Annotated in this window: 212 protein-coding genes, 1 tRNA gene and 1 other RNA gene (2 of these 214 only partly in view); 126 read left to right on the top strand and 88 right to left on the bottom strand. The window is 61.7% G+C overall.

Annotation, left to right across the window (positions count from 1 at the left end; genetic code table 11):
* Both glyS and gmhB read left to right on the top strand, forming a co-directional pair.
* Positions 1–1,397, top strand: the 3' portion of a protein-coding gene (gene glyS / locus KZO83_RS11650) for a glycine--tRNA ligase subunit beta (protein WP_247620939.1). Its footprint begins 670 nt before the window's first position; only the last 1,397 of its 2,067 coding nucleotides appear in the window; the start codon falls outside the window, past its left edge; its stop codon occupies positions 1,395–1,397.
* Positions 1,398–1,724: 327 nt separating this feature from the next.
* On the top strand, positions 1,725–2,264 hold the full coding sequence (gene gmhB, locus KZO83_RS11655) for a D-glycero-beta-D-manno-heptose 1,7-bisphosphate 7-phosphatase (protein WP_178998858.1): 540 nt from the start codon (positions 1,725–1,727) through the stop codon (positions 2,262–2,264).
* Positions 2,265–2,441: 177 nt separating this feature from the next.
* Here the strand turns inward: gmhB and gyrB are convergent, their stop codons facing one another.
* The 4 genes from gyrB to dnaA form a co-directional block, all read right to left on the bottom strand.
* Complete coding sequence (gene gyrB, locus KZO83_RS11660) at positions 2,442–4,859, bottom strand: DNA topoisomerase (ATP-hydrolyzing) subunit B (RefSeq protein WP_247620940.1); 2,418 nt, start codon at positions 4,857–4,859, stop codon at positions 2,442–2,444.
* A gap of 19 nt (positions 4,860–4,878) precedes the next feature.
* The gene (gene recF, locus KZO83_RS11665; RefSeq protein ID WP_178998860.1) at positions 4,879–5,964 is read right to left on the bottom strand and encodes a DNA replication/repair protein RecF; all 1,086 of its coding nucleotides are present in this window, start codon (positions 5,962–5,964) and stop codon (positions 4,879–4,881) included.
* Positions 5,965–6,065: 101 nt separating this feature from the next.
* Positions 6,066–7,169: a DNA polymerase III subunit beta gene (dnaN, locus tag KZO83_RS11670; protein ID WP_247620941.1), complete on the bottom strand. Its 1,104-nt coding sequence runs from the start codon at positions 7,167–7,169 to the stop codon at positions 6,066–6,068.
* Between the two features lie 49 nt (positions 7,170–7,218).
* Positions 7,219–8,706 carry a chromosomal replication initiator protein DnaA gene (gene dnaA, locus KZO83_RS11675; protein WP_247620942.1) on the bottom strand — a complete coding sequence of 496 codons (1,488 nt, stop codon included), beginning with the start codon at positions 8,704–8,706 and terminating at the stop codon, positions 7,219–7,221.
* A 591-nt stretch (positions 8,707–9,297) separates the two neighbouring features.
* Between dnaA and rpmH the strand changes: the two genes are divergently transcribed.
* The 8 genes from rpmH to efeO (KZO83_RS11715) all read left to right on the top strand — a co-directional run bounded on the left by rpmH (position 9,298) and on the right by efeO (KZO83_RS11715) (position 17,569).
* Positions 9,298–9,432 (top strand): 50S ribosomal protein L34, encoded by a 135-nt coding sequence (rpmH, locus tag KZO83_RS11680; protein ID WP_040240205.1) that lies wholly within the window; start codon positions 9,298–9,300, stop codon positions 9,430–9,432.
* Between the two features lie 11 nt (positions 9,433–9,443).
* The gene (gene rnpA, locus KZO83_RS11685) at positions 9,444–9,830 is read left to right on the top strand and encodes a ribonuclease P protein component (protein WP_178998863.1); all 387 of its coding nucleotides are present in this window, start codon (positions 9,444–9,446) and stop codon (positions 9,828–9,830) included.
* An 83-nt stretch (positions 9,831–9,913) separates the two neighbouring features.
* On the top strand, positions 9,914–11,611 hold the full coding sequence (gene yidC, locus KZO83_RS11690) for a membrane protein insertase YidC (RefSeq protein WP_247620943.1): 1,698 nt from the start codon (positions 9,914–9,916) through the stop codon (positions 11,609–11,611).
* A 102-nt stretch (positions 11,612–11,713) separates the two neighbouring features.
* On the top strand, positions 11,714–13,090 hold the full coding sequence (gene mnmE / locus KZO83_RS11695; protein ID WP_247620944.1) for a tRNA uridine-5-carboxymethylaminomethyl(34) synthesis GTPase MnmE: 1,377 nt from the start codon (positions 11,714–11,716) through the stop codon (positions 13,088–13,090).
* A 198-nt stretch (positions 13,091–13,288) separates the two neighbouring features.
* Positions 13,289–14,128: an iron uptake transporter permease EfeU gene (efeU, locus tag KZO83_RS11700; protein ID WP_247620945.1), complete on the top strand. Its 840-nt coding sequence runs from the start codon at positions 13,289–13,291 to the stop codon at positions 14,126–14,128.
* 14 nt (positions 14,129–14,142) lie between these two features.
* On the top strand, positions 14,143–15,294 hold the full coding sequence (gene efeO, locus KZO83_RS11705; protein WP_247620946.1) for an iron uptake system protein EfeO: 1,152 nt from the start codon (positions 14,143–14,145) through the stop codon (positions 15,292–15,294).
* Between the two features lie 35 nt (positions 15,295–15,329).
* Positions 15,330–16,646, top strand: coding sequence for an iron uptake transporter deferrochelatase/peroxidase subunit (gene efeB / locus KZO83_RS11710; protein WP_247620947.1), 1,317 nt, complete (start codon positions 15,330–15,332; stop codon positions 16,644–16,646).
* 86 nt (positions 16,647–16,732) lie between these two features.
* Entirely contained in the window at positions 16,733–17,569 is an 837-nt protein-coding gene (gene efeO / locus KZO83_RS11715) for an iron uptake system protein EfeO (RefSeq protein ID WP_272493600.1), read from the top strand.
* A gap of 61 nt (positions 17,570–17,630) precedes the next feature.
* Here the strand turns inward: efeO (KZO83_RS11715) and KZO83_RS11720 are convergent, their stop codons facing one another.
* The 4 genes from KZO83_RS11720 to rdgB all read right to left on the bottom strand — a co-directional run bounded on the left by KZO83_RS11720 (position 17,631) and on the right by rdgB (position 21,105).
* A complete protein-coding gene (locus KZO83_RS11720; RefSeq protein WP_247620948.1) occupies positions 17,631–18,476 on the bottom strand; it encodes a 23S rRNA (adenine(2030)-N(6))-methyltransferase RlmJ in 846 nt (281 codons plus the stop codon).
* A 108-nt stretch (positions 18,477–18,584) separates the two neighbouring features.
* Positions 18,585–19,265 (bottom strand): YiaD family glycine zipper/OmpA-like lipoprotein, encoded by a 681-nt coding sequence (locus KZO83_RS11725; RefSeq protein WP_178998871.1) that lies wholly within the window; start codon positions 19,263–19,265, stop codon positions 18,585–18,587.
* Between the two features lie 53 nt (positions 19,266–19,318).
* A complete protein-coding gene (gene hemW / locus KZO83_RS11730) occupies positions 19,319–20,503 on the bottom strand; it encodes a radical SAM family heme chaperone HemW (RefSeq protein ID WP_247620949.1) in 1,185 nt (394 codons plus the stop codon).
* Positions 20,500–21,105, bottom strand: a complete 606-nt coding sequence (gene rdgB / locus KZO83_RS11735) for an RdgB/HAM1 family non-canonical purine NTP pyrophosphatase (protein WP_040240444.1) — start codon at positions 21,103–21,105, stop codon at positions 20,500–20,502. Before rdgB ends, hemW begins: the two co-directional genes overlap by 4 nt.
* A 429-nt stretch (positions 21,106–21,534) precedes the next feature.
* Here rdgB and KZO83_RS11740 point away from each other — a divergent pair, with 429 nt between their 5' ends.
* Entirely contained in the window at positions 21,535–22,218 is a 684-nt protein-coding gene (locus KZO83_RS11740) for a LuxR C-terminal-related transcriptional regulator (protein ID WP_040240230.1), read from the top strand.
* 170 nt (positions 22,219–22,388) lie between these two features.
* On the opposite strand, the gene KZO83_RS11745 is transcribed toward KZO83_RS11740, so the two are convergent.
* The 6 genes from KZO83_RS11745 to KZO83_RS11770 form a co-directional block, all read right to left on the bottom strand.
* The gene (locus KZO83_RS11745) at positions 22,389–23,954 is read right to left on the bottom strand and encodes a bifunctional aminoglycoside phosphotransferase/ATP-binding protein (protein ID WP_247620950.1); all 1,566 of its coding nucleotides are present in this window, start codon (positions 23,952–23,954) and stop codon (positions 22,389–22,391) included.
* A gap of 50 nt (positions 23,955–24,004) precedes the next feature.
* Positions 24,005–25,294, bottom strand: coding sequence for a glutamate-1-semialdehyde 2,1-aminomutase (hemL, locus tag KZO83_RS11750; protein WP_247620951.1), 1,290 nt, complete (start codon positions 25,292–25,294; stop codon positions 24,005–24,007).
* Positions 25,295–25,398: 104 nt separating this feature from the next.
* Positions 25,399–26,055 carry a thiamine phosphate synthase gene (gene thiE / locus KZO83_RS11755; RefSeq protein ID WP_247620952.1) on the bottom strand — a complete coding sequence of 219 codons (657 nt, stop codon included), beginning with the start codon at positions 26,053–26,055 and terminating at the stop codon, positions 25,399–25,401.
* Positions 26,052–26,876 carry a bifunctional hydroxymethylpyrimidine kinase/phosphomethylpyrimidine kinase gene (gene thiD, locus KZO83_RS11760; RefSeq protein WP_247620953.1) on the bottom strand — a complete coding sequence of 275 codons (825 nt, stop codon included), beginning with the start codon at positions 26,874–26,876 and terminating at the stop codon, positions 26,052–26,054. The genes thiE and thiD (KZO83_RS11760) overlap by 4 nt, the downstream gene beginning before the upstream one ends.
* Positions 26,876–27,307, bottom strand: a complete 432-nt coding sequence (gene hemJ, locus KZO83_RS11765) for a protoporphyrinogen oxidase HemJ (RefSeq protein ID WP_247620954.1) — start codon at positions 27,305–27,307, stop codon at positions 26,876–26,878. The genes thiD (KZO83_RS11760) and hemJ overlap by 1 nt, the downstream gene beginning before the upstream one ends.
* 61 nt (positions 27,308–27,368) lie before the next feature.
* The gene (locus KZO83_RS11770) at positions 27,369–29,084 is read right to left on the bottom strand and encodes a chloride channel protein (RefSeq protein WP_247620955.1); all 1,716 of its coding nucleotides are present in this window, start codon (positions 29,082–29,084) and stop codon (positions 27,369–27,371) included.
* 263 nt (positions 29,085–29,347) lie between these two features.
* On the opposite strand from KZO83_RS11770, the gene erpA reads away from it, so the two are divergent.
* From erpA to hemB, 21 genes are all read left to right on the top strand, one after another.
* Positions 29,348–29,701, top strand: coding sequence for an iron-sulfur cluster insertion protein ErpA (gene erpA / locus KZO83_RS11775; RefSeq protein WP_040240244.1), 354 nt, complete (start codon positions 29,348–29,350; stop codon positions 29,699–29,701).
* Positions 29,702–29,841: 140 nt separating this feature from the next.
* Positions 29,842–30,630, top strand: coding sequence for a transporter substrate-binding domain-containing protein (locus KZO83_RS11780; RefSeq protein ID WP_247620956.1), 789 nt, complete (start codon positions 29,842–29,844; stop codon positions 30,628–30,630).
* Between the two features lie 124 nt (positions 30,631–30,754).
* A complete protein-coding gene (locus KZO83_RS11785; RefSeq protein ID WP_178998879.1) occupies positions 30,755–31,426 on the top strand; it encodes an amino acid ABC transporter permease in 672 nt (223 codons plus the stop codon).
* Positions 31,427–31,436: 10 nt separating this feature from the next.
* Positions 31,437–32,207, top strand: a complete 771-nt coding sequence (locus KZO83_RS11790; protein ID WP_248287119.1) for an amino acid ABC transporter ATP-binding protein — start codon at positions 31,437–31,439, stop codon at positions 32,205–32,207.
* A 606-nt stretch (positions 32,208–32,813) separates the two neighbouring features.
* Complete coding sequence (gene mnmG / locus KZO83_RS11795; protein ID WP_178998880.1) at positions 32,814–34,709, top strand: tRNA uridine-5-carboxymethylaminomethyl(34) synthesis enzyme MnmG; 1,896 nt, start codon at positions 32,814–32,816, stop codon at positions 34,707–34,709.
* The gene (gene rsmG / locus KZO83_RS11800) at positions 34,706–35,332 is read left to right on the top strand and encodes a 16S rRNA (guanine(527)-N(7))-methyltransferase RsmG (protein ID WP_247620957.1); all 627 of its coding nucleotides are present in this window, start codon (positions 34,706–34,708) and stop codon (positions 35,330–35,332) included. Before mnmG ends, rsmG begins: the two co-directional genes overlap by 4 nt.
* A 50-nt stretch (positions 35,333–35,382) precedes the next feature.
* A complete protein-coding gene (locus KZO83_RS11805) occupies positions 35,383–36,150 on the top strand; it encodes a ParA family protein (RefSeq protein WP_247620958.1) in 768 nt (255 codons plus the stop codon).
* 40 nt (positions 36,151–36,190) lie between these two features.
* Complete coding sequence (locus KZO83_RS11810) at positions 36,191–37,114, top strand: ParB/RepB/Spo0J family partition protein (protein WP_178998883.1); 924 nt, start codon at positions 36,191–36,193, stop codon at positions 37,112–37,114.
* A gap of 227 nt (positions 37,115–37,341) precedes the next feature.
* A complete protein-coding gene (locus KZO83_RS11815) occupies positions 37,342–37,740 on the top strand; it encodes an ATP synthase subunit I (RefSeq protein ID WP_247620959.1) in 399 nt (132 codons plus the stop codon).
* Between the two features lie 16 nt (positions 37,741–37,756).
* Entirely contained in the window at positions 37,757–38,620 is an 864-nt protein-coding gene (gene atpB, locus KZO83_RS11820) for a F0F1 ATP synthase subunit A (RefSeq protein WP_178998885.1), read from the top strand.
* Between the two features lie 52 nt (positions 38,621–38,672).
* Positions 38,673–38,921 carry a F0F1 ATP synthase subunit C gene (gene atpE, locus KZO83_RS11825; RefSeq protein ID WP_011508579.1) on the top strand — a complete coding sequence of 83 codons (249 nt, stop codon included), beginning with the start codon at positions 38,673–38,675 and terminating at the stop codon, positions 38,919–38,921.
* 65 nt (positions 38,922–38,986) lie between these two features.
* Positions 38,987–39,457 carry a F0F1 ATP synthase subunit B gene (locus KZO83_RS11830; RefSeq protein ID WP_178998886.1) on the top strand — a complete coding sequence of 157 codons (471 nt, stop codon included), beginning with the start codon at positions 38,987–38,989 and terminating at the stop codon, positions 39,455–39,457.
* A gap of 11 nt (positions 39,458–39,468) precedes the next feature.
* Positions 39,469–40,005 carry a F0F1 ATP synthase subunit delta gene (locus KZO83_RS11835; protein WP_247620960.1) on the top strand — a complete coding sequence of 179 codons (537 nt, stop codon included), beginning with the start codon at positions 39,469–39,471 and terminating at the stop codon, positions 40,003–40,005.
* Between the two features lie 16 nt (positions 40,006–40,021).
* The gene (gene atpA, locus KZO83_RS11840; protein WP_247620961.1) at positions 40,022–41,566 is read left to right on the top strand and encodes a F0F1 ATP synthase subunit alpha; all 1,545 of its coding nucleotides are present in this window, start codon (positions 40,022–40,024) and stop codon (positions 41,564–41,566) included.
* Between the two features lie 66 nt (positions 41,567–41,632).
* A complete protein-coding gene (gene atpG / locus KZO83_RS11845; protein WP_247620962.1) occupies positions 41,633–42,508 on the top strand; it encodes a F0F1 ATP synthase subunit gamma in 876 nt (291 codons plus the stop codon).
* 87 nt (positions 42,509–42,595) lie between these two features.
* Complete coding sequence (atpD, locus tag KZO83_RS11850) at positions 42,596–43,972, top strand: F0F1 ATP synthase subunit beta (RefSeq protein WP_247620963.1); 1,377 nt, start codon at positions 42,596–42,598, stop codon at positions 43,970–43,972.
* Between the two features lie 84 nt (positions 43,973–44,056).
* On the top strand, positions 44,057–44,482 hold the full coding sequence (locus KZO83_RS11855) for a F0F1 ATP synthase subunit epsilon (RefSeq protein WP_247620964.1): 426 nt from the start codon (positions 44,057–44,059) through the stop codon (positions 44,480–44,482).
* Between the two features lie 194 nt (positions 44,483–44,676).
* Positions 44,677–46,038 carry a bifunctional UDP-N-acetylglucosamine diphosphorylase/glucosamine-1-phosphate N-acetyltransferase GlmU gene (gene glmU, locus KZO83_RS11860; protein ID WP_247620965.1) on the top strand — a complete coding sequence of 454 codons (1,362 nt, stop codon included), beginning with the start codon at positions 44,677–44,679 and terminating at the stop codon, positions 46,036–46,038.
* Positions 46,039–46,360: 322 nt separating this feature from the next.
* Positions 46,361–47,146, top strand: a complete 786-nt coding sequence (locus KZO83_RS11865; RefSeq protein WP_245798035.1) for a DeoR/GlpR family DNA-binding transcription regulator — start codon at positions 46,361–46,363, stop codon at positions 47,144–47,146.
* Positions 47,147–47,162: 16 nt separating this feature from the next.
* Positions 47,163–48,995 carry a glutamine--fructose-6-phosphate transaminase (isomerizing) gene (glmS, locus tag KZO83_RS11870; protein ID WP_247620966.1) on the top strand — a complete coding sequence of 611 codons (1,833 nt, stop codon included), beginning with the start codon at positions 47,163–47,165 and terminating at the stop codon, positions 48,993–48,995.
* A 104-nt stretch (positions 48,996–49,099) separates the two neighbouring features.
* A complete protein-coding gene (gene hemB / locus KZO83_RS11875; RefSeq protein WP_178998890.1) occupies positions 49,100–50,074 on the top strand; it encodes a porphobilinogen synthase in 975 nt (324 codons plus the stop codon).
* A 24-nt stretch (positions 50,075–50,098) separates the two neighbouring features.
* Here hemB and KZO83_RS11880 read toward each other — a convergent pair whose 3' ends face one another.
* The 3 genes from KZO83_RS11880 to KZO83_RS11890 form a co-directional block, all read right to left on the bottom strand.
* Positions 50,099–51,019, bottom strand: coding sequence for an oxidoreductase (locus KZO83_RS11880; RefSeq protein WP_247620967.1), 921 nt, complete (start codon positions 51,017–51,019; stop codon positions 50,099–50,101).
* Positions 51,020–51,050: 31 nt separating this feature from the next.
* Complete coding sequence (mltA, locus tag KZO83_RS11885) at positions 51,051–52,169, bottom strand: murein transglycosylase A (protein WP_247620968.1); 1,119 nt, start codon at positions 52,167–52,169, stop codon at positions 51,051–51,053.
* A 108-nt stretch (positions 52,170–52,277) separates the two neighbouring features.
* On the bottom strand, positions 52,278–52,973 hold the full coding sequence (locus tag KZO83_RS11890; RefSeq protein WP_178998893.1) for a DUF6198 family protein: 696 nt from the start codon (positions 52,971–52,973) through the stop codon (positions 52,278–52,280).
* A gap of 177 nt (positions 52,974–53,150) precedes the next feature.
* Between KZO83_RS11890 and KZO83_RS11895 the strand changes: the two genes are divergently transcribed.
* Both KZO83_RS11895 and KZO83_RS11900 read left to right on the top strand, forming a co-directional pair.
* Entirely contained in the window at positions 53,151–54,020 is an 870-nt protein-coding gene (locus KZO83_RS11895; RefSeq protein WP_178998894.1) for a DUF72 domain-containing protein, read from the top strand.
* Positions 54,021–54,358: 338 nt separating this feature from the next.
* The gene (locus tag KZO83_RS11900; RefSeq protein WP_247620969.1) at positions 54,359–55,726 is read left to right on the top strand and encodes a sodium-dependent transporter; all 1,368 of its coding nucleotides are present in this window, start codon (positions 54,359–54,361) and stop codon (positions 55,724–55,726) included.
* 98 nt (positions 55,727–55,824) lie between these two features.
* On the opposite strand, the gene KZO83_RS11905 is transcribed toward KZO83_RS11900, so the two are convergent.
* Positions 55,825–56,019, bottom strand: a complete 195-nt coding sequence (locus KZO83_RS11905; RefSeq protein ID WP_247620970.1) for a PA3496 family putative envelope integrity protein — start codon at positions 56,017–56,019, stop codon at positions 55,825–55,827.
* 197 nt (positions 56,020–56,216) lie between these two features.
* Between KZO83_RS11905 and hexR the strand changes: the two genes are divergently transcribed.
* The 3 genes from hexR to KZO83_RS11920 all read left to right on the top strand — a co-directional run bounded on the left by hexR (position 56,217) and on the right by KZO83_RS11920 (position 60,013).
* Positions 56,217–57,080: a transcriptional regulator HexR gene (gene hexR / locus KZO83_RS11910; RefSeq protein WP_040240304.1), complete on the top strand. Its 864-nt coding sequence runs from the start codon at positions 56,217–56,219 to the stop codon at positions 57,078–57,080.
* Between the two features lie 226 nt (positions 57,081–57,306).
* A complete protein-coding gene (gene uvrD / locus KZO83_RS11915; protein ID WP_247620971.1) occupies positions 57,307–59,526 on the top strand; it encodes a DNA helicase II in 2,220 nt (739 codons plus the stop codon).
* A 31-nt stretch (positions 59,527–59,557) separates the two neighbouring features.
* On the top strand, positions 59,558–60,013 hold the full coding sequence (locus tag KZO83_RS11920) for a phosphate-starvation-inducible PsiE family protein (protein WP_040240307.1): 456 nt from the start codon (positions 59,558–59,560) through the stop codon (positions 60,011–60,013).
* Between the two features lie 18 nt (positions 60,014–60,031).
* Here the strand turns inward: KZO83_RS11920 and KZO83_RS11925 are convergent, their stop codons facing one another.
* Entirely contained in the window at positions 60,032–60,436 is a 405-nt protein-coding gene (locus KZO83_RS11925; RefSeq protein WP_040240311.1) for an acyl-CoA thioesterase, read from the bottom strand.
* A gap of 252 nt (positions 60,437–60,688) precedes the next feature.
* Here KZO83_RS11925 and KZO83_RS11930 point away from each other — a divergent pair, with 252 nt between their 5' ends.
* The 5 genes from KZO83_RS11930 (at position 60,689) to phoU (ending at position 66,768) form a co-directional block, all read left to right on the top strand.
* Positions 60,689–61,627, top strand: coding sequence for a PstS family phosphate ABC transporter substrate-binding protein (locus KZO83_RS11930; protein WP_247621092.1), 939 nt, complete (start codon positions 60,689–60,691; stop codon positions 61,625–61,627).
* Positions 61,628–61,683: 56 nt separating this feature from the next.
* On the top strand, positions 61,684–63,807 hold the full coding sequence (locus KZO83_RS11935; protein WP_247620972.1) for an ABC transporter permease subunit: 2,124 nt from the start codon (positions 61,684–61,686) through the stop codon (positions 63,805–63,807).
* Positions 63,804–65,180, top strand: a complete 1,377-nt coding sequence (gene pstA, locus KZO83_RS11940) for a phosphate ABC transporter permease PstA (protein ID WP_247620973.1) — start codon at positions 63,804–63,806, stop codon at positions 65,178–65,180. Before KZO83_RS11935 ends, pstA begins: the two co-directional genes overlap by 4 nt.
* 62 nt (positions 65,181–65,242) lie before the next feature.
* Positions 65,243–66,016 (top strand): phosphate ABC transporter ATP-binding protein PstB, encoded by a 774-nt coding sequence (pstB, locus tag KZO83_RS11945; RefSeq protein WP_247621093.1) that lies wholly within the window; start codon positions 65,243–65,245, stop codon positions 66,014–66,016.
* Between the two features lie 32 nt (positions 66,017–66,048).
* Complete coding sequence (gene phoU / locus KZO83_RS11950; RefSeq protein ID WP_178998902.1) at positions 66,049–66,768, top strand: phosphate signaling complex protein PhoU; 720 nt, start codon at positions 66,049–66,051, stop codon at positions 66,766–66,768.
* Here the strand turns inward: phoU and KZO83_RS11955 are convergent.
* On the bottom strand, positions 66,726–68,600 hold the full coding sequence (locus KZO83_RS11955; RefSeq protein ID WP_247620974.1) for a bifunctional diguanylate cyclase/phosphodiesterase: 1,875 nt from the start codon (positions 68,598–68,600) through the stop codon (positions 66,726–66,728). The two genes, phoU and KZO83_RS11955, sit on opposite strands and share 43 nt — an antisense overlap.
* 303 nt (positions 68,601–68,903) lie before the next feature.
* On the opposite strand from KZO83_RS11955, the gene cysZ reads away from it, so the two are divergent.
* From cysZ to fhuF, 6 genes are all read left to right on the top strand, one after another.
* Positions 68,904–69,632, top strand: a complete 729-nt coding sequence (cysZ, locus tag KZO83_RS11960; protein ID WP_246941482.1) for a sulfate transporter CysZ — start codon at positions 68,904–68,906, stop codon at positions 69,630–69,632.
* A 28-nt stretch (positions 69,633–69,660) separates the two neighbouring features.
* Positions 69,661–70,587 (top strand): ZIP family metal transporter, encoded by a 927-nt coding sequence (locus KZO83_RS11965; protein WP_178998905.1) that lies wholly within the window; start codon positions 69,661–69,663, stop codon positions 70,585–70,587.
* Positions 70,588–70,718: 131 nt separating this feature from the next.
* Entirely contained in the window at positions 70,719–71,330 is a 612-nt protein-coding gene (locus KZO83_RS11970) for a superoxide dismutase (protein WP_040240325.1), read from the top strand.
* Positions 71,331–71,366: 36 nt separating this feature from the next.
* Complete coding sequence (locus tag KZO83_RS11975) at positions 71,367–72,368, top strand: helix-turn-helix transcriptional regulator (RefSeq protein WP_247620975.1); 1,002 nt, start codon at positions 71,367–71,369, stop codon at positions 72,366–72,368.
* Positions 72,369–72,585: 217 nt separating this feature from the next.
* Positions 72,586–74,646: a TonB-dependent siderophore receptor gene (locus KZO83_RS11980; protein WP_247621094.1), complete on the top strand. Its 2,061-nt coding sequence runs from the start codon at positions 72,586–72,588 to the stop codon at positions 74,644–74,646.
* 94 nt (positions 74,647–74,740) lie between these two features.
* Positions 74,741–75,499: a siderophore-iron reductase FhuF gene (gene fhuF / locus KZO83_RS11985; RefSeq protein ID WP_247620976.1), complete on the top strand. Its 759-nt coding sequence runs from the start codon at positions 74,741–74,743 to the stop codon at positions 75,497–75,499.
* Positions 75,500–75,579: 80 nt separating this feature from the next.
* Here the strand turns inward: fhuF and phoR are convergent, their stop codons facing one another.
* The 4 genes from phoR to KZO83_RS12005 form a co-directional block, all read right to left on the bottom strand.
* Positions 75,580–76,899 carry a phosphate regulon sensor histidine kinase PhoR gene (gene phoR / locus KZO83_RS11990; RefSeq protein ID WP_075368464.1) on the bottom strand — a complete coding sequence of 440 codons (1,320 nt, stop codon included), beginning with the start codon at positions 76,897–76,899 and terminating at the stop codon, positions 75,580–75,582.
* 5 nt (positions 76,900–76,904) lie between these two features.
* Positions 76,905–77,594, bottom strand: a complete 690-nt coding sequence (gene phoB, locus KZO83_RS11995; RefSeq protein ID WP_075368463.1) for a phosphate regulon transcriptional regulator PhoB — start codon at positions 77,592–77,594, stop codon at positions 76,905–76,907.
* A 124-nt stretch (positions 77,595–77,718) separates the two neighbouring features.
* Positions 77,719–78,612 (bottom strand): 4-hydroxybenzoate octaprenyltransferase, encoded by an 894-nt coding sequence (gene ubiA, locus KZO83_RS12000; protein ID WP_247620977.1) that lies wholly within the window; start codon positions 78,610–78,612, stop codon positions 77,719–77,721.
* A 103-nt stretch (positions 78,613–78,715) separates the two neighbouring features.
* Positions 78,716–79,264 carry a chorismate--pyruvate lyase family protein gene (locus KZO83_RS12005; RefSeq protein ID WP_075368461.1) on the bottom strand — a complete coding sequence of 183 codons (549 nt, stop codon included), beginning with the start codon at positions 79,262–79,264 and terminating at the stop codon, positions 78,716–78,718.
* Between the two features lie 134 nt (positions 79,265–79,398).
* Between KZO83_RS12005 and KZO83_RS12010 the strand changes: the two genes are divergently transcribed.
* The 5 genes from KZO83_RS12010 (at position 79,399) to KZO83_RS12030 (ending at position 84,297) form a co-directional block, all read left to right on the top strand.
* Positions 79,399–80,559, top strand: a complete 1,161-nt coding sequence (locus KZO83_RS12010) for an FAD-dependent oxidoreductase (protein WP_247620978.1) — start codon at positions 79,399–79,401, stop codon at positions 80,557–80,559.
* Between the two features lie 117 nt (positions 80,560–80,676).
* The gene (locus tag KZO83_RS12015; RefSeq protein ID WP_472924481.1) at positions 80,677–80,982 is read left to right on the top strand and encodes an HU family DNA-binding protein; all 306 of its coding nucleotides are present in this window, start codon (positions 80,677–80,679) and stop codon (positions 80,980–80,982) included.
* A 91-nt stretch (positions 80,983–81,073) separates the two neighbouring features.
* Positions 81,074–81,433, top strand: a complete 360-nt coding sequence (locus KZO83_RS12020; protein ID WP_040240344.1) for a hypothetical protein — start codon at positions 81,074–81,076, stop codon at positions 81,431–81,433.
* 109 nt (positions 81,434–81,542) lie between these two features.
* A complete protein-coding gene (gene yccS / locus KZO83_RS12025) occupies positions 81,543–83,729 on the top strand; it encodes a YccS family putative transporter (RefSeq protein WP_247620979.1) in 2,187 nt (728 codons plus the stop codon).
* A gap of 178 nt (positions 83,730–83,907) precedes the next feature.
* Positions 83,908–84,297, top strand: a complete 390-nt coding sequence (locus tag KZO83_RS12030) for an XRE family transcriptional regulator (RefSeq protein WP_247620980.1) — start codon at positions 83,908–83,910, stop codon at positions 84,295–84,297.
* A 24-nt stretch (positions 84,298–84,321) separates the two neighbouring features.
* Here the strand turns inward: KZO83_RS12030 and recG are convergent, their stop codons facing one another.
* A complete protein-coding gene (gene recG, locus KZO83_RS12035) occupies positions 84,322–86,415 on the bottom strand; it encodes an ATP-dependent DNA helicase RecG (RefSeq protein WP_248287598.1) in 2,094 nt (697 codons plus the stop codon).
* The gene (locus KZO83_RS12040; protein ID WP_247620981.1) at positions 86,412–87,332 is read right to left on the bottom strand and encodes a hydrogen peroxide-inducible genes activator; all 921 of its coding nucleotides are present in this window, start codon (positions 87,330–87,332) and stop codon (positions 86,412–86,414) included. Before KZO83_RS12040 ends, recG begins: the two co-directional genes overlap by 4 nt.
* Before the next feature lie 117 nt (positions 87,333–87,449).
* On the opposite strand from KZO83_RS12040, the gene KZO83_RS12045 reads away from it, so the two are divergent.
* On the top strand, positions 87,450–88,328 hold the full coding sequence (locus tag KZO83_RS12045; protein WP_247620982.1) for an SDR family oxidoreductase: 879 nt from the start codon (positions 87,450–87,452) through the stop codon (positions 88,326–88,328).
* Positions 88,329–88,499: 171 nt separating this feature from the next.
* Here KZO83_RS12045 and thpR read toward each other — a convergent pair whose 3' ends face one another.
* The 3 genes from thpR to KZO83_RS12060 form a co-directional block, all read right to left on the bottom strand.
* Entirely contained in the window at positions 88,500–89,030 is a 531-nt protein-coding gene (gene thpR / locus KZO83_RS12050) for an RNA 2',3'-cyclic phosphodiesterase (RefSeq protein ID WP_247620983.1), read from the bottom strand.
* Between the two features lie 75 nt (positions 89,031–89,105).
* The gene (locus tag KZO83_RS12055; RefSeq protein WP_247620984.1) at positions 89,106–92,291 is read right to left on the bottom strand and encodes an efflux RND transporter permease subunit; all 3,186 of its coding nucleotides are present in this window, start codon (positions 92,289–92,291) and stop codon (positions 89,106–89,108) included.
* 104 nt (positions 92,292–92,395) lie between these two features.
* Entirely contained in the window at positions 92,396–93,577 is a 1,182-nt protein-coding gene (locus KZO83_RS12060; RefSeq protein WP_247620985.1) for an efflux RND transporter periplasmic adaptor subunit, read from the bottom strand.
* Positions 93,578–93,932: 355 nt separating this feature from the next.
* Between KZO83_RS12060 and KZO83_RS12065 the strand changes: the two genes are divergently transcribed.
* Complete coding sequence (locus KZO83_RS12065; protein WP_247620986.1) at positions 93,933–94,901, top strand: AraC family transcriptional regulator; 969 nt, start codon at positions 93,933–93,935, stop codon at positions 94,899–94,901.
* 35 nt (positions 94,902–94,936) lie between these two features.
* Here KZO83_RS12065 and KZO83_RS12070 read toward each other — a convergent pair whose 3' ends face one another.
* From KZO83_RS12070 to gmk, 4 genes are all read right to left on the bottom strand, one after another.
* Positions 94,937–95,326: a RidA family protein gene (locus KZO83_RS12070; RefSeq protein WP_247620987.1), complete on the bottom strand. Its 390-nt coding sequence runs from the start codon at positions 95,324–95,326 to the stop codon at positions 94,937–94,939.
* A gap of 150 nt (positions 95,327–95,476) precedes the next feature.
* Positions 95,477–97,612 carry a bifunctional GTP diphosphokinase/guanosine-3',5'-bis pyrophosphate 3'-pyrophosphohydrolase gene (gene spoT / locus KZO83_RS12075; protein WP_178998918.1) on the bottom strand — a complete coding sequence of 712 codons (2,136 nt, stop codon included), beginning with the start codon at positions 97,610–97,612 and terminating at the stop codon, positions 95,477–95,479.
* 28 nt (positions 97,613–97,640) lie between these two features.
* Positions 97,641–97,892: a DNA-directed RNA polymerase subunit omega gene (gene rpoZ, locus KZO83_RS12080; RefSeq protein WP_040240363.1), complete on the bottom strand. Its 252-nt coding sequence runs from the start codon at positions 97,890–97,892 to the stop codon at positions 97,641–97,643.
* Between the two features lie 64 nt (positions 97,893–97,956).
* Positions 97,957–98,604 (bottom strand): guanylate kinase, encoded by a 648-nt coding sequence (gene gmk, locus KZO83_RS12085; RefSeq protein ID WP_247620988.1) that lies wholly within the window; start codon positions 98,602–98,604, stop codon positions 97,957–97,959.
* A 108-nt stretch (positions 98,605–98,712) separates the two neighbouring features.
* On the opposite strand from gmk, the gene KZO83_RS12090 reads away from it, so the two are divergent.
* Complete coding sequence (locus KZO83_RS12090; protein ID WP_247620989.1) at positions 98,713–99,921, top strand: MFS transporter; 1,209 nt, start codon at positions 98,713–98,715, stop codon at positions 99,919–99,921.
* A gap of 43 nt (positions 99,922–99,964) precedes the next feature.
* On the top strand, positions 99,965–101,020 hold the full coding sequence (gene pyrC, locus KZO83_RS12095; protein ID WP_247620990.1) for a dihydroorotase: 1,056 nt from the start codon (positions 99,965–99,967) through the stop codon (positions 101,018–101,020).
* A 12-nt stretch (positions 101,021–101,032) separates the two neighbouring features.
* On the opposite strand, the gene KZO83_RS12100 is transcribed toward pyrC, so the two are convergent.
* Positions 101,033–101,617: a histidine phosphatase family protein gene (locus KZO83_RS12100; RefSeq protein WP_247620991.1), complete on the bottom strand. Its 585-nt coding sequence runs from the start codon at positions 101,615–101,617 to the stop codon at positions 101,033–101,035.
* Positions 101,618–101,817: 200 nt separating this feature from the next.
* On the opposite strand from KZO83_RS12100, the gene KZO83_RS12105 reads away from it, so the two are divergent.
* Positions 101,818–103,035, top strand: coding sequence for an MFS transporter (locus KZO83_RS12105; RefSeq protein ID WP_247620992.1), 1,218 nt, complete (start codon positions 101,818–101,820; stop codon positions 103,033–103,035).
* 226 nt (positions 103,036–103,261) lie between these two features.
* On the top strand, positions 103,262–103,585 hold the full coding sequence (locus KZO83_RS12110) for a 50S ribosome-binding protein YggL (RefSeq protein WP_247620993.1): 324 nt from the start codon (positions 103,262–103,264) through the stop codon (positions 103,583–103,585).
* Between the two features lie 189 nt (positions 103,586–103,774).
* Here KZO83_RS12110 and KZO83_RS12115 read toward each other — a convergent pair whose 3' ends face one another.
* The 3 genes from KZO83_RS12115 to KZO83_RS12125 all read right to left on the bottom strand — a co-directional run bounded on the left by KZO83_RS12115 (position 103,775) and on the right by KZO83_RS12125 (position 105,774).
* Positions 103,775–104,203, bottom strand: a complete 429-nt coding sequence (locus tag KZO83_RS12115) for an organic hydroperoxide resistance protein (RefSeq protein ID WP_247620994.1) — start codon at positions 104,201–104,203, stop codon at positions 103,775–103,777.
* A 92-nt stretch (positions 104,204–104,295) separates the two neighbouring features.
* Positions 104,296–104,745 (bottom strand): MarR family winged helix-turn-helix transcriptional regulator, encoded by a 450-nt coding sequence (locus KZO83_RS12120; RefSeq protein ID WP_247620995.1) that lies wholly within the window; start codon positions 104,743–104,745, stop codon positions 104,296–104,298.
* Positions 104,746–104,781: 36 nt separating this feature from the next.
* Positions 104,782–105,774, bottom strand: a complete 993-nt coding sequence (locus KZO83_RS12125; RefSeq protein WP_247620996.1) for a LysR family transcriptional regulator — start codon at positions 105,772–105,774, stop codon at positions 104,782–104,784.
* Between the two features lie 155 nt (positions 105,775–105,929).
* Between KZO83_RS12125 and KZO83_RS12130 the strand changes: the two genes are divergently transcribed.
* On the top strand, positions 105,930–107,003 hold the full coding sequence (locus tag KZO83_RS12130) for an SDR family oxidoreductase (protein WP_247620997.1): 1,074 nt from the start codon (positions 105,930–105,932) through the stop codon (positions 107,001–107,003).
* Between the two features lie 97 nt (positions 107,004–107,100).
* Here KZO83_RS12130 and KZO83_RS12135 read toward each other — a convergent pair whose 3' ends face one another.
* From KZO83_RS12135 to KZO83_RS12150, 4 genes are all read right to left on the bottom strand, one after another.
* On the bottom strand, positions 107,101–108,336 hold the full coding sequence (locus tag KZO83_RS12135) for a CynX/NimT family MFS transporter (RefSeq protein WP_247620998.1): 1,236 nt from the start codon (positions 108,334–108,336) through the stop codon (positions 107,101–107,103).
* 162 nt (positions 108,337–108,498) lie between these two features.
* A complete protein-coding gene (locus KZO83_RS12140) occupies positions 108,499–109,335 on the bottom strand; it encodes a protein NO VEIN domain-containing protein (RefSeq protein WP_247620999.1) in 837 nt (278 codons plus the stop codon).
* 268 nt (positions 109,336–109,603) lie between these two features.
* Positions 109,604–111,157, bottom strand: coding sequence for a Na+/H+ antiporter NhaC family protein (locus KZO83_RS12145; protein WP_247621000.1), 1,554 nt, complete (start codon positions 111,155–111,157; stop codon positions 109,604–109,606).
* A gap of 102 nt (positions 111,158–111,259) precedes the next feature.
* The gene (locus KZO83_RS12150) at positions 111,260–112,123 is read right to left on the bottom strand and encodes a YicC/YloC family endoribonuclease (protein WP_247621001.1); all 864 of its coding nucleotides are present in this window, start codon (positions 112,121–112,123) and stop codon (positions 111,260–111,262) included.
* Positions 112,124–112,286: 163 nt separating this feature from the next.
* On the opposite strand from KZO83_RS12150, the gene rph reads away from it, so the two are divergent.
* Positions 112,287–113,009, top strand: coding sequence for a ribonuclease PH (gene rph, locus KZO83_RS12155; protein WP_246972158.1), 723 nt, complete (start codon positions 112,287–112,289; stop codon positions 113,007–113,009).
* Positions 113,010–113,087: 78 nt separating this feature from the next.
* Here rph and KZO83_RS12160 read toward each other — a convergent pair whose 3' ends face one another.
* Positions 113,088–113,855 (bottom strand): exodeoxyribonuclease III, encoded by a 768-nt coding sequence (locus KZO83_RS12160; protein ID WP_247621002.1) that lies wholly within the window; start codon positions 113,853–113,855, stop codon positions 113,088–113,090.
* Between the two features lie 57 nt (positions 113,856–113,912).
* Between KZO83_RS12160 and pyrE the strand changes: the two genes are divergently transcribed.
* The 6 genes from pyrE to KZO83_RS12190 all read left to right on the top strand — a co-directional run bounded on the left by pyrE (position 113,913) and on the right by KZO83_RS12190 (position 118,906).
* Complete coding sequence (pyrE, locus tag KZO83_RS12165; RefSeq protein ID WP_248287599.1) at positions 113,913–114,635, top strand: orotate phosphoribosyltransferase; 723 nt, start codon at positions 113,913–113,915, stop codon at positions 114,633–114,635.
* 80 nt (positions 114,636–114,715) lie between these two features.
* The gene (locus KZO83_RS12170) at positions 114,716–115,270 is read left to right on the top strand and encodes a YfaZ family outer membrane protein (RefSeq protein ID WP_247621004.1); all 555 of its coding nucleotides are present in this window, start codon (positions 114,716–114,718) and stop codon (positions 115,268–115,270) included.
* 97 nt (positions 115,271–115,367) lie between these two features.
* A complete protein-coding gene (gene trmL / locus KZO83_RS12175) occupies positions 115,368–115,862 on the top strand; it encodes a tRNA (uridine(34)/cytosine(34)/5-carboxymethylaminomethyluridine(34)-2'-O)-methyltransferase TrmL (RefSeq protein WP_247621005.1) in 495 nt (164 codons plus the stop codon).
* The gene (gene rep / locus KZO83_RS12180) at positions 115,859–117,916 is read left to right on the top strand and encodes a DNA helicase Rep (RefSeq protein ID WP_247621006.1); all 2,058 of its coding nucleotides are present in this window, start codon (positions 115,859–115,861) and stop codon (positions 117,914–117,916) included. Before trmL ends, rep begins: the two co-directional genes overlap by 4 nt.
* A gap of 46 nt (positions 117,917–117,962) precedes the next feature.
* Positions 117,963–118,808, top strand: coding sequence for an HpcH/HpaI aldolase/citrate lyase family protein (locus tag KZO83_RS12185; RefSeq protein ID WP_247621007.1), 846 nt, complete (start codon positions 117,963–117,965; stop codon positions 118,806–118,808).
* A gap of 21 nt (positions 118,809–118,829) precedes the next feature.
* A tRNA-Arg gene (locus KZO83_RS12190) sits at positions 118,830–118,906 on the top strand.
* Between the two features lie 143 nt (positions 118,907–119,049).
* On the opposite strand, the gene KZO83_RS12195 is transcribed toward KZO83_RS12190, so the two are convergent.
* The 3 genes from KZO83_RS12195 to KZO83_RS12205 all read right to left on the bottom strand — a co-directional run bounded on the left by KZO83_RS12195 (position 119,050) and on the right by KZO83_RS12205 (position 123,616).
* On the bottom strand, positions 119,050–120,435 hold the full coding sequence (locus KZO83_RS12195) for an FAD-binding oxidoreductase (protein ID WP_247621008.1): 1,386 nt from the start codon (positions 120,433–120,435) through the stop codon (positions 119,050–119,052).
* Between the two features lie 223 nt (positions 120,436–120,658).
* The gene (gene arfA / locus KZO83_RS12200; RefSeq protein WP_247621009.1) at positions 120,659–122,173 is read right to left on the bottom strand and encodes an arabinosylfuranosidase ArfA; all 1,515 of its coding nucleotides are present in this window, start codon (positions 122,171–122,173) and stop codon (positions 120,659–120,661) included.
* A 36-nt stretch (positions 122,174–122,209) separates the two neighbouring features.
* Positions 122,210–123,616, bottom strand: a complete 1,407-nt coding sequence (locus KZO83_RS12205; RefSeq protein WP_247621010.1) for an MFS transporter — start codon at positions 123,614–123,616, stop codon at positions 122,210–122,212.
* Between the two features lie 386 nt (positions 123,617–124,002).
* Between KZO83_RS12205 and dbpA the strand changes: the two genes are divergently transcribed.
* From dbpA to fhuE, 3 genes are all read left to right on the top strand, one after another.
* Positions 124,003–125,397, top strand: a complete 1,395-nt coding sequence (gene dbpA / locus KZO83_RS12210) for an ATP-dependent RNA helicase DbpA (protein ID WP_247621011.1) — start codon at positions 124,003–124,005, stop codon at positions 125,395–125,397.
* A 60-nt stretch (positions 125,398–125,457) separates the two neighbouring features.
* Complete coding sequence (locus tag KZO83_RS12215) at positions 125,458–126,318, top strand: PA4780 family RIO1-like protein kinase (RefSeq protein WP_247621012.1); 861 nt, start codon at positions 125,458–125,460, stop codon at positions 126,316–126,318.
* A 181-nt stretch (positions 126,319–126,499) separates the two neighbouring features.
* Positions 126,500–128,707 (top strand): ferric-rhodotorulic acid/ferric-coprogen receptor FhuE, encoded by a 2,208-nt coding sequence (gene fhuE / locus KZO83_RS12220; protein ID WP_247621013.1) that lies wholly within the window; start codon positions 126,500–126,502, stop codon positions 128,705–128,707.
* Between the two features lie 58 nt (positions 128,708–128,765).
* Here fhuE and otnI read toward each other — a convergent pair whose 3' ends face one another.
* The 5 genes from otnI to KZO83_RS12245 are packed head-to-tail and all read right to left on the bottom strand — an operon-like array spanning position 128,766 to position 133,234.
* Positions 128,766–129,554: a 2-oxo-tetronate isomerase gene (gene otnI / locus KZO83_RS12225; RefSeq protein ID WP_247621014.1), complete on the bottom strand. Its 789-nt coding sequence runs from the start codon at positions 129,552–129,554 to the stop codon at positions 128,766–128,768.
* A 24-nt stretch (positions 129,555–129,578) separates the two neighbouring features.
* Entirely contained in the window at positions 129,579–130,238 is a 660-nt protein-coding gene (gene otnC, locus KZO83_RS12230) for a 3-oxo-tetronate 4-phosphate decarboxylase (RefSeq protein WP_246894362.1), read from the bottom strand.
* Complete coding sequence (gene otnK / locus KZO83_RS12235; RefSeq protein WP_336296580.1) at positions 130,235–131,500, bottom strand: 3-oxo-tetronate kinase; 1,266 nt, start codon at positions 131,498–131,500, stop codon at positions 130,235–130,237. The genes otnC and otnK overlap by 4 nt, the downstream gene beginning before the upstream one ends.
* Before the next feature lie 2 nt (positions 131,501–131,502).
* A complete protein-coding gene (ltnD, locus tag KZO83_RS12240; RefSeq protein ID WP_261505757.1) occupies positions 131,503–132,558 on the bottom strand; it encodes an L-threonate dehydrogenase in 1,056 nt (351 codons plus the stop codon).
* Positions 132,479–133,234 carry a FadR/GntR family transcriptional regulator gene (locus KZO83_RS12245; protein WP_247621017.1) on the bottom strand — a complete coding sequence of 252 codons (756 nt, stop codon included), beginning with the start codon at positions 133,232–133,234 and terminating at the stop codon, positions 132,479–132,481. The genes ltnD and KZO83_RS12245 overlap by 80 nt, the downstream gene beginning before the upstream one ends.
* Before the next feature lie 423 nt (positions 133,235–133,657).
* Here KZO83_RS12245 and KZO83_RS12250 point away from each other — a divergent pair, with 423 nt between their 5' ends.
* From KZO83_RS12250 to KZO83_RS12260, 3 genes are read left to right on the top strand one after another with little or no spacing between them, the layout of a single operon-like run.
* Entirely contained in the window at positions 133,658–134,539 is an 882-nt protein-coding gene (locus KZO83_RS12250) for a beta-keto acid cleavage family enzyme (RefSeq protein ID WP_247621018.1), read from the top strand.
* Positions 134,540–134,556: 17 nt separating this feature from the next.
* The gene (locus KZO83_RS12255; RefSeq protein WP_247621019.1) at positions 134,557–135,546 is read left to right on the top strand and encodes a 3-hydroxyacyl-CoA dehydrogenase NAD-binding domain-containing protein; all 990 of its coding nucleotides are present in this window, start codon (positions 134,557–134,559) and stop codon (positions 135,544–135,546) included.
* Positions 135,546–136,031 (top strand): thioesterase family protein, encoded by a 486-nt coding sequence (locus KZO83_RS12260; RefSeq protein ID WP_247621020.1) that lies wholly within the window; start codon positions 135,546–135,548, stop codon positions 136,029–136,031. The genes KZO83_RS12255 and KZO83_RS12260 overlap by 1 nt, the downstream gene beginning before the upstream one ends.
* Before the next feature lie 112 nt (positions 136,032–136,143).
* Here KZO83_RS12260 and KZO83_RS12265 read toward each other — a convergent pair whose 3' ends face one another.
* The 6 genes from KZO83_RS12265 to KZO83_RS12290 all read right to left on the bottom strand — a co-directional run bounded on the left by KZO83_RS12265 (position 136,144) and on the right by KZO83_RS12290 (position 142,867).
* Positions 136,144–137,415: a TauD/TfdA family dioxygenase gene (locus tag KZO83_RS12265; protein WP_247621021.1), complete on the bottom strand. Its 1,272-nt coding sequence runs from the start codon at positions 137,413–137,415 to the stop codon at positions 136,144–136,146.
* A gap of 92 nt (positions 137,416–137,507) precedes the next feature.
* Positions 137,508–138,488 carry a GlxA family transcriptional regulator gene (locus KZO83_RS12270; RefSeq protein ID WP_247621022.1) on the bottom strand — a complete coding sequence of 327 codons (981 nt, stop codon included), beginning with the start codon at positions 138,486–138,488 and terminating at the stop codon, positions 137,508–137,510.
* Positions 138,489–138,663: 175 nt separating this feature from the next.
* Complete coding sequence (locus KZO83_RS12275; RefSeq protein ID WP_247621023.1) at positions 138,664–139,518, bottom strand: glycine betaine ABC transporter substrate-binding protein; 855 nt, start codon at positions 139,516–139,518, stop codon at positions 138,664–138,666.
* 59 nt (positions 139,519–139,577) lie between these two features.
* Positions 139,578–140,846, bottom strand: a complete 1,269-nt coding sequence (locus KZO83_RS12280; protein WP_247621024.1) for a M24 family metallopeptidase — start codon at positions 140,844–140,846, stop codon at positions 139,578–139,580.
* Between the two features lie 57 nt (positions 140,847–140,903).
* Positions 140,904–141,800: a HalD/BesD family halogenase gene (locus tag KZO83_RS12285; protein ID WP_247621025.1), complete on the bottom strand. Its 897-nt coding sequence runs from the start codon at positions 141,798–141,800 to the stop codon at positions 140,904–140,906.
* Between the two features lie 182 nt (positions 141,801–141,982).
* Complete coding sequence (locus tag KZO83_RS12290; protein ID WP_246942482.1) at positions 141,983–142,867, bottom strand: LysR family transcriptional regulator; 885 nt, start codon at positions 142,865–142,867, stop codon at positions 141,983–141,985.
* Positions 142,868–142,977: 110 nt separating this feature from the next.
* On the opposite strand from KZO83_RS12290, the gene KZO83_RS12295 reads away from it, so the two are divergent.
* Positions 142,978–143,505, top strand: a complete 528-nt coding sequence (locus tag KZO83_RS12295; protein WP_247621026.1) for an ankyrin repeat domain-containing protein — start codon at positions 142,978–142,980, stop codon at positions 143,503–143,505.
* 86 nt (positions 143,506–143,591) lie between these two features.
* On the opposite strand, the gene glnK is transcribed toward KZO83_RS12295, so the two are convergent.
* The 3 genes from glnK to KZO83_RS12310 form a co-directional block, all read right to left on the bottom strand.
* Positions 143,592–143,930 (bottom strand): P-II family nitrogen regulator, encoded by a 339-nt coding sequence (gene glnK, locus KZO83_RS12300; protein WP_011508453.1) that lies wholly within the window; start codon positions 143,928–143,930, stop codon positions 143,592–143,594.
* Between the two features lie 158 nt (positions 143,931–144,088).
* Entirely contained in the window at positions 144,089–145,339 is a 1,251-nt protein-coding gene (locus tag KZO83_RS12305; RefSeq protein ID WP_247621027.1) for an ammonium transporter, read from the bottom strand.
* A gap of 27 nt (positions 145,340–145,366) precedes the next feature.
* Entirely contained in the window at positions 145,367–145,705 is a 339-nt protein-coding gene (locus KZO83_RS12310) for a P-II family nitrogen regulator (RefSeq protein ID WP_011508451.1), read from the bottom strand.
* Between the two features lie 256 nt (positions 145,706–145,961).
* On the opposite strand from KZO83_RS12310, the gene KZO83_RS12315 reads away from it, so the two are divergent.
* Positions 145,962–146,315 (top strand): accessory factor UbiK family protein, encoded by a 354-nt coding sequence (locus KZO83_RS12315; protein WP_247621028.1) that lies wholly within the window; start codon positions 145,962–145,964, stop codon positions 146,313–146,315.
* Between the two features lie 159 nt (positions 146,316–146,474).
* On the top strand, positions 146,475–147,989 hold the full coding sequence (locus KZO83_RS12320; RefSeq protein WP_247621029.1) for a YifB family Mg chelatase-like AAA ATPase: 1,515 nt from the start codon (positions 146,475–146,477) through the stop codon (positions 147,987–147,989).
* On the opposite strand, the gene KZO83_RS12325 is transcribed toward KZO83_RS12320, so the two are convergent.
* The 4 genes from KZO83_RS12325 to KZO83_RS12340 all read right to left on the bottom strand — a co-directional run bounded on the left by KZO83_RS12325 (position 147,986) and on the right by KZO83_RS12340 (position 151,709).
* The gene (locus KZO83_RS12325) at positions 147,986–149,035 is read right to left on the bottom strand and encodes an Lnb N-terminal periplasmic domain-containing protein (RefSeq protein WP_247621030.1); all 1,050 of its coding nucleotides are present in this window, start codon (positions 149,033–149,035) and stop codon (positions 147,986–147,988) included. The two genes, KZO83_RS12320 and KZO83_RS12325, sit on opposite strands and share 4 nt — an antisense overlap.
* Positions 149,036–149,037: 2 nt before the next feature.
* On the bottom strand, positions 149,038–150,147 hold the full coding sequence (locus KZO83_RS12330; protein WP_247621031.1) for a pyridoxal phosphate-dependent aminotransferase: 1,110 nt from the start codon (positions 150,145–150,147) through the stop codon (positions 149,038–149,040).
* A 72-nt stretch (positions 150,148–150,219) separates the two neighbouring features.
* Complete coding sequence (locus tag KZO83_RS12335) at positions 150,220–150,711, bottom strand: hypothetical protein (RefSeq protein WP_247621032.1); 492 nt, start codon at positions 150,709–150,711, stop codon at positions 150,220–150,222.
* The gene (locus KZO83_RS12340) at positions 150,708–151,709 is read right to left on the bottom strand and encodes an alpha/beta hydrolase (RefSeq protein ID WP_247621033.1); all 1,002 of its coding nucleotides are present in this window, start codon (positions 151,707–151,709) and stop codon (positions 150,708–150,710) included. Before KZO83_RS12340 ends, KZO83_RS12335 begins: the two co-directional genes overlap by 4 nt.
* 232 nt (positions 151,710–151,941) lie before the next feature.
* On the opposite strand from KZO83_RS12340, the gene KZO83_RS12345 reads away from it, so the two are divergent.
* From KZO83_RS12345 to KZO83_RS12355, 3 genes are all read left to right on the top strand, one after another.
* Complete coding sequence (locus tag KZO83_RS12345) at positions 151,942–154,146, top strand: malate synthase G (RefSeq protein WP_247621034.1); 2,205 nt, start codon at positions 151,942–151,944, stop codon at positions 154,144–154,146.
* Between the two features lie 227 nt (positions 154,147–154,373).
* Positions 154,374–154,790, top strand: a complete 417-nt coding sequence (locus KZO83_RS12350; RefSeq protein WP_143748557.1) for a hypothetical protein — start codon at positions 154,374–154,376, stop codon at positions 154,788–154,790.
* 89 nt (positions 154,791–154,879) lie between these two features.
* Positions 154,880–155,392 (top strand): cytochrome b, encoded by a 513-nt coding sequence (locus KZO83_RS12355; protein ID WP_097021408.1) that lies wholly within the window; start codon positions 154,880–154,882, stop codon positions 155,390–155,392.
* Between the two features lie 80 nt (positions 155,393–155,472).
* On the opposite strand, the gene KZO83_RS12360 is transcribed toward KZO83_RS12355, so the two are convergent.
* Positions 155,473–155,925, bottom strand: a complete 453-nt coding sequence (locus KZO83_RS12360; RefSeq protein WP_097021407.1) for a DUF411 domain-containing protein — start codon at positions 155,923–155,925, stop codon at positions 155,473–155,475.
* A 307-nt stretch (positions 155,926–156,232) separates the two neighbouring features.
* Here KZO83_RS12360 and KZO83_RS12365 point away from each other — a divergent pair, with 307 nt between their 5' ends.
* The 6 genes from KZO83_RS12365 to KZO83_RS12390 all read left to right on the top strand — a co-directional run bounded on the left by KZO83_RS12365 (position 156,233) and on the right by KZO83_RS12390 (position 161,947).
* Entirely contained in the window at positions 156,233–156,709 is a 477-nt protein-coding gene (locus KZO83_RS12365) for a cupredoxin domain-containing protein (RefSeq protein ID WP_097021406.1), read from the top strand.
* Between the two features lie 9 nt (positions 156,710–156,718).
* Complete coding sequence (locus KZO83_RS12370; protein WP_097021405.1) at positions 156,719–157,384, top strand: response regulator transcription factor; 666 nt, start codon at positions 156,719–156,721, stop codon at positions 157,382–157,384.
* Entirely contained in the window at positions 157,371–158,702 is a 1,332-nt protein-coding gene (locus KZO83_RS12375; RefSeq protein WP_247621035.1) for an ATP-binding protein, read from the top strand. The genes KZO83_RS12370 and KZO83_RS12375 overlap by 14 nt, the downstream gene beginning before the upstream one ends.
* A 70-nt stretch (positions 158,703–158,772) precedes the next feature.
* Positions 158,773–160,569, top strand: a complete 1,797-nt coding sequence (locus tag KZO83_RS12380) for a copper resistance system multicopper oxidase (protein ID WP_097021404.1) — start codon at positions 158,773–158,775, stop codon at positions 160,567–160,569.
* 9 nt (positions 160,570–160,578) lie between these two features.
* Positions 160,579–161,343 carry a copper resistance protein B gene (locus tag KZO83_RS12385; RefSeq protein ID WP_097021403.1) on the top strand — a complete coding sequence of 255 codons (765 nt, stop codon included), beginning with the start codon at positions 160,579–160,581 and terminating at the stop codon, positions 161,341–161,343.
* A 184-nt stretch (positions 161,344–161,527) separates the two neighbouring features.
* Positions 161,528–161,947, top strand: a complete 420-nt coding sequence (locus KZO83_RS12390) for a PaaI family thioesterase (RefSeq protein ID WP_097021402.1) — start codon at positions 161,528–161,530, stop codon at positions 161,945–161,947.
* A gap of 7 nt (positions 161,948–161,954) precedes the next feature.
* Here KZO83_RS12390 and KZO83_RS12395 read toward each other — a convergent pair whose 3' ends face one another.
* The gene (locus KZO83_RS12395; protein WP_247621036.1) at positions 161,955–162,338 is read right to left on the bottom strand and encodes a DUF423 domain-containing protein; all 384 of its coding nucleotides are present in this window, start codon (positions 162,336–162,338) and stop codon (positions 161,955–161,957) included.
* A gap of 181 nt (positions 162,339–162,519) precedes the next feature.
* On the opposite strand from KZO83_RS12395, the gene KZO83_RS12400 reads away from it, so the two are divergent.
* The 4 genes from KZO83_RS12400 (at position 162,520) to trmB (ending at position 165,946) form a co-directional block, all read left to right on the top strand.
* Complete coding sequence (locus KZO83_RS12400; RefSeq protein WP_040240075.1) at positions 162,520–164,001, top strand: alanine/glycine:cation symporter family protein; 1,482 nt, start codon at positions 162,520–162,522, stop codon at positions 163,999–164,001.
* Positions 164,002–164,057: 56 nt separating this feature from the next.
* A complete protein-coding gene (gene thiS / locus KZO83_RS12405) occupies positions 164,058–164,258 on the top strand; it encodes a sulfur carrier protein ThiS (protein ID WP_075368797.1) in 201 nt (66 codons plus the stop codon).
* A 79-nt stretch (positions 164,259–164,337) separates the two neighbouring features.
* Positions 164,338–165,138: a thiazole synthase gene (locus KZO83_RS12410; RefSeq protein WP_178999039.1), complete on the top strand. Its 801-nt coding sequence runs from the start codon at positions 164,338–164,340 to the stop codon at positions 165,136–165,138.
* A gap of 58 nt (positions 165,139–165,196) precedes the next feature.
* Positions 165,197–165,946, top strand: a complete 750-nt coding sequence (trmB, locus tag KZO83_RS12415; RefSeq protein WP_247621037.1) for a tRNA (guanosine(46)-N7)-methyltransferase TrmB — start codon at positions 165,197–165,199, stop codon at positions 165,944–165,946.
* Positions 165,947–166,321: 375 nt separating this feature from the next.
* On the opposite strand, the gene KZO83_RS12420 is transcribed toward trmB, so the two are convergent.
* Positions 166,322–167,236 carry an AEC family transporter gene (locus tag KZO83_RS12420; protein WP_247621038.1) on the bottom strand — a complete coding sequence of 305 codons (915 nt, stop codon included), beginning with the start codon at positions 167,234–167,236 and terminating at the stop codon, positions 166,322–166,324.
* A 118-nt stretch (positions 167,237–167,354) separates the two neighbouring features.
* Here KZO83_RS12420 and KZO83_RS12425 point away from each other — a divergent pair, with 118 nt between their 5' ends.
* Positions 167,355–167,846, top strand: a complete 492-nt coding sequence (locus tag KZO83_RS12425; RefSeq protein ID WP_247621039.1) for a hypothetical protein — start codon at positions 167,355–167,357, stop codon at positions 167,844–167,846.
* Positions 167,847–168,239: 393 nt separating this feature from the next.
* Here KZO83_RS12425 and KZO83_RS12430 read toward each other — a convergent pair whose 3' ends face one another.
* Entirely contained in the window at positions 168,240–168,956 is a 717-nt protein-coding gene (locus KZO83_RS12430) for a BamJ family beta-barrel-assembly machinery protein (protein WP_247621040.1), read from the bottom strand.
* 146 nt (positions 168,957–169,102) lie between these two features.
* On the opposite strand from KZO83_RS12430, the gene dctP reads away from it, so the two are divergent.
* Positions 169,103–170,128, top strand: coding sequence for a TRAP transporter substrate-binding protein DctP (gene dctP / locus KZO83_RS12435; RefSeq protein WP_247621041.1), 1,026 nt, complete (start codon positions 169,103–169,105; stop codon positions 170,126–170,128).
* Positions 170,129–170,279: 151 nt separating this feature from the next.
* On the opposite strand, the gene KZO83_RS12440 is transcribed toward dctP, so the two are convergent.
* The 3 genes from KZO83_RS12440 to KZO83_RS12450 form a co-directional block, all read right to left on the bottom strand.
* Positions 170,280–171,563 (bottom strand): TRAP transporter large permease, encoded by a 1,284-nt coding sequence (locus KZO83_RS12440; protein ID WP_075369739.1) that lies wholly within the window; start codon positions 171,561–171,563, stop codon positions 170,280–170,282.
* A 47-nt stretch (positions 171,564–171,610) separates the two neighbouring features.
* Positions 171,611–172,240 (bottom strand): TRAP transporter small permease, encoded by a 630-nt coding sequence (locus tag KZO83_RS12445; protein ID WP_075369738.1) that lies wholly within the window; start codon positions 172,238–172,240, stop codon positions 171,611–171,613.
* 212 nt (positions 172,241–172,452) lie between these two features.
* Complete coding sequence (locus KZO83_RS12450) at positions 172,453–172,968, bottom strand: TIGR02444 family protein (protein WP_247621042.1); 516 nt, start codon at positions 172,966–172,968, stop codon at positions 172,453–172,455.
* 65 nt (positions 172,969–173,033) lie between these two features.
* On the opposite strand from KZO83_RS12450, the gene KZO83_RS12455 reads away from it, so the two are divergent.
* A complete protein-coding gene (locus KZO83_RS12455; protein WP_247621043.1) occupies positions 173,034–174,968 on the top strand; it encodes an ABC-F family ATP-binding cassette domain-containing protein in 1,935 nt (644 codons plus the stop codon).
* 37 nt (positions 174,969–175,005) lie between these two features.
* Here the strand turns inward: KZO83_RS12455 and dtd are convergent, their stop codons facing one another.
* From dtd to thiD (KZO83_RS12470), 3 genes are all read right to left on the bottom strand, one after another.
* Entirely contained in the window at positions 175,006–175,443 is a 438-nt protein-coding gene (dtd, locus tag KZO83_RS12460; RefSeq protein ID WP_247621044.1) for a D-aminoacyl-tRNA deacylase, read from the bottom strand.
* Positions 175,444–175,470: 27 nt separating this feature from the next.
* A complete protein-coding gene (locus KZO83_RS12465) occupies positions 175,471–176,328 on the bottom strand; it encodes a universal stress protein (protein ID WP_075369734.1) in 858 nt (285 codons plus the stop codon).
* A 190-nt stretch (positions 176,329–176,518) separates the two neighbouring features.
* Positions 176,519–177,352 (bottom strand): bifunctional hydroxymethylpyrimidine kinase/phosphomethylpyrimidine kinase, encoded by an 834-nt coding sequence (thiD, locus tag KZO83_RS12470; RefSeq protein ID WP_247621045.1) that lies wholly within the window; start codon positions 177,350–177,352, stop codon positions 176,519–176,521.
* A gap of 424 nt (positions 177,353–177,776) precedes the next feature.
* Here thiD (KZO83_RS12470) and ndhC point away from each other — a divergent pair, with 424 nt between their 5' ends.
* From ndhC to nuoN, 13 genes are all read left to right on the top strand, one after another.
* The gene (gene ndhC, locus KZO83_RS12475; RefSeq protein ID WP_075369732.1) at positions 177,777–178,196 is read left to right on the top strand and encodes an NADH-quinone oxidoreductase subunit A; all 420 of its coding nucleotides are present in this window, start codon (positions 177,777–177,779) and stop codon (positions 178,194–178,196) included.
* Between the two features lie 90 nt (positions 178,197–178,286).
* A complete protein-coding gene (locus tag KZO83_RS12480) occupies positions 178,287–178,967 on the top strand; it encodes a NuoB/complex I 20 kDa subunit family protein (protein WP_040240041.1) in 681 nt (226 codons plus the stop codon).
* A 68-nt stretch (positions 178,968–179,035) separates the two neighbouring features.
* Positions 179,036–180,814, top strand: a complete 1,779-nt coding sequence (nuoC, locus tag KZO83_RS12485; protein WP_178999026.1) for an NADH-quinone oxidoreductase subunit C/D — start codon at positions 179,036–179,038, stop codon at positions 180,812–180,814.
* Position 180,815: 1 nt separating this feature from the next.
* Complete coding sequence (nuoE, locus tag KZO83_RS12490) at positions 180,816–181,331, top strand: NADH-quinone oxidoreductase subunit NuoE (RefSeq protein ID WP_247621046.1); 516 nt, start codon at positions 180,816–180,818, stop codon at positions 181,329–181,331.
* Positions 181,332–181,347: 16 nt separating this feature from the next.
* Positions 181,348–182,688 (top strand): NADH-quinone oxidoreductase subunit NuoF, encoded by a 1,341-nt coding sequence (gene nuoF, locus KZO83_RS12495; RefSeq protein WP_247621047.1) that lies wholly within the window; start codon positions 181,348–181,350, stop codon positions 182,686–182,688.
* Between the two features lie 34 nt (positions 182,689–182,722).
* A complete protein-coding gene (gene nuoG, locus KZO83_RS12500) occupies positions 182,723–185,485 on the top strand; it encodes an NADH-quinone oxidoreductase subunit NuoG (protein WP_247621048.1) in 2,763 nt (920 codons plus the stop codon).
* Positions 185,482–186,468 (top strand): NADH-quinone oxidoreductase subunit NuoH, encoded by a 987-nt coding sequence (gene nuoH, locus KZO83_RS12505; RefSeq protein WP_075369727.1) that lies wholly within the window; start codon positions 185,482–185,484, stop codon positions 186,466–186,468. The genes nuoG and nuoH overlap by 4 nt, the downstream gene beginning before the upstream one ends.
* Positions 186,469–186,489: 21 nt before the next feature.
* Complete coding sequence (gene nuoI / locus KZO83_RS12510) at positions 186,490–187,032, top strand: NADH-quinone oxidoreductase subunit NuoI (protein WP_075369726.1); 543 nt, start codon at positions 186,490–186,492, stop codon at positions 187,030–187,032.
* 33 nt (positions 187,033–187,065) lie between these two features.
* Positions 187,066–187,677 (top strand): NADH-quinone oxidoreductase subunit J, encoded by a 612-nt coding sequence (nuoJ, locus tag KZO83_RS12515; protein WP_075369725.1) that lies wholly within the window; start codon positions 187,066–187,068, stop codon positions 187,675–187,677.
* Positions 187,674–187,982 (top strand): NADH-quinone oxidoreductase subunit NuoK, encoded by a 309-nt coding sequence (gene nuoK, locus KZO83_RS12520; RefSeq protein WP_075369724.1) that lies wholly within the window; start codon positions 187,674–187,676, stop codon positions 187,980–187,982. The genes nuoJ and nuoK overlap by 4 nt, the downstream gene beginning before the upstream one ends.
* On the top strand, positions 187,979–189,832 hold the full coding sequence (nuoL, locus tag KZO83_RS12525) for an NADH-quinone oxidoreductase subunit L (RefSeq protein WP_075369723.1): 1,854 nt from the start codon (positions 187,979–187,981) through the stop codon (positions 189,830–189,832). The genes nuoK and nuoL overlap by 4 nt, the downstream gene beginning before the upstream one ends.
* Positions 189,833–189,909: 77 nt before the next feature.
* Positions 189,910–191,451 (top strand): NADH-quinone oxidoreductase subunit M, encoded by a 1,542-nt coding sequence (gene nuoM / locus KZO83_RS12530; protein ID WP_075369722.1) that lies wholly within the window; start codon positions 189,910–189,912, stop codon positions 191,449–191,451.
* Positions 191,448–192,881, top strand: a complete 1,434-nt coding sequence (gene nuoN / locus KZO83_RS12535; RefSeq protein WP_075369721.1) for an NADH-quinone oxidoreductase subunit NuoN — start codon at positions 191,448–191,450, stop codon at positions 192,879–192,881. The genes nuoM and nuoN overlap by 4 nt, the downstream gene beginning before the upstream one ends.
* A gap of 33 nt (positions 192,882–192,914) precedes the next feature.
* On the opposite strand, the gene KZO83_RS12540 is transcribed toward nuoN, so the two are convergent.
* Together KZO83_RS12540 and KZO83_RS12545 are read right to left on the bottom strand one after the other, a co-directional pair.
* A complete protein-coding gene (locus KZO83_RS12540) occupies positions 192,915–193,733 on the bottom strand; it encodes an endonuclease/exonuclease/phosphatase family protein (protein WP_075369720.1) in 819 nt (272 codons plus the stop codon).
* Entirely contained in the window at positions 193,726–194,358 is a 633-nt protein-coding gene (locus KZO83_RS12545) for a thiol:disulfide interchange protein DsbA/DsbL (protein WP_247621049.1), read from the bottom strand. The genes KZO83_RS12540 and KZO83_RS12545 overlap by 8 nt, the downstream gene beginning before the upstream one ends.
* A gap of 282 nt (positions 194,359–194,640) precedes the next feature.
* Here KZO83_RS12545 and yihA point away from each other — a divergent pair, with 282 nt between their 5' ends.
* Positions 194,641–195,264, top strand: coding sequence for a ribosome biogenesis GTP-binding protein YihA/YsxC (gene yihA, locus KZO83_RS12550; protein WP_178999018.1), 624 nt, complete (start codon positions 194,641–194,643; stop codon positions 195,262–195,264).
* 2 nt (positions 195,265–195,266) lie between these two features.
* Here yihA and KZO83_RS12555 read toward each other — a convergent pair whose 3' ends face one another.
* The 7 genes from KZO83_RS12555 to argH form a co-directional block, all read right to left on the bottom strand.
* Complete coding sequence (locus tag KZO83_RS12555) at positions 195,267–195,992, bottom strand: HAD family hydrolase (RefSeq protein ID WP_075369717.1); 726 nt, start codon at positions 195,990–195,992, stop codon at positions 195,267–195,269.
* Between the two features lie 26 nt (positions 195,993–196,018).
* Positions 196,019–196,915: a tyrosine recombinase XerC gene (locus tag KZO83_RS12560; RefSeq protein WP_247621050.1), complete on the bottom strand. Its 897-nt coding sequence runs from the start codon at positions 196,913–196,915 to the stop codon at positions 196,019–196,021.
* Positions 196,899–197,618, bottom strand: a complete 720-nt coding sequence (locus KZO83_RS12565) for a DUF484 family protein (RefSeq protein WP_247621051.1) — start codon at positions 197,616–197,618, stop codon at positions 196,899–196,901. The genes KZO83_RS12560 and KZO83_RS12565 overlap by 17 nt, the downstream gene beginning before the upstream one ends.
* 75 nt (positions 197,619–197,693) lie before the next feature.
* Positions 197,694–198,527, bottom strand: coding sequence for a diaminopimelate epimerase (gene dapF, locus KZO83_RS12570; RefSeq protein ID WP_247621052.1), 834 nt, complete (start codon positions 198,525–198,527; stop codon positions 197,694–197,696).
* A complete protein-coding gene (gene lysA / locus KZO83_RS12575; RefSeq protein ID WP_247621053.1) occupies positions 198,527–199,783 on the bottom strand; it encodes a diaminopimelate decarboxylase in 1,257 nt (418 codons plus the stop codon). The genes dapF and lysA overlap by 1 nt, the downstream gene beginning before the upstream one ends.
* Before the next feature lie 2 nt (positions 199,784–199,785).
* The gene (lptM, locus tag KZO83_RS16495) at positions 199,786–199,992 is read right to left on the bottom strand and encodes an LPS translocon maturation chaperone LptM (RefSeq protein ID WP_083632944.1); all 207 of its coding nucleotides are present in this window, start codon (positions 199,990–199,992) and stop codon (positions 199,786–199,788) included.
* Positions 199,992–201,395, bottom strand: a complete 1,404-nt coding sequence (argH, locus tag KZO83_RS12585; RefSeq protein WP_247621054.1) for an argininosuccinate lyase — start codon at positions 201,393–201,395, stop codon at positions 199,992–199,994. Before argH ends, lptM begins: the two co-directional genes overlap by 1 nt.
* Before the next feature lie 182 nt (positions 201,396–201,577).
* On the opposite strand from argH, the gene hemC reads away from it, so the two are divergent.
* From hemC to KZO83_RS12610, 5 genes are all read left to right on the top strand, one after another.
* A complete protein-coding gene (gene hemC, locus KZO83_RS12590) occupies positions 201,578–202,522 on the top strand; it encodes a hydroxymethylbilane synthase (protein ID WP_075369710.1) in 945 nt (314 codons plus the stop codon).
* Positions 202,519–203,274, top strand: coding sequence for a uroporphyrinogen-III synthase (locus KZO83_RS12595; RefSeq protein ID WP_075369709.1), 756 nt, complete (start codon positions 202,519–202,521; stop codon positions 203,272–203,274). Before hemC ends, KZO83_RS12595 begins: the two co-directional genes overlap by 4 nt.
* A 45-nt stretch (positions 203,275–203,319) precedes the next feature.
* The gene (locus KZO83_RS12600; protein ID WP_247621055.1) at positions 203,320–204,894 is read left to right on the top strand and encodes a uroporphyrinogen-III C-methyltransferase; all 1,575 of its coding nucleotides are present in this window, start codon (positions 203,320–203,322) and stop codon (positions 204,892–204,894) included.
* Positions 204,891–206,120, top strand: a complete 1,230-nt coding sequence (locus KZO83_RS12605; protein WP_178999011.1) for a heme biosynthesis HemY N-terminal domain-containing protein — start codon at positions 204,891–204,893, stop codon at positions 206,118–206,120. Before KZO83_RS12600 ends, KZO83_RS12605 begins: the two co-directional genes overlap by 4 nt.
* Before the next feature lie 199 nt (positions 206,121–206,319).
* A complete protein-coding gene (locus KZO83_RS12610; protein ID WP_247621056.1) occupies positions 206,320–207,681 on the top strand; it encodes an NCS2 family permease in 1,362 nt (453 codons plus the stop codon).
* Between the two features lie 139 nt (positions 207,682–207,820).
* Here the strand turns inward: KZO83_RS12610 and ybiO are convergent, their stop codons facing one another.
* Positions 207,821–210,193 (bottom strand): mechanosensitive channel protein, encoded by a 2,373-nt coding sequence (ybiO, locus tag KZO83_RS12615; RefSeq protein ID WP_247621057.1) that lies wholly within the window; start codon positions 210,191–210,193, stop codon positions 207,821–207,823.
* A gap of 339 nt (positions 210,194–210,532) precedes the next feature.
* Here ybiO and KZO83_RS12620 point away from each other — a divergent pair, with 339 nt between their 5' ends.
* Positions 210,533–211,393, top strand: a complete 861-nt coding sequence (locus tag KZO83_RS12620; protein WP_247621058.1) for a glycine betaine ABC transporter substrate-binding protein — start codon at positions 210,533–210,535, stop codon at positions 211,391–211,393.
* Positions 211,394–211,472: 79 nt separating this feature from the next.
* Here the strand turns inward: KZO83_RS12620 and ssrA are convergent.
* Positions 211,473–211,852, bottom strand: a transfer-messenger RNA (tmRNA) gene (gene ssrA / locus KZO83_RS12625).
* A gap of 110 nt (positions 211,853–211,962) precedes the next feature.
* Positions 211,963–212,436: an SsrA-binding protein SmpB gene (smpB, locus tag KZO83_RS12630; protein ID WP_247621059.1), complete on the bottom strand. Its 474-nt coding sequence runs from the start codon at positions 212,434–212,436 to the stop codon at positions 211,963–211,965.
* Between the two features lie 137 nt (positions 212,437–212,573).
* Here smpB and KZO83_RS12635 point away from each other — a divergent pair, with 137 nt between their 5' ends.
* Both KZO83_RS12635 and KZO83_RS12640 read left to right on the top strand, forming a co-directional pair.
* Complete coding sequence (locus tag KZO83_RS12635; RefSeq protein ID WP_178999006.1) at positions 212,574–213,014, top strand: type II toxin-antitoxin system RatA family toxin; 441 nt, start codon at positions 212,574–212,576, stop codon at positions 213,012–213,014.
* Positions 213,001–213,318 (top strand): RnfH family protein, encoded by a 318-nt coding sequence (locus tag KZO83_RS12640; RefSeq protein ID WP_247621060.1) that lies wholly within the window; start codon positions 213,001–213,003, stop codon positions 213,316–213,318. Before KZO83_RS12635 ends, KZO83_RS12640 begins: the two co-directional genes overlap by 14 nt.
* 6 nt (positions 213,319–213,324) lie before the next feature.
* Here the strand turns inward: KZO83_RS12640 and KZO83_RS12645 are convergent, their stop codons facing one another.
* Complete coding sequence (locus KZO83_RS12645) at positions 213,325–213,756, bottom strand: outer membrane protein assembly factor BamE (protein ID WP_178999004.1); 432 nt, start codon at positions 213,754–213,756, stop codon at positions 213,325–213,327.
* A 78-nt stretch (positions 213,757–213,834) separates the two neighbouring features.
* Here KZO83_RS12645 and fur point away from each other — a divergent pair, with 78 nt between their 5' ends.
* A complete protein-coding gene (fur, locus tag KZO83_RS12650) occupies positions 213,835–214,287 on the top strand; it encodes a ferric iron uptake transcriptional regulator (RefSeq protein ID WP_040239960.1) in 453 nt (150 codons plus the stop codon).
* A 100-nt stretch (positions 214,288–214,387) separates the two neighbouring features.
* On the opposite strand, the gene recN is transcribed toward fur, so the two are convergent.
* Positions 214,388–216,061, bottom strand: a complete 1,674-nt coding sequence (gene recN, locus KZO83_RS12655; RefSeq protein ID WP_247621061.1) for a DNA repair protein RecN — start codon at positions 216,059–216,061, stop codon at positions 214,388–214,390.
* Between the two features lie 185 nt (positions 216,062–216,246).
* On the opposite strand from recN, the gene grpE reads away from it, so the two are divergent.
* The 8 genes from grpE to greA all read left to right on the top strand — a co-directional run bounded on the left by grpE (position 216,247) and on the right by greA (position 226,744).
* The gene (grpE, locus tag KZO83_RS12660) at positions 216,247–216,879 is read left to right on the top strand and encodes a nucleotide exchange factor GrpE (protein ID WP_178999002.1); all 633 of its coding nucleotides are present in this window, start codon (positions 216,247–216,249) and stop codon (positions 216,877–216,879) included.
* Between the two features lie 130 nt (positions 216,880–217,009).
* The gene (gene dnaK, locus KZO83_RS12665; RefSeq protein ID WP_178999001.1) at positions 217,010–218,944 is read left to right on the top strand and encodes a molecular chaperone DnaK; all 1,935 of its coding nucleotides are present in this window, start codon (positions 217,010–217,012) and stop codon (positions 218,942–218,944) included.
* A gap of 90 nt (positions 218,945–219,034) precedes the next feature.
* Positions 219,035–220,174, top strand: a complete 1,140-nt coding sequence (gene dnaJ, locus KZO83_RS12670) for a molecular chaperone DnaJ (RefSeq protein ID WP_178999000.1) — start codon at positions 219,035–219,037, stop codon at positions 220,172–220,174.
* A gap of 185 nt (positions 220,175–220,359) precedes the next feature.
* Positions 220,360–220,650 (top strand): DUF2218 domain-containing protein, encoded by a 291-nt coding sequence (locus tag KZO83_RS12675; RefSeq protein ID WP_247621062.1) that lies wholly within the window; start codon positions 220,360–220,362, stop codon positions 220,648–220,650.
* Positions 220,651–220,769: 119 nt separating this feature from the next.
* Positions 220,770–221,579: a 4-hydroxy-tetrahydrodipicolinate reductase gene (gene dapB / locus KZO83_RS12680; RefSeq protein WP_247621063.1), complete on the top strand. Its 810-nt coding sequence runs from the start codon at positions 220,770–220,772 to the stop codon at positions 221,577–221,579.
* Positions 221,580–221,822: 243 nt separating this feature from the next.
* Positions 221,823–222,968 (top strand): glutamine-hydrolyzing carbamoyl-phosphate synthase small subunit, encoded by a 1,146-nt coding sequence (gene carA / locus KZO83_RS12685; protein WP_247621064.1) that lies wholly within the window; start codon positions 221,823–221,825, stop codon positions 222,966–222,968.
* 72 nt (positions 222,969–223,040) lie between these two features.
* A complete protein-coding gene (carB, locus tag KZO83_RS12690) occupies positions 223,041–226,271 on the top strand; it encodes a carbamoyl-phosphate synthase large subunit (RefSeq protein WP_178998996.1) in 3,231 nt (1,076 codons plus the stop codon).
* Positions 226,268–226,744 (top strand): transcription elongation factor GreA, encoded by a 477-nt coding sequence (gene greA, locus KZO83_RS12695; protein ID WP_178998995.1) that lies wholly within the window; start codon positions 226,268–226,270, stop codon positions 226,742–226,744. The genes carB and greA overlap by 4 nt, the downstream gene beginning before the upstream one ends.
* 88 nt (positions 226,745–226,832) lie before the next feature.
* Here greA and yhbY read toward each other — a convergent pair whose 3' ends face one another.
* Positions 226,833–227,159 carry a ribosome assembly RNA-binding protein YhbY gene (gene yhbY, locus KZO83_RS12700; protein WP_097021324.1) on the bottom strand — a complete coding sequence of 109 codons (327 nt, stop codon included), beginning with the start codon at positions 227,157–227,159 and terminating at the stop codon, positions 226,833–226,835.
* 259 nt (positions 227,160–227,418) lie between these two features.
* On the opposite strand from yhbY, the gene rlmE reads away from it, so the two are divergent.
* The 3 genes from rlmE to folP form a co-directional block, all read left to right on the top strand.
* On the top strand, positions 227,419–228,051 hold the full coding sequence (gene rlmE, locus KZO83_RS12705) for a 23S rRNA (uridine(2552)-2'-O)-methyltransferase RlmE (RefSeq protein WP_178998993.1): 633 nt from the start codon (positions 227,419–227,421) through the stop codon (positions 228,049–228,051).
* Positions 228,052–228,189: 138 nt separating this feature from the next.
* Positions 228,190–230,154: an ATP-dependent zinc metalloprotease FtsH gene (gene ftsH / locus KZO83_RS12710; protein ID WP_247621065.1), complete on the top strand. Its 1,965-nt coding sequence runs from the start codon at positions 228,190–228,192 to the stop codon at positions 230,152–230,154.
* 122 nt (positions 230,155–230,276) lie between these two features.
* Positions 230,277–230,686 carry the start of a dihydropteroate synthase gene (folP, locus tag KZO83_RS12715; protein WP_442867476.1) on the top strand. The gene runs 457 nt beyond the window's last position, so the window shows 410 of its 867 coding nt (coding positions 1–410); the start codon lies at positions 230,277–230,279; its stop codon lies off the right edge, out of view.

Below are 230,686 nucleotides of genomic sequence, written 5' to 3' on the forward strand. Positions count from 1 at the left end.
TCCGCGAGCAGGTACTGGCCGAAGCCGAGGTCAACGACGCCACGGCCGTCATCGACGACGACCTCCTCGACGAAGTCAACGGCCTGGTCGAATGGCCGGTGGCGCTGACCGGCAGCTTCGACGAGCGCTTCCTCGAAGTCCCCGCCGAGTGCTTGATCTCGTCGATGAAGGCCAATCAGAAATACTTCCACCTGCTCGACGCCGAGGGAAAACTCAAGCCGGCCTTCATCACCGTTTCCAACATCGAAAGCCGCGACCCACAGCAGGTCATCGAGGGCAACGAGAAGGTCATCCGCCCGCGCCTGGCCGATGCCGCTTTCTTCTACGATACCGACCGCAAACAGACACTAGCCTCGCGGCGCGATGCGCTGGGTAACGTGGTCTTCCAGAAGTCGCTGGGTACGCTGGGTGACAAGGCGCGGCGCATGGAGACCATCGGCGCGTTCATCGCCGGTCGGATCGGTGGCGACGTCGACCATGCTCAACGTGCCGCACAGCTCGCCAAGTGCGATCTGGTTACCGAGATGGTGCTGGAATTCCCTGAGCTCCAAGGCATCATGGGCACCTACTACGCCCGCCAGGACGGCGAACCGGAAGAAGTCGCGCAAGCACTTCACGAGCAGTACCTGCCGCGTTTCGCCAGCGACGACGTACCCAAGACACAGACCGGCTTGGCCTTGGCCTTGGCTGACCGCCTGGATACGCTGGTCGGCATCTTCGGTATCGGCCAGCGTCCCACAGGTACCAAAGATCCCTTCGCACTGCGTCGCGCCGCCATCGGTGTTCTCAACATCCTGATCAAGGGCGAGCTCGATCTCGACTTGCGCGAGCTCCTCGAACTCGCCGCCGCTCAGCATGGCGAGCTGCCCAAGGCTGACGGCCTGGTCGACGATGTGCTCGACTACATGCTCGATCGCTTCCGCGCCTGGACCCAAGACGAGGGCATTGCCGCCGAGATCTATCTGGCGGTGCGCGCTCGCCCGGTCACACGGCCGCTCGATTTCGCGCGCCGGATTCGAGCCGTGCATGCCTTCAGCCAGCGCGAAGAAGCAGCAGCGCTAGCGGCAGCCAATAAGCGTGTCTCGAACATCCTCACCAAGCAGCAGCACGACGGCTCTACCGCCGTGGATGCCTCGCTTCTGCAAGCCGCAGCCGAGACGACACTGAGCGAAGCGCTAGAGCAGTGCCATCAGGCGGTGCGCCCGTTGATCGATGCTGCGCGCTACAGCGAGGCACTGGACGTCCTGGCACGCCTACGAGGCCCTGTCGACGCGTTCTTCGATGACGTCATGGTCATGGCCGAGGACGATGGCGTACGTCGTAACCGCCTTGCTTTGCTGGCCAGCCTCCAGGCCTTGTTTCTGGAAGTCGCGGATATCGCCCAATTGCAGCAATAATCCACACACGCGTTGCAACTGAAAAGGGTGGCCTAAACGGCCACCCTTTTTTTGTTTCACGTGGAACATAATGTCTAGCGATATTGTGCCTTTCTCACTAGGCCGGCCCAGGCCTTGCTTGCGTACCAACCAAAAATGTTTCACGTGAAACACTGCGCCCCCAGATTTGACACCGATACCCTCATCTTCCCTCTTCAGCTCGTAGCTCGTAGCTCGTAGCTCGTAGCTCAACGATTGTTCCACGTGAAACATGGCTGCTTTTGCAGTCGATGCACTTAACCGCGATAATTGATACTCGTTTTCCTGCTAGCCGCGAGAGCCTCCGCCATGACTCAACTCGTCATCCTCGACCGAGACGGTGTCATCAACCGGGACAGCGATGACTACGTAAAATCGCTCGATGAGTTTATCCCTTACCCTCAAGCCCTCGAGGCCATTGCACGTCTATCGCAAGCCGGCTGGATGGTGGCGGTGGCCACCAATCAATCGGGCATTGCACGTGGCTATTATGATGTCGACACCCTTGAGGCGATGCATGCCAAGATGCAAGCACTGGTGACCGCAGCTGGTGGGAAAATCGATCACATCGCCTATTGTCCCCATGGGCCAGACGATGAATGTTCTTGCCGAAAGCCCTTGCCAGGGCTTTTAGAACGAATACGCGCTGCGCTTGGCCTCAAAACGCTTGAAGGTAGCTGGATGGTGGGCGATAGCCTGCGCGATCTCCAGGCCGGCAACGCCGCAGGATGCCATAGCGCACTGGTGCGTACAGGCAAGGGAGCGCGCACCGAGCTGAAGGGTGCGGACCTCGGTCATGAGCGCATTTTTGACGACCTTGCCGCCTTCACCGACTGGCTTCTCTCCTGAGCGAAAGCGGCTTCATGCCATTACTGATACGTTCGCGCTAACCTCCTGCCACACAAAAAAAAGCTGGCAACGTCGTGTGACGCTGCCAGCCCTCCTCGTAGCCACTCATCGCAATCTAGACAAGACACTTCATGGTGAATGTTCCACGTGAAACATCACCTCTGCCCAGTGTCTGCGTTAGATATCGAGATTGGCGACCAGTGCATTGCGCTCGATAAAGTCACGACGCGGCTCGACCTCGTCGCCCATCAAGGTATTGAACATCATATCGGATGCCACGGCATCCTCGATGGAAACACGCAGCATCCGGCGAGAATTGGGATCCATGGTGGTTTCCCACAGCTGCTCGGGGTTCATCTCGCCCAACCCCTTGTAGCGCTGCACGCTCAAGCCACGCTGGGCCTCGCTCATCAGCCATTCGAGCGCTTCGTAGAAGGTGTCCACCGAACGCTGACGCTCACCGCGAGCGACGTAGGATCCTTCTTCGAGCAGCCCGTCCAGCGTCTCGCCCAGCGCGGTCATGGCGCGGTAATCGGCGCTGCGGAAGAAATCGACGCCCCACACGTAGTCGGTCGTGACTCCATGCGCCGTCAGCGCTACGCAGGGTAGATAAACACCGCGCTCGGCGTCTTCCTGGAGATGGAAGGTGTAACGAGGACCACCCTCGTAGGCGATGAGATCGTCCATTTCGCGCTGCAGGTGATCGATCCAATGCTGCATGGTCGCGCGGTCCTTGAGGCTTTCACTTTCAAGCCTTGCGGTATGCACGATCTTGCGCAGCACGAGATTGGGATAAACACGTGAGAGGCGGTCGATACGCCGCATGACATCGCGATATTCGCTCACCAAGGTCTCGAGCTGCTCGTTGGCGATACCGGGTGCGTCGGCATTGACATAAAGGCGAGCGCCATCCAGCGCCGTCGTGGTCAAATAATCCGTCAGCGCCTGTTCATCCTTGAGATAGGTTTCCTGCTTGCCGCGCTTGATCTTATAAAGCGGCGGTTGGGCGATGAACACATGACCACGCTCGATCAGCTCCGGCATCTGCCGGAAGAAGAACGTCAACAGCAGCGTGCGGATGTGTGAACCGTCGACATCGGCATCCGTCATGATGATGATCGAATGATAGCGCAACTTATCGGGGTTGAATTCCTCGCGCCCAATACCACACCCCAACGCCGTGATCAGCGTGCCTACTTCCGCCGACGACAGCATCTTGTCGAAACGCGCCTTCTCGACGTTCAGAATCTTGCCTTTGAGCGGCAGGATCGCCTGGGTGCGCCGGTCGCGCCCTTGCTTGGCGCTGCCGCCGGCCGAGTCACCCTCTACTAGATAAAGCTCCGACAGGCTTGGGTCTTTCTCCTGACAATCGGCCAGCTTGCCCGGCAGCCCGGCGATATCCAATGCGCCCTTACGGCGCGTCATATCGCGCGCCTTACGTGCAGCCTCGCGAGCGCGCGCGGCGTCGAGCATCTTGTTGACGATGGCCTTGGCCTCGTTGGGCCGCTCCACCAGATAATCGCTCAGCTGTCGCCCCATCTCCTGCTCTACCGCCGTCTTGACCTCGGACGACACCAGCTTTTCCTTGGTCTGCGATGAGAACTTGGGGTCGGGTACCTTGACCGACACGATCGCCGTCAACCCTTCCCGCGCATCGTCACCGGCCGTGTTGACCTTGGCCTTTTTAAGCAGCCCTTCGGTTTCGATGTAGTGATTGAGCGTACGCGTCAAGGCTGCCCGGAAGCCGGCCAGGTGCGTGCCACCATCGTGCTGGGGAATATTGTTGGTGTAGCAGAAGATATTCTCGGAAAAAGTGTCGTTCCACTGCATCGCCACTTCGACGCCGATGCCATCGTCGCGTTGCGTTTCAAAATGGAAAACGGGATTCAACGTCGCCTTGTTGGTATTCAAGTGATCGACGAAAGCTCGTAGCCCACCTTCATAGTGAAACAGTTCTTCCGCACCCGAGCGCTCGTCGAGCAAGCGAATCGCGACGCCGGAGTTGAGGAAGGACAGCTCACGCAAGCGCTTGGCCAGAATATCGTAGTGAAACTCGATATTGGCGAAGGTCTCGGTCGACGGCTTGAAGTTGACCTGAGTACCGCTCTTCTCGGTCTTTCCTACCACATCCAGAGGCGAATCGGGCACACCGTGATGGTAGATCTGCTCATACACCAGCCCCGCGCGCCACACCGTGAGCTTGAGCTCTTCTGAGAGCGCATTGACGACGGAAACGCCAACGCCGTGCAGACCGCCCGAGACCTTATAGGAGTTGTCATCGAACTTGCCGCCGGCATGCAGCACCGTCATGATGACCTCTGCCGCCGAGACATTCTCCTCCGAATGCATATCAGTCGGAATGCCGCGCCCATTGTCACTGACGGTGACGGACTCATCGGGGTGGATCACCACGCGAATCTCGCTGCAGTGTCCCGCGAGCGCTTCATCGATGGAGTTATCCACCAACTCGAAGACCATGTGATGCAGGCCCGTGCCATCATCGGTATCGCCGATGTACATGCCTGGGCGCTTGCGTACTGCATCCAGGCCCTTGAGAACCTTGATGCTCGATGAGTCGTAAGCTTGTTCGCTCATTGCCTACTCCGTCGTGAAGTCATTCCGTGAGCAGTCGCCCGTGTTCCACGTGAAACATCGCGACATCCGTTTCCGACTGCCATGCATTCTCGAGCGCACTGCGCTCGACTCCGGTAATAAAGACCTGGCAGTGCAAGCGCGCCAGCCAATGACAAAAGATCCGCCGATGCGAAACATCAAGCTCGGCAGCCAGGTCATCGATCAGGTAAACGCAGGTACGCCCCGTCAGTTCCTCCAGCAAGCGCCCTTGGGCCAATTTCAGCGCACTCACTACCAACTTTTGCTGCCCGCGCGATAGCTCTTCCACGGCAGCGCGCTTGCCGATACGCAAGCGCAAATCGGCACGTTGCGGCCCCTGCTGGGTAAAGCCCATTTGCCGGTCGGTGTCCCGGCCGTTTTCGAGCACGTCCAGCAACCCACGTTGTTTGTCCCATCCGCGATAATAACGAAGAGACAAACCGGAAAGCGGCAACAACTCATGCAATGTCGCTTCGAATGTCTTGGCGAATTGCGCCATGTAGTCGCTGCGCAAGAGGTCGAGTTGCTCACTCCAATGTGCCAACTCTTGCTCCCAGACACGCATCGATCTCAAGTCGATTCTATCATGTCTGAGCAGGGCATTCCGATGTTTCAGGGCGCGCCGTACCCGCCGCCATGCCTCGAAAAACTCATGTTTCACGTGAAACACACCCCAGTCCAGAAACTCACGCCGTGCCGCAGGTGCACCTTCCAATAAGCGGAAAGCATCGGGATTGATCAGTTGCAGGGGGAGCGTTTCCGCCAAGCGCGCCACGCGAATACCGCGCTCGCCATCGAGACGAATTTCCAACTCGGAAGCATCGCGTGCCCGGCGAACGCCCAAGGATACCGGCGGGTCACCCGCCAGGCGACCGTGTAAGGTGACGGCATCAGCGTCGTGGGTAATCGCGTGCTTGAGCTTCTGGGTGCGGAACGAGCGCGCCATCCCCAGCATATGCACGCCTTCCAGCAAGCTGGTCTTGCCACTGCCATTGGCACCGGTCACCAGATTGATCCCCGGCGCGGGGCGCATATCGAGTGCGGCCAGGTTACGCAAACCTAGGAAATTGAGACGTTCGAGGGGCATAAGGGGATCGGAGGCAGCATGCCAGCTCGGGCGCGGTTAGCCATGTCGGCGTGAACCGGCCACGCCCGAGACGTGCATGATTGAAAGAGCAGCGTAGGCGATCAGAGGCGCATCGGCATGACCACATACATGGCATCGCCACCACCCGGTTCTTCCAGCAGTGCGCTGCTATTGGGATCGGACAGCGTCATTTGTACGCGATCGGCATCGAGCACGCCGAGCACATCCACGAGATAGCCGACATTGAAACCCACTTCCAAGGTGTCGCCTTCATACTCGATGGCCACGTTTTCCTCGGCTTCTTCCTGTTCGGGGTTGTTGGCCGTGACGCGTAGGTTGTGCTCTTCGAGATTGAGCCGCACCCCACGATATTTCTCGTTGGAGAGGATCGCGGTACGCGACAATACCTGACGCAGCTCACCACGCTCGGCGATGACGACCTTATCGCCACCCCGCGGAACCACTCGCTCGTAATCGGGGAACTTGCCGTCGACCAGCTTGGAGGTAAAGGTGAAATCCCCGGTTTGTGCGCGCAGATGGGTGCCGCCGATGGTGAGTTCCACCGGCTCGTCGCTGCCATCCAGCAAGCGCGCCAATTCGAGAATACCCTTGCGCGGCACGATGAGCTTCTGCGACGGCTCGACGTCGACCTCGGCGCTACGGGCGCATACCGCCAGGCGGTGGCCGTCGGTGGCAACCGTGCGCACCAGATGGTGGCCGAACTCAAGCAGCATGCCATTCAGGTAGTAACGCACATCTTGCTGCGCCATGGCGAAAGAGGTCGCATCAATCAAATGCTTGAGCGTGCCGCGCGTCAAGGTCAAGGTCGTATCGCTTTGACTTCCCTCGATATTCGGGAATTCCGCCACCGGCAACGTCGACAAGGTGAAGCGTGAACGCCCTGCACGAAGCACTGCACGTCCCTCTTCGAGCGTAAAGGTGATATCGGTTCGCTCGGGCAACGACTTGCAGATATCCATTAGCTTGCGCGCCGGCACCGTCGCCGAGCCCGGCTCATCGACGTGATGCGGGGCCGTGCGGCCGATCAGCTCGACTTCGAGATCTGTACCGGTCAGTGCCAGTTGCGTGTCGCGTACCTCGAGCAGCACGTTGGACAGCACCGGCAGGGTCTGGCGACGCTCGACGACGCCGGCGACCAGCGACAGTGGACGCAAAAGGTCTTCGCGGGTGATGGTAAATCTCATGGGCTCCACTCTCGTCCTGGGGTCCAAGGGAATATTCTGGCCGCCATGCTCAACTGGTCAGCAGCCGCAACAGGTTCTTGTAGTCCTCGCGGATATCCGCGCTTTCTTCCTTAAGTGTCTGCACCTTTCGACAAGCATGCAGCACCGTGGTGTGATCGCGCCCCCCGAAGGCATCGCCGATTTCAGGCAAGCTGTGGTTGGTCAACTCCTTGGCCAATGCCATGGCGACCTGACGCGGACGCGCCACCGAACGCGAACGACGCTTGGAGAGAAGATCGGCCAGCTTGATCTTATAATACTCCGCCACCGTGCGCTGAATGTTGTCGACGCCGACCTGCTTGTCCTGCAGGGCCAGCAGGTCCTTGAGCGACTCGCGAATGAAATCCTGGGTGATCGGCTTGCCCATGAAGTGCGAGTCGGCGATGACCTTTTTCAATGCCCCTTCAAGCTCACGCACGTTGGAGCGAATCTTCTGTGCGATGAAGAACGCTGCATCGTGCGGTAGGTCGACCTTGGCCTGGTCGGCCTTCTTCATCAGGATCGCCACGCGGGTTTCCAGCTCAGGCGGCTCGATGGCCACCGTCAGACCCCAGCCGAAGCGCGACTTGAGGCGCTCCTCCACCCCGCTGATTTCCTTGGGGTAGCGATCCGAGGTAAGGATCATCTGCTGGCCGCCCTCGAGCAACGCATTAAACGTATGGAAGAATTCTTCCTGCGAGCGCTCCTTGCCGGCGAAAAACTGAATGTCATCGATCAGCAGTGCATCCACGCTGCGGTAGAAGCGCTTGAAATCGTTGATGGCATTGAGCTGCAGCGCCTTGACCATATCAGCCACGAAACGCTCTGAGTGCAGATAAACCACCTTGGCGTTTTCCCGCTGGCCAGCCAAATGATTGCCTACCGCATGCATCAGGTGCGTCTTACCCAAGCCGACACCACCGTACAGGAACAGCGGATTGTAGGCACCACCGGGGTTTTCGGACACCTGACGCGAAGCAGCACGCGCAAGCTGATTCGACTTACCCTCGACGAAGGTTTCGAAGGTGAAGTTGGGATTGAGCCCACTCTGGTGCTTGAGGCTTCCTTCGACCTGCACCTGGCGCTCGCCTCCCCCCCGGCGCGAGGAATCCTCGCGCTCGCGCATGCGATCGATTTCCTGTTCATCCGCATAATCGCCCTGGGCTCTCGGTGCATGCACGGCGGGCGGCGTCTCGGGAGGACGCGAGGTATTCATTGACGCCGCCGATACCGGCGCCCCGAGATCACGCGGCGACGACATGGCCACGTTGCGGCGACTACCGACCGTCAGCTGCACCTTGGGCGGCTTGCCGGATGCAAGCTCCCTCAGCAACTCATTGATACGCTTCAGGTATTTATCATTGACCCAGTCACGCACGAAGCGATTGGGCGCCAGCAGACACAGCTCGTTGGCGTCACCGTCCTCCGCCTGCAAGGGGCGAATCCAGGTGTTGAACTGCTGAGAGCTCAGCTCATCCTGAAGAAAGTTGAGGCATTGCTGCCAGAGAGCGACCGACACACGACCTCACCTAGCGTTGATGAATGGCCGGCTATTGTATCGTTCGACGCCCGGGTTATCCACATGGATGCCGAGTCTCTTTTCCTGTGGAAAACCCTATCCATAACTCAGCGCACATCATGTCCGTGAAACGTGGATCTATCGTAGGCTGTGTAGAAATCGCCACTTACCCACAATGCCGCCGACAGCTTACCCACCGATTACCCGCCTTTTTCCCACAGATTCAAGAACATCTCACGCCGTTGTTAGTGAAGGTAAAAATACAGTTATCCACAAATAATATCCCCACCATTAATAACAACATCAGTTAGTACAACTTCAATAATGATAATAGCTGTACCGTTTGACCCAAGGGCAGGCCGACGAGCAACGAACGTACACACAAGCATCCGCTCGGACCGACCCGGCTCGGCACATGCCGAGCCCCCACCGCTGTAACAAAACAGGTGTGGATAAAAGCGCCGGAAAAATTGCACCTGCCCCAGGGATTCACTAGAATTGCCGGTCTTGAGCCGAATACCGCCTGGTGCAAGCGTACCGGGCTCTTCAGTTTCAAATCGTTTCCAAACAACCACGTGAGAATTCGCAGCTATGAAGCGCACTTTTCAACCGAGCGTCCTAAAGCGCAAGCGCGTGCACGGCTTCCGTGCTCGCATGGCCACCCAGAACGGCCGCCAGGTGCTGGCGCGTCGTCGTGCCAAAGGTCGCAAGCGTCTGAGCGCCTGACTGGACAACGAATGTCCGATCAGGGCTTTCCCCGGCGGCGGCGACTGCTAACCGCCGGGGACTATCAGCACGTCTTCGCTCACGCGTCCTTCAAGGTGCACGGCAAGGGCCTTTTGATGCTTGCGCGTCCCAATGCTCTCGGTGAACCGCGAGTGGGGCTCGTTTTTAGCAAGAAGAACGTACGTCGTGCTGTCGACCGTAACCGTCTGAAACGCCTCGTCCGTGAATCTTTTCGTCTCCAGCAGCACCGCCTCCCCGCCGTAGATATCATCGTTCTCGCTCGGCGCGGGGCTCATGAGCTGGATAACGATACCTTGCATCGCCAATTGCATGGCATGTGGCGACGCCTGGAAAAAGACGTACGCAAGCAGTCGGTCTCGTCCACGCCATCCCCTTGATCGGCATTTCTCCGCCACGTTCCACCGTGGCCGCAGTGCCGGTCGGGACGTGACGTCAGAATGTATCACCGGGCAGAATCCTTATGGACGTAAAACGACTCCTACTCGTCATCCCGCTCGCGGTACTCGCCTATCTACTGGTCATTCAGTGGAACGCGGATTATGGGCAAAACAGCGTCGAACAACGCGCACCTGAAAGCGTTACCCAGGATACGTCCGATAGTAACGCCGACAGCGACAGCCTCTCGGTTCCCACGTCCAACAGCAGCGGTAGCAGTGCCTCATCGCAAGAGGCCGCCGACATGCCTGGCGCGGACGGGCAAACCGACGCTGACGGCTTGATCGAGGTACGCACCGACACACTGGATATTCGCATCGATCCTCGGGGCGGCGATGTCGTCTATGCCGCGCTACCCAAGCACCATGAGTCCTTGAATAGCGAGCAACCCTTCGTTCTCCTCAGCGACAACAACGTGCGCAGCTACGTTGCCAAGTCGGGGCTGCAATTGGAGGGCCATGATGGGCGCATCGATTTCTCTTCCGAGCAAATGCAATATTCGCTTGGTGACGATCAAGACAGTCTAAGCGTCGACCTCACGGCCGAGGTCAATGGCGTGGACGTCATCAAGCGTTATACCTTCGATCGCGACAGTTACGCCGTCAATGTCGAGTACCACCTCGATAACCAGAGCGAAACGCCGATCTCCGCGCGTTTCGTCGGCCAGCTTGCTCGCGACAATAGCGCCGATCCCAGCCAGGGCGGCGGCCCTATGAGCATGAAATCGTTCCTCGGCGCGACCTTCTCCACGCAAGAAAGCAACTACGAGAAGATCGACTTCGACGACATTCGTGAAGGCAACTTCAAGAATGTCCACTCCGAGGGCGGTTGGGTCGCCATGATCCAGCACTACTTCACCTCGGCGTGGGTTCCGGTGCAGAGCCAAGAGAATCTTTATTACGCCAATATAGATTCCCGTGATCGCAATGTCGCCGCGTTTGCCGGTCCCTCCCAGCAGATTCAGCCCGGCAGCGAAACCACTCTGGCCGCGACGCTCTACATGGGTCCCAAGATTCAGGACCGCCTGGAAGCCATCGCGCCGCATCTGGAGCTGACCGTCGACTTCGGGTGGTTATGGTTCATCGCCAATCCGCTGTTCTGGCTGCTGGCGAAGATTCATGGCCTGATCGGTAACTGGGGCTGGTCGATCGTGCTGCTCACGGTCGTCGTGAAGATCGTACTCTTCCCGCTCTCCGCCAAGGCCTACAAGTCGATGGCGAAGATGCGCAAGATGGGCCCAGAGATGAAGCGCATCAAGGAACAGTACGGCGACGACCGGCAGAAGATGTCGCAGGAGATGATGAAGTTCTACCAGAAGGAGAAGATCAATCCTCTGGGGGGCTGCTTGCCCATCGTCGTTCAGATGCCGGTCTTCATCGCCTTGTACTGGATGTTGCTGGAATCGGTGGAGCTGCGTCATGCGCCCTTCATGCTGTGGATAAATGATCTGTCGGCCCAGGATCCCTACTTCATCCTGCCGATCATCATGGGCGCCTCGATGTTCGTTCAGCAGTTGCTGAATCCGACACCGCCGGATCCCATGCAGGCCAAGATCATGAAGATGCTGCCTGTGGTCTTCACGTTCTTCTTCCTGTGGTTCCCGGCCGGCCTGGTGATCTACTGGATCTGCAACAACGTCATTTCGATCCTTCAGCAGTGGATCATCACGCGCAAGATCGAAAGTGACGGCGAAACGGGAAAAGCCAGTAAAGCCAAGAGCTGACGGCCCTTTCCGTTTACCATCCGATCAGACCCCCGCCTTGGCGGGGGTCTGGCGTTTTGGGCCTACCACCGGGACAATACCGGCAACGAGTCGGAGATCAACATGACCGCCACGCCGCTCTATCGCCAAGACACCATCGCCGCCATCGCCACGCCCCCCGGACGTGGCGGGGTCGGCATCGTACGCATCTCGGGTCCCGCCAGCCGCACGTTGGCCGAGGGTTTCCTCGGCCATTGCCCAGCGCCGCGCCACGCGCAGTACGGTCCATTTCGCAACGCCGATGATGGTGTCATCGACGAAGGCATCGCCATTTTCTTCCCCGGCCCCCACTCCTTTACCGGTGAGGACGTTCTGGAACTGCAAGGGCATGGCGGGCCGGTGATCATGGACCTGCTCCTCGAGCGCTGTGTCACGCTAGGCGCCCGCCTGGCGCGCCCCGGTGAGTTTTCCGAACGCGCCTTCCTCAACGACAAGCTCGATCTGGCCCAGGCCGAGGCCATCGCCGACCTGATCGATGCCAGCTCCCGTGCCGCCGCCGAAAACGCGCTGCGCTCGCTGCAGGGCGAATTCTCGACGCGCGTCGCAGCGCTCGTCGATAAGTTGATCGAGTTGCGCATGTTCGTCGAAGCTGCCATCGACTTTCCCGAGGAGGAGATCGACTTCCTTGCCGACGGCAAGGTAGCGGCGATGCTTGGCGACGTGCACACCATGCTCGGCGAGGTACGTGCCGCTGCCGGTCAGGGGGCACTGATGCGCGAAGGCATGAACGTAGTCATCGCCGGACGCCCCAATGCCGGCAAATCGAGCCTGCTCAACGCGCTGACGGAACGTGACAGCGCCATCGTTACCGACATCGAAGGCACCACCCGCGACGTACTGCGCGAATACATTCATCTGGATGGCATGCCACTGCACGTCATCGACACCGCTGGGTTGCGCGACACGCCGGATGCCATCGAGAAAATCGGGGTCGCCCGGGCTTGGGAAGAAATCGAGAAGGCCGACCGCGTGCTGCTATTGGTCGATGCAGCGACCACGACCCAGACCGATCCCATGGAACTCTGGCCGGAATTCGTCGCACGCCTCCCCCACCCCGAGCGCCTGACGCTGGTGCGCAACAAGATCGACGAAAGCGGCGAGGATGCTGTGAGCGACTTATCCACAACCCCACCATTGGTGCGCATGTCCGCCATCACCGGAGTGGGTGTGGATAACCTGAAGGATCATCTCAAGACGGTGATGGGCTTCGATGCCACCACCGAAGGACGCTTCTCGGCGCGCCGGCGTCACCTCGACGCCCTCGACCGCGCCGGTCAGGCACTCGACAACGGCATCGCCCAGCTACAGGGGCATGGTGCCGGTGAACTCCTCGCCGAGGATCTTCGTGAAGCGCAGCATGCGCTCGCCGAAATCACCGGCGAATTCACCGCCGACGACCTGCTCGGTGAGATCTTCGGCAGCTTCTGCATCGGTAAGTGAGCGCGCTAAAACGGTGAGCGCGATAAACGGTAAGACGCTTTATCGCGTACTTCGACGGCTCTATAAACCACCGGTCAACACGTCCCCTCCATGAATTTCCTTGCCCCTCGCCCGGGGCAGGCGTAACCTACCAATAACAACGAATCTCATTCTCTTTCGAGATCGCGTCCTTTTATACCGCTTCACCAGGACTACGACATGCTTGTCCCCTTTCTCATCATGCTACGCGAGGGGCTCGAGGCCGCCCTGATCGTCGGCATCATCGCCAGTTATCTGCGCCAAACCGGGCGTGGCGCCTGGATGCCCGCCGTATGGATCGGCGTCTTCCTTGCCGTCGCCTTGTCCTTGAGTATCGGCGCAGGCCTACAATTTGCCAGCGCCGAGTTCCCCCAACGTCAGCAGGAGCTATTCGAGGCACTCGTCGGATTGATCGCCGTGGGTGTGTTGACCTGGATGGTGTTCTGGATGCGACGTGCCGCTCGTAATGTGCGTCGTTCGCTGACCGGCGCCCTCGACGATACCTTCGAAAGCGGTCATCGCCAGACCCTGGCGCTGATCGGCATGGTGTTTCTGGCGGTGGCCCGCGAGGGGCTGGAATCGGTTTTTTTCCTGCTCGCGGTATTCCAGCAGAGCGCCGACAATGCCGCACCATTGGGCGCTTTGCTGGGTATCCTCGCCGCACTCTTGGTGGGCCTGGCCCTCTATCGCGGCAGCCTGCGCCTCAACCTTGCGCCTTTCTTCCGGTTGACCGGACTCTTCATCCTGCTGGTGGCTGCAGGTCTGCTGGCCGGATCGGTGCGTGCCCTGCATGAAGCCGGCGTCTGGAACCATGCTCAGCAGGTCCTTTTCAATCTCGGCGACCAGTTGCCGCTGGACTCACCGCTCGGCGCCGTATTTGCCGGTGTGCTTGGCTACCAGCCCGCCCCGACCGTGAGCGAGGCGGTGGTGTATGTCGGCTATCTGCTGGCGACGCTACTGCTGTTCTTTCGCCCCGCGCGCACCGCACGGTCGGCCGTCCCACACACCCACGCTCGCTGATCGGAGAGAGTTCAATGTCCGCCTCTTCCCCTCCCTCCGCACGGCTGCTCAAGCTCGGCGTATTGGCATCGGCCGTGCTGATGCTCGCCGCCTTGGGCCTGTTCGCACTATCGCTGAACGGTCGCGATCATGGTGACGGCGACGTCCGGCTCGTGGTCACCGCTCAGGGCTGCGAACCCCGTGAACTCAGCGTGCCCGCCGGTGAGACGCGCTTCAGCATCGTCAACGACTCCCAGCGAGCCATCGAATGGGAGATTCTCGATGGCGTGATGGTGCTCGAAGAGCGCGAGAACATCGCCCCCGGTCTACACCAACCGCTGACCGCGACTCTGGCGGCGGGCGACTACGCCATGACCTGCGGCCTTTTGAGCAACCCCCATGGGACATTGCATGTCACGGCCAACGACGATGCATCAGCGATCGCCTTGTCGCGCCAGGACTTCATCGCCCCACTGGCCGAATACAAGGTCTACCTGACCCTGCAGACGCGTCGCCTGATCGACGCTGCCGAGGCCTTGCACCAGGCCATTGCCGCCGGCGAGCTGGACACGGCACGCACCGCCTACCGTGAGGCACGGCTCATCGATCAACGTTTGGCGATGGCCACAGGGCTCTACAGCGATCTCGACGAACGCCTCAATGCGCGCGCCGATTACTTCGCCGAGCGCGAACAGGATCCCGAATTCGTCGGCTTTCATCGCCTGGCCCAAGGCTTGTTCGAGACTGGGAGCACCGACGGCCTGACGCCGATCGCCACGCAATTGCTCGAGGATACTCGGACACTCGGCGAACGCCTCAGACACCAGGCGATTCCGCCGGCTCAACTGGCCAACGGCAGCGCCCGGGTACTCAAGGCCTGGCACGCCCACGCCATCGACAGCAAGACACTGAACGCACATGAACTGCTCGACTTACAAGGCCTGACCGCAGGCGCCGAGAAGATCGTCACGCTACTCGCGCCGCTACTCGAACGTCAGGCACCAGACGCCCTGGAAGGCCTGCAAGCGCAGCTCGCCAGACTCCAGCAGGACTTGCCGGAGAAGAGCAACACAGCGCCGGGAGCGAAACGCAGCAGCGCTGTCGACCGCGACGCCTTGCTGACCGACACCCACGCCCTGGCCGACACCCTGGACAAGCTCGACCGCACGTTGGCCCTGAATGGCTGATCATCGTCCCTCTTGCATCATCACGGCTTATCGACATGAGTGATCGACCCGACAATACCTCACGCTGCCCCTTTACATTGGATCGACGTCGCTTTCTACAGGGGCTGGGGGCGGCCGGTGCCGCCGCCGGGCTGGGCGGTTCGGCCTGGGCCGGATCGCGCGACGATGCCGCCGGTGCCCACGCCGTTACCGGCGCACCGGTCAGTACCACCACCCAGCAGTCTCATCCCTTTCACGGCCGTCACCAGCAGGGCATTCTCACCCCGCGTCCGGCCACCGGCATGGTCGTTGTCTGCGACGTGCTGGCCCGTGACCGCGCCGGACTGGAGCGGCTTTTGCGCATCCTCACCGAGCGTATCGCCTTTCTTACCCAAGGCGGCACCTATCCTAAACGCGACCCAAGTTATCCACCGGCGGATTCCGGCATCCTCGGGCCGACCATCGCCCCGGACGCGCTGACCGTCACCGTCTCGTTGGGTGCCTCGGTGTTCGACGAGCGTTTCGGCCTGGCGAACGCCAAGCCCAAGCATCTGCAACGCATGACGGGATTCCCCAACGACGCTCTGGAGCCGGCACGTTGCCACGGCGACCTGTCTTTGCAGATCTGCGCTAATACGCACGATACGACCATTCACGCCCTGCGCGACATCATCAAGTACACGCCCGGCCTTCTCATGGTGCGCTGGAAACAAGAAGGCACGGTGCCGGTGATGCCACCCAGTCCTGATCTCCCCGCGCCCAGCGCGCGCAATTACCTGGGCTTTCGCGACGGCACCGCCAACCCGAACACCGACGACGACGCTCTGATGAACGCCTTGGTGTGGACCGGCGCCGATCCCGACGAACCCGACTGGACCCACGGCGGTAGCTATCAGGTAGTACGCATCATTCGCAACTTCGTCGAACGCTGGGATCGCGCGCAGTTGGCCGAACAAGAAGCGATCTTCGGGCGGCGCAAGGAAAGCGGCGCGCCACTGTCTGGCGGCAGCGAATACGACAAGCCTGACTACGCCAACGACGTGGATGGCCAGATCACCCCGCTGGACGCGCATATTCGGCTGGCCAACCCGCGTACCCCAGGCTTCGAGAAGCACCGTATCCTGCGTCGACCGTTCAACTATTCCAACGGCGTCGAGGCCAATGGCCAGCTCGACATGGGGCTGCTATTCATCGTCTACCAAGCCGATCTCGAGGCCGGTTTCATCACCGTTCAGAACCGCCTCAACGGCGAGCCGCTGGAGGAATACATCAAACCGGTAGGCGGCGGATACTTCTTCACGCTACCGGGCGCCATCGATGAACACGACGTTCTCGGTCGTTCCCTGCTGGAAGCGACCGCGCCCCATGCTTGATCACAACGACAGGCGCTCCCCAGGTGCCGATAGCCATGACCGAACTGGCCCACGAACAACTCGATCCCCACTCAAGGAGTCATCGCATGTCACCGCGTGCACTGTTTTTTGCCGCTAGCGTCTTCGGCCTCATGGCCCTGCAGACACCGGCCCAGGCGGACATCGATCCCCAGGAACTGGTCGAACCGATAGCCGAGTACAAGCTCTACGTACTCGATAATCTCGACCAATTCGTCAGCCATACCGAGAAATTTACCCAGGCCATCGAGGCCGGCGATCTGGAACGCGCCCAAGCGCTATACGCCCCGACACGGGTCTACTACGAACGCATCGAGCCGATCGCCGAGCTGTTCGCCGATCTCGATGCCAGCATCGACGCCCGCGAGGACGACTACGAACACGGGGTCGAGGACCCCGACTTCACTGGTTTCCATCGGCTCGAATACGGCCTCTTCAAGGAACAGACCACCCAAGGGTTCACGCCCTACGCCAAACAGTTGATGACGGACGTCAACGACCTCGAGGCACGCGTCCAGGATCTGACCTTTCCACCCGCGCAGGTCGTCGGCGGCGCCGCCGCACTGATGGAAGAAGTCGCCGCGACCAAGGTCAGCGGTGAGGAAGACCGCTATAGCCACACCGACCTGTGGGACTTCCAAGGTAATGTCGACGGCTCGCAGAAGATCTTCGAGCTGTTCAAACCGCTCGTCGCCGAACAAGACCCAGCCTTCGTCGAGCGTGTCGAAGAAAACTTCACCGCCGTCGAGGCCACGCTCGCACACTACCGGCGCGAGGCCGACAACCCCAAGGCCGGCTTCGTCAGCTACGAAAAGGTCAGCGAGACGGACCGGCGCGCCTTCGTCGGGCCGGTAACCGTACTTGCCGAGGACCTCGCGACCCTGCGCGGCAAGTTAGGTCTCTAAAGCCCTGGCGATCACGCAACGGCGTCAGCAAACTAGCTGACGCCGTTGTCGTGTTGTCGTCTCACTCCGGCACCCACCACTGCGACGCATGCGACGCTTCGTCCCCCAGGCAGCGTACGACGCGCGCCAGGCTGTCATCGAGCTGCGTATCCACCCCCCAGGGCGGGTTGAAGATCAGCATGCCGCTACCGTACATGCCATGCACGGCATCACCGGGCGGATGCAACAGCAACTCGCTGCGCCAGACCTTGCGTAACCCACTGCGCCGGACGGCATCGAGCAGGTCATGATGGCGCCCGCTGGGCAATAACGGATACCAGATCAAGACGATGGCGTGACGCACCTTGGCGGACACGGCCTGCAACGTCGTCGCGACGTCGACATATTCCTGCTTGATCTCGTAACTGGGATCGATGAGCACACAAAGGCGGGGCGTCGCAGGCGGCAACGAGGCACGCAGGCCAGCCAGTCCGTCTGCGTGGAAGCGTCGTGCCTGATCGGGCAGTGCTTGGGCGTCGAGATGGCTCGCCTCGCTCGGATGAAGCTCGTACAGATCGAGGCGATCCTGCACCCGACATGCCTGGGACAACCACCAGGGCGAGCCCGGATAGTGACTGAGTCGAGGCGCAGCCTGTACCGCACCAAGTTGCTCGCACCATGGGCCCAGCAGCGGATCGTCGGCAAGGCGCTCACGCGACGCCCAGAGACTCGCTACACCGTGGCGATACTCCTTTAGACGCTGCGTTTCCTCGGCATCGAGGGGATACAGTCCGCGGCCGGCATGCGTATCCACATACGTAACGGGAGAAGGTTTACGTAATAGATGGCGCAGAACGGCAAACATAGCGAGATGTTTGTGAACGTCGGCGAAATTGCCGGCGTGGTAGGCGTGCTGATAGGCGAGCATGAAAGGTACCGAAACGACGTGAAGCGCGGAGGAAGCCCACGTCAGGGGCGCGGATGAACCTGGCAGGCCAGGCCGGCGTGAACCGACCTGGCATGCTGCCTTGGTCGCTTAGCTCTGCTGAGTGACAGGCGTCAACGTGATTTCGACACGCCGATTCTGGGCACGGCCGCTTTCAGTATCATTGCTGGCGACCGGCTGGCTTTCGCCGTAGCCGACCGTAGCGATACGGTTGCCAGAGATACCTCCCTGGCCGAGATAGTCGGCCACGGACTGCGCGCGACGCTCCGACAGGCGCTGGTTGTAGTCGGCGCTACCGGTGCTGTCGGTATAGCCTGCCACGTTGATCCGTGTCTTGGGATACTCGCGCATGACGGCGGTGGCATCGTTGAGTGCCTGACGAGCGGGCGTCCGCAGCTCGCTGGAGTCGACCGCGAAGGTCACGCTGCTGGGCATGTTGAGGACGATGTTGTCGCCCTGACGATCGACCCCGATACCGGTCCCGTCGAGATCCTTGCGCAGCTTTTCTTCTTGCGCATCCATGTAGGCACCCACACCGCCGCCGATGGCTGCCCCGGCAGTCGCCCCGATCAACGCACGGTCACGGGTGCTGCTGCTGCCGTCCCCGGTCAGTGCTCCGGCAATTGCGCCCACCGCGGCACCGATGCCCGCACCACCGAGTGTCTTGCCGTGGTCGCTCTGTTGGCCGCCGGTTTGCGCATCGTTGCTTGCACACCCCGTGACACCAATCGCCAGAGCCAGTGGAATCGCCATCCATATCGAGCGTTGCATGCGTCCTTTCTCCTTTGCTGTGATGCGTTTCGTAAAACGTTCTAGCATTCCTGCTATCGAAACGTTGGCCCCTGCTCATCGCAAAGCGCGAGCAGGTCGTTCAAGAATAACAGTCCATGAGGCGATGCCTGTAGACGCTGCGCCGGGTCGCGCAGCAATCCCTTGGCCTGGGCCTCTTCCAGTCGGGCGTCGAGCAGTGTATCAGGCTGGCCGCTCCGCTCGCGCCAATAATGTCGCGGCACGCCCTCGGTGAGACGCAGGGCATTCATCAAAAACTCCAGCGGCAAATCCGGCGTTTCGAGAGCGCGACGCCCGGCGACGAAACCGCGTGGATCCTGTGCGCGCCGCAGATAGGCTTCCGGCTGACGCACCTTCCAGCGTCGTTCGATGGCCAGGCTGCCATCGGGCTGCCACGCACTCAACTTGCCGTGCGCCCCGGCCCCGATGCCGAGATAGTCGCCGAACGTCCAGTAGTTGAGGTTGTGGCGCGCCTGGCGATCGGGACGCGTGTAGGCGGAAATCTCGTAGCGTTGATAACCGGCAGCCTCGAGCCGCGCATGCCCAGCCTCCTGGATATCGCACAGAACGTCCTCATCGGGTAAGCACGGGGGCTGAGAGTAGAACTCGGTATTGGGCTCGAGCGTGAGCTGATACCAGGAGATATGTTCGGGCGCCAATGCCAGCGCCCGATCGATATCTGCCAGGGCATCTTCCACGCCCTGCTCGGGAAGCCCGTGCATCAGATCGAGGTTGATGTTCTCGAACCCCGCCGCGCGCGCGTTGCGCAATGCCTGGGCGGCTTCATCGCCGCCATGAATGCGCCCCAGCCGCTCGAGCTGGCGAGACTGGAAACTCTGCACCCCCAGCGACAGGCGGTTGATGCCGGCCTCGCGATAGGCCGCGAAGCGGTCGTGTTCCACGGCCCCGGGATTGGCTTCGAGAGTGATCTCGATATCCGAGGCGAACGGTAAACGTGCCTCTATCGCCTGCAACAGACGCCGATACGCCGCGCCGCTCAGCAGGCTGGGCGTGCCACCGCCGATGAAGATGCTCACCAGCTCGCGGCCGCTGGCCAACGCCAACTCCGCGTCCAGATCGTCGAGCAGGGCATCGACATAAGCGCGTTCGGGCAGCGTGCGATCATGGCCCACGCCATGCGAGTTGAAATCGCAATATGGGCATTTGCGCACGCACCAGGGCACATGCACATAGAGCGACAAGGGAGGCAGAGTCGTCATGAGTCGGCGGACAATTGGGCAAGCAGCGCGGTCATGGCACGCCCCCGATGGCTGAGTCGGTTCTTGTCCTCGGCGGGTAGCTCCGCGGCACTCATGCCGCGTTCTGGCACCCAGAAGAGCGAATCGTAGCCGAAACCTCCTTCGCCCCGCGGATGCGCCAGGATTTCCCCTTCCCAGGCACATTGCACGATATGCGGCACGGGATCCTCGGCGTGACGCAAGTACACCAGTACGCACCAGAACCGCGCGGTGCGTTGTCCTTCCGGCACCGCATCGAGCGTTTCCAGGAGCTTGCGGTTATTGGCGGCATCATCCTTGGGTTCGCCTGCAAAACGCGCCGAGTAAATCCCCGGCGCGCCATACAAGGCGTCGACATCCAGTCCCGAGTCGTCGGCGAGCGCGGGACATCCGCTAACTCGCGCCGCTTCGCGGGCCTTGAGCAGGGCGTTCTCGACGAAGGTCAGGCCGGTTTCCTCGACCTCGGTCACGGCGAAGTCGTGCTGCGGGCGCACCTCAAGGCCCAAGGGGCTCAGCAAGTGCTGGAATTCACGCAACTTGCCGGCATTGCCGCTGGCCAGCACCAGGGTCTTTCGATCCGCCATCATGCTTCCTCCTTATCGTTCGGTCACTCATTCTACGGACCGCTCTACGGTCGGGAAACCACTCTGACCGTTAATTAATATATCTTTTAAAACAATATGTTAATGACGTAAATGAAATTTCTCATACTTTTGAGTCACTATTTGCCTAATATAAATGAGCGGCATGACTGAAATTTCTCTGCCCCCACCCACGCCGTGCTCATCGGAATACTTGCGAGCCCCATCCAACCACTTGATGCGACTATAAAATTAATAAAAGTTATAAAATATAAAGATTATATTCTTTTAAGTTTTAAGATACCGGGATTACTGTCTATTTACAAAAGGCGTGTCTCGGATAAGGCTTGAAGGCAATTCGGCATGAAACCGGCCATGAGAAAGTCGGGAGATGCCACTGATAATGGCTCACACAACACCGGGATGAAACGCATGAGCATGGACAATACAAGGGTTCTGATGGTCACTGACTGCAATCCGCAGTCGCAGCTGTTCATCGATTACATTCGCCAGCAGCTCGATTGCCAGGTCTCGGCGCTGAGCACCCAAGAAAGCTTCGAGCCGCCCACGGATTGCAAGGTCGTGGTATTGCTGGATGCCGACCATGTCGACGAAAACTGCATGCATCTATGGAACAGCCGCGCCAGTGAAAGCCCGGAGATGATCCTCGCGGCCTTCAACCTGCGTGACGATGAGCATGCGGCGGAACTTCTGATCAGCCTGCATCTGCAGGGCGTCTTTTATCGCCAGGACAATCTGCTGCTGATCTGCAAGGGGATCGCCAAGCTTCTCGAAGGCGATCTGTGGATGTCACGCAACCTCATGACACGTCTGATCGATTTCTATCGCCGCCAACAGCTCAACGCGTATCGTCCGGTATGTGGCTTGACCCACCGCGAGCTGGAAATCATCGGCCTGCTGGGCACCGGCGCGTCCAACACCGAAATCGCCGATCAGCTCTTCGTCAGCGAGCATACCGTCAAGTCGCATCTTTACAACATCTTCCGCAAGATCAAGGTTCACAACCGTATTCAGGCCATGAACTGGGCACGCCAGAACCTCGGTGCCCCCCCTATGGTCTCGCTGCGCAGCCCCCGCAAGGCGCGCACGTCATGACCCGACGGTATCGACAAAAAAAGCGCCGCTCCCAAAAGAGCGGCGCAATGTCACGAGATTCACATCGCCCACACGACATGCGGCAACGTGACGACCCTAACCACTCCTTTAGCATAAAGGGGGGACATGACAGGCCCATGACGCCGCCGCTACATGGCGACGACGGCGTCTCAATTGAGCTGGATACGCTCTTGAATCATCGACACTAGGGTGCGATTGGCATCCGGTGCCGTGGTATCGAGATGGACCAGATGACTCAGCTCATCATCGGCGAAGGGTTCGAAACGTGCCAGCTGGTTTTCGAGTACCTCGAGCCCCGCTTCGGAGGGATCCCCACCGCGCTGGGCACGCCTTTCGATGCGCGCGCGCAGGGTCGCTTCATCCGCTTCGAAACTCACCAGCAACACCGGCAACCCGCGACGTTCGGCTTCGAAGCACAGTTGCGTGCGCTGAGCGCGTGTCAAGCAGGTGGCATCGACACACGCCGGCAGCCCTGATTCCAGCAAGATCCCCGCCAGCTCCGCGAGGCGAGCATAGGTACGTACAGTGGCCTGAGAGGTATAGATATCGGCACCATCGGCGGTGCTGGCCTGGGCCTCAAAGCCGTACAGGCGCTTGCGTTCGATGTCGGAGCGCACTCGCACACCGCCCAGCCTTTGCACCATCTCACCGGTGAAACGGCTCTTGCCACTACCCGAGACCCCCACGCCAACGATCAGATACGGGAAACGAAACTCGCTGTAACGCTCGGCCAAAGCAATGTAATGCTGGTACTCAGCGTACACTTCCTGGCGTTCGTCAGGCGTCAATTGCGGTTGATGGTAATGCAGCATCGCCACCTTGGCCCGCACCAGCGCCCGATAAAGCTTGTAATAGGCAAGCAGGCGCACCAGCTCGTAATCGCCGGAGAGTTCCAGGTAGCGATTGAGCACATGATTGGCGAAGGCCTGTTCACCGCGCGCCTCGAGATCCATCAACAAGAACGCCAGCTCGCAGCCGACATCGTTCCAGCGCAGTTCGGCGTTGAACTCCAGGCCGTCGAAGAGCAGCGCGCGGCCTTCGAAATGCACCGCGTTGCCAAGGTGAATGTCACCGTGGATCTCGCGCACGTAGCCTTCGCGCCAGCGCCGCTCGAACTCATGCTCGAGTCGCGCGAAGCTGTCCAGGCTCCACGTCTCGAGTCGCGAGAGGCGTTCGCGTGCCTGGGTGTCGTCGAGCCGCGCCTCGATCAGGCGAAACTCGCGGTCCAAGGTGCGGCGCACGGTATCCGGCGACCCCAACGGACTATCGCCGCTGATACGCGGCGCGTCTTCGTGAAATGCCACCAACTGATCGACGAGGTCGTCGAGCAGCTCCACCGAAAGCTCACCGCTAACTTGCAGGGTGCTGAACAGGTGGCGGTTGCTGAACTGGCGCATCTTGACGGCATATTCGAACGGCGTGCCACTGCCATCCAGTCGCGGCGCCTCGGGCGTACCGCTGATGGGCACCGTCTCCAGATACAGCGCCGGGGCTAGCCGCCGATTGAGACGCACTTCCTGCTCGCAGAGCCGACGCCGCTTTTCGAGAGTCGAAAAGTCCAGAAAGCTACCGAAATCCAGCGGCTTCTTGATCTTGTAGGCATAGTCGCCAGTGAGGATGACCCAGGAAATATGGGTCTCGAACACCTCGATCTCCCCGACCGAGTGTCCAAATTCCTTGCCTTGGCGCAATGCCTCGATCAATACCTGGCTCACTGAGCGTTCTCCCGCATCCTGTCGTTGCATTGCATCGTTCACCCGCTATATCAGGCCTGTCCCAGTGTCGCCAGTACCCGTTCGGCGGCATCCAGGGTCGTCTGGATATCGGCTGCCGTGTGTGCGCTCGACATGAAACCTGCCTCGAACGGCGAAGGTGCCAGATACACGCCTTCTTCAAGCATACCCAGGAAGAAGCGCCGGAAGGTATCCGCATCGCAGGCAGTGGCCTGAGCGAAATTATCGACACGCCGCTGGGCCGTGAAGAAAACGCCGAACATGCCGCCCGCACGCTGGGTGATCAAATCCACGCCAGCCGCGTCCGCTCGGGCTTCCAGACCATCGCACAGTGTCGTCACGCGTTCGCCGAGCGTATCGTGGAAGCCCGGTTCACGAATCTTTTCGAGCAGTGCGATCCCCGCGGCCATGGCCAGTGGATTGCCAGCCAGCGTACCCGCCTGGTAGATCGGTCCTAAAGGCGATACTTGCTCCATCAGCTCGCGCGTCCCGCCGAAAGCGCCGACCGGCATGCCACCACCGACGATCTTGCCCAGGCACGTAAGATCCGGAGTCACACCGAAATGCGCCTGAGCCCCACCCAGCGCCACGCGAAAACCGGTCATCACCTCATCGAAGATCAGCACGCTGCCATGCTCATCGCAGATCTCGCGCAGGCCCTTGAGGAAATCAGGCTGCGGCGGGATGCAATTCATGTTGCCCGCTACCGGCTCGACGATGATGCCGGCGATCTCGTCACCCAGCTCGGCGAAACACGCGCGTACCGCCTCGAGATCGTTATAGGGCAACGTCACGGTATGCTCGGCGAGGGACGCCGGCACGCCGGGCGAGCTGGGCTCGCCATGGGTCAGCGCGCCGGAACCGGCCTTGACCAGCAACGAGTCGGAATGACCGTGATAATTACCCTCGAACTTGACGATCTTGTCGCGCCCGGTATGACCGCGCGCCAGGCGAATCGCCGACATGGTGGCCTCGGTGCCCGAGTTGACCATGCGCACCATGTCGATGGACGGCATGATGTCGCAGATCAGCTCGGCCATGCGCGTTTCGATGGCGGTCGGCGTGCCGAAGGACAACCCATCGTCGAGTCGCGCGCGTACCGCGCCCAGCACATCGGGATCCGCGTGGCCAGTGATCAACGGTCCCCAGGAACCGACATAATCGATGTAGCGCTGGCCTTCGACATCGTAGAGATAAGCGCCCTGGGCACGTTCCACGAATACCGGGGCACGTTCCATGCCCTTGAAGGCGCGCACGGGTGAGTTCACACCGCCGGGGATGTGACGGCAAGCCTGCTCGAAGAGTTGTGCGGACGTGGTCATGACTTCCTCTGGCTGTGTTTGGCTAAAATAACGTGTCGCTGAAAGAAAGTGTGGATAAATCTCTGGACAGGTCGAACAACTCTCCGCTCGAACCTGTGGATAATTCAGTGGCGCGCCACCTCGGTGAGACTTGCCTGCAGTCCCTTGATGGCAATGGAAGGGTCGTCAGCGCCGAAGACCGCATGCACCGTGGCCAGCAACTCCGCGCCAGCCTCCCTGGCTAGACGCATAGTGTGGACGTCGAGTCCGCCGATCGCCACACGCGGCAGGCCGAAACGCGCTGCATCGCCGAGCAGCGTCAAGGGCGCCGGTGGCGCCTCGGGCTTGGTGCGCGAAGCGAAGAAACGCCCGAAAGCCAGGTAACTGGCCCCTTCGGCCGCCGCGCGCTCAGCCAGATCCAAGCGCGCATGGCAGGTCGCGCCGATGATCGCTGCGGGCCCCAGGGCCTCGCGCGCGGCATCCAACGCGCCATCCTGCTGCCCCAGATGCACCCCGATAAGGGGGCCGAAACGCGCGCTCAGTCGCACCGCCAGGGCGATATCGTCATTGACGATCAGCGGAACCCCGGCATCGTGACAATATCCCGCCAAGGTCGCGGCCTGGCGCCAGCGTTTATCGGCATCCGCCGACTTGTCCCGGTACTGCAGCAACGCTGGACGCGCGCTCAAGGCGCGCTCGCAAGCCGCGAACAAACGCTCATCATCCGGCAGCAGCGTCGCATCGGTAATGGCGTAAATGCCTTGCGTCCAATCCGCCGTCATGTCGTCTCGCTCTCGAAGGGCGGCAATCGCCACAAGCGATCGGGTAACGCCTGTCCGTGCCCGAGACGTTGCGCATGCACCAAGCTATCCCACGCCACTCGCTGGGCTTGGCTACATGCTTCGATCAAGGATTCACCACACGCCAGGCGCGCGGCTAGCGAAGCCGCCAGGGTACATCCCGATCCATGGTAGTCGCCCGCTAAGCGTGGCCAACGCCATTGGCGACTATTGTCGGGGGTATGCAGGGTGTGGACAACCTCATCGCGCACGGATATCTCATCTTCCCAAGCATCGGCACCGGTGACCAGAATCGCCTGCGCGCCCAGCGACATCAGTTCGACCACCCGGTCAACCTCGCTGCCGGAAGCCGTACTCAGACGCGCCAGTTCCTGGCGATTGGGCGTCAAGATATCCACTAGCGGAAGCAGACGTTCGCAGAACATCGCCATGTTGTCGTCCGGCGTCAGTGCACCGCCGCCACCGGCACGCATCACCGGGTCGACGACCAACGGTAAATGGGGATGCGCGCTCACCACGGCGATGACCGCTTCGAGGGACGCACGATCGGCGATCAGCCCCACCTTGATGGCGCTGATCTCGATATCCGCAAACAAAGCCTCGCAAGCGCTTTCGATGCTTTCGCGCGAACACGGCATGACGCGCTGTACGTCACGCGTGGTTTGCACCGTCAGCGCTGTGGGTACGGTCAATGGCCAGCCACCACAGGCGCGGATGGCTTCGGCATCGGCGGTCAACCCCGCACCGCCAGTGGGATCGTGACCAGCAAGCACTAGCACCGCCGGCAATCTTGGCGTCGCCATCAAAACGGCTGGAAGACGACGAGCAGGATGATGGCGAGCAGCAGCAGGATGGGTATGCCATTGAAGATACGCAGGAATTTCAAACTCTTCTGGCAACGCTCCGCCGCGAACTGCTTGAGGTAGGCCAGACAAACATGATGGTAGCCGATCAATAACGCGACCAGCAGCAGTTTGACATGAAACGAGCCATTACTCAGGACGCTCGGCACCAGATAGATCAGCAGCCCCCCAAAAACGATCACCGCGATCATCGCCGGCAACATGATCCCCTTGTAGAGACGCCTTTCCATGAGCTGAAAGTAGCCCATCGCCTGTTCATCGCCATGATCGCGCGCCTGAGCATGATAGACGAACAAGCGGGGGAGGAAGAAAAGCGCCGCGAACCAGGTCATGACGGCAACCAGATGCAGCGATAAGATCCAATGATACATGGCGATTCCTTAATGCTAGTCCTACGTTCTTGCTGAAAAATGCTGCGGAGCAGTGCCGGAGTCATTTGTTACGGTAGTAGTTCTCGATGGCGTCGCGGGTGATGATACCCGAAATCTTACGAATGAGCGGCGCCGTGGTGTGCTCGACGTAGAGCACATCGACGCCATACTTGTTGAGTTGCTCGAAAGCCTCCGAGAGCGTTGCCTGCAAGGAAATGGGCGCCAGATCGACACGCTGACCGGGGATTTCCAACAGGTCGAAGCGGGATTCGTCCTGCCATTTCTCGTCGAGCATGAGCCGCGCCAAGCCGGCGGCCTTGAGCCCCACCGGGGGTTTGTCGTCCTCACGCGAGACCACCAGCCAAGTGGGTTTGCCGGCCAGCAATTCCTGAGCCTGTGACCGCGACAACACGCGCGGAGCCCGCGCCACGCTCCGTTCCATGACGGCGGGCACCGCGACCCGTGACAAGGCTTGCATCAAGGGGCGCTGCAAGGGATGCAGACCCTGATTATCGAGCGTGGAGATGAAAAAACCCGAGCAGTGATACCCCTGACGCGCCACCAGCACCGCAATGACCACCGCCAGCATGCCTGGCAGCAGGATGCTCGAATTGTGCGTCAACTCCAGAAGCGCCATCAACGCCGCCAGGGGCGCCTGCAGGACGGCCCCCATCATGGCGGCCATGCCCAGCAGTGAGAACACCGTCGGCGACGAGGCCAACTCCGGCATCAGTGTGGCCCATAACAGTCCGCACAACGTCCCCAGGGCCGCCCCCGCCACCAGAATCGGCCCAATGATGCTCACCGGGACTCCGAAGGCGATGGCCAGTGCCGTCAGCGCTAGCTTGCCGAACGCTACGGCGATCAACACATCCAGCGTCGGCTGGCCGACGAGAATGCGCTCCAGCGAATCGTAGCCCATGCCCTGGACTTGGGGATACCACCAGGCCAGTGCCGCCACCGCAACGCCCACCGCCAGGAATCGACCCCACATGGGTAGGCGCTTCTGCCACACTGCAGGCCTGGCAAAACGCACGAAGCCACCGGCCACCAGCCCGATCAATACGGCCGTAACAGCAATCCAGGGTAGATCGAACAACGAGGCCAACTGCACGCTGGGCACCGAGAAGGCGGGCTGGGAACCGTAAACCAACTGCGACACAACGGCACCCGTGGTCGAGGCCAGAATCACCGGCATGAAACCGGTGATGGTGTACTCCATCATCACCACTTCCATGGCGAAGATGACGCCAGCAATCGGCGTATTGAACGACGCGGCGATACCCGCTGCCGTGCCGCATCCCACCAACACGCGCAAGCTATTGTGGGGCAGCCGCATGGTCTGGCCGATCCAGCTCGACGCCGCCGCACCAAGATGAATGGCAGGCCCCTCGCGCCCTGCGGAAAGACCGCCCAGCAGGGCCACTAGCCCAACCCACCACTGGGTGATCCAGTTGCGCAGCGGCATCTTGCCCTGATGATAAGTCAACCGTTCGATGACATGGCCGATGCCGATCTTGCCGGCGCTCGTCGGCATACGCCACAGCCACAAACCGATCAGTGCCACGGCGATCAACGGCAACACGACGCGAAGCGGTACTGCGAGTCGCTCGAAAGCCTCGGGGTCGCCATCCGGCATGAAGGCCAACGCCCCAAACTCCAGTGCGCCGCGAAATACGACCATCAAACCGCCGGTCAGAAGCCCCGAAAGGACCCCCAGCACACATAACTGTGGCAATGCATCGACGCTTGCCAAGCGGCGACGAAAAACTTCCATACTGGGCCGCTTGAGCGGTGGTCGAAACCGACGCAAAGGCACACCGTATCTCCCCATGACCGGATAATTCCACCGAGGTCATGGCGCGCGGCATGGCCACGCCCCGGTGTCGCCATGGCAACCTGACATAGCGTATTTTCTATCATACACCTTAGCGAAGGGCGGTAGGCAGCGCCTTCAGCGCAATACAAAGTTGACCGTTTTGCTTGGTTTTCACGATAATGGGAAGCCATAAGCCACACGATGGATTAAGGAGGTCACCCATGAGCGGGGCTGAATCGTTCGTCCCGGTGCCCATGTACTTGACCGATGCCGCCGCCCAGCGTCTGGGCGTATTGGTCGAGGAAGAGGGCAAGCCGGGTCTCAAACTGCGTGTCTACGTCACCGGTGGGGGCTGCTCGGGCTTCCAGTACGGCTTCGATTTCGCCGAGAATGTCGGCGATGAGGATACCGTCATCGAACATGGCGGTGCGTCGATGATCATTGATGCGCTCTCGTATCAATATCTGGTCGGCTCCACGGTGGATTTCGAGGAAGGCCTCGCCGGGGCGCGCTTCATCATCAAGAACCCCAACGCCACATCTACCTGCGGCTGCGGTGCCTCGTTCGCCGTCTGAGCGGTCATGCAGCGCCTCGGGCGTCCGTCACGCGGATGCCCCTTCTCTCCCTTCGCGTTCCCCTTCTCTCTACTTGACGCCCCCACCGGGACTCGTCAATGTAGAGCCGGTCCCATCAACAACAGTAAACGGGGAACGCTATGAAACACTTGCCACTATGTCTGCCACTACGTCTGCCACTACGTCTTTCCGCCCTGGCTCTGGCACTGGGCACCAGCGGTGCCGCTCTCGCCCAGGATACGCCCACGCTCGCCGTGGCCACCGACCCCAGCTTCGTACCCTTCGAGATGATGGACGAGGATAGCGGCGAAATGGTCGGTTTCGACATCGACATCATCAACACCATCGCCGATCGTGCCGGCTTCGACATCGATCTCAACACCATGGACTTCAACGGCATCATCCCCGCCGTGCAGACCGGGAACGTCGATATCGCCATCGCGGGGATCACCATTACCGATGAACGCGGTGAGATCGTCGATTTCTCCGATCCGTACTACGACAGCGGTCTGCGCATCCTGGTCCCCAGCAGCAACGACGACGTCGAGGAACTCGACGATCTCGAAGGCATGCGTATCGGCACCAAAATCGGGTCCACGAGTTACGATTACCTTCAGGAAGAACTCGGTGACGACGCCGAAATCACCCCGTACCCCGGCAGTTCCGACATGTACATGGCTCTCATGGGCGGCAGTGTCGACGCCGTATTCTACGATGCGCCCAATGTCGGCTATTTCGCCGAGACCAAGGGCAAAGGCAAGGCCAAGGTGGTCGGGCCACTGTATGAAGGCCAGCAATACGGCATCGCCTTCGCCAAGGGCAGCGAATGGGTAGAACCCGCCAACGAAGCGCTCAGCGAGATGCGTGAAGACGGCACCTACGACGATATCTACGAAAAGTGGTTCGGCAAGGCACCTGACGCCGAATAAATACGACGATCCTTTAGGGGCCGGGTGGGCATGCACCCGGCCCCTTTTCATGGCTCATCATCCACCGTAAGCGTCGTCGCCTCAGCGCGCACGTACGCCGAGGCACGACCCTGGAGACACCTTCGTGGACGTCAACTTCCAGTTCGACTGGCAGGCGGCCATCGCCTCCCTCCCGCATCTGCTCACTGGTATTCCCTGGACCTTACTGATCTCGTTCGGTGGTCTCGCCATCGGCTTTCTGATCGGTATCATCTTTGGCCTTCTACGCATCAGTCCGCTGCGCTTACTACGCTGGCCCGCCACGGTCTACATCGAGATCTTCCGTGGCACTCCGGTGCTCGTGCAGGTGCTGTTCATCTTCTATGGCTTGCCGCAACTCCTCGGTGGCCCGATCAACGCCGTCGTCGCCGGTATCGCCGCCATCGCCCTCAACGCGGGTGCCTATATTTCGGAAATCGTGCGTGGCGGCGTGCAATCCATCGAAAAGGGCCAGCGCGAGGCCGGCTTATCGCTAGGCCTGTCACGAACCGATACCTTCCGCTACATCATCTGGCCCCAGGCGCTACGTCGCATGATTCCAGCGCTCGGCAACCAGGGCATCGTCAGCATCAAGGACACTTCGCTGTTCTCGGTCATCGGTGTGGGCGAGCTGGTGCGCCAGGGCCAGGTCTATATCGCGACCACCTTCACCGCGCTCGAGGTCTATTTGATGGTCGCCTTGCTCTATCTGGCGATCACCCTGAGTCTCTCTTTCGCCTTGCGCCTGCTCGAGCGCAAGGGCCTGGTCGGACAATGAGGCGCCTATCATGAATGACAGTCAGCAAGATTCCACCGCTCCGATCGTCACGATGGAGAAGGTCAACAAGTATTTCGGTAGCCTGCACGTGATGCAGGATATCGACCTCGAGATCGCCGCCGGTGAGGTAGTCGTCATCGTTGGTGCCAGCGGCTCCGGCAAATCGACGCTCATTCGCTGTGTCAACGGCCTCGAGGAGTTCCAGTCGGGACGCATCGTCGTCGATGGCAACGAACTCACACCGCACGGCAAGGGCGGGAAATCGTTGCAGACCATCCGTACCGAGGTCGGAATGGTCTTCCAGCAATTCAATCTGTTTCCCCACCTGTCGGTGCATGCCAACGTCACGCTGGCGCCGGAGAAAGTACGTGGGCTCAACAACGCCAAGGCCCGGGAAATCGCCGATCGACTGCTCGATCGCGTGGGCATCAGCAATCAAGCCGACAAGTATCCTAGCCAGCTCTCCGGGGGCCAGCAGCAGCGTGTCGCCTTGGCACGCGCATTGGCCATGGAACCGCGGCTGATGCTATTCGATGAACCCACCTCGGCTCTCGACCCGGAAATGATCGGCGAAGTACTCGATGCCATGCGTGAACTGGCCAATGAAGGCATGACGATGATGATCGTGACCCACGAGATGGGCTTTGCACGCGAGGTCGCCGATCGCGTCATCTTCGTGCATGACGGGCGCATCGTCGAAGAAGGCACGCCACAAGAAGTCTTCGATCACCCTCACCACGAACGCACCCAAGCTTTCCTCTCCCGCGTTCTCAAGCACTAGCTTTTTGTTCTCGAACATCAAATAACGCTCCCACCTCACGATCACGCGGCGACCTCCAAGGGTCGCCGCGCTTCATTTCCACATTCACAGGGCGATTTTTTGCCTGTGCATAACATTGATGTCATAACCCGCTCATTTTCGTCACCAGCCCCGTCATGCGGGGGTTAAGAGGCAACGCCGACAAATGTTGACCACTATGGGCGAAGCCCTGGTATGTGCCTGGGGACAAGTAGTGAACGATCTGGCGTGTGGATAAGCCCCCCTTCCATCCACAGGCCATCCCCCGTTCCCGCGCAGGCTGTTGGCGCTTTTTCCGATCAAGAGTGAACAGCGTAACAAGCTTTCAACACTCGAATTTTTCCACTTATCCCCAGATTTTTCCGATACCAGTAATAACAACAACAACAGAACTTCTTTTAAATTCTATATTGTTATTAATAAGAGACCCGATGAGGAGCCAACCCACTGGCAATCCATGTGTGGAAAACCCTGACGGTTACTCACAAGGGGTTTATACTGTCCGGCTATTTGCCAAGCTTCATCGCCTGACGATGAAGCTTGCCGACATGCACGACCGCAGCCATACGCTGCGATTCGAGGTGTAACGTGGATTATCCAGACCGCTTTGATGTCATCGTCATCGGCGGGGGCCATGCGGGGACCGAAGCCGCACTGGCTGCCGCTCGCATGGGCTGTCAGACGCTATTGCTGACGCATAACATCGAGACGCTCGGCCAGATGTCCTGCAATCCCGCCATCGGTGGGATTGGCAAGAGCCATCTGGTCAAAGAAATCGATGCCTTAGGCGGCGCCATGGCGCATGCCACCGATCTCGGCGGCATTCAGTTCCGTGTACTCAATGCCCGCAAGGGTCCCGCCGTGCGTGCCACTAGAGCCCAAGCCGATCGCGTCCGCTACAAGGCCGCGATTCGTAGCCAACTGGAAAACCAGCCGCATCTGACGCTCTTCCAACAGGCCGCTGACGACTTGATCGTCGATGGCGATACGGTGCGAGGCGTCGTTACGCAGACGGGTATCCGGGTCTATGGCGAGAGCGTGGTGCTGTGCACGGGTACCTTCCTCGGCGGCGTTATCCACATCGGGTTGGACAATCACTCCGGTGGGCGGGCCGGGGATCCGTCCTCCAACGCCTTGGCACAACGCCTGCGTGCCCTGCCATTCAACGTCGATCGGCTCAAGACCGGAACGCCGCCGCGCTTGGATGCCAAAAGCGTGGATTTCTCGGTACTCGAGACCCAACCGGGCGATACGCCGACCCCGGTGATGTCATATCTCGGCAACCGCGAGCAGCATCCGCGCCAGATGAACTGCCACATCGCGCATACCAACGCCCGTACCCACGAGATCATTCACGCCAATCTCGAACGCTCGCCGATGTATTCCGGCGTCATCGGGGGCGTCGGGCCGCGCTATTGCCCGTCCATCGAAGACAAGGTGAACCGCTTCGCGGACAAATCGAGTCATCAGATCTTCGTCGAGCCCGAAGGCCTCGATACCCACGAGCTCTATCCCAACGGGATCTCGACGTCGCTGCCCTTCGACGTGCAGTTCCAGGTGGTGCGTTCGATCAAAGGCTTCGAGAACGCGCACATCACGCGTCCCGGTTATGCCATCGAATATGATTTCTTCGATCCACGCGATCTGCGTCACTCGTTGGAAACCAAATTTATCCACAACCTGTTCTTCGCCGGTCAGATCAACGGCACCACCGGTTACGAGGAAGCTGCCGCCCAGGGCTTGCTGGCCGGGCTCAACGCCGCACGACGCGCCCAGGGGCAGGATGCCTGGTCACCGCGCCGTGACGAGGCTTATCTCGGGGTGCTGGTCGATGACCTGATCACCATGGGCACCCAGGAGCCTTACCGCATGTTCACGTCGCGGGCCGAGCATCGCTTGCTGCTACGCGAGGATAATGCCGACTTGCGTCTCACCGAGATTGGGCGGGAACTGGGGCTCGTCGACGACGAGCGTTGGCAGCGTTTTTCCACCAAGCGCGAGGCCATTGCTCGCGAATCCGAACGCTTGCGGGATACCTGGGTACAACCCCAGAGCGAGCTGGCCCAGCGCCTGTCAAGCAAGCTCGACAAGCCGTTGGCTCGCGAATATCGCCTTGCGGATCTACTCAAGCGTCCCGAACTGACGCATGCCGACCTCGACGACGAGGCGCCTGCGCTCGATCCCAGCGTCGCCGAGCAGGTCCAGATCCAGGCCAAGTACCAGGGATACATCGCGCGTCAGCAAGACGAGATCGAGCGTCTGCGCCGCCATGAGACACTGCGTCTGCCCGAAGATCTGGACTACGCACGCATCGACGGCCTCTCCCACGAGATCCGTCAGAAGCTCGAGGCTGCGCGACCTGAGACGCTGGCGCAGGCGGGACGTATCTCCGGTGTCACCCCGGCGGCCGTGTCGCTATTGCTGGTACATCTCAAGAAGCGTCGCCTGATCGATGAACAGTCTCTTCAGGCGGCCAACGCATGACCCCAGCTTGTGAAACACGCCTCGATACCGGTCTCGCCGCGCTCGGGGTGGAGGTCGATGCCATTGCCCGTGAACGCCTGTTGGCGTTGCTCGCGTTGTTGCACAAGTGGAACCGCGCCTATAACCTCACCGCGGTACGCGATCCTGAGCAGATGGTCACCCGCCATCTGCTCGATAGCGCCAGCATCGCGGCCGCCGTGCGCGGTCCGACGCTGCTCGATGTCGGCGCGGGCGCCGGATTGCCTGGCTTGGTATTGGCGATCCTCGATCCTCGCTTGATGGTTACCATGCTCGACGGCAATGGCAAAAAAGTACGCTTTCAGCGCCAGGCCATTCTAGAGTTGGGGCTGGATAACGTCACGCCGGTGCAAGCGCGGGTCGAAACCTTCGAGCATGGCGGTTTCGATCAGATCGTATCGCGGGCCTTCGCCGATCTGGCGACCTTCCTCACGCTAACGCGCCCCTTGTTGGCCGAGGATGGCGAATGGTTGGCGATGAAGGGGCGTGATGTGGAGACGGAGCTTGCCGCCTTGCCGAGCGAGGTGACACTCGTTGAAAACCGCCTGCTGGCGGTGCCGGGCGATGAGGCGCAACGTGTGCTCGTGCGCCTGCGACATAGTTGAATGCCACCAGCGCTGCCGTTTTCGGGCGTTGTCGATAATGGGAGTCGATCGTGACCAAGATAATCGCCTTGACCAACCAGAAGGGGGGCGTTGGCAAGACCACCACCGCGGTCAATCTCGCGGCCTGTCTCGCCGCGCTGGACAGGCGGGTCCTATTGGTCGACCTCGATCCCCAGGGACATGCCACCATGGGCAGTGGCATCGACAAGCACGAACTCGATGGCAGCGTGCTCGAGGTATTGCTCGAGGGACGACGTGCCAGCGAGGTCATCCTCGACTGCCCCGACGCTGGCTATGCCCTGCTGCCTGGCAACGGCGACCTGACCGCCGCCGAGGTCGACCTCCTCGACCGCGACGGTCGTGAGCGTTGTCTAGGAGAGGCCCTGGGCAGCGCAGCGGCCAGCTACGACGTGGTGATCATCGACTGTCCGCCGTCTCTCAACATGCTGACCGTCAATGCCTTGACCGCGGCGGACGGGGTGTTGATTCCCCTGCAATGCGAATTCTATGCCCTGGAAGGGCTCTCGGCGCTTCTGGATACCGTCGAACAGATCCAGGCCAGCGTGAACCCGTCGCTGGAGGTGTTCGGCATCGTGCGCACCATGTACGACGCCCGCAATAGCCTGACGCGCGACGTCAGCAAGCAATTGAGCCAATATTTCGGTGATACCTTGCTCAAGGCGACCATTCCGCGCAACGTTCGCGTCGCCGAGGCGCCGAGCCATGGCTTGCCGGTGACCAAGTATGCGCGCCTGTCGCGTGGGAGCCAGGCCCATCGGGTGTTGGCCAAGGAACTGATCCGCCGCCTGGCGCTATGATGCGTCCCAGGCGAGTGGGAGACGAATCGAGGGAATACTTATGACGCGCAAACGCGCACTGGGACGCGGCCTGGATGCCTTGATCGGTGCAGGCGCGCGTCAACGCGATACACTCGGCGATGACGCCATCGACGGCGACGTCGTGTTGGAGCCCGCTCAGGCCCCGGTTGCCAGCGAGGAGCACGAGCGCTTGATGCGCTTGCCGTTGGGACAACTGAGTCGAGGCAAGTATCAGCCACGGCGCGATATCCAGCCGGAGTCGCTCGAGGAACTGGCCGATTCGATTCGTGCCCAGGGCGTCATGCAACCCATCGTGGTTCGACCGATGGGCGAGTCTCGCTATGAGATCATCGCCGGCGAACGACGCTGGCGGGCGGCGCAATTGGCGGAGCTCGACGTCATCCCCGCCGTGGTGCGCGAAGTCAGCGACGAGGCCGCCCTCGCCTTGGCGCTGATCGAAAACATCCAGCGTGAAAACCTCAACCCAGTGGAAGAAGCCACGGCGCTGAAGCGTCTGCTCGACGACTTCGAACTCACGCAACAGCAGGTGGCCGATGCGGTGGGCAAATCGCGCGCGCAAGTGGCGAACCTACTGCGTCTTTTGAGTCTCGACGAGGAAGTGCAGACCCTGCTAGAGCGCGGCGACCTGGACATGGGGCATGCACGTGCCCTGCTGACGCTTCCCGCCGCGCGTCAGCGTAGCATTGCGCGTGAAGTCGTCGAACGCGATCTAACCGTGCGCCAGACCGAGGCGTTGGCCAAGCAGAACGCCAGCGGCAAAGAGACTGCCAAGCCTGCGCCGAGCGCGTCGGGCAATACCGATGTGGCACGGCTCGAAACGCGTCTCGCCGAACTGCTGGGCGCACCGGTCAAGATCCAGCACGGGGCCTCCGGCAAGGGGCGTGTCACCATTCGCTACACTAGTCTCGACGAACTGGACGGTATTCTGGGGCATATTCAATGACGGGAGACAGCCGCGCGATGAGCGGCTAGTGTGACAAAATGCCGCAGTCAACGTTTAGCGCGTTAACGTTATTTATCGTCTTTTCGTGCCCCTTTAGTGGTAACGAGCTGACAGATCGCGCTAAATCGGCCCATGTTCTGTTGAAGGCCACTAGACCCTCCCCTATAATCCGCCAAGATTTGTCCGGGTGACGACACCAGCAACAAGAGGACGGCAAGACCGACGCCATGCATAAAGCGGCACCGGCCAGGCTCAAGGGCCCTCGACTGTTCCCCTTGCTGATGTTGCAGTTGTGCATGGCACTGGGAATGACGGCACCCACGTTGATCTGGCATACGCCTGAAGCGGCATTATCAACATTATTGGGTGGCTTAGTTGCCTGGTTGCCTAATGTTTTCTTTGCCTGGCAGACCTTTCGTCATCAGGGAGCGTCGCAAGCGCGCAACATCGTAAACAGTTTCTACCGAGCCGAGGCCGGTAAGTTCGGTTTGACGGCGGCATTGTTCATAGTGGTATTCGTAGCCGTGCCTCCCTCAAACCCCGCTTTCTTCTTTGGCGCTTACGTGGTGACGCAGTTGGCGCACTGGCTGGGACCCTGGCTGTTGCATCGACCGTCGCGCACTTGAACTCGAGGCTTACTCAATGGCAGGCAACAACCCGACGTCTACGGAGTACATCCAGCACCACCTGCAGAACATGACTTTCGGGTTGCACCCGGAGCATGGGTTGGGGCTGGCACATTCCGCGCAGGAAGCCCAAGAAATGGGTTTCTGGGCCATTCACCTGGATACCATGGGCTGGTCGATCGGCCTGGGAATCTTGTTCCTGTGGCTGTTCCGCATGGTTGCCAAGTCCGCGACCACCGGTGTGCCGAGTGGCTTGCAAAACTTTGTCGAGATGATGGTCGAGTTCGTCGATAACTCCGTTCGTGAGACGTTTCACGGCAAGAGCAAGTTGATCGCGCCGCTGTCGCTGACGATCTTCTGCTGGATCTTTTTGATGAACCTCATGGACTTGGTGCCGGTGGACTTTCTGCCGATGTTGGCGCAGAAGATCGGTGCCTGGTTCGGGGCCGATCCCGCACATGTCTACTTCAAGGTCGTGCCGACCACCGATGTCAACGCCACGCTGGGCATGTCGCTGGCAGTCTTCGCCTTGATCATCTTCTACAGCATTCGCGAAAAGGGCTTCTCCGGCTTCATAGCCGAGCTGACGCTGCACCCGTTCAACGCCTCGAATCCGTTCGTCCAGGCCTTGCTGATTCCCGCCAACTTCCTGCTGGAAGCAGTGACGCTACTGGCCAAACCCGTGTCGCTGGCATTGCGGTTGTTCGGCAACCTCTACGCGGGCGAGCTGATTTTCATCCTGATCGCCATGATTGGCTTGTGGCAGTTGCCTCTGCATTTCGCGTGGGCGACCTTCCACCTTCTGATCATCACGCTGCAGGCGTTCATCTTCATGATGCTGACGATCGTCTACCTGAGCATGGCGACGGAAAAGCATTAACCGGTTTTCTCAACCCCAACCCCTTAAACCTTGAAATAAACTGGAGTCAATCATGGAAGCACAAGTTCTGGGCATGACCGCTATCGCCGTCTCCCTGCTGATCGGCCTGGGTGCATTGGGCACCGCCATCGGCTTCGGCATCCTCGGTGGTAAGTTCCTCGAAGGTGCGGCACGTCAACCGGAAATGATTCCGCAACTACAGGTGAAAATGTTCATCGTCGCCGGTCTGCTCGACGCCGTGACCATGATCGGTGTGGGTATCGCGCTGTTCTTCACCTTCGCCAATCCGTTTGTCGGTTAACTTCGCCGTTCGGCCCAAGGCCACGGTGACATTAACCCCAAACTTGTGAAGCGAGAGGTGCTGGCGTGAATCTGAACCTAACCCTGATCGGTCAGGCCATTGCTTTCGCGGTCTTCGTCTGGTTCTGCATGAAGTTTGTATGGCCACCGGTCATGCAGGCGCTGCAGGAGCGGCAAAAAAAGATCGCCGATGGCCTGGATGCGGCCAGCCGTGCGACTCGCGACCTTGAACTGGCTCAGGAGCAAGCAGCCGAGCAGTTGAAGGAGAGTAAGGAGCAGGCGGCCCAGATCATCGAGCAAGCCCATAAGCGGGCCAACCAGATGATCGAGGAAGCGCGTGACAATGCCCGTCTCGAAGGGGAGCGCATGATCGAAAGCGCTCGCGGCGAGATCGAGCAGGAGACGCAGCGCGCTAAGGAAGAGTTGCGGACCCAGGTGGCGACACTCGCCATTCAGGGGGCCGAGCGCATCCTCGACTCCTCCATTGATGAAGCCAAGCATCGTGAGCTGGTCGACAAGCTCGCGGCCGAGCTCTGAGGAGGTGAGGCATGGCTGAAACGTCTACCGTAGCTCGCCCGTACGCCAAGGCGGCGTTCGAGTATGCGCGCGACCAGCAGGCGCTTGAAGCCTGGTCCGGACAGCTGGCGACAGTGGCACAAGTAGTGTCTAACACTGAGTTCAAAGCCAAGGTAGTGGGCAACCCGAAACTGTCTCAAGAACAGAAAATCGAGTTGTTGCTCGATGTCTGCGGCGAACTCGACGAGTCGCTTTGCAACTTTCTCCGTACCGTTGGCTCGCACGGGCGGCTTGCCGCCCTCTCGGCGATCGCCGAGCAGTTCGACGCGCTGCGCGCTCAAGAAGAGAAGCGAGTGGATGTGACCATCGTCTCCGCCTTCGATCTGGATGCCGCACAGCAGGACAAGCTCGCGACTGCGCTGAAGAAGCGTCTCAACCGCGAAATCTCCATTACCACTCAGGTGGACCGTGCGCTGATGGGCGGCGCGATCCTACGTGCCGGCGACACCGTCATCGACGGCTCGGTACGCGGTCGATTGAACCGTCTACGTGACGCACTTTCCGCTTGAGTTCGAGGGACATGGCATGCAGCAACTGAATCCTTCCGAGATCAGCGACATCATCAAACAGCGTATCGAAAAGCTGGATGTCGCATCCGAAGCCCGCAACGAAGGTACCGTCGTCAGCGTTTCCGACGGTATCGTGAAGATCCATGGTCTCGCCGATGCGATGTTCGGCGAAATGATCGAATTCCCCGGTAGCATCTTCGGCATGGTGCTCAACCTCGAGCGCGACAGCGTGGGTGCTGTAGTGCTGGGGGATTATCTGCAACTCGAAGAAGGCATGACCGCGCAGTGCACCGGTCGTATTCTCGAGGTGCCGGTGGGCCCGGAACTGATCGGCCGTGTGGTCGATGCGCTGGGTAATCCCATCGATGGCAAGGGCGAGCTTGGCACGACGATGACCGACGCGGTGGAAAAGGTCGCCCCGGGCGTCATCACTCGTCAGTCGGTCGACGAGCCGATCCAGACCGGCCTCAAGTCCATCGATGCCATGGTGCCGATCGGTCGTGGCCAGCGCGAGCTGATTATCGGCGACCGCCAGATCGGTAAGTCGGCGATTGCCATCGACACCATCATCAACCAGAAAGGCAAGGGCGTCACCTGCGTCTATGTGGCCATTGGCCAGAAGCAGTCGACCATTGCCAACGTGGTGCGCAAGCTCGAAGAACACGGTGCCATGGAACACACCATCGTGGTGGCTGCCGGCGCGGCCGATCCAGCCCCGATGCAGTTCCTGGCGGCGTATTCCGGCTGCACCATGGGCGAGTATTTCCGCGACCGCGGTGAAAACTCCCTCATCGTCTATGACGATCTTTCCAAGCAAGCCGTGGCCTATCGTCAGGTCTCGTTGCTGCTGCGCCGTCCGCCGGGCCGTGAAGCCTATCCGGGTGACGTCTTCTATCTCCACTCGCGCCTGCTCGAGCGTGCCGCGCGCGTCAATGCCGATCATGTCGAGAAGATCACCAACGGTGAGGTCAAAGGCAAGACCGGTTCGTTGACCGCATTGCCGATCATCGAGACCCAGGGCGGCGACGTCTCGGCATTCGTGCCGACCAACGTGATTTCGATCACCGACGGCCAGATTTTCCTCGAGACCAACCTCTTCAACTCCGGGGTACGTCCGGCGATCAACGCGGGTCTGTCGGTATCGCGTGTGGGTGGCTCGGCGCAGACCAAAATCATCAAGAAGCTTGGTGGGACCGTACGTCTGGCGCTAGCGCAGTACCGTGAACTGGCGGCCTTCTCGCAGTTCGCCTCGGATCTCGATGAAGCGACCCGTAAGCAGCTTGAACACGGACAGCGCGTCACCGAGCTGATGAAGCAGAATCAGTATTCGCCGATGTCGGTGGCCGAAATGGCGGTAACGCTGTATGCCGCCAACGAAGGCTTCCTGGAAGATGTCGAGGTCAATAAGGTGCTGGATTTCGAGCAGGCGCTGCAGGCGTACATGAAATCCGAGCATGCCGAACTGATGGACAAGATCAATCAGACCGGCAATTACGACGACGACATCAAGCAGGGCCTCAAGTCCGGCCTCGAGACGTTCAAGTCCACTCAGACCTGGTGATGCCAGGCCCGGTGATAGACCGGGCCGGCATGCCGGCTGAGCGGCTCGCAAGAGGGTGAGATCGAGATGGCAGCTGCAAAAGAGATTCGCACCCAGATCGGGAGCATCAAGAACACGCAGAAGATCACCAGCGCCATGGAGATGGTCGCTGCGTCGAAGATGCGCAAGGCACAAGAGCGCATGACGGCCAGCCAACCATACGCCAAGCTGATCCGGCGCGTGGTGAGCCATATTGCCAAGGCCAACCCTGAATATCGTCATGAGTACATGATCGAGCGCGAGGTCAAGCGCGTGGGGTATATCGTGGTCTCCAGTGACCGCGGTCTGGCCGGCGGCCTGAACGTCAATGTGTTCAAGGCCGTGACGCGCGAAGCCAAGTATTGGCATGAACAGGGCGTCGAGGTCGATTATGCGGCCATCGGGTCCAAGGCCAATGTGTTCTTTCGCAACCATGGCGGCAATCTGGTGGCGGGCAAAAGCGGTCTGGGCGAGGCCCCGGCCGTCGATGACTTGATCGGGAGCGTCAGCGTCATGCTGAAGGCCTTCGATGAGGGACAACTGGATCGGCTTTACGTGGTGCATAACGAGTTCGTTAACACCATGACGCAGAAGCCTATCGTGCGACAGTTGCTCCCCTTGGTCGCCGAGGCGGATGACGACGAAGAAGAGACACGTGCCAGCGGCAGCTGGGACTACCTGTATGAGCCGGACGCCAAGACCCTGCTCGATCATTTGCTGGTGCGCTATGTGGAATCCCAGGTGTACCAGGCTGTGGTCGAGAATGCGGCCTGCGAGCAGGCGGCACGAATGATCGCGATGAAGAACGCGACCGACAATGCCGGCAATCTGATCGATGATCTGGAGTTGGTCTATAACAAGGCCCGTCAGGCCGCGATCACCCAGGAGATTTCGGAGATCGTCGGCGGCGCCGCCGCCGTATGATGACGCAGGTCCCACCGAGGCCCCCAAATGGGTTGCCTCGGGGTCCAGGCGAAACAGGTTTCATTTGCAGGTATTAGAGGAACCAACATGAGCGGACGTATCGTACAAATCATCGGCGCGGTGATTGACGTAGAGTTTCCGCGGGACGAAGTTCCCAAGGTCTACGACGCGCTGAAGGTCTCCGACACCGAGACCATCATGGAAGTACAGCAACAACTGGGTGACGGCGTCGTGCGTGCCATCGCCATGGGCACCACCGAAGGCCTAAAGCGCGGCCTCGACGTTGCCAATACGCGGGCAGCGATTTCGGTGCCGGTGGGCAAGGCCACGCTGGGTCGCATCATGAACGTGCTCGGCGAGCCTATCGACGAAGCCGGCGAGATCGGCGAAGACGAGCGCATGCCGATCCACCGCAAGGCGCCGGGCTATGCGGAGCAGGCGGCTTCTGAAGAGCTGCTGGAAACGGGCATCAAGGTCATCGACCTGGTCTGCCCGTTCGCCAAGGGCGGTAAGGTCGGCCTGTTCGGCGGTGCCGGGGTCGGCAAAACCGTCAACATGATGGAGCTGATCCGCAACATCGCCACCGAGCACAGCGGTTACTCCGTCTTTGCCGGTGTCGGTGAGCGTACCCGTGAAGGTAACGACTTCTATCACGAGATGCAGGAATCCAACGTTCTCGACAAGGTCTCGCTGGTCTATGGCCAGATGAACGAACCGCCCGGGAACCGCCTGCGCGTGGCTCTGACGGGGCTGACCATCGCCGAGAAGTTCCGTGACGACGGGCGTGACGTGCTGTTGTTCGTCGACAACATCTACCGTTACACCCTGGCGGGTACCGAGGTGTCGGCACTGCTGGGCCGTATGCCGTCCGCGGTGGGCTATCAGCCGACACTGGCGGAAGAAATGGGCGTGCTGCAGGAACGCATCACCTCGACCAAGACGGGCTCCATCACCTCCGTGCAGGCGGTTTACGTCCCCGCGGACGACTTGACCGACCCGTCACCGGCGACCACCTTCTCGCACTTGGACGCCACCGTGGTACTGGCGCGTTCCATCGCTGAGTTGGGTATTTACCCGGCGATCGATCCGCTGGATTCCACCTCGCGCCAGCTCGATCCGCTGACCGTCGGCGAAGAGCACTACAACACCGCGCGCGGTGTGCAGGGCGTGTTGCAGCGCTATAAGGAACTCAAGGACATCATCGCCATCCTGGGGATGGACGAGCTGGCCGATGAAGATAAACTCACCGTGGCACGGGCGCGCAAGATCCAGCGCTTCCTGTCGCAGCCGTTCTTCGTCGCCGAAGTGTTCACCGGAGCGCCCGGCAAGTACGTCTCTCTCAAGGAGACTATCCGTGGTTTCCAGGGCATCCTCGATGGTGAGTACGACGAATTGCCCGAACAAGCCTTCTACATGGTTGGCACCATCGACGAAGCCGTCGAGAAAGCCAACAACATGAAGTAAGGCCATGCCCATTAGGGAGTGCAGGGCCGGCGCTGCCACGTGAGGCGCGCCGGGCCCGACGCTTCCATGAACGAGGAGATAGCGATGGCTAGCTTCCAATGCGACATCGTCAGCGCCGAGAAGGCCATCTTCTCCGGCAATGCCGAGCAGCTAGTGGCGGCCGGCGTGTCGGGCGATCTGGGTATTCTGCGTGGTCACGCACCGCTGCTTACCGAACTCAAGCCGGGGCCGGTACGCGTGATGCGTGAAGGTGGTGAGGAAGAAGTGTACTACGTGACTGGTGGCTTCCTGGAGGTCCAGTCGGAGGTGGTGTCGGTGTTGGCCGATACCGCCACGCGGGCGCACGATCTCGACGAGGCTGCGGCTGAAGAGGCGCGCCAGGAGGCCTTGCGGTCCATGGGCGACAAGCAGTCCGATCTCGACTACACCCGGGCGGCCGCCGAGTTGGCGGAAGCCGTGGCACAGTTGCGGACCATCCAGCAACTGCGCGAGAAGGGCAGTCGACGCTAGTCGGCGCACGCGATGCCACTGTCATAAAGGCGACCCACGGGTCGCCTTTTTCGTGGATGCAATCCGTTAACCGCGAGTCACGGACGTTTACATATCGTGCCGAGACATGACGCATGTCGCTTGGTAGCACCTTCCGCCCGCCTTAGAATACGTCCATCTTCTTCTTCTTTAAGAGATGCATAGGAACAACTGCGATGACGTTAGACGTGGTGATACTCGCCGCCGGCCAGGGAACGCGTATGCGTTCGGCCAAGCCCAAGGTTCTGCATCCGTTGGCGGGTAAGCCGATGGTGACGCACGTGCTGGATACCGCCGAGCAACTGGGCGCGACGCGCACGCACGTCGTGATCGGTCATGGTGCCGAGCAGGTCGAGGCTGAACTCAGTGGACGCGACGTAAATTTCGCTTTGCAGGCCGAGCAGAAGGGGACCGGTCATGCCGTAGCGCAGGCGCTAGATAATATAGGCGACGCCAAGGTGCTGATCCTCTACGGCGATGTCCCGCTGATTCGTGCCGAGACTTTGGCGGCGTTGCTTGCTGAGGTGGATGAGACCCGCCTGGGGCTACTGACCGTGGAATTGGCCGATCCCAGCGGTTACGGACGAATCGTGCGCGATATCGATGGCCGCGTGACGGGCATTGTCGAACACAAGGAGGCCAACGAGGCCCAGCGCGCTATCACCGAATGCAATACGGGCATCGTTGCGGCCACCGCAGCGCAGCTCAAGCGCTGGTTACCTCGCCTCTCTGCCGAGAACGTTCAGGGCGAGTATTACCTGACCGACATCTTTGCCATGGCGGCGGCGGAAGGCATCGAGATCGCTACAGCCAGCCCCGCCTCGGCGTTGGAAGTCGAGGGCATCAACAACCGCTCGCAGATGGCGGCTCTGGAACGCGCCTATCAACGCGATCGAGCCGAACGTCTGCTGACCGAGGGCGTGGCGCTGGCCGATCCGACGCGCTTCGACTTGCGTGGCCGTCTTGATTGCGGTCATGACGTCTTCATCGACGTGGGCTGTGTGTTCGAGGGCGAGGTGACGCTCGGCAATGGCGTCAGCGTGGGCCCCTATACGCTGATTCGCGACAGCCATATTGCGGCGGAGACGGTCATCGAGGCGCATAGCATCATCGACGGCGCCGAGGTGGCATCACGCGCGCACATCGGGCCCTTCGCACGCTTGCGTCCCGGCACGCGCCTGGCATGCGATAGCAAGATCGGCAACTTCGTCGAGACCAAGAACGCTGACGTTGGTGAAGGTAGCAAGATCAATCATTTGAGCTACGTCGGCGATGCTCGACTGGGGCGTGGCGTCAATATCGGCGCGGGCACCATCACTTGCAATTACGACGGCGCCAATAAACACCGCACCGACATCGGCGACGACGTCTTCGTGGGCTCCAATACGGCCTTGGTGGCGCCGGTATCGCTAGGCGATGGGGCGACGGTCGGAGCCGGATCGACCATCAACAAGAATGTCGATGCCGGGGCGTTGGCAGTGGCGCGCCCCCGCCAGACCACGCGTGCCAGTTGGCAACGGCCGCGTAAGTCTTCGTGAATGGCAAAGGGCGGCCCTCAGCGGTCGTCCTCTAGGCTTTGTACGAAAACTGCCTGTGCTCGGCCATACGGCGTTAAAAATCAGCTCAAAGTACTCATTTACACCCCGTAAACTCCGCCTTTTCGCTGATTTTTGCCTTGTCTGGCCATCGCTCGCCGACTTTTCGTGCATAGCCTAACGATCTCCTTTTACTATCTCTTGGGTAATGAGATTTCCCCTCTGCCGTGCGCTATTTTTCTTCCACATGCCGGGCGGTGCTTGACCGAAGATAACGAATCGCGTTTTATAAGCGTATTGTTTCGTTTCGGAAGATATATCTTTCGTGAATAAGGATGATATGCCCAAACGCGATACTGCCCAGCGGCGCCATGCCATGCTGGCCTACGTGAATGAGCAGGGTGAAACCAGCGTCGATACGCTTGCCCGCCACTTCGCCACCTCTGAGGTCACCGTACGCAAGGATCTCGCCACGCTGGAGAAGAGCGGTCTGCTGTTGCGTCGTTTCGGCGGTGCCTTGCCGTTACCTAGTGAGATACTGGCGGAAGCCAACGCGCCGCTTTCGCCCCGAAAGCTAGCGATTGCGCAAGCGGCGAGTGCGCGGATACGCGCCCACAATCGCATCATCATCGACAGCGGCACGACCACCTCGGCGATGATTCCCGAATTGGGCGGGCGCGAAGGGCTGGTGGTGATGACCAACGCGCTGTCGGTGGCCAATGCCTTGCGCGAGGTGGAGCCCGAGCCGGCGATCCTGATGACCGGCGGTACCTGGGACCCGCACTCCGAATCCTTCCAGGGACAGGTCGCCGAGCAGGTGTTGCGTTTCTACGATTTCGATCAATTGTTCATCGGTGCCGATGGCATCGACCTGGAGCGTGGGACCACCACCTACAACGAATTGCTGGGGCTATCGCGGGTGATGGCGGAGGTCGCGCGCGAAGTCGTGGTACTCGCCGAATCCGACAAGATCGGCCGGCGCATCCCCAATCTGGAACTGCCGTGGGAACGGATTCATACCCTGATCACCGACGAGGGGCTCGATGCGGATGCCTGTCGACGGATCGAGGCCCAGGGCATTGCCGTCATCCGCGCTGCGGTCAACGAATGAAGACGAGGAGTTCAATATGTGTGGAATCGTAGGGGCCGTCGCCGAGCGTCACGTGCAGGAAATCCTTCTCGAGGGCTTGCGCCGTCTCGAGTATCGCGGCTACGACTCGGCGGGCATGTCCGTGCTTTCCGACGATGCGCGGCTCAATCGTCAGCGTGCGGTGGGCAAAGTGGCGGCTCTAGAAGAGAAGCTCGCCGATACGGCGCTCAAAGGCACCCTGGGGGTCGCCCACACGCGCTGGGCCACGCACGGTCGCCCCAGCGAGCAGAACGCGCATCCGCATCAATCCGGCGATAGCCTGGCGGTGGTGCATAACGGCATCATCGAGAACCATGAGGCGCTGAAAGCCGAGCTTGAATCCCAGGGTTACGTTTTTACCTCCGAGACCGACACCGAAGTGATCGCGCACTTGTTGTCGCGCGAGTTCACCCTTTCCCAAGACCTGCTCCAGGCCGTGCAACGCAGCGTGGCATTATTGGAAGGCGCCTACGCCCTGGCGGTGGTACACCGTGCCGAGCCCGATGCGATCATCGGTGCCCGCAAGGGTAGCCCGCTAGTGGTAGGCGTGGGCATCGGCGAGGCGTTCCTCGCCTCCGACCCGCTGGCGCTGTTGCAGGTCACCGACCGCTTCATCTATATGATGGAAGGCGATGTGGTGCGTCTGGCCCGGGGTGGCGAGATCGAGCTCTTCGAGGCGAGCGGCGAACGAGTCGAGCGTCCGGTGACCGTCTTCGAGCATGGCGACGGCGTGACCAGCAAGGGCGGCTATCGGCACTTCATGCTCAAGGAAATCCACGAGCAGTCCCAGGTGATCGCGGCCACGCTGGAAGGGCGTCTCGGCGATCATCAGGTGCTGGTCAACAGTTTCGGAGCGGAGGCCGCGTCGCTGTTCGAGGGCGTACGCCAGGTGCATATCATCGCCTGCGGTACCAGCTACCATGCAGGCATGGTAGCGCGCTACTGGATCGAGAAACTGGCCGGCGTGCCCACGCAGGTCGAAGTGGCCTCGGAATATCGCTACCGCGAGGTCGTAGTGCCCGAAGGCACCTTGTTCGTGACGCTATCGCAGTCCGGCGAGACCGCCGATACGCTGGCGGCGTTGCGCTTCGCCAAGCAGCGTGACTATCTTGGCAGTCTAGCGATCTGTAACGTGCCGGGCAGTTCGCTGGTGCGGGAATCCGACCTGACGCTGATGACGCAGGCCGGCCCCGAGATCGGGGTTGCCTCTACCAAGGCCTTCACCACCCAACTGGTGGCCTTGATGCTACTGGCATTGGCGCTGGGACGCGTGCGTGGCGCCAATGGCGAGCATGCGCCGCTGGTCCAGGGGCTTAGGGAGTTGCCGGGGGTGATCAACCAAGTGCTGGCCCTGGATGGCGAGATCGAGCAACTGTCGATGGCGTTCGCCGAAAAGCACCATGCGCTGTTCCTGGGACGCGGCGCGCATTTCCCGATCGCCCTGGAAGGCGCGCTCAAACTCAAGGAAATCTCCTATATTCATGCCGAGGCCTATCCGGCGGGCGAGCTGAAACACGGGCCCCTGGCGCTGGTCGATAGCGAGATGCCGGTGGTTGCCGTGGCGCCCAACGACGAATTGCTCGAGAAGCTGAAATCCAACTTGCAGGAAGTTCGCGCGCGCGGTGGCGAGTTGTTCGTGTTTGCCGATGAGGGCATTCGCCTCGAGCCCTCCGAACATCTACATGTGCTGCGTGTGCCGGCAGTCAGCGAAGCGTTGGCGCCCCTCGTCTACACCATTCCGCTGCAATTGCTGGCCTATCACGTCGCCGTACTCAAGGGCACTGATGTCGACCAACCGCGCAACTTGGCCAAGTCGGTGACGGTGGAATGATGCGACATTTTGTCGGTTGGGTGAACTTGTTAGCGTGCTATAAAATACATTCCGGTTCTTAACGCCGGGCGCCGCCGCGCCCGGCGGCGATCAAGGAGTCCTACATGCCTGCTCAGTTTCCCCAGGCGCGCTTGCGGCGTCTGCGGCGTACGTCGTCGCTACGCGATCTGGTACGCGAAACCTCGCTGCGCCCGGAGCATTTGATCTATCCGATCTTCGTCGAGGAGGGGGCGGACGACTTCGTGCCCATCGAGGGAATGCCGGGTCAGTATCGCGTTCCGGAAAGCCAATTGGCGGAGGAAGTGAAGCGCCTCAGCGCGCTGGGCCTCAAGGGCATCATGCCGTTCGGGATTTCGCATCACAAAGACGCCGACGGCAGCGATGCCATGGACGAAAATGGTCTGGTGTCGCGCATGGTGCGCATCATCAAGGCGGCCGACCCCGAGATGGTGGTGGTTCCGGATATTTGCTTCTGCGAATACACCACCCACGGCCACTGCGGCATTCTCAAGGGCGACACGGTCGACAACGACCTGACGATCCGTAATCTCGGTGTTCAGGCGGTCGCGGCCGCCCGGGCGGGGGCCGACATCATTGCGCCCTCGGCTGCCCAGGACGGCCAGGTGGCGACGATCCGCGCGGCCCTGGACGAGGCCGGTTTCGAGGATATTCCCATCATGGCGTATTCCACCAAGCTGGCCTCGGCGCTGTACGGCCCCTTCCGCGAAGCGGCGGGCACCGAACTCCAGGGGGATCGCAAGACCTATCAGATGGACCCCATGAACCGCCGCGAGGCGCTGCGCGAGTCGCTGGCGGACGAAGCCGAAGGCGCCGATTTTTTGATGGTCAAGCCGGCGCTGGCGTATCTCGATATCATGGCGGACATCCGCCGTAACAGCCTGTTGCCGCTGGTGGCGTACCAGGTCAGCGGCGAGTACGCGATGATCCGCCTGGCGGCGCAACAGGGCGTGATCGATGAGTCGGCGGTGATCCGCGAGACGCTAGGCTCGATGCGCCGTGCCGGTGCCGATCTGATCATGACCTACTTCGCCCCCCAGTTGCTTGAAGAAGGGCTGTAGAGGCTGAGAGGTGAACGGTAGTGCCTACGCGGGCTGCATCGTTTCCCAGCGCGCTCCGGTGAGCTCGCACGAAACCTCCCACAGGCGCGCCTCGACCGCCGGATTACGCGTGTTGCGGGCGCGGTGGGCCCGTTTGGGGCCGCCACGGGTTTCGCCGAGACCGTCGGGCCCGATGTAATCGCTGGGGCCGACCGTGTCGCTGAGCGCGGCATGCAGGATGGGGCGGGCGCCCTCGGCGGCGGATTGACTGATCAGCGGCAAGGCCAGCTTGAAGACGCTGCCAATGACCGGGCGGCTTTTCACCCCGGCGTCGAACAGCGCGGTGCGCGACAATCCGGGATGGGCGGCCAGGCTCATGAGCCTCCAATTCTGGGCATCGCTTTGTTTCTGCAATGCCTGGGCGAACAGCAGCATGGCGAGCTTGGATTGCCGATAGGCTCGCCAGGGATCGTAGCTCGCCTCTGCGTTCAGGTCGTCGAAGGCGATGTGGCCGCCACGATGGGCGAGGCTCGAGAGCTGCACCACGCGGGGCGCCGTCGCGGCGGTGAGCAGTGGCAGCAACTCGCTGGTGAGAAGAAAATGCCCGAGGTAGTTGACGCCCAACTGACGCTCGAAGCCATCCTGGGTGCGCTCAAGGCGTGGCAGGGCCATGATCCCGGCGTTGTTGATCAGCCGTTCCAGCGTGGTCTCGTCCCGTTTCAGGCGTGCGGCGAAGTCGCGTACCGAGTCCAGGCTGTCGAGATCGAGCGATTCGGCGCGCACCTCGGCATGAGGCGAGTGGGTGCGAATGGCGTGGCAGGCCAGCTCGCCACGTTCCGCATTACGTGCGGCGACGACCACGCGATAGCCGTGGGCGGCGAGCCCTTTGGCGGTCTCGAGTCCGAGCCCGGCGGTGGCGCCGGTGACCACGGCCAACGGGGCCGTCGCGTGGCGATCTTCACTCATGCGTTTCTCCTTTCTTCGCCCGACGATCGACTCATTTCGGCATCAGCACCCACAGGCGACCGTCCTGCTTCATGCGTGCGGCGCGCTCACCGGCCGCCTCGCCATGTCCCCAATAGAAATCCGCGCGTACGGTTCCCTTGATGGCACTGCCGGTATCCTGAGCGACCATCAGGCGCTGCAAGGGTTCTTTCGAGAGCGGCTGTGTGGTCGACAGGAAGATCGGCGCGCCCAGCGGGATGCGCGAGGGATCCACGGCCAGACTGCGTTCCGCGGTCAGGGGCACGCCCAGGGCCCCGATCGGTCCCTGGGTAGCGCTGTGATCGCTATCCAACTCACGGAAGAACACCATGCGCGGATTGACGGTGAGCATTTCCTTGACCCGTCCGGGATGGCGCCGGGCCCAGGCGCGCACGCCGGGCAGCGTGGCCTCGGAGGCATCGATCTCGCCACGCTCGATCAGGGCACGGTTGAACGAGCGGAAGGGCTGATTGTTGGACCCCGCGAAGGCCACGCGCATGGTATCGCCGTCGTCCAGGCGGACACGTCCCGAGCCCTGGATCTGCAGGAAGGCGGCCTCGACGGGGTCGTCGACCCAGACCAATTCCTGACCGCGCAGGACACCGCTTTCCAGCAACGTGCGCTGCTCGGCACGCACACGGTGCGGTGCCGCTTGCCAGGCGTTGGGAAAGCGGTAGAGCGGCGTCTGGTACGGCCCGTGTCGGTCTCGCGAGCCATGCAGGATGGGCTCGTAATAGCCAGTGATCGTGCCCGTTATGGAGCCATCGTCATTGGTGAGGCGGTAAGGCTGAAAGCGAGTCTCGAAAAAGCGCGTAATACCGCTTTCATCAAGCGGGTCGACATGTTCGGCATCAGCGCAGACCGATGTCCAGCGGGGCTTCTTGGCAAGCCGTGGGCAACTGGCAAGAAACGCGCTCCAGGCGGCGATGACGTGATCGTCACGCCAGCCGGGCAGTGCCTGCCATGCCATGGGCTGCATACGCTCGGACGTTGCCGGCGATGGTGTGCTCGGCGCGGGCGGCTGAGAACTGCAAGCCCCCAGCACCAGCAGTGGCAACAACCACGCCGTGCGTGCCAGTTGGCGCAGGGTGTGGGCGGCGCCGATGATCGGTCGCGGCAATGGGATGAACAAGCAAGACACCTCGGCGGTCGACTCCCGGAATGAGTATCGCCAGCGATGATGCCTTGCCGGGGCGAATCGTGCCAGTGGCGTCGTGCCATCGTGCGTTTCAGGCGTGGCCTAGCCTTCCTCGTTGAGGGGCCGCAAGCGCGCGATCGAGGCGCGATGAGGCGATAGAGCACCCTTGCGTCGCGGAATGTGTGCCGTCTCGTCATCGTCGTCAACGGGCTGTTGGCGCTGGCTGCTGGTTTTACGATGATAACGGCCGAGCACTGCACTCAAGGTGAGAAACGCCAGGGCCGAACCAGCGACCTGCGTCCATGGATAGACGATGACAGCCAGCAACAGCAGCAGCAAATCGCAGCATAGCGTGGTGCGACCGGCATGCCATCCCACGCGGCGTTCCAGATAAAGAGCGAGAATGTTAAGCCCCCCTAACGAGGCATTGGCGCGAAATAGCAATGCGAGCCCGAGGCCGATCAACAGTCCTGCTGCGATGGCACACACCACAGGGTGGGTATCGCCCAAGGGAAGGGTGGCGGTGAGGGTGTCGCTGAGTACCGAAAGCAGGGTGACGCTCAGGAGTGTGCGTAGCGTGAAATCGCGTCCCAATTGCTTGAACGCGAGCCCGTAAAAGGGCAGGTTAATGACGAAGAAAGTGATGCCGAAACTCACCGGCAGCAAATCGCTGATCAGCAAACTCAACCCTGCGGTACCGCTGACCAGTAAATCGGCGGATTGCAGAAGCCGCACGCCAAGTGCCACCAATAGGCAGCCTTCGAGCAGCGTTAGCCAGGAACGCCAGGAAACCTTCATGTTGTCTCTCCCGAGGGTGTGGAAGATGAATCGATGCCGAAGATGGTCGGCGAACCGCCGAGGGCTTGTGGCCAAAGGGCGGGGAAATGACACGCTGCAAGAAGCGTACCCGGTGGGGTGGCTTCGTGCAGCGCATCATAGCCGCGGGATACTAGCGATACAATTGCGAGGCGCGTCATGACGGGGGATCACCCACGTCTATTCCTGGGTTTGCCGATGTGGGCCAATAACGAATGGCGCGGCAGTCTCTACGCACGACATGCGCCGCAAGAGGGCATGCTGCACGATTATGGTGCCGTGTTTACTAGCGTGGAAGGCAACACGACCTTCTACAGTGGGCCGCCCAAGGCGGCGACCATCGCTCAATGGGCGCGTCAGGCGCCGTCGGATTTTCGTTTTTGTTTCAAGTTACCGGCGCGGCTCACGCATGAAAAACGCCTGGTGGGCATCGCGGATGAACTCGATACGTTCTTTGCAGCGCTAGCGCCGTTACATGACCGGCTAGGGCCGACGATGGTGCAATTGCCGCGCGATTTCGGGGGCCAGGAGCTGCCAGCATTAGAGGCACTGTTGAGACACTGGCCGTCGGCAATACCCTGCGCCGTGGAGGTGCGTCATAGTGATTTTTTCCACAAAGGGGCGGCGGAGCAGCAATTGAACCGCTTGTTGATAACTTTGGGAATGGACCGGGTCATGCTCGATGTGAGGCCTCTTTTCGCTACGCCTGCAGGCACCGATACGCGCTTGATCAAGGCACAGGGCGAAAAGCCGAAACGCCCGTTACACGTGATTTCCACGGCAAATATGCCTATCGTGCGTTTTATCGGGCATTGTGATATGGCCATCAACGATCGACTTTTCATGCCTTGGTGTGAGCGCCTGGCTCTGTGGATAAAACAGGGGAAAACCCCTTTTTTGTTTGTGCACACGCCGGATAACCGGCAAGCGCCACAATTGGCGCGGCGCTTTTATGCACGCTTGGCCGAACGCGTCGAATTACCGCCTCTTGAGGCCTTTCCCGGCGAGCGCCAGAGCGCGCTTTTCTAACCGCGGTGATAACGCCATGGAGTGGTAGGACGCGGTGTTGATGGCTTGATGCTATAACGCGAATGGTTTTGGCTAAAACTTGCCGCTAAAATGGCGCTTCTCTGTGGACGACGTCGAGGACGGTCGTCTCCTCAATCGGTGTTTATCGACACCCTTACGCTGACTGACATCGCTGCGAGCGGTGCGGTCTCCTTGTTGATCGGTGGTCAGATCCCAGCGCTCACAAGGACCTGTCATGCTCCATGTCGTGGTGTGCGATCCATGCCCGGGGACGTGGCAACAACAATACAACGCCATCCTTTAATCGCGCGGTGGCGCCACGCAACTCAGGTGAAGCAATGTCTTACAAGTCTCATTCGCACGCGCAGTGGTCCTCTCGTATGGCCTTTGTGCTGGCCGCCGTCGGCTCGTCGGTCGGTCTAGGCAATATCTGGAAATTCCCTTACATGACCGGCGAAAGCGGGGGTGGCGCTTTCGTTCTGGTGTATCTGATTTGCATCTTCCTGGTCGGCTTGCCGATGTTGATGTCCGAATGGCTGCTTGGGCGACTGGGCCAGAAGAACCCTATCTCGACGATGGGCGACATCACGCGGCGCCTCAAGCGCAGCCGTGCTTGGGTATTGATCGGCGTAGCCGGGATTCTCGGCGCGTATTTGATTCTTTCGTTCTATAGCGTCATTGGGGGCTGGGCACTGGCCTACATTCGCATGGCCGTGGTCGACACTTTCAGCGGACTGGATAACGATAGCGTTGGCACCCTATTCGGCAATCTGCTGGCAAGTCCCGTGGAATTGCTGCTCTGGCATAGCCTGTTCATGATCATGACGATCGGTGTCGTGGTGGGCGGCGTTGCCGGTGGCCTGGAGCGCGCGGCGAAAACCCTGATGCCAACATTGGCGGTGCTGCTGGTGGTGCTCGTCGGCTATGCCGCGACGACCGGCGCGTTCGCCGAAGGGGCGGCTTACCTATTTACGCCGGACTTCTCCAAGATCACCCGTGACGGCATCCTCGCCGCGCTGGGGCATGCCTTCTTCACCTTGAGTCTGGGCATGGGCATCATGATGGCGTATGGCTCGTATCTCTCCGATGACGTCAACATCGGTCGCTCGGCGCTCATCGTCGTGGTCATGGATACTGTCATCGCCTTGCTTGCCGGGCTGGCCATTTTCCCTATCGTGTTTGCCAATGGGCTAGATGCGGCTGCGGGTCCAGGCCTGATTTTCCAGACCCTACCGCTGGCGTTCGGCAACATGGCCGGTGGTTGGCTGTTCGGGTTGCTGTTCTTCGTGCTGCTGGTGTTCGCGGCGTGGACCTCGGCGATCTCATTACTGGAACCGCTGGTGGAATGGATCGAGGAGCGCTCACCACTGTCGCGCGTGGGCTCGACCATCGTCGCGGGGCTGGCGACCTGGGCCTTGGGGCTGGCCACCGTGCTGTCGTTCAACATCTGGGGGGATTTCGCACCGCTGGGCATGTTCGACAAGTTCGCCGGCATGACCATCTTCGACTTGCTCGATTATGTCACCAGCAAGCTGCTGCTACCGCTGACCGGCTTGGCGACCGTGATGTTCGTGGGCTGGTTCATGGGGCGCGACGAACTACGCTCGCAGCTCAACATGAGCGATGGCGCCTTCACCCTATGGCGCGTGGCGGTACGTTTCATCGCGCCCATCGGCGTGGTGATCGTCTTCGTCAGCAGCCTCTGAGCGTTATCCGGCGTGGGCCAATATAGCCCGCGCCGGGCTTGGAAAGCCCTTCCAGGCACGCGATGCACGGCGAGGTTTCTCATGCATCGCGTGCCTATTTACTGCCAGTCGTCATAATCGACGATATTCCGCTCCAGACGCTTGAATTCCTGATGCAGCTCAATACCGCGCCGCGCCCGCAGATAGCGTGTCGCCGCACTCTTTTTGCGTTGCTCATGTTCGAGCATTTCCAGGCTCATATGAATGTCTAGCAGCTCGCTTTTCAAGGATTGAAGATGTGCGGCATTGCGCATATCGAATCTCCTAGTCGTCCTTATAACTGTCTTATTGTCATTGAACCGGTTCCGCTTGACATTCTTACTATAACGCACTTGACAGAATTATGACGTCAAGGATGAAACGGGCGTTTTTTCTCCCTTCAACGCCTGCGGCATACTAGAATCGAATTTGTTTTCACGTCGTTGTTGGTCAGCCAAGGAGTCGCGCCATCATGAGCAGTGCCCTGTTCGACGAGATGAGACGCCGCATGGAGCACTTTCGGCGCTCTGAGCAGAAGGTGGCGCGCTTCGTGTTGCGTCATCCCGAGGACGTCATCCACATGCGCATCGTCGATCTAGCCACCGAAGCCAAGGTTAGCGAACCCACCGTGGTGCGTTTCTGCCGTGCGTTAGGGTGTAACGGTTTCCAGGACTTCAAGCTCAAGCTGGCGCAGATGCTCGCTACGGGTAGTCAGTTCGCGCAGTTCTCGATGAACGATAGTGACAGCGTCGCCGAATTTGCCCACAACATTTTCGACTCCACCGTGGGCACGTTGCTGTCGGTGCGCGATCGGCTCGATCACGCCGCACTGGGCAAGGCGGTCAACGCCCTGGCCATGGCCAATCGCGTGGAGTTCTACGGTTTCGGCGCCTCGGGCGCGGTGGCGTTCGATGCCCAGCACAAGTTCTTCCGCCTGCAGATATCCACTGCGGCTTATTCCGACCCGCACATGCAGAACATGTCGGCGGTAACGCTGACGCCTCGCGACGTGGTAGTCGCCATCTCCCAGACCGGACGCACCCGGGCGCTGGTGGCCAGCGTGCGTCTGGCCCGCGAGACCGGGGCCACGGTGATCGGGCTATGTCCTAGCGATTCGCCGCTGGCAAGCGAAGTCACTCTGCCGCTTTATATCGATGTGCACGAGGACACCGAAATCTACACCCCGATGAGCTCGCGCGTGGCGCATCTGGTGATCGTCGACGTACTCGCCGTGGGCGTGGCCAAGACACGTGGGCCCAAGCTCGCCGAGCAACTTCAATCGGTGAAGAAAAGCCTGGTTCCGTTGCGTTATCCCGACGCCGACGAAGACCCCTAGGCTTGTACGAAAACTGGCTGCGCTCGCCAATACAGCGTTAAAAATCGCCTCAAAATGCTCATTTACAACTCGTAAACTCCGCTTTTTCGTTGATTTTGCCTTGTCTAGCCTTCGCTCGCCGACTTTTCGTACAACCCTTAGCCGGCTGGCGGATCGCGAGCGAACGAAGCCGAGACCGCTTGTGCTAAGCTGTGCGCTCATTTCGCAATGCCAAGATACGTGATCCATGGACGACGTTTCGCCGGGCGACGTTTCGCCGCTACTCGACTCGCTGAATACGGCCCAGCGCGAGGCCGTGAGCCATCCACAGGGCAATTTGCTGGTGCTGGCCGGTGCCGGCTCAGGCAAGACGCGTGTCCTGGTGCATCGTATCGCCTGGTTATTGCAGGTCGAAGGACTGTCGCCCTACGCGATTCTCGCCGTAACCTTCACCAACAAGGCGGCACGCGAGATGCGCACGCGTCTCGAGGCGCTGCTGGGATTGTCGCTGCGCAACATGTGGGTGGGTACGTTCCACTCCATCGCGCACCGCCTGCTACGCACCCACTGGCACGACGCGCGCCTGCCCCAGCATTTCCAGATCATCGATAGCGACGATCAACTGCGCCTGGTCAAGCGCCTGCTCAAGGACCATCGCATCGACGCTGAGCGCTTCCCGCCCAAGCAGGTGCAATATTTCATCGGTGGCTGCAAGGAAGAGGGGCTGCGCGCCCATCAGGTCCAGACCCATGGCGATACCTACATGGGCCAGATGGTCGAGCTCTACGAGCGCTATCAACTGGCGTGCGAACGCGCCGGTCTGGTCGACTTCGGTGAATTGCTACTGCGCGGCCTGGAACTGCTGCGCGACAACCCGTCCCTGCTGGCGCATTATCGCGAGCGTTTCGGTCATCTGCTGGTCGACGAATTCCAGGACACCAATACCTTGCAGTACGCCTGGCTCAAGCTGCTGGCCGGCGATCGCGCGGGCATGACCGTGGTCGGCGACGACGATCAGTCGATCTACGGCTGGCGCGGGGCCAAGGTCGAGAATATCCGGCGCTTCGCCGAGGAATTCCCCGCGACAACGACGGTGCGCCTGGAGCAGAACTACCGCTCGACGAGTGCCATTCTCGAGGCCGCGAACACGCTGATCAGTCATAACGCCGGGCGCATGGGCAAGGAGCTTTGGACCGATGGCGTTCACGGTGAGCCGATCTCGGTCTACGCCGGCTTCAACGACCTCGACGAGGCCCGCTTCATCGTCGATACCCTCAACGAGGAAGTGAACAAGGGCAGTGCGCGGCATGACATCGCGATTCTCTATCGTTCCAACGCCCAGTCACGGGTGCTCGAGGAGGCACTGATCCGCAGTGGCGTGTCCTATCGTATCTACGGTGGCCAACGCTTCTACGAGCGTCTCGAGATCAAGAACGCCCTGGCGTATCTCCGCTTGACGTTGACGCGCGACGACGATGCCTCGCTGGAGCGGGTGATCAACGTGCCGGCGCGCGGTATCGGTACGCGCACCGTGGAAGTGCTGCGCGAGCGGGCTCGTACGCAGTCAGTTTCATTGTGGCAAGCCTTGCACGATAGCCTCAGTGAGGGATTGTTAAAGGGGCGCGCGGCCAGTGCGCTCTCGGCATTTTCGGAGCTGATCGAGCGCCTCGACAACGATACCGCCGGCATGGCGCTGCATGAACTGATCGAGCATGTCCTGCAGACCACTGGGCTGCTCGAGCATCACCGCAACGAAAAAGGCGAGAAGGGCCAGGCGCGTGTCGAGAACCTCGAGGAATTGATCAACGCGGCGCGCAACTTCGCTCAGGGCGATCCGTTCTCGTTGCAGGAAGTCGGCGAGGGGGCGGCGGCACTGGAGCCATTCCTGGCCGAGGCCGCCCTCAACGCCGGCGATCACGAAGCCGACGATTTCGAGGACAGCGTGCAGTTGATGACGCTGCACTCGGCCAAGGGGCTGGAGTTTCCGGTGGTATTCGTCGCCGGGATCGAAGAAGGGCTGTTTCCGCACAAGATGTCGCTGGAAGAACCGGGGCGTCTCGAGGAAGAGCGACGCCTGTGCTATGTCGGGGTGACCCGCGCCATGCGTAAGTTGTATCTGACGCATGCCGAGATTCGTCGCTTGCATGGCAAGGAAACCTTCTCGCGGCCGTCGCGCTTTTTGCATGAGTTGCCTGAGTCGTTGCTCGAGGAGGTGCGTCTGCGTGGCCAGGTCTCACGGCCGGTTTCCACGCGGCCGAACCGCGGTCTCTCTCAGCAGCAGAGCGTATCGAGCGATGATGACCAGCCGTCGTTGAGTCTGGGGCAGCGGGTCAGTCATCCGGTCTTCGGCGAGGGTGTGATCATCAATGCCGAGGGCGAAGGCGCCAGGGCGCGCGTGCATATTAGCTTCGAGGACGAGGGCGACAAATGGTTGGTGCTGGGATTCGCCAAGCTGACGCCGTTATGAGTCGTAAGCACAACATAAACGAGACGCAACGATGAAGAAGTGGTTTCCCGAGTTGATGGATCAGTGGTCGCAGCTTTCCGGCTATCAACGTTTCGAGCGCCTGGTCTCGCTGGTCCTGACGGTGGCGATCGGCTTCGTGGTACTGGTGGCGTTGTATTATCTGGTCGTCCACGTGATCGAGTTGTTGTTCGTTCAGACCCGAGACCCGTTCGATTACCGCGTCTTCCAGGCAGTGTTCGACATGATTCTCACGGTGCTGATCGCCATGGAATTCAACAATTCCATCGTGCGGACCATGGAAGGGCGCGGCGGCTTCATCCAGGTCGAGATCGTGGTGCTGATCGCGATCATGGCGCTGGTCCGCAAGTTCATGGTCATGGACATGGAAACTATCGAGCCCTTGAAGATCGTGGCCCTGGCCGCCGCAGTGCTGGCGCTGGGCCTGAGTTACTGGCTGGTGCGGCGCGGTGGCAACGGCTCGTCATAACGGATCACCATAGGCGCCTTACGCCTCGGGGACGGGACGTATGCGGCCGTTGTCGTCCAGTGCCACCATTACGAAGCGTGCCTCGGTGACCTTGTAGCGCTCCTCGGGACTGCGCTCGTGTGGTGGACGGATCCACACCTCGACATCGACCTTGATCGAGCTGCGCCCGACCTCACTGATTTTAGTGAAGATATTGACCATCGCGCCGATTCGTACCGGGCACAAGAAATCCATGCTCTCGGTGGCAACCGTGGCGGTTCGGCCGCTTGCCAGGCGTCCCGCGGCGAGCTCGGCGGCCTGGTCCATCTGCGCGATGAGCCAGCCGCCGGGGATGTCGCCGTAGAGGTTGGTGTCCTGGCGCCGGGTGACGAGCTTGAGCGTGAGTTCGCCCTGCGGGGTCGGAATATCGTCGAGTTCATGCATGGTGTGGGTCCTGGCGATTGTTGTTGTCGAGCACTGTTGTTGTCGAACATTGTTGTTATCGAGCGTAGCGCGCCGTTGCAGTCATCTCATGCCGTTGAGATCGTCTCATAGTAAACGCCGCTGGGCCTCGACGACCAGTCGCCCGGCAAGGTGTTTTGCGCCGGGGCAGGCGTGACAACGGGGGCGAGAGCGTTGATCAGAAAAAAACGAACAGGGCGGTGCGCCACAGTGACCTTGCGATGTCGCGTGGCTATGACGCTAGGGGCATTGCTGTTGCCGATGATGGCGATGGCGGCGCCGTTAAGCGGCACACTGGGCTCGGTCGGCTCGGATACGCTGGGTGGTTTGATGACGCAATGGGGCGAACGGCTCAGCGCGCGTCATCCCGAGGTACGCTTGCAGGTACAGGCCTCGGGTTCGGGGACTGCGCCGCCGGCGCTGGCCGAAGGGGTGACGCGCATCGGTGCCATGTCACGCCCCATGACCGAGGCCGAACGCGCCGACTTCATCGCCCGCCAGGGCCATCCACCGGTGGCGGTGCCGGTGGCACTGGACGCGCTGACGCTGTTCGTGCATCGCGACAATCCGTTGACCTCGCTGACATTGGCGCAGGTCGAGGCATTGTTCGCCGACACTCGCTTCTGCGATCAAGCGCCCGCTATCCGGCGCTGGGGCGCGCTAGGGCTCGACGGCGACTGGGCCTCACGGCCGGTGGCGCGTTTCGGTCGCAACACAGCCTCCGGGTCGCATGCACTGTTCAAGCGGGAGGCCTTGTGCGGCGGTAATTTCCGCCGCGACGTCAACGAACTGCCGGGCTCCTCGGCGGTGGTGGCGGCGGTCGGCCGTTCCCGCGAGGCGATCGGCTATGCTGGCCTTGGCTATCCCACCGCGATGGTTAAGATACTGGCGTTGCGCGATGACCAGGGCACGCCGCGTCTACCTACGCACGACAACGTCGTCAGTGGACGCTATCCCCTCACGCGGCCTTTGTATATCTACGTCAACCTGGCGCCGGGCGAGTCTTTGCCGCCCCTGGAGCGCGCCTTCTTCGATCTTGTGTTGTCGCCCGAGGGCCAGGCCGTGGTCGCTCGCCAAGGGTTCGTGCCCCTGCCAGAATCGCGCCTGGCCACTGCCAGGCGGGCGTTGCGGTTGCCACCCCTTGCCGATGTCACGCAATCGTCATCAAACTGACGTAATCTGATGGTCTCACTTCATTGCAAGGCAACGCTTCGCCGCCGGGCTCGCCGATGACTGAACCTTCCACCGCCCCGCCTCGCTCGAATCGCCGCCTGCGCCAGCGTCTCGATCGTCTGGCGACTGGCGTGATCGCCGCCAGCGGTATCGGCGTGGTCGTGGCAGTGCTGGCCATCGGCGTGTATCTGATGCTGGCCGTGCTACCGCTTTTCGACGACGCCGAGGTGAATGTCGACGCCGCCCCCTCGGCCGCCGACGAAGGCGCGATTCACGCCGTCTGGTTGGCCGATGACGGCACGCGCTGGTTGACCCGAGACGGGCAACTGCGCGACGCCGAGGGCGAGGTCGCGACGCTGGCCACAAGTGCCACCATCGCGGCAGTAGCCGAGGCAGGCGATAGGCAGCCGCTGGCCTTGGGGTTGAGCAACGGCGAAGTGCGTCTGGTGCCCCGCGATGACCGGGGACGATTACGATGGGCCCAGGCCTCTACCATGCGCCTGTTCGAGGCCCGTGGTGTGGCAGCGCTGACACTGCGTCATGCGGCTCAGGGCTGGGTGCTGGCGGGGCGCGATAGCCAGGGTGAGGTGGCGGCCCTGTGGCATACCGATGAAGCCACGCGGCGTATTGCAGTACCGGAGACGGCCGAGCATATCGCGCTGGGCCACGCGGGCCGCCTGGCCATGACCCAAGGCACGCAATTGACGCTGTGGGAGCTGTCTCCCGATGGCGGTGGCAAGGCGTTGGCGCGTACCGACACCCAGGCGCCGACGACGGCGTTGAGCTTCCTGCAGGGCGGGCGCACGCTGATCGTCGGCGATGCCGGCGGTGGGCTGCACCGTTGGCGACTCTCTCCCGACGATGCGGGCTGGCAAGCGGCCGAGACTTCTTACACGGCCCTGGGCGACTCTGCCATTCGACGCTTGATCGCTTTGCCCCGGCAGCGCCTGTGGCTGGCACTGGACGACAGCGGCCGCTTGGGGCTCTATCAATCCCTGAGTGGCCAGCGCTGGCAGGGTCAGGCATCCGAGACCACGCTGCCGACGGCCGTGTCGATTAATGCGCAAGGCACGCAGGTGATGTGGCTGGACGAGGCGGGTACGCTCCAACGGCTGTCGATCGAGGCACCGCATGCCGCGGTGAGTCCGGCGACGCTATGGATGCCGCAGGTTTATGAAGGCCATAGCGATGCCGAGTGGCGCTGGGCGGCGGCCGTCACGGGTGATGAAGAGCCGCAGTACAGCCTGGTGCCGCTGGCCTGGGGGACGCTCAAGGCGGCAGCCTGGGCCATGGTGTTCGCCGTGCCGTTGGCGCTGGGAGCGGCAGTGCATAGCGCTTGTTACATGTCACGGCGGCAGCGCGCGCGTCTCAAGCCCGCCATCGAGTTGATGGAGGCGTTGCCCGGCGTGGTCATCGGCTTCGTCGCGGGGCTGTTCGTGGCGCCCTTCGTCGAGCGTCATCTTGCCGGAACGCTGGCGCTTTTCGTGTGCGTGCCGCTGGGCAGCGTGGCTTGCGGCTGGCTGTGGCGGATGCTTTCCCGACGCTGGGAACTTCATCTACCCCCTATCAGTGCCGGAATAGGACTGATGGTGCCCCTGGCGCTGCTGTGCTGGGCGGCGCTGAGTCTCTCTCCGTGGCTCGAAGCTTGGTGGTTCGGCGGCGACCTGCGTGCCTGGATGCACCAGCAGTGGGGCTGGGATTACGCGCAACGCAATGCGCTGATCGTCGGCATGGCCATGGGGCTGGCGATCATTCCCACGCTGTACTCACTGGCCGAGGAAGCGCTTTCCGGCGTGCCCCGTCCCCTGGCGGAAGGCTCTCTGGCACTGGGTGCGACACGGGCGCAGACGCTGTGGCGGGTGCAGTTGCCTGCCGCCGCGCCGGGAATTCTCTCTGCGGTCATGATCGGCGCGGGACGCGCGGTGGGGGAAACCATGATCGTGCTGATGGTCACCGGCAATACGCCGCTGATGTCGCCGAGCCTCTTCGAGGGTCTGCGCTCGCTGGCCGCCAATCTGGCCATCGAATTACCCGAGGCGGCGGTGGGCGGCACGCACTATCGCCTGCTGCTGCTCGGGGCGTTGCTGCTGTTCGTATTCACCTTCGTCGTCAACACGCTGGCGGAAATGGTGCGCTGGCGTCTCAAACGGCGGTATCGACGCTATGGGGGTGACGCATGAGAATCCCTCGGGTGGGCGGCGACGGTGTCTGGCGATGGCTGAGCGGGGCCTGCGTGGCGCTTTCGCTATTGGCCGTGGTGGCGCTGCTGGTGCTGGTCGTGACACGCGGACTGGCGCACTTCTGGCCCGCCGATATCGAGCAACTGACCCTCGACGACGGCCAGCGGATTGCCGGCATCGCTCGTGGCAGCGAAGCCAACGAACAGCGCTATTTCACCGCCAATCGTGACCTCGATGGTGAGGTATGGCGATGGGTCGAGACGCAGGCCATCGAGAGGCGCGAGACGCCGCCGGAGCTGCTGTACGCCGAGCGTCGCGATTGGGGGCCCTTCATCGGTCGCCTGACGGCGGTGGAGACGCCCGCCGGCGAACGCCTGCAAGGTGCCGAGGCCGAGCGCCGCCTGCGTCGGGCCCTAGCGGGGGACGCCGAGGTCACGACGCTGCATCTGCGCAATGTCGAGGGGCGCGCGCTCGAGGTGGCGTTCGCGCAGGTGGCGTCGCTTTCCTGGCCCAATCGCATGGATATCGGCGACAAGCTCGCGGCCTGGGGGCACGGCGTGTGGCGCTTTCTCAGCGAGGCGCCGAGCGATGGCAATACCGGGGGCGGTGTATGGCCGGCGATCTTCGGCACCCTATTGATGGTGATGCTGATGTCGCTGGTGGTCACGCCGTTCGGCGTGCTGGCGGCGTTGTATCTCAACGAGGTGGCACGCCAAGGACCGTTGACGCGCCTGGTGCGCATTGCGGTGCGCAATCTGGCCGGGGTGCCATCGATCGTCTACGGCGTGTTTGGGCTGGGTGTGTTCGTCTACGGATTGGGCGGTCACCTCGATAGCTGGTTCTTCGCCGAGCGCTTGCCGTCGCCGACTTTTGGCACCGGGGGACTGCTGTGGGCCTCGCTGACGTTGGCGCTGTTGACCCTGCCGGTGGTGATCGTAGCCACCGAAGAAGGGCTAGCGCGAGTGCCCGTGGCGTTGCGTGAAGGTTCGCTGGCGCTGGGTGCGACGCGTTTCGAAACCCTGCGCCGGGTGGTGGTGCCCATGGCGCTGCCGTCGATGCTGACTGGCGTGATTCTGGCCGTGGCCCGTGCCGCCGGCGAGGTGGCGCCGCTGATGTTGGTGGGCGTGGCCAAGCTGGCGCCGGAGATCCCCGTGGATGGGGAGTTTCCGTACTTGCATCTCGATAGCAAGTTCATGCATCTAGGCTATCACTTGTTCGATCTAGGCTTCGCCAGTCGTGATGCCGAGGCGGCGATGCCGCTGGTATTCGCGACGGCGACGTTGTTGGTCGTCGTCATCGTGGTGCTTAACCTAACTGCAATAATCTTGCGCCATCATCTCAGGGCACGTCACCGTGCACTGGAGCATTCGTAGGAGGTTCGTCACCCTTGTCAGCCGTGTCTTTTTCAGCCGCCGAGACCCAGCGCTCGTCGGCGGTGGTCGATTTTCCCTCGACGTCGAGCTGTTTCGACATTGAGGCTCTGTCGCTTGCCTATGAGGGAAAGCCGGCGTTGCGCGATTTGACGTTGCGCGTGCCACGTCATCGCGTAACAGCTTTCATCGGGCCTTCGGGATGCGGCAAGTCGACGTTACTGCGCGGCCTCAATCGATTGCATGACCTCAACGACCAGGTCACGCGGAGCGGACGCATTCGTCTCGAGGGCCAGGACATTCATGCCCGCGACGTGGATGTGGCCGAACTGCGCCGCCGGGTGGGGATGGTGTTTCAGACGCCTAATCCGTTTCCCATGTCGATCTATGAAAACGTCGCCTACGGGGTGCGTCTGCAGGGCGTCAAACGCAAGCGTGAGCTGGATGAGATCGTCGAGTGGGCGTTGCAGTCGGCGGCGCTCTGGGAAGAGGTCAAGGCGGATCTACACGCCTCGGCGTGGACGTTGTCGGGCGGGCAGCAGCAGCGCTTGGTCATCGCCCGCACCCTGGCGGTACGCCCGGACGTATTGCTGCTCGACGAGCCGGCCTCGGCACTGGATCCGATCTCGACACTCAAGATCGAGGAGCTGATTCGTGGCTTGAAGTCGCAACTGACGCTGATTTTGGTCACCCACAACATGCAGCAGGCGGCACGCGTGTCCGACTACACCGCGTTTCTGCACGCTGGCGAGCTGGTCGAGTACGCCCCGACCGATACGTTGTTCACCAATCCGCGCTTACGGCGCACCGAAGACTACATCACCGGCCGCGTGGGTTGAGTCGCGGCGATTCCGACAAGCGGAGCAGTGTCATGGACATTACCAACGAGACGCATAGCCAGCACATTTCCCGTCAGTTCAACCAGGAACTGGAGCAACTCAAGACCCAGTTGATGGCGATGGGCGGGCTGGTCGAGAAGCAGGTACAGGATGCCGTTGAGGCGTTGCTCGAGGGCGATAGTCGAACCGCCGAGCGCGTGCGCGATAGCGATAACGCCGTCAACGACATGCAAATCCAGATCGACGAAGAATGCACCCGGGTGCTGGCACGCCGGCAGCCGGCGGCCTCCGATCTACGCCTGGTGCTGGCGGTCATCCGCGCCACCTCCGATCTCGAGCGCGTCGGCGACGAGGCCAACAAGATCGCACGCAATGCGTTGACGCTCATCGAATCGGACCGCCATTCGCGGGGCATGGTCGAGATTCGCCATCTGAGCGAGCATGTGCGCAAGATGCTGCGCGACGCGCTGACCTCGTTCGCGCGCTTCGATACGCGCTTGGCGTTGGAGGTGCTCCACGAGGACGAGTCGGTCGACAACGAATACACTACGGCCACGCGCTCGCTGGTGACCTTCATGATGGAAGATCCGCGCGCCATCACGTCCATTCTCAGCGTGATGACGATCCTGCGGGCTCTGGAGCGGGTTGGCGATCATGCCGACAATCTGGCTGAACACGTCATTTATCTGGTCAAGGGCCTCGATGTGCGTCACACCGATCCCGGTGAGCTGGAGGGATCGCTCGGGGAGTGATGTCGTTTTCTGGCAGTGGCCGCCAACAGGGCTTCGGCATGGGGTGCCGTCAGGGCGATGGAGAACACATGGCCCTGTATGCTGTGGCAGTGGAAGCCGCGCAGTAGGGTGACCTGGGCGATGTTTTCCACGCCTTCGGCGACGACCTGCATGCCGGCATCGCGCCCCAGTGAGACGATCGAACGTACCAGCGAGGCTACGCGTGGATCGTCGCAGATGCGATCGATGAAGCTCTTGTCGATCTTGAGTGTGTCGAACGGAATCCGCGTGAGATAGGAAAGCGACGAATAGCCGGTGCCGAAGTCATCGATGGCGAACCCCACACCACGGCGCTTGAGACGCTGCATGCTGTCGATGATGGCCTCGGGGTCGTCGATCAATGAGCGCTCCAGCACTTCCAGGTTGAGCAATCGCCCGGGTAGACGGTGGCGCGTAAGCAATGAGTCGATCAAATCGACGAAGGTGGGCCGCGCGAGCTGTTCCTGGGAAACGTTGACGGATATCGGTAGCAGGGTGTGGCCGTGGTCGCGCCACGTGGCCAGTTGCTGGGTGACGGTTTTTAGTACCCAGGTATCCAGTTGATCGCCGAGATCGATTTCCTCGCTGATATCGACGATATCCTGGGGACTGACTTGTCCCAGTTCGCTGTCATGCCAGCGCAGCAAGGCCTCGAATCCTTTCACTCGATAGCCGTGTATAGCGACCTGTGGCTGATAGTGGAGCCGGAAGCGGTCTTCGGCCAGTGCCGAGGCCGTACGGCGGCGCAGCAAGTTGCGCCGCGTCAGGCGTGGCAGCGACGTTGGCGTATCGAGACGCAGGAGCGCATCGCCGCGCTCATTATGGAGGCGCCGGCAGGTATGCTGCAGAGCGGAGAGGATGTCATCGGCATGGCCGAGCCGGGTGGCATCTTGTGCCCAGACCACGCGCGCGGCGGCGGTGACGGTCTTGCCGGCGGCGATATAGGGCGCCCGCAAGGTCTCGGCCAGCATCGCCATGGTGTCGGCCATGCGCGCGGGATCCCCCTGGTAGAGCAGCACCCCGAGGCGTTGATCGTCGATGCGTGCCAAGTCGAAGACGAAACCGTCTAGGGCTTTCTCGACCCGCGCGATGGCGCGCATGAGCACTTCGTTGCTGGCCTGTAGGGAAAAGCGCGTACGTACTGCGCGCATGCCGTAAAGATCGATGGCCGCGACGCCACAGAATGCCACGGTGTCCGGCAATGCCGCCAGGCGTGCCTGGATGAGTTGCTGAAAGCGCTGTTGCGTGGCTAGCCGGGTTTGCGGGTCGAACTGGGTACCGATTTCGGCACGGGCGCGCTCGAGGCGCGTGATGACATCGTCACCGATCTCATTTTCCACCAGGCGCGCCAAATCGAGCAATATCTCGCGCTGATGGGCGTCGAAGCGCCTTGGATGCCGGTCGATCACGCACAGCGTGCCCAGCGGCAGGCCCGAGGCCATACGAATGACGGCGCCAGCGTAAAAGCGAATGTAGGGCGTGTCGGTGACCAGGGGATGATCGCGAAAGCGCGGATCGCTGTCGGTGTCCTCGATCACCATCATCTGGCGTTCGAGCAAGGCGTGCGCGCAAAAGGCATTGTCGCGGGAAGTCTCGCAGGCATCGAGGCCAAAGCGCGACTTGAACCACTGGCGGTGGCGGTCGATCAGCGTGATCAGCACAATGGGTACGTCGAAGACCCGCGCGGTCAGCCGGGTGATATCGTCGAAACGCTTCTCGGGCGGTGTATCCATCAGGCCAAGACGTTGAAGCTCGTCGAGGCGGCGCGCTTCATCGCCATGGTCAGGGGCGCCGGCCCCAGGGGCGTTTACCATGAGGTGTTCTCTTGTCGCGATGCCGAGCCGCGTCATGTACAGGCCGGGGAGGCGCGTTAACGCTGCCGTTCAGGCATCCCGGTTCAGCTACGTTAGCACACCGCCGTGCCGCGCTTGACCGCTATTCGTAGGGTTGCGTCGAAAGGCCGAGCGGGTCATGCGTTTTACTGAGCACGAAGTCTGAGAGAGTCTCATACTAGTATTAAATTTTTCATCAACCGTGGGAGATGGGCGCTGGGGCCGCTGCATGGCATGCTGTGTTGCGCAGAGTCCGCGCTATCGTCTATCAAGGGATAAACCTCGATGCTGCATGCGTTTACCGCCATCAGTCAGGGTACACGGCTGGTTTTGTCGCCGGGGATGCGCCGCTTCGTCATTGCGCCAGTGGCGATCAACCTACTGATCTACGCCGCCACGCTAGGCTATTTGTTCACGCATTTCGGTGGCTGGCTCGACTACTGGATGCTCAAGGTACCCTCCTGGCTCGAGTGGCTGGAGTGGTTGATCTGGCCGCTACTGGTGGTGAGCCTGCTGCTGGTGGTGTTCTTTTCCTTCACGCTGGTGACCAACCTGATCGCCGCGCCATTTTATGGTTTTCTCGCCGAAAAGGTGGAATGGCGTCTGAGCGGGGCGCCGCCCAACGATACGCGGGGGCTTTTCCGCGCGGGAGTCGACGCGTTAGGGCGGGAATTCGTCAAGCTGGGGTACATGCTGCCGCGCATGGCGCTGTTGTTCATACTCGGCTTCGTGCCCGGCGTGAACGTATTCATGCCGTTCTTGTGGGCTGCCTTTTCGGCGTGGATGTTGGCGATTCAATACCTGGATTATCCGATGGATAACAACCAGGTGAGCTTTGGCGACATGCGACGACGTTTGCGGACCCGTTGGTGGCCGACGCTGACCTTCGGATTCGGCATGTCGCTGGCGACGTGGATACCGGTGCTCAATCTGGTGTTGTTGCCGGGCGGCGTGGCGGGCGCGGTGATACTCTGGCAGCAGTATTACCGTCATCTACCGACTGTGACACGCTGAACGCTCTCGACGACGCAGGAGACCCCGCATGCAAGATACGCAAGCGCCCTCGCAAGCGCCTTCTATAGCGCCAGGTGGCTTTATTCGACGCCGCTGGGCGCTGGGCATCCTACTCGCGGCCGCCGTGGGCGCGTTCCTGGTATGGTGGCTGGGCGCCCAGATGCGTGATTGGCTGGGGACGTTGAGCACGCTTCAGGCGGGCATGTTGGCGAGCCTGGTCGCCGGGCTTTTCACGCCGCTGGGGGCGTTACCGATCATGGTGTTGCGCCACATCAGCCAGCGTCTCGAGGATGCCTTGATGGGCTTCGGCGCCGGCGTGATGTTGGCGGCGACGGCCTATTCCCTGGCGATGCCGGCCTACGAGGACTCGCTGGCGCTCACCGGCACCATCGGCTGGGCCCTAATGATCGTCTGCGGGGGGATCATATGTGGCGGCATTCTGGTCTGGGGCATGGACCGCTTCGTGCCCCACGAGCATTTCGCGTTAGGCAAGCAGGGCGGCGCGGATGCCTTGCAGATCCGACGTATCTGGTTGTTCATCTTCGCCATCACCATTCACAACTTTCCCGAAGGGTTGGCGGTTGGCGTGGGCTACGCGCGTGGCGACATGGCCGCCGGAGTGGCGCTGACGCTGGGCATCGGTCTCCAGAATCTGCCCGAGGGCCTGATCGTCTCCCTGGGGCTGCTGGCTATCGGCTATTCGCGCCTCACTGCATTGGGGGCGGCGTTATTGAGCGGTCTGGTGGAGCCTATCGGCGGGGTCATCGGGGCCTTTGCGGTGCATGTCGTCGACGCCTTGCTGCCTTTTGGCCTAGCCTTTGCCGCTGGCGCGATGTTGTTCGTGATCAGCCACGAGATCATTCCTGAGTCGCATCGCAAAGGACATGAACGCGATGCGACCTTCGGAGTGCTGGGAGGATTCATGCTGATGTTCGTGCTCGACAAGGTGTTCTGACCCCCTCGCCCAAGCTGCTAAGTAATTGACAAACCTGCAATGAAAACTATTATTGTTAGGTACAACGTGCCGTTGGTGCCATGTTGCACCAAGGCTCGACATTCGACGATAGATTGACAAGGAGGTATGTCGTGGCGCATCAACTACCGACGTTACCCTATGCTTATGATGCCTTGGAACCGCATATCGATGCGCTCACCATGGAGATCCATCACAGCCGTCACCATCAGACCTACGTCAATAATCTGAACGCTGCTCTGGAAGGCACGGATCTTGAGTCGCTGCCGGTCGAAACCCTGATGGGAGAAATCGAGCGCGTTCCGGAAGCCAAGCGTCAGGCAGTGATCAACAACGGCGGCGGGCACGCCAACCATTCGCTGTTCTGGACGGTCATGTCGGCACAGGGTGGAGGCAAAGCCAAGGGCGATTTGGCCTCAGCTATCGACAATGAGCTGGGCGGTGACGAAGCGTTCCGTGAAGCCTTCACGCAAGCTGCCGTCAAGCGTTTCGGCAGTGGCTGGGCTTGGCTATCCGTCACGCCTGCCGGGCGCCTGGTCGTGGAAAACACGCTCAATCAGGATAGCCCGCTGATGCACGGCAATACGCCGATTCTGGGGCTGGACGTGTGGGAACACGCTTATTACCTCAAGTATCAGAACAAGCGTCCCGAGTACATCAAGGCCTTCTTCGAGGTCGTCGATTGGGACGAAGTGGCACGTCGTTACGCCGAAGCCACTGCGTAAGCCTATCGGGGGTATGTCATGGGCCCGGTGACAGGCATGACGAACGATGTCTCAGTGCCGGCCCAATGCCTGACCATGGCAGATTTCGGCGCTTTCGAGCGCCGTTATCGTTTGTATCACCGCTTTCCTTCCTTGACCCGCAACGACGCCGCTTCCACCCCGGTGGCCGAGGGTTGGGTCGACGAATGTCGCCCTGCCATGGGTGTCAGCCTCGTCGGTTCGCGCCTCACGATTCACCATACCTACGAAACGCACGCCTTGGCCGACGCGCCAGCGCATGTGTCGATCATCGTGATACTCGAGGGCAGCGCGGAACTGTCGCACGGTGGGCAACATTTCACCCTGGCACCGCGTGAAGCGTTAATGCTCACGCACGCCGGTCAGCAGACGTTGAGTGCACGTCATGCCGGTGGGCAGCGCCTGCGCGCGATCAATCTCACCCTCCTGGACACCGCACGTACGTCACATACGCGCTTGGCTACGCCGCTGGCTGAATTGCTCGACAACGCCGCCAGTGAGGCATGGCGCTTGTCCTTGCCCGAAGGCGTTTGGCTGTCGCTTGAAGAGTGGCTGAATGCGCCATCGGAGGAGACACAGCATGCCTTACTCGGCGAGGGGCTGGCGCTGCAATTGATGGCCCACGGCCTGGCGGCTCGGGGAACACCTCCTAGGCAGGAATGTCGCTTGGGGGTGCGTGATCGCTACCATTTGGCACGTGTGCGTGAATGTCTGCACGAATATCCCGAGGCGTCGCATAGCATCGAATCCTTGGCGCAACTTGCCTGCATGAGCCCCAGCGCATTGCGTGACAAGTTTCGCCAGGCGTATGGCCAGTCGGTCTTCGAATGTTTGCGCCAACGCCGCCTCGAAATGGCCCATGAGCTGCTCCGGGAAGGATATAGCGTGCAGTACGTCGCAACACGGGTCGGGTATCGGCATGCCAGCAACTTTGCCACCGCCTTCAAGCAGCGTTATGGCCTATCGCCGCGTGCGTTGCACCAGCGTCTACCCCTACCTGGGGCCGTGAATACTTCTTAATGATGAAAGAAGTTCCTCCGCGAGCTTGCTTACAGCGCCGCGCATAGGTTTTTCGGCATTCAGCATAAGCAGAACGACTCTTAAAAGTTAATAATTCTCACTCTCCATAAGAAACGGGTCGGCCGCGACCCGAGGACGAGAGCGAGGAAGCGTTTTCATGAGTCGCACATTGCATCCCCACTGGTTTTCCTGCGCGTGCCTGGCAGGCGTACTGTTCATGCCCACGACGACATGGGCGCAATCCGAAAGCAATGACGGCGGGGCCGTCGATTTGTCCACGGTGACGGTCTCGGGCCAGGCCGCCACCAAGACACAGACGCCGATTGTCGAAACCCCTCAGTCCGTCTCGCGAGTCGACCGCGACGAGATGGATGAGCGTGACACCCGCACCCTCAGGGAAGCCGCGCAATATACGCCGGGGGTCTATACCAATCAGGTCGGCGCCTCCAATCGCTACGATTACCTGGTCATGCGAGGGTTCTCCGACGGCAGCTTGAGCAATACCTATCTCGATGGTCTCAAGGTCATGGGCGATACCAACGGTTACAGCTCGATGGTGATCGATCCGTATTTCCTGGAGAACGTCGAAATCGTCAAGGGACCGGCCTCCGTACTCTACGGGCGCTCCTCCCCCGGTGGCCTGGTGGCGTTGACCAGCAAGCAGCCGCAGTTCGAGACGCATCGTCAACTACGGTTTAGCGTCGGCAACAACAGTCAGCGCAGCGCGGCGTTCGATCTGACCGGCCCTCTGGACGACGAGCGGCGGGCCGCCTATCGCGTGGTGGGGCTGGCCAGCGGTGCGGATACCCAGTTCGACACGGTCGAGGAGGAGCGCTATGCCATCGCGCCATCGGTGACCTGGGACGTCACCGACGACACGACGCTGTCGTTCATGGCCTATCTGCAAAAGGACCCGGAAGGCGGCTATCACTCCGGCGTGCCTTACGAGGGGGCCGTGGAAAGCCACAATGGCCAGAAGATCAGCAATAATTTCTTCGATGGCGAGGACGATTACGACAAGTTCGAGCGAACCCAGCGTATGTTCGGTTACAGCCTCGAGCACCGCTTCAACGATGCCTGGACCGCGCGCCAGAAGGTGCGCTATCTGAACTCGGATACCACCTTGAACCAGGTCTACGGTTACGGATGGACATCGCCCGATTCCAACGAGTTGGTTCGCTACTACTCGGGGGGGCGAGAGTCGCTCGAAGCCTGGACGGTCGATAACCAGCTCGAGGGCGAATTCTCCAGCGGCTTTATCGACCATACCTTGCTAGTCGGTGTGGACTACCAGGACCGTCAGAATGATGTGGTATGGACGTCAGGTTCCTTCCCATCTCTCGATGCCTTCGATCCGCAGTATGGTGCCGATCCGGTAGGCGATATCGCGGTGACCAACGACGAACGTCACGAGCTGACCCAGACCGGTGCCTATCTACAGGATCAGATGGCATTCGATCGCTGGCGTCTCACGCTCGGAGGCCGCTACGACTGGGTCTCGATCACCAACGAGCAGAAATTGGCCAATCGAGAAGATACGCTCGACGAAACCTATTTCAGCGGTCGCGCGGGGCTCCTGTACTTGTTCGACAACGGCGTTGCGCCTTACGTCAGCTATAACACGGCCTTCACACCGACCAGTTTCGTCGATATCGATGGCGATGTGCTCGATCCCATGGAAGGTGAGCAATGGGAGACGGGTCTCAAGTATCAGCCCCCGGGCACCCAAGATCGCTACAGCCTCTCGCTGTTCCGCATCACCCAGGAAAACGTCGCCACCAAGGAGCAGCCCACCGACCCCTACCGCTCCATCGGCGAGATCGAGTCGCAGGGCCTGGAGCTGGAAGCCAGAACGCAGTTGACGGACGCGCTACGCCTACAGGCTGCCTACAGCTATACCGATATCACCTACACCAAGAGTGATGTCGAAAGTGAGCAGGGTAGCCACGCCATATACGCGCCGCGTCACCAGGCGAGTCTGTGGGGGCACTATGCCTTCCAGGGCGATACGCTTGCGGGGCTGGATGCCGGTCTCGGGGTGCGCTATTACGCCGATATCCAAGCGGATCGCGCCAACACCGAGCAAGTGCCCGATTACACGCTGGTCGATGCCATGCTGGGGTATGACCTGGGGCAGATGGGCATGTCGGGCATGCAGGTGCAGCTCAACGTGGGCAACTTGCTCGACAAGGAATACGTGGCCTCATGCAACTCGCTTCAATATTGCTACTTCGGGGCGGAACGGAATGTGCGCGCGAGTCTGACCTACGACTTTTAGGCACGATTGAATCGAGAGTGGTTTTCATTTACGCTTTTTGGCGTGGGTATCTTGCCCACGCCTTCCACTTGGCCTCGCCACAGGAAAGCTTTCGATGTCAGTGTTGCTTGATCGGTTTTATACCGGTCCCTTGAAGGGGGTGGAGCGCAAGCTACTTACCTGGGATCAGGCGCCCGCGACGACTTGGGCGGCGCGAGATGTATTCTCCGAGCCTGGGATGACGCAGATCCTCAAGCGTTATGGCGCCGAGCATCAGCATGGCGATTCTCGCGCCGTGATATCGCTGTGGTCGAAATATTTCCTGGCGCTCACTACCTATCTGGGGGCGGCGCATAATTTGCTGGCGGAGCGACAATTACCGCTCGAACTGTCGCGCCTGGGGGTGGTGCTCGGCGAGGATATGCTCATCGAGGCACTGGTGGTCGAAGACACCGGCACACCGCTCATCGCGACCCAAGCCGAGGCGCGCTTTTTGCCCTTGATACGTGACACCTGGGGGCCGGCGATTGCCTGCATGGCCGAGCACACCGGCATCGCGCCCCGCGCATTATGGGGCAATCTCGGCCACTACTATGACTACCTCATCTCCCAGCTTTACTCCTTGCCCGGTGCCCAGACGCGGGCCGAGACGGGCGGGCGTCTGATGACCCAACGTGAATTGGCCGATGGCGAGCGCAACCCGCTGTTTCGCCCCATTCGCTACCATGAAAGCAGCGAAGGCGACATCGAACGCACGCGGCGTGTCTGCTGCATTCGCTATCTGCTCCCCGGGCTCGGCTACTGCGGTAACTGCCCGTTGGCGTGTCGCGAGAAGGCCGCAACACAATCGCCACGTCGCGTGGTCAACGGCTGACTATTCCGTCTGCTTGCCGCTTCATCTGGTAGCCGCCGACTTGTCCACATAGGCATCGGCACTTGGTTTATCCACAGAACCTAGCCATGGCCCACGGCACGCCGTTCTTCGGGGGCGGCGCGTACGCGCGTGGCGGGGAAGACACAGCGGAAAAGCGCGCCCCGACCGGGGTGGCTGTCGATGTCGAGATGCGCATCGTGGCGCAGCAACACATGCTTGACGATCGCCAGCCCCAATCCGGTGCCGCCGTTGGCGGCGCTGCGCCCTTTGTCGACGCGGTAGAAACGCTCGGTGAGGCGTGGCAGGTGCACCGGGTCGATACCGTCGCCGTCGTCCTCGACCTCGACTGCGGCACCTTCCTTCCAGGCCTTCCAGCGTAGCGTGACGGTGCTGCCTGCTGGAGTGTACCGCACGGCGTTGAAGACCAGGTTGGAGACGGCACTGCGCATCTCGCCTTCATCACCCAGCAGGCAGTGGTCGGTGTGGATGTCCAGGACTATCTCGTGACTGCCCGCGCAGAGGTTGGCGGCATCGTCGCGAATGTTTTCCAGCAGCGTGGCCATGTCCAGCGGGGCCGGGTCGTCGCGGGTCTGATCGGTTTCCAGTTTCGACAGCAACAGCAGGTCCTCGACCAGGTTCTGCATGCGCTGCGTTTGTTCCTGCATCTGGCCGAGGCCACGCTGCCAGCGCGATGGCAATTGGTCGGCCTGATCGAGGTAGGTCTCGAGATAACCGGTCAACACGGTGAGCGGGGTACGCAGTTCGTGGGAGACGTTGGCGACGAAATCGCGCCGCATTTCTTCTAGACGATGCAGTCGCGAGATATCGCGCGCCATGACCAGGCGCTCGTTGTCGCCGAACAGCGTGACCTGGTATTGCAGCGTCATGTCATCGCGTATCGGCGAGGCCAAGGTCAGCGGTTCGCGGTAATCGCGGGCATTGAAATAGGCCACGAAGCGGGGGTCGCGCAAGAAGTTGGTGATGTGCTGGCCGCGATCATGGGGCGTTTGAAAGCCAAGCATCTGGGTCGCGGCGCTGTTCCACCATTCCAGGTCGCCGTGCCGGTCGAGCATGACCACGGCATCGCGCATCGCCTCGCAGGAGTCTTGTACGCGGCGGATGATATCGCGCAGGCGGGCCTGCGATTGACGCTGGGTTTTCTGATACTTGTAGAGGCGGTCGAACAGATCTCCCCAGACCCCGGCACCGACCGGTGGCGTGTCATGCGGATGCTGGGTCAGCCAGACATACAGGGCGCGCAAATGGCGCAGATGCAGGTAGACGTAGAGGCCCAGGCCGGCGGCGAGCCCCCAGCCGGGCTCGCCGAAGAGCCAGCCGAGGACACCGAGCCCGATGACGAGGTACGCCAGACGCCACAGTTCGTTGGTCCAATAGTACACGTGCGCTACTCCTTGGTGGAGAAGCGATAACCGGTGCCGCGTACCGTCTGAATGAGGTGTTGATGGTCATCGCCGAGCACCTTGCGCAGGCGGCGAATATGCACGTCGACGGTGCGCTCCTCGACGTAGACATTGCCACCCCAGACCTGGTCGAGCAACTGGCTACGGGTGTAGGCGCGCTCCTGGTGCGTCATGAAGAACTGCAGGAGCCGGTACTCGGTGGGGCCTACGTCCAGCGCCTCGCCGTTGGCGCTGACCCGGTGGCTGACGGGGTCGAGACGCAAGCCGTCGATTTCCACCGTTTCCTCGACCCCGGTGGGCGTGGCGCGTCGCAGCACGGCCTTGAGGCGTGCCACCAGCTCCCGCGGCGAGAACGGCTTGGTGATGTAATCATCGGCGCCGGCTTCCAGCCCTTGAATCTTGTTGTCTTCCTCGCTCTTGGCGGTGAGCAGGATGATCGGTAGCTCGGCGGTGGCGGTATCGCGTTTGAGACGCCGCGCCAGTTCGATGCCGCTGGTGCCGGGCATCATCCAGTCCAGCAGCAACAAATCGGGCTGGTCGTCGACCACCATGGCGTGTGCCGTCTGAGCGTTGTCGGCTTCCAACACGCGGTAGTCGGCCATTTCCAGCGCCACCGCGATCATTTCGCGGATGGACGCCTCGTCATCGACGATGAGCACGGTCTTGGCGGTCATGGACGTGGGCCTCTTGCGGATCGCTATGAAACGAATCACTCATGAATGACATCAGCATGACGATTACAACGCGCTAATGTGACAACTTCGTGACAATAACGCCCTTTACCTATAGCTCATAGCGTCACATGGGCCATAACGATAGGGCGATGCCCGCGAAGATCACCAGCCCGGCCCAATGATTGTTGAGGAAGGCGCGGAAGCAAGGATCGCGCTCGCGATGACGAATCAAATAGTGCTGGTAGACGAAGATCGCCACCATGGCGGCCAGTCCCAGCCAGAAGAAACCGCCTAGCGCCAGTCGCAAGCCGACCCAGGCGAGCAGCACGACGGTCACGCCCTGCAACAGTCCGATCATCAGTCGGTCGGCGTGGCCGAACAGCACCGCCGTGGACTTGATGCCCACCTTGAGGTCGTCGTCGCGGTCGACGATGGCGTATTCGGTGTCGTAGGCCACCGTCCAGGCGATGTTGGCGGCCAGCAGCAACCACGCCTCGAGCGGTACCTGGCGCTGAATGGCCATGAACGCCATGGGAATACCCCACGAGAAAGCTGCGCCCAGCACTACCTGCGGGAAATGCGTATAGCGTTTCATGAACGGATAGGTGGCTGCCAACGCCAGCGCCGCGAATGACAGCAACACGGTGGGGAGGTTGGTCAGGCAGACCAGGCCGAAGGCAATCGCCACCAGCACTGCGAAGGTGGCCTTGGCTTCCGTCTCGGAGATGCGCCCGGTGGCCAATGGCCGGTCACGCGTACGCTTGACGTGCCCATCGAAATGGCGATCGGCGTAGTCGTTGACCACGCAACCGGCGGCACGCATCACGTACACGCCGATAACGAAGATCAGCAGCGTGCCGCGCTCGGGTACGCCCTCGGCCGCCAACCACAGGGCCCACAGCGTCGGCCACATCAGCAGCCAGGTGCCGATGGGGCGGTCCAGGCGCGTCAGGCGCAGGAAATCCGGCACGCGGGCCAAGCCGGTGGGGCGCACGGCGTCGGATGAATCGGCGGACATCGGGCTCTCCTGTGAAAGCGTGGCTGTGAAAAAAGCAACGTGCCTGTGAAAAAGTAACGTGGCCGTGAAAAAGTAACGTGGCCGTGAAACGCGAGTGGCTAGCTTAGCGCGATGACAACGCGAGGTCAGCGTCCATGGCGTCGAGAAAGAATTCTTGGACGAGAATCGCTGTATGCCCCAGGCGTAGGACCGAACGCCGCCCCCAGGGCGTGGCGCGACCGAATGCCGTCACGAGCGTGGGAGCCGGCGACCGAATGATCTCGATAGGGCCGCGTTCGAGACCGGGTTGGCGAAATAACCAGCTACCCAGCGAACGTGTTCCCAGCGACTGCAGTCGCGCGCCGTGAAGCGACGCTAGCGGGGCCACCGAACGTGCCGCGACCCACGGTGTGTCGCCCAGCATCAGCATGACCTCGCGACGCCAGATACGGGCTCGGGGGTCGAGTCCCAACGCCCGGGCCTCAGTGTGCCGAGGGCGGCTGATTCCCTGCGCTAGCAGTCGGACCCCGAAGGGCTGTGTGCTGGCGGCGCGTAGCTGCGCAGTCAGCGAGCCGCGCGAGGCTACCCAACGCCACCAAGCGGCACTCATGCGGGGGCGCTGGGCGGCAGCCGGTAGCCAGTGTGGACCAGCACTGAAACGATCGTGTGTCATGCGTAAAATCAGGCTCAAAGTACATGAGTGTATCATGCGTGTACGATGCGCTATGGCGGCGTCCGCGCTTGCGAGGCTTGAGCTGTCGTATCGCCGCGTCGTCATCTTTCTGTCATGCGTAGCACGAGGCGCCAATGAGCGACCCTTTGATCATCGTCGGCAGCGGCATGGCTGGCCTGGGCCTGGCCCGGCAAGTACGTGCTCGCGATGCGCGGCGCGCCATCACCTTGATCACCGCCGATAGCGGCGCCGACTATTCGAAACCGCTTTTGTCGACGGGTTTCGCCAAGGGCATGCCGCCTGAGCGTTTGGCGATGCGTTCCCCCATCGACGTGGCCGATGCGCTTCAGGTGACCATGCGTACGCATACGCGGGTCGACACCATCGACCCGCGAACGCAGACGCTGGCCATCGGCGCGGAACGCCTGCCCTACGGCGAACTGGTCTTGGCCACCGGAGCAGCGCCCAGCGCGCCTTTCACGGTGTCGGACGAGGTGCGTGATCGCGTCTTCACCATCAACGATCTCGACGACTATCGGCGTTTTCATGGCGTCTTATCGCACCATGGTGGCGCTGTGCGCGTGGCGATCATCGGTGCCGGACTGGTGGGCTGTGAGTTCGCCGACGACCTGCTTGCCGGGGGCCATCGCGTGGCACTCGTCGCCCCTGAGCAAACGCCTTTGGCGCGTCTTTTGCCGCCGCCGCTGGGCCAGGTACTGGGGGCTGCGCTGAGCAAGTCGGGCGCCGACCTGCGCCTGGGACGTAGCCTCGCGCAGCTCCAGCGTGACGATGAGGCGCTCTCGCTGGTGCTCGACGATGGCGAGGCGTTGTCCGCCGATCTGGTGTTGATCGCCACCGGCCTCTCGCCGCGTACCGCGCTGGCCGAGACCGCTGGCCTCGCGGTCTCTGAGGCGGGTATCCAGACGGATCGTTACCTGGCGACCGCGCAGCCCGGCATCCATGCATTGGGCGACTGTGCCTGTGTGGCGGGACTCAACGCCATGTACGTGCAACCGCTTCAGGCCAGTGCCAAGGCGCTGGCGGCGACCCTGACCGGGACGCCGACGCCGGTCGCTTACGGCGCCTGGCCAGTGTTGGTCAAGACCCCGTCTTGTCCGGTGGTGGCCCTACCGCCGCGCCAAGCACCGGTACGCTGGCGGATCGAGGGCGAAGGCGACGATCTCAGCGCGCTCGCCGAGGATGAAAATGGCTATTTGCAGGGGTTTGCATTGACAGGGGCTTGCGTACGTCGGAAAGTCGAGCTGGCGCGGGTCGCCCCGCCGTTGCTACCCTAGCTTAGGTCGTCATGCCGGAGGGTATCGGTCTGACGCATTAGGTGGGTAGTGTTAGCGCTGCGCCGAGGGCGTGGCGCTCGTTTCGCTCATTGAAAAACAACAAGCGATATCAAAGAGATGTCGCATTCGTTGCCAAACCAGGAGGGCTTTATGCGCAAGCCAGAACTCGCCGCGGCGATTGCCGATCGTGCCGATCTTTCCAAGGACAAGGCCAGTCAGGTCCTTAATGTCATTCTCGATGAAATCACAGGTACCGTCTCCAAGGGCCAGGATGTCTCGCTGATCGGGTTCGGTGCCTTCACCGTCCGCGAGCGTGCCGCGCGTACCGGCAAGAACCCGCAGACGGGTAAGCCGTTGACCATTCCGGCGAGCAAGACCGTGGCGTTCAAGCCCGGCAAGGCGCTCAAGGACGCCGTGAAGTGAGTGATGGCACGGAGTGTTCGGGTCATCCATCCACCGGCGCTCCGTGCAATTTCTTCTCTTTTCCCCTCTTTTTCTATGTGGCGAGGCGCGCATGAAACTGCGTCTGATGCTGTGGTTGTTGGGTGTCATGCTCAAGCGTGCTCGACGTCGCAATCCGCGTTTTCAGCAGAGGCTCTCGGACATGCAACGCTTCGATTGGGGCGTCGCCACCGAGGATCTCAGTCTCGCGCGCCATTACCGTATGCGCCCCGAGGCCATCGAAGACGCGCCGGGCTTACCCATCGATCTTGATCTGGAATTGCGCTTTCGCGATGCCGATGCTGGCGTGGCGTTTCTCAAGCGCCCCACAGCGCGTGCGTTCTTCGACGGTTTGCAAAGTGGTCGTCTGCGTCTGGTCGGCGACTCGCGCGACCTGGAGCGGCTACAGGGATTGCTCAAGCACCTACGGTAGCATCCGCCACACGACGGAAGTCGCCCTGGCTCGGTCGGGTTCGTTATACTAACGTCGTAGTGTCGTGCATGGCACGACTTCCTGGCTCGTTACCGTCCGACCGAGAGATATGCTGCCGACGTCGTTGACCCAACCGCTTAGACGCCTCTGGACCCTGGAGTCCTTCGCCTACAGCTTGCGTGTGTTCATCGCTCTGGCTGGCGTCATGGCGCTGTGCTGGTATCTCGACGACATGGGTAAGCTGATCCCGCTGTTCCTGGGGATCATCGCCAGTGCCCTGGCGGAGACCGATGACACCTGGCAGGGACGCCTGCAGGCGTTGCTGGTGACCCTGGTCTGCTTTGCCGTCGCCGCAGTGTCGGTAGAGCTGACGTTCGCGCATCCCGTGATCTTCGCGGTGGGCCTTGGCGTGTCGAGTTTCGGCATGACCATGCTCGGTGCGGTGGGACAGCGCTATGCGACCATCGCCACCGCGACCCTGATTCTCGCCATCTACACTATGATCAGCCTCGAGCAACACGGCGGTGTGGCGCTGGGCGAGCTGTGGCGCGAGCCGTTGCTGCTGGTCTCGGGCGCGGCCTGGTACGGGGCGATCTCGGTGGTGTGGTGCGCCTTGTTTTCGCGTCATCCGCTCAAGTTGAGCCTGGCGCACGTCTTTCGCGAGCTGGGCGTTTACTTGCGCCTCAAGTCGGCGCTTTTCGAGCCGCTGAGAGGGATGGACATCGAGCAGCAGCGTCTGGCGCTGGCCCAGCAGAATGGCCGCGTGGTGGCGGCGCTCAACCAGAGCAAGGAGATGATCTTCCGACGCCTCGAAGGCCAGCGGGGCGGGCGCAAACTCAACCGCTACCTGCGCCTCTACTTCATCGCGCAGGATATTCACGAGCGGGCGAGTTCCTCGCATTATCCGTATGGCGCGCTGGCCGAGGCATTCTTCCATCACGATATTCTATTTCGCGCCCAGCGCCTGCTCGATCAGCAAGGGCGTGCCTGCAAGGCCTTGAGTCGTGCGTTGCTTCTCGACCGGCCATTCGATCACGGCCCCAGCGCCCAGGCGCTGGAAGATTTCAACGCATCCCTGCACAACCTGCATGCCCAAGGGCGCGACGAATGGCGCGACCTGCTGCGCTCGCTGTCGGCGCTGGCCGATAACCTCGCCACGCTGGAAGACAAGCTGGCCGGTGTCGATAACCCCGATGCGCGTGCCGATCACGAGGACAGCAGTCTGTTCGACCGCTCGCCCCGCGGGCTACGCGACGTCGCCGAGCGTCTCCAGGCACATGTCAGCCTGGCGTCACCGGTGTTTCGCCATGCGCTACGCCTGAGCGCGACGCTGGTGGTGGGCTATGGCTTGCTGCACTGGATTCATCCCACCCAGGGGTACTGGATCCTACTCACCAGCGTGTTCGTGTGTCGACCCAATTTCGGGGCCACGCGGCGTTTTCTGCGTCAGCGTATTCAGGGCACGGTGCTAGGGTTGGTCGCCGGTTGGGCGCTGATCACGTTGTTTCCCACCGAGCCTATCCAGGCGTTGATCGCGGTGGCCGCCGGCGTCGCCTTCTTCGCCACCCGTGCGCATCATTACACGCTGGCGACGGCCGCCATCACGTTGATGGTGCTGTGCTGCTTCAATCAAGTCGGTGACGGCTTTGGGCTGATCTGGCCGCGCCTGTTCGATACCCTGCTGGGCGCCGCCATCGCGGGTCTAGCGGTGCTGGTGATCCTGCCCGATTGGCAAGGGCGGGGGTTGCACCGCCAGGCAGCAGCGACACTCGAAGCCAGTGCGGCCTATCTACGCGCGATTCTCGACCAGTACGCGCGTGGCAAGCGCGATGATCTTGCCTATCGGTTGGCACGGCGCAATGCTCATAACGCCGATGCGGCGCTTTCCACGACGCTGGGCAATGTGCTGCTGGAGCCGGGACACTTTCGCAAGGACGCCGATGTCGGGCTGCGTTTTCTGGTGCATTCGCACACCCTGTTGAGTTATCTCTCGGCATTGGGGGCGCATCGCGGGGCAGCCGGCGCCGCGGGTGACGACAACACCGCGGTAACGGCGGCGGCCGATGATGTGGCCGAGACGCTGGCGCGCGTGGCACGCCAGCTCGCTGCGGGCGAAACGGTCGAATCGCACCAGGACACCCTGACCCGTCATGCCGGCTTGCTGGAGGCGTCCGTCGCCGAGGAAGCGTGCGATGAGCGCCGCTTGTTGCAGAGCCAGCTGGCGTTGATCAGTCGCCAGCTCGTCGCGCTGAGCGAGGCGGCGGGGCGTTTGTCGACCCAGGCCTCGCGTGAATGACGGCATCACGGGTAAGTCACTGCTATCTGGGGATAATCGACGTCACGAAACGTAACCGGTAGTGTTGTGTTATCTTCAAAAAAGCAACGCAATGGTTACGTCGCTTGGGGGCGAGACGTCTTACTGTGCAGGCATGGAAGACGCCAAGACCCAATTCGCCCAACGCTTACGTTAAGCCATGCAACAGGCCGGCTATGCGCCCAAGCCCGCCGTGCTGGAGCGCGAGTTCAATTTGCGCAATCCGGGACGCCCGGTGACGCTGCATGGCGTGCGCCGCTGGCTGCGCGGCGAGACGCTGCCCACCCAGGAAAAGCTCGTGATTCTCGCCGAGTGGCTGAAAGTGCCGCCGGCAGCCTTGCGCTTCGGGGCTCCGGCACAGCACCGCGTCAATGAGAGCGACCACCTATGGGAAGCGCTGAGTTATCGCGAGCGCGAGACCCTGGAAGCCTTCGCCGGCTTGCCGCCGAGTCAACGTGCCATTGCCCGCGAGGTCATCATGGCGCTAGCCAAGGCGGGCAAGTGGGAGCGTCAGGCCGGTCAGACCGAGGATGACTCCGCACCCTCATGACGACTGGGCGGTGTCCGCCTGGCCTCACACTTGCCCGTAATGTCCGGCGTCTTCGCCCAGCCAACGACGGATCAAGGGCGTGGCGGCTTCCGGCGCCTCGTCGAGCAGCGCGCGCGCCAGGGGGCTGATGGTGTCGAGCAGGTCACGATCGCGCTCCAGATCGGCGATCTTCATCTGCGCCAGGCCCGTCTGACGCGTGCCGAGTACTTCGCCGGGGCCGCGCAGCTCCAGGTCCTTCTCGGCGATGCGAAAGCCATCGCTGGTATCGCGCATCACGCCCAACCGCTCCCGCGAGTGCTGCGATAGCGGCGGATGATACAGCAGTACACAGAAGCTCTCGGTGGCGCCGCGTCCCACGCGGCCACGTAGCTGATGCAATTGCGAGAGCCCCAAACGCTCGGGGTTCTCGATGATCATCAAGCTGGCGTTGGGCACGTCGACGCCGACCTCGATCACCGTGGTGGCGATGAGAAGATCCAGCTCGCCCGCCTTGAATGCCCCCATTACCTCGGCTTTTTCCGCCGCTTTCATGCGCCCGTGCACCAGGCCGATGGCTAGGTCGGGCAGCGCTTCGCCGAGGTGTTCATGGGTCGCCTCGGCGGCTTGGCAGGTCAAGGCTTCGGATTCTTCGATGAGCGTACACACCCAGTAAGCCTGATGGCCCTCGGCGCAGGCGCGGCGGATGCGTTCGATCACCTCGGGACGACGCTCGTCGGGGACTGCCACCGTTTTGACCGGCGTGCGCCCGGGCGGTAATTCGTCGATCATCGACAGATCGAGATCGGCATAGGCGCTCATCGCCAGCGTGCGTGGAATCGGCGTGGCGGTCATGATCAACTGGTGCGGCGTGAGGCCGCCGGCTTCACCCTTCTGGCGCAGTGCCAGGCGTTGGTGAACGCCAAAGCGGTGCTGTTCGTCGATGATCGCCAGGCCTAGGCGATGAAAGTGCACGTCGTCTTGAAACAGCGCGTGCGTGCCCACCGCGACCTGGATACGACCATCGGCGATGGCCGCCTTGGTGTCCAGACGCGCCTTGCCTTTGAGCTTGCCCGCCAGCCAGCCGACCTCGATGCCCAGCGGCGTAAACCAATCGCGGAAGTTGCGATAATGCTGCTCGGCGAGGATTTCGGTAGGCGCCATGATGGCCGCCTGACAGTCACCGGCGATGGCCGCCAGTGCCGCCATGGCGGCGACTACGGTCTTGCCCGAGCCGACGTCGCCCTGGACCAGGCGCAGCATAGGGGTAGCGCGCTCCAGATCGTGGCCGATTTCGTCGAGGACGCGGCGCTGCGCGCCGGTCAACGAAAACGGCAACTGGGTCAGAAAACGCGCCTGCAAGCCACGCCCGCCGCCCAGCGCGGGCGCGCTGTCGGTCTGGATGCGCAGACGCACCTGCCGCAGGCTGAGTTGATGGGCGAGCAGTTCTTCCAGCGCCAGGCGCCGCTGAGCGGGATGGCGCCCTTCGGCGAGACGTTCCACCGGTGCCTCGGGAGGTGGCTCGTGCAGGTAACGCAGCGACTCGAGCAGCCCCGGCAGGCGAAAGCGCTGGCGCAGGGTGTCGGGAATCCAATCCGGCAAGGCGTCGGGCGCGGCATCGAGTTGCTTGAGTGCCTGCTGGATCAGGCCGCGCAGGCGTGGTTGGGTCAAGCCCTCGGTGGTGGGGTAGATCGGCGTCAGGTGCTCCTCGACCGGGGCGTCCTCCTGATGCAGCAAGCGGTACTCGGGATGATAGATCTCGAGGCCCGTAGCGCCGGCGCGGGCCTCGCCGAAGGCACGCACACGCAAGCCACGCGTGAACTGCTGTTGCTGCGCGGGCGAAAAGTGGAAGAAGCGCAGGCTGAGGATGCCTGAACCATCCTTGAGGCGGACCAGCAGGCTGCGCCGCCGTCCCTTGACGATATCGGCAGCGGCGATATCGCCCTCGACCACGGCTTCGGTACCGGCGCGCAGGGTGCCGATCGGCGTGATGCGCGTCCGGTCCTGATAGCGCAACGGCAGATGAAAGAGCATATCGGCGATGCTGGCGATACCCAGTCGGGCGAGCTTGGCGGCCAGCGCTTCGCCCACGCCGGTGAGTTCGCTGACCGGCGCATCCATAGCCTTTATGTCAGTGCTCATGCCGCCTGGATACGCTGCTGTTGGCATGTCTCGATGGCCGTGGTCAGGGCATCGATGGCCTTGGGCCTGGGGAAGCTGGCACGCCAGGCGATGGCCACCGTGCGGCTGGGGACGCTATTGGCGAAGGGCCGGCTTTCGAGCAGTCCCGATTCATAATGGCCGGTGCCGATGGCCGACTTGGGTAGCACCGTGATGCCCAGCCCCGAGGCCACCATGTGGCGAATGGTTTCCAGCGAGCCGCCCTCGGCGATCAGAGTGTTGCCCGGATTATTGAGTTGATTGTTGATGGCGGGGCAAGCCTCGAGGATCTGGTCACGAAAACAGTGTCCCTCGCCCAACAGCAGCAGCTTTTCCTGGAGCAAGTCTTCCTTGGCGATCGCGGTCTTGCGTGTCCATGGATGGCCGGCGGGTAACAGCACTTCGAAAGGCTCTTCGTAGATCGCCTTGGTCAGCACATCCGGCTCGTTGAACGGCAGGGCGACGATCACGGCGTCCAGCTCACCACTGCGCAACTTGCGGCGTAGATCACCCGTCAGGCCTTCTTCGATGTACAGTGGCATCTGCGGGGCGTGACGCGCCAGCTCGGGAATCAGATGCGGAAACAGGTAAGGTCCGATGGTGTAGATCGCCCCAATGCGCAGCGGGCTTGCCAACTGGTCCTTGCCTTCAGTGGCCATTTCCTTGATGAGGCCGGCTTGTTCCAGCACCCGGTGCGCCTGAGCAACGATCTTCTCGCCCAGTGGTGTGACCTGTACGGTGGATTTGGAACGCTCGAACAGAGCGATGCCCAGTTCGTCTTCCAGTTTCTTGACGGCCACCGAAAGTGTGGGCTGGGAGACGTAGCAACGCTCGGCAGCGCGCCCGAAGTGGTGCTCTTGAGCCAAGGTTACGATATAACGAAGTTCTGTTAGGGTCATGGGCTGGGCCTTTTCGGGCCTCCTAGGCTACGCGATGGATTCACTAAGGTATTCGATGCAAGGGACTTTTTGCCAAAGACTTTTTATCAAGGACTTTTACCAAGAGGCTAGGGAAAGGTGAAGAAAACGACTCTGATTATTGGTTGCGGCGACATTGGTATCCAGCTAGGTAAGCGGTTGATCGACGCCGGCCAGCGGGTGATCGGCGTGCGCCGCCAGGTTGCGCCGCTCGCGGAAACAGGCATCGAGGCCCTGGCACTAGACGTCACGGACCCCGCTACGCTGGCACGTTTGCCCGACGCGGACACCGTAGTCTATATCCTAAGCGCTGCGCGCTTCGACGAAAACGCCTATGCCGAAGCGTATCCCAAGGGGCTCAAGGCCGTGCTCGGCGAACTCGAGACGCGCGCCACGCCACCCAAGCGCGTGTTTTTTGTCTCATCGACCGGCGTCTATGCCCAGCAAGCGGGCGAAGTGGTCGACGAAACCTCCGAGACCGAGCCCACCGGGTTCTCGGGGCTGTTGATGCGCGAGGCCGAACAAGCGCTGCTCGATCACCCCATGTCCGGCACCGTGGTACGTTTCTCCGGCATCTACGGCCCGGGGCGCGATCGGTTGATCCGCCAGGTCAAGGAAGGACGCGTCGCAGCGGCGAATCCGCCGATGTATTCCAACCGTATCCATCGCGACGATTGCGTGGGCGTGCTGGCGCATTTGATCGCCCTGGCGCTGGACGACCAGCCGCTGGAGTCGCTCTATCTGGCCAGTGACTGCGAGCCGACACCGCTGCACGAGGTGATGACGTGGATGGCCGGCAAGCTCAAGGTCGAGCTCACCGAGACCATCCAGTCGCCGCTACGGCGCCGGGCCAGCAAGCGCTGCGACAATACTCGGCTGCGTGACAGCGGCTACCGCTTTCAGTATCCCACCTTTCGCGAAGGCTACGCGGACGTGCTCAAGCAAGGCGGTTTCCTGGCTGCCACGGAAAGCGCGTGATGCCCGGTAGGCGGCCGTTGCCAGCCCACTGACAGCCATGACAAAGCGCCTGCGGGCGCTTTTCTGTTGTCTGCTGGGGACGACGTGTAGCGCCTCGGCGAGACGGTTCCTGTTTGGGGCAACTGGCACTGTGAGCACGTGCCTGGGGGCTCCAGCGACGTTTATATGGTCTCAACCTTGGCTGCGATTATCCGCCAGCGTTCGATAGTGCGAGCCGCCGTCGTCGAGCTTCGACTCCACCAGCGCCAGATGGTCAAAACGCCAGCGAAGCGGGGCAGGCAGCCGTGACCCCGGGGCTGCACGGTCGGCCTGGCGCACCAGGCTGACGTGCGGAGTGAATTCACGCTGTGGCGCGGTGAAGCCGTGACGGGCCAGCGCCTGCCAGAGTTCGGCGTTGAGCGTCGCGAACTCGGCATTGGGTGTCCGGCTGCCCGCCCAGACGATGCGGGGCTGGGGGAAATGGCCGAGTCGATCCAGCGTCCATTCGCCGTCTAGCGCCGGCCACGCTCGGGTCAGATCGACGAGCGCCTCCAGCCGCGAGGCGTCGACACCGCCCAGAAACGCCAGCGTGATATGCATGTTCTCCGCCGGTAGCGGATAACCGCCGCATTGCGGTGCCAGGCGTTCGGCCTCGGCGGCCAGCGCCCGACGACTGGCGTCGTCGGGCCACAGGGCGAAGAAGAGTCGGCGCGGAACGATCACGATGTCGGCTCCCGGTGGCGTTGCCAGCAGGGTGACGCATCAGCCCTTCCTTGCCAACGGTTTGCCGGCTCCCGGTCAGGCAGGATCGCTTTCCGGCCGGTGATCCTCGCCTTCCATCGTCGAGCCGTGATCCTGGCTGAGCGGACCGGCCAGCTTGCGCAGCGCCACGTAGAAGACCGGCGTCAGTAACAGGCCGAACAGGGTCACGCCGAGCATCCCGGCGAACACCGCGATGCCCAGCGCCTGACGCACCTCGGCGCCGGCGCCATGGCCCAGCGCCAGCGGTATCACCGCGGCGGTGAAGGTGATCGAGGTCATGATGATCGGGCGCAGCCGCAGCCGACAGGCTTCCAGTGCCGCTTCCACCACGCTGCGACCCTGGAACTCGAGCTCGCGGGCGAATTCGACGATCAGGATGGCGTTCTTGCAGGCCAGCCCGATCAGCACCACCAGCCCCACCTGGACGAAGACGTTGGTATCGCCGCCGGAGATCTTGACGCCGACCAGCGCCGACAGCAGGCACATCGGCACGATCAGGATCACCGCCAGCGGCAACGTCCAGCTCTCGTAGAGCGCGGCCAGCACCAGGAACACCAGCAGCACCGCCAGCGGGAACACCACCAGCGCGGCATTGCCCTGGGTGAACTGCTGATAACTCAGATCGGTCCATTCGAAGTCGATGCCATCCGGCAACACCCGCTCGCCGATATCGGACAGAACGCTCATCGCTTGGGGCGAGGAGAGCACCCGAGGATCGGCTTCGCCGGCCAGATCCGCGGCCGGGTAGCCGTTGAAACGCAGTACCGGGTCGGGACCGAAGCTCTGATGGATATCGATCATCGAGCCGATCGGCACCATCTCGCCCTGGGCGTTGCGGGTGCGCAGCCGGGCGATATCCTCGACGCTGTCGCGATAGGGTGCGTCGGCCTGGGCGATCACCTGCCAGGTGCGGCCGAACGTATTGAAATCGTTGACGTAAGTGGAGCCCAGATAGGTCTGCAGGGTATCGAACAGGTCGCTCACCGCGACGCCCTGGGTCTTGGCCTTGAGTCGATCCACCTCGGCATCGAGCTGGGGCACGTTAGCCTGGTAGCTGGTGATCGGATAGCTCATCCCCGGCGTCTGCACCACCGCGCCCTGGAAGGCGGTCACCGCTTCCTGCAGCGGGCCGTAGCCGAGTCCGCCGCGATCCTCGATGAACAGCTGATAGCCGGAGCCGTTGCCGAGACCCAGGATCGGCGGCGGCATGAACGAGAACGCGATGCCATCCTTGAGACCGCTGATCTTGCCGGCGATCTCGGCGTTGATCTCCGCCGCGGTCCGGGTGCGCTGATCGAAGGGCTTCAGGGTCAGAAACGCCAGCCCGGTGTTGGCGGTGTTGGTGAACTGCAGCGCGTTGAGCCCCGGGAACGAGATCGCGTGCTCGACGCCGTCGGTCTCCATGGCGATGTCCACCACCTGACGCAGCAGGTCGTCGGTGCGCTCCAGCGAGGCGCCCTCCGGCAGTTTGACGCCGGCGATCAGGTACATCTTGTCCTGGACCGGGATGAACCCCGGCGGCACCAGCTTGAACAGGTAGCCGGTGGTGCCCAGCAGGACCAGGTAGACCACGAATACCGCGCCGCGGCGACGCAGGCTGCCCGAGACCAAGCCCTGATAGCGATGGGAGCCGGCGTTGAAGAAGCGGTTGAACGGCCGGAACAGCCACCAGCCGAACAGGAAGTCGATCACCCGGGTCAGACGATCCTTGGGCGCGTCGTGGGGCTTGAGCAGCATCGCCGCCAGGGCCGGTGACAGGGTCAGCGAGTTGATCGTCGAGATCACCGTCGAGATGGCGATGGTCACCGCGAACTGGCGGTAGAACTGGCCGGTCACGCCGGAGAGGAACGCCATCGGCACGAACACCGCGCACAACACCAGGCCGATGGCGACGATCGGGCCGGACACCTCGCGCATCGCCTGGTGGGCGGCGGCGCGTGGTGCCAGCCCCTGGCCGATGTTGCGCTCCACGTTCTCCACCACCACGATGGCGTCGTCGACCACGATACCGATGGCGAGCACCAGCCCGAACAGGGTCAGGGTGTTGATCGAATACCCCAGCAGCAACAGCACCGCGAAGGTCCCCACCACTGAGACCGGCACCGCCAGCAGCGGAATCAGCGAAGCGCGCCAGGTCTGCAGGAACAGCGTCACCACCAGCACCACCAGCAGTATCGCCTCCAGTAGGGTCTGGACCACCGAGCGGATCGAGTCGCTGACGAACAGGGTGGTGTCGTAGACGGTGTGATATTCGACCCCCGGCGGGAACCGGGTGGCCAGCTCGTCCATGGTGCGGACCACCTGGTCGCGAATCTGCAGGGCGTTGGCGCCGGGCGACTGGAAGATGCCAATTGCCACAGCCTCCTTGCCGTCCAGCCGGGAGCGCAGGGTGTAGTCGCCCGCGCCCATCTCGAGCCGAGCGACATCGCGAAGCCGCAGGACTTCGCCATCCTCGCCGACCTTGAGTACGATGTTGCCGAATTCCTGCTCGGTGGACAGGCGCCCCTTGGCGTTGATCAGGGTGAGGAAATCGCTGTCCGGCATCGGCTCGGCGCCGATCTGGCCGGCGGAGACCTGGACGTTCTGTTCGCGCATGGCCGCGACCACATCACCGGCGGTGAGACCGTGAGAGGCGATGCGGTCGGGGTCCAGCCAGGCGCGCATGGCGTAATCGCCGCCGCCGAACAGCTGCGCCTCGCCAACGCCGGAGATCTTCGCCAGCTGGTCGCGCACGTGCAGGCGCGCGTAGTTGCGCAGGTAGAGGGTATCGTAGCTGTCATCCGGCGAGACCAGGTGCACCACCATCAGGAAGGTGGGGGACTGCTTCTGGGTGGTCACGCCCTGTCGCCTCACCGCTTCCGGCAACCGCGCCAGCGCCTGGCTGACCCGGTTCTGGACGCGCACGGTGGCCTGTTCGGCATCCGTCCCGGGCTGGAAGGTGATGGTCATCTGCAAGACGCCATCGGAGCCGGCCACGGACTTGTAGTACATCATGTCCTCGACGCCGGTGATCGCCTCCTCCAGCGGCGTCGCCACGGTTTCCGCGATCTCCTTGGGGTTGGCACCCGGGTAGGTGGTGCGCACCAGTACCGAGGGCGGTACCACCTCCGGGTACTCGCCGATCGGCAGATTGGGAATGGAGATCACCCCTACCGCGAAGATGACGATGGAGAGCACCGCCGCGAAGATCGGCCGGTCCACGAAAAAGCGGGAAAAATTCATGACAGCAGGCTCCTGGGCGGCGGATGCGATGTCCGCCGCGTCTTGTCATTCAGAGGAGAGAAGGGCTTCAGGAAACGTTGGGTGGATCGCCGTGCGGTGCTTCCTCAGGATCGAGTGGCAACAGCGTTGCCCACGCCCGCCTCGCGCATGGCGACCGGGTTCGGTGCCACCGGCATGCCGGGCGCGAACACCTTCTGGGTACCGTTGACGATCACTCGCTCACCGGCCTTCAATCCATCGCGGATCACCACCAGCTCTCCCACCTCGCGGCCGAGCTCTACCTGACGGGGTGTCACCGTGTCGTCATTGCCGACCACGTAGACGAAGCGCCGGTCCTGATTGGCGAGCACCGCCTTGCGATTGACCAGCATCGCCTCGCTGAGGTTGGCGACGGGCATCTCCACCCGCGCGAACTGGCCGGGCCTGAAGGCGCCATCCGGGTTGGGCAGGACGGCGCGATAGCGCAGGGTGCCGGTGTCGGCGTTGATCTGGTTGTCGACGAAATCCAGCTGTCCCTGGTGGGGGAAGCCCGTCTCGCCGGTCAGGCCGATATGTAGCGTCATGGTCTCGCTCTGGGCCAGCAGCGTCTGCGCCCCCTGAGCCTCGGTTTCGTTGCTGTCGAAGTAGACGTACAAGGGATCCACCGACACCAGCGTGGTCAGCATCGACTGGTCGGCGCTGGCGAGATTGCCTTTCGTCACCATGGCGCGCCCGGTGCGGCCTGCCACCGGCGCGGTGACCCGGGTGTACTGCAGTTCCAATTCGGCACTGGTCAGCGTGGCCTCGGCCTCGGCTTCCTGCGCCCGGGCATTGAGCGCCGCCGCCTGGCGCTGATCATGCTGCTCCTGGGAGATCATGTGTTTCTGGATCAGCTGGCGAGATCGGCCGGCCTCGACTTCGGTGAGCCGGCGTTGACTCTGCGCCTGAGCCAATGAGGCCTTGGCGGCCTGTGCCCGGGCTTCGTAGGGACGGGGATCGATACGAAACAGCAGGTCGCCGGCCTCGACTAGTTCCCCTTCTTCGAAGGCGACTTCGTCGATATACCCAGTGACGCGCGGCCGCAACTGTACGGTCTGCGGTGACGCCACGCGACCGGTGAAGGTTTCCCGCAGCGTGACGGGTTCCACCAGCACTGTTGCGACATCTACTGCCGGCGGCGGCGGCGCGCTGGCGGAGTCTGCCTCGCCATGGGCATCGCAGCCGGCCAGCAGCGCGATGACGAGCATGACGCCCAGGCCGTGAATCCGCCCTGATCTCGGCATGCGCTTCTGGTCGAACCTCTTCATTGCCTGGCCCCCTGGGTCGTTCCCGGACGTCGATCCCGTGTCCTCGCGTCCGGCGCAGCACCCTGGCGGGCGACGATGAGCCGGCATGGGATCATGGACGATCAATGTACGGTTCCAGGGCGGATACGCGTTATCGGGTTACTCGTGGTTAATTGCCTAATCCTGTAGACATCGCCCATCCGGGAGTGAGGAGCGTTCGCTATCGCGACCTGTCGGTATGATGCTTGCCCGTTCCTTCAAAGAACTTGCCCAATCCTGCAGGGATCGGGTTTTGTCATCAAAATGCCGGCTGGCTGGCCTATACTCGCGCTTTATCGGAAAACGATAACCAGTCGACCAACGAGAGGGCGGAGTCGTGAGTGTCGTGCAGCCTGTTTTCGAGACACTGGATGATGAAATCGACCCATTGGCGAATACTCTTTCTCGCCAGATCCAGAAATGGGCGCCCGAAGAGGGCCTGACACCGACGGCAGTGCCGGGGCTGGAACTGGTGCGCGCCAATTCCTCGTTGACCAACTGTATCGGCTCGACGGTCTACGACCCTTCGCTGTGTCTGATCGCGCAGGGCAGCAAGCGCATATGGCTGGGAGATCGGGAAATCGATTATGGCCCGCTGAGCTGCATGGTGTCGGCGGTGCATCTGCCGGTACTGGGCAAGGTCACCGAGGCCTCGGCGGAGCGGCCCTACCTGGGGCTGAAACTCGCCGTCGATGCTCAGGAAGTCACCGCTCTGGTGCTGGAGCTAGGTGAAGGACTGGGCGAGATGGAGGAGCGAGAGTGTGCCGAGACCGCTTGCGGCCTCGGGCGCGTGCAGGCCGAGAAAGGGCTGGTAGAAGCCATGTTGCGATTGGTGAACCTGCTCGATTCACCCCAGGACATCCGCATTCTTGCGCCGCTGGTGCGGCGCGAGATCTTCTATCGCGCGCTGGTCGGCGAGATCGGCCTGCACATGCGCAAGTTCGCGGTGGCGGATACCCAGACCCACCGCATCTCGAGGGTGATCGCGGTACTCAAGGATCGCTTCACCGAGCCGCTGCGCGTTCGCGAGCTGGCGGACATGGTGAACATGAGTGAGTCGTCGCTGTTCCACAGCTTCAAGCAGGTTACCCGGATGTCGCCGGTGCAGTTCCAGAAAAAGCTGCGACTGCACGAAGCACGCAGGCTGATGCTGGCCGAAGGGATGGAGGCGGCCACTGCTAGTTTCCGCGTGGGATACGGAAGTCCATCCCACTTCAGCCGTGAGTACAGTCGCCTTTTCGGCGTGCCGCCCCGCACCGACGTGAGCAAGCTACGCGGCGAGCTGCCGCAGACCGCTCGCGCCTGATCGCTCACCTCAGTCGTCGGGGACGGCTGAGGATGTCAGTCCCCTATGACCATCACGGCTTCGGCTTCCACCTGGCTACCCTTGGGCAGTTCCTTGACGCCGACCGCCGCACGGGCCGGATACGGAGTCTGGAAGTACTCTTCCATGATCTTGTTGACCACGGCGAAGTTGCTCAGGTCCGTCAGATAGATATTGAGCTTGACGATGTCCTGCATCGAGCCAGCGGCTTCATGGCACACCGCCTGCAGATTGGTGAAGACCTGGCGCGCCTGGGCCTCGAAGTCCTGGGAAACCAGTTCCATGGTCTTGGGGTCGAGCGGGATCTGCCCGGACATGTACACCGTATTGCCGGCCTTGATGGCCTGCGAGTAGGGGCCGATGGCGGCGGGTGCCTGCTCGGTATTGATGACGGCTTTGTTACTCATGGCATGGCTCCTTGTCGTTATGCGATGTGCGCATTGCGATGGACAAAAATAACGACGCCGCCGCGTCCGCGTTAGCGGGCGCGCCGGGCATCGTAAAAACGAAACGACCGACCCGCCGCTCCTGTTGGCGGCGGGTCGGTCGCCATGGTGTCAACTGCGAACGCGAGTGATCTTGCCGACGTGGGGCAGGTTGCGCAGTCGTTTCATGATACTTGCTAGATGCACGCGGTCGTGGACGGCCAACGTTAGGTTGACGATCGACAGGCGTGCATCGCGTTCCTCGATGCCGATGCGTTCGATATTGGCATCGGCGTCGGTCACTAGGCCGGCCAGTTCGGCGACCAAGCCGCGCCGAGTCTCGACATGCAGACGCAGCGCCACCGGGAAATCTTGATCGATCTGCTGTGACCACTCCAGGGCGAACAGCTTGTCGGGATCGTCACGCAATTCTCGCAGGTTACCACAATCATGGCGGTGTACCACGATTCCCTTGCCGACCGAAAGATGGCCGATGATGGGGTCCCCGGGCAGCGGATAGCAGCAGCGTGCGAAGCTGATGATCATGCCCTCGGCGCCGTTGATCACGATCGGCATCCCGGAACGCGACGCCGTGGCGACTTCCTCGGCGGTTTCCGGCGCGTTGCACTCCAATAGGCGGCGCGCGATGGCGTAGGCCATGCGCGTGCCGAGCCCGATCGATTCGAGCAGATCGTCCTCGTGCTTGAGATCGAGTTCTTCGAGTATCGCCGCCAGGCGATGCTCGGGCAGCTCCTCGAGGCTGGTTTCGAAGGCACTCAGCGCGCGGTTGAGCAGGCGCCGCCCCAACTGCACGGATTCGGTGCGCTGCTGATGCTTGAGGGCGTGACGGATCGCCGAGCGCGCCTTGGCGGTGACCACGAAGTTGAGCCAGGCCAGGTTGGGCCGGGCGCCGGGCGCGGTAATGATCTCCAGCGTCTGGCCGCTTTCCAGGGTCGAGGACAGTGGCGCCAGATGGCGGTCGATGCGGCAGGCGATGCAGCTGTTGCCGATGTCGGTGTGCACGCTATAGGCGAAATCCACTGCAGTAGCGCCGCCGGGAAGCTCCATGATGTCGCCCTTGGGCGTGAACACGTAGATATCGTCGGGGAACAGGTCGTTCTTGACGTGTTCGATGAACTCCAGGGAGTTGCCGGCGTGGCGCTGCATCTCGAGCAGCCCGCGGACCCATTCGCGGGCACGGGCATGGCTGCCGGCGCCGATGGGGCGCTCGGTCTGACCGGCCTTGTACAGCCAGTGCGCGGCGATACCGTTGTTGGCCATCGCTTCCATCTCGCGGGTGCGAATCTGCACCTCAACGGGCATCCCGCTGGGGCCGAACAGCGTGGTGTGCAGGCTCTGGTAGCCATTGGCCTTGGGGATGGCGATGTAGTCCTTGAAGCGTCCCGGCACCGGCTTGTAGAGATTGTGCACCGCGCCGAGGATGCGGTAACAGGTGTCGACGTCATCGGTGATGATGCGAAACCCGAACACGTCCATGATCTCGGCGAAGGGTTTGCGCTGGTCGCGCATCTTGCGATATATCGACAATAGATGCTTCTGACGGCCCACCACGCTGCCGCCCAGCGCATCGTCATCGAGGCACTTCTGCAGGCTGTCCTGAATCTGGCGCATCATCGAACGACGATTGCCGCGCGCCTTGGTGACCGCACGCTTGATGCGCTCGGCGCGCATCGGGTGGATCGCCTGAAACGAGAGATCCTCGAGCTCGACGCGAATGGTGTTGATGCCCAGCCGCCCGGCGATGCGGGCGTAGATTTCCAGAGTCTCGCGGGCGATGCGGCGCTTCTTGTCCGGGCGCAACGCACCCAGCGTGCGCATGTTGTGCAAGCGGTCGGCGAGCTTGACGATGATCACGCGGATGTCCTGAGACATCGCCAGGACCATCTTCTGAAAGTTCTCCGCCTGGGCTACCGCCTTGTCCTCGAAGGTGATCTGGGTCAGCTTGGAGACGCCATCGACCAGTTCGGCCACGGGCTCGCCGAATTGCCGGGTCAACGCCTCCTTGGTCACGCCGGTATCTTCGATGACGTCATGCAGCATGGCGGCCATCAAGCTTTGATGGTCCATGTGCATGTTAGCGAGGATGTTGGCGACCGCCAGCGGGTGGGTGACATAGGGCTCGCCGGAGCGCCGCCGCTGGCCGTCATGGGCCTGCTCGGCGTAGTAGAAGGCGCGCTTGACGTGCAGAATCTCCTCGGGGGGTAAGTAGCCGCCGAGTCGGTCCGCGAGATCGTCGATGGTGAACATAGCGCGCGCCTTCGAGAATGGAGAGAACTTAGTCGTTGTACTCTCGCTCGGGACGCGGCTTGGGAGCGGGCGGGTCGACGACTTCGTCGAGGACGTTGACATCGACCAGGCCGGCCGCGATTTCGCGCAGTGCCATGACCGTGGGCTTGTCGTTTTCCCACGCCAGTTGGGCATCGCGCGAGCCGCGAGCGAGCTGACGTGAACGCTGCGTGGCGATCATCACCAACTGAAAACGGTTATCGACGTTGTCGAGGCAATCTTCTACGGTAACGCGTGCCATGAGTGTGAACCCTGATCGAGAAATAAAAACGGCGTAAGCCAGACCTGCGGAAGGAGCTTCGAGTCTACTCGACGTCTTCCACGCGTGACAAGAGCGCCGCCAGCAGTGGCGCGTGAGCTTTCCGGACCCGTGTCACGCGGGTGCGTTCGGCATGTACCAGGCAGCTCAGTTCGTCGAGCGCATGGTCGAAGGTGTCGTTGATGATGACATGCTCGTATTCGTCGTAATGCGACATCTCGTCGACCGCATCGCGCATGCGCCGGACGATGGTCGCCTCGTCATCGGTGCCGCGCCCGGCAAGCCGCGCGTGGAGTGCTTCACGCGACGGCGGCAGGATGAACACCGAGACCGCCTCGTCGAAGGCCGCGCGCACTTGGCGAGCACCTTGCCAGTCGATTTCCAGAATCACGTCCTGACCGGCGTCGAGCAGGGCCTGAACGGCGGCACGCGAGGTGCCGTAGTAGTTATCGAAGACCCGCGCATACTCGATGAAATCGCCGCTTTCGATCAGGCGCTCGAAGGTCGTGACGTCGACGAAGTGGTAGTTGACGCCGTTGTGCTCGCCGGGGCGCATGTCGCGCGTGGTGTGCGAGACGCTGACCTGGATGCCTGCGATACGTTCGAGAAGGGCACGTACCAGGCTGGTCTTGCCCGCGCCGGAAGGCGCCGAGACGATGTAGAGTGTCCCTTTTGACGGAAGCTGATTGGGCATAGGGCGTGTCCGATTGAGCCGCTTCTGGGGAAACGAGCATTATCGCATACACTTCGTGTCCTGCCGACATCGCGCAGGATGCGCGCCACCTGACAAGGAAACGTTTGCATGTCCCCCACGGGTATTTCCTCAAGTGATTCGACGACGCGGCTGGGCTTTGCCGGGGTCGCCTTCGCGTTTCTCGTGACCATGCTGGGCACGACGCTGCCGACACCGCTCTACCCAGGCTATCAGTCGGCCTTTGGCTTCTCGCAGCTCGTCATCACGGTGATCTTCGCCGCCTATGCCGTGGGCGTCATCGCCGCGCTGTTGATCACCGGGCGCTGGTCGGATCAGTTGGGGCGCCGTCCACTACTATTTGCAGGTTTGGCGGCAGCGGCGCTTAGCGATGTGGTCTTCCTGGCGGCCGATGGGCTTTCCACGCTATTGGCTGGGCGCGTGCTTTCGGGGATCTCGGCCGGTATTTTCACCGGCACGGCGACGGTGGCCGTGGTCGAGTCGGCGCCCGAGACTTGGAAGCGCGCGTCGACCTTCGTGGCTACCGCCGCCAACATGGGCGGCCTGGGTTTGGGGCCGGTGGTCGCGGGGGCCTTGGGTGAATACGCCGTGTGGCCGTTGCATCTGGCGTATGCCGTGCATCTGGGACTGCTGGCGATCGCCGTGCTGGGGGTCGCCGTGGCGACGGAGACCGTGACGCGGCCACCCCGGGTTCGCCTGCGCATACAGCGTTTGAAGGTGCCCGCCGAGGTGCGCGGCGTGTTCGTGCCGGCGGTGATCGCCGGGTTCGCCGGATTCGCGGTGCTGGGATTCTTCACCGCCACCGCACCGGCCTTCATGAGCCAGGTGCTGGGGCATTCGAACCTGCTGGCGATCGGCCTGGTGGCCGGCTGCGTGTTCTTCGCCTCGACGTTGGGGCAGCTCGTGCAGGGGCGTCTGCCCGAGGCGCATCGCTTGCCGCTGGGGTGTGCCGTGGTGATCGTCGGCGCATTGACCGTTGGGGCGGGATTGGCGTTGGCGACGCTGTGGGTCTTCCTGCTGGGAGCGCTGATCGTTGGTTTGGGTCAGGGCATTGCCTTTCGTGCCGGGCTGGGCGCCGTGGCGGCTGCCTGCCCGCTGAATCAGCGCGGCGCGGTGACGTCGACCTTCTTCGTCATCGCCTATGTGGCGATTTCGATTCCCGTGGTGGGCATCGGCCTGGTGGCGCGGCTCGTCGGCCTGCAAGCCACCGGCGTGGGATTTGCCATCGGCGTGGCCGCACTGGCGGGCGCCGCTTTGGTATCATTGCAGCGTCAGCGTGCCGCCACGGCGGTACGTTAAGCGTTTTTCGTCAGCCTTTCCGTCCGTGCCCAGGAGCCTGAGAATGTCCGAGTCCCCCACCCGTCTTCGCCTCCGCCGCCCCGACGACTGGCACCTTCACTTGCGCGACGGCGACGTGATGCGCCTCGTGCTGCCCGCCACTAGCCGGGTCTATGGGCGGGCCATCGTGATGCCCAATCTGATGCCGCCGATCACGACGCTAGATGCCGCCGAGGCGTATCGCGCGCGGATTCTCGAGGCGGTGCCAGCGGGCCATGATTTCACGCCCCTGATGACTTGCTACCTCAACGAGAGCGTTAGCGCCGAGACGCTGGAGGCAGGGCACGCCAGCGGCTTGCTGACGGCGGCCAAGTTGTATCCGGCCAATGCCACCACCAACTCTCAGCACGGCGTCAAGCGCATCGCGGATATCTATCCGCTACTCGAGACGATGGAACGGATCGGCATGCCGCTGCTGGTGCATGGCGAAGTCACGCGCGGCGAGATCGATATCTTCGATCGCGAAAAGTTCTTTATCGACGAGGTGATGATCCCGCTGCGCCAGCGTTTCCCGGCACTCAAGGTGGTGTTCGAACACATCACGACCGGCGACGCCGCGCAGTATGTCCTCGAGGGTGATGCCAACCTGGCCGCAACGCTGACGCCGCAGCATCTGGCTCACAACCGCAACGACATGCTGGTCGGCGGCATTCGTCCGCATCTGTATTGCCTGCCGATCCTCAAGCGGGCCGAGCACCAGCGGGCGCTGCGCGCGGCAGTGGCCAGCGGTCATCCGCGGTTCTTCCTGGGCACCGACTCGGCGCCGCACGTGGTCGCCGCCAAGGAAACGGCCTGCGGCTGCGCCGGGGTGTTCAACGCCCAGGCGTCGCTGGCCGTCTATGCCGAAGTGTTCGAAGAGGAGGGTGCGCTCGAGCATTTTGCGGCCTTCTGCTCGGAGAACGGCCCACGCTTCTATGGTTTGCCGCTCAACGACGAGGAGATCGAGCTCGAACGTCGCCCTTGGACGATGCCCGAACGCATCGAAGGCCATGGTGAGACGTTGAAGCCCTTCAAGGCCGGTGAAGCCCTGGCCTGGACGGTCCACAACGGGCGCGATTGATACGCTGGGGGGTCAGGTCGTCGTCGACAGGCGCGGCAGGTGCGCCACGTCTGACTCGCGCAGTGGACGGATCTCCCAGCCGCGTGTTCCGTATGGCGCCACCCATTGCGGTACGGCGTTATCGGTGCGCGGCCCTTCCGGCGAGCCGCTGTCGAGATAACGGATCACCCGGATCAGCCCGGAATGGCCGACGATCAGTGGCGTTTTGTGTTCGACGAGCAGGGCGTTGAGCGTGGCGACGATACGGGTGACGAAATCCGCCCAGCTTTCCCCGCCCTCGGGTGAGAGCAGGTAAGGCATCGTCTCGGGGATGGGATGTTCTTCGTGCTCGCCCCAATGGCGTTCCTTGAGCCCTCCGATCAGGCAGTGCGGGGCACGCCCGGTGGCGAGTTCGGCCGTGCGTCGGGCCCGCTCCAAGGGGCTGGCGACGATCAATGGCCAGGCGACGTCGCCGAGCAGTCGCGCTGCCTGGCGTGCTTCGCGTTCGCCCTGTGCGGTGAGGGGAACATCGCGCTGGCCGGCGATCCGACGGTTCAAGTTACTGGTGCTCTGACCGTGACGCAGAAAGACGAAGGGACGACGAATCAGCTCGGGCATGACGATGACTCCAAAAAATCCTGACTCGATCCTATCAGGCCAAGCGTGGCGGAGCGCGTATTCCGTGTCATGGATGGCAATAGCCGTCATGTTAAAGTGCCCAGATTTAGACTTAAGTCTAAATCTGGGATAATCGATCCTTCGACCCAGATGTCGCGACTCGTTCTTCACGACCAGGATCTCAAGACAGGAAAATGCCCATGAGCGCATCCACAGACGCGTCGACGCCTTCCGGCGGCGCCGCGCACCCACGATTGGCGGAATTGGCCCTGGCGCTGGGCGGCTTCGGTATCGGTACCGGTGAATTCGTCATCATGGGATTGATGAGCCGCGTCGCCGACGATCTTCAGGTGGCAGTTCCCGATGTCGGCTACGCCATCAGCAGTTACGCGCTCGGCGTCGTCGTCGGGGCGCCAATCATCTCGGCGTTGGCGGCACGGCTGCCCAAACGCGCGTTACTGATCGGGCTAATGCTGCTGTTCGCTCTCGGCAACTTCGCCAGCATCATGGCGCCGCATTTCGGCACCTTCGTTGGGCTGCGCTTCATCGCCGGCCTGCCGCATGGGGCCTACTTCGGCGTCGCGGCGCTAGTGGCCGCGGCGGCGGTGCCCGTCGATCAACGTGCCCGGGCGGTGGCGCGTGTCATGACCGGGTTGACCGTGGCGATTCTGGTCGGCGCACCGCTGGCCACATGGGTAGGCAATTTGATCGGCTGGCAGGCGGCTTTCGCCGGTGTGGGTGGCATCGCGCTGCTGACTGCTCTGATGGTGCGCCTATGGGTGCCGTATCAGCCTGCCGACCGTCAGGCCAGTCCCAAGCGCGAGATGACCGCGATGATCAAGCCGCGCGTACTGTTCACGCTGGGCGTGGCCTGTTTCGGGTGCGGTGGCATGTTCGCGGTGTTCAGTTATGTCATGCCCACGCTCACCGAGCAGGCCGGCATGGCCGAGTCGCTGGGGCCGCTGGTGCTGGCGATTTTCGGGGTGGGTACCATCCTGGGTAATTTCGCCGGTGCGCGTATCGCCGACTGGAATCTCTTGCGCGGCATTCCGATCATTCTGCTGTGGGTGGCGTGCGTACAAGGCGGTTTTTACTTCGCCGCCAACTCGGTGTGGACAGGATTTTTGTTCGTGGCGCTCGTCGGGACCAGCATGGCTGTCGCTCCCGCCATGCAGACGCGGTTGATGGACGTCGCCGAAGACGCCCAGACCATGGCGGCCTCGCTCAATCACGCCGCCTTCAACATGGCCAATGCGCTCGGCGCCTGGCTGGCTGGCGTGACCATCAAGGCGGGGCTGGCGTGGTCGTCCACCGGCCTGGTGGGCACCTCGCTTGCCTTGTTGGGTATCGCGATCTTCGCCACCGGGCGCTGGATGGAAAAGCGCGAGGCGTTGCAGCAGTCCGCTGCTTCGTCATAAGGCACGCCGCGAGTCGCGTTTTGACGTTGCTCGCGGTCGTCACTCTCCTTGCATCACAACTCTCTCGGCATCTTCATTGTTCGGCAAAATTTAAGTTTTTCCTTATTCTTGCCGATGGGGCTTTAGGGGCAGTGTCGCCCAGCCGCATCGCAAGGTGAACGTACTCGCGATACTTCGCGGGGTGGGACCATTGAAACCACCAGAATGGACGTCGTGGAGAAATGCTATGTCGGGGATGGAAAATGGGGGTGTAGTTCGGGAAAAGGGTAAATTCGCGGTGCTCGGATTTGCGTTGTCATGCCGTCTGCAGGAAGTGGAACAAGAGGATGCGTCGCGGCTGCTCGATGCGCTGGATGCAGAACTCGAGTCGCACGGTCTGGTCATGGGCGGTGGGGTCGACTTGGACCGGCTGGATGTCTTCGTGTTGCCGCGCAAAGATGCTGACGCTACTGATAGCGACCGCCTAGCGTTGGCCGAGTGGCTCGATCAACAACCGCTGTGCACGGAGGTGGCGGTGGGCGATTGGGTGGATGCCTACGGGGTCGAGTGACAAACGCGGTGGGTATTCACAGGTCTGTTTCAATGCGGTTCAAGGGCCTTTTTCTACGGCCTCGCGCGCGCTGGCCGGGTGTCGTTTCAATCCAACATGCAACGGCCCGAGGCATCTTGCGATGCTTCGGGCCGTCGAATCTCGCCCGGGAGATGGGCGAGCGTGTTGGTGATGTCTAAGTAACGATACTCACACTACGACGTTGAGCGTCACGTCGATGTTGCCGCGTGTGGCGTTAGAGTACGGGCAGACCTGATGCGCCTTCTCGACCAGGGCTTCGGCCTGTTCCCGATCCATGCCCGGGAGCTTCACCGTCAGCGTGGCTTCGATGCCGAAAGCGTCGCCCTTGGGGCCGATGCCGACTTCGCCCTGGATTCGGGTGTCGTCGGGCAGCTTGGCCTTCTCTTTCGAGGCGACCAGTTTCAGCGCGCCGATGAAGCACGCCGAATAGCCAGCGGCGAACAGCTGCTCCGGGTTGGTGCCGTCACCGCCGGCGCCGCCCAACTCCTTGGGTGTCGACAGCTCGATGTCGATGGCACCGTCGGTGGCGATGGCACGACCGTCGCGGCCGCCAGTGGCGGTGGCTTCGGCACGGTAGAGGATTTTATCGAGTGACATGGGACTTCTCCTTTCGGGTTAAAGATCGCGCTCGATTTAATCGTGTACGATCTAATTGGATAAAAGAATCTTTCGTCAATTACGCCAACATTTCACTGGCTGTCGAGTCGCTGGCGCAGTCCATGCAGCGCATCGCGCAGTTCGGCGGCCTCCTCGGGCGTGCACTGGCCCGCGCAGCCGGCGGCATGGGGCACGGCCTTGGCCCGCTCGCGCAGCGAACGGCCCTTCTCGGTCAGTGCGACCTCCACTTGGCGTTCGTCCTGGCGCGAGCGCTGTCGCGTTATAAGGTCGGCCGCTTCCAGGCGTTTCAGCAGCGGCGTCAGCGTCGCCGAATCCAGGTAGAGGTGTTCGCCGATCTCCGTCACCGTCTGACGATCCCGCTGCCATAGCACCAGCATGGTCAGGTACTGGGGATAGGTCAGCTCGAGCTCACGCAGCAGGCCGCGGTAGAGCTTGTTCATCGCCAGTTGGGTCGAATAGAGCGCGAAGCAGAGCTGCGATTCGAGCGCCAGGGCGTTGTCGGTGTCATCAGGTGTCGTCATGCAGGCAATATAGATCGCGCACGATTCAATCGCTAATTAGGTTTTGCTATGGCCGTCTGAGGTGCCGCCTATTCGTTCACGCCACCGGTCCCAGGACGGACGTGGCTCCAGCGATTCCCGTAGATAGTCGAGAAACGCGCGCACCTTGCGCGTTCGTAGGCGACGTTCGGTGGTCAGCACGTGAATGTCGCGGTGGCCGGGCATGACCTCGCCGCGCCACGCCTCGAGCAGTGGCACCAGTTCCCCTTTTGAGAGCGCATCGCCGATCAGCCAGGTGGGAAACAACACCAGTCCCTGGCCCAGCAGCGCGGCGCGCAGCAGGCTCTCGGCATCGTTGCTGTAGAGGTTGCCGCTGACCTCGAACGGGGTCGAACCGCTCTGGTTCGACGCCTGGAAATACCAGCGCTGGCGCCCCAGTTCGCCTTGGTAGAGCAGGCAGTTATGATCGGCCAGCGCCTCGGGCGTCCGGGGCTCACCGTATACGTCGAGATAGCTCGGGGCCGCAGCGACCACGTAGTTCATCGGCGCCAGCCGCCGCGCCACCAGCGAGGAATTGGCCAGGTCGCCAACGCGAAAGGTAATGTCCTGACCTTCGCGCACCGGATCGACGACCTGATCGCTCAGCTGCAATTCGGCGGTGATACCGGGGTGGCGACGCTGGAATCGATGCAGCAGTGGCACGATCTGGCGCTGGCCGAAGGCGACCGGCGCATTGATCCGCAGCATGCCGCTGGGCTCGGCGTCGGGATAGGCCAGCGCTTCGGTGGCGAGATCGAGTCGCTCAAGAATCTCGCGGACCTCCTCATAGTAGCGCCAGCCCGCTTCGGTCAGTGCGACCGCGCGGGTATGCCGGTAGAGCAGCGGCTGACCGAGCGCCTCTTCCAGCCCGCGAATCTGACGCGATATCGAGGAGACCGCGCGGTGGAAGTGACGCGCGGCGGCAGTGAAGCTACCGGTGGCCGCGACGCGTTCGAAGACGCGCAGGGCGTTGAGATCTAGCGAATTGACGTTCACTGATTTGAAACCCATGGCTTTGAAATGTCTGAGGTTGCGTCTCGCGCAATAAAGATTTGCGACGCTTTCGATTGTAGCAACGATCAGACACTACCAGACTGCGTTCATCGATCCGGCGCGACCCGGATCTTCCTGACTCGACTCCCTGACTCGAAAGGAGGTCATCGACCATGCGTAAAGGGACTGCACTCGTCGTCGGCGCGACCGGCATCACCGGCGGCAATCTGGCATCTTATCTGGTGGCCAGCGGCTGGACCGTCTACGGCCTTTCTCGTCGCACCACCGAGCAGAGCGGCGTGATTCCCGTCGCCGCCGATCTGCTGGACAAGCCCGCCACCGAGCAGGCGCTGGCCGGCCTGCCCATCACCCACGTCTTCTACTGCACCTGGATTCGCCGCGACAACGAGAAGGCCAACGTCGAAGCCAATAGCCAGATGATGCGCAACCTGTTCGCCGCGCTCGACAGCGACAAGCTGGATCACGCCTCGCTGGTGACCGGCACCAAGCAATATCTGGGCTCGTTCGAGGCTTATGGCAGCGGGCGCATCGAAACCCCGTTCCGTGAATCCGAGCCGCGGGTGCCGGGCGATAATTTCTACTACGCGCTGGAAGACGTGCTGTTCGAAGCCGCCGAGCATCACGGTTTCGCCTGGAACGTGCACCGCCCGCACACCGTGATCGGCTACGCCCGCGGCAATGCCATGAACATGGGCACGACGATCGCCGTCTACGCCTCGATCTGCCAGGCGACCGGCCAGCCGTTCGTGTTCCCCGGCTCACAGACGCAGTGGAACGCGCTCACCGACATGACCGATGCGCTGGTGCTGGCACGCCAGATGGAGTGGGCGGCGACCACGCCGGGCGCGGCCAACCAGGCCTTCAATACCGTCAATGGGGACGTGTTCCGCTGGCGCCGGATGTGGCGCGAGATTGGCGAGTACTTTGGTCTTGAAGTTCAGGGCCCCGAAGCCTCGGACGACCCGGAGACGATGCAGCCACTGGAAACGCAGATGGCCGGTGCCGAATCGACCTGGCGCGAGATCGCCGAAAAGCACGATCTGGTCGAGCCGGATGTCGCCAAGCTGGCCTCCTGGTGGCACACCGACGCCGACCTTGGCCGCGATCAGGAGTGCGTCAACGACACCACCAAGTCTCGTGATTTCGGCTTCGACCACTTCCGCGAAACGCGAGCGGCCTTCTTCGACCTGTTCGATCGCCTGCGCGCCGAGAAGGTCATTCCCTGATCGATCTGGCTGATCGTTTTTTGATCGACAGCAGGTCTTTATCGACGGCAAGTCTGTATTGACGAAAGAAAGAAACCGGCGCCTTCTCGGCGCCCTATCACTCCGTACCCTGTGTCGATGCCACCTGACGAGCGCGCCCGGCGCCCAGCGCCATGACCAGCGCGCCCAGCCCCAGCACACTCACCAGAAAACCGACCACGTTCCAGCCACCGCTCCAGTCGTGCAGCACACCGACCAGCAGCGGCCCCAGTGCCGCGAGGGTATAACCGATGCCCTGGGCCATCGCCGAGAGACTAGCCGCGGTGGTGGCATCGGGTGCGCGCAGCGCCAGCAGCGTCAACGCCATACTGAAAGTACCGCCTTGACCCAGGCCCAGCACCACGATCCACAGCCATATGCTGTCGATCGGGGCGTAGAGGCAGCCCAGCAGTCCGGTCAGGGTGAGTGTCATCACGCCAATCAGTACCGTTCGCTGATCGCGCATACGGCTGCCGATCCACGGCGCTAGAATCGCGGTGGACACCTGTAGCAGGATCGATACCGACAGCGCCAGCCCCGCGGTGACTGCTGCCAATCCGCGATCTTGCAGGATTGTCGGTAACCAGCCGAACACGATATAGGCCAGCGACGACTGTAGCCCCATGAACAGCGAGACTTGCCACGCCAGTGGGTCGTGACGTAGCCGCGCACCGCGACGGGCGGGAACGCGAGTGGGTTTGGTACCCTTGAGCTGCGGCAGCCACAACAACGCCGCGATTACCGCCGGCAGCAACCAGAACGCCAGCGCGCCCTGCCAGGCACTGTGTAGAGTCCCTTGTGAAACACCTTGCCAAGCGCCGTCCAATAATTGACGCAGCGGCTCGGTGGCACCCGCGGCAGCGGATGCGCCGAGATTGAGCGCCACGGTGTAGAGGCCGGTCATGATGCTGACGCGACGGGGAAAATCCCGCTTGACGATGCCCGGCAGCAACACCCCGATGACCCCGATACAACCACCGGCGACCGCCGTGCCCAGGAACAGCCCCGCCGTGCCGATATAGGGCCGTACGAGCAGCGCCACCGCCAGCACCAGCAGCGAAGCAAACACGCTGCGCTCCGGGCCGATGCGCCGAACCATGCGTGGCGCCAGCGGCGCCGCGAGCCCCAGAAACAGCACCGGCAGCGTGGTCAGGATGCCCTGCCAACTGGATGAGAGTGCCAGCGCCTCACCGATGCTGCCGAGTACCGGCGCAACACTGGTCAGTGCCGGGCGTAGGTTGAGCGCTACCAGCAACAGCGCGACGAGAGTCATAACGCCCCGGCGGGGCATCGCGGAAGTCGACAAGAGAACCATCCTTGGAAATCGGAAGATATTACGTCACGACGGCAGAGCCGAGGACGCAAGGGTAGCCGATTACGGCCAAAACCGGGATGGTTCTACGCCAATGGTCGAGGGTGAGTAGTGATTTCGACTCCGTGGGTGACGGTTGGCGGTTGTCCCTTGAATTCGATTTTGTCAGCGAACCCCGGCGCGATAGCTTTCGGGCTCCAGCCACAGATGGTCGCGCAGATCGCCCTGGAGGCAGAACATCCTCGGCTGGTCACGGAAGCTGAAGAGCCGATAAAGGTAGTAGTGTGCAGCGTTTTTACCTGAGCAATCCAACTCGTTGGGCGAGAGAAAGAAGGCGCACTCCTTGGCGAAGGCGGTGGTCTTGACCTCGATCAGGCGTTCGCTGCCGTCGGAGGAGAAAGAACGAACATCGAAGCCCATGCCGTCGCCCTGGGTAATGGCGACATGTTCCACCGCTTCGGCGAACTTTTGAGCTCCCTCGGCCATCAGTCGTTGGCGCTCGTAGGCAAGCACGAAGCACTCGCCTGCATGCCCTAGCTCACGGTTGCGGGCCTCGCGAGCGAGATAGTCGCGTTTCACGACATAGCTGCCCTGCATTTCTTGTACCTGAGAAGTCGCTTTAGGGGGAGCAACGACTAAGCCTTCGAGGGTTTCGGGTGTATTGTCAATGACGGGGCGTTCTGCCGCTGATAGGGCCGCTCGATCAAAAACTTCACTGCGTAATAAGCGCTGCTCGACGCATTCTGCCAAGATTGCTTGATAGTTACTCCGTGGTTTGTACCCTGCCACGTAGGGGCAGCCGGCATCGCGAAGTACTGCGCTAATGTTGCAGTGTTTGAATTCGATAGAACCTGAGCTTCGCTTGGGTAAACGCTCTGCCAACTGACGATTGAGGGCTGCTTTGTTGTAGCGCTGATGGCTCAATTCCGCGATCAACATTTTGCGGTAGGTGTCGACGATGGACGCGATTTCATCGAGGGACCATGAATCTTCACGGGGCATTTAATTAACCCGACATTCTTTATTTAAGATGAATCGTTTTTTATCACGACTTATATCGAGAGTGACCAGCGAGATCACCAAGACTTCACCCTTCCTGATCTTGCATACACTCGAGGTGGACGTCGTATTTCGTCACGCCATCTACGAGTCCGTACGGTATCAGGTTATCGTTGCGGCAATAGGATTGCCAGACCACGGTTCCGTACCGACGCTCCAGTGTCCGATGGCCTGCGAGGCGGGGGTAAGGCCCCCGCCCGCCGGACCATGGTCAGCTAGCTGAGTCGTACTGTGCCGATGCTTTCGGGCCCCATGCCCAACGCAATACAAGCACCACCGTAAACAGTGCGGCCACCCCGCTGAGTCCCCCTATCCAGGCTGAGTCCGTCAGCCCGGCGACGAAGAAGGCGATGATGCCGGATGTTCCTGCGCTCATTGCATAGGGTAATTGGGTCCGTACGTGGTCGATGTGGTCACATGAAGAGCCGGCCGATGAGAGGATGGTGGTATCCGAAATCGGCGAGCAATGATCGCCGAAGATACCGCCGCTGAGCACAGCGGCAATGGCCAATGATAGTGACATGTCCATTGCAGCTGCCACCGGCATGGCGATGGGAATCATGATCGCGAAGGTGCCATAGGAGGTTCCGGTGGTGAAGGCGACGAGCGAGCCGATCAAGAACAGCAAGACGGGAATCAGGCTCGGCGCGATGCCGGCCTGGGCCAGCGTGACCAGGTAATCTGCAGTGCCCAGCTGCGAGGTCACGCTACCGATCGACCAGGCCAGGGTGAGAATGATGTAAACCAGCGTCATGCTCTTGATGCCGGTGACCACCAGATCCATCGCTTCGCGAAAATCGAACAGTCGCTGTTGCAGTCCCATGCCCAGCGCTACGCTGACCGCCAGGAAGGTCGCGATCAGGATCGATAGACCGCCCTCGGCTTCTCCCATCGCCGTGATCAGGTCGTTCTCGGGGAAGTTGCCGGTCCACAGGAACAGGGGCGGAATCATTCCCACCAGCACCAGGGTCGGCACGAGCATGTTGCGCTTGCGCGAGCTCTCTTCGGCAACGCCCAGCATCTCGGTCGCTTCGCGATCGGACGGCGGCTGGGCGTCATCCGCCAGCAGCTTGCCACTCACCCGTGCGCGCTGCTCGGCCTTGGCCATGGGGCCGAAATCCGATTGGGTAACGACGATCACCAGAATCAACAGCAGCGCCAGCCAGGCATAGAAATTGAGCGGAATCGACGACAGGTATATCAGATACTCAGAGCCCGTCATGTCCATCTCGCCAAGCTGGGTGCCGATCAGCCCCATGACGAACACCACCCAGGTGGATACGGGCCCCAACAGGCACATGGGGGCCGAGGTCGAATCGACGATGTAGGCGAGCTTTTCTCGCGAGACGCGCATGCGGTCGGTGATCGGCCGCATGACGCTTCCCACCGTCAATGCATTGAAATAGTCCTCGAAGAAGATCAGCACCCCGAACCCCAGTGTGGCGCCCTGGGCTCCGCGCGGCGAGGCCACCTTGGAGGAAATGGCGCGGGCGATGGCATGGGCACCGCCGGTTCGCTGCAGCACGGTGATGAGTACCCCGAACAGGCCGCAGTAGATGAGAACGGTGGCGCTCCACTCATCGCCTACGCTGGGGATGATGAAATCCGCGAAACTATCGTAGAGCCCGGCTGCCGGGTTGCCACCACTGAGCATTGTCGCCCCCAGCCACACCCCACAGAATAACGCGGGAATCACGTTGCGCGTCACCAGCGCCAGTATAATCGCGAGCAATGGAGGGAACAGGGAAAACAGGCCAAAGGACATGAAGCGTCTCCATCATGTAATTGTTGTGCGTCGTATCAAGAACGGGGCGGCAGGCCCAACCATTGGAAGGGTGTTCCCGGTCCGCGTTCGATCGCGTGGACTTCACTCCAAATTCTGGATCTGCTCGCGCATCTGTTCGATCAACACCTTCAGCTCCACCGCGCAGCGGGTGGTGTCGGCGACGATGGATTTCGAGGAGAGGGTGTTGGCTTCGCGGTTGAGTTCCTGCATCAGGAAGTCAAGGCGACGGCCGACGGGGCCTTTTTGCGTGAGCTGACGCTCGACCTCGGCCACGTGAGTCTCGAGGCGGTCGAGCTCCTCGGCGACGTCGGCCTTCTGGGCGAGCAGGGCGATTTCGGTCTCGATACGCTGTGGGTCGAGTTCGGCCTTGAAGGCATTCAGGCGGTCGGTCAGCTGCTGGCGCTGGTTGTCCAGAATGGCGGGCAGGTGCGCGCGAACCTCGGCCACCAAGTCGCGAATGCCGGCCAGCCGCTCGCGAATCAAGGCCGCGAGACGCTCGCCTTCTCGGGCGCGGCCGGCGATCAGGTCGTCCAGTGCGGCATCGAAAAGTGCGTGCGCGGCATGCTGGACACGCTCGAGGTCGAGCCCGTCGCTTTCGAGCACGCCGGGGTGATCGAGTAGCGCCAAGGCATCGGGCATGGCGGCGTCGGGCACCTGTGCGCGCACTGTTTCCAGCGCCTGGGCCAGAGTGGCTAGGCGTGTCTCGTTGACGTGGAGCGTGGTGTTGCCGTGAGTCGGTTCGAATCGCAGCGTGCATTCGACCTTGCCGCGTGAGAGGTGCTTGCGCAGCGCATCGCGATAATGCGGCTCGAGGTCGCGCAGGCTATCCGGCAGGCGGAAATGCGGTTCCAAGTAGCGCTGATTCACCGAGCGCAACTCGAGCTGCAAGCTGCCCCAGTCGGCGTCCTGCGTCTGCCGGGTGAAGGCGGTCATGCTGTAAGCCATGCGATTCTCCTGCGCTGCGAAGCCAGTCTTTAATCTTGCAGTCTAACCGATTCACGGTCCGCTTGAGGCTTGCTTGAGTGTAGAATGCGCAGATTGCTGCGGCGTGGCCGCGACGTGATTGTTTTGAACTTGGTTTTTTCGATCGACGATGCAGAGAGGTGGTATGCGCCCGAGTGGACGACAGCCCGATCAACCCCGTGAGATTACGCTCGAGCGGGGCTATACGCGCCATGCAGAAGGTTCCGTTTTGGTGAGCTTCGGTGATACCAAGGTGCTGTGCAATGCCAGCGTCGAAGCCGGCGTGCCGCGTTGGCTGCGCGGTAAGCATCAGGGGTGGGTCACGGCGGAATACGGCATGCTGCCGCGCGCGACCCACACCCGTGGCGGACGTGAAGCCACGCGGGGCAAGCAAGGCGGTCGCACGCTGGAAATCCAGCGTTTGATCGGCCGTTCGCTGCGCACCGTGGTGGATCTCAAGAAACTCGGCGAATTCACGATCACCGTGGATTGCGACGTGATCCAAGCCGATGGCGGCACACGCACGGCCTCGATCACCGGCGGCTGCGTGGCGTTGGTGGACGCGATCCATCACTTGCAACGCGAGAAGCTGATCAAGAAAGATCCCTTCAAGCAGCTTGTGAGCTCGGTGTCGGTGGGTATCTTCAAGGGCCAGCCAGTGGTCGATCTCGACTATCCCGAGGACAGCACGGCAGGCACCGACATGAACGTGGTCATGGCCGAGGATGGCGGCTTGATCGAGGTGCAGGGCACCGCCGAGACGGCGACGTTCACTCGTCAGGAGCTCAATGCGATGCTCGATCTGGCCGAAGGCGCCGGAAGTCAGCTGTTCGCCCATCAGCGCGAGGCGCTGGGCTTTCGCGACTGATCGCGGACGATAGCATACGCCAAGAACGCACGACGCCGGCCTAAGGCCGGCGTCGTCGTTTGCGCGGGACCGGCGACGTTACAGGTCGAGATCGTACTCGACGATGAGCGGCGCGAATTCGGAGAAGGTCGCGTCGCGGTCGATCCAGGCATCCACCACGTGGCGGCGGAATTCGGGGCCGACGATCTGATAGTCGAGACGCCAGCCTTCCTGACGCATGCGAGGCACGTCCTGATCGAGCTGGGGCCACCAGGTGTACTGGCTGGCATCGCGATTGATTTCGCGGAAGGTGTCGATATAGCCCATCGGCCCGAAGACCTGGTCCATCCACGCGCGCTCTTCGGGGCGAAACCCGGGGGTGGTCTGGTTGTCGGCCCAGTTGGCGAGATCGATGGTCTTGTGCGCGATGTGCCAGGTGCCGCAGATGATGTACTCGCGGCGTTTTTTCACCATCTTGCTGAGATATTCCTGGTACTGATTCATGAAGGACTGCTTAGCCTCCATGTCGCTACCGTCGGGCATCAGGAAGCTGGCGATGCTGAAGCGATCGTAATCGGCCTGCAGGAAGCGCGCTTCGTTATCGCACTGGGGAAAGCCCAGCCCGTACATGATGGCCTTGGGAATCTTGCGGCAATAGAGTCCTACACCCGAGAAACCGTCTTCCTCGGCATCCAGGAAATAGCCTTCGTATCCCTCGGGGAAAAGAATGCTGTCGTCGAGTTCGAAGCTTTTGGCCTTGAGATTCTGGACGCAGATGACGTCGGCGTCTTGGTTGGCCAGCCAGTCGAGAAACCCCCTCCCGACCGCTTCGCGGATTCCGTTGACATTGATGCTGGCGATTTTCATACATGGTCCCTTTTTCGTCGCGCGTGTATGATACCTGAGCTTTCGACGTTTAGGTAAATGTGTAATAGCGATCAGGGTGATAGGGAGTCCGGCGTGACCGCGCAACTGCAATCATATCAGCAGGAGTTCATCGAATTCGCCATCGAAGAAGGTGTGCTCAAATTCGGTGAATTCACCCTCAAGTCTGGGCGGGTCAGCCCCTATTTCTTCAACGCCGGTCTATTCAAGAGCGGCCGCGCCCTGGCGCGTCTGGGCCGCTTCTATGCGCAGGCCATCGCGCATAGCGGGCTCGAGGCGGACGTGCTGTTCGGCCCTGCCTACAAGGGCATCCCGCTGGCGGCGACCACGGCCGTGGCACTGGCCGATCATCATGACCGCGACTTGCCGTTCGCGTTCAACCGCAAGGAAGCCAAGGCTCACGGCGAAGGTGGCAACATCGTCGGCGCCGCGCTTGCCGGGCGGGTGCTGATCATCGACGACGTTATCACTGCGGGTACCGCGATCCGCGAGGTCATGGAGTTGATCGATGCCGCCGATGCCCAGGCGGCGGGCGTGGTCATAGCCCTCGATCGTCAGGAATGCGGCCAGGCCGAAGAGGGCGCTCAGCGCCGCAGCGCTATTCAGGAGGTCGAGGCACGCTACGCTATGCCGGTCGTGAGTATCGTCACGCTCGACCAGGTGCTGACCTATCTCGAAACCCATGCCGGCAACGACCTCAAGCCCCATGCCGAGGCCATTCGTGCGTATCGTGATCGTTACGGCGTGCGGCTCGACGGATAAGGTTTGAAAACGGCGTTTCTAAACTGATGCGATTATGCCATAGTGGTGGCAGTGTTCACCATCTTTTGCGGGAGTCCCCCATGATCAAGTCACTCGGTTTCGCGCTCACTTCCGCCGGCCTCCTGCTGGCCAGCCAGCAGGCCATGGCGCTCAGCGTTTCTGCCAATGCGGGCGCCGACTCACAGGGGGTCGAGGCGAGCCAGAGCATCTTCCCGACCCTGCGCGCCAGTGTCGGCTACTTCACCTCGGACGATAGCGGTCATGACGCCGATACCTACTCCGGATCGTTGATGTTCTCGCCGTATCTGCCGCTGGTCGACCTCTCGGTGGGCGCGCGCTATCAATACCAGGATACGCACTTCGGCGACGGTGGCGGCGTCGGTCTCGGCGGCTCGGCCTACGTCGATACGCCGATTCCGCTGACCTCGGTGGGCGGCTACGGCTTTTATACGCCGGATGGCCTGAGCCATGGCGACATCGAGAAGAGCTATGAGTACGGCGCCCAGGCGCGAGTCAATGTCGTCTCGCAGACTTATCTCTATGGCGGCTATCGTTATTATCGCACCGACTTCGACGAGAGCGGTGAGCATACCCTCGACAGTGGACCGGTAGTCGGCGTCAGCGTCGGCTTCTGACGGCGCCGGGCGCTGTAGAAAGCAATGATCGGCGTCCCATTCGGGGCGCCGATTGCGTATCATGGGGGCTCATCGCCGCCATGGCACAGTGATCCTCATGCTCGATATCGTACTCTTTGAGCCCGAAATTCCGCCCAACACGGGCAATCTCATCCGTTTGTGCGCCAATACCGGCTTCCGCCTGCATCTGATCGAGCCATTGGGCTTCGCGCTCGACGACAAGCGTCTGCGACGCGCGGGCCTCGACTACCATGAGTGGGCGAGGGTCAAGGTACACGCCGACTGGAACGCTTTCCACGAAAGCGTACAGCCGGCGCGCGTGCTGGCGGTGTCCACGCGCGGCCGCACCGGCTATCACGAGGTCGCCTACCGGGAAGGCGATGCCCTGGTCTTCGGCCCCGAGACCCGCGGGCTTCCACAGACCATGCTCGATGCCTTGCCGCCGGCGCAGCGGCTGCGCATTCCCATGCTGCCCGACAGCCGCAGCCTGAACCTGTCCAACGCCTGCGCGATCCTGGTCTTCGAAGCCTGGCGCCAGCTCGAGTTCGCCGGGGCGGGGATCGCCGATACGAGTATGGCACCCACGTCATGAGCACTACGCCCTCGATTCGCCAACGCCTCGCCAAGCTCAACCCCCGTCAGCAGGAAGCCGCGCGCTATATCGACGGCCCTTGCCTGGTGCTGGCCGGCGCCGGGTCCGGCAAGACCAGCGTGATCACCACCAAGATCGCCTACCTGATCCAGGAATGCGGGATGAGCGCGCGCAAGATCGCGGCGGTGACCTTCACTAACAAGGCGGCGCGCGAGATGAAGGAGCGCGTGGGGGAGATGCTCCAAGGGCGCGAGGGCCACGGCCTGACGGTCTCGACCTTCCATACCCTGGGACTCAACATCATTCGCGGCGAGCTGAAGACGCTGGGCTACAAGCCGGGCTTCTCGCTGTTCGACCCCGAGGACGCCAAGGCACTGCTGCGCGACTTGATGCAGAAGGAAGCGGATACCGACGCTGAGCAGATCAACGCGGTGCAGGGGCAGATTTCCCAGTGGAAGAACGATCTGGTGCTGCCGGGGCAGGCGATCTCGCACGCCGCGGATGAAGACACCCAATACGCGGCGCGGGTGTACGAAGCCTATAGCCGGCATCTCAAGGCCTACAACGCGGTCGACTTCGACGACCTGATCCTGCTGCCGGTGGTGCTGCTGCGCGATAATCCCGACGCCTTGGCCCGCTGGCAGCGCAAGATTCAGTACATGTTGGTCGACGAGTATCAGGACACCAACGTTAGCCAGTATCAGCTGGTCAAGCTGCTGATGGCCGAGCGCGCCACCTTCACCGTGGTCGGCGACGACGACCAGTCGATCTACGCCTGGCGTGGCGCGCGCCCCGAGAACCTGGTCACCTTGGGCGAGGACTTCCCGCGCCTGAACGTCATCAAGCTCGAACAGAACTACCGCTCCACCGGTACCATTCTGCGCGCGGCCAATACCCTGATCGGCAACAATCCCCACGTCTACGAGAAGACCTTGTGGTCGGAGATGGGCCAGGGCGATGCCATTCGTGTCATCGTCAACCGCCACGAAGAGGCCGAGGCCGAGCGCGTGGCCAGCGAGATCCTCACCCGGCGCATCAAGGAACGTGCCGAATGGCGCGATTTCGCGGTCCTTTACCGGGGCAACTTCCAGGCGCGGTTATTGGAGCTCAAGCTTCAGCATTACCAGATTCCCTACAAGCTCTCTGGCGGCACGTCGTTCTTCTCGCGCAATGAAATCAAGGACGCCATGGCGTACCTGCGCCTGTTGATCAATCCCGGCGACGACAACGCCTTCCTGCGCATCGTCAACGTGCCGCGTCGGGAAATCGGCCCGGGGACGCTGGAGAAGCTCGCCAACTACGCCACTGAGCGCAGTATCTCGTTGTTCGCCGCGTGCCACGAAATCGGCCTCGAACAGGTGCTGCCCACGCGTGCGGTGGAGCGCCTGTCGCGCTTCACGCACTTCATCGACGGCGTGCGCCGGCGCATGGATCAAGGCGATGCCATCGCGGCGATTCGCGACATGCTGCGCGAGATGGATTACGAGGCCTGGCTGTTCCAGAACGCCAGCGCCCCGACCATCGCCGAGCGGCGCATGGCCAATGTGTGGACGCTGGTCGACCAGCTCGAAAAGTCGATGCATCGCGATGACGAAGATGGCGATGCATCCGAGGAGACCGATGACGTACAGTCGGCGATATCACGCTTAGTGCTGCGCGATATCCTCGAGCAGCAGGCCGAGGAGGACGACTCCGACCGGGTGCAGTTGCTCACCATGCATGCCTCGAAGGGGCTGGAGTTCCCGCACGTCTACCTGATGGGACTGGAAGAAGAACTGCTGCCGCACCGCAATGCGATCGAAGCCGGCACCATCGAGGAGGAGCGGCGCCTCGCCTACGTCGGCATCACCCGGGCGCGGCGTACGCTGACGCTGACCCTGGCTCGCCAGCGCAAGGCCTACGGCGAGCTGCTGGACTGCACGCCCAGTCGCTTCCTCGAGGAACTCCCGCCCGACGATCTCGAATGGGAGGGTCGCGCCGACAAGGAAGACCCCGAGAAGAAGCAGGCGCGCGGCAAGGACGCCATCGCCGGTCTGCGCTCGTTGCTGGGATAGCGCGCCATTGCCTTAATGCCCACCGCGTCATTCGACGGAGCCTTTTATGAACCCGCACGCCCTGCGCTCGCTACTGTTCGTCCCGGCCACTCGGCCGGACCGCATCGCCAAGGCCTTGGCCAGCCCGGCGGATGCCGTGATCGTCGATCTGGAAGATGCCGTGGCCGACGGTGACAAGACCGCGGCCCGGGATGCCCTGGCGGCCTTTCTGGCGGACAATCCGCAGGCCTCGCTCGTGGTGCGCGTGAACGCACCCGATTCCCCGCATCATGCGCTCGACCTGGCGCTGTGCGCGCGTCATATGGCCGTCACGCACCTGCTCGTACCCAAGGCCGAAGCCGTCCCAGCGCTGGAGCAGGCCGCCGCCTGCGGCAAACCGTTATGGCTGCAGATCGAAACCGCGACAGGGCTGCTGGCGTTGCCCGGCCTGGCGGGCATGGCCGGCGTCGAGCGGCTGAGTTTCGGGGCCCTGGATCTGATCACCGAGCTGGGACTCACACCCGAGACGCCGGGCGCGCGCCAAATGCTCGACCAGGGACGCTACCAACTGGTGGTCCACTCGCGCGCGGCGGGCCTGGCCGCACCGCTCGAAAGCCCGCATCCGGCCATCGACGACACGGATGCCGTGGCGCGAACGGCCGTTCACGCCAAAGAGATGGGTTTCGCCGGCATGCTATGCATTCACCCCCAGCAATTGCCCGTGGTCAACCAAGCGTTTTCGCCCAGCGAGGCCGACGTCGACTGGGCCAGACAAGTGGTCGACGGTGCGAACCATCAGGCAGGCGCGTTCAGCGTCGCGGGCCAGATGGTCGATGCGCCAGTCGTCAGCCGTGCCCGGGGCATTCTCGCCAAGCACGAGGCGGGTGTTCGCGGTGGACAACACCTGCCCTGACACAGTAGGATATGCCGCGTTCCGCCCTTAGCTCAGCTGGATAGAGCGTTGCCCTCCGGAGGCAAAGGTCGAAGGTTCGAATCCTTCAGGGCGGGCCAAGAATATCTAAAAGCCCGCGAGTCATCTCGCGGGCTTTTTCTTTTCTCTATTCCCCCTCCTGAATAGGCGTGGCAATACAGATGCCGTTTGAGTCCCTCAGTTCGGGATGATGACAACCCTCATGGTTTGGGCATAAGGGCATTTAGGCCGGACGGATGTTCTGGTTGACACGGAAAATGTTTGCCGGATCGAACTTCTTCTTGAGCTTTGCCAATCGCTCGTAGCTCGTACCGTAGGCGAAAGCGACGCGATCGCTCTCATCCCCGGTCAGGAAGTTGATATAGGCGCCACTGCTGGCGAAGGGTTGTGAGCGAGCAAAGAATTCACGTGCCCAGGCAATGCAGTGTGCGTCCTCGGCGGCCGTTTCCCATCGCGCATGCACGTTCAATACGTAGTTGGCATCACGGTTTGAGTAGGCCATTGCTTCGGGAAGTGCTCGGCGTGTCTGGCCTCCGATCGTGGCGATGAATATCTCGCATTGCGAAGACGGTAATGCACTGGCGTATTCGATGATGGCATCGATCGGCCCTTCGTCGAGGGTCGAGAAATTATGTGTTTTCCAGTAGTTGCGGGCACCTGGGGTCAACAGTGGGTCGAAAGCCTGTTGCCAGTCGGTATATGGCTGTATACCAATGTGCTCGCCGTAGGCGGTGCCGAATTCGCGCAGCGGCGCGATGTGTGTCTCGCCTTCGGCGGGATCGCCGGCGTAGCACATGGCGAGGGCGACGATCTCTTTGCCGTGGACTTCCTCAGGCAGAAAGGGCAAGGGAGGGGCCTGGCGAGTGATCATCCACACGTTGAGTTCGTCCGGCATCGTTTCGGTGAAACGGGCAAACTGTGTGATGACCGCTTTCGCTTGGTCGAAGGGGAAAACGATAAGACCGCATAGTACGTTGGGTCCCACCGGATGCAGTTGGTACTCGAAACGGGTCACGATACCAAAATTACCGCCTCCGCCGCGCAGTCCCCAGAAAAGGTCGGCGTTTTCCGATTCACTGGCGTGTAATTCTTGACCATCGGCTGTAATCACCTCCATAGAGAGTAGGTTATCTATGGTCATGCCGTACTTTCGGCTGAGCCAACCGAAGCCCCCGCCCAGAGTTAGACCGGCCACTCCCGTGGTGGAGTTGATGCCTAACGGTGTGGCGAGGCCGTACGCTTGGGCGGCGGCGTCGAAATCGGCGAGGGTACAGCCTGGCTCGACGGATCCGTGTTGACGCTCTGGGTCGATATTCACCTCCTTCATCAGTGAGAGGTCGATCATCAGTCCAGCATCGCAGACAGCGTTGCCTGCGATGTTGTGACCGCCGCCGCGTATGGAGAAGGACAAGTCGTGCTGGTGAATGAAGCGTAAGGAATGGACCACATCTGCAGCTGAAGTGCAGCGGACAATCATGGAAGGCCTGCGATCAATCATGGCATTCCAGATTTGGCGAACTTCGTCGTATTGCGGATCGTCGGGGAGAATCACGCTTCCCGCGACATTGGTCTTGAACTCCTTTAGTTGGGTCTGTGAAAACTGGCTCATAGCAACCACCGTTACGTATGCCACGGGGCACACACCAAAGGCAGCCCCGGGCGGGGGAGAGGAATACGACCAGTCTGGCGATTAGCCTTATGCCTCACAGTGATCCCATGATTGGCATTTCGTCAGTGGATAAGCACAGTATAGGTGTGAATGTCAACAATCTCCTTTTGTTTATGCTCTTCCATCTTAATGTGTCTGCAGTAGGGCTTGGGGAGCGGATATCTCACTCGGCCACTTCCAGCCGCACCATGTGATAACTCAACGGTGTGAGCGCGCCCTTGAGCGCGGAGCCGTCGACGGTGAGCCCTTGGCCGGGCGTGGGCTGAATATGGCCGGGCCGCTCGGCGGTATTGGCCGCTTTCATGTCGGGATAGTCGATGCTTTGATGCTCTATGAGCCGGCAGGATGTGAAGCCGCCCAGGTCGACATCGAACTCGAGCGAATCGCTGGGATGACGGTTGACGATGAACAGGGCGATGGTGCCCTGGGCTTCGTCGTGCACGGCTGAAACATCCAGATAGGGGACGTCACCGAGTTCATTCACTGGATAGGTCGGGCTGTCGACGGCCAGTCGCAGGGCCTTGCCACGGCCAAAGCGGGAAGCGAAATACAGCGGGTAGAAGATTGTCTGACGCCAGGCGCTGCCGCCACTTTCGGTCATGATCGGTGCGATGACGTTGACCAACTGCGCGATGCAGGCGATGCGCACGCGATCGGAGCGGCGAATGAAGGTGTTGAGCACGCAGCCGATCAGTAGCGCATCCTCGACGTTGTAGGCGTCCTCGAGTATCGCCGGTGCGAAGGGCCAGTCGTTGCCCTGCAGGATGCGTTTGTCGCGCTCGGTGCTGTGATACCAGACATTCCACTCGTCGAAGCAGATGTGCACGTCTTTGGTGGAGCGCTTCTTGGCCTTGATGTAGTCGATCACGCCGGCGATCGAGCCGATGTAACGGTCGAGCTTTTCGCTGAGCGCCAGGTAGCTACCCAGGTCGTCGGCGTAGTTGGTGAAGTACATGTGCAGTGAGATGTAGTCGACCGTCTCGTAGCAGTGGTCGAGCACGGTGGCTTCCCACTCGGGGTAGCTGGCCATGTCAGGGTTGGAGGAGCCGCAGGCGACCAGTTCGAGGCTGCTGTCGTAGGCCTTCAGCGCCTTGCCGGTTTCGTTGGCGAGGTGGCCGTATTCGTCGGCGTTCTTGTGACCGACCTGCCAGGGGCCGTCCATCTCGTTACCCAGGCACCACAGCTTGACGTTCCAGGGTGCCTGGCGGCCGTTGCGGATCCGCAGGTCGCTCCAAGCGCTGCCCTCGGGATGGTTGACGTATTCGAGGAAGTTGCGGGCAGCGTCGATACCGCGCGAGCCGAGATTGACCGCCAGCATCATGTCGATGCCGGCCAGCTCGCACCAGTCGGCGAATTCGTGAATGCCCACTTGGTTGGATTCGCGACTGTGCCAGGCTAGATCGAGGCGTACCGGGCGCTCATCGCGGGGGCCGATGCCATCTTCCCAGTTGTAGGCGGAGACGAAGTTGCCGCCCGGGTAGCGCACGATGGGCGGCGCGAGCTCCTTGACCATGTCCAGCACGTCGCGACGGAAACCGTCGTCGTTCGCCTCGGGGTGGCCGGGTTCGTAGATGCCGCTATAGATGGCCCGGCCCATGTGCTCGAGGAAGGCGCCGTAGAGGCGCTCGTCGATCTCGCTGATGACGAAGTCGCGGTGCAGGGTGACGCGAGTATGCATGTCAGGCTCCTTGTAGCGGGGAAAACAGGTTTGAAATCAGGTATAGGCCGGATCATCGGCAGACGGCGCACCCGGGGACGAGGGGGAGGCAGCCTGTTCAGGCCGACGGGTCTGGAGAGCGCCCCGAACCTGGTCCATATCATCGTCATTCAGGCCGAATAGGTATGTGGCCCAGAACATCAACAGGCAGACCAGCGCCGGAATCAGAGTCAGTAGTAGCGTGATGACGAGTAGCGCTGTGTCGCTCTGCTGATCGACATTGGCCTGGTAGCCGCCCCAGGAAAGCAGAAAGCCGATCATGCCGCCGGAAACGGCTAGCCCCATTTTGAGAAAGAAGAGATTGCCCGCGAAGGAGACCCCGGTATTGCGCTGCCCGGTTTTCCATTCGCCATAATCTTCGGCATCTGCCATCAATGCCCAGGAAATCGGTGCGCCAATGCCGTGCATGAAACTGACCAGTACGAACAGTACCGTCGCCACGATGCCCCACTGCCCAGGCACGAAGAACAGCAGGCACGAGGACGCGATCAAGGCCACGGTACTTGCTTGAAACACGATGCGTTTGCTGATGCGCTGACTGAACCGCGGCGAGAGCGCGGTCCCGGCGATGCTGGCGAGTGCCCCCGCGGTAATGAAGACGGAGATGCCGGTGGTGCCGAAGCCCAACACGTAGGTGGCGAAATAAATGGCAGCCCCCTGACGGAGGAAGAACTGCAGCGCTTGGAGGAAAGTAACGCCCAAGATGATGCGCCATTTGATATTCATGGCCAGTGACTTGAGTGTGGCCGTCAGCTTTTCCTGTTTTTGTAGGGGCGGATGAACACGCTCTCTTACCGTGGCGAAGCAGAAGCCGAACATCGCAAGCGCGATCACGGACATGATGGCCATGGTGTATTGAAAACCCTGAGTCTCATCGCCGCCGCCGAGTAATTCGACCAGCGGCATCAAGCTGCTGTTGAGAATCAGGTAGGCCACGCCGACGAGGATAAAGCGCCAGGACTGAAACGATACTCGCTCACGGTGATCGTCGGTGATCACACCGCCCAGCGCGCAGTAGGGAATGTTCACCGCCGTGTAGAGGAGCGACATCGCGAAATAAGTGGCGAAGGCGTAGCCGATCTTGGCCGACTCCGACCAGTCGGGGGTGGTGAACATCAGCACGCAGGAAGCGGCCAAGGGCACGGGAACAAGCAGGATGTAGGGGCGGAATCGCCCCCAGCGGCTGCGTGTGCGGTCGGCTAGCGCCCCCATGAGAGGATCGGTGATGGCATCCACGAAGCGCATGGAAATGAAGATGGTACCCACGATGGCCGGCGAGATGCCGTAGACATCGGTATAGAAGTAGGAGAGATACATGACCACGGCGGCAAAGGTCATGTTGTTGCCGGCGTCACCCATGCCGAAACCTATCTTCTCCATCACGCTGAGCTTGGCGTTACGCATCGCAGGCTCCCGAGAGCTGGTTCTTTATTGAGCCTGCGAAGCGTAAGCGCTTAATTGGCATTCTATCTAATATATGTATTTCTTGTTTTTGATACTTAAAGAGTTATTGATGAAACGAGAGCGGGCGATTACAAACACTTCTGTATGTGATGCGACCAAAGGTGCGCGACGAAAGTGGGGGCCAGGTAACGCATGCTTGCTGGCCGGTTTCTGAATAATGGTGTTCCGTGCCCTTCGATTCTGGATCGCTATCACTTGCTTGTGCGCACGCTACTGGCGCGATTCTGTTATCCTGCCGCCATTCCATCCTTGGCCATTGCCCCCGCTATCACACGCCACCCATTCGCGCGTATGGCGTGGCCAGCTTCACGACAGGATTTGCCGCCGTGTCCGATTCGCCATCATCCGATTTCGCCACCTTGCCGCTGGCGCCCGCACTGCTCTCTAACCTGGATTCGTTGGGTTATCACGCGATGACACCGATCCAGGCCGAGAGCCTGCCGGCGATACTTGCCGGGCGCGACGTGATCGGTCAGGGCCAGACCGGCTCGGGCAAGACGGCGGCGTTCGGCCTGGGGGTGCTCTCAAGACTCGAGACCAAGACGTTTCGCGTGCAGGCGCTGGTGTTGTGTCCGACCCGCGAGCTGGCCGATCAGGTCGCCGGTGAGGTACGTCGGCTGGCGCGCGGGCTGGGCAACGTCAAGGTGCTGACGCTATGCGGCGGGGCGCCGCTCAAGCCGCAGCGCGATTCGCTGGAACATGGCGCGCATGTGGTGGTGGGCACGCCGGGGCGGATCGAGGAGCACCTGCGCAAGGGCTCGCTGACACTCGGCGCGCTGACCACGCTGGTGCTGGACGAAGCCGATCGCATGCTCGACATGGGCTTCCAGGCGGCGATCGAGACGATCGTCGGCCAGACGCCGACCTCGCGTCAGACGCTGTTGTTCAGTGCCACCTACGGCGAGGGCATCCGGCCGGTCGCCGAGCGTCTGATGCGTGAACCGCTCGCCGTGGAGGTCGCCTCGACGCATGACGACACCAGCATCCGTCAGCATTTCTTCCGGGTCGCCGACGAGGAGGCTCGCCTGCCGGCGCTGGAGCGGCTGTTGCTCAGCCATCGCCCGGAGTCCAGCGTGGTGTTCTGCAACACCAAGCGCGAGACGCAACAGGTCGCCGAGGCCCTGAACGCGGCGGGCTTTTCCGCGCTGGCGCTCAATGGCGATCTTGAGCAGCCCGACCGCGACCGCATCTTGGCGATGTTCGCCAACAAGAGCGTGTCGGTTCTGGTCGCCACCGACGTGGCGGCGCGCGGGCTGGACATCGATGCGCTGGATGCGGTGTTCAATTACCAGATCGCCCGCGAACTCGAGGTTCACGTACATCGCATCGGGCGTACCGGCCGGGCCGGTGGGCGCGGGGTGGCCTGTACACTGGTCGCCGAGGGTGAGCGCTATCGACTCGAAAAGCTCGGCGACTTCCTCGGCGAGCCGCTGGCCTGCGAACCGCTGCCGACGCTGCGCGGCAATCCGCAGCCCTTCACGCCGCGGATGACGACGTTGCAGCTCGGCGCCGGCAAGAAGCAGAAGGTACGTCCGGGAGACATTCTCGGCGCCTTGACCGGCGAGGGCGGTATCGCCGGCGACCAGGTCGGCAAGATCCAGATCACCGAGCGCAGTGCCTTCGTCGCCGTCGAGCGCGAGGTGGCCCGTGCTGCGCTCGATCAACTCGTCAATGGACGGATCAAGGGGCGGTCGTTCCGGGCGCGCCGCGTCACTCGCTGATTTCCCGATGGTGCTTCTGATGCTTGCCCCGATTACCGGCGCCTACTATGAAAAGGTGATATGAAAGTCCCCAAACGACTCCAACCGCTGCTCGAAGATGGACTGATCGACGAGGTCGTCAGCCAGTTGATGAGCGGCAAGGAAGCCCAGGTCTACGTGGTGCGCTGTGGCGCAGAGCAGCGTTGCGCCAAGGTGTTCAAGGAAGCCAGTCAACGCAGCTTCAAGCAGGCCGTTCAGTATCAGGAGGGCCGCAAGGAGCGTAACAGCCGGCGTGCCCGGGCGATGGCCAAGAAGACCCGCTACGGTCAGAAAGAGCAGGAAGCGGCCTGGCTCAGCGCCGAGGTGGATGCCCTGTACCGGCTGGACGCGGCGGGGGTGCGCGTGCCTCGGCCGCATGGCTTCGTCGACGGCGTGCTGCTGATGGACCTGATCGGCGACGGCGAGGGCGGCGTCGCCCCGCGCCTGAGCGAGGTGGCGCTGAGCCCACAACAGGCGCGCGATTATCACGACCGTGTCATCGCCGACGTGGTGCGCATGTTGTGCGCCGGGCTGGTGCATGGCGATCTTTCCGAATTCAATGTGCTGGTCGACCGCGAGGGCCCGGTGATCATCGACCTGCCCCAGGCGGTCGATGCGGCGGGCAACAACAGCGCGCCGATGCTGCTGGTGCGTGACGTCGACAAGATGCGCGACTGGTTCGGGCGTTTCGAGCCGGCGCTGCTCAATACCGACTATGGCAAGGAGATCTGGGCGCTCTACGAGAGCGGCGAGCTGCATCCGGACAGCCCGCTCACCGGACACTTCGAGCCTGATATCCTCGACGTCGACGTGATGGAGCTGATGGCGGTGATCGACGATGCCCGCGAGGAAGCCGAGGAGCGCCGCGAACGTGCGCGTGACGATCTTGAGGACGACGACTGAGGTCTCGACTGCCGCAAGCACCATTTTCAGCATCGATGGCGTCTTCAGCATCGATGGCGCCAATGATGCCAATGCGAATATTTATCATAATCATTGACTCTTGAGTCGAGGGTTTCCATACTTCGCGCTTCGGAAATGCCTCATGAAAGTGACGCCCATGACGCGTCCTCAAGGGAACACAATGAACAAACCTTCCTGTCGACCGTACGAGTCGGGCCAGTCGTGCGGCCAAGTCCGCGCGCATTTTCTTCGCAGCCGCGCGTTACCGATCGCGTTGTTCTCCACCGTCTCAGTGCTTCCCTTCTCCTCGGCATGGGCACAGTCCGATGAGGCACCTGAGCTGGAGACGGTGACGGTCACAGCCGTGAACCTCTATGACAATGTCGGCTATACGCGCCGCACCACTGCGGCGGGCACGCGTTTCGAGCTGAGCCCCAAGGAGGTGCCGCAGTCGCTCAGCATCGTCACCGAGCAGCGCATCGAGGATCAGGACCTGCAGGACATCGAAGAGGTCCTCGCCAACACCACGGGCATCTCCGCCAGCCGCATCGACAGCAACCGCGTGTCGTTCTACTCGCGCGGTTTTCGCATCAACAGCTATCAATACGACGGCATTCCCACGCTCAACACGGACAGTCGCTGGTACTTCGGCGAGGGCTCCCAGAACACGGCGATCTATGATCGGGTCGAGGTGGTGCGCGGCGCCAACGGCCTGATGACGGGCGCGGGGAACCCCGGTGCCTCGGTCAATTTCGTGCGCAAGCACGCGGATAGCCGCGAGCTGACGGGGTCGGTGTCCGGCACGCTCGGCAGTTGGGACCAACGACGTGGCGTGGTCGATGTCACCACCCCGCTGACGGCGTCCGGCGATGTGCGGGCGCGGTTCGTCGGCGGCTACGACGACAGCGACTCCTATCTGGACCGCTACGCCGAGCGTGAGAAGTTCGGCTACGCGGTGATCGATGCGGACGTGACCGATCACACCACCCTGTCGGTGGGTTACGACTACCAGAACACGCATGCCTCGTCGCCGACCTGGGGCGGATTGCCGCTCTGGTACAGCGATGGCAGCGAGACGGATTACAGCCGCTCGTTCAGCGTGGCCCCGGATTGGTCCTACTACGATTTCGAAGCCAGGAAGGTATTCGCCCAGCTCGACCATCGCTTCGACAACGGTTGGGAGCTGCGCGGCACGGCGACCCACGAAGAGACCGACATGGACGGCAAGCTGGCTGCACCTTACTACGAGCCCTATTTCTCGTCCCCCGACCCCGTGACGGGACAAGGTCCATTCTTCTATACCGGCTGGAACCGAGGCGAGCGCGAGGTGGATTCGGTCGACGGCTACGCGAAGGGCCCGTTCGCGCTGTTCGGTCGCGAGCACGAGCTCGTCGTGGGCGGCAGCTACAGCGACCAGAGCAATGACTACGAGAATACGTTCATCGACGGCTTTGCCCCTGGCGATTTCAACCACTGGGATGGCACGGCACCGAACGCGGGATGGGCGGATTTCACGGCATCGGAAAGCGCGAGTACTCGCCAGCAGGCCGTCTACGGTGTCGCGCGATTCTCGCTGGCCGATCCGCTGACGCTGATCGTCGGCGCTCGCTATACCGACTGGCATGGCAGTACCTGGTCGAGCGGCCTGGGCAGCCATTCGCAGGACGAAGACGACATCACGCCGTATGGCGGCCTGGTCTACGACCTCAACGATGTCTGGTCCACCTACTTGAGCTATACCGAGATTTTCCAGCCCCAAAGCTATCGCCTGGCAGGCGGTAACGGCTATCTGGATCCCCTCGTGGGCAAGAACTACGAGACCGGCATCAAGGCCGCCTGGTTCGATGGATTGCTCAACGCCTCGTTCTCGGTGTTCCGGCTCGAGCAGGATAACGTGGCCGATATCGTCAGCACGCCCGGCTCGCTCATCACCACCGCGACGCCTGTCAGCGATGTGGTCAGCGAAGGCTTCGAGGCCGAGCTGACCGGTGCGGTGACCGACGATCTCGATATGACGGTCGGCTTTACCCACTACACGGCGACCTCCGCGGAAGGCTCGTTCAACACCGACCGCCCACGTACCCAGGCCAATCTGTTCGCCAGCTACCGCGTACCACAGTGGCGTCAGCTGACGATCGGCGGGGGTGCCAGGTGGCAGGGCGATACCTTCATCGACGATCAGGCCGCGCCCGGCGGCGGAACCCGCGATTACGAGCAGAGCAGCTACGCGGTCGCGAATGTCTTCGGGCGTTACCAGTTCACGCCGCAGCTGGCGCTACAGGTCAACGTGAAGAACCTATTCGATGAGAAGTACTACAGCTATTTCGACACCTACGGTGTCTATGGCGAACCACGACGGGTGACCTCGACGCTGACCTACGCGTTCTGAGCGTCCTGGCGGGCCCCGGCGCACGTGCCAACGCCGGCGCCTGCCAGCGTCTCGGCCTCTAGCCGGCTGGCCGTTTCCACGCCTCGAACCATCCCAGTCCCGCCCGCGTGCCGGCACGGGGCTTGTACTCACAGCCGATCCAACCCTCGAACCCGTCTGCGTCCAACTGCTGGAAAAGCCACGGATAATTCACTTCACCGGTATCGGGTTCGTGGCGCTCGGGCACGCCGGCGATCTGAAGGTGGCCGATCCCTGCGCGATGACGACGATAGGTCGTCCAGAGGTCTCCGTCCATGATCTGGGTGTGGTAGAAATCCATCTGCACCTTGACGTTGGGCTCGCCCAGTTCGGCCACGATGGCGTGTCCCTCGGCCTGATGGTTGAGGCAGTACCCCGGCATGTCGCGGGTATTGATGGGTTCGATCAGCAATTCGAGGTCGTGCTCGGCGAGGCGGCGGGCGGCATGGCGCAGGTTGTCCAGATACACCGCGCGCCATGTTTCCCGTGAAACACCCTCGGGGGCCAGCCCTGCCATGGCATGCAGACGCGGGCAGTTCAGCGCCCGGGCGTAACGAATCGCGGTTTCGACGCTGTCGCGGAATTCCGCCTCGCGCCCCGGCAGGGCGGCGATGCCGCGCTCGCCGGCGTCCCAGTCGCCCGGCGGCAGGTTGAACAGCGCCTGCTGCAAGCCATGACGCTTCAACTCGGCGGCGATGTCATCGGCCTCGAACGCATAGGGGAACAAAAACTCGACCCCTTCGAAGCCGCAGGCGGCGGCCTCGGCGAAGCGCTCCATGAAGGGCACCTCGTTGAACATCATGGACAGGTTGGCGGCAAAGCGGGGCATGAGGAGACTCCTTTCAGAAAATGCTTACCAGTGGGCGCCGAAGGCCTGACGAAGCTCGTCGATTTCCGCTTCGCCCAAGGTGCGCACGTCGTGCTGGCGTAGCAGGAGATACAGTTTGGCGGTTTCTTCCAGCTCCTCGATGGCGTTGCGTGCCGCTTCCAGGGTCTTGCCCGCCACCACGGGGCCGTGGTTGGCCAGCAACACCGCGCCATGGGTCTTGGCATGCTCGCGTATCGCGTCGCCGAGGGCGGGGTCGCCGGGGCGATAGTAAGGAATCAGCGGCAGGCGCCCCACGCGCATGACGAAATACGGTGTGATGGGGGGCAGGCAGGAGCGTTCATCGAGGCCGTTGAGACACGAGACCGCTGCCGAGTGCGTGGCATGCAGGTGAATGATGCCGCCGGTATCGGGACGCTGATCGTAGAAGGCGCGGTGCAGGAACGACTCCTTGGTCGGTGGCGCGCCGTCGAGCAGGTTGCCGTCCCAGTCAAGTTTGGAAATCGCGGCGGGATCGAGGGCGCCGAGGCTGGCGTTGGTCGGCGTCATCAGCCAGCCGTCATCGAGCTTGGCGCTGATGTTGCCGGAGGTGCCCGGCGCCATGCCCAGTAGCCGGAAGGCGCGACCGATTTCGGCGATCTCCTCGCGCAGGCGATTCTCGGTGGTCGTGGTGCTGATGTGGCTCATGGCAACATCCCCCATGCCTTGGTCATGAAGTCCTGGGCGCCGAAGTTGCCCGACTTGAGGGTCAGGGCGAGCGGCGCCGGGGTGCCAAAGGTGGTGGTCCAGGGCACGCCGGGGTCGATGCTCGGGCCGATGCGCAAGCCTTGCACCCCAAGCGCGTTGACCACTGCGCCAGAGGTTTCGCCTCCCGCCACGAGCAAGCGTCGTACGCCATGGTGCTCGACGAGGGACTGGGCGATCTCGGCCATGGCGCGTTCGACCAGGGCCCCCGCTTCCGCGACGCCAAGGGCCTCCTGCGCCCGTCGCACGTCTTCCGGCGAGGCGCTGGCATACAGCAGTACCGGGCCACGGTCGAGATGCTCTTCGGCCAGCGCGAGCGCCGCCGCGATGACCCCTTCGAAATCATCGGCCAGGGCCAAGGCGTCGAGGTGATAGCTCGGATAGTGCTCGCGGCCATGCTCGAGCTGCGCCAGGGTGGCGCGCGAACAGCTGCCGCTCAAGATCGCTTCTCGCCCGGCGATAGCGGGTAATGCATCGGCTTGTCCCGCCGCAGGCAATCGGTCGGCCAGGTTGGCGGGCAAACCCAGGGCCAGCCCGGAGCCGGCGGTCACCAGGGGCAAATGACGGCAGGCGCGTGCCAGCGTATGCAAATGCTGGGTGTCGATGGCGTCGCAAATGGCGATGCCCACGCCCGCCGCGCGCAGCGTCTGGATGCGGGCCTCGACGGCCTCAGCTCCCTCGCTGAGCGTGGCGTAGTCGATCAGGTCGACCCGCTGGTGCGTCTGGGCGCCGAGAACGCGCACCAGATTGGCATCCGTCATGGGCGTCAGGGGATGATCCTGCATGCCGCTTTCGTTGAGCGGCACGCCCCCCGCGAACAGGTAGCCGTTGTAGACGGTGCGCTGGTTGGCGGGCAGTGCCGGGCAGGCCACGGTGAAGTCGGTGTCCAGTGCCGTCATCAGCGCGTCGGTCACCGGCCCGATGTTGCCTGCGGGCGTGGAGTCGAACGTCGAGCAGTACTTGAAGTAGAACTGCTCACAGCCCTGGGCCTGCAACCACGCCAACGCCTCGAGAGACTGCGCCACGGCCTCGTCGGCGGGCAGGGTGCGCGACTTGAGGGCGACGACCACGGCCTCGACGTCATCGTCCAGCGCCGTCGTGGGGACGCCGATGGTCTGCAGCGTGCGCATGCCGGCACTGACCAGCATGCTCGCCACGTCCGTGGCGCCGGTGAAATCGTCGGCAATGCATCCGATGATGGGCATCGTCATTCCTCCTCCCCTGTGTCGGCATCGTTGGCCGCGTGAGACGGCAACCCGAAGCCTGGAAACGTCTTGATCACGGCGGCGTCATCGTCGCCGCCATGGCCCTGGGCCGAGGCTTGGGTAAACATGGTGAGCGCTTGACTGGTCAGCGGCAGGGGAAACTTGTCGCGGTGAGCGGTATCGTGAACCAGGCCCAGATCCTTGACGAAGATATCCACCGCCGAGCGCGGCGTGTAATCGTCCTCGAGAATGTGCGGCACGCGATTCTCGAACATCCATGAATTGCCGGCGCTCTGGGTGATGACCTCATACAGCACCTGTGGGTCGCAGCCGCCGCGTATGCCATAGGCCATGGCCTCGGCGGCAGCGGCGATGTGCACCCCCGCCAACAGCTGGTTGACCAGTTTGACCTGCGACCCCTGTCCCATCGCGTCGCCAAGGCGGAAGACCTTGGCGGCGAGGGCATCGAGGACCTCCTCGACGCTGTCGAAAACATCGGCCGGTCCCGAGGCCATGATCGTCAGCGCGCCTTGCGCGGCCTTGGCGGCACCACCGGAAATCGGCGCATCGAGCAGATGCAGGCCCCGGGTGGCGAGCTCATCGCCCAGGGCGACCACGGCCTCCGGCGCGCAGGTGGCGCATGAGACGATGACGCTGCCGGGCGCCAGGCCGTCGGCGATGCCCTGGGGGCCGAACAGGACCTCGCGGGTCTGTTCGGCGTTGACGACCACGCTGATGACGACATCGACGTGAGCGGCCATCTCGGCGGGCGTGGCGACCGCTCGGCCACCGTGCGCGTCGAATGCTTGCCTGGCGTCGGGTCGCAGGTCGCATCCCCAGGTCGTGAAGCCGGCATCGGCCAATGAGGTCGCCATGCCCATTCCCATCGACCCCAGGCCGATGATCCCCACCCGCGCGCGTTGTGCTTGTGTCATCTCGCGTTCCTTGTCTGTGGTTCTTTGATGAAACGGTCGTTGGTCAGACCGGCGTGTCGGTTGCGGTGTCCCCGAGACGTTCCAGCAGATCCGTCGGCGCCTGTCGCAGGCGCCACTCGGCATGCTCGAGGTGGCGCGCGGCGGCCTGGGCGGCGGCGTCTTCATCGCCCTGGTCGATGGCATCGACGATCGCTTGATGCTCTTCGATGACCTGCGCCATGAACGTTTCGCGTAGCGACTCATTGGTTCGCGTCACGGTAATGGCGTGATGCAGGAAGCGATTGTAGAAGTCGATGATTGCCGTGAAGTGCGTGTTGTTCGACGCCTCGGCGATGGCGCGGTGAAAGGCCATGTCCTGATCGACACCATCGGCACCGATTTCGACGGCCTCGTCGATATCGGCCATGGCATTACGGATTCGGCGCAATTGGGACGGCGTGCGGCGCTGCGCCGCCAGACGCGCCGCCTCGACCTCCAGGGCCCGGCGCAGTTCGAGAAGACGGATGACCGATTGCAGCGATGGGTCGGGAATCGCCAGGCGCAGTGCCACGGTGGGCACCTCGGCGACGAAGCTGCCGCTGCCGCGACGCGATGTCACCAGGCCGGCGTTACGCAGCATGGAAATGGCCTCGCGCACCACCGAACGGCTGATGCCATAGCGTTCGCCGAGCGCGGCCTCGGTGGGCAAACGCTCCCCGGGGCGCATGTCGCCGGTATGGATGGCGTGCGTCAGCTGCCGTGCGACCTGCTCCGAGAGTTGGGTGCCACGGGTCGGCTGGGTCTCTGGGTTCGTGATCACCGCTATTCCTTCTCCTTCGTTCGTCGCCGCCAGGCGTGGTGCGGGCCCCGCATCGATGGTGCGGGACGTCTCCGACTAATGGCGGTGTTGCCCCAATGGATTTGTCAGACAACATTATAAATAGTGTGGTGACGACACAATACGTCTTTGGACCAACGTCGCACTGCCAGTGGAGATTCATGCGAAGTGACGCTTCGCTCGACCGGGAGAAGTGCATGCAAGTCATTGTGGAGGTTGCGGTTTATTGGCTTCGCAATGATGTAGAGCCCGAGCGTGGATCATCCAAGACTGTTGGTGGCTGAGACGTGCTGACGTAACACGCCAACCGCATGACGTTTCATGGCAATCCCTTTTCCGCCGGACTTTCGATAATGAGAGCGTTCGACGGCATCGCGCCGCCATTTAGACGCTCAGGAAGACATCATGAATCGAAACGTCATTCTTACCTGCGCCATCACCGGTGCCGGTGATACGGCCGACAAGCATCCCGATCTGCCCATCACGCCCAAGCAGATCGCCGACAGTGCCATCGAGGCCACGCGCGCCGGGGCGAGCATCGTGCACTTGCACGTGCGCGATCCGGAAACCGGTGGCGTGAGCCATTCCACCGAGTACTTCCGTGAGGCGGTGGGGCGCATCCGCGAGGCGGATGTGGATGCGGTCATCAACATCACCGCGGGCGGCGGGGGCGATCTGTTCCCCGAGGTTCGCGACGGTGTCATCCATGGTCTCGAAGGCACCGACCTGCAGACGCCGGCGGAGCGCCATGAGCCGGTCGGCGAGCTGTTGCCGGAAATCTGCACCCTGGATTGCGGCAGTCTCAACTTCGGCGACATGGTCTATCTCAATACCGCCGACTGGCTGCGTGAGCATGCCCGGCTGGTCAAGAACGCCGGCGTCAAACCCGAACTGGAGTGCTTCGATCTGGGGCATGTGTGGTTCGCGCGCCAGTTGATCGAGGAAGGCCTGATCGAAGGCGATCCGCTGTTTCAACTGTGTCTGGGCATCCCCTGGGGCGCCGAGGCGGACACCGAGACCATGCTGGCGATGCGCAACAAGCTGCCCGCCAACGCTCATTGGTCGGCGTTCGGCATCGGGCGTAGCGAGATGCCGATGGTCGCGCAATCGATGCTACTCGGCGGTCACGTGCGGGTCGGCCTCGAGGACAATCTTTACCTCAGCCGCGGCGTGTTCGCCACCAATGCTCAACTGGTGGAACGCGCCGCGACGATTGCCGAGAACCTGGGAGGCCGCGTGCAGACGCCGGCCGAAACACGTCAGACGCTCGATCTGCGCCAGCCGTGAGCGACAAGGAGAACATGATGTCTCGACAAGACACGGCCGCAGCGGCCGATGTGCCCGCGCGGGTCGCGGTCATCGGCACCGGCGTGATCGGCAATGGCTGGATCGTGCGAGCCCTGGCGGCGGGCTGCGATGTGGTGGCCTTCGACCCGGCCCCCGGTGCCGAGGCGACGACGCGCGCCTTCGTGGAACGGGTTTGGGATTCGGTGGCGACGATGGGGCTCGCCGACACGGCGGACCCGAGCCGGCTGCGTTTCGCGGCCTCGGCTAGCGAGGCCGTCGAGGAGGCCGACCTGGTCCAGGAAAACGTGCCGGAGCGGCTCGAGATCAAGCATCGCGTCCTGGCGGAGTTGGATGCATATGCCCCCGAGGGCGTGGTGATCGGCTCCTCGACGTCCGGCATCAAGCCCAGCGAGCTGCAATCGGCCTGCACGCGCGACCCCGGTCGCGTCATCGTCGCGCACCCGTTCAACCCGGTGTACCTGCTGCCGCTGGTCGAGCTGGTGGGCGGCGAGCACACCGCGCCGGTCGTCACCGAGCGCGCCCGGGCTCAATATGCCGCGCTGGGCATGCGGCCGCTGGTGGTGCGTCGCGAAATCGAGGGCCATGTGGCCGACCGTCTGATGGAGGCGCTGTGGCGCGAGGCGCTGCACCTGGTCAACGACGGTGTCGCCACTACCGAGGAAATCGACGCCGCCGTGGTCTACGGCGCGGGGCTGCGCTGGTCGCTGATGGGCACCTTCCTGACCTTCCACCTGGCCGGGGGTGAGGGTGGCATGCGCCACATGCTGCACCAGTTCGGGCCGGCACTGAAGCTGCCGTGGACCAAGCTCGAGGCGCCGGAGCTGACCGACGAACTGATCGAGAAGGTCGCCGACGGTTGCGAGCATCAGGCCGCCGGGCGCAGCGTCGCCGAACTGGAGACGCGGCGTGACGCCTTCCTCACCGAGCTGCTGGCATTGACCCGCAAGTACTGGCCGGAAGCCGAGGGGCTTGAGGGGCGCATCTGATGAGCCGGATACCAGACAGTTCAACGTTCGGCCCCTTGCTGGAAACCCGGGTGGCCGACGCCTGGGTCGACTACAACGGCCACATGAACGATGCCGAGTACGCGCGGGTCTTCTCGCTGGCCGTCGAGGCGCTGATGGAGCGTATCGGCCTCGATGTAGCGGGGCGAGCCGAGCATGGTTACACGCTCTATACCCTGGAGACGCATCTCTGCTACTGCCAGCAAGCGCATCGTAGCGAGGCGTTGGCGGTCGAACTGACGCTACTCGATCATGATGCCAAGCGGTTGCATGTCTTTTTTACCCTGCGCAACGCTGACGGCGACCCGCTGGCGACCAGCGAGCAGATGCTGATGGGCATCGATGTCGCTAGCGGCCGACCGGGTCCGCTACCCGAACCGGTCGCGGCTGTGGTCGCCACGTTGCCCGCCGCTGGCGAAACGTGGCCGAGCGCTGCAGGGCGGCGCATCGGGATCGTACGCCGCTAACGTCGAATGGAGCGTCAAAACGCTCCATGACGTTTTCCCTCGCTGCAAAGAACCCGCCCATGGCAAGCCATGGGCGGGTTTTCGTGTTGGCAGATACTGCTGGGCGACTGGATCAGCCCTGGCCGAGTACCTCGACGCGTTGCCGGCGGTGGGCACGGCGCAACATGCGCAGCCGCGAGCGGGCTTCGTCGCGCTCGAGATAGCAGCCTTGCAGCCAGCGCCGGCCGCCCTGGCCGACATCGAAGGCGTCACGGGCATGCAGCAGGCGGCGGTTGTCGAAGATCACCAGGTCGCCGGGGGTGTAGGTGAAACGCAGCGCAAACTCGGGTTCCCGCAGCAGGCGCTGTAGTGCCATCAAGGCGGCATAGGCGGGCTCCACGTCCTCGAACGGTGCCATCAGCGGGCCGCGCAGGAAATCGGCGATGCGCACTTCGTCGAAATTGCCGTCGCCATCGAGCTTGATCATCGGTGCGTACCACACATGATCGGTGGTCCGGGCGGTGTTGGCGTAGCACCAGCGTACACGCGTGAGCGTCGCGAAGTGCTCGGGATGACGCTCGCGCAGGGCCTCGGCCACGGCGAAACCGTCCATCATCACCGCTTCACCACCAACGGTGTCGTTTTCCAGGCAATGCAGCAGCTGCAGACCGGGCTGATACTCGCGGGTCGGCAGATCGACGTGCGGTGGCAGGGCGATCGAGGTGTAGGCATTGGAGTCGGGGTCGGGCTTGGCACGCACGTCGAACAGCGTGCCGAAGTTGGTGGCACGCGGCGGGCCGATGCGCCGGGCGATGGCATCCAGGCTGCCGGGCTCGGTGGGCAGGTTGCGTAGCCGCACCAGGCCTTCGCCGATGACGGCCTCGAGGGTGCTTTCGAGGCAGACATCCGGTGCTAGAGGATCATCGTCGGTGTCCAGCCAGTCGCGCGCATCGAGGGTCGTGGGCGCGTCGCGTTCGCTGCCTTTCCATAACGTGGCAGGAGGCAGCGGGGCATCGAGTTCCGCCAAGTGGGTATAGTCGTGCGCGCGCAGCCAGCCGGGGTGAAAGCGCAAGCGGCGTTGCTCCGGGGCGAAGACGATGTCCAGCGCACCGGCGTCGTCGAGGCACGCCTCACTGATGGTGGGCCATTCATCGAGGCGTGACAGATCGAGAATACGCTCGCGGGTGGCCGGATTGACGGTACTGTCGTCGGCGGCGTTTTCGCGCAGCCAGATGCTGTGGTACCGGCTGACGCGACCGTCTTCCCAGCGCACTTCGACCTGGCGGGGCGTGTGGCTCACGTTGTGGATGGCGACCTCGACCGGCCAGGCGTCGTAATCAGGCGTCGCGGGGAGCGTGCCGCCGGGCGTATTGGCAGACGTGGCAGCAGGCGTGGAAAGGGTCATGACGGCATCCTTGGCTACAAAACGTAGCCCCAGCATGGCTTGACTCGGCGTCCATATTTACACCCCAAGCGACGGCTTCTTGCCGTCAGTCGTCATCTTGTGTCGTCAGGGTGCGGGTAGCGTGCCTGGCGCGGGCTAGTACCGAAATGCTGCTTGTAGGCCCGCGAGAAACTGGAAGCCGAGGTGAAACCGCTGGCCAGGCCAATGCTCAGAATGTCGCGGTCGGTTTCCCGCAGTAGCTGACGAGCATGTTGCAAGCGCAGGCGCAGATAGTGATCGCGTGGCCGCTCGCCCAGCTCCTGTTCGAAGAGACGCTGAAGCTGGCGCAGCGAGATACCGATGCGCGCGGCGAGACGGGCGAGTGTCAGCGGTGTCTCGAGGTGGCGCTCCATCAGGGCGACGGCCTCGATCACGCTGTGCTTGTGGGTCCCCAGGCGCTGAGTCAGATCATGACGCTGGTGGTCGTGGCGAGGCCGCATGCGAGCGTGAATCAACTGCTCGGAAACGTCAGCGGCCAGCTCATCGCCATGGCGGCGGGCGATCAGGTCTAGTGTCATGTCCATCGCGGCGGTGCCGCCGGCGCAGGAGAAGCCGCGTGGGCCGACTTCGAACAGCGACTCGACGGCGTCGATCTCGGGGAAGCGCTCGCGAAACGCCGGTAAGCTTTCCCAGTGCAGGGTGACACGCTGCCCCTCGAGCAAGCCGGCGCGGGCGAGGATCAGGCTGCCGGTGTCGATGCCGCCCAGCACACAGTCGCCTTGATGACGCTGATGCAGCCAATGCAGCAAGTGGTGGGTCAGGCGCTCCTCGGGCTCGAAGCTGGCACAGATGGCGATGCTGGGCAGTGCCGGTGCCGAGGCGAGGGTGTCGTCGGCGAGCAGGGTCATGTCGTTGCTGGCGGTGACCGAGGCGCCGTCCAGGCCGATCACGCGCCAGGTGAACAGGCGCTCTCCTGCGATGCGGTTGGCAATGCGCAGCGGCTCGATGGCAGAGAAGAATGCCATCATCGAGAAACGCGGCAATAGCAGAAAGCCGATGGGCTCGGGAAACGCCCCGGCATAATGTAGACGCATCTCTCCCCCGTGGCGGTAGCGACTCAGGCGGCGAACGGTGACGCGCCGAGGCGCGCGATGCGCTCACGATAGCAAATTCGATTGCCGAGGGCTTGCGGGTCGCGTCAGCGAGAGCAGGAAGAAAATAGGCAAGGCTTGGAGGTGGGCCGGTCCTGACGACCGGCCCGGAATGGGATCAGTCCTCGACGAGCCAGCCGTCGATGAGATCGCGATGTTCCTCGATCCACTGTTTGGCGCCTTGCGTCGGGTCGCCGACGTTTTCGATGGTCAACATGAGATCGGCCAACTGGGCGTGGCTCATGTGCCAGGCATCGAGCATCTTGGTGACTTCGGGGTGCTCCTCGCCAAAGCCCTTGGGCGACATCCACATGATGTCGTCACCGCCGCCATAGCTCTTCTTGGGATCTTTCAGCGCTTTGAGATCGTACTGCGCGTAGGCCCAGTGCGGCTGCCATAGCGTGACGGCGACGGGCTCTTCGTTGGCATAGGCTTCCTCTAGGGCCGCGAGCATGGCGGGCCCGGAGCTGTTCAACTGGCGGAACGGCAGGTCGTAACTCTCGATGGCGTTTTCGGTCTCGCCGGAGATGGCCGAGCCCGATTCGATGCCGATGATGGTCGGTTCATTCTGGTAGACGAAGCGCTCGGCGTTGTCCTTGAGGTCACTAATGCTGTCGATGTCTTCCATGTAAGCCGGCACCACCAGTTCGTCCTGGGCGCCGTCGAACCAGGCATCGTGAACGTCGATCTTGTCCTCGTAGGGCTTGATGTACTGGGCGTCGCCATGCGGCAGCCAGACTTCCAACGAGATATCCAGATCGCCCTGCGCCAGTCCGCTGAAGAGCACGCTTTTGCCGGTAGTCGTCAGGTTGACGTCGTAGCCTTGCTCTTCGAGCAATTGCTGCCACATGTGCGAGACGGCGATGTTTTCCGACCAGTTGTTGGTGCCGATGGTCAGCGTGTCGCTGGCCGAGGCGGTCATCGAGATACCGGCCAGGCCACAGGCGACGAAAAGGGAAGTCAACGGTTTCATACGCGTCCTTTTTGTGTGGGTGAATCGAAAGGGATGAGAAAGGGTGCTGCGCTATGGCGTCATTCTGCCATCAGCGTGTCGGAATAGCCGTAGGTCGAGAGGCGTTCGATGCCATCTTCGGTGATTAGCACCTGTTCTTCCAACTTGACGCCCTCGGTGCCGTCACGGTGGCCGATATAAGCCTCGACGCAGAGCGTCATACCGGGCTCGATGGCGCCGTCGTAGCCGACGTCGTCCCAATCCATGTCGTGGGCGATCAATGGCCATTCGCCGGTCATGCCGCAGCCATGGACGATGTCCAAGTAGCGATTTTCACGATAGCCGTCGGGGATCGGCCACGCTTGTTGCGAGTAGTCGCGAAAGCTCATGCCAGGGCGCAGCAAGGCGATGTTGCGCTCGAGCTGGTCGGCGGCCATGCGATAAAGCGCCTTCTGCTCGGCGTTGGGCGCGCCTGCGCCGGGCACGTGGAAGGTCCGCGAGAAGTCGGTGTAGTAGCCGAAGCAGCCGACGATGTCGGTATCGAAGGCCACTAGCTCACCCGGGGCGATGACCTTGTCCGAGCATTCCTGGAACCACGGATTGGTGCGCGCGCCGGAGCTGAGAAGCCGAGTCTCGGCGTACTCGCCGCCGGTCGCCAGCACATGCTGGTTGAAGATCGACCACAGCTCGTTTTCGCTCATGCCGGGGCGAATGGCGGCTTCCATGCGCGTCATCGCGGCTTCGGTCAGGGTCACGGAGCGGTGGATGAGCGCCAGCTCGTCGACACTTTTGATCGACTTGGCGCCCTCGACCACGGTGGCGGCATCGGTCAGCTCGAAGCCAGCCTGGCCCAGTGCCTCGATGGCGCCGGTGGGCGCGGACTCGATGCCCAGGCGTTGCCCCTGGGTATGCGAACGCTCGAATAGACCGCGGATGTCGTCGACGAAGGCCTGGGTATGCGCCGCGCAGCGCGGGCCGCTGTATTGCGGCATCACCGCGCGGGCGGGATGCACCTCGTCGAGCAATTCGGCGTTGGCCGCCAGGTGCAGGCAGGCGCTGAACTCAAACAGCACCACCGGGCCGTCCGCCGCGACGTAGAGGTAGCGCGCCGGGTTGCGCTGCGAGTAAACCTGCATGTTGCGCACGCCGCAGGCATAGCGAATGTTGATGGGATCGAACAGGATCACCGCGTCCAGTTCGTGATGCTTCATCTGCTGGCGCAGGCGTTGCAGCCGGTAGCGCTCGACGCGCGAGAGCAGCGCGGCGTCGAGCGTGACGTGACGGAAGCCGCCGTCGGTGTAGGGGCCGCCCGTGGGGACGGACCCGGCGAGTGATACGATATCGCCCATTGAAAGGCATCCTTGTAAAGAGTGAACGAGACGCTTGGTGACGTACGCGAGGCGGTGTTAGCCCATGAGCGCGTCGTGACGGCGCTGATTGTCAGCATCGATGTGTTGCTGGGTGACGCGACCGTAGATGCGCCGGGTGTGCTCCAGGCTACCCATCATGTCGGGCGTCTTGGCGTAGCCGAGCAGGGTGCACAGACGCTGCCCCTTGGCGGCGGCGACGCGGTGCATGGAGTAGCGCCCCTTGAAGAGCTGCAGGTCACCGGTGTTGAGCGTCAGCGATTCGACGTCGGTGTGGTCGCCCTCGAGCACGCGTTTCACGGCCGCGAAGTTCTCCTCGCCGGGACGGCGGATGCTGGGCGCGTATTGGAATTCGCCGCCTTCGCTGGGGCGCCGCGTCATCAGGCTGACGATGAATTCGTTGGTATCGAAGTGCCAGGGCAGCTCGGTGTCGTCGGGCATCACGTTGATGACCAGCCCCGCGATGGGGTCGGCGAACTCGTAAATCACCGGCTCTTCGAGGCAATCGGCGACGAAGCGTTGAAAGTCGGGGTCGCGATAGAGCTGCTGGACGATGGCGTCCTCGGGGATCAGGTCGCGCGCCACGAAGCCGTTGGTGTAGTGCTGAAAGAAGCGAGCGGGGTGATCCTCGGGCAGCGACGGATCGTCCGGCGTGACGTAGGGATTGACGTTGTTGTCCGAGTAGAACGCCTTGGGTGCCAGGGCCTCGCTTTCCTCGCGCAGCGGCTCGATGAGGTCCTCGCGGATGAACTTCGACAACAGGGCGCAGCCGTCGGTGCGCAGTTGATCGCGCACACCCTCGACAGTGGCCCGGTAGGCGTCGCTATCGCGCTCCAGGATCGGATAACGTTCGAGGTCGATGAAACGCGCCAGGGGATGATGCTCGGCGGTGACGTCCTGTGCGGTAGTTTGAGTTGCGAGCGTGGCCTGTGACATGAGATCGCCCTCCTGTGCGGTCGTTGATCGGGACTCGTTGGTTGGGAGCCGATGATTGGGAGTCCTTGATAAGGAGTAGCGATACGGTAAAAGGAGGGAGGGCGTGAAACTAATGAGAATGTCCGGCCATCTGCGACGAGATTCTTATCGATCGCGTGCGTTGTAGCAGATGGCGTCTTGTCTCAGTCGTCGGTGCGGTAGAGATGACGCAGTGTGGCGGCCATCGACTCGGCAGCGGCGGTGATGTGGGGCGTCTGCGTATAGGCCAGATACCAAGGGATGCGTGGCAGCTCGCCAGCCAGAGGGCGCATGACGACGTGCCCTGCCTGATGGGCGTCTCGCGCGGCCCAGCGCGAGAGAATGCTCACGCCCTTGCCGGCGGCGACGAGTTCCAGGATCAAGGCCACCGACTCGATCTGTACCATGTGCGAAGGATAGACGCCGGCCGGCTGGAAGAAATGCTCAAATTCATGGCCGGATTCGGGCGTGATGCTGTAGGTGAAATGTCGACCCCGATCGAAAACCTCGGCGGGAACCGCATCGCTCTGTGCATAAGGATGCTCGGGCGGCAAAACGGCCACCAGCGGTTCCTCGAACAATAGCTGATGAGCGATGCCGCGCTGCGAGGGCACCTCGATCATGCAGATCATGTCGACCCGGTTGGCGAGTAGCGCCGTGGTCATGTCCGCCATGGGCAGGCGGACCAGATCGATGTCGCGCGCATGCTGGTCATAAAGATGTGGAATTGCCCGCGAGAAGGTGTCGTAAGGGCCGATGCCCAGGCGCAAGGCGGGTTCGGCCCGGCGTGCCAATTGCCACGCCTCGAGCTCGGCACTACGCAGGCGGGGTAGCACGTCGTGCGCGGTATCGAGCAGCCGCTCGCCCGAGGCGGAAAGCGTCAGTCGGCGTCCTTCGCGATGGAACAGCGCGACGCCCAGGCGGCGCTCCATCTCTCGAATGCGATGCGTCGCCGCGGGCTGGGTGATGCCGATAGCGGCGGCGGCGTCGTGCACCGTGCCGTGGGTCGCGATGGCGTCGATCAATACGTAATACTTGATATCCAGCATAGGACTCACGAGGCTCTTGATGGATGGCTGAAGAGTGGCGCGTCGCGTGAAATGGCATGCTACGCTCGATACCAGGTGTCACACGGAGATATCACAAGGAGCACGTCACGATGTCGGACGATCACGACACCGGCAACGCCGAGCTGGATGAGGCCACGATTCGCTTGGCCACGGAGATCTTCAATAGCGCACGCAACGGCGAGGCGGAAAAGCTACGCGGCTGGCTGGCTCAAGGGCTGCCGCCCAACATGTGCAACGACAAGGGCGACAGTTTGTTGATGCTGGCCAGCTATCACGGGCATCTCGAGGCCACGCAACTGTTGCTTGAGCAGGGCGCCGATCCCGAGATGTACAACGACAACGGCCATCATCCCCTCTCTGGCGCGTCCTTCAAGGGCGACCTGGCCATGGCCGAGCTGCTGGTGTCGCATGGCGCCTCGGTCAACGCCCGCTCTCCCGACGACAAGACGGCATTGATGTTTGCCGCCATGTTCGACAACGCCGAGGTCGTCGACTTCCTGCTGGCCCAGGGCGCCGACCCCAATGCCATCGACAGCCGTGGCATGACGGCACACGAACTCGCCTCGGCGATGGGGGCGACCAAGACGCCCGCGATGCTACCCGGCGCTCATACCTAACGCCCATGCCCTGAACACGACAATGCCCCTGGCTGCGCAGGGGCATGACGAATCAGAGGCGGCTTCAGCCAGCTGGCTGAGTGCGCTTACACCGCGTCCTTGCCGGTTTCTCCGGTGCGGATACGGATGACCTGTTCGAGCGGCGATACAAAGATCTTGCCGTCGCCGATCTTGCCGGTGTTGGCCACCTGCGTGATGGCGTCGATCACCTTCTCGATCATGTCATCGTCGACGGCGACCTCGAGCTTGACCTTGGGCAGGAAGTCGACCACGTATTCGGCCCCACGATACAGCTCGGTATGACCCTTCTGACGGCCGAAGCCCTTCACTTCCGTGACGGTAATCCCCTGGACGCCGATCTCGGACAACGACTCACGAACGTCGTCGAGCTTGAACGGCTTGATGATGGCGGTCACCAGTTTCATCGTCTTTCTCCTCGCATCGTATATGCGGGTGGCGTATACCACCCTCGATTATGCCCAACGATCATGCTTTCAAGCATACACCGCTGGTCGCGGGATTAAAAAAGGCCCCCCGAAGGGGGCCAGGGGAGCACGCCAGCTCACTCGGTACGTCGGCTTGCTTACTTCTTGCCGACGGAAAACTCGGGATAGGCTTCCAGACCGCATTCGGCCAGGTCGACCCCTTCGTATTCTTCTTCTTCACTGACTCGCACGCCCATCGCGGCCTTGATGATCAGCCATACGATCAGGCTGGCGATGAAGCACCACAGGAAGATGGCGAGGGCGCCGATGATCTGAGCGCCGAAGGAGGCACTGGCATTGGTAAGAGGCACCACCAGAACACCCCACAAGCCGGCCACGCCGTGCGCGGAGATAGCACCCACCGGATCGTCGATCTTGAGCTTGTCCAGCGCCACGATGGAGACTACCACCAGCAGCCCGCCGACAGCACCGATGAGCGTGGCGCCCAGGCCGGTGGGGGACAGCGGGTCGGCGGTGATCGCGACCAGGCCGGCGATGGCACCGTTGAGCGCCATGGTCAGGTCCGCCTTGCGGAACCAGATCTTGGCGAGGATCAGCGCGGCAATCACCCCGCCCGCGGCGGCGGCATTGGTGTTGACCAGCACCTGCGCCATGTTATTGGCGGAATCGATGTTGGAGACCATCAGCTCGCTGCCACCGTTGAAGCCGAACCAACCCATCCACAGGATGAAGGTCCCCAGCGTCGCCAGCGGCAGGTTGGCGCCGGGAATGGCGTAGATCGCGCCGTTCTTGCCGTATTTGCCCTTGCGCGGCCCGAGTACCAGCACCCCGGCCAGGGCCGCGGCCGCGCCCGCCATGTGGACGATGCCCGAACCGGCATAGTCGGAATAACCCAGCTCGGCGAGCCAGCCGCCGCCCCAGGTCCAGTAGCCGGACGTCGGATAGATGACGGCGGTCATCACCACGGCGAAGGCCAGGAACGCCCAGAGTTTCATGCGCTCCGCCACGGCCCCGGAGACGATGGACATGGCGGTCGCCACGAACACCACCTGGAAGAAGAAGTCGGCACGGTTGGAATAGTAGATGTCGCCGTTGCTGCCCATCACCTGGTCGACGGTGTTCTCGCCGCCCAGCAAAAAGCCCAGGCTCGGCAGGAAGCCGCCAGCGCCACTGGAATACATCAAGTGGTAGCTGAACAGTAGATACATGGTGCAAGAGATGGCGAACAACACCACGTTCTTGGTCAGAATTTCCGCCGTATTCTTGGCGCGGACCAGGCCCGCTTCGAGCATGGCGAAGCCGGCGGCCATCCACATGACCAATACGGCGCAGACCAGGAAGTAGAAGGTGTCGAGCGCGTACGATAGCTGCGTAATATCTTCAGTCATTTATTGTGTCTCCCTTCAGCCCTTGCCTTAAACGGCGTCGGCTCCGCGTTCACCGGTGCGGATACGAATGACGTCTTCGAGTGGCGTGACGAATAGTTTGCCGTCGCCGATCTTGCCGCTGTTCGCGGCATTGCTGATCGCCTCCAGCACGCTTTCCAGTCGGTCTTCTTCCACGGCGATTTCTATTTTTACCTTGGGAAGGAAGTCCACGACGTATTCGGCGCCGCGGTAGAGTTCCGTGTGACCCTTTTGGCGCCCAAATCCTTTCACTTCTGTGACGGTGATCCCTTGGACGCCGTTGTCGGCCAGCGCCTCGCGGACATCATCCAGCTTGAAAGGTTTGATGATGGCGGTAATGAGCTTCATGCCAGTTCTCCCGTTGTCGGCTTTCGCCTCTCGGGACGTACGCAGAAGCCATGCCATATTGGCTATGTATCATTAAAAACAGCCGGTTACGGAGGGGCGGGGAGCCGTAGCATTATGTGGTGCCCAAACATGGAACACGCCGCGCCAGCTTTTGGTGCGTGACGCTGGCATAGCTGCACCAATATGGCGCATGCGTATTTCGTCGGCCTTGCGTATGCTGTGGCGAGAAGGAAACGTTCAATCCGAGGGAACTCTCATGGCGACACACGACCTCTTCTCACGTCTCGCACAGCAAGTCGGCGACCGGCTCCAGGACGCCTCGCACGCGCCGGAAGACATTCAGCGCAGCGTCCAGGGTGTGATGCGCGGCGCCTTCGATCGCATGGAGCTGGTCTCGCGTGAGGACTTCGATATCTTGATGGAAGTGCTGCAGCGCACGCGTTCGCGTGTCGAATCGCTCGAGGCGCAGGTCGCGGCCTTGGAAGCGGCGCTGGACGTGGGCCAGAGTGCGCCGGTGGCCGCCGCCGAAGGCGCCGAGCCGGCGACCGCACACGACGCCAAGGACGACGCCGACGAGGCAAGCGCGTCCGACACTTCCCGCAAGAGCTGAACGCCGCTCGATCACGAATGCCGTCTCGGTCGAGACGGCATCGCGCCTTTTGCCTCTTTCTTGCCGATAGGCCCTCTCGCCGCCTTTCGCAGCGCGTGCGTTACCGTAGTCAATCAATTAGTGTATACGCATATTTTGATGTGACCGGAAGGAGGCTGCATGGCGCTTGCCATCATCAATACGCGTGCCGGCTTGGGGCTGGAGGCGCCGGATGTGCTGGTCGAGGTGCATCTCACCAACGGCCTCCCCGGGCTGGCAATCGTCGGACTGCCGGAGGCGGCGGTCAAAGAGAGCCGCGAGCGGGTGCGCAGCGCTCTGATTAATGCCGGTTTCGACTTTCCCACGCGACGCATCACGCTCAACCTCGCCCCGGCGGATCTCCCCAAGGAAGGCGGACGCTTCGATCTTCCCATTGCGCTGGGCATTCTGGTGGCCTCAGGGCAGATTCCCGGCGAGGCGGTGGCGGATCTCGAATGCCTGGGCGAGTTGGCGCTGGATGGCAAGTTGCGCCCCGTGCGCGGGGTGCTGCCGGCGGCCCTGGAAGCGCGTCGCGCCGGGCGTGCTCTGTTGCTGCCCGAGAGCAATGCCGATGAAGCGGCGTTGGCCGGCGACCTGGACGTCCTCCCCGCCGCCGACTTGCCACAAGTCGTCGCCCACTTGCTCAAACAATCGCCGATTACGCCGCACCAACTTGGTGAGCGGCCTGCACCGCGCTTGGCCGAGCCCGACCTCGCCGAGGTGCGTGGCCAGCAGCAGGCCCGGCGGGCGCTGGAAGTTGCCGCCAGCGGTGGCCACAATCTGCTGTTCGCTGGCCCGCCGGGTACCGGCAAGACCATGCTCGCCAGTCGGTTACCCGGGATTTTGCCGCCCCTCCAAGAAGATGAAGCGCTGGAAGTGGCCGCCGTGCGCTCGGTATGTGGCCTGCCGATCCTAGAACGCTGGGGGCAGCGGCCGTTTCGTACCCCGCATCACACCGCCAGCGGTGTAGCGTTGGTAGGCGGTGGCGGCAAGCCCCGCCCGGGAGAGATTTCACTGGCGCATCACGGGGTGCTGTTTCTGGATGAATTGCCGGAGTTCGACCGGCGTGTGCTGGAGGTGCTACGCGAACCGCTGGAATCGGGCCAGATCGTCGTCTCGCGGGCGTTGATGCAGAGTTGCTTTCCCGCTCGCTTTCAACTCGTTGCGGCAATGAACCCGTGCCCGTGCGGACATCTCGGTGATCCGCGCAAAGCCTGTGTGTGCACGCCGGCCCAAGTGCAACGCTACCAGGCCCGTATCTCGGGCCCGCTGCTCGACCGTATCGATCTGCAGGTGGAAGTCCCCGCGCTGCCTGCCGCGCAACTCACCGAACAACGCAGCGGCGAAAGCTCCGAGGTCGTTCGCCAGCGTGTTCTCGCTGCCCGCCAGCGCCAAGCCCAGCGCGGCGCGCTCAACGCTTATTTACCCAGCAGCGCGCTGGAGGACCTCTGCGCGCTGGATGGCCAGGAACGCACCTGGCTAGCCGACGTGCTCAATCGCCTCAACCTCTCCGCCCGCGCCTACCACCGCGTGCTGCGCGTCGCCCTGACGCTCGCCGACCTTGCCGAGGAGCCCCGCCCCCGACAGCCGCAGTTGATGGAAGCCATCGGCTATCGTCAGTTGGATCGGCTGATCGGTGGCAATGGAGGGGCTTAGTTGTCGGCGTCGTAGGAGGGCGCGTCGGTGCCGGGGATGCCGTCGCGAATGCGGGCAGAGAAATCGTCGGCGTGGTTCGCTTTCAGGGCGCGGGCGTTGATGTGGCCCTTGGCCCTTAGTTCGGCGAAGGGAACCTCGGGTGCCAACGCGCCGACGCTATGTACGTACTCGGGCAGGTAGCCGGATAGCAACAGTCGGTAGTCGAAGGGCAGACCGGGGACGATGCGTTTCATCATGGCGTAGACCAGCGTGGTGCAGTTGGAGGTCAGCGTGTTGTAGTAGTGCGGCTCGCGTTGTAGCTGGTGAGCCTCGTCGAGGTAGGCGCGAAACAGATCCTGCATGACCGGCTTGGGCATCTGCACGCGATACAGGTAGACGTCTTCGCCGCGCGTGTTGGTGCGCACGCGCACGATATCGCGCTCGTCGGCGGCGATGATGCTGACTTCGTATTCCTTGAAGAAGCCGCCCAGGGTGGAGAAGGCTTCGCCGCGTTCCTTGCGTATCTCCACCGAGAACGTCAGGTAACGCCCGTCGTCGAAGCCGAAGCTGACCAGCGTGTGGGCGATGGCCGGCCCCATCCAGTAGGACACCAGCAGATCGACCGAGCGCAACTGGTCCAGGTCGTAGTGGCGGGTTTCCCAGCGCTCATCGAAATCCTGCGGGGTGCGCCATTGGAAGTTACGCACGTTGTTGACGGTGACGCGGTTGTCGTCTTGTGGTGTGCCGCTGACGATATGCGCGACATCCGGCGCCCAGTCGCGCTCGGTGGCGGGTTGGATCGTCCACCACCAGATGCCGAGCACGAGGTACATGGCTAGATAGCCGAGCAGGGCGCGTGCCGGCCAGCCCTTGAGGAACAGCCCCATGCAGCACGCCAGCGCGGCGACGATCCACAGCCCCGCCACGCCGTAACGCAGCACGGTGGGACCAGGAAGTCGATACCACAGTGCCAGCACCGCCCAGCCGCTGCTGGCGACGATGAGCAGTGCCAGCACGCCAGCGATGAGCCAGTGCCACAGTGAGACAAGCCAGCCGGGGCGTGCCATGCTCAGTGTTGTACCTCGAGCGCACGTTCCAGCGCGGCCAATCGACCGGGCGCCAGGGCGTCCTCGAGCGTGCTGATGCGCAGTACGTGGCCCAGCGCGGGATGCGCGGGACGGTGCACGAGTGTGCCGGCCTCGAGTAGTTCGCGATGGACGCGGGCGGCGAGCTCCGCGTCCGGTAGGCGCACGGCGATGAAGTTGGTGGCGCTGGGCGGCACGTCGGCGCCCAGCGTGCGCAGATGCTCGGCCAGGGCCTCGCGGCGGGCGATTACGTCGCGGATGTGCTGTGCGGTTTCCTCCGGGTGATCGAGTACGGTTTCGGCGGCGGCCAGTGCCAGCGACGACACCGCGTAATGAATACGCACCTTGTGCATCACCTCGATCAGCGCCGGTTCGGCGATGGCATAGCCGATCCGCAGGCCGGCCAAGCCGTGTGCCTTGGAGAAGGTGCGCAGGCGCACCACGTCGGACCAGACCTCGCCTGTAGCGGGAGCGTCGGCATCGTGACGGAAGTCGTGATAGGCCTCGTCGAGCAGCAGTGTGCAGCCCTCAGGCAGAGCATCGCGCAGCGCCAGGACATCGGCGTCGCTATGCAGGTGGCCGCTGGGATTGTCGGGATTGGCCAGGTACACCACGCGGGCGTTATCGCGCGCTGCGCGGGCGGCCAGGGCGTCGAGGTCAGGCGCCAGCACGCCGGGGGCGTCGTGATAGTCGACCTCGACCAAGCGGCAGCCCTGGCCTTCGGCGAAGTAGCGAAAGGTGGGGTAGGTGCCCGCGCTGGCGACCACCGTGCTGCCGGGATCGCACAGCGTGCGCAGGGCGAGCGCCATCAAGCTGTCGGCGCCGGCGTCGATGACTAGCGCCTCCAACGGCGTGCCGAGCTGGGCATTCAGGCGTTGGCGCACCTCCATGGCTTCGGCGTCGCCGTAGGCGCGGGCAAGCGTGGCGACCTCCTCGCCGAAACGCGCCTTGAGTGCCTGGTGAGGCATGTCCAACCCTTCGTTAGAGCCCAGGCGATGGGGTACCTCACGGCCCAGCTTGCGTTCCAGCGCCTTGAGGCCGGGGAAGGGATTGTGCGGGCCGGAACGATCAAGGTGGCGAGCGTGACGCGACATGCGAAACTCCTGAAACGCAAAAGGATCATTGTGCGACCGAGACGCGCTGGGTACAACGTGACATGCCTCGGTTTACAGCGCGCTGGCGTCCAGAGCTCCGGAGAGCGTGGCGCGCCAACTGGGGGCGTCTTGGCCGGGACGGCGCAAGGTGATTTCCCACTGATAGGGACGCAACTCTCGATCGGAGAGCCGCAGTACGCCGTTGCCTTGGAGCCGACTCTCGAGTACCCAGTGATTGTCCGGCGCATCGTCGGCCAGCATGCCCGGCGTCCAATCGAGGACTTGGGGGCCCTCTGCCTGTGCCAGTAGGGCGCGGCCCAGGGTTTCGGTGAGTCGCCCCGGCGCGATGCCCAGCGCAGGCGATACCGTCGGCGCTGCCAGCATCACCACCATATCCTGTGCGTCACCCGACCAGGGCGGCGATTCGAGCAGGGCCTCGGCGGCCTGGTTGCTCATGCCATATACCGCCTGACGCATGTCGTCGGGCGGTGCGTCGCCAAGCCCGGCGCATCCCGCCAACAGCAGGCATAGTGCGATGATGTCGGCGGCGCGGGCATGCTTCATGGTGTTTCCTGGGAGCAAGGGTCGGCGCTGGATAGTGCGTCGTGCGGGCCGAGCCGGCGCTCGTAACCCGCCAGGAAACCACTCAGTTCATGGAAGAGAGGAGTACGAATCGGCTTGGCCTCGTTGACCAGATGGTGGCGTGCCTCCGGATGCCGATGGACATCGGCATTGGGGAATTTGTCCGTCAGCGTTTCCAGGTTCCACTGCCAGTCTACGGTAAAGTCTTGTTCGCCCTGGAGGATCAGCACCGGCAATTCGCTGGGCGGCATGGACATCAATAGGGGAATCCAGTCGCGCATGGCGCTGACCCAGGTCAAGGCTAAGCGGTCGGGCTGCAAGGGGTCGCCGCGGCGCAGAAAATCGGCGAAGCCAAGATCGGTGGTATTGGGGCGAAACCGGCGCGGCACCGAGCGCACGAAGGGGCTAACCACACGGTGCAGCCAACTGGATTGCTGCCAGCCCCAGGGACGCACCAGCGGTGCCAGTAGCGCGAGGCCGTCCCAGTGTGTCTGATGGCCGTGGGTCAGGGCGTCGGTGGCGAGAATCGACGCGCCGGTGCTTTGGCCGATGCCGATCCAGGGGCCATCGGCCAGGCCGAGACGCGTGACCTCCTCGGTCAGCGCGCTCAGACAGCCGACATAGTCGCTGAAGTCGTCGATGGAAGCGCGTGCGCCGCTGGAGAGCCCGTGCCCCGGAAGATCCCACATCACCACGCGCCAGCCACGCGCCAGCAGCAGTTTGAGAAGGTGGCGGTAGAGTCCTAGGTGATCGAAGTAGCCGTGCACGACGAACGCCGTGCCTTGCGGTTTGGGCGGGCTCCATACCTGCGCCCACAACTGAAACCCCCGGGCCTCGAAGAAGCCGGCATGTAGATCGGTGTTCTCGGTCAACAGCGACGCTAAGCGGTAGTGCTCGAGATAGGCACTCATCGCCGGCGACACAGGGCGTGCCATCGGCGTCAGCTGGCCTAGCTGTTTCAAGGGGGTAAAGTCGTTCATTCAATTCTCCCGGTGCGTTCCATGCTAGCGTCCGCGCGGTCCCCGAGGCTATAGGCAAGTGATGGCCGGGCCCATTTTTTCAGGTCTTGCACGGCATGTGTCAGCATTTGCATCGCTTTCTTCTGTGATGAAAAACGACGCTCAGACCAATGGTGGAGATGACAGCGCGAGGATTTACGTCTAATTTGTGGAATTATTTTCCACGTTTGAGGCGACACCCGAGGAGAGCCGCATGACAGACCGTACGACACGCCATCGTTTGCAGGTGGCCAGCCAGCTCGATCGTTTCATCAACGACGAAGCCTTGCCCGGTACGGGTGTCGACGCCGAGGCCTTCTGGGCCGGGTTCGATGCCTTGGTCCACGACCTCGCGCCTACCAATCAGACGCTACTGGCCGAACGCGAGCGGTTGCAGGCTGAACTGGATGCGTGGCACAAGGCCCATCCTGGTCCGGTGCAAGACATGGATGCCTATCGCGCCTTCTTGAAGGACATCGGCTATTTGGTCGAGGCGCCGGCGAAGGTGCAGGCGACGACCGCCCATGTCGACGACGAGATCGCTCTCCAGGCCGGGCCGCAGCTAGTGGTGCCGGTGAGCAATGCGCGCTACGCGCTCAACGCCGCTAACGCGCGCTGGGGCAGCCTGTACGATGCACTCTATGGCACCGATGTGATTCCCGAGACCGATGGCGCCGAGAAGGGACAGGACTACAACCCCAAGCGTGGTGCAGCAGTCGTCGCCTATGCGCGTGGTGTGCTCGATCAGGCCGCGCCGCTGGCCGAGGGGTCGCACGCCGAGTCGAGTGGCTACAGCATCCGCGACGGCAAGCTGGTGGTGCAGTTGCAGGGGGGCAGCGAAACGACGTTGGCACGTCCCGCTCAGTTGGTGGGTTACCAAGGCGAGATGGAAGCACCCACCGCGGTACTGCTGGCCAACCACGGCCTGCATCTGGAAGTGCAGTTCGACGCTACGCATCCCATCGGCAAGACCGACCCGGCGCGCATCAAGGATGTCCTGGTCGAGGCGGCGGTGAGCACGATCATGGACTGCGAGGACTCCGTGGCCGCAGTGGACGCCGAGGACAAGACGCTGCTCTATCGCAACTGGCTGGGGCTGATGAAGGGCGATCTCGAAGAGCGCTTCGACAAGGGTGGCAAGACCGTGACGCGGCGTCTCAACCCGGATCGCGACTACACGGCACCACAGGGCGGCCAGGTGCGCTTGCCTGGACGCTCGCTGCTATTCGTGCGCAACGTCGGCCATCTGATGACGACCCCGGCGGTGCTCGACGGCGAGGGCAACGAGATCCCCGAGGGCATACTGGATGGCGTGATCACCAGCCTGCTGGCGATACACGACCTCAAGAAGCGCGAAGGTGAGGCAAGTAACTCGAGGGCGGGCTCGGTGTATATCGTCAAGCCGAAGATGCACGGGCCCAAGGAAGTCGCCTTCTCCAACAGCCTGTTCATGCGCATCGAGGACATGCTGGGTCTACCCCGCGACACGCTCAAGATGGGCATCATGGATGAGGAGCGCCGTACCTCGGTCAATCTCAAGGCGTGCATCAATGAAGCCGCCTCGCGCGTGGCATTCATCAATACGGGCTTTCTGGATCGCACCGGCGATGAGATGCATACCGCCATGGAAGCCGGTCCCATGCTGCGCAAGGGCGACATGAAGGGCGCTACCTGGATCGGTGCCTACGAGAAGAACAACGTGCAGACCGGTTTGGCGTGTGGCCTGCGCGGTCGGGCGCAGATCGGCAAGGGCATGTGGGCGATGCCGGAGCTGATGGCAGCGATGATCGAGCAGAAGATCGGCCATCCCCAGGCGGGCGCGACCACGGCCTGGGTGCCCTCACCCACGGCGGCGGTGCTGCATGCGCTGCATTATCACCAAGTCGACGTCGCGACGATTCAGCGTGAACTGGAAGCCAAGCCGAGCGACGACCTGCTCGACGATCTACTCACCGTGCCGGTGGTCAAAAGCGCGGCTTCAGGCGCTAACAAGAACCCGAGCTGGGCCGACGACGAGATTCAGCAGGAACTGGATAACAACTGCCAGGGGATCCTCGGCTACGTGGTGCGCTGGGTCGAGCACGGTGTGGGCTGCTCCAAGGTGCCGGACATCCATGATGTGGGGCTGATGGAGGATCGTGCGACGTTGCGTATCTCCAGTCAGCACATCGCCAACTGGCTGCATCACGGCATCGTCAGCGAAGCGCGGGTGCGCGAGACGCTGGAGCGTATGGCCAAGGTGGTCGACGACCAGAACGCCCACGACCCCGACTATACGCCGATGACCTCGCACCTGGCGGAGTCCAGCGCCTTCCAGGCGGCATCCGACCTGATCGTCAAGGGACGCGAGCAACCGGCCGGCTACACCGAACCGCTGCTGCACCATTGGCGAGCGGTGCACAAGGCCAAGTTGGGTTGATCTGAACTGGGCGCCGAGGCTAACTCTTTCCTCGGCGCTCACCATCTGAGCCTGGCATCCCGCTTTCTGTCATGTCAGGCTTTTTGCCGATTTTGAACGCAAAAGTTTGGCGAGCTACGTCGCTCGTCAGGCTGCACATGGTTGCCGCATAGTGTAAGGGTGTTTTTAATACTCATTTCAGCTTTATGGGATATAAAGTATTTGTACCCAATGAAATGAGGTGTGCCATGAAAGTGAAAATGATTGCATTGACAGCTTTTATCTCCAGCGTGTTAGCAATTCCTGCTGTTGCGAGCGTTGGTCATGACGGTGGCGTTCCCGTGCTAGAAGATGGTATTTCATCGAGTCAGATGATTAGCAATGGCAACGAAAACCGATACACCGTGCCTATTGATAAGCCGACTACTTTAACAGTAACAAGTGAGCACTATGCTGGTAGCTCTAGCCGTGGAAACTATCTGAAGGCGGTGCTCTATGACGCATCAGGAGAAATGGTTGCCGCAGCGTCAGATCCTGATGGGCACTTTTCTCTTGTCAGGTCATTAGAGCCAGGAGATTATCAGCTTATGGTTACTGGAAGCACTACCATGGGAGGCGCTCATGAAAGTCGGAATATCTACCAACTCCACACCCAATATCAATAAGTGATGCATGGTAAATTAAGGGCCGGCTGATTGGGGTTGGCCGGTTCTTCTTGTAGTGTGCAATCCTAAAATAGCATGGGGTGTGGATAATGAAGGCAACGGACTCATATAAATACTATGGTGTTGTTAGTCGCGTATTGCATTGGATAACTGCAATATTGGTCATTATACAGCTAGCCGATGTATATATGCGTAGTTGGGACCCCAAGAATATTTTTAGTCAGTATGTACAGCCGTGGCATATGACGATAGGGGTTTCTATTTTGGGGGTAATGTTGCTCCGCATGATCTGGTTGTTGGTGCAGAGAAAGCATAGGCCACGAAGTAGAAGTATAATGGTAAGGTTTGGGCATTTTAGTATATACGTTGTTCTGATCGCTATCCCGTTGAGTGGCTTATTGCAAGGTTATCCCGTTTTAGTTTTTGATACTCTTCTGACAAAAGGTCTTGACACAAAATGGGATACGATTTTTCAGGAGCTGCATGGCCCACTTGCTTATATACTGACAGCGTTGATTGCAGGACATGTGTTTATGGCGATATTGCATCGCCTAGTACATCGTGACGGAACTTGGGAAAAAATGATAGGGAAAAATCAATAGCTTTGGTTAAGAATTTGTCGTGTGTAAAAAAGGAGGGGAGATGCCCCCCTCTAAAAGCCAGGCTGCGATGAAAATATTTTCTAAAAAGTCATGAAAGAATGGTCTTTATTATTTTTAAATTCATAGATTTTAAAGGGTGCTTCTTGAGCCCCGGGCATGCCTGGGGATCCTTTCGGCATGCCGACAAGGCCAATGCCATTTATATCTGGTTGTTTAGAGAAAAGCGTTGCTAGTGCTTTCTTAGGAACGTGACCCTCGATCCAATACTTACCCATTTTAAGGGTATGGCATGAAGCCAAATTCTTGGGCACTTCTGCTCGCTTCTTGATGCTATCCAGCGCAACATCATCCACGATCGTGATCCTGACACCTTGCGTTTCAAGGTAATGTGCATAAGCTGTACAACAGTCGCACCTGGGGTCTTTGTAAAGAATTGCTTCATCAGGTAGGTCGTTTGCCGACACTGCCCCTGTTGCCAAGAAACTACATGCCAGTAGTGAAGCAAGGAGTTGTTTAATGCCTGTATCCTTCATGAGGCCCCCTGAAAAGGTACTTAATAAGAGAAGCAATGCTTAATCCAATAAGCAAAAGTAATGTTAGTGGCATAAGCCACCCTATCCATCCCATTGAGCCCATTAAAGCGAAACATTCTGAATTCATCATGAAAATCCTCTTGGCAGTGCTATCCTAAGGTAAAGAGTACAGCCTTTGTGTAGCCCAAAGGTCAAGCTGTAGAAATGATCATGGCTTGTTTGTTAGCAAACTAAGTAGATGTATTCAGGATCATTTCAGGTTGTGCCTCTATAAAGGGTAGACATCCACTTTTGTAGGAGAACACTGATGTATAAGAAGCATCTGGTATCAAGCCTTTTGGCAATCTCGTTGAGTACGCTGGCGGCGGCTTCCTGGGCCTCGGCCGGGCATGGAAATAGCGAAAAGGTGAGTGACGCTGACGTTGATCGCACCATCACGGTGGAAGCGGGAGACATGTGGTTTGATCCTGAGGACATTGAGGCCTCTACCGGGGAAACCATTAAATTCGAGATCACTAACACGGGTAGTATAGAACACGAGTTCACAATCGGAGACGAGTCTGCTCAAGAGGAACATCGTGATATGATGCAAGAAATGAGTGAAGGCGATGGGGGACACCATATGTCGGAAGGTGGTGATGGCATGGCTTCGGTGACCATTGAACCCGGTGAGACCAAAGAGCTGGTTTGGACAGCTCCTGACAGTGATAAAAGCTTAGAGTATGCCTGCAACATCCCAGGTCATTATGAGTCAGGCATGTATGGTAATGTTACAGTAAAATGATGTGAATATATGAGACTGTTGCTTCTCGAAGATGATGATCTGCTTTCCGAAAGCCTGGCGGAAAGCTTGAAGGACAACGGTTACCTCGTTGACGTGGCCGACTCTATAAAGGCGGCCACGTCGCTTGCGGCAACCGAATGTTATGAACTGGCTGTTGTCGATATTGGGCTGCCTGATGGTTCTGGGCTTGAATTGGTTGCACATTGGCATAAGCAAAATCGTGACATGCCTATTTTGGTTCTTACGGCAAGGGATACTTGGGAAGATAAAGTGTCTGGATTAGAAACTGGCGCAGATGATTATTTGACAAAGCCGTTTCATGAGGCCGAGTTATTGGCGAGACTTAAAGCATTGCTTAGGCGTCGCTCTGGTAGTGTATCTCAAATATTGACAGTTAACGGGGTTTCCTTAGATGAGGCTGGGCAGTCGGTTTGTACAGAAAGTCTTCCTTGGCGTTCGCTAACGGCAACTGAATTTCGACTGTTGCGTTATCTAATGCACCATCCCGATCGTGTGCATTCTAAAGATCATTTGCTCGATCAACTTTATGCGCTTGAACAAGATGCAGCTGAGTCTAATCTGGTGGAAGTGTATGTTGCCCGGCTGCGCCGGTATTTAGGTAAGGCGTTGATACAAACACGCCGCGGCCAGGGGTACTTATTTGTATCGCATTGATTGGCATAGCTTGCGGTTTCGCCTGCTAGCTTGGCTAGGAAGCGTGGCGCTTATAGTCGTGGTCGTGACATGGTTGATGCACGGCTTTTTTTTGGAAAGTATCGCCAAGGACTTTCTTGGTGAGCGCCTGCGTAGAGAGGCCGATCATGCTGTTTCTCAGTTGGGTGAAGAACGTTCCCTGGTCCCTGAGTCATTACAGTCTGTGAGCAAAAGTTATCAGGTTTTTCACCACCTGTATGTGCTGTCTATTGGCGATAGTGTTAGTGCCTCGGATCCGAAGTGGCAGACAAGACTTTCTCCACTGCTCGCAAGTGACCGTGATTCCTTGGTAGAAGTAGAAGAAGGGGGGCGCCACTTACTGGTCTATCGTCGCCATTTTAGCTGGGAAGATAGTAACGGTGTTTTGCTTATTGGGGAAGACTTTTCACAAGTGGAGGCTGGGCTTGCAACCTTGCATTGGTGGGTGGGGGCGGTCGCAGGAGCCTTGTTAATAGTATTGATAGTGCTTAACATGTTGGCAGTCAATCGTGGCTTGAAGCCATTGAGGGAACTACGCGAACAACTTGATGCACTACAAGCGGGGCAGCGTCGGCGGTTCTCAGTATTGGTACCTTCCGAATTGAATGTCCTCGTCGAGCAGCTCAACCGTTTCATGGATGATATAGATTCACGCTTAAAGCACTCGCGTGAGTCGGCGGCGAATCTTTCTCACGCGTTGAAGACGCCATTGGCTGCCGTGACACAGGTGCTTCGTGGGAATCGGCCAATTGATGATGATCGACGCCTCAAGTTGCTCGTAAGGATAGAAAGTATTAATGCTCAGCTTGATGCTGAGCTGCGCCGCTCTCGAATCGCGGGTCCCAATATGGGGAGGGTGACTCATTTAATGAACGATAGTCCTCGCCTTATAGATATGTTTCGTGGTCTTTACCCGGAAAAAGAGTTCCAAATAACGTATTCTAATGTTGACCGGGATCAGATACCCATAGAGCCCCACGACTTTTCGGAAATGCTCGGTATATTATTAGATAATGGAGGTAAATGGGCGAAATACTATATTTGCTGTGATATAAGGTTATTAACAGAAATGCTAGTGATAACCGTCGATGATGATGGCCCTGGTGTGGTGGAAAGCGATTTGCCTAGGTTGGGCGAGCGGGGCAAGCGTTTGGACGAGCGCCATCCGGGGTATGGCTTGGGGTTGTCCATCTTGACTCAGCTAGCTGCGCGCTATGCTGGATACGCACAATTTTCCCATAGCTCACTTGGTGGGTTGCGCGCTAAGGTGACGCTGACCTTGGCAGAGGGGGCGAGGTAACAGTTCGTTCAGTTTTGATTCAGCTTGTTCTGGCAGGATAGGGCCATGTAAAACCTAACGGGAGTTGTACATGGCACGCTCACCTGTTGTATCGCGCCCCTTCTCGCGCCGCCAGATATTGAAAGGGGGGGCTGCGCTTGGGCTGGGCTCCGCAGCCGCTATGGGCATGAGTCCTGCCTGGGCCAATCCCTGGGGGCGCACAAACGTCTATTCCAAAGGCGTTGAAGAAGGGCCAGAGGTGGCATTAGCCATTCGCCGTGAGTCCATTCCGATTGACGGCAAAGAGGCTCGCCCCTTTAGTATTAACGGCAGCAGCCCCGGCCCGCTGATCCGCCTTAAGGAAGGCCAGGACGCCGTATTACGCGTCACCAACCTGCTCGACGAACCCACCTCAATCCACTGGCACGGTTTGATTCTTCCTTCCGGCATGGACGGCGTGCCGGGCGTCAGTTTTGCCGGTATTGAGCCAGGCGAGACCTTTACCTACCGCTTTCCCGTACGCCAGAACGGCACCTATTGGTATCACAGCCACTCGGGCCTTCAGGAACAGGTGGGGCATGTGGGGCCGCTGATTGTTGATGCCGCCGAGCGTGAACCCTTCCGCTATGACCGCGAGCATGTGCTGCTTTTGACTGACTGGACTTTCGAAAATCCTGCGTCGGTATTTCGTAATTTGAAAACCATGGAAGGCTATTACAACTTCCAAGAGCGCACGATGGCTGATTTCTTTGCCGATGTTCGACGTGAAGGCTTTTCAGACACGGTGGAAATGCGCCGAATGTGGTCAAAAATGCGCATGAGTTCGCGGGATATCGCCGATGTGACTGGCAGCACTTACACTTACCTGCTAAATGGCCGCGCCCCCGAGGAGAACTGGACGGCGTTGTTCAAGGCGGGTGAGCGCGTGCGCCTTCGAGTGATTAACGGTTCGGCGATGTCGTATTTCGATGTGCGCATTCCCGGCCTGAAAATGACCGTGGTAGCCGCCGATGGCCAGCCAGTGCAACCCGTGCCTGTGGACGAATTCCGCATTGGTGTGGCCGAGACCTACGACGTGCTGGTCTCCCCCGAAGACGATCAAGCTTATACGATCTTTGCTGAATCAATGGATCGCAGCGGCTACGCCCGTGCCACCCTGGCCCCACGTGATGGCATGCAGGCTGAAATCCCCAAGCGCCGCCAAATTGCCGACCGCGGGATGGAAGGGATGGCAGCTGGCGCAATGGTGGGCATGAAAGGAATGGATCATTCCGGCATGTCCAGAGATGACATGGAGGGCATGGACCACTCCAATATGTCCGGCGGAGACATGGAGGGCATGGACCACGGCAGCGGCGACGGCATGGCGAAAGAAAAAGCCAAGACGCGCGAGAATGGCATGCTTGTGGCCGGTGAGGCCCAGCCGGGCTCACGCTATGGCGAGGCAGGCATCGGCATCGACCCCGACGAGCGCCGTATGCTGGTCTACCGCGACCTGAAAGCCTTCACCCCATGGCCTGACCGGCGCGGCCCCGGCCGCGAGCTGGAGCTGCATTTGACCGGCAACATGGAACGCTACATGTGGTCGTTCGATGGCAAGAAATTCAGCGAAGTCTCAGGCCCTATCCACTTTGAAAAGGATGAGCGTCTGCGCCTGATCTTGATCAATGACACCATGATGGAGCACCCCATTCATCTTCACGGTATGTGGATGGAGCTGGAAAACGGCCAGGGTGAGTTAATTCCACGCAAGCATACCCTGAACGTGAAGCCCGGTGAGCGGGTCTCCGCGCTTATCACGGCAGATGCGGAAGGAAGCTGGGCTTTTCACTGTCACCTTCTTTACCACATGGAAGCTGGCATGTTCCGCGTTGTTCAGGTTTCTTGAGGAGGCAGTATGAAGATAAAACTTTACCTCGTGGGTGTGAGTGCGGCATTCATCTTTGCTTCCTTGGCTAAAGCTGATGATGGTTACGATGCTCCTGATGGCTGGCCATCCCCTATCGTGGAGCATAATCAAGGCACGGCACAATTTGATCGGCTTGAATATAGTATTCCGGAGAATGGTAAGGATGCCATGGTATGGGACTTCCAGGGGTGGTACGGCAGCGACGTTAACCGTATGTACGTAAAATCGGAAGGTGAAAATATTCAGGGAGACGGTGAAGACGCCGAGTTTGAGTCCCTGGAGCTACTCTATAGCCGGTTGATTGCCGATTTTTGGGAGCTGCAGGGTGGCGTGGGTTACCAAGGGGGTGTGTTCTCTGATGATCATGAAGAGCGAACCTACGGTGTCGTTGGGTTGCAAGGGGTTATGCCATATGAAATTGAGACCGATGTAGCCTTGCAAGTGAGTGACGAAGGAGATGTATCTGCTAGTTTCGAGGGAGAATATGACTTTCGACTTACTCAGCGACTCTATGTACAGCCACGCACGGAAATCGCCATGGCCGCCAATGAAGTCAAAGAATTTGGCGTTGGCGAAGGGCTAAACTCCGTGCGTGTCGGCATGCGTTTGGGTTATGAGGTGACCCGCCGCGTCGCGCCTTACGTGGGCGCTTACTGGGAAAAAGAGTATGGCGATACTGCGGATTTTTCCCGTGCAGGTGGGGACAGGACCGAAGATACCGGCGTAGTTGCGGGCGTCAGGTTAATCTTATAAGCCCTCCGGCGGATTCAGGGTAATGTCAGATGGTGTTTTGGAAGTGCATGAGCTTTGGCGCAAATACGTCTTGGGGGGACGGTGAGCCGGTGAGGGGCGCACGGTAGTGTGTGTTCGGATGATGTTGCGCTACCTTGATCACTGCGCTGCCGTCTCGAGCACCATTGCCAGGGGAGAATTTGCCATGACCGTGATGACCGCCGCCGCCATAGAGGAGTTCCTCGACGAGGTCTTTCCACAGCGACAAGGCACCATCGAAGGCGTGGGCGAAATGCGCGCGACCATGAGCTTGGCCATCGAGGATGAACATTTGCGCCCCGGTGGTTGTGTCTCGGGGCCCACGCTGATGGGGCTGGCGGATGTTTGCCTGTACGTGGCGATTCTGGCCCAGATCGGCCCGGAGCCGATGGCGGTGACCACGGACTTCAACTGCCACTTCCTGCGCCGCGCGCGCGGCGACCGCGATCTCATCGCCAATGCGCACGTCGTCAAGCTGGGCGAGCGCCTGGCGGTAGGCGAAGTGCGTTTGTTCCCCGCTGGCGACGAGGAACCGGTGGCAACCGTCACCGCGACCTATGCGCTACCCGAGCATGACGACGACTGACGTCGGCTCAATCAGCGAGGCGCTGACGCCAGGCGCATACCGCCAGCGTCAGCCAACCGGCCATCAGCAACAGTCCACCGAACGGCGTGATGGGCCCCAGCCAAGGGGCGCCGGTCAGGGCCAGTAAATACAGCGAGCCGGAAAACGCCGCCATCCCGATGCTCCATAGCCAGAGCACTGCCCGCTGCCCTTTAAGCGGTTGCTGTGCTCGCCAGATGAGCACTGCCATGGCGGCCAGGGTGTGCCAGGCCTGGTAACGCACGCCAGTCTCAAAGGCTTCGAGCAAGCGCGGTGCAACGTGGCCCTGCAGGCCGTGAGCGCCGAATGCGCCCGCCATGACCACGACCAAGCCGCTTAGGGCGACGAGTGTCCATCCACGACGCTTGTGCATGTCTCATCCTTTATCACTGACTACGCTGAAACGGTGAGTGAGCGCCGGAACGTCATCCCGGGGCTCGGTATCGCCGCGCTGGCGCTTACCCTATGGCGTCGCTTACGCCATGACAAGCCTCTCGGGATGGCGTATCGTCGCGGCCTTGCCGATCTCAAGAATCATAATGGAGCATTAATCCATGGACTCTCTCGCCAGTCTCGTCGCACCGCTGCACGATGCTATCTACGCGGTGATGACCCCTGTCAGCGATTTCATCTGGTCGTATATTCTCGTTTATCTCTTGTTGGGCGCGGGGGTGTTGTTCACCGTGCTGACGCGTGGCATGCAGTTTCGGCTGTTCGGCCACATGGCGCGCGTGACTTTCAATAGCCGTGGCGCGGGCGAAGGCGTCAGCGGGTTCCAGGCATTTGCCACGTCGCTGGCGGCGCGCGTGGGCACCGGGAACTTGGCTGGTGTGGCCATCGCGTTGTGGATCGGCGGCCCGGGGGCGATCTTCTGGATGTGGATCACCGCGTTGGTCGGGTTCGCCACCTCGTTCGTCGAGTCGACCCTGGCTCAGGTCTACAAGAAGCGCCACGAAGACGGTGTGTACCGCGGCGGTCCCGCCTATTACATCGAGCGCACGCTCGGCTGGCGTTGGATGAGTCTGCTGTTCGCCTTCTTCCTGCTGGTGGCCTATGGTCTGGCATTCAACGGCGCCCAGGCCAACACCATCGCCCAGGGCATGAATCAGGCTTTCGGCATGCCCAATTGGGTCACCGGTTTGATTTTGGTCGGTGTCGTGGCCGTGGTCATCTATGGCGGGCTCAAGTCCATCGCGCGCACGGCGGAGAAGATCGTGCCGATCATGGCCATCGCCTACTTGCTGGTGGCGCTGGTGGTGCTGGCGCTCAACATCACCGCAGTGCCGGATATGCTGGCGCTGATCGTCAAGAGTGCCTTCGGCTATGGACCCGCAGTGGGCGGCGCGGCCGGCTATGCCATCAAGACGGCGATGGAGAACGGCATCAAGCGTGGTCTGTTTTCCAACGAGGCCGGCATGGGCTCGGCACCCAACGCGGCGGCCCAGGCCAACGTCAAGCATCCCGCCGCACAGGGCTTGGTGCAGTCGTTCGGCGTATTCGTCGATACCCTGGTGATCTGTAGCTGCACGGCGGTGGTGATCCTGCTTTCCGGCGTCTACGAGAAGTTGATGGCCAATTCGCCGGGACAGGACATCGTCGGCATCCAGCTCACCCAGGATGCGATGGCGGATCACTTCGGCGGCTTCGGTGAGATCTTCATCGCCGTGGCGATTCTGCTGTTCGCCTTTACCTCGATCATTGCCAACTTCTCGTTCGCCACGGTCAATATCGAGTACATGTTCAAGCGCCACGCCAAGGGCGCGGTACAAGCGTTGCGCCTGGCCGTGCTGGCCATGGTGATGATCGGTTCGGTGTCGCAGTTGACCTTCGTATGGGACTTCGCCGATCTGTCCATGGGGCTGATGGCGACCACCAACCTGATCGCGATCCTGATCCTGGCGCCGATCGCCATGCGTGTGCTCAAGGACTACGAGCGCCAGCGTCGCGAAGGCGTCAAGGAGCCGCGCTTCGATCCCAAGATCCTCAAGCGCCCCGACCAGGTGGATGACGACGTATGGCCGTCCAAGGATTCTTGAGCACGGCATTTGGCGTTATAATGGCGACCTCTCCCCACCTAATGTGAGAGGCCGCCATGCACATTCAGCTCAACGGCGAGCATCGCGAGTTCGCGTCCCAGCTGACGATCAGTGAGTTGATCGATCAGCTCGCCTTGACCGGGCGCCGCATCGCCGTCGAAGTCAACGAGGAAATCGTGCCGCGCAGCCAGCATGCCGAGACCCGCCTGTCCCCGGGCGACAGTGTGGAAATCGTGCATGCCATCGGTGGCGGCTGATGTTACTCGCTCGCCGGTGCGCGGGGCCGCTTAGTGGCTCAGGCGTGTCGGCGGCTCCCTTTACGCCAGGAGGTACGTCATGTCCGCTGAGCAGCGCCAGGACATCCCATTGACCGTCGCCGGTCGCGTCTTCTCATCACGCCTGCTGGTGGGTACCGGCAAATACCGGGATTTCGACGAGACCGCCGCCGCCGTCGAGGCGAGTGGCACCGAGCTCGTCACCGTCGCGGTGCGCCGCACCAACTTGGGCCAGAATCCCGATGAGCCCAATCTGCTCGACGCTGTGCCGATGAGCCGTTACACGATCCTGCCCAACACGGCGGGCTGCTATACCGCCAAGGACGCGGTGCGGACCTGCAAGCTGGCCCGCGAGCTGCTCGACGGCCACAACTTGGTCAAGCTCGAGGTGCTGGGCGATGATGGCACGCTTTACCCCAATGTGGTCGAGACCCTCAAGGCCGCTGAGACGCTGGTCAACGACGGTTTCGATGTCATGGTCTACACCAGCGATGACCCTATCGTCGCCAAGGAGTTGGAGCGCATCGGCTGTTGCGCGGTGATGCCGCTGGGCTCATTGATCGGCTCGGGGCATGGCCTGCTCAATCCGGCAACGCTTGAGATCATCCTCGGCAATGCCGAGGTACCGATTCTCGTCGATGCCGGTATCGGCACGCCCTCGGATGCTGCGCTGGCCATGGAAATGGGCTGCGCCGGCGTGCTGATCAATTCTGCCATCGCCAACGCACGACAACCGGTGCGCATGGCGCATGCCATGAAACTGGCGGTGGAGGCAGGGCGTGAGGCGTATCTCGCCGAACGCATGCCACGTCGGGCATCGGCGAGCCCGTCGTCGCCCTTCGCCGGGCGCATCAACGCCTGAACCCTTTCGCGGCCCGCACGGCCTGCTTCGCTACCTGATCGACAACGCAGACTTGCCCATGAGTGATTCACCATCGTCTTCCCCCGAGAACGCCCCTGAGGCGGGCTCGGCGTCATCCTCGCGCCCACCGCGCGGTATCAAGAGTTATGTACTGCGCGCCGGACGCATGACCGTTGCTCAGTCGCGGGGGCTCGAAGAGGTTTGGCCGCGCCTGGGGCTAAGCGTGGCCGATGGCCGCCAGTCGCTGGAGACTGTGTTCGGTCGGCAGGCACCTTGTGTCGTCGAGATTGGCTTCGGCATGGGACAGTCGCTCGTCGAGCAAGCCGCCGCCAATCCCGAGACCGACTTCATCGGCATCGAGGTGCATGCGCCGGGTGTTGGCAAGCTGCTTGATGAAGCGGATAAGCGCGGCCTGACCAACCTGCGCGTGTACCGCGAGGACGCGTTGGAAGTGCTCGGTAAGTGTCTACCCGAGTCGAGCCTAACGGGGCTGCAGCTGTTTTTCCCCGACCCCTGGCCGAAGAAGAAGCACCACAAGCGGCGCATCGTGCAGCCGGCCTTCGTCGAACTGGTACGCACGCGTCTGGCGCCTGGCGGGTATCTGCACATGGCGACCGATTGGGAAGCCTACGCCGAGCACATGGTCGAGGTCATGGAGGCGGCGCCGGGCTATCGCAACACGGCGTCGGCTGAGAGCGCGCCCTATGTGCCGCGCCCGGAATTCCGCCCGCTGACCAAGTTCGAGAGCCGTGGCGAAAAGCTTGGCCATGGGGTCTGGGATTTGATCTATGCCCGTGAGGACGGATGAGCGCACGTTGCAGCACCGCTCTCACAGAACACTTTCAACATAGAACGCTGATTTCCTCGAAAACCGCTGCTTGCAGCGGTTTTTTCGATTCTGGCTGATCTGAATCACGTCACGGCGAGCAAGACGCTGGCAAAGTGCTGCCTGCCTTGGTCCTGTTCATTTCATGCCGCTCTGCGATGAACCTAAAAAAAGCCGCCCGGGTGGGCGGCTTAAAGACCGTGACTAGCTTGATGAGGAGATAACCATGGGCAGGAACCTGACATTCGCTGCTTAGGTCAGTGGCGCTTGGCGGCGCCACGGTTGTTAAGGTAAACCATTCTCATTTGAGTCGTCAAGCGTAACGAGAATATTTTTCAATTAGTCTCATCGGGAGGCTCAACTCGCCAGTGCCATCCATGCTGGCAGCGTCACCATGGCCAGCAGGGTCTGGCCGGTAATTAGCGCCGCCATCAGCTCGGCGTCACCGCCTAGCTGGCGGGCGAGGATATACGCCGAGGTGGCGGTGGGTAAGGCGGCGAACAGAAGAGCGATGTCGCGGCTCACTGGGTCGAGCCCGGTCAGCCAGGCTAGGGCCAGTACGATCACGGGGGTGGCGACAAGCTTGAGCGTGGCCGAGTACCAGAACGCATGCCCGCTGCCGACAAGGGCACTGGGTCGCAGTGCCACGCCTACGGCAATCAACCCTAGCGGAAGGGCGGCACGGCCAGTGAGTTCGACGGCGCTGCCCAGCCAACCCGGCAGACCGATGCCGGTGACATTGAGGGCGATACCGAGTACACAGGCCAGGATCAGGGGGTTACGCAACAGGGCAGCCAGGCTGCGCCCCAGGCTAGAAGGCCCCAGCGTGCCCGCGGCGATGAAACCGCTCACGCAGAGAATGTTGGCCAGCGGGACCATCAATGCAACGGCGACTGCGGCTACCGTCGCCCCAGCTTGGCCATGTAGCGCGGCGGCGCCGGCGACCCCTACGTAAGTATTGAAGCGCAGCGTGCCTTGTAGCACCGAGGTGAACGCCGATGGCGCCAGCGCGAGGCGATGACGCGCGCACCAGAGCCCCAGCGCGAACAGTGCCATGGTGCCCATCAATACCACGGCCAGGCGGATGACCGGCACCTGCGCCACATTCGCCGTAGCCAGCGTCGAGACCAGCATGGCGGGGAACAGCAGAAAGTAGATCAGCCGTTCCATCGCGGGCCAGAAATCGCCTCCGGGAAAACGCCGCCAACCCAGCAGGGCGCCGAGTAGAATCAGTAAAAACAGAGGGCCCAGGGCCCCAGTGACACCGCTCATTGTGCCTCCGCTTGAGCAACTTCATGGACACCGGACGCTGACTGCAGCCAAGCTCGCCGGGACACGAACTGGTAAGCTTAGCGCGATGCCCCTGGGTAATGGGATTCGACCTAACGATATGCAACATCATGATGAAGATCCGGTAAGATCGCCGCTGCTCAATCTACTGACGCTAGTAACGCTGATAACGGTTCTGGTAGCGGCTGGTTATCTCGCCGACTATTACCTGCGTGATTCGCGCGAGAACGTCACCTGGTATCCCCCGCGTATGCATTGCGATCTACGCGACGGGGCGTGCCGTACCGATATCGGCTTGAGTGGGACGTTGCGCTTCGAGATACACGGCGACTTCGCCTCGTACGAGCCGTTGACGCTGGATGTGCAGACATCCGGTATCGAGGTGGCGTCGGCGGTCGTGGAGTTCGTCGGACGTGACATGAATATGGGCCTTACTCGGGTCGAGCTGGAAGAGGTCGGTGATGGCCACTTCCGAGGCGTGGGCGAGCTCCGTCCTTGCACGGAAACGGTCATGCCGTGGCGGGCACAAGTGATTCTCACAACCCCTGAGGGGCAAGAGGGGAGCTGGTTCGATTTCGATATTCACCGCTAGGCACGGCATACCACGTGACGTTTGTCCACATTATGACAATTGCGCTTACCGTGCGGCTTGTGGGTAAGCCAACGCTTACTCCGTGTTTGCCTCTAGGGAGTGGTGTTTATTAAAAAATTAATTAAAACAATAGCTTAATGTTTAATTTTTGATGCGGTGGTGGGGTGTGCTTGACTACAGGCGAGCGTCATGCAAGGGCGCAGCGGGGGCAGGAAAGCCGGTTTTCACCGCCGAGCCACAGACGCTCCACAAAACTATCCACAGGCGGTAGTGGCGATGGGGTGTGGAAAACGCACAGCGCGAGCGTCCGGCAAGAAGGCCATGCGTAGAAAGACGAGGACAGCGTGAAGAGAGATGCTAGGCGCCCCGCGAGGCGCCTAACGTGACGAGCGCTTACTCGTCGGTCGACGTTTCTTGGTCGTCGCCGGCTTCGATACCCAGCAGCTCGATCTTGAAGGTCAGTGCCTGGTTGGGACCGATCGGGCCGCCGGTGCCGCCCTGACCGTAGGCGAGATCGGAGGGCACGTAGAGCATCCAGGTATCGCCGACCTGCATTTTTTGCAGCGCTTCCTGCCAGCCCTCGATGACCTGGCCGACCTGGAAGGTGATGGGTTCGCCGCGCTCGTAGGAACTATCGAACACGGTACCGTCGGGCAGCTTGCCCTCGTAGTTGACCTTCACGGTATCGTCGGCGCTTGGGGTGTCGCCGTCGCCGGATTCGAGAACCTTGTACTGCAGCCCCGAGTCGGTGACCTTCACACCGTCTTTCTTGGCGTTCTCTTCAAGGAATGCCTCGCTGGCCTTGCGGTTCTTTTCGGCTGACTGCGCCTTTTCCTTCTTCTGCTCAGCCATCTTCTGCTTCTGGAAGTCAGAGAGCGTGGCGGCGATCTCCTTATCGCTCATCTGCAGGTCACCGCCGGCGTAAACGTCCTCAACCGCTTGGGTAAAGGCGTCGGTATCGAGATCCGAGATGTCCTGCTTAATGCTCTGGCCGAGCGTTGCGCCAATGCTATAGCTGAGTTTGGCTTCGTCGCTCTGCGGGGCAGCCATGGCCAGCAGCGGCGTCGCTACGAGGCCGCCGAATGCCACAGCCGTCATCAAACGTTTCATGAAAACTCCTTAACAAAATAAACAAACACCGCCCCTCGACTGTACCAGCACCGGTGCCGTTGCGCACCTGCGCGAAGGGCGACGGCTTGACATCGAAGCGACTTTGCTCTTCTCTGAATCTACATTGATAAGAAAGAGGGAACTCTATGCAACTGCGCAATATCGTTCTGAGTATCACGGCTTTAGGCTTGGTCGGTGTCGCTTCCACGGCGTCCGCCGATACCTGGCGTTTCGGTCTCGAGGAGACCGAAGGTAGCGTGCAGTACGGCTATGCGGAAGAGTTCAAGAAGTTGATCGAGGAAAAGAGCGACGGCGACATCACGGTCGAGTTGCTGCCGTATGGCAAATGGGGGTCGAGCTACTCGGCGTTGTATGACGCCATCCAGAGCGGCGCCATTCCGCTTGGCTTCGGCTCGGGCTTTTTGGGCGGCACCGTGCCGGAAAGCCAGTTGATGAGTCTCAACTTCGTCATGCCGAACGATCAGTTGGAGACGGCCGAGATTCTCAACTCCGACGACTTCCTCAAGAGTGATGCGTGGCAGGATTCGTTCCGCGAGCGCGGACTGGTACCGCTGGCCACCTTGCCCGAAGGGTATCAGGTCTGGACCGCGAACAAGGAAGTCCGTACGCCGGAGGACATGGACAACCTGCAGATCCGTGTCATGGATAACAGCCTGCTACGTTCGACCTATGAAGCCTATGGTGCTTCGCCGATCACCATCGCTTACGGCGAGCTCTATAGCGCACTGCAGCAAGGTCAGGCGGAAGGTAACATTCAGCCGGTCTTCGCTCATGAGAACATGGGCTTCTACGAAGTACAGGACTACATGATCTTCGCCGATCAGTCGCAGTTCATCGCCAACTTCATCGGCAACGAAGAGTGGTACGACGACCTGTCTGACGATCAGCGCGAGATGCTCGAGTCGACGCTCGACGAGATGGTTCAGAAGGGCCACGACATCCAGACTCAGTTCAACTCCGAGCGTCTCGAGACCATCAAGGAAAAAAGCGACATCAACATCGTCCATCTGGACGAAAATGAGCGTGATGCCTTCCGTAAGCTGGCCGAGCCGGTGCGTCAGACCTACGTCGACATGGTCGGCGAACGTGGTCAGAAAGCGCTGGACATCGTGCTGGATCATGTCAATCAGTCCGGCGACAAGGCGGAGTAAGCCTGACCGTCAGCGTCTGAAGTACTGACATGCCGCATGCAAAACCCCGGAAGCGCAAGCTTCCGGGGTTTTTATGTGCCTAGCGGATGGTGGTGAGTCAGTAATGTCGCGCCACGACGTACTAGCCCGGCGAAGGCCGGGCCGGGCGCACTCAGTCGCCGCCGAGCGAGGGGAGGAGCAGCGATATCTGCGGGAACATGATCAAGATGATCGTTGCCAAGGCCAGGATGGCAATGAATGGCGGCGTGCCGCGAATGACGTCCATGTAAGGGCGCCGGAATACCGCGATGGCGGTAAAGATATCGCAGCCGAACGGTGGCGTGGCCGAACCGATGGCCGCCTGCAGGGTGACGATCACGCCCACATGCACCGGGTCCAGCCCGGTGGCCTCGACCAGTGGCTTGAAGATCGGCACCAGAATCAGAATGACCACGATCGGGTCGACGAACATGCAGCCCACGAAGAAGGCCGCCGCGATCAGCAGCAGTGCCAGGAACTGGTTGTCGCCGATCCCCTCGATGATGGGACCGAGGATCTGCTCTGGAACGCCGGCGGTGCCCAGGGTCTGCGAGAACGCCGCGCCGATGGCGACGAGTATGAAGACCACGGCGGTGATCATGCCGGTGGAGAGTGCCAGGCTACCGAGGTCACGGATCGATACCTGGCGGTAGATGACGACCTCCAGGAGAAAGGCATAGGCCACCGCAACTGCCGAGGCCTCCACGGCGCTGAAGAAGCCGCCATAGATACCGCCGACCACCAGCACCGGGAATCCCATCGGCAGGATGACTCTGCGTACTGCCTTGAAGCGTTCCGGCCAGGTGGCGCGTGGCTCAGGCTCGATGCCTTTCAGGCGTGCGCCGATATAGCAGTACACGGCGAACATGGCCAGGATCAGAAGGCCGGGGAGGATGCCGGCGAGGAACAAGTCGCCGATCGAGGTTTTCATGACCACGCCGTAGACGATGAAACCGATGCTGGGCGGAATCAGCAGCGCAATATCGCTGGCGTTGATGATGAGGGCCAGAGCGAAACTGTCAGGGTATCCCCGCGCCAGAAGCCGCGGACGCATCGGCCCGCCCATGGCGACTACGGTGGCCTGCGTGGAGCCCGACACGGCGCCGAACAGGGCGCACGAGGCGGCGGTGGTGATGGGCAAGCCCCCGCGGACATGGCGGGTGAAAACATCGACGACATCGAGCAGGCGGTTGGCGGTGTGGCCCTTGGTCAGAATGTCGGCGGCGAAGATGAACATGGGCACGGCAGCGAGTACCCAACTGCCAATGCCATTGATCATCCAGCTTACGGCCTGGTCGGGCCCGAAAAACGTCATGCCGGTGAACATCATGAACAGCGTGCCCGCCGCCAGGGGAACCATCATGGGGAACCCGAGTAGTAGCAGCACCAGCATGATCACGGCTAGCCAAGTTAGCATTGTTTTACGTCCTCGCGTTGATGGCGGTCGTGTTTCGGAGAGACAACTCAGGCATCGCGACGTGCGTCATTGCCATTGCCTTCTTCCGCTTCCGGGGGCACTTCGTCGTATTCCTCTTTTTCGTTGAAGGCGCGATAGATATCGTCACTGACCAGGTTACGCACGGCAGTAAGCAGGTATTGCACGCCGGCGAGAATGAAGCCGACGGGCAGGGCGAGGTAGACGACCCAGAGCGGAATGTTGAGCGAAGCACTGCTACGACCGCGATCATGAATGGCCATGACATAGTCGATGGACTTGTCGGCGAAATAGAACATCAATACGGCGGTGCCCAGACAAATCAGAATGAGGAGGGCCTTGCGCCAGCGTCCGCTGAGCTGGTCATAGATCGCCGACATGCTGATGTGGCGGGCATTGCGAGCTGCATAGCCGACACCGACGAAGGTGATCACCACGATCAGCATCTCGGTCACTTCGTAGGTCCCGGGGATGCCTTGGTCGAATAGCAGGTTGCCGACGACGTGGCCGCTCATGAGCACGGCCATGGCGAGTACGCCCCCCGCGATGATCACGCGCTCGATGATGCCTAGGCCATGATCGATAGTTCCCAGTACACGAAGCAAGGCACTGCGTGATTCAGCCTTTTCATCGCTATTGCCAGGCTGTGAAGGTGTCATGTCGTAGAGTCCTTTTTGTGATGGCCGATTCGTCGTGCGAATGGCATGGATCTCGACGTCCGTACCGCGTCGTGAAGGTGTCGCGATCAATCGGACTGGCTTCTATAAAACCTACAGAGTTTGCGGGGTGAGCGCCACTCGTCAATGGGCGTGTCCGCACATGCGTGATATACGCTTTTCGAGGGTTGAGCTGATTGCGAAGCGATAGCGTATTATGGATGGTGCGCCGTGTTTTGGGTGGTCAGCGTTGCCAGCGCGGCTTCCTGCGTTGGCTCGTGTATGGTCAAGCAGCGTGTTAGCTGCATTGTCAGGCTGGCGTCGTCCGCCCGGCGCTTGCGGACGGCATGCAACGTCTCGCTGAGTGCCTGAAACTGGCGCAGTGTTTCGCGTTCGGCGAGTAGCTCGGCTTCCTTGAGATGATCGCGCAGCGTCGCCACGTCATGTGCATGTCGCGCCCGCGGCTTGAGCATGCGGCGTAGGTAGCGGATCGGCTGTGTGACCTCGGCTTGCCAGGCACGGATCTCATCCAGCGTGCTGTACGCCTGCTCGGTGGGCACGAGAGCGTGATGATCGAGCCAGCAGCGCCACAACAATTCGCAGACATCCGCCCCTGCCGTATCTTGTAGCTGCAAGCAGGCGTCGGCGACCCCGGGGCGCTGGTACAACGCCAAGGCATGATCCCAAAGCGGTGGGTTCCGCAGGACATCGCACAATTGGGTAGAATGCATGGGCAATCTCCAGCCGTCCTGGCAGGCATGGCGGCGGAACTCACCGAATCACCACCGGAGCGGGCATGATCGCATTTCGCCAACTCGCGCTGCAACGCGGGATCCAGCCGCTGATCGAGAACGCCGACCTCACGCTACACGACCGTACCAAGGCGGGTGTCGTGGGCGCCAACGGCTCGGGCAAGTCGAGCCTGTTCAAGCTGTTGCTGGGAGAACTGACCCCGGAGCACGGCACGGTGGAGTTGTCCGGTGGGCAGCGCATTGCGCATATGGCGCAGGAGGTGGAGGCGCTCGACCGGGCGCTGGTCGAGCATGTCCTCGATGGTCACACCGAGTTGCGTGCCACGGAACGTGCCCTGGCCGAGGCTCAGGCGAGCGGAGCGGTTCACCGTGAGGCCGAGTTACATGGCGAAATCGAAGCGCTCGAGGGTTATACCGCGCGCCCGCGCGCCGAGCAGATGCTGGTAGGGCTGGGTTTCACGCAGGATGACCTGTATCGCCCGCTGTCGGACTTCTCGGGAGGTTGGCGGATGCGTGTCAGCTTGGCGCAAACGCTGTTCATGCCGTCTGATCTGATGCTGCTCGACGAGCCGACCAACCACCTCGATCTCGACGCATTGTTATGGCTCGAGCAGTGGCTGACACGCTATCCCGGCACGCTGCTGCTGATTTCCCACGACCGCGACTTTCTGGACGCAGTGTGCGATCACATCGTGCACTTCGAGCAACGCCAGCTGATGCTGTATCGCGGCAACTATTCGACGTTCGAGCGCACGCGAGCCGAGCGTCAGGCGCGTGCCCAGGCCGAGGCGGCCAAGCAGCAAGCTCGCCGCGAGGAGATCGAGCGCTTTGTGGCGCGCTTTCGCGCCCAGGCCAATAAAGCGCGTCAGGCGCAGAGTCGCTTGAAGATGCTGGAGCGCATGGAAACCATTGCCGTCGCGCATGCCGATTCGCCGTTTCATTTCACCCTGCCCAGTGCCGACAAGACCTCCTCGCCGCTGCTGGTGCTCGATGACGCTACGCTGGGATATGGTCACACGCCGTTGCTCGAGCACGTCAGCGTGAGCATCTTGCCGGGACAGCGGATCGGGCTGCTGGGCGCCAACGGGGCGGGCAAGTCGACGCTCATCAAGGCGCTAACGGCGCAGCAACCGTTGCTGGAGGGCAAGCGCGTGCCGGGTGATAACCTGGCGATCGGCTACTTCGCCCAGCATCAGCTCGAGCATCTCGACGTTAGTTCCACGCCGTTCGTGCACATCCAGCGGCTGTCGCCCACGGCCAGCGAACAGGAGATTCGCAACTTCCTGGGTGGCTTCGGGTTTCATGGCAATGACGTCTTCGCCAGCGTAGGGAATTTCTCCGGGGGCGAGAAGGCACGCTTGGCGCTATCGTTGATCGCTTGGCAAAAACCCAACCTGTTGTTGCTCGACGAACCGACCAACCACCTCGACCTGGAAATGCGCGAATCCTTGACGCAGGCCTTGGCCGGGTTCGAGGGGGCGGTGATCATCGTCTCCCACGACCGCCACCTGCTGCGCGCCAGCGTCGATGAGTTCTGGCATGTGGTGGATGGCGGTGTCACAGCCTTCGACGGCGATCTGGACGACTACCGCACCTGGCTCAAGGCACGTCTCGAGGACGAGCGGCGCGATGCGCGCCAGGAAAAGGCCGAGCGCCAGGTGACTGCGGAAGCACCCAAGGGCGATCGTAAAGCCTCGCGCCGCGCCGCCGCTGAGCTGCGTGACAAGTTGCGTCCGCTCAAGCGTGAGCGCGACAAGATCGAACGTGACATGAGTCAGGCACAGGCTGAGTTGGAGAATCTGGAGGCCGCCCTGGCCGATGAAGGCCTGTACCAGGACAGCGCGCGCAAGGAAGAGTTGACTGACTTGCTGGGGCGCCAAGGCGATACGCAGAGCCGTCTCGAGACGCTCGAACAGCGCTGGCTGGAGGCCGAAGAGGCGATCGAGGAGCGCGAAGCGGCGTTAACGGACGACGCCTGATACGTGGAGAGTGACGTCTGCCGCCAGCCACCGGCCTTTATGTCTCGACGATAAAGGTCACGGGGCCGTCGTTAAGCAGCGAGACCTGCATGTCGGCGCCGAATTCGCCGGTGGCGACGCGTGACCAAGCCTGCTGCGCTCGCGCCACCAAGTAATCGAATATCGCCTCGCCATGGGCGGGTGTCGCGGCGCCATCGAAACCTGGTCGCAAGCCCTTGGCGGTGTTGGCCATGAGGGTGAATTGCGGCACCAGCAGCAAGCCGCCTTCTACCTGCTGCACGTTGAGGTTCATCTTGCCTGCCTCGTCGCCGAATATGCGCAGCTTGAGCAGTTTATGCAGCATCTTGTCAGCGTGGACCTGGGTATCCTCGGGCGCCACGCCGATCAAGGCCATTACGCCTTGCTCGATGGCGCCCGTGGTGCGGTCGCCGACATCGACGCTGGCATGGCTGACACGTTGAATGACGGCTCGCATGGTGAGGATCCTTGTGGGCGTGGGTGGCTACCAGGCCCGGCATACCATCATGTCCACATGCGCTTCGGCAAGCAGTCGTTCGATCAAGGGCGCCGGTTGATGCCGGCCGAAGAGCGCCAAATCCTGATGGCCGAGTGCTAACAGGTCGGGCGGTTGGCGACGCAGATAATCCATCAGGACCTCGCCGGGATCGCCTTGTTCGAGGACCAGCTCGAGCTCCGGTACATCGCCCACTTCTTCCATGAGTTTGTCGATTTCCGCTTCCAAGCGGATGCGCCGTGCGGCGAGTTCACGCTCGCGCCAGCGGGCATAGCCGCTGTCGGAGCCCATTTCATCGTCGCCGGGTAAGTGCCAGGCATGCAGCAGAGTCAGGCGTGCCTGTGGGAAGTGGGTCAGGACGTCGCGCAAGGTATGGCGGCTGGCCAACGAAAAATCCACCGGCACCAGCACGTCTTGCCACGCCTGCTCGGGGCTGTGGCTCACGGTGAGTACCGGGCACGGCGCGCGGCTCAGCACGCGGGCCAGGGTCGTGCCGCCGACCAGTGCGTGTTGGCCGCGTTTACGGTGGGTACCGAGCACGATCATAGTGGCATCGCGATCATGCGCTTCGCGAATTATCTCGGCATAGGGTGCCCCGGTGACCGTCTGTATCAAGGTTTCAGGTGCGGTAAGCGCATAATCCTCGCGAATGTCGGTCAACTGACGCTCGAGCTCGTGGACGACGCCGGCCTCCAGATCGTGCAGCGCCTGATGCGGCAGATAGGGATCGAGGACGTGGAGGATGTCCAGGCGGCAGCCACTGGCATGAGCCAGTTTCACGGCACGTGCGAAAGCGGCACGGTTTTCGGCGGACAGGTCGCAAGCCAGCAATAAGGTCTGAGGCATGATACGTCCCTCCTACGAGAAGGCGGCGTGCGAATGCAGGCGACACCGCGCTGACGTCGAGCCGGATGGTCGTGACCGCGACGCCATGGGGGCATTGCGGTGAAGCAAAGCATGGTTGCCCTCGGCGCTCTCTGCAAGTACGGGCTGCAAGTACGGGGTGACGATAAGCGCAGCGTACGCCTATGCGCTCTCACCACCAGGCGTGAAAATGATGCACCGGTCCCCGTCCCTGGCCGACATCGAGATGCACGCTGGCATCCAGCGCGGTATGCAGCCAGCGTTTGGCGTCGCCGATGGCCGCGTGGATATCGGCGTGGGCGCTGGCCTCGGCAGGCAGGCGGGCGAGATAGGCGGTCACCGCCGAGGACAGCGCACAACCGGTGCCATGTAGGTTCTGGGTAGCGATGCGCGGTGCCTCGAGCCATTCTACACCCTGCGGTGTCGCGAGCAGGTCGGGGCAGTGCTCGCCGCTGAGATGCCCGCCCTTGAGCACCACATACGGGGCGCCGAGACGCGCCAGTTCGGGCAGTAATGTGGCCATCGCCTGGGTGGAGCGTGGGGTGTCGGTGCCCAGTAGCACGGCAGCCTCCGGCAGATTGGGCGTGATCACGTCGGCCAGGGGAACCAGGACGTCACGCACCGCGCGAATGCCGGCATGATCGACCAGGATGTCACCGCTCTTGGCGACCATCACCGGATCGAGCACGATCCAGCGTGGCCGATAGCGGGTCAGGGCGTCGCGAATCGTCGTGGCGACGTCCATGCTGGCCACCATGCCGATCTTGACCGCGTCGATGCGCACATCGCCGAGCAGATTGTCGAGTTGTTCGGCGATCATCTCGGCGGGGACCGGGTGCACGGCACGTACGCCTTGTGTGTTTTGGGCGATGACCGCCGTGATGACGTTGGTGGCGTAGGTGCCCAACGCTGAAAACGTCTTGATATCCCCCTGTAGCCCGGCGCCACCCGAAGGATCGGAGCCGGCGATGGTGAGGACATTGGGTGGTGTCTGAGGGGTGGACATGGACTAACCTTCAGTATTCTGGCGTGGTGCGTAGGATACCGGCAAAGCGTTCGGTGAGCAGAGCATGGGGTGCGGCAACTTGGGATGTGCCTGGGTAACTTAGACTTTCGTTGACGCCTGGCGAGAGGTGAGACTACCCCGTAGGACCCTGTTCAATTAAAACAGTCTTTATTGAATAACGCTTCCGACGTAAGTGATGACTTACGGACTAAGTCCGGCGAGTGGTGATCATGGTGCTCGACATGGCGTTAACTTACTAACTTTATCGTGGGTCTTCCTGACAGGCGCTGCTAAATCCCCTAGAATCGTAGGGACTCGCCACACGCTGGCAACGTGAATGGCGCTACGAGGTGCGCGCACCTCGATGATAACGAATATTGGGATAGCGCCCTACCGCGCTATCCGCTGCTTGTGAGGCATGGCAATGACCGATGAGGCAACCGCGCTGATCGCTGAATATTGGGCCGTGGGGCTATTCATAATAGCCGTGTTCACGTTATGTGCCTTGATGATCGGTGCCGCGAGTCTGCTCGGTGGTCGTAGCCGTGGTCGTAGCAAGTCCCTCCCCTTCGAATCTGGCATTGTCGGTACAGGCAATGTCCGCCAACGCTTTTCCGTCAAGTTCTATCTGGTTGCGATGCTGTTCGTGATCTTCGATATCGAAGCCGTGTTCCTGTTCGCTTGGGCCGTATCGGTCCGCGAGGTGGGCTGGGAAGGCTTCGCGGGTGCCGCCGTCTTCATTTTCATCCTGTTGGCGGGGTTGATCTACGATAGTCGTGTCGGTGCCCTGGAGTGGGCGCCACGCAAGCGCGGTCAATCGCCCGATATCGTGACGGATCGATGAGCGTACCGCCCTAGAGGCGGTGTTGAGCCGGCGCCGACCGGCATAGCGCCAGATACCCGAATTTTCTTTTTCAGAGCTTCGAGGCGCATCATGCAATATACCCTGACGCGAGCGGATAGTGAGCCAGCGCCGGGTAGCGCAAGCTATCCGCTGGACAAGCGCGAAACCACCGATGACCCGATGAAGGAGCAGGTTCACCGCAACGTCTTCACCGGCAAGCTGGAAGATGTACTGAACGATAGTGTCAACTGGGGGCGCAAACATTCCCTGTGGCCATACAACTTCGGTCTCTCCTGCTGCTATGTGGAAATGACTACGGCCTTCACCGCGCCGCATGATGTGGCGCGTTTCGGGGCTGAGGTCATCCGCGCTTCCCCGCGTCAGGCCGACTTCATGGTCATTGCTGGCACTTGCTTCATCAAGATGGCGCCGGTCATCCAGCAGCTCTACGATCAGATGCTCGAACCCAAGTGGGTGATCTCGATGGGCTCCTGTGCCAATTCCGGGGGCATGTACGACATCTACTCAGTGGTGCAGGGCGTCGACAAGTTTCTCCCGGTGGACGTCTACGTGCCTGGCTGCCCGCCGCGTCCCGAGGCGTTTCTACAAGGGTTGCAACTGCTTCAGGACTCCATTCAGCAAGAACGTCGTCCGCTCTCCTGGGTGGTTGGCGATCAGGGGGTATATCGCGCCGAGATGCCCTCGCAACGTGAGGCGAATCGCGATCGGCGTATTGCCGTGACGGAACTGCGCTCCCCGGACGAGGTGTAGGCTCTGTGTCGGATGCCGTCGCCTGTTATTCGAAGTCGATCCACCTTGCCGGGGAATGAAAACCGATCATGAGCGCAGTCCAATCGCCATACGCCAATCACTCGCACGCCGATGACCCGGTGGTCCAGGCGTTATTCGCGCGCTTCGGAAACCACGTGTTCGTCGAACAATCGACGTACACCGGCATGCCGGTCTTGTGGCTCGACCGCGAGCACCTGCTCGAGGTGCTCGGTTTCCTGCGGGACATGCCCGAGCCCTTCGAGATGCTCTTCGATCTGAATGCCATCGACGAGCGTCTGCGTAGCCATCGCGCGGATTTGCCCCCTGCGGATTTCACGGTCTTTTATCAGTTGATGTCGGTGTCGCGAAACCGAGATCTCATGCTCAAGGTGGCGCTGTCCGAGCGCGATCTCGAGGTGCCCAGCGTCGCTGGCCTCTACCCCAATGCCAACTGGTACGAGCGCGAAGTCTGGGACATGTTCGGCATCGACTTCCGTGGGCACCCGCATCTGACGCGTCTGCTGATGCCGCCGACCTGGCACGGGCATCCGCTGCGCAAGGATTATCCGGCGCGCGCCACCGAGTTCGACCCTTATACACTGACCGTGGAAGGCCAGGACACCGAGCAGGAAGCGCTGCGTTTCGATCCTGAATCCTGGGGCATGAAGCGCAAGGACGAGAACACGGACTACATGTTTCTCAACCTGGGGCCCAACCACCCCTCCGCGCATGGTGCCTTCCGCATTGTCCTGCAGCTCGACGGTGAGGTCGTGGTCGATTGCGTCCCCGATATCGGCTACCACCATCGCGGCGCCGAGAAGATGGCCGAGCGCCAGTCTTGGCACAGCTACATACCCTATACCGATCGTATCGACTATACCGGCGGGGTAATGAACAACCTGCCGTATGTGATGGCGGTGGAAAAGCTGGCGGGTATTCAGGTCACCGATCGCGCCAAGACCATTCGTGTGATGATGGCGGAAATGTTCCGCATCAACAGCCACTTGCTGTTCCTGGGAACCTATCTGCAGGACCTTGGGGCGATGACGCCGGTATTCTTCACCTTCACCGATCGTCAGAAAGCCTATGAGGTCATCGAGGGCATCACCGGTTTTCGAATGCACCCGGCGTGGTACCGGATCGGCGGCACCGCGCATGATCTGCCCAATGGTTGGGACAAGCTGGTTCAGGGTTTTCTCGACTGGATGCCCAAGCGACTCGTCGAATACGAGCGCGCCATGATGGAAAACGCCGTCATTCGCGAGCGCACCAAACAGGTGGCTGCCTTCACTACCCGTGAGGCGCTCGAATGGGGGGTTACCGGGCCCAATCTGCGTGCCACCGGCTGCGACTTCGACCTACGCAAGAAGCGCCCTTATTCCGGCTACGAGAACTTCGATTTCGAGGTGCCGTTGGGTGCCAATGGCGATGCCTTCGATCGGGGCCAACTGCGCATCGACGAGATGCGTCAGAGTCTGCGCATCATCCAGCAATGTGTAGATCATATGCCGGCCGGCGACTACAAGGCCGATCATCCGCTGACCACGCCGCCGCCGCGCGAGAAGATGCTCCAGCACATCGAGACCCTGATCACGCACTTCCTGCAGGTCTCCTGGGGCCCCGTGCTCAAGCCTAACGAGTCGCTGTCGATGATCGAGGCGACCAAAGGTATCAATAGTTATTACCTGACCTCGGATGGCAACACCATGAGTTATCGCACGCGCATCCGCACGCCCAGTTTTCCGCATCTGCAGCAGATCCCCGCGGCGGTGCGCGGTGCTTTGGTGCCCGATTTGATCGCCCATCTGGGGAGTATCGATTTCGTGATGGCCGACGTGGACCGCTGACATGACACACGCTTCGACTTCTACCTCCGTGCCCATCGCCACCGACGGTTTCGTGCTGCACGACGAGGACCGGGCGGCCATCGCCAATGAGCGCGACCACTACCCGCATCCGCAGGCAGCGAGCATCGAGGCGCTCAAGATCGTTCAGAAACGCCATGGTTGGGTGCCGGACGCGGCTATCGAGGCCATCGCGCGTGAACTCGGTGTGCCGCCGGCGAGCGTTGAGGGCGTGGCGACGTTCTATAGCTTGATCTTCCGCCAGCCGGTGGGACGCCACGTGATCCTGATATGTGACAGCAGCTCGTGCTTTCTCACCGATTACGAAGCCCTGCGTGATGCCTTCTTCGCGCATCTCGGCATCGGCTTCGGGCAGACCACGCCGGATGGTCGGTTCACGTTGCTGCCAGTGTGTTGTCTCGGCGCCTGTGACCGTGGTCCGGCGTTGATGATCGGTGACGATACCTACGGGCCGGTGACGCCCGAGGAGATCCCCTCGCTGCTGGAGGCGTACGCATGAACTGGGAGAACGAGGCATGAGCCGAATTCTGCAAGACCGCGACGAACGCCGCCCTGAAACGCATCCGCTGACCTTCCGGCTCAACGACGACGGCACGCCGGTGATGCTCGATGACTATCGCGAGCAGCAGGGCTACGCCAGCGTCGAGCGGGCCTTTCGCGATCTGACCTCGAAGACGCTGATCGATGAGCTCAAGACCGCCAATCTGCGCGGACGCGGTGGCGGCGGGTTCTCCGCCGGGCTCAAGTGGAGCCTGACCATGCAGGGTGAGGGCATCCCGCGCGGTTATATCGTCTGCAACGCCGACGAAATGGAGCCCGGCACCTTCAAGGATCGCCTGTTGCTCGAGCAGCAGCCGCATCTGCTCATCGAGGGCATGATCCTGGCCGGCTTCGCCAACAATGCCTACCAGGGCTATATCTTCATGCGCGGCGAATACGTCGACGCCGCGCGTACGGTGCAACGCGCCCTGGACGAGGCCCGTGCCGCCGGCTGGCTGGGCCGTGACGTGGCCGGTAGCGGTTGGGATTTCGATATCGCCCTGCATACGGGCGCCGGGCGCTATATCTGCGGCGAGGAAACCGCGCTGATCAACTCGCTGGAGGGCAAACGCGCCAACCCTCGGGCCAAGCCGCCCTTTCCCGGGCAAAGCGGCGCCTGGGGCAAGCCCACCGTGGTCAATAACGTCGAGACGCTGTGCAACGTGCCGTCCGTCGTGCTGCACGGTGCCAATTGGTATCAAGGCTTGTCTCAGGGCAAGAGCAGCGATGGCGGCACCAAGCTGTACGGCGTCTCCGGCAAGGTCAAGCGGCCCGGCCTGTGGGAGTTGCCGATGGGCACCACGGGCAACGAGCTGATGGAGCGCGCCGGCGGCATGCGCGATGGCCATACGCTCAAGACCTGGCTACCCGGTGGCGGGAGTACCGGCTTTCTGCTGCCCGAGCATCTCGAGTTGGCGCTGGATTTCGACACCATCGGCAATGCCGGTAGCCGTCTGGGCACCGGGCTCATCGCGGTGGTGGCCGACGATCAAAGCGTGGTATCGCTGGCGCGCAACCTGGAAGAATTCTTCTCCCGCGAGTCTTGCGGCTGGTGCACGCCGTGCCGCGATGGCCTGCCGTGGAGCGTCAAGCTCCTGCAGGCGCTGGAAGCCGGCGAGGGCGAGCGCGGCGATATCGACTTGCTGGAATCGCTGGCGGTGGACCTGGGGCCGGGACGGACTTTCTGCGCGCATGCGCCAGGCGCGGCCATGCCAATGGCGTCGGCGATTCACTATTTCCGCGATGAATTCGAGCGTGGTGTCACGCGTGGCCAGGGCAAGGCGCATGCCGACCCGATCCCGGTGGGTAGCGTATGAACGACGTGACGATGACGACGGGCGAGGAGCGATAATGGCAACGATTCACGTGGATGGCCGGGATTACGAGGTCGACGGCGCCGATAACCTGCTGCACGCTTGCCTGTCGCTGGGGCTGGATATCCCATATTTCTGCTGGCACCCGGCCATGGGCAGCGTGGGTGCCTGCCGCCAGTGCGCGGTCAAGCAGTACAAGAATGCCGACGACACTCAGGGCATGCTGGTCATGTCGTGCATGGCGCCGGTGCAGGACGATGCCTATATCTCCATCGAGGATGATGAGGCCAAGGCGTTTCGCGCCAATGTCATCGAATGGTTGATGATCAACCACCCGCATGACTGCCCGGTCTGCGAGGAAGGTGGCCACTGCCATTTGCAGGACATGACGGTGATGACCGGCCATGACAGCCGCCGCTATCGATTCCGTAAGCGTACCCACCAGAACCAGGATCTGGGGCCGTTCATCGGACATGAGATGAACCGCTGCATCACTTGCTACCGCTGCGTGCGCTTCTATCAAGATTATGCCGGCGGCGGGGATCTGGGCGCCTTCGGGGCGCACGACAACGTCTATTTCGGGCGCTTTCAAGAAGGCACGCTGGAGAGCCCTTTCTCTGGCAATCTCACCGAGGTTTGCCCGACCGGGGTATTCACCGACCAGACCCACTCCGAACACTACACCCGTAAGTGGGACTTGCAGTTCGCCCCCAGCGTCTGCCATCAGTGCGCGGTGGGTTGCAATATCAGCCCCGGCGAGCGCTACGGCGATATCCGGCGTATCGAGAACCGCTATCATGGTGAAGTGAATCACTACTTCCTGTGTGATCGCGGGCGTTTCGGCTACGGCTACGTGAATCGCGAGGATCGTCCGCGCGTTCCCGAATGGCGCGAGCGCCAGCGTGTCGGCGCCGAGCCCGGCGAAACGAGCGTGGTCGCCGGCACCATCAGTTTGGAAATCGACGATGCGCTGGATCGTGCCGCCGATGGGCTGCGTAACGCGCGCCGCGTGATAGGTATCGGCTCGCCACGGGCGAGCCTGGAAAGCAACCATATGCTGCGCACGCTGGTGGGGGAGGCCAACTTCTCCACCGGCATCGCCGCCCGTGAGTTCGAGTTGCTGGTACGCATGAACGAGCTCAATACTCGCTGTGGCTTGCCGTCGCCGAGCCTGCGCGAGATCGAACGTTGCGATGCGGTGTTCGTACTCGGCGAGGACCTCATCAACAGTGCCGCGCGCATGGCGTTGGCCATTCGCCAGGCGGTCAACGCCAAAGGCGAGGCGTTGGCCGCCGAGCGCGGCATCCCGTCCTGGAACGCCGAGGCGGTGAAAACGCTGGCGCAAGAAGCGCATCATCCCTTTTTCCTGGCCACGCCGGATGCGACCGAGCTGGACGCATTGGCGGAGCAGACCTACAACGCCGCGCCGGACGACATCGCGCGGCTGGGCTTCGCCGTGGCGCACTACATCGATCCCGAGGCGCCGTGCCCGGACGCGCTCGACGACGTGACTACAGCGCTGGCAAGCCGTATCGCCGAGGCTTTGATGGCGGCTCAGCGTCCACTGGTGGTCTCGGGTGGCTCGCTGGGAACACCGGCGGTGCTCGAGGCGGCCGGCAACGTGGCGCGCGCCCTGGCGCGGCGGACACGGCCCGGAGCGTTATCGTTGGTGCGCCGTGAGGCCAACAGTACCGGCCTGTCGCTACTTGGCGGGCAATCGCTGGATTGGGCCCTGGAATGCTTGAACAGCGGCGAGGCCGATGGCGTGGTGATTCTCGAAAACGACCTGTACGTACGCGCCGAAGCGGGTCAGGTCGATGCCGCCCTGCAGCGTGCCGACTGCATCGTCACGCTCGACCATCAGCGCACCGCGACCTGGGACAAGGCGGATATCGGACTCCCGGCGGCGAGCTTTGCCGAAAGCGATGGCACCCTGGTCAGCCTGGAGGGCCGGGCGCAGCGTTTCTATCAGGTCTTCGAGCCCAGCTATATTCGCCCCGAAACGCGCATCCGCGAAAGCTGGCGGTGGCTCAACGCGCTCAAGGTCAGCGTCGAACGTCAGTCGATGACGCCGCTCACGCTCGATGAAGTGACGCGTGACATGGCCATGACGTACCCCGCTCTGGCGCCGGCCGGGGATGCCGGTTTGAGCGCCGCCTATCGCGTACATGGACTGCGTTTGGCGCGTGAGCCTCATCGCTATAGCGGTCGCACGGCGATGCGCGCCAATCTCGATGTCAGTGAACCCCGCGCACCGCAGGACGCCGACACGCCATTCGCGTTCTCCATGGAGGGTTATGCCGGTTACGCCGAACCGCGCCGCGAAGTGGCGTTCGCCTGGGCGCCGGGCTGGAACTCGCCGCAAGCCTGGAACAAGTTCCAGGACGAGGTCGGTGGGCATCTGCGGGCCGGCGATCCCGGCGTGCGATTGTTGGGACCGCTGCCCGGGGATTACGACTACGCGCGAACGCTGCCGGCACGCTTCGCTGTTCGTGACGATCAATGGCTGGCGGTGCCGCAGGCGCGGTTGTTCGGAGGTGACGAGACCTCGACGCGGGCCGAGCCGATCCAGACACGTATGCACGAGACGCGCTTTACCGTGTCGCGCGCTGCTGCCGAGCGGTTGCGGATGTCGTCGGGCGCTACGTTGACGCTCAACCTAGGGGAGCGACAGCTCACGCTACCGGTAGAGATCAGCGATGCTTGGCCCGATGGCGTGATTGGCGTGCCAGATCAGTCGGGGCTGCCTTTGGCCGAGCCTGAGTGGGCCCATCTCGAACCCCAGGAGGTGCGCGCATGAGCTGGTGGACGCCACAGGTCGAGGCGATCGCGTTCGCACTTTTTCAAGCATTGGTGATCCTGATCGCTGCGGTGGGGGCAGGGGCGCTGCTGACCATGGTGGAGAGGCGCCTCTTGGGTCTATGGCAGGATCGTCATGGTCCCAACCGCGTGGGGCCGTTCGGGGTGCTGCAGATCCTCGCCGATATGCTCAAGATCCTCTTCAAGGAGGACTGGATCCCGCCGTTCGCCGACCGTACCTTCTTCGTGCTGGCGCCGGCGATCGCCATGGCGTCATTGTTATTGAGCTTCATGATCATCCCCATCACCCCCAGTTGGGGGGTGGCCGACCTGCACATCGGCTTGCTTTTCTTCTTTGCCATGGCGGGCATCAACGTTTATGCGGTGCTCTTCGGCGGATGGTCGAGCGGCAACAAGTATGCCTTGCTGGGGGCGATGCGCGCCTCGGCGCAGACGCTTTCTTACGAAGTCTTCATGGGCTTGTCGCTGATGGGTGTGGTGGCTATGGCCGGTTCGTTCAACATGCGCGAGATCGTGGCCGCGCAGGAAACGATATGGTTCATCGTGCCGCAGTTCTTCGGCTTCTGTACTTTTCTGGTCGCCGGCATTGCCGTGACGCACCGTCATCCGTTCGACCAACCCGAGGCCGAGCAGGAGCTGGCCGACGGTTATCACGTCGAGTACTCGGGCATGAAATGGGGCATGTTCTTCATCGGCGAGTACGTTGGCATCGTGCTGGTATCGGCGTTGATTGTGACGCTTTTCCTGGGTGGCTGGCACGGCCCGTGGCTGCCGCCTATCGTGTGGTTCCTGCTCAAGACCGCCATATTCGTGGGCTTTTTCGTGCTGCTGCGCGCGGCATTGCCGCGTCCTCGCTATGACGCGGTGATGAGCTTTGGGTGGAAGATCTGCCTGCCACTGACCCTGATCAATCTACTGGTGACCGGCGCGCTGATTCTGATATTCAGCCCTGCCGGTGGCTAAGCGTCGAGACTGGAGGAGACCGTGACGATTAAATCACTGCTCGCGGGGACATGGTCGCAGCTACGGACGTTGGGCATGGTTTTCATGCACGCCTTCCGCAAGCGCGAGACCCTGCAGTACCCGGAAGAACCGGTCTATCTGTCGCCGCGCTATCGCGGACGCATCGTGCTGACCCGCGATCCCGATGGCGAGGAGCGCTGCGTGGCGTGCAATCTGTGTGCGGTGGCGTGTCCGGTGGCGTGTATCTCGCTGCAGAAGGGCGAGCGCGACGATGGCCGCTGGTATCCGGAATTCTTCCGCATCAATTTTTCGCGCTGCATTTTTTGCGGGCTGTGCGAGGAAGCCTGCCCGACCTCGGCGATCCAACTCACGCCGGATTTCGAGATGAGCGAGTTTCGGCGCCAGGAACTGGTCTACGAGAAAGAAGATCTGCTGATCTCCGGGCCGGGTAAGGACCATAACTACAACTTCTATCGCGTGGCGGGGCTGTCGATCGCCGGAAAAGACAAGGGTGAGGCACAGAACGAAGCCGAGCCGATCAACGTCAAGTCGTTGATGCCCTGATCAGGGATGCCCTTACTAGGATAGGGAGACACCATGGAAATCGCCTTCTATCTCAGCGCCGTGGTCGCCGTGCTCGCGACGCTTGGGGTGGTCACCGGGCGGCACCCGGTACATGCCTTGCTTTATCTGATCGTCTCGTTGATCGCGGTGGCGATGGTGTTCTTTGCGTTGGGGGCACCCTTCGCCGGGGCGCTGGAAATCATCGTCTACGCCGGCGCGATCATGGTGTTGTTCGTGTTCGTGGTGATGATGCTCAACCTGGGGGAGGCCGCTGCGCAGCAGGAGCGTGCCTGGTTGCGTCTGAGCACCTGGCTAGGGCCGGCAATACTCAGCGGGGTCTTGCTGCTGGTGCTGTTGGTGACCTTGATCGGCACCGATGTGGGCGGCCGTATCGAGGGCGAGACCTTGACCGCCAAGGCGGTGGGCACGTTGCTGTTCGGGCCTTATCTGATCGTCGTCGAACTCGCTGCGATGCTGCTGTTGGCGGCGTTGGTGGCGGCGTCTCATCTGGGGCGCAGCGAGGCGCATGACGAGTCACATGCAGTACGCCAAGTGCCGAGCAAGCGCACCGCAGATGGCCGCGGGCGCGCCGCCAGCGAGCGCTCGCTCGGTGACGACACCTCAAGCGAGGAGAATTCACGATGAATGGCGTTCCCATGGAACACGGCCTGATCCTGGCGTCGATCCTCTTCGCGCTGGGGCTGGTGGGGCTGATGATGCGCCGTAATATGCTGTTCGTGCTGATGAGCCTGGAAGTCATGATGAACGCGGCGGGGCTCGCCTTCATCGTCGCGGGGACGCGCTGGGGGCAGCCCGACGGCCAGGTGATGTTCCTGCTGGTGATTACCCTGGCAGCGGCCGAGGCAAGCGTGGGCCTGGCGCTGCTGTTGCAGCTCTATCGGCGCTTCAAGACCCTTGATATCGATGCGGCAAGCAGGTTGCGCGGATGAATCTACTCACACTGACATTCTTGTTTCCCCTATTGGGGTGTCTCGTCCTGGCGCTGAGCGGTGACCGCCTGTCGCTGCGTGGCGCGGCGACGGTGGGGGTCACCGTGCTGGGACTGGCGGCGGCCACGACCGTGTGGGTGGGCCTCGACTTCCTCGAGCATGGCTCGGCGGCACAGGTCATGGAACTTTGGACCTGGATCGACGTGGGCGATTTCCAGTCGTCGATGGGGCTGCTGGTCGATGGGCTGTCACTGACGATGCTCGGCGTGATCACCGGCGTGGGCTTTTTGATCCATCTGTTCGCGGCCTGGTACATGCGCGGCGACACGGGGGTGCGCCGTTTCTATGCCTACATGAACCTGTTCGTGTTCAGCATGGTGCTGCTGGTGCTGGGCGACAATCTGTTGCTGCTGTATCTCGGTTGGGAAGGCGTCGGCCTGTGCAGCTATTTGTTGATCGGCTACTACTACCATGAATCGGCCAATGGCTGGGCGGCGTTCAAGGCCTTCCTGGTGACGCGTATCGGCGATGTACTGATGGCGATCGGGCTATTCATCCTGTTCGTCGAGCTGGGCACGCTGAATATCCAGACGCTGTTGGCGCGGGCGCCGGAGGTCTGGGCACACGGCGATCTGATGGTCGAACTGGCCACGTTGATGCTGCTTGGTGGGGCGCTCGGCAAGTCCGCACAGTTGCCGCTCCACACTTGGTTGGCCGATGCCATGGCCGGCCCCACGCCGGTATCGGCGCTGATTCACGCGGCTACCATGGTCACCGCCGGGGTGTATCTGATCGCGCGTATGCATGGCCTGTTCCTGCTGGCGCCGGATGTTCTAACGCTGGTGGGCTGGATCGGTGCGGTGACGCTACTGATGGCTGGGTTCGCCGCCTTGGCGCAGACCGATATCAAACGCGTTCTGGCTTATTCGACGATGAGCCAGATCGGCTACATGTTCCTGGCGCTGGGGGTGGGCGCCTTCGATGCGGCCATTTTCCATCTGATGATTCACGCCTTCTTCAAGGCGTTGCTGTTCCTCTCGGCCGGCTCGGTGATCGTCTCCTGTCATCACGAACAGGATATGCGGCGCCTCGGTGGGCTGTGGCGCAAGTTGCCGCTGGCCTATGCCGGGTTCGTGGTCGGTGGCTCGGCGCTGGCGGCATTGCCACTGGTGACGGCTGGCTTCTACAGCAAGGACGAAATTCTCTGGGAAGCGCTGGCGTCTGGGCATATCGGCTTGCTGATGGCGGGTTTGGTCGGCGCGCTGCTGACCTCGCTGTATACAGTGCGCTTGATCGTCGGCACCTTCCACGGCACACCGGGAAGCGATCATAGTCGCCATGCCGAGGGCGGGCGCGGTCTGGTGCATGGCCTGCCACTGGTCGTGCTGATCGTGCTTTCGACTCTGGTCGGTGCCTGGATTCATCCACCGCTCGACGAGGTGCTGCCGGCGAGCCCCGGCGCGGCGAAGGAAGCCGGACGCCATGCGCTGGAGATCGGTGCCATGCTGGTTGCCGTGGGCGGCGTGGCGGTGGCGCTGTGGCTGTTCGCGTGGCGGCGCGAGTTGGTGGCGCGCCTGGTCGCCCTGCCCGAAGGCGCACGTCTGTGGCGCTTGTGGCATCACGCCTGGGGCTTCGATGCCCTGTTCGACGCGGTGCTGGTCAAGCCCTTCCGTGGCCTCGTGTGGCTGTGGCGTAGCGACTGGATCAATGGATTGTGCAATCTGGTGCCGTTGCTGGCGCGCGGCCTGCGCTGGTTGTTGACGCGATCCCAGACGGGGCGGCTGCGCCACTATGCCGTTTCGATGACGCTGGGCGCGACCGTGGTGCTGATCTTCCTGGCTTTGGGGTAAGCGATGTACGACTTGAAGAAAGACACCGGTGGCGGGGATAGAAGGCTAACGTGGCAAGCTGAGGGGGCGCAGCGCTGATGATTCTTGTCTGGTTGATTCTGATTCCCTTCATCGGCGGATTGCTGTGTTGGCAAGCCGAGCGTTTCGGCGAGCAACCGCCGCGCTGGATTGCCCTGGGCACCATGCTGCTCGAGTTGGCGCTGGTCTTGGGCGTGTGGTGGCATGGCGATTACGGTTTGAACGCCGCGCAGGGGGCTTCGGACTGGGTGCTTGAGTGGCGTGCCGCTTGGATCCCGCGTTTCGGCATTGAGGTCCACTTGGCGCTGGATGGCCTGTCGTTGATCATGATCGCGCTCACCGGGCTACTTGGCGTGCTGGCGGTGGTGTGCTCATGGCACGAGATCTCGCGCCGCATCGGCTTTTTCCATCTCAATCTGTTGTGGATTCTGGGTGGCGTGGTCGGCGTCTTCCTGGCCATCGATTTGTTCCTGTTCTTCTTCTTCTGGGAAATGATGCTGGTCCCCATGTACTTCCTGATCGCGTTGTGGGGGCATAGCGGTTCCACGGGTAACACGCGCATTCAGGCGGCGACGAAGTTTTTCATCTACACCCAGGCCAGTGGGCTTTTGATGCTGGTGGCCATTCTCGGCCTGGTGTTTGCACATCACGCCGCCACCGGAGAATACAGCTTCAGCTACGAGGCCCTGCGCCATACTGCGCAGAACGAGCTCTCCCCTCAGATGGCATGGTGGTTGATGCTGGGCTTCTTCATCGCCTTCGCGGTCAAGATGCCGGTGGTGCCGCTGCATGGGTGGCTGCCCGACGCGCATGCCCAGGCACCCACCGCGGGGAGCGTCGACCTGGCGGGGATTCTGCTCAAGACCGCCGCCTACGGCATGCTGCGCTTCGCCTTGCCGCTGTTTCCCGAGGCCTCTCAGGCTTTCGCGCCGGTCGCGATGGGGCTTGGCATCCTGGGGATCTTCTACGGCGCGATCCTGGCTTGCGGCCAGCATGACCTGAAACGCTTAGTGGCCTATTCCAGCATTTCCCACATGGGGTTCGTGCTGATCGGCATCTACAGTGGCACCGAACTGGCGTTGCAGGGCGTGGTGGTACTGATGGTCGCGCATGCCTTCTCGGCCTCGGGACTCTTCATTATCAGTGGCCAGCTCTACGAGCGTCTGCATACCCGCGACATGCGCCTGATGGGTGGCCTATGGGGCCGCATCAAGGGGCTGCCGGGCATTGCGCTGTGCTTCGTGGCAGCCTCGATGGGCATTCCGGGGACGGCCAATTTCGTGGGTGAGTTCCTGGTATTGTTCGGTACCTTCGATACCTGGCCTTGGGTGGTCGTGGTCGCCAGTGGCGGCTTCGTACTGGCGGCGATCTATTCGCTCTTCATCATGCAACGCGTCTACTTCGGCCCGGCCAAAGAAGACACGCCGCTGGGTGGGCTCGATGGCCGCGAAATCGTGATGATGCTCGGCCTGCTGGCCCTGGTGTTGTGGGTTGGGCTCTACCCTGGCCCGTTGTTGCATACCTCGGAGGCAGCGATGCAAAACGTTGAGCGCATCATGACGCTGGAAGAAACGCCTGCCATGCCTGAGGAAACGCCATGACGTCGCTGCTTGCTCTTTCACCACTGATTCTCGTCTGCGCTACGGCCATCGTGGTAATGCTGACCATTGCGTGGCGTCGGTGTTATGACCTGACGGCCACATTGACCGTGATTGGCCTCAATCTGGCGCTGGCGGCACAGCTTTTGGCCTGGTGGCAGGCGCCGCTCGACGTGACGTTGCTGATGACGGTAGACGGTCTGTCGATCTTCGGCGGTGTATTGATTCTCGTCGCTACACTGGCCTGCGCCACGCTGGGACATGCTTACCTCGAAGGCGCGCGCGGTCCACGCGAGGAATATTACCTGCTGCTGTTGTGTGCTGCCGCTGGTGGGATTGCGCTGGTGAGCAGTCGCCACTTGGCCTCGCTGTTCTTCAGTCTGGAACTGTTGTCGATGCCACTTTACGGCATGCTGGCCTACACCTATCGCGAGCGTGGTGCCTTGGAAGCGGGCGTCAAGTACATGGTGCTCTCCGCGGCGGCCTCGGCCTTCTTGCTGTTTGGCATGGCACTTCTGTACGCGCGCACCGGGCATCTCGATTTCGCCGGACTTGGTGAGGCATTGGCGTCGGCAGGGAGCGATGGATGGCTGCTGGCCGGCATGGGCATGATGCTCATCGGGCTGGGCTTCAAACTCTCCATCGTGCCGTTCCATTTGTGGACGCCGGACGTCTATGAAGGTAGCCCTGCCCCGGCGGCCACCTTTCTGGCCTCGGCAAGCAAGGTGGCGGTGCTGATCGTCTTGCTGCGCCTACTGCAATCCGCCCCGGCGACCCAGGATGCCTGGTTTCACAGCCTGCTCGCCGTACTCGCCTTCGTGACGATGCTGGCCGGTAACCTGCTGGCGTTGATGCAGCAAGATCTCAAGCGCTTGCTGGGTTATTCCTCGATCGCGCATTTCGGCTATTTGTTGGTAGCGCTGGTGATCAACGAGGGGCTGGCGGTGGAAACCGCGGGTATCTATCTGGTGACCTATGTACTGACGACGCTGGGCGCGTTCGGCGTGGTGACGCTGCTGTCGAGCCCTTATGGTGGCGCCGATGCCAGCCGTTTGCACCATTATCGAGGCTTGTTCTGGCGGCGGCCCTACCTGACGGCGGTGCTGACGGTAATGATGCTGTCGCTGGCCGGCATTCCCCTGACTGCGGGCTTCATCGGCAAGTTCTACATCGTGGCGGTGGGGGTCGAAGCCAGTCGTTGGTGGCTGGTCGGCGCCGTGGTGGCCGGGAGCGCCATCGGGCTTTTCTACTATCTCCGCGTGATGGTGACGCTCTTTTTGCCCGAGCCGGGCATGCAGCGCCGTGACGCCACCACTGACTGGGCGCAACGCGCCGGTGGCGTGGTGGTGCTGGCGCTGGCGGCCTTGGTCGTGCTGTTGGGGGTCTATCCGGCACCGATGATCGACTGGGTGCGTCTCATGGCCGCAACGTAAGCGTCGCGGTCGTATCGGCGTGGTGCCAGTCGCTCATGAGGCGGCATGATCGTCGGGCATGCTGCGCAGGCAGGCGGTGGGCAGTTGAATGTCCACTGCCACTGGCAGGTGGTCGGAAAACAACCGGTCGAGTACCTCGAAGCGTTCGGCGTGCAAGGCGTCGGAGATCAGAATATGGTCGAGCGCGCGACGCGGCTGCCAGGCGGGATACGACAACGGCATCACCACCGGGTGCAGCGGCAGCGCATGGCAGAAGCGCTGGTGGGCGTTGATCTGGTCCGGCGTGCAGTTGAGGTCGCCCATCACAACCACGTGGCGTAGCGGTTGAATAAGCTCGCTCAAGTAGTCGAGTTGCCGGGTACGCGCGCGATGTCCCAGAGCCAGGTGCGCCACGACCAGGTGCAAGGCATCGGGACCGTCGCCGAAGCGCGCGTGAATGGCGCCGCGCCCCGGTAACGTGCCGGGCAAGCGATACTCGTCTATTTGACGCGGCGTCAGGCGCGACAGCAGGCCGTTGCTGTGCTGGGCGACACGCCCCAGGTTGCGGTTGAGCTGCTGGTAGTAGTGAGGAAACTCGGCCCGCATGGCGAGATACTCGACCTGATTGACGTGCCCCGAGCGGAAACTGCCCCCATCGACCTCCTGAAGGCCGACGATATCGTAGTCGCGTAGTGTATCGCCGATCAGATCGAGGCGTCCCTGACGCTTGGGATGCGGCAACAGGTGCTGCCAACTGCGCGTCAGGTAGTGATGGTAGGCGGAGGTATGAATACCGACCTGCAGATTGCAGGTCAGCAGGCGTAGCGAGCGGGGCGCCTGGGAAGCAGGCGCCGCGGCGGTAGCATTACTCATTGCGTTCGCTGCGTACCTTGTCGATCAGGGCATCGGCGATCTTGGGCATGTTCTCCAGCGAGCCGGCGCTGCTGGGCGTGATCACGTAATGACCGTCGACGATCAGGGCGGGAACTCCCATGATCTTGTAGCTACGCATCTTGGCGTTGGCGCGATTGATCTGGCTTTTCACGCCGAAGGACTCGAGGGCCTCGAGCGCATCGTCCTTGCTAACGCCGTAGTGCGTGAAGAATTCGGCGATGGCGTCCGGTTCGGTGAGGCGCTGGCCTTTCTCGTGAATGGCATCGAAGAAGTCACTGTGCATTTCTTTTTGGATGCCCAATGCCTTGGCGGCGTAGAAGGCGCGCGCATGCTTGGTCCAAGTATCGCCCATGGTGGCCGGAATGCGCTGAAAGGCAACGTCGTCGGGCAGCTCGTCGACCCAGGCATTGAGCGGCTCTTCAAGGGCGTAGCAATGCGGGCAACCGTACCAGAACACCTCGTTGACCTTGATCTTGCCATCCGGGACTTCGGTCTTCACGGGTTCGTCGAGCACCTTATAATCTTCTCCCGCGACCGGGCCGGCGGCCATGACCAGCGTTGACATACCCAGACCGGCGACCAGTACTAACAACGACTTCAACATGCATCTCTCCTTGCCTTGCATAAACAGCAGAAAAACAGACGGCGAGCGTTCGTCGCCCATCATGATGAACGTTTGAACCGCGACGGCAACCAGGGTTCCCGAACGGCCAATGTGAACACATGCTTTAGTGATACCACTCCAAGCATCGCCATGGAAAGGGCGCGAGGGCTATCGGTGGCGGCTTGCCCGCATGCGCGGCGTCCACGCAATGATACACTGTGGCGCAAACGTCCTTCATGGATCATTCGCCGCTCATGGGCGGCAGCTCAGTCGAGAACCAACATGCAAGATGGCAAGATCAACTATCAGACCGCGCGTTTTTTGATCAGTGCACCGCGCTTGGCCTTGTGTCCGCCTGACACGGGCGCGGAAGTGGCGTTTGCCGGGCGCTCCAATGCCGGCAAATCGAGCGCTATCAACACGCTCACCCGACAGAAGGCATTGGCGCGCACCTCCAAGACGCCGGGACGTACGCAACTGATCAACTTCTTCACCCTCGCGAACGACGAGGCGTATCGGTTGGTGGACTTGCCCGGTTACGGCTTCGCCAAGGTGCCGGATCAGGTCAAGTTGGAGTGGCAGCGTCACTTGAGCGAGTATCTGTACCAGCGCGAGGCGCTCAGGGGCTTGATGTTGGTCATGGATGTACGGCATCCGCTGAGCGAATTCGACCAGATGATGCTGGGCTGGGCCGACGAGAAAGCGATGCCCGTGCACATCCTGTTGACCAAGGCCGACAAGCTCAAGCCCGGTGCGGCCAAGTCTTCGCTTCTGGCGGTGCGTCGCCAGCTCGCCGAGTGGGAAGACCTGGTCAGTGTGCAGCTCTTCTCTGCGCTCAAGCGGCAAGGCGTCGACGAGGCATGCGCGCGCATGGATGCCTGGCTATGCGCGAGGGATGACGCGTAAACCTAGCCCGCCAGTCTAGCGAGTAGGGTGGGTAGTTCACGCACATGCGTGAGGCGATGCACGCCGGATGGCAGCTCGCACGGACCTTCGTTCTTGGCGTCGATCCAGGCTACCTGCATGCCCAGGCGATGCGCGGGTAGCACATCCTCGCGCCAGGAGTCGCCGACATGGAGACCCTGCGCCGGCTGGGCACCGAGCCGTGCCAGCGCCGCGAGGAAGGCGCGTGGGTCGGGTTTGGGGGCATGCAGCTCGCCCGCGGCGATCATGACGCTGAAATGGTCGGCCAGCTCCAGGCGCTTGAGATCGGCGTTGCCGTTGGTGATCGCGGCGATCCGATAGCGTCGGCGTAGCGTGTCGAGCATGGCCGCTACCTCGGGATAAGGCGTGAGGTCATGGCGCAGGTCGAGGAAATGCGCAATGGCGTGTGCTGCCCACAGGCGCGCCCGAAGGCGCGGCAGCCCATAAGCTTCCACCATTTCGAACAACGCACGTTCGCGAATCCAGGTGAAATCGCCCCGTTTGAGCGGAAAACGCTGCGCTACATCGGCGCGGTGCTGCTGATATGCGTTCAAAGGATAGTGCGTCATGAACGCGCTGTCGGTGTCGGGCGAGGCGGCGGCGAGTGCGTCGCTGAGCCATTGATAATGACCGGCTTCGGCACGTTCGAGAACCGGACGGTTGTTCCAAAGCGTGTCGTCAAGATCGAAGGTCAGCGTGGTTATCGCCATGTGGATTGTCTCCAGAGCCTTGTGTTTCAGCCGTCGCCGGACGTTTCGTGCCGTCGAGCACGCGGGTGAGCCTGATCGTAGGCGTCGGCGAGATGCTGCCAGTCGAGACGCGTATAGACCTGCGTGGTGGATAGATTGGCATGGCCCAGCAATTCCTGGACGGCGCGCAGGTCCTGGCTCGATTCGAGCAGGTGGCTGGCGAAGGAATGGCGCAGGCGATGCGGGTGCAGGTGTTCGGGCAGGCCGCGTTCGCGGGCAAGATGCACGAGACGCTTTTGCACCGCGCGATGCCCGAGTCGTACGCCGCGTTGACCGACGAACAGCGCGCGTTCTTCGGCGTCGGCCAGTTGGCCACGGACCTTGAACCATGCCGCCAGCGCCACCTGGGCACGGCCGCCGAGGGGCATCTGGCGCGACTTGCTACCCTTGCCGACGACCCGCACACGCCGCGCCTCTAGATCCGTGATGTCCAGTGCCGTCAACTCCGCCAAACGCAACCCGCAGGAATAGAACAGCTCCAGCATGGCCTGATCGCGCACGCCGAGCGGGGTGTCGTCATGAGGAGTGTCCAGAAAGCGCGATAACTGATCGACATCCACCGGGCGCGGCAAGTGCCGAGGCTGACGCGGGGTCTGAGTCAAGGCCACGGGATTGTGAGCGAGCACGCCGCTGCGCACCAGATGATCGGCGAAGCGCGATAGCGCGGCGCGGCGCCGGGCGAGACTGCGTGGGGCCAGGCCACGGGTGCGCTCGGCGCCCAAGAAGCGACGCACCAGGGCGACATCCAGCGTGGACCAGTCGTCGATGTCGTGCGCCTCGAGGAAATGCGCCAGCGCGGCCAAGTCGCGCCGATAGGCATCCAGCGTCGCGGGGCTGGCATGCCCCGCTAGCCCGCGCAGAAAATTGTCAATCGCGGCGTGCATGTGCGGTATCCAGCCGAATCAGCAAACGCCCGACGATTTCGCCGAGGTAATCGGTGAACAGGGTGTCGAGCGTGGCACGAAAGTACTCGCTCTCCTGGCTGGCAAGCAGCAGATAGCCGAGCGGCTCGCCCATGGTCAGGCGCGTGACGGCGCATGAACCGCTGTTCTCGGGTGGCTCGGAATGCGGCAGGAGCTGATGCCACGCGTCTCGCGAGAGCTGGGTGCAGCGGCTGTTGTGACCGTCGAGAAGCGCCTCCAGTGTCGCGCGCGCGGCGTCATCGAGACGCAATTGGGGTGGCTGTACGGCACTGTCGTCGTGGGGCGAGTCCAGCCACAACGCGACCGCCTGGGTGCGAAATTGCTCGCTGAGTTGGGTCGAAAGGGCCTCGCCCAGCGCGTCGATGTTTTCCGCTTCGAGCAGCGCCAGGATAAGCGAGCGTGTGCGTTGGTACTGCGCCTCGTTGTGGCGCGCCGTCTCCAATAGATGCTCGAGGCGCCATTCGGCGGTCTCGGCGCGCTCGCGCAGGTCGTGCACGAGGCGTTCGAGCAGAGAAATCGCGCCCTGGGTGTGGGGATGCGGCACCTTGAGCTGTTGGAGCAGTCCCTCTCGGCCGACGAAGAAGTCGGGATGACGGGCCAGCCAATGCGCGACACGCTCGGGGTCGAGCGTAGTGCGTGGCTCGGGCGCCTGGGCTTGGGACATGCGTATGTTCTCCTGTGTTTCCGTCTTGCGTGCCGTGTCGTTGTTTGAAGGATCTCCGGGCACTCGGCAATGCTGCTAAGGTAGCGCGATGCGCCCCTCGAAGACGCTGGTGGCGGGGCCGATCATCACCATGGGGGCATCCTCGGCGGGCCATTCCAAGGTTAGCGTGCCACCGGGTAGATGAACATCGACGGGGCTCTCGAACAACCCGCGCCGGATGCCGTTGGCCACTGCCGCGCAGGCGCCGGTGCCGCAGGCCAGCGTTTCGCCGCTGCCGCGTTCGAAAACCCGTAGGCGCGCTTCGTGACGCGAGACGACCTGCAAGAAGCCTACATTGACGCGCCGGGGAAAGCGCACGTGGCCTTCGATGAGCGGCCCTAGGCGTTCCACCGGCGCGGTAGCGACATCGTCGACCACGAGGACAGCGTGCGGGTTGCCCATCGAAACCACGCCGATCTCCCAGCGTGCGTCGTCGACCTCCAAGGTATGCGTGGGCGCATCGGTCGGGGCGTCGAAGGGCACGGCTTCGGGCGCGAAAAGTGGCACCCCCATGTCCACGCGAACCCGCTCGTCTTCCTCGACGCGGAGGGTCAGGGGCCCGGCCTGGGTTTCGACGCGAATCTCGCGCTTGTGGGTCAGGCGCGCCTCGCGCACGAAACGCGCGAAGCAGCGGGCGCCATTACCGCAATTCTCCACCTCATGGCCATCGGCGTTGAAGATGCGGTAGCGGAAATCCATCTCGGGGTCGCGCGGCGGCTCGACCAGCAGCAACTGATCGAAACCGATGCCCAGATGACGATCGGCCAATTGCTGAATGCGCGCGGTGTCGAGCCGCGCTCGCTGGGTGACCAGGTCGACCACCATGAAGTCGTTGCCGAGTCCGTGCATCTTGGTGAAATGCAGCAGCATCAGGAGGTCTCCGCCAGGCGATGCTCGCCAGCCCACAAGGCGGCGAGCGTCTCGCGTTCGCGCACGATTTGCGCGCTATCGCCGTCGACCATGATCTCGGCCGGACGTGGCCGGCTATTGTAGTTGGAGGCCATCACGAAGCCGTAGGCCCCCGCCGAGCGTACCGCGAGCAGGTCGCCTGGCGCGATGGCCAGTTCGCGCGCCTTACCCAGGAAGTCGCCGGTTTCACAGACTGGGCCGACCACATCGTAGAGTGCCGTCTCGCGCGGCGCTCGGGTATCGACCGGGACGATGCGCTGCCATGCCTGATACAGCGCGGGGCGAATCAGGTCGTTCATGCCGGCGTCGACGATGGCGAAATGTTGAGTCTCGCCGGGCTTCAGGTACTCGACCCGGGTAAGCATGACGCCGGCATTGGCGGCGATCGAACGGCCCGGCTCGAAGAGCAGCGTCAAGTCGCGGCCGTCGAGGCGCTCGAGCAGGGCCCGGGCGTAATCGTAGGGCGCGGGCGGTTGCTCGTCTTGATAGGGCACGCCGAGGCCGCCGCCCAGATCGAGATGCTCGATGGTAATGCCCGACTCGTACAGGCGGTCGAGCAGCACCAGCAGGCGGTCCAGGGCGTCGAGGAAGGGCGCCAGCTCAGTGAGCTGCGAACCGATGTGGCAATCCAGGCCGACGACCTCGAGATTCGGCAGTTCGGCGGCGCGCTGATAGACCTCGAAGGCATCGTCGACGGCGATACCGAACTTGTTGGCCTTGAGGCCGGTGGAAATGTAGGGGTGCGTCCGGGCGTCGACGTCGGGATTGACGCGCAACGAGACGCGCGCCACCCGACTGCATTCGCCCGCCACCTGGTTCAGGCGCTCGAGTTCCGGCAGCGATTCCACGTTGAAGCACTTGATGCCGACTTCCAGCGCGCGGGCCATTTCACCGGCCTGCTTGGCGACGCCGGAAAACACCACCTTGGCGGGATCGCCGCCGGCAGCCAGCACACGCTCGAGCTCGCCTTGGGAGACGATATCGAACCCCGCGCCGAGGCGCGCCAACAGGTCGAGCACGGCGAGGTTGGCATTGGCCTTCACCGCGTAGCAGATTAGGTGCGGATGCTCGCCCAGTGCGTCACTGTAGGCCTTGAAGTGGCGCGTGAAGGTCGCCCGCGAATACACGTAGCACGGCGTACCGAAGCGCTCGGCGATGTCGGCCAGCGGCACGTCTTCAGCGTAGAGTTGTCCGTCGCGGTAGTTGAAATGATCCATCGTCAGTCTGCGTCGCTGTCGGATTGAGAAGAAGCGTCGCCTGCGGCGGCGTCTTCGTCCTGGTCGGCGTCGTCTTCATAGGCGTCCGCCGGATCGTACTGCTCGCTGGCCTGTTCGTCATCGGGCATGTAAAGCGGCCCCTTCTGGCCGCAACCGGCGAGCGCGAGCAGGGCTATGCCGAGGGCGGCCGTTATCGGAAGTAAGCGCATCATGCCTCCTGTTGCAGCGTAGCGAGCGCATCGCGAGCACGTTGGGCAGCCGCGCGGACCTGATCCGGCGCGGTGCCGCCGATGTGATTGCGCGCCGCCACCGAGCCTTCCAGCGTCAGCACTTCGAAGACGTCGGCCTGAATGGCGTCAGAAAACTGGCGCAATTCGTCAAGCGACATCTCCGAAAGGTCCTTCTGCTCGCGCAGGCCCAACGCCACGGCTTGACCGACGATTTCATGCGCATCGCGGAAGGCCACGCCAGCACGCACCAGATAGTCCGCCAGATCGGTGGCGGTGGAGAAGCCCTTGCGCGCGGCCTCGAACATATTGCCTGTCTTGGCCTCGATGGCCGGCACCATGTCGGCGAACGCCTTGAGACAGCCCTGCACGGTATCGAGGGTGTCGAAAAGCGGTTCTTTGTCTTCCTGGTTATCCTTGTTGTACGCCAGCGGCTGCGACTTCATCAGCGTCAAAAGCCCCATCAGGTGGCCGTAGACGCGGCCGGTCTTGCCGCGCACCAGCTCTGGCACGTCGGGATTCTTCTTCTGTGGCATGATCGACGAGCCGGTACAGAAGCGATCGGGCAGATCGATGAAGTCGAACTGGGCACTGGTCCACAGCACCAATTCTTCGCTCATGCGTGACAGATGCATCAGCAGGGTGCTGGCGAAGGCGCCGAACTCGATGGCGAAGTCGCGATCGCTGACCGCGTCGAGGCTGTTCTCGGCGGGGCGCTCGAAGCCCAGCAATTCGGCGGTGACGTGGCGATCGATGGGGTAGGTGGTGCCGGCCAGCGCGGCGGCCCCCAGCGGCATCACGTTGACGCGCTTGCGGCAGTCCAGCAGGCGCTCGTGGTCGCGGGTGAGCATTTCCTGCCAGGCCATTAGGTGATGCCCGAAGGTCACCGGCTGGGCGGTCTGCAGGTGCGTGAAGCCGGGCATGATGGTATCGGCCTCGCGCGTGGCCAGCTCGATTAGCCCCTCGCGCAGGCGGGCGATCTCGGCCGCGACGACATCGATCTCGTCACGCAGATAAAGCCGGATATCGGTGGCGATCTGGTCGTTGCGCGAGCGCCCGGTATGCAGCTTCTTGCCGATGACGCCGATTTTCTCGGTCAGCCGGGCCTCGATGTTCATGTGCACATCTTCGAGTTCCACCGACCAGGGAAACTGCCCGGCCTCGATTTCCCGCTCGACTTCACCGAGGCCTTGCACGATGGCCTCGCGTTCATCAGAGGTGAGTACACCGACACGCTCGAGCATGGTGGCATGCGCGATGGAGCCGCGAATGTCGTGATGATAGAGGCGTCGGTCGAAGTCCACCGATGCCGTGAAGCGCGCGACGAAGGCATCGGTGGGCTCGCTGAAGCGTCCGCCCCAGGATTGGTTGGTCGTATTGCTCATCGGGCGTGGCGTCCTGCTTGGTCGAGATGGTGATGCCCTGAGTGTACCAGAGTCGGCGCCGCTGGCGAGGTGGGGTAGGGCACGGGAACGCTGGGGGCGGGATTTTTCCTCGACCGGGGACTGCTTTATGATGATAGTCATACCCGCCGCCGAATCGGTGTGCGCCCATTTAGGAGAGTTCAATGCCCGCCATGCAGACACTGCGCATCGCCACCCGACAGAGCCGCCTTGCATTATGGCAGGCCGAGCACGTCAAGGCTCGTCTGATGGCGCTACATCCTGGACTCGAGGTGGAGCTGGTCGCATTGACGACGCGCGGCGACAAGATCCTCGATTCGCCGCTGTCCAAGGTCGGTGGCAAGGGGCTGTTCGTCAAAGAATTGGAGGAGGCGCTGCTGGACGGGCGCGCCGATATCGCCGTGCACTCGATGAAGGATGTGCCGATGCACTTCCCCGAGGGATTGGGGCTATCGGTGATTCTGGAGAGCGGCGCACCCACGGATGCCTTCGTCTCTAACGATTACGCGACCCTGGACGCTTTGCCCGAAGGTGTGCGCGTCGGGACGTCGAGCCTGCGCCGGGGCCTGCAGGTCAAGGAGGCGCGCCCCGATCTGGAGGTGCTCAACCTGCGTGGCAACGTGCAAACCCGCTTGGGCAAGCTGGACAGTGGCGAGTTCGAGGCGATCATTCTGGCGACCTCGGGACTCGAACGTCTCGAGCTTGGCCACCGCATCTCCCAGGAGCTGCCGCCGGAAGTCAGTCTGCCGGCCTGCGGCCAGGGCGCGTTGGGTATCGAATGTCGCTATGACGATGAAGCGCTGCTCGAAATCCTGGCGCCGCTCGATCATTCGCAGACGGCGACTCGCGTGCGCGCCGAACGTGCCATGAATACGCGCCTGGACGGCGGTTGTCAGGTGCCCATCGGCGGCTATGCCGTGCTCGAGGATAACGACCGTACGCTATGGCTGCGGGCGCTGGTCGGTGATCCGGATGGCTCGCATGTGTTACGTGCCGAGGGGCGTGGTTCGGCTTCCGAACCCGAGGCCTTGGGGGTGCGTATCGCCGAGTCGCTGCTCGAGCAGGGGGCCGGCGAGATTCTCGCGGATATCTACGGCCAAGGTGAATGAGCGTCGCGTCACGCATCCTGGTGACGCGCCCTGGCGAGGGCGGCGAGCGGCTGGCTAAGGCTTTGTCGGAGGCGGGGTTCGCGCCCGCCCGCCCGGCGTTGATGCACTTGCAGCCGCTCGACGTCGACGAGGTCAAGCGCACTCCCTTGCTGGATGTCGATCAGTACGACGTGGTGGTCGTGACCAGCCCTTTCGCCGCCGAGTGTTTGGTCGAGTGGCTCGATCGCTATTGGCCGCAATTGCCGCAGGGGCCGCGTTTCTATGCACTGGGGGTGGCGACGGCGGCGACGCTTTACCGTGGTCTAGACATCAAGGCGAGTGTGCCCGATCCCGGCTTGGGCACGACCAGCGAGGCGTTGTTGGCGATGCGCTCGCTGGCTCGGCTCAGCGGTCAGCGTGCGCTGGTCGTCGGCGGAGTGGGTGGGCGTCAGGCGCTTGCTCAGACGCTCGAAGCACGTGGCGCACGGGCCACCAAGCTGGCACTCTATCGGCGCGTTTATACGGCGCCGGACACGACCGCTGCCGACTGGCTCGCCACTGGCGATTTCGCGGCCATGACCGTGACCAGTGGCGAATTGCTCGAGCATCTGGTTATCTGGTGCGGACAGGCGGCGTTGAACAAACCGCTAATCGTTTCCAGTCAGCGTTTGGCTACACTGGCAGACACGATGGGCTTCGCTTCGCTACACGTAGCGCAGGGTGCAACCCCCGAGGCCTTGGTGACCGCCGTACAGGAAGTAGGCGACACGTGACGCGCCGACGTTGATCACGATGAGTTTGAAAAGGGCTAGCGACACATGAGCAAACGACAGGATCAGGATGACAAGAACACGCCCACCGATGCGTCGACGTCCGCCGACGAGACGCCTCAGTCGCCGGCCTCCTCCGAGACTCACAAGGCCGACACCGACGCCGGCGGCGAGGTAGCCGACGAGACGCGCGGTGCCTCGGACAAGGCGGCGGACGCCGCGTCGTCCAAGGCATCGACGACCGGCGCCGCGGCGTCCCAGGCCTCTTCCGATGCGACGCCGAAGACGGATGAAAAGTCGGACGCTGCGTCGCGCAAGGCGAGCGCATCGACGTCCACCGCCCAGCGTGACGCTAAATCCCGGCAGAGCGCCCAGTCCCAGCAAAAAGCCACGGACACCCCGGCCAAGGATACGGGCAAGACCCGGACCGGCGGCACGCGCGCATCATCGTCGGCCGGCGGGACATCGGCAGGCACTACCGCGCATGACAAGACGGCCGCGCATGACAAGACGACGTCGAGTAAAGCCGGCGGTGCCGGCAATGGCACCTCGCCTCCCCCCACTCAAGCGTCGCAAGGTGGCGGCGGTGGCAACGGGCGTGGCTTGGCCATCGTGGCGCTGATCATCGCCGTGATCGTTGCCATCGTCGTGGCGCTGGGGCTTGGGTATGGCTGGAAACGCTTGCAGACGCAACAGGCCGAACTGGCCAGCGCCAGCGATGAGAACGCGCAGACGCTCGCCACGCTGCGCGAGCGTCTCGACCAGCGGCAACAAGCGTTCGAATCGCTCAAGGGCGATTTTCAGGACTATCGTCAAGACATCGACAAAAATCTCGACAAGGTACTCTCCGAGCTGGCCGACGAGCAGGAGGCCGACCCGCGTGAGTGGTTGCACGCCGAGGCCGAGTATCTGCTGCGCCTGGCCAATCAGCGTTTGCAGCTCGAGCGTGACGTCAAGGGCGCCAAGGCGTTGCTCAAGGCCGCTGATGAACGTTTGACCGATGCCGACAACCCGGCCTTGATTCCGGTGCGTCGGGCGATTCAGTCAGAGCTGGCGGCGCTTGATTCGGTGCCCACGGTGGATCGCACCGGGCTGTATCTGGCGTTGATGGCGCAGCAGGAACAACTGGCGGGGTTGCCGCTCAAGCAGGATGTAGAAGAGATGGCCGCTCAGAACGACGACGATTCCTCGCTCGAGGGCGGCTGGCAACAACAGCTCTCTCGTCTGGGCGGCGAGCTCAAGGATCTCGTCGTCATACGCCGTCACGATGAAGCGCTGGAGGCCTTGGTGACGCCCGAGCAGGAGTCCTATCTGCGCCAGAACGTGCGTCTCTTGCTCGAGCAGGCTCAATTGGCCTTGCTCAAGACCGAGCCCAAGCTTTACCGAGCCAGCCTCGACAAGGCGATCACGCTGATCGACCGCTACTACGACACCGAGCGCGATGCGGTGAAAACCTCCCTCGAGCGTCTTGAGTCGTTGCGTGACAAGACCATTCGGCCCGAGCTGCCGGATATCAGCGAGTCGCAGCAGACGCTCAAGGCCTTCATCGAGAAGCGTTTCCAGAATGGCAACGATGACGGTGGCGGCGAGCAACGTCAGGGCGATGAAGGAGACAGTGAATGAGAAAGCTGATTCTTCTCATCGTCGTGGGGCTGGCCGTCGGTGCGCTATTCGGCCAGTTGATGCAGTCGATGCCCGGTTACTGGCTGGTACGCGTGGGGGACACCTCGATCCAGACCTCGTTCTGGTTGGGCTTGGTGATATTGCTGGCGGTATTTCTGGCCCTGCATTTCCTGCTGCGCGTCCTCCATCGCCTGCGCCGTCCGGTGAGCCGGCTCAAGGTCTGGAATAGCCGCACGCGCAATCGCAATGCCATGAAGCGTACCGTAAGGGGCCTGGTGGCGCTTGCCGAAGGTCGTTGGAAGCGTGCCGAGAAGGATCTGGTCAAGGCGGCGGACGATTCCAGTACGCCGCTGGTCAATTACCTTTCTGCGGCACTGGCGGCGCATTATCAGGGGCGTTTCGAGCATGCCGATACGCTACTCAAGCGTGCCCATCACAGCACCGAGGGGGCCGATAACGCGGTGGGCATGGTGCAAGCGCAGCTAATGCTCGATCGCCAGCAGTTCGAGGAGGCGCTGGCGACGCTGACGCGCCTCGAAAAGCAGCTGCCCAACCATCCGCAGGTGCTCAAGCTGCTGCGTCAGGCCTATCTCAGCGTCAATGACTGGGAAGGGCTGCGTCACCTGTTGCCCAAGCTCGACAAGCAGCAGTTGATCACCGAGGAGGAGCGCCAGGAACTGGAGCAGCGTGCCTATCGCGAGTTGATCCTGCAGGCGGTCCAACGCCAGCCTAATGCCGACGCCAACCGCGTGCGCAACTTGTGGGCCGATATGCCCGACTATCTGCGTAGCGATGTCGAGCTGGTGGTCTTGTATACCGAAGCGCTGGTCAAGGATGGTGAAGAAGCGATGGCCGAACGCTTACTGCGTCATTCCCTCAAGGAGCACTGGGACACGCGCTTGGTGCTGCGTTATGGCTTGCTCAACGTGGATGCCGGGCGCCAGTTGGCGTATGCCGAGAAATGGCTGCAGGAGCGCCCCAACGATCCCGATTTACTGCTGAGCCTGGGGCGTTTATCGTTGCGCAACGCTTATTGGGGCAAGGCGCAGGAATACTTCGAAGCCAGTCAGCGTCAGCGCCCCAGCGGGGTGGTATGTGCCGAGCTGGCGAGGCTTTACGCCAATTTGGGCGAGCACCAGAAGAGCCAGCTCTTCTATCGCCAGAGCGTGGAGCTGCTAGATCGCTCGTTGCCGGCGTTACCGCAGCCTAGCGAACGTACGCGCTAGCCAACGTTTTTTGCTCTCCTGGGCGCCTGCGGGCGCCCTTTTTTATCGTCCGTCATGAAGGGCGAGTTGCGGCCTGCAGGCGCCTTATCAGGGTGGCTTGTGGGCCGTTGGCGTTTTTACCCCCTTGTCCAATCGGTCAAGGTGTGCGAAACCTCAGGACGTCCTTCATGACAATAATGACACATATAGGAACGACATCATGGCGCAGACTCCCCACCGACGTGCTGCTACGTCATCGACCACGCAACAGGACAGCGCCCTGGAGCGTTACTTCGGCATCCGCCGCTATGGCTCGACCCTGCGCACCGAGCTGTTGGCTGGCTTGGCGACCTTCCTGGCGGCGATGTACATCATCGTGGTCAATCCCTCGGTCCTGAGCGATGCGGGCATTCCTTTCTCGGCGGGGCTCTCGGCGACCGTTTTGATCAGCTTCCTCAGCAGCTTGGCGATGGGGTTGTACGCGCGTAACCCCATTCTCGTCGCGCCCGGCATGGGCATGAACGCGCTGTTCGCCTACACCCTGGTGCAGGGGGCGGGGCTACCTTGGCAGGTGGCGCTGGGCTGTGTGTTCTGGTCGGGCGTGCTGTTTGCGCTGCTGGCATTTTTCAATGTGCGCAAGGCGATCGTCGAGGCGATTCCCGATTCGTTGCGTTCTGGGATCACCTGCGGGATCGGGTTGTTCATCACCTTCATCGGCTTCAAGAACGCGGGTTTCGTCGTCGACAATGGCGCGACGCTGGTGTCCCTGGGCGAACTGACGCCTGCGCTGATCACCTTCATCGCCGGGATGCTGTTGACCGCGATTCTTGTCACGTTGCGGGTCAACGGCGCGCTGGTATTGGGCATTGTCATCACCACGCTGGTGGCGATACCCATGGGGCGCCTGTGGGGTACGGATGTGGTCGTGGCATGGAGCGGCCTGGCGGCATGGCCGGATTTCAGCGTCATGTGGCAGGTAGATCTGTGGGGAGCGCTCAAGGTGGCCTATTGGCCGTTCATCTTCGTGATGCTGTTCACCAATTTCTTCGATGCGCTGTCATGCTTCCTGGCGCTCTCGGAAGCCGCCGACCTCAAGGATGACAATGGGCAACCGCGTAATCTCAAGCGCTCGATGACCGTGGATGCCTTCGCCTCGATGATCGCTGCGCCACTTGGGACCAGTGCCGCGCAGACGTTCATCGAATCTGGCGTAGGCGTTGCCCAGGGTGGGCGCACGGGCATCGTCGGTGTCGTCTGTGGGCTGCTGTTTCTCCCGTTCCTGTTCCTCTCGCCGTTGTTGTCGCTGGTGCCGGCGATCGCCACCGCGCCGGCCTTGGTCATGGTCGGCGTCTTCATGCTAGCGCCGGTGGGACGCATCGAGTGGCAGAAGATGGATCAGGCCTTCCCGGCGTTCTTGGCGATCATCGTCATGCCGCTGACCTACTCGATCACGCTGGGCATTGCCTTCGCGTTCTTGAGCTTCGTGGCGATCAAGCTGTGCACGGGGCGCCTGACCGAGATCAAACCCGCCATGTGGGTGACGGCAGTGCTCTGCGCGATCATGCTGGTGACGACGCAATAAGCCGTTGAGCGATCATTGACGCCCTTGGTGCCTCCGGGGGCGGCAATGACGAGAAAGGCCGTGACCGAAAAAAGGGCCGCCCCGGTAGGGCGGCCCTTTGACGTCGAGGCGTCGCCGTGAAGGCGACGACGCCTTGGGCTCAGTTCGGGTCCTCGTCGTTGTCCGGCTTGGTGTGCTCCGGATTGGTATTGCTGTCGGCCGGCGCATCGGGTGTGAGCTGCGTGTTCCGCGATTCCGGCTGCTCGTCCACGACTTCGCCCTTCTGGGACAGGATGCGTAGGTTGGCGGGCGGTGCGTTGCCATCCTTTTCCTGCCCGAAGTAAAGCGTGGTGTGCGGGAACGGAATCTCGATGCCGGCAGCGTCGAAGTACATCTTGACCAAGCGGTTGTAGGCACGGCCCACGCCCCACTGATCGCCTGGCGTGGTCTTGATGATCACGCGGATGTTGACTGAACTGTCGGCCAGCGCGGTCACACCCGCGACGCTGAGCGGCTCGAGCAGCTTGTAGCCGTGCTCGCTTTCCTTGAGGGCGTCGAAGGCGGCCTGCAATTGCTCGATGGCATCGTCAATGCTCTCACGGTAGGCGATACCGTATTCTCCGACATGGTTACCGAATTCACGCATATAGTTGGAGACGGTGTCCACCGAGGAGAACGGTACGATGTGGTAGGTGCCCGACAGGTCGCGAATCCCCACCGAGCGGATGCCGACACGTTCCGCCGTACCGGTGGTGCCGCCGACGGTGACGACATCGCCAGTGTTCATGGCGTTTTCCAGCTGGATGAAGACCCCGGTGATGACGTCTTGTACCAGCTTCTGCGAGCCGAAACCGATGGCGAGGCCGAGAACCCCGGCACCGGCGATCAGTGGACCGATGTTGATGCCGATTTCCGCCAATATGATCATCACCGTCATGGTGATCAAGGCGATCGCCAGGGCATTGCGGAATAGAGACAGCAGTGTCTTGGCGCGGGCTGAAGGCTCACCGGCACCGGCATCCGCATTCAGGCGATGCTCGATTAGGCTAGCGAGACCGATCCAGGCGGCGATGGCCACCAGCAGGATGATGATCACATTCAGCGTGGTACCCACGACATGTATGCCGGCCTCGGAGGCGTACCAGGCGGCGAGGTCGAAGACCTGCCAAGCGCTGAGCACGAACATCGCGACCGCGATCAAAATGATCGCGCGAATCACCTTGAGGCTGGTCGGCACGTAGGCGTTGAGACGTGTTTCCAGCAGGGGCAGGCGACGCTGAATATCTTCGGAAAGGCGAATGCGGCGGCCGATAAGCTGGGTAAGCACACCCGAGACCAACATACCGATGCCGATGATGATGACGGTCTTGAGTGTGGCCAGCAGCACGAAGGGCAGCGCCGTCTGCGGATGCAGCACGGTAACGGCGAATACCACCAAGGCATAGGCCAAGGCCAGCATATGCCAGGTGCGTCCCAGCAGGCGTAGCGCAAAGCGCGTGGCGCTCATGTCGGCATTATCGGCACGTTGCATCAGGGCGTCGCGCAGTGGAACGCGGTTCTTGAGGATCACCGTGGCAGCGTAGATCAGCGCCAGCAGCATGATCAGCGTGCCGAGCCCTTGGCCGAGCGCCGGCGACAGGTTGTAATTGATGATGGGCACGGCCACCAACATGCCATAACCGATGAAGCCGGCCAGGCGTGCGAGGAAGCGATTGCAGTACGACGCCTGTGGCGCAGCGATGGGCATCAAGCGCAGGCCATCGTAATGCGACGAGAACAGCATGCGCAGCGCCGCCTTGAACAGCTCGATCATCAAGAAGGCGTTCAGGAACAGCGAGAAACGCGTTTCCATGCTGCCCGCTTCACCGATAGCAAAGGTCGCGACTAGATTGCCAACGACATAGGCCAGTATGACGACGACGACATCTACGATGGCGGCCAGCACGACGGCGACGAGAGTGCGCAGCAAGGCGCTTTTCTCGGTACGCTGAGACGACCATTGGCTGAGCTTGCGGAATAGCGGTGACGCAATACGTCGCAGAACGAATAACGCCACGAAGGCCCCGATGACCACCAGCGCGAAGTTGAGTGCGGCCATCAGGAACGCGCCGGTATCGAGGCTCGGCCCGCTGGCGCTAGCGTTGCTACTGCTGAACAAGCCACCCAAGGCCGCGGCCAGGCTCTTGAACTGACCGCCGAGATCTCCCGCGATTTGGCTGGTGGCATCGGCTAGGCGGCGAGGAAAGGAAACCTCTTCGGCCGTCTGATCGCTGGGTGCATCCTCGGCGATCTCTGCGGGAGAGGATGCGCCTTCGACATCCAGAGCGTTTTCCTGGGCCGCCTGGGCGCGTAGTTGGTCGATGATCGTCTGGCGTGTCTGCTCGTTTTCGAGCATGTCGGCCAGGCTCGAGTAGGCAGGGGTATCGCCGTCCGTGGGCGTCGCGTCCTGTTGCGCCAGGGCTGGCGCCATCACGAAAAGCAGACACAGCAATAACCAGCGGCTGAGCCACGTATCGAGGCGTAGAGTCGGCACGCGGTAACCTCCTTGTACGGAATGAACTGAGTGGCATGCTGCCACATCGTTTATGATTAATTTGCCTGGCAATACTAACACTAGGTGGCTCATTGCCGAGCGTCGAGCGATGAACGCAGCGTTTTAACGGCTAGGCATCGCGAAGGAAGACAAGCCACCGTTAAAAGGATGATAACGGCTTCATGCTTTTTTGTACCATACTTGTACGAATCTGGACTGCCTAGCCTTTGGTCAATACATGGCTTGTTGACGTTGCCTCCTGCAAGGCGGTGCCTCGATTTGCATCGAGTATCTCTTCTCGGCATGCTTAAGTCACACTTCCAATAAAAGGCATTTCTCATGACTCAGTCATCGATGCGTCTCGCCGGTCTGGCCTTGATTGTCGGTGCTGGCTTGGCGGCCACTACTGCGCAGGCTCAAGATAAGGGCACCGTTAATCTATCCTACGTCGAGTGGTCTTCTACGGTCGCCTCCACCAACGTAATGCGGGCTGTACTCGAACAAGCCGGTTACGAGGTTAAGATGTCCTCGCTGTCCGCTGCCGCCATGTGGCAGTCCGTGGCTACTGGCGACACTGATGCGTTTCTGGCTGGGTGGCTTCCGACCACGCATGAGGATTACTACGCCAAGCTTCAGGATCAACTGGTCGATACGGGCGTCAATCTGGACGGGACCAAGCTGGGTCTGGTGGTTCCGGCTTACACCGAGGTCGACTCGATTGCGGACCTCAATGCGCATGCCGATGACTTCGATAACAAGCTCACTGGTATCGACCCAGGCGCCGGCATCATGCGTCTTACCGACAAGGTCATCGATGCATACGATCTTGATCTGGATTTGCAAAGCGGGAGCGGTGCTACCATGACCGCAGCGCTGAAAAGCGCCATCGACAACCATGAAGATATCGCTGTCACGGGGTGGACGCCGCACTGGATGTTCGCGCGCTGGGATCTCAAGTACCTGGACGACCCCAAGAATGTCTATGGTGGTGCCGAGCAGATTCATACCATCGTTCGCCAGGGGCTCAAGGAGGACATGCCGGAGGCTTACGCCATCCTGGATGCCTTCGAGTGGACCGCCGAAGACATGGGCGAAGTCATGCTGATGAATCAGAAAGAAGATTCCGACCCTTATGAAAATGCCAAGCAGTGGGTCGAGGACCATCAGGATATGGTCCAAGAGTGGCTCCCCGAGTCATAAGCCGCCTCGGCTAAGCTTAAGGGCATTTGGCCCCGGCAACGAAAAAAGCCAACCCCGTGGGGTTGGCTTTTTCGGTGTTTGGTGGAGGCGGGGGGAATTGAACCCCCGTCCGCCGGCACTCACCCATCGGCTCTACATGCTTAGGTCCGTCTTTTAATTTAGCGCCTCTGGCTCCGACGGGCAGGATCCAGCGACGCGATTCCTCTAAGTTTTAGCGGCTGACGCGAGGACAAAGCCAGCCGCGATCCCATCAATCTGAGCTCGTATCCCATCGGTGATGAATGGGCACATCACCTCCGGGCCGGACTAGAAGCTAGCAGTTGTTACGCTGCCAGCGCGCCCTGAGCGTAGTTGTCGTCGTTTGCGACTATTTTATCGTAACGTTGGATTTACGAGATACGTTACGCTCTCGGCATGCACCTCAGGGATTGTCACCGGCGTCGAAGCCATGTCGCCCCCGTAAGCGTTTCTACAGTCTAACAGGTTGGGACGTCCCGAGGCTAGTTCAACCCCGTCGCCACGGCTTTTCGTGGTTAGGCGTCTTTTTTCTCGGTGTGCCCTTGTCGCGTTCAGTGGGCGCGCATGATACGCGCCTTTTCGCGATTCCAGTCGCGGGCCTTTTCGGTGGCGCGCTTGTCATGCATTTTCTTGCCGCGCACTAGTGCAAGCTCGCATTTGACGAGATTCTTCTTCCAGTACAATTTAAGCGGCACGCATGTATGCCCCTTGTCCTGGGTACGCGAGAAGATCTTGGCGATCTCTTTGCGGTGCAGCAGCAGCTTGCGCGTACGCGACGGATCCGCCACGACATGCGTGCTCACGGTGTTGAGCGGCGTGATATGACTGCCCAGCAGCCATGCCTCGCCATCCTTGATCAGGATGTAGGTATCGGTGAGCTGTGCCTTGCCGGCACGCAGGCTCTTGACTTCCCAACCGGCCAGCGACAAGCCAGCCTCGAAGGTCTCGTCGATATGGTATTCGAAGCGAGCCTTTTTGTTTTGCGCGATGGTGCTCGAGCCGATATTGCCCTTTTTCTTGGCCATGGAACCTCTACATTACTATGCACTATGCGCCTAATCCGCTAGCCCCATGACATGGGGGAAGGCGTGATATCATTCAAGGCCTTGATGTTAACCTTCCATCATACGCGCACGGCGCAACAAAGTCAGCGGAGTGATGAATGCCTACGGTCAACCGGTCTGCCTTGGTAAGACATTCATGCAAGGCGATGTTCGATCTGGTCAACGATTTCGAGAGTTACCCTGAGTTCTTGCCAGGGTGCCGTCATGCACGAGTCATCGAGCACGAAGAGGGGCGCTATCTGATAGGAGAGATGACTCTGGGCAAGGGGAGCGTGGAGCAGACGTTGGCCACGCGTAATGATCTTTATCCCCATGAGCGCATCGAGCTGTCCTTGGCCGAGGGACCTTTCAAGCGTCTCAACGGTCGCTGGCTATTCACACCGATGGGCGAGTCGGCCTGTCGGGTGAGCCTGGAAATGGAGTTCGAATTTTCCAATCGCTTGTTGGGAATGGCGTTTGGCAAGCTGTTTCAGCAAGTGGCTGGCCAGTTGGTCGACGCATTTACGCGTCGCGCGGATGCGCTTTATGGCCCACAGTGACATTGAGCAAACGCGTATCAACGTTGAGGTCGCCTTCGCGGAGCCTCATCGTCAGCATGTCGTCGCGCTTACGGTGCCGGCGGGGACGTCGGCGCGCGACGTGGTCGAAGTGGCCGACTTGTCGACCCTGTTTCCCGAGCGTGGGGCCGACTTCTTCAGTCATGCACCACTAGGCATCTATGGGCAGGCATTGCGTGAGCCGGCCCGACATGTGCTAGTGGAAGGGGACCGCGTCGAGGTTTATCGCCCATTGGAAGTCGACCCCAAGCAAGCGCGTTTGGCGCGGGCCCGGGGAGGCGACTAAGCACGTTTACCCTTCTGGTGCGTAGCTGGGGCCCGCTGCAGGGGCGCCGCCGCTTGATCCAGTACCTTCCACTGCCGGGCCGGGACCGCCTTGCGTCGAGAGTTCGACATCGTCCTCAATGTTGCCCTCACGCTCGATGTCGGTCAGCTTGTCGTCCTTGAAGGTCAGCGTCACGCGCTTTTCTTCCACATCGGCATAGGCTTCGTCGAGGTAGAAGACGTAGTCCCAGCGATTTTCGTCGAACGGGCCTTGCAGCAAGGGGCTGCCCATGACATAGCGCACCTGCTCCTTGGTCATGCCAGTCTCGAGTTGCGAGACCATGTCCTTGGTGATGAGGTTGCCCTGTGCCAGGTCGCGTTTGTAAACGCCGACGTAGCTGCACCCGCTGACGAGCGCCAGGGCGACGGAAAAGGTGACTGTTTTAATCAAGTTTTGCATTTGCGCCTATCATTCACTATCGTTGCCTGGATTGATCATACCTGACCTACCACGATACTGCGAAGAGCAACCGCAACCATGGCCGATCAGAACCATGAACTGCGCAAGGCGGGGCTAAAAGTCACCTTGCCGCGTGTCAAGATCCTGCAAATTCTCGAAAGTACGCAGGACCAACACCATCTGAGCGCCGAAGATGTCTACAAAGCTCTGCTCGACGCAGGTGACGATGTCGGTCTGGCAACTGTGTATCGTGTCTTGACCCAGTTCGAGACGGCGGGGCTGGTGATTCGTCACAATTTCGATGGCGGCCATGCCGTGTTCGAATTGTCGCAGGAAGAGCACCATGATCATATGGTGTGCTTGGAAAGCGGCGAGATCATCGAGTTCTTCGACGACACCATCGAGCGGCGACAACGCGAGATTGCCGAGGAGCACGGTTTCGAGCTCGTTGACCATGCGTTGGTGTTGTACGTACGTCCCAAGGGGTCTAGCGTGACGCGTCAAGAAGGCTCGGGGCCCGGCAAGAAGTAGCCTGAGTATTTAGCGTACACCGACGACGAAACCGGCCTTCATGGCCGGTTTCGTCGTTTTGTATCCTCGTCATCGAGGGTAGCCACAGAACCCGGGACGCTCAATGCTGGGCGTGTTGGCTGGCGTCGAGCATTTCGCGAGCGTGTGCCAGTGTGCGGTCGGATAGTTTGACGCCACCGAGCATGCGGGCCAGCTCGCGTACGCGGCCGGCATCGTCGAGCAGCGCCATGTGCGTCAGGGTCGTATCGTGTTCGGCACGCTTTTCGATATGCAGATGATGATGCGCCTGAGCGGCGACTTGCGGCAGATGCGTCACGGTCAAAATCTGTCCTTGAGCACCGAGGCGCCTCAGTAGCTGGCCGACGATTTCTGCGATGGCGCCGGAAACGCCGACATCGACTTCATCGAAGACCATGCTGGGAACGCTGCTATGCTGCGCGGCAACGACCTGGATCGCTAGGCTGATGCGTGACAGCTCGCCGCCCGAGGCAACCTTGCTCAGTGGGCGTGACGGCTGGCCGGGGTTGGCGCTGATCATGAAGCGTACCTGGTCGAGCCCCTCGGCCTGGGGCGTCTCGCGCGGTGAAATGGCAACCTCGAAAGTCGCTTTGCCCAATCCCAGGAAGGCCAGTTGCGCCTGAACGGCTTCGCCGAAGCCGCGCGCCGCCTCAAGACGTGCCTCACTGATCGCTCGCGCCTGCTGTCTGTAGGCGTCACGCGCCTGTTCCACTTCTTCGCCGAGTGCTTCCAGATCATGTTCGCCGCCTTCGAGGCTCGCCAGTTCGTCGCTCAGGCGCTGATGCAGGTCGCGAAGTTCCTCGGGCATGACATGATGCTTACGTGCGATGCGGTGCACTTCGCCGAGGCGGGCATCGACCTCCGCCAGGCGTTGGGGATCGAGCTCGGTGGTGTCGACGAAGCGATGCAGTTCGCGTGCCGCTTCCTCGATCTGGATTTGCGCCTCGCTCAGCATGCCGAGCGCGTCTGCCAGTTGGTGGCGAATCTGCTCGGGTGCGTTCCCCAGGCGAGCGTTGGCGTGATGCAGTAATGACAGTGCACCGTGCTCGTCTTGATCGCAGCAGTCAGCGGCGAACTGCGCGTCACCCAGGATTTCCTCAAGATTGGCCAGTTGGGTCTGCTCGTTCTCCAGCGTCTCGAGTTCACCTTCGGCGAGCGCCAGTTGATCCAGCTCCTCCACCTGATAACGCAATAGCTGACGCCGTGCCTGCACTTCATCGCCGCTCTCTTGCAGGTCGCGCAGTCGCCGTCGGCGCGCACGCCAGTGATGGAAGTGCTCGCCGAGGGCCGCTACGGCCTCGGTCTGGCCGGCATAGGTGTCAAGCAGGCGCAGGTGAGTGTCTTCGCGCAAGAGTGCTTGGTGGGCGTGTTGGCTGTGGACCTCGATGAGATGTTCGCCGAGCGCTCTCAGGTCGCTCACCGTGACCGGTTGGCCGTTGATCCAGGCCTTGGAGCGCCCCGAAGCAGTGACGACACGCCGTAGCAGGCATTCGTCTTGCGGCAACTCGCGCGCGGCGAGCCAGGCACGGGCATCGGCGAGCCGGGCGATATCGAAGCGTGCACTGATGTCTGCACGTTCGCAGCCGTGGCGCACGCTGCCCACGTCGGCGCGCTCTCCCAAGCATAACCCTAAGGCGCCAAGCATGATCGATTTGCCGGCGCCGGTCTCACCGGTGATGGCCGTCATGCCATCGTGCAGGTCCAGATCGAGGCGCTCGACGATGGCGTAGTCGCGAATGGCAAGCTGTATCAGCATGAAAACCTCCGGGCGTCGGAAACGAAGCTGATCTCTGTGTGTTTATACAGTAGTTGGGTGGGGGCTTCAATTGCCAGTCATCGCAAGCGATATGAATGGCTTGAGATCGTTCATCGCATCCCCATATAGGAGGCAATCGCTTATTAGATGCGGCTTCGGGCCGCGCCAGCTGTCAGGAGAAACTCATGGCCAAAGACCCGCAGACCCCGACCGAGGAAGAGCTGGCTCGCGCTGAGCGCGATGCCGAACCCCAGCCGGACGATACCACCGGAGACGATGCCGAACTCGAAGGCGTCGTCGAGGATGTCGAGGCCAGCGAGGCCGATGCCGAGGCGCTCGAAAACCCGGAAGCCGACGCGCTGGCTGTGCGTGTCGAAGAGCTGGAGCAAGCCTTGGCGGAGTCCAAGGATCAGGCGGCGCGTGCCGCCGCTGAAGCGCAGAATGTGCGTCGCCGCGCGGAGCAAGATGTCGAGAAGGCACGCAAGTTCGCCTTGGAAAAATTCGTCAAGGAACTGCTGCCGGTCATCGATAGCTTGGAAAAGGCGTTGGAGTCGATGCAGGAAGGCGCTAGCGAGGTGCATCGCGAAGGGGTCTCGATGACTCTGAAGCTGCAACTCGACGTGCTTAACAAGTTCGGCGTGGAAGCCGTCGATCCGCAAGGCGAGCCGTTCGACCCTCAGGTGCATGAAGCCATGACCATGGTGCCTAACTCGGAGGTTGAGCCCAACACCGTGATCGAGGTCATGCAGAAGGGGTACCTGTTGAATGGACGTCTGGTGCGTCCGGCGATGGTAGTCGTCAGCCAAGCCGCCAATTGATGCGGCAGGGGAGGGATGTGATGCCAATGCCCTTGAAAGGCGTTACCCCACCCCCCAAATAGACGAACAACGAGGCGGTAATGCCGCCGACGAACACGAAACAGTCAAGCAACGATTTTGAGGTATTCCAATGGGACGCATCATCGGTATTGATTTGGGGACCACCAACTCCTGTGTTGCCATCCTTGACGGCGGCAACGCGAAGGTGATCGAAAACGCGGAAGGTGCTCGCACCACGCCGTCCATCATCGCTTACACCGACGATGGTGAGACGCTGGTTGGCCAGGCCGCCAAGCGCCAGGCCGTCACCAACCCGAGCAACACGCTGTACGCGATCAAGCGTCTGATCGGCCGCAAGTTCAAGGACGATGTCGTTCAGAAAGACATCAAGATGGTGCCTTACACCATCGCTGAAGCCGATAACGGCGATGCTTGGGTCGAGGTCAAGGGCAGCAAGTTGGCACCGCCGCAGGTTAGTGCGGAAGTGCTGAAGAAGATGAAGAAGACCGCCGAAGACTATCTCGGTGAAGAAGTCACCGACGCGGTGATCACCGTGCCGGCTTACTTCAACGATAGCCAGCGTCAGGCCACCAAGGACGCGGGGCGCATCGCCGGTCTCGAAGTCAAGCGTATCATCAACGAGCCGACGGCGGCCGCGCTGGCCTATGGCATGGACAAGGCGCGTGGCGACAAGACCATCGCGGTCTATGACCTGGGCGGTGGTACCTTCGATATCTCCATCATCGAAGTGGCCGATGTCGATGGCGAAACTCAGTTCGAGGTGTTGGCTACCAATGGTGACACCTTCCTGGGCGGTGAAGATTTCGATCTCAAGCTGATCGACTATCTCGTGCAGCAGTTCAAGAACGATTCTGGCATTGACCTGTCTGGTGACAGCCTCGCCATGCAGCGTCTGAAGGAAGCCGCCGAGAAGGCCAAGATCGAGCTTTCCGCCGCGCAACAGACCGAAGTCAACCTGCCGTACATCACAGCCGATAACACGGGACCCAAGCACCTTAACGTCAAGGTGACGCGTGCCAAGCTGGAGTCGCTGGTCGAAGAGCTGGTGCAGAACTCGTTGGCGCCTTGCAAGACCGCTCTGAGCGATGCCGGTCTATCCGCGTCCGAGATCGATGACGTCATCCTGGTGGGTGGCCAGACGCGCATGCCGCTGGTGCAGTCCAAGGTGGCTGACTTCTTCGGTAAGGACGCTCGCAAGGACGTCAATCCGGATGAAGCCGTGGCCGTTGGCGCGGCAATCCAGGGCGGCGTACTGGGCGGCGACGTCAAGGACGTGCTGCTGCTCGATGTCACGCCGCTGACGCTGGGCATCGAAACCCTGGGTGGCGTGATGACGCCGCTGATCGAGAAGAACACCACCATCCCGACCAAGAAGACGCAAACCTTCTCGACGGCGGATGACAACCAGACGGCCGTGACCATTCACGTGCAGCAGGGTGAGCGCAAGCAGTCCAGCGGCAACAAGTCACTGGGTCGCTTCGATCTGGCCGACATTCCGCCGGCGCCGCGTGGCGTGCCGCAGATCGAAGTCGCCTTCGATTTGGACGCCAACGGCATTCTCAACGTGTCCGCCAAGGACAAGGCTACCGGCAAGGAACAGTCCATCGTCATCAAGGCCTCTGGTGGTCTTTCCGACGAAGAGATCGATCAGATGGTCCAGGACGCCGAAGCGCATGAGGCCGAGGACAAGAAGTTCGAGGAACTGGTGCAGCTGCGTAACCAGGCCGATGGCATGGTCCATGCCGCGCGCAAGACCCTCGAAGAAGCCGGCGACAAGGTCGAGGCCAGCGAGAAAGAGCAGATCGAGACCGCGATCAGCGAACTCGAGGAAGCCACCAAGGGCGACGACCAGGAGCATATCCAGGCCAAGCTCGACGCGCTGACCGAAGCCTCCGGCAACCTGGCGCAGAAGATGTACGCCGAACAAGGCGATGCGAGCGCCGAGGGTGGTGAGCAGCAAGCCGACGATGGCGCCCAGAAGAAAGAAGACGACGTGGTTGACGCCGAGTACGAGGAAGTCAACGACGACCAGAAAAAGCAGTAACCACGACGTCTGATGCTCGCATGACGGCAGCGCGGGGGATGCTCTCCCGCGTTGCTGTTTGCGCAGCGCCGACACGGAGGCGGACCATCCATGTCCAAGCGTGACTATTACGAAATATTGGGCATCGAGCGGGGAGCCGATCAGAAAGAGATCAAAAAGGCTTACCGTCGACTCGCCCAGAAGTACCATCCGGATCGCAACCCGGATGATGACACCTCGGCGGAGAAGTTCCGCGAAGTCTCCGAGGCTTATGAAGTCCTCGCCGATGAAGAAAAGCGTGCTGCCTATGACCAGTTCGGCCATGCCGGCGTCGACGGTCAAGGGGGCGGCGGCTTCGGTGGCGGTGGCGCCGGAGCAGGCGGATTCAGCGATATCTTCGGCGATGTGTTCGGCGATATCTTCGGGGGCGGTGGTCGTCGCAACCCCAATGCGCCGCAGCGTGGTGCCGACCTGCGCTACAACCTCGAGATCGATCTAGAGGACGCCGTTGCCGGTACCACGGTCGATATTCGCGTACCGCGTCACGTCGCATGTGAGCATTGCGATGGCGATGGTGCCGAGCCGGGTTCCAGTAAGGAAACCTGCCCGACCTGTCATGGTCAGGGTCAGGTGCGCATGCAGCAGGGCTTCTTCGCCGTGCAGCAGACCTGCCCGACCTGTCATGGTGCTGGTCAGAGCATCAAGGTGCCGTGCCGCAAGTGTCATGGTGAAGGTCGCGTGCGCGAAACGCGGACCTTGTCGGTGAAGATTCCGGCTGGGGTCGATACTGGCGATCGGATTCGTCTCAACAACGAAGGTGAATCGGGGCTCAACGGTGGGCCGCCGGGTGACCTTTACGTACAGGCGGCGATCAAGCCGCACCCGATCTTCGAGCGTGACGGTCGCCATCTGCTGTGTGACGTACCGATCAACTTCATCGATGCGACGCTGGGCGGCGAGCTGGAAGTGCCGACCCTGGACGGTCGAGTCAAGTTGAAGATTCCGCCGGAGACGCAAACCGGCAAGATGTTCCGGCTCAAGGGCAAGGGCGTCAAACCGGTTCGCGGCGGCCCGCCAGGCGATCTGTTGTGCAAGGTCGTGGTGGAGACGCCGGTCAACTTGAGCGAGGAGCAGAAGGACTTGCTGCGCAGCTTCCAGGAAAGCCTGGACGGCAGCAACAGCCATCACTCGCCCAAGAAGTCGAGCTTCTTCGACGGCGTGAAGAAGTTCTTCGAGGACATGAAGCCGTAGGCGACATGTACGGCTGTCTTCGACCCCGCCATGGTTCCCATGGCGGGGTTTTTTCGTTATGTGGCGGTAGATGCCGGTTATGGTGCGAGGCCTAGCCGGCCTCGAACGCCTCGTTGCGTGGAAGACGCCTCTATGCATGCCATAATGAAAGGGTTGTTAGAATGCTAATCGAATAGGGAGGTCCTATGTCTGAGTCCCAAGCTGTCGTGTCGACGACATCCGGTTCGCGGTATATCAATCGCCTGTGCAAGCACTGGCAGCACAAGCTGGACGTTTCCCACGATGAGCATCAGGGGCGCGTCACGTTCGATGGCGGGGTGTGCCACATGCGCGCCGAGGCAGGTGCCTTGCATCTTCAACTGACGGCCGAGGACGCGGCGATCCGCGAGCGTCTTGAAGAGGTCGTGGCGGTACACCTCAAGCGGATGGCTAGCCGTGAGGAGCTCGATATCGTCTGGCAGCCTGGCGTGGCTTGATGCCGGCGGCCTCATCCGCGATCACGTCATATTCATGAGTGGCGGTGTGCGTGACGGGAATGCGGGACGGTTTGGTATACTCCCCGTCATTCATCGACACGTAATCGTAAGGAGTCCACATGACGCGTATCGCCATCGTCGGCGTCGCCGGGCGCATGGGCCGCACCCTGGTCAACGCCGTACAGCAAGATCCCGACGCTCGTTTGGCGGGCGGCATCGTCGAGCCCGGTAGCTCGTTGGTCGGTGCCGACCTTGGCGAGCTCGCCGGTGCTGGACGCTTGGGCGTGAATGCCACGGATGATCCGGCCGCCATCGTCGATGCCTTCGATGTGCTGATCGACTTCACCACGCCTCGGGTCACGCTGGCCAATCTGGCGTTTTGCGCTGAGCACGGCAAGGCCATCGTGATCGGCACCACGGGACTCTCCGACGCCGAGCTTGCCGAGCTCGACGGTTATAGTGACCGCGTTCCCATGGTGTTCGCGCCCAATATGAGTGTCGGCGTCAATCTCACCCTCAAGCTGTTGGAAACCGCTGCTCGGGCGCTGGGTGACGAGGGCTACGATATCGAAGTGAGCGAGGCGCACCATCGCCACAAGGTCGATGCGCCTTCCGGCACGGCGCTGAAGATGGGCGAGGTCGTGGCCAAGGCTCTGGATCGCGACCTCAAGGAAGATGGCGTCTTCGAGCGTGTCGGACAGTGTGGTCCGCGCAGCGACAAGGAGATCGGCTTTGCCACCGTGCGTGCCGGCGATATTGTCGGCGAGCATACCGTGATGTTCGCCACCGAGGGCGAGCGCATCGAAATTACGCACAAGGCTTCCAGCCGCATGACCTTCGCCAAGGGGGCGGCGCGTGCGGCGCGCTGGGTCGCCTCTCGCGACAGCGGTCGCTACGATATGCAGGACGTGCTAGGCCTTAAGGGGTAGTCTGCGATCTGCAAATCGCGTATCATCGAGCCAATTTGGCCAAGCAAATGCATTGGTGGCCACAGGGATCCGAGCGAATGACAATAAGGCGGGATGAAACCGGACTTCTTTCAGGTTTCGTCCCGCTTTTTTACGACCCGCGAGCAGCGGTCGTCGATACTCTCAGTGCTCCTTGAATACGAAGGGGCCGGTGACTCGCCGGCCCTGGCTCAGACTCGCGCATGACAAGGGGAGGACGTTGCGTTGATCAGACCCGCGATATTGGCCTTGGAAGACGGCAGTGTATTTCATGGCAGTGCCATCGGAGCCGATGGGCAAACGAGTGGTGAAGTGGTTTTCAATACGGCCATGACTGGCTATCAGGAAATCCTTACCGACCCCTCCTACACGCGACAAATCGTTACCCTCACCTATCCTCATATCGGCAATACCGGCGTCAACGCCGAGGACATCGAGTCTGCCGCCATCGCTGCGGCCGGTCTGGTGATCCGTGACTTGCCTCTCATGGCCAGCAATTTCCGCAGCGAGGCGAGCCTCGACGAGTATCTCACGCGTGGCAATGTGCTGGGCATCGCCGATATCGACACACGGCGCTTGACGCGACTGTTGCGCGACAAGGGCGCGCAGAATGGCGCGATCCTGGCAGGCAGCGAGGCCGAGGGCGAGGATGCCGTCGAGCGAGCCTTGGCGGCGGCGCGCGCCTTTCCCGGCCTCAAAGGCATGGATCTCGCCAAGGAAGTGAGTTGTCGCGAGACTTACGAATGGAGCGAAGGAGAGTGGTCGCTGGACAGCGGCTATGCCGATGCGGCCGAGCGCGAGCGTCCGTTTCATGTGGTGGCGTATGACTATGGGGCGAAGTTCAACATCCTGCGGATGTTGGCCTCGCGCGGATGCCGCCTGACGGTGGTGCCGGCACAGACCCCGGCCGCCGAGGTGCTGGCGATGAACCCCGATGGCGTCTTCCTGGCCAATGGGCCTGGCGACCCGGAGCCTTGCGATTACGCCATCGCGGCTATTCGCGAGGTCATCGCCGCCGATGTGCCGCTGTTCGGCATTTGCCTGGGGCACCAACTGCTTGGGTTGGCCTCCGGAGCGCGTACGGTGAAGATGAACAACGGCCATCATGGTGCCAACCATCCGGTTGAGGATCTCGATACCGGCCGGGTAATGATCACCAGTCAGAATCACGGCTTCGCGGTCGACGAAGCGAGTCTACCGGCCAACGTGCGGGCCACGCACCGCTCGCTGTTCGATGGCACGTTGCAAGGCATCGAGCGTACCGATTGCCCGGCGTTCAGCTTTCAGGGCCATCCCGAGGCCAGCCCCGGCCCGCGCGATGTCGCGCCGCTATTCGACCGCTTCATCGCCTCGATGCAAGCGCGTCGCTAAGGCCCCGCCTCCGCGCGGCGGAGGCGTTTTCACGTTGAGCCGTCGTCAGTCACCAAGTTAGCGGGAATCGTCATGCCGAAACGTACCGACCTTCAAAGCATTCTGATCATCGGCGCCGGGCCCATCGTCATTGGCCAGGCGTGCGAATTCGATTATTCCGGCGCCCAGGCCTGTAAGGCGCTGCGCGAGGAGGGCTATCGCGTCATTCTGGTCAATTCCAATCCGGCCACCATCATGACCGACCCGGTGATGGCGGATGCGACCTATATCGAGCCGATCACCTGGCAGGCGGTCGCCCAGATCATCGAGAAGGAGCGCCCCGATGCCGTCCTGCCGACCATGGGGGGGCAGACGGCGCTCAATTGCGCGCTGGATCTCGACAAGCAGGGCGTGTTGACGCAATACGGCGTGGAAATGATCGGCGCCAATGCCGACGCCATCAACAAGGCCGAAGATCGCGACCTGTTCGACAAGGCCATGAAGAACATCGGCCTGGAATGCCCCAAGGCGAAGGTCGCCCATCGCATGAGCGAAGCGTGGGAAATTCAGGGCGAGTTGGGCTTCCCGGTGATCATTCGGCCGTCCTATACCATGGGCGGCTCCGGCGGCGGTGTGGCCTACAATAAGGAAGAGTTCGAGGAGATCTGTACGCGCGGCTTCGAGCTTTCCAATAACCACGAGCTGCTCATCGACGAGTCGCTGCTGGGGTGGAAGGAATACGAGATGGAGGTCGTGCGCGACAAGCACGACAACTGCATCATCGTGTGTGCCATCGAGAACTTCGACCCCATGGGCGTACATACCGGCGATTCGATCACCGTTGCCCCGGCGCAGACGCTGACCGACAAGGAATACCAGATCATGCGTGACGCCTCGCTGGCGGTGTTGCGTGAGATCGGTGTCGAGACCGGTGGGTCCAACGTGCAGTTTGGGGTCGATCCGCAGACCGGTCGTGTGGTGGTCATCGAGATGAACCCGCGCGTCAGTCGCTCCTCGGCACTGGCGTCCAAGGCGACCGGCTTCCCGATCGCCAAGATCGCCGCCAAGCTGGCGGTCGGCTATACGCTCGACGAGCTGCAAAACGACATCACCGGCGGCAAGACACCGGCTTCGTTCGAACCGTCCATCGACTACGTCGTTACCAAGATCCCACGCTTCACCTTCGAGAAGTTTCCCCAGGCCAACGACCGTCTAACCACGCAGATGAAGTCGGTGGGCGAGACCATGGCCATCGGGCGGACCTTTCAGGAGTCGCTGCAGAAGGCGCTGCGCGGCATGGAAACCGGCGTCGATGGCCTGGATCCCAAGGTCACCGACTACAACGATGCGGGCATGGCGCTGATCAAAGGCGAGCTGCAGGCCGCCGGCGCCGATCGCATCTTCTTCGTAGCGGATGCGATGCGTGCGGGCATGAGTGTTGATGAGGTCTTCGCGCTGACCAACATCGACCGCTGGTACCTGGTGCAGATCGAGGAACTGGTGCGTCTCGAGCAGCAGCTCGCCAGTCGCTCGCTGAACGAGCTGTCGGCGGCGGCACTGTTCCGCCTCAAGCGCAAAGGGTTTGCCGATGCACGTCTTGCCACGCTGCTTGGGGTCTCCGAGGAAGAGTTCCGCAAGACGCGCCAGAAGCACGGCATTCGCCCGGTCTATAAGCGCGTCGACACCTGTGCTGCCGAGTTCGCCTCCGACACGGCCTATATGTACTCCACCTACGAGGAGGAGTGCGAGGCCGAGGTCAGCGATCGCCAGAAAATCATGGTGCTGGGCGGTGGGCCCAACCGCATCGGCCAGGGCATCGAGTTCGACTACTGCTGCGTGCACGCGGCGCTCGCCATGCGCGAGGACGGCTTTGAAACCATCATGGTCAACTGCAACCCGGAAACCGTGTCCACCGATTACGACACGTCTGATCGGCTCTACTTCGAGCCGGTCACACTGGAGGACGTGCTCGAGATCGCCGACAAGGAGAAGCCCGCCGGTGTGATCGTGCAGTTTGGCGGGCAGACGCCGCTCAAGTTGGCACGTGCGCTAGAGGCGGCCGGTGTGCCGATCATCGGCACTACGCCAGATGCGATCGATCGTGCCGAGGATCGCGAGCGCTTCCAGAAGATGATCGACAAGCTGGGTCTCAAGCAGCCGCCCAACGCTACCGCGCGCAGCTTCGAGGATGCCTTCTCAAAGGCCGAGAAGATCGGTTATCCGCTGGTGGTGCGCCCCAGCTACGTGCTGGGAGGTCGCGCCATGGAGATCGTCTATGACGCCTCCGAGCTAGAAAACTACATGACGCATGCGGTCAAGGTCTCCAACGATTCGCCGGTGTTGCTGGATCACTTCCTCAATGCGGCCATTGAGATCGATATCGACGCGGTCAGCGACGGCGAGCAGGTGGTCATCGGCGGCATCATGCAGCATATCGAGCAGGCCGGTGTGCACTCTGGCGACTCGGCGTGCTCGTTGCCGCCGTACTCGCTGCCGCCAGAGGTCCAGGACGAGATGCGCGACCAGGTCAAGCGTATGGCGCTGGAGCTCAACGTGGTCGGGCTGATGAATGTGCAGCTCGCCTGGCAGGACGGTGAGATCTACGTCATCGAAGTCAATCCGCGTGCGTCGCGCACGGTGCCTTTCGTGTCCAAGTGCATCGGCACCTCGCTGGCTCAGGTCGCGGCGCGCTGCATGGCCGGCAAGACCCTCGCGGAGCAGGATTTCACTCGTGAACGTTTGCCAGGCTATTACAGCGTCAAGGAAGCCGTCTTCCCGTTCAACAAATTCCCGGGCGTCGATCCGATCCTGTCACCGGAGATGAAGTCCACCGGTGAGGTGATGGGGAGCGGCGCGACCTTTGCCGAAGCCTTCTACAAGGCGCAGCTCGGTGCGGGCGAAGCGATTCCGCGCTTGAGCGGTGAGCGCCAGGCGTTCCTTTCGGTACGTGACCCGGACAAGAGCGAGATTACCGAGGTGGCCCAATCTCTGCTAGCATTGGGCTTTAGCCTGATCGCGACCCGTGGCACCGCCATCGCTCTCGAAGCGGCTGGCCTCCCGGTCAAGGTCGTCAATAAGGTCTATGAAGGCCGCCCCCATATCGTCGATATGCTCAAAAACGACGAGGTGGCCTATATCGTCAATACGACCGAAGGCCGCCAGGCGATCAGTGATTCTTCCGTGATCCGCCGTACCGCACTCGCTCGCAAGGTCCCTTATGCCACGACGCTGGCTGGGGCGCGTGCGGTGTGTATGGCGCTTGAGTATGGAAATGCAATTACCGTACGGCGGCTGCAGGAACTGCATGCAGGAGCAAGCACATGAATAAGGTCCCGATGACCGTCGCAGGTGAGCAAGGCCTGCGAAAGGAGCTCGAGCACCTCAAGAGCGTGGAGCGCCCCCAGGTGATCAACGCCATTGCCGAGGCGCGTGAACACGGTGATCTCAAGGAGAACGCCGAGTACCATGCTGCGCGGGAGCAGCAAGGGTTCATCGAAGGGCGCATTCAGGAAATCGAGGGCAAGCTGTCCGCGTCGCAGGTGATCGACGTCACCAAGTTGCCCAAGACCGGCAAGGTGATCTTCGGCGTGACGGTCGAATTGATCAACCTCCAGGACGATGAGGAAGTGCGTTACCGCATCGTCGGCGAAGACGAAGCCGACATCAAAGAGGGGCGGATTTCCGTGACATCGCCGATCGCGCGCGCTCTGATCGGTAAGGAAGAAGGCGATACCGTGTTAGTGCGCACGCCGGGTGGCGACGTCGAATACGAAATTGCCGGGGTCGAGCACCTCTGAGCTACGAGCTACGAGCTACGAGCTAAAAACGCCAGCGATATCGCTGGCGTTTTTCATTTCGGGGATTCTGCTTTTCGCGGCTCGCGGCTTAGCGCCGGCCGTGGTGGTTCTCGAAGCGCTGGATGTTGGATAGCTTGGGATTGACGCGAGGGTTGCGGCGATAAAGCAGCGCAACCTTGCCGATCGTCTGGACGAGTTCGCTGTGGCTGGCCTCGGTCAATTCGTCGATCACGGTTTGGCGGGCATCGCGATCGCCGATGGCAAGCTTGACCTTGATCAGTTCGTGATCTTCCAGGGCGCGAGCGAGCTCGGCCAAGACGCCTTCGGTCAGCCCGTTTTCCGAGACCGTCACCACGGGGTTCAAGTGGTGGCCGATGCTGCGAAATGCTTTCTTTTGTGCCTGTGACAAGCTCATGGTATCGTGACTGTTCCGGGTTGGCGGACACTCGGCGTGTTGCCGAGGGCGTTATCTGAATGCGGCCAAGCCGCAGACCGGCGCAACTGTTGTCGGTCGTTCTGGCCTTGCGGCCAGCCCTCGATAAGTGTGGCGCCGAGAAAAGATAGAACGCGCCATGTTACGGGGAAAGCGGCGTCTTGGAAAGGCCGTGCCGCCCGCTCAGCTAGCCCGCCCTGCCTTCCGGATGAGTTTAGACCGCTATCGATTTAGGTGACCCGTGGCACGTTCCTCGCATACTAGCAAGCGCTCGGCCTCTTGGCTCAAGGAGCACTTCGACGATCGCTACGTACAGCGCTCGTGGCAAGATGGCTATCGCTCGCGGGCGAGTTACAAGTTACTCGAGCTCGATGCCAAGGATGCGCTGTTCAAGCCGGGCATGACCGTCATCGATCTTGGCGCCGCACCCGGCGGATGGAGCCAGGTTGCCGCCGATAAGGTCGGAACCAAGGGTTGTGTGGTGGCGTCGGACCTCCTGGAGATAGATACGCTGGCCGGGGTGACGTTCGTACAGGGCGATTTCACTGAAATGGATGTGCTGGAGCGGATTCTTGCCGCCTTGGAAGGGCGTCGTGTCGACCTTGTGATGTCCGACATGGCCCCCAATATGAGTGGTATGGCGGCCATCGATCAGCCCCAGGCGATGTATCTCGTCGAGCTGGCGCTGGATCTGGCGCGCCAAACCTTATCGCCCGGTGGGCGCTTTCTGGCCAAGGTCTTCCAGGGAGAAGGGTTCGATGCATATTTGAAAGAGCTGCGTAGCAGCTTTCGCAAGGTGACGACTCGCAAGCCGGAGGCCTCGCGTGCCCGTTCGCGCGAAGTCTATCTGTTTGCAGAAGGATTCCACGGCTGAGCTTGCGTCCATAGGACTTGCCCTCAGGCGTATCGGCTCGATAGTCAGAATGACTTGGTAGTCGGAACGCTTCTTGTGGTGTAGTGTCCAATCTATGGTCCTGCTTGGCAGACAGTTGCATGCAATGAGGGTATTCCCTTGAACGACATGGCGAAGAACCTGATCCTCTGGTTGGTCATCGCGGCGGTATTGCTGACGGTGTTCAACAATTTCAGTTCCGACAGCTCGCCTCAGGCGATGAGCTACTCCCAATTCGTCGAGCAGGTGCAGAATGACCAAGTGAGCAGTGTAACCATCGAAGGTTATACGATCACGGGCGAGCGCGATGATGGCTCGCAATTCCAGACGATCCGTCCGGCGGCGCAAGATCCCAAGTTGATGGATGATCTGCTGGCGCACGATGTCAGCGTGGTAGGCAAGCAGCCGGAAGAGCAAAGCTTGTGGACGCGCCTGCTCGTGGCCAGCTTCCCGATTCTGATCATTCTGGCCATTTTCATCTTCTTCATGCGTCAAATGCAGGGGGGCGCTGGTGGCAAGGGCGGCCCCATGAGCTTTGGTAAGTCAAAAGCCAAGCTGCTGACCCAAGACCAGATCAAAACCACTTTCGCCGACGTGGCCGGCTGTGACGAGGCCAAGGAAGAAGTCGAAGAGCTCGTTGACTTCCTCAAGGACCCCAGCAAGTTCCAGCGCTTGGGGGGACAGATTCCTCGTGGCGTCCTGATGGTGGGGCCGCCGGGTACGGGTAAGACGTTGCTGGCCAAGTCGATCTCCGGCGAAGCCAATGTGCCGTTCTTCTCGATCTCGGGCTCCGACTTCGTGGAAATGTTCGTCGGCGTAGGGGCATCGCGTGTCCGTGACATGTTCGAGCAAGCCAAGAAGCAGGCCCCGTGCATCATCTTCATCGACGAGATCGACGCCGTTGGGCGTTCGCGTGGCGCCGGCATGGGTGGCGGCAACGATGAACGCGAGCAGACGCTCAACCAGCTATTGGTCGAGATGGATGGTTTCGAGGCCAACGAAGGCATCATCGTCATCGCCGCGACCAACCGTCCCGATGTGCTCGACCCCGCGTTGACGCGTCCTGGCCGTTTCGACCGTCAGGTCGTGGTGGGGCTCCCCGATATTCGCGGGCGTGAGCACATTCTTGGCGTACACCTGCGCAAGGTGCCGCTGGCGGATGATGTCCAATCGAGCTTCATTGCACGCGGGACACCGGGTTTCTCCGGTGCCGATCTGGCCAACCTGGTCAACGAAGCGGCATTGTTCGCGGCGCGTCGCAACAAGCGTCTGGTGGGTATGGACGAGCTCGAAATGGCCAAGGACAAGATCCTGATGGGCGCCGAAAAACGCTCGATGGCCATGTCCGAAAAGGAAAAGAGCAACACCGCGTATCACGAGTCGGGCCACGCCATTATCGGGCTCTTGATGCCCGAGCATGATCCCGTCTATAAGGTGACGATCATTCCGCGTGGTCGTGCGCTAGGTGTGACCATGTTCCTGCCGGAAGAAGATCGGTATAGCCTCTCTCGCCAGCAGATCATCAGTCAGATTTGCTCATTGTTTGGTGGCCGTCTTGCCGAGGAGATGACGCTGGGGCCGAACGGGGTCACGACCGGGGCATCCAACGACATCAAGCGTGCAACCGAGCTGGCCCATAACATGGTGGCCAAGTGGGGTCTCTCCGAGGAGATGGGGCCGCTGATGTATGACGAGGACGAGTCGCACCAGTTCCTGGGTGGTCCTGGTCAAGGTGGCAAGCTCAAGTCTGGCGAGACCACGACACGACTCGACAAGGAAGTGCGTCGGATCATCGACGAGTGCTATGCCAAGGCACGCCAGCTTCTCGAGGATAACCGTGACAAGCTCGACCTGATGGCCGAATCGTTGATGCAATACGAAACTATCGACGCCAATCAGATTCGCGAGATCATGGAAGGCCGTAAGCCGCGTCCGCCGGAGGATTGGGACGACAAGGGGCCGACGACCGGCTCGGGGTCGACTGCAAGCCCCTCTGCCGACGATGAAACCGAAGAGCAGGGCGACGAAGCGGGCGACACCAGTCGTCGCCCTTCTGATCCGTTGGGCGGACCGGCCGGCCACTAATATTCATGTTGCTCTATCTTCCAACGGGCGCCGCATAGCGGCGCCCGTTGGCGTTTAGGGCGTGCTTACACTCTGGCCGACGCATGGTAAGGTAGACGTTTGACGTTGCAACGGCTCTGATCATGCAAGACCGATACGCCATGCCCATGCAGCTGCGCTGTGGGCGCCATCAGCTCGACCTCTCGTATCCTCGCGTCATGGGGATCCTCAATGTCACGCCCGATTCGTTTTCCGATGGCGGCCGCTATAACGCCTTGGATGAGGCCGTGCGTCACGCCGAAACCATGCTGGCGGAGGGGGCGTCGATTATCGATATCGGCGGCGAGTCGACACGTCCTGGGGCCTCGCCGGTGCCGCTGCAGGAAGAGCTGGATCGGGTGTTGCCGGTGGTGGAGCGTTTGGTTAACGAGCTGGATGCATTGGTGTCGTTGGACACCAGTCGCGGCGAAGTGATGCGTGAGGCGGCATCGCGGGGCGCTGGCATGATCAATGACGTGCGCAGTCTGCGCTGGCCCGGCGCGCTGGAGGCCGC

Origin of the sequence: Chromohalobacter moromii (genome assembly GCF_023091865.1) — a bacterium.
GTDB classification, from domain to species: domain Bacteria; phylum Pseudomonadota; class Gammaproteobacteria; order Pseudomonadales; family Halomonadaceae; genus Chromohalobacter; species Chromohalobacter moromii.

Coding starts and splice junctions, on each gene's coding strand:
- gmhB (WP_178998858.1), top strand. CDS start 1,725: ATGACTCAACTCGTCATCCTCGACCGAGACGGTGTCATCAACCGGGAC.
- gyrB (WP_247620940.1), bottom strand. CDS start 4,859: ATGAGCGAACAAGCTTACGACTCATCGAGCATCAAGGTTCTCAAGGGC.
- recF (WP_178998860.1), bottom strand. CDS start 5,964: ATGCCCCTCGAACGTCTCAATTTCCTAGGTTTGCGTAACCTGGCCGCA.
- dnaN (WP_247620941.1), bottom strand. CDS start 7,169: ATGAGATTTACCATCACCCGCGAAGACCTTTTGCGTCCACTGTCGCTG.
- rpmH (WP_040240205.1), top strand. CDS start 9,298: ATGAAGCGCACTTTTCAACCGAGCGTCCTAAAGCGCAAGCGCGTGCAC.
- rnpA (WP_178998863.1), top strand. CDS start 9,444: ATGTCCGATCAGGGCTTTCCCCGGCGGCGGCGACTGCTAACCGCCGGG.
- yidC (WP_247620943.1), top strand. CDS start 9,914: ATGGACGTAAAACGACTCCTACTCGTCATCCCGCTCGCGGTACTCGCC.
- mnmE (WP_247620944.1), top strand. CDS start 11,714: ATGACCGCCACGCCGCTCTATCGCCAAGACACCATCGCCGCCATCGCC.
- efeU (WP_247620945.1), top strand. CDS start 13,289: ATGCTTGTCCCCTTTCTCATCATGCTACGCGAGGGGCTCGAGGCCGCC.
- efeO (WP_247620946.1), top strand. CDS start 14,143: ATGTCCGCCTCTTCCCCTCCCTCCGCACGGCTGCTCAAGCTCGGCGTA.
- efeB (WP_247620947.1), top strand. CDS start 15,330: ATGAGTGATCGACCCGACAATACCTCACGCTGCCCCTTTACATTGGAT.
- efeO (WP_272493600.1), top strand. CDS start 16,733: ATGTCACCGCGTGCACTGTTTTTTGCCGCTAGCGTCTTCGGCCTCATG.
- KZO83_RS11720 (WP_247620948.1), bottom strand. CDS start 18,476: ATGCTCGCCTATCAGCACGCCTACCACGCCGGCAATTTCGCCGACGTT.
- KZO83_RS11725 (WP_178998871.1), bottom strand. CDS start 19,265: ATGCAACGCTCGATATGGATGGCGATTCCACTGGCTCTGGCGATTGGT.
- hemW (WP_247620949.1), bottom strand. CDS start 20,503: ATGACGACTCTGCCTCCCTTGTCGCTCTATGTGCATGTGCCCTGGTGC.
- rdgB (WP_040240444.1), bottom strand. CDS start 21,105: ATGGCGGATCGAAAGACCCTGGTGCTGGCCAGCGGCAATGCCGGCAAG.
- KZO83_RS11740 (WP_040240230.1), top strand. CDS start 21,535: ATGAGCATGGACAATACAAGGGTTCTGATGGTCACTGACTGCAATCCG.
- hemL (WP_247620951.1), bottom strand. CDS start 25,294: ATGACCACGTCCGCACAACTCTTCGAGCAGGCTTGCCGTCACATCCCC.
- thiE (WP_247620952.1), bottom strand. CDS start 26,055: ATGACGGCGGATTGGACGCAAGGCATTTACGCCATTACCGATGCGACG.
- thiD (WP_247620953.1), bottom strand. CDS start 26,876: ATGGCGACGCCAAGATTGCCGGCGGTGCTAGTGCTTGCTGGTCACGAT.
- hemJ (WP_247620954.1), bottom strand. CDS start 27,307: ATGTATCATTGGATCTTATCGCTGCATCTGGTTGCCGTCATGACCTGG.
- KZO83_RS11770 (WP_247620955.1), bottom strand. CDS start 29,084: ATGGAAGTTTTTCGTCGCCGCTTGGCAAGCGTCGATGCATTGCCACAG.
- erpA (WP_040240244.1), top strand. CDS start 29,348: ATGAGCGGGGCTGAATCGTTCGTCCCGGTGCCCATGTACTTGACCGAT.
- KZO83_RS11780 (WP_247620956.1), top strand. CDS start 29,842: ATGAAACACTTGCCACTATGTCTGCCACTACGTCTGCCACTACGTCTT.
- KZO83_RS11790 (WP_248287119.1), top strand. CDS start 31,437: ATGAATGACAGTCAGCAAGATTCCACCGCTCCGATCGTCACGATGGAG.
- rsmG (WP_247620957.1), top strand. CDS start 34,706: ATGACCCCAGCTTGTGAAACACGCCTCGATACCGGTCTCGCCGCGCTC.
- KZO83_RS11810 (WP_178998883.1), top strand. CDS start 36,191: ATGACGCGCAAACGCGCACTGGGACGCGGCCTGGATGCCTTGATCGGT.
- KZO83_RS11815 (WP_247620959.1), top strand. CDS start 37,342: ATGCATAAAGCGGCACCGGCCAGGCTCAAGGGCCCTCGACTGTTCCCC.
- atpB (WP_178998885.1), top strand. CDS start 37,757: ATGGCAGGCAACAACCCGACGTCTACGGAGTACATCCAGCACCACCTG.
- atpE (WP_011508579.1), top strand. CDS start 38,673: ATGGAAGCACAAGTTCTGGGCATGACCGCTATCGCCGTCTCCCTGCTG.
- KZO83_RS11835 (WP_247620960.1), top strand. CDS start 39,469: ATGGCTGAAACGTCTACCGTAGCTCGCCCGTACGCCAAGGCGGCGTTC.
- atpA (WP_247620961.1), top strand. CDS start 40,022: ATGCAGCAACTGAATCCTTCCGAGATCAGCGACATCATCAAACAGCGT.
- atpG (WP_247620962.1), top strand. CDS start 41,633: ATGGCAGCTGCAAAAGAGATTCGCACCCAGATCGGGAGCATCAAGAAC.
- atpD (WP_247620963.1), top strand. CDS start 42,596: ATGAGCGGACGTATCGTACAAATCATCGGCGCGGTGATTGACGTAGAG.
- KZO83_RS11855 (WP_247620964.1), top strand. CDS start 44,057: ATGGCTAGCTTCCAATGCGACATCGTCAGCGCCGAGAAGGCCATCTTC.
- glmU (WP_247620965.1), top strand. CDS start 44,677: ATGACGTTAGACGTGGTGATACTCGCCGCCGGCCAGGGAACGCGTATG.
- glmS (WP_247620966.1), top strand. CDS start 47,163: ATGTGTGGAATCGTAGGGGCCGTCGCCGAGCGTCACGTGCAGGAAATC.
- hemB (WP_178998890.1), top strand. CDS start 49,100: ATGCCTGCTCAGTTTCCCCAGGCGCGCTTGCGGCGTCTGCGGCGTACG.
- KZO83_RS11880 (WP_247620967.1), bottom strand. CDS start 51,019: ATGAGTGAAGATCGCCACGCGACGGCCCCGTTGGCCGTGGTCACCGGC.
- KZO83_RS11890 (WP_178998893.1), bottom strand. CDS start 52,973: ATGAAGGTTTCCTGGCGTTCCTGGCTAACGCTGCTCGAAGGCTGCCTA.
- KZO83_RS11895 (WP_178998894.1), top strand. CDS start 53,151: ATGACGGGGGATCACCCACGTCTATTCCTGGGTTTGCCGATGTGGGCC.
- KZO83_RS11900 (WP_247620969.1), top strand. CDS start 54,359: ATGTCTTACAAGTCTCATTCGCACGCGCAGTGGTCCTCTCGTATGGCC.
- KZO83_RS11905 (WP_247620970.1), bottom strand. CDS start 56,019: ATGCGCAATGCCGCACATCTTCAATCCTTGAAAAGCGAGCTGCTAGAC.
- hexR (WP_040240304.1), top strand. CDS start 56,217: ATGAGCAGTGCCCTGTTCGACGAGATGAGACGCCGCATGGAGCACTTT.
- uvrD (WP_247620971.1), top strand. CDS start 57,307: ATGGACGACGTTTCGCCGGGCGACGTTTCGCCGCTACTCGACTCGCTG.
- KZO83_RS11920 (WP_040240307.1), top strand. CDS start 59,558: ATGAAGAAGTGGTTTCCCGAGTTGATGGATCAGTGGTCGCAGCTTTCC.
- KZO83_RS11925 (WP_040240311.1), bottom strand. CDS start 60,436: ATGCATGAACTCGACGATATTCCGACCCCGCAGGGCGAACTCACGCTC.
- KZO83_RS11930 (WP_247621092.1), top strand. CDS start 60,689: ATGACGCTAGGGGCATTGCTGTTGCCGATGATGGCGATGGCGGCGCCG.
- KZO83_RS11935 (WP_247620972.1), top strand. CDS start 61,684: ATGACTGAACCTTCCACCGCCCCGCCTCGCTCGAATCGCCGCCTGCGC.
- pstA (WP_247620973.1), top strand. CDS start 63,804: ATGAGAATCCCTCGGGTGGGCGGCGACGGTGTCTGGCGATGGCTGAGC.
- phoU (WP_178998902.1), top strand. CDS start 66,049: ATGGACATTACCAACGAGACGCATAGCCAGCACATTTCCCGTCAGTTC.
- KZO83_RS11955 (WP_247620974.1), bottom strand. CDS start 68,600: ATGGTAAACGCCCCTGGGGCCGGCGCCCCTGACCATGGCGATGAAGCG.
- cysZ (WP_246941482.1), top strand. CDS start 68,904: ATGCTGCATGCGTTTACCGCCATCAGTCAGGGTACACGGCTGGTTTTG.
- KZO83_RS11965 (WP_178998905.1), top strand. CDS start 69,661: ATGCAAGATACGCAAGCGCCCTCGCAAGCGCCTTCTATAGCGCCAGGT.
- KZO83_RS11975 (WP_247620975.1), top strand. CDS start 71,367: ATGACGAACGATGTCTCAGTGCCGGCCCAATGCCTGACCATGGCAGAT.
- KZO83_RS11980 (WP_247621094.1), top strand. CDS start 72,586: ATGCCCACGACGACATGGGCGCAATCCGAAAGCAATGACGGCGGGGCC.
- fhuF (WP_247620976.1), top strand. CDS start 74,741: ATGTCAGTGTTGCTTGATCGGTTTTATACCGGTCCCTTGAAGGGGGTG.
- phoB (WP_075368463.1), bottom strand. CDS start 77,594: ATGACCGCCAAGACCGTGCTCATCGTCGATGACGAGGCGTCCATCCGC.
- ubiA (WP_247620977.1), bottom strand. CDS start 78,612: ATGTCCGCCGATTCATCCGACGCCGTGCGCCCCACCGGCTTGGCCCGC.
- KZO83_RS12005 (WP_075368461.1), bottom strand. CDS start 79,264: ATGACACACGATCGTTTCAGTGCTGGTCCACACTGGCTACCGGCTGCC.
- KZO83_RS12010 (WP_247620978.1), top strand. CDS start 79,399: ATGAGCGACCCTTTGATCATCGTCGGCAGCGGCATGGCTGGCCTGGGC.
- KZO83_RS12015 (WP_472924481.1), top strand. CDS start 80,677: ATGTCGCATTCGTTGCCAAACCAGGAGGGCTTTATGCGCAAGCCAGAA.
- KZO83_RS12020 (WP_040240344.1), top strand. CDS start 81,074: ATGAAACTGCGTCTGATGCTGTGGTTGTTGGGTGTCATGCTCAAGCGT.
- yccS (WP_247620979.1), top strand. CDS start 81,543: ATGCTGCCGACGTCGTTGACCCAACCGCTTAGACGCCTCTGGACCCTG.
- KZO83_RS12030 (WP_247620980.1), top strand. CDS start 83,908: ATGCAACAGGCCGGCTATGCGCCCAAGCCCGCCGTGCTGGAGCGCGAG.
- recG (WP_248287598.1), bottom strand. CDS start 86,415: ATGAGCACTGACATAAAGGCTATGGATGCGCCGGTCAGCGAACTCACC.
- KZO83_RS12040 (WP_247620981.1), bottom strand. CDS start 87,332: ATGACCCTAACAGAACTTCGTTATATCGTAACCTTGGCTCAAGAGCAC.
- KZO83_RS12055 (WP_247620984.1), bottom strand. CDS start 92,291: ATGAATTTTTCCCGCTTTTTCGTGGACCGGCCGATCTTCGCGGCGGTG.
- KZO83_RS12060 (WP_247620985.1), bottom strand. CDS start 93,577: ATGAAGAGGTTCGACCAGAAGCGCATGCCGAGATCAGGGCGGATTCAC.
- KZO83_RS12070 (WP_247620987.1), bottom strand. CDS start 95,326: ATGAGTAACAAAGCCGTCATCAATACCGAGCAGGCACCCGCCGCCATC.
- spoT (WP_178998918.1), bottom strand. CDS start 97,612: ATGTTCACCATCGACGATCTCGCGGACCGACTCGGCGGCTACTTACCC.
- rpoZ (WP_040240363.1), bottom strand. CDS start 97,892: ATGGCACGCGTTACCGTAGAAGATTGCCTCGACAACGTCGATAACCGT.
- gmk (WP_247620988.1), bottom strand. CDS start 98,604: ATGCCCAATCAGCTTCCGTCAAAAGGGACACTCTACATCGTCTCGGCG.
- KZO83_RS12090 (WP_247620989.1), top strand. CDS start 98,713: ATGTCCCCCACGGGTATTTCCTCAAGTGATTCGACGACGCGGCTGGGC.
- pyrC (WP_247620990.1), top strand. CDS start 99,965: ATGTCCGAGTCCCCCACCCGTCTTCGCCTCCGCCGCCCCGACGACTGG.
- KZO83_RS12100 (WP_247620991.1), bottom strand. CDS start 101,617: ATGCCCGAGCTGATTCGTCGTCCCTTCGTCTTTCTGCGTCACGGTCAG.
- KZO83_RS12105 (WP_247620992.1), top strand. CDS start 101,818: ATGAGCGCATCCACAGACGCGTCGACGCCTTCCGGCGGCGCCGCGCAC.
- KZO83_RS12110 (WP_247620993.1), top strand. CDS start 103,262: ATGTCGGGGATGGAAAATGGGGGTGTAGTTCGGGAAAAGGGTAAATTC.
- KZO83_RS12115 (WP_247620994.1), bottom strand. CDS start 104,203: ATGTCACTCGATAAAATCCTCTACCGTGCCGAAGCCACCGCCACTGGC.
- KZO83_RS12120 (WP_247620995.1), bottom strand. CDS start 104,745: ATGACGACACCTGATGACACCGACAACGCCCTGGCGCTCGAATCGCAG.
- KZO83_RS12125 (WP_247620996.1), bottom strand. CDS start 105,774: ATGGGTTTCAAATCAGTGAACGTCAATTCGCTAGATCTCAACGCCCTG.
- KZO83_RS12130 (WP_247620997.1), top strand. CDS start 105,930: ATGCGTAAAGGGACTGCACTCGTCGTCGGCGCGACCGGCATCACCGGC.
- KZO83_RS12135 (WP_247620998.1), bottom strand. CDS start 108,336: ATGGTTCTCTTGTCGACTTCCGCGATGCCCCGCCGGGGCGTTATGACT.
- KZO83_RS12140 (WP_247620999.1), bottom strand. CDS start 109,335: ATGCCCCGTGAAGATTCATGGTCCCTCGATGAAATCGCGTCCATCGTC.
- KZO83_RS12145 (WP_247621000.1), bottom strand. CDS start 111,157: ATGTCCTTTGGCCTGTTTTCCCTGTTCCCTCCATTGCTCGCGATTATA.
- KZO83_RS12150 (WP_247621001.1), bottom strand. CDS start 112,123: ATGGCTTACAGCATGACCGCCTTCACCCGGCAGACGCAGGACGCCGAC.
- rph (WP_246972158.1), top strand. CDS start 112,287: ATGCGCCCGAGTGGACGACAGCCCGATCAACCCCGTGAGATTACGCTC.
- KZO83_RS12160 (WP_247621002.1), bottom strand. CDS start 113,855: ATGAAAATCGCCAGCATCAATGTCAACGGAATCCGCGAAGCGGTCGGG.
- pyrE (WP_248287599.1), top strand. CDS start 113,913: ATGTGTAATAGCGATCAGGGTGATAGGGAGTCCGGCGTGACCGCGCAA.
- KZO83_RS12170 (WP_247621004.1), top strand. CDS start 114,716: ATGATCAAGTCACTCGGTTTCGCGCTCACTTCCGCCGGCCTCCTGCTG.
- trmL (WP_247621005.1), top strand. CDS start 115,368: ATGCTCGATATCGTACTCTTTGAGCCCGAAATTCCGCCCAACACGGGC.
- rep (WP_247621006.1), top strand. CDS start 115,859: ATGAGCACTACGCCCTCGATTCGCCAACGCCTCGCCAAGCTCAACCCC.
- KZO83_RS12185 (WP_247621007.1), top strand. CDS start 117,963: ATGAACCCGCACGCCCTGCGCTCGCTACTGTTCGTCCCGGCCACTCGG.
- KZO83_RS12195 (WP_247621008.1), bottom strand. CDS start 120,435: ATGAGCCAGTTTTCACAGACCCAACTAAAGGAGTTCAAGACCAATGTC.
- arfA (WP_247621009.1), bottom strand. CDS start 122,173: ATGCATACTCGCGTCACCCTGCACCGCGACTTCGTCATCAGCGAGATC.
- KZO83_RS12205 (WP_247621010.1), bottom strand. CDS start 123,616: ATGCGTAACGCCAAGCTCAGCGTGATGGAGAAGATAGGTTTCGGCATG.
- KZO83_RS12215 (WP_247621012.1), top strand. CDS start 125,458: ATGAAAGTCCCCAAACGACTCCAACCGCTGCTCGAAGATGGACTGATC.
- fhuE (WP_247621013.1), top strand. CDS start 126,500: ATGAACAAACCTTCCTGTCGACCGTACGAGTCGGGCCAGTCGTGCGGC.
- otnI (WP_247621014.1), bottom strand. CDS start 129,554: ATGCCCCGCTTTGCCGCCAACCTGTCCATGATGTTCAACGAGGTGCCC.
- otnC (WP_246894362.1), bottom strand. CDS start 130,238: ATGAGCCACATCAGCACCACGACCACCGAGAATCGCCTGCGCGAGGAG.
- otnK (WP_336296580.1), bottom strand. CDS start 131,500: ATGCCCATCATCGGATGCATTGCCGACGATTTCACCGGCGCCACGGAC.
- ltnD (WP_261505757.1), bottom strand. CDS start 132,558: ATGCCGAGTGGCGCCTGCGACAGGCGCCGACGGATCTGCTGGAACGTC.
- KZO83_RS12250 (WP_247621018.1), top strand. CDS start 133,658: ATGAATCGAAACGTCATTCTTACCTGCGCCATCACCGGTGCCGGTGAT.
- KZO83_RS12255 (WP_247621019.1), top strand. CDS start 134,557: ATGTCTCGACAAGACACGGCCGCAGCGGCCGATGTGCCCGCGCGGGTC.
- KZO83_RS12260 (WP_247621020.1), top strand. CDS start 135,546: ATGAGCCGGATACCAGACAGTTCAACGTTCGGCCCCTTGCTGGAAACC.
- KZO83_RS12265 (WP_247621021.1), bottom strand. CDS start 137,415: ATGACCCTTTCCACGCCTGCTGCCACGTCTGCCAATACGCCCGGCGGC.
- KZO83_RS12270 (WP_247621022.1), bottom strand. CDS start 138,488: ATGCGTCTACATTATGCCGGGGCGTTTCCCGAGCCCATCGGCTTTCTG.
- KZO83_RS12275 (WP_247621023.1), bottom strand. CDS start 139,518: ATGAAACCGTTGACTTCCCTTTTCGTCGCCTGTGGCCTGGCCGGTATC.
- KZO83_RS12280 (WP_247621024.1), bottom strand. CDS start 140,846: ATGGGCGATATCGTATCACTCGCCGGGTCCGTCCCCACGGGCGGCCCC.
- KZO83_RS12285 (WP_247621025.1), bottom strand. CDS start 141,800: ATGTCACAGGCCACGCTCGCAACTCAAACTACCGCACAGGACGTCACC.
- KZO83_RS12290 (WP_246942482.1), bottom strand. CDS start 142,867: ATGCTGGATATCAAGTATTACGTATTGATCGACGCCATCGCGACCCAC.
- KZO83_RS12295 (WP_247621026.1), top strand. CDS start 142,978: ATGTCGGACGATCACGACACCGGCAACGCCGAGCTGGATGAGGCCACG.
- glnK (WP_011508453.1), bottom strand. CDS start 143,930: ATGAAACTGGTGACCGCCATCATCAAGCCGTTCAAGCTCGACGACGTT.
- KZO83_RS12305 (WP_247621027.1), bottom strand. CDS start 145,339: ATGACTGAAGATATTACGCAGCTATCGTACGCGCTCGACACCTTCTAC.
- KZO83_RS12310 (WP_011508451.1), bottom strand. CDS start 145,705: ATGAAGCTCATTACCGCCATCATCAAACCTTTCAAGCTGGATGATGTC.
- KZO83_RS12315 (WP_247621028.1), top strand. CDS start 145,962: ATGGCGACACACGACCTCTTCTCACGTCTCGCACAGCAAGTCGGCGAC.
- KZO83_RS12320 (WP_247621029.1), top strand. CDS start 146,475: ATGGCGCTTGCCATCATCAATACGCGTGCCGGCTTGGGGCTGGAGGCG.
- KZO83_RS12325 (WP_247621030.1), bottom strand. CDS start 149,035: ATGGCACGCCCCGGCTGGCTTGTCTCACTGTGGCACTGGCTCATCGCT.
- KZO83_RS12330 (WP_247621031.1), bottom strand. CDS start 150,147: ATGTCGCGTCACGCTCGCCACCTTGATCGTTCCGGCCCGCACAATCCC.
- KZO83_RS12335 (WP_247621032.1), bottom strand. CDS start 150,711: ATGAAGCATGCCCGCGCCGCCGACATCATCGCACTATGCCTGCTGTTG.
- KZO83_RS12340 (WP_247621033.1), bottom strand. CDS start 151,709: ATGAACGACTTTACCCCCTTGAAACAGCTAGGCCAGCTGACGCCGATG.
- KZO83_RS12345 (WP_247621034.1), top strand. CDS start 151,942: ATGACAGACCGTACGACACGCCATCGTTTGCAGGTGGCCAGCCAGCTC.
- KZO83_RS12350 (WP_143748557.1), top strand. CDS start 154,374: ATGAAAGTGAAAATGATTGCATTGACAGCTTTTATCTCCAGCGTGTTA.
- KZO83_RS12355 (WP_097021408.1), top strand. CDS start 154,880: ATGAAGGCAACGGACTCATATAAATACTATGGTGTTGTTAGTCGCGTA.
- KZO83_RS12360 (WP_097021407.1), bottom strand. CDS start 155,925: ATGAAGGATACAGGCATTAAACAACTCCTTGCTTCACTACTGGCATGT.
- KZO83_RS12365 (WP_097021406.1), top strand. CDS start 156,233: ATGTATAAGAAGCATCTGGTATCAAGCCTTTTGGCAATCTCGTTGAGT.
- KZO83_RS12370 (WP_097021405.1), top strand. CDS start 156,719: ATGAGACTGTTGCTTCTCGAAGATGATGATCTGCTTTCCGAAAGCCTG.
- KZO83_RS12380 (WP_097021404.1), top strand. CDS start 158,773: ATGGCACGCTCACCTGTTGTATCGCGCCCCTTCTCGCGCCGCCAGATA.
- KZO83_RS12385 (WP_097021403.1), top strand. CDS start 160,579: ATGAAGATAAAACTTTACCTCGTGGGTGTGAGTGCGGCATTCATCTTT.
- KZO83_RS12390 (WP_097021402.1), top strand. CDS start 161,528: ATGACCGTGATGACCGCCGCCGCCATAGAGGAGTTCCTCGACGAGGTC.
- KZO83_RS12395 (WP_247621036.1), bottom strand. CDS start 162,338: ATGCACAAGCGTCGTGGATGGACACTCGTCGCCCTAAGCGGCTTGGTC.
- KZO83_RS12400 (WP_040240075.1), top strand. CDS start 162,520: ATGGACTCTCTCGCCAGTCTCGTCGCACCGCTGCACGATGCTATCTAC.
- thiS (WP_075368797.1), top strand. CDS start 164,058: ATGCACATTCAGCTCAACGGCGAGCATCGCGAGTTCGCGTCCCAGCTG.
- KZO83_RS12410 (WP_178999039.1), top strand. CDS start 164,338: ATGTCCGCTGAGCAGCGCCAGGACATCCCATTGACCGTCGCCGGTCGC.
- trmB (WP_247621037.1), top strand. CDS start 165,197: ATGAGTGATTCACCATCGTCTTCCCCCGAGAACGCCCCTGAGGCGGGC.
- KZO83_RS12420 (WP_247621038.1), bottom strand. CDS start 167,236: ATGAGCGGTGTCACTGGGGCCCTGGGCCCTCTGTTTTTACTGATTCTA.
- KZO83_RS12425 (WP_247621039.1), top strand. CDS start 167,355: ATGCAACATCATGATGAAGATCCGGTAAGATCGCCGCTGCTCAATCTA.
- KZO83_RS12430 (WP_247621040.1), bottom strand. CDS start 168,956: ATGAAACGTTTGATGACGGCTGTGGCATTCGGCGGCCTCGTAGCGACG.
- dctP (WP_247621041.1), top strand. CDS start 169,103: ATGCAACTGCGCAATATCGTTCTGAGTATCACGGCTTTAGGCTTGGTC.
- KZO83_RS12440 (WP_075369739.1), bottom strand. CDS start 171,563: ATGCTAACTTGGCTAGCCGTGATCATGCTGGTGCTGCTACTACTCGGG.
- KZO83_RS12445 (WP_075369738.1), bottom strand. CDS start 172,240: ATGACACCTTCACAGCCTGGCAATAGCGATGAAAAGGCTGAATCACGC.
- KZO83_RS12450 (WP_247621042.1), bottom strand. CDS start 172,968: ATGCATTCTACCCAATTGTGCGATGTCCTGCGGAACCCACCGCTTTGG.
- KZO83_RS12455 (WP_247621043.1), top strand. CDS start 173,034: ATGATCGCATTTCGCCAACTCGCGCTGCAACGCGGGATCCAGCCGCTG.
- dtd (WP_247621044.1), bottom strand. CDS start 175,443: ATGCGAGCCGTCATTCAACGTGTCAGCCATGCCAGCGTCGATGTCGGC.
- KZO83_RS12465 (WP_075369734.1), bottom strand. CDS start 176,328: ATGCCTCAGACCTTATTGCTGGCTTGCGACCTGTCCGCCGAAAACCGT.
- thiD (WP_247621045.1), bottom strand. CDS start 177,352: ATGTCCACCCCTCAGACACCACCCAATGTCCTCACCATCGCCGGCTCC.
- ndhC (WP_075369732.1), top strand. CDS start 177,777: ATGACCGATGAGGCAACCGCGCTGATCGCTGAATATTGGGCCGTGGGG.
- KZO83_RS12480 (WP_040240041.1), top strand. CDS start 178,287: ATGCAATATACCCTGACGCGAGCGGATAGTGAGCCAGCGCCGGGTAGC.
- nuoC (WP_178999026.1), top strand. CDS start 179,036: ATGAGCGCAGTCCAATCGCCATACGCCAATCACTCGCACGCCGATGAC.
- nuoE (WP_247621046.1), top strand. CDS start 180,816: ATGACACACGCTTCGACTTCTACCTCCGTGCCCATCGCCACCGACGGT.
- nuoF (WP_247621047.1), top strand. CDS start 181,348: ATGAGCCGAATTCTGCAAGACCGCGACGAACGCCGCCCTGAAACGCAT.
- nuoG (WP_247621048.1), top strand. CDS start 182,723: ATGGCAACGATTCACGTGGATGGCCGGGATTACGAGGTCGACGGCGCC.
- nuoH (WP_075369727.1), top strand. CDS start 185,482: ATGAGCTGGTGGACGCCACAGGTCGAGGCGATCGCGTTCGCACTTTTT.
- nuoJ (WP_075369725.1), top strand. CDS start 187,066: ATGGAAATCGCCTTCTATCTCAGCGCCGTGGTCGCCGTGCTCGCGACG.
- nuoK (WP_075369724.1), top strand. CDS start 187,674: ATGAATGGCGTTCCCATGGAACACGGCCTGATCCTGGCGTCGATCCTC.
- nuoL (WP_075369723.1), top strand. CDS start 187,979: ATGAATCTACTCACACTGACATTCTTGTTTCCCCTATTGGGGTGTCTC.
- nuoM (WP_075369722.1), top strand. CDS start 189,910: ATGATTCTTGTCTGGTTGATTCTGATTCCCTTCATCGGCGGATTGCTG.
- nuoN (WP_075369721.1), top strand. CDS start 191,448: ATGACGTCGCTGCTTGCTCTTTCACCACTGATTCTCGTCTGCGCTACG.
- KZO83_RS12540 (WP_075369720.1), bottom strand. CDS start 193,733: ATGAGTAATGCTACCGCCGCGGCGCCTGCTTCCCAGGCGCCCCGCTCG.
- KZO83_RS12545 (WP_247621049.1), bottom strand. CDS start 194,358: ATGTTGAAGTCGTTGTTAGTACTGGTCGCCGGTCTGGGTATGTCAACG.
- yihA (WP_178999018.1), top strand. CDS start 194,641: ATGCAAGATGGCAAGATCAACTATCAGACCGCGCGTTTTTTGATCAGT.
- KZO83_RS12555 (WP_075369717.1), bottom strand. CDS start 195,992: ATGGCGATAACCACGCTGACCTTCGATCTTGACGACACGCTTTGGAAC.
- KZO83_RS12560 (WP_247621050.1), bottom strand. CDS start 196,915: ATGCACGCCGCGATTGACAATTTTCTGCGCGGGCTAGCGGGGCATGCC.
- KZO83_RS12565 (WP_247621051.1), bottom strand. CDS start 197,618: ATGTCCCAAGCCCAGGCGCCCGAGCCACGCACTACGCTCGACCCCGAG.
- dapF (WP_247621052.1), bottom strand. CDS start 198,527: ATGCTGCTGCATTTCACCAAGATGCACGGACTCGGCAACGACTTCATG.
- lysA (WP_247621053.1), bottom strand. CDS start 199,783: ATGGATCATTTCAACTACCGCGACGGACAACTCTACGCTGAAGACGTG.
- lptM (WP_083632944.1), bottom strand. CDS start 199,992: ATGCGCTTACTTCCGATAACGGCCGCCCTCGGCATAGCCCTGCTCGCG.
- argH (WP_247621054.1), bottom strand. CDS start 201,395: ATGAGCAATACGACCAACCAATCCTGGGGCGGACGCTTCAGCGAGCCC.
- hemC (WP_075369710.1), top strand. CDS start 201,578: ATGCCCGCCATGCAGACACTGCGCATCGCCACCCGACAGAGCCGCCTT.
- KZO83_RS12595 (WP_075369709.1), top strand. CDS start 202,519: ATGAGCGTCGCGTCACGCATCCTGGTGACGCGCCCTGGCGAGGGCGGC.
- KZO83_RS12600 (WP_247621055.1), top strand. CDS start 203,320: ATGAGCAAACGACAGGATCAGGATGACAAGAACACGCCCACCGATGCG.
- KZO83_RS12605 (WP_178999011.1), top strand. CDS start 204,891: ATGAGAAAGCTGATTCTTCTCATCGTCGTGGGGCTGGCCGTCGGTGCG.
- KZO83_RS12610 (WP_247621056.1), top strand. CDS start 206,320: ATGGCGCAGACTCCCCACCGACGTGCTGCTACGTCATCGACCACGCAA.
- KZO83_RS12620 (WP_247621058.1), top strand. CDS start 210,533: ATGACTCAGTCATCGATGCGTCTCGCCGGTCTGGCCTTGATTGTCGGT.
- smpB (WP_247621059.1), bottom strand. CDS start 212,436: ATGGCCAAGAAAAAGGGCAATATCGGCTCGAGCACCATCGCGCAAAAC.
- KZO83_RS12635 (WP_178999006.1), top strand. CDS start 212,574: ATGCCTACGGTCAACCGGTCTGCCTTGGTAAGACATTCATGCAAGGCG.
- KZO83_RS12640 (WP_247621060.1), top strand. CDS start 213,001: ATGGCCCACAGTGACATTGAGCAAACGCGTATCAACGTTGAGGTCGCC.
- KZO83_RS12645 (WP_178999004.1), bottom strand. CDS start 213,756: ATGCAAAACTTGATTAAAACAGTCACCTTTTCCGTCGCCCTGGCGCTC.
- fur (WP_040239960.1), top strand. CDS start 213,835: ATGGCCGATCAGAACCATGAACTGCGCAAGGCGGGGCTAAAAGTCACC.
- recN (WP_247621061.1), bottom strand. CDS start 216,061: ATGCTGATACAGCTTGCCATTCGCGACTACGCCATCGTCGAGCGCCTC.
- grpE (WP_178999002.1), top strand. CDS start 216,247: ATGGCCAAAGACCCGCAGACCCCGACCGAGGAAGAGCTGGCTCGCGCT.
- dnaK (WP_178999001.1), top strand. CDS start 217,010: ATGGGACGCATCATCGGTATTGATTTGGGGACCACCAACTCCTGTGTT.
- dnaJ (WP_178999000.1), top strand. CDS start 219,035: ATGTCCAAGCGTGACTATTACGAAATATTGGGCATCGAGCGGGGAGCC.
- KZO83_RS12675 (WP_247621062.1), top strand. CDS start 220,360: ATGTCTGAGTCCCAAGCTGTCGTGTCGACGACATCCGGTTCGCGGTAT.
- dapB (WP_247621063.1), top strand. CDS start 220,770: ATGACGCGTATCGCCATCGTCGGCGTCGCCGGGCGCATGGGCCGCACC.
- carB (WP_178998996.1), top strand. CDS start 223,041: ATGCCGAAACGTACCGACCTTCAAAGCATTCTGATCATCGGCGCCGGG.
- greA (WP_178998995.1), top strand. CDS start 226,268: ATGAATAAGGTCCCGATGACCGTCGCAGGTGAGCAAGGCCTGCGAAAG.
- yhbY (WP_097021324.1), bottom strand. CDS start 227,159: ATGAGCTTGTCACAGGCACAAAAGAAAGCATTTCGCAGCATCGGCCAC.